Annotated in this window: 153 protein-coding genes; 87 read left to right on the top strand and 66 right to left on the bottom strand. The window is 56.2% G+C overall.

Going from position 1 to position 199133, the window contains the following annotated elements:
* On the bottom strand, window positions 1–330 hold a 330-nt coding region (locus HY962_04805), incomplete at its 3' end, for a hypothetical protein (GenBank protein ID MBI5646232.1).
* 582 nt (window positions 331–912) lie between these two features.
* On the opposite strand from HY962_04805, the gene HY962_04800 reads away from it, so the two are divergent.
* The 11 genes from HY962_04800 to hypE all read left to right on the top strand — a co-directional run bounded on the left by HY962_04800 (window position 913) and on the right by hypE (window position 13295).
* A complete protein-coding gene (locus tag HY962_04800) occupies window positions 913–2343 on the top strand; it encodes a M20/M25/M40 family metallo-hydrolase (protein ID MBI5646231.1) in 1431 nt (476 codons plus the stop codon).
* A gap of 151 nt (window positions 2344–2494) precedes the next feature.
* Complete coding sequence (locus HY962_04795; GenBank protein MBI5646230.1) at window positions 2495–3316, top strand: ABC transporter permease; 822 nt, start codon at window positions 2495–2497, stop codon at window positions 3314–3316.
* Window positions 3313–4566 (top strand): ABC transporter ATP-binding protein, encoded by a 1254-nt coding sequence (locus HY962_04790; GenBank protein MBI5646229.1) that lies wholly within the window; start codon window positions 3313–3315, stop codon window positions 4564–4566. Before HY962_04795 ends, HY962_04790 begins: the two co-directional genes overlap by 4 nt.
* The gene (locus HY962_04785; GenBank protein MBI5646228.1) at window positions 4563–5303 is read left to right on the top strand and encodes a hypothetical protein; all 741 of its coding nucleotides are present in this window, start codon (window positions 4563–4565) and stop codon (window positions 5301–5303) included. Before HY962_04790 ends, HY962_04785 begins: the two co-directional genes overlap by 4 nt.
* Window positions 5303–6016: an FkbM family methyltransferase gene (locus HY962_04780; GenBank protein MBI5646227.1), complete on the top strand. Its 714-nt coding sequence runs from the start codon at window positions 5303–5305 to the stop codon at window positions 6014–6016. The genes HY962_04785 and HY962_04780 overlap by 1 nt, the downstream gene beginning before the upstream one ends.
* Window positions 6017–6020: 4 nt before the next feature.
* On the top strand, window positions 6021–7889 hold the full coding sequence (locus HY962_04775; GenBank protein ID MBI5646226.1) for a glycosyltransferase: 1869 nt from the start codon (window positions 6021–6023) through the stop codon (window positions 7887–7889).
* Window positions 7886–8944 carry a glycosyltransferase family 2 protein gene (locus HY962_04770; GenBank protein ID MBI5646225.1) on the top strand — a complete coding sequence of 353 codons (1059 nt, stop codon included), beginning with the start codon at window positions 7886–7888 and terminating at the stop codon, window positions 8942–8944. Before HY962_04775 ends, HY962_04770 begins: the two co-directional genes overlap by 4 nt.
* Window positions 8941–9960 carry a glycosyltransferase family 2 protein gene (locus tag HY962_04765; protein ID MBI5646224.1) on the top strand — a complete coding sequence of 340 codons (1020 nt, stop codon included), beginning with the start codon at window positions 8941–8943 and terminating at the stop codon, window positions 9958–9960. Before HY962_04770 ends, HY962_04765 begins: the two co-directional genes overlap by 4 nt.
* On the top strand, window positions 9957–11072 hold the full coding sequence (locus HY962_04760; protein MBI5646223.1) for a glycosyltransferase family 4 protein: 1116 nt from the start codon (window positions 9957–9959) through the stop codon (window positions 11070–11072). Before HY962_04765 ends, HY962_04760 begins: the two co-directional genes overlap by 4 nt.
* Entirely contained in the window at window positions 11069–12208 is a 1140-nt protein-coding gene (locus tag HY962_04755; GenBank protein ID MBI5646222.1) for a glycosyltransferase family 4 protein, read from the top strand. The genes HY962_04760 and HY962_04755 overlap by 4 nt, the downstream gene beginning before the upstream one ends.
* Before the next feature lie 31 nt (window positions 12209–12239).
* Complete coding sequence (gene hypE / locus HY962_04750; GenBank protein MBI5646221.1) at window positions 12240–13295, top strand: hydrogenase expression/formation protein HypE; 1056 nt, start codon at window positions 12240–12242, stop codon at window positions 13293–13295.
* On the opposite strand, the gene HY962_04745 is transcribed toward hypE, so the two are convergent.
* A complete protein-coding gene (locus HY962_04745; protein MBI5646220.1) occupies window positions 13292–14038 on the bottom strand; it encodes a hypothetical protein in 747 nt (248 codons plus the stop codon). The genes hypE and HY962_04745 overlap by 4 nt on opposite strands.
* Before the next feature lie 104 nt (window positions 14039–14142).
* On the opposite strand from HY962_04745, the gene HY962_04740 reads away from it, so the two are divergent.
* From HY962_04740 to HY962_04700, 9 genes are all read left to right on the top strand, one after another.
* Window positions 14143–14907 carry an alpha/beta fold hydrolase gene (locus HY962_04740; protein MBI5646219.1) on the top strand — a complete coding sequence of 255 codons (765 nt, stop codon included), beginning with the start codon at window positions 14143–14145 and terminating at the stop codon, window positions 14905–14907.
* Between the two features lie 154 nt (window positions 14908–15061).
* Window positions 15062–16354, top strand: a complete 1293-nt coding sequence (locus HY962_04735) for an MgtC/SapB family protein (protein ID MBI5646218.1) — start codon at window positions 15062–15064, stop codon at window positions 16352–16354.
* Between the two features lie 116 nt (window positions 16355–16470).
* Window positions 16471–16812, top strand: coding sequence for a YbaB/EbfC family nucleoid-associated protein (locus tag HY962_04730; protein MBI5646217.1), 342 nt, complete (start codon window positions 16471–16473; stop codon window positions 16810–16812).
* Between the two features lie 10 nt (window positions 16813–16822).
* Entirely contained in the window at window positions 16823–17422 is a 600-nt protein-coding gene (recR, locus tag HY962_04725) for a recombination protein RecR (protein ID MBI5646216.1), read from the top strand.
* A gap of 22 nt (window positions 17423–17444) precedes the next feature.
* Window positions 17445–18179 (top strand): methyltransferase domain-containing protein, encoded by a 735-nt coding sequence (locus HY962_04720; GenBank protein MBI5646215.1) that lies wholly within the window; start codon window positions 17445–17447, stop codon window positions 18177–18179.
* Window positions 18176–18796 carry a hypothetical protein gene (locus tag HY962_04715; GenBank protein MBI5646214.1) on the top strand — a complete coding sequence of 207 codons (621 nt, stop codon included), beginning with the start codon at window positions 18176–18178 and terminating at the stop codon, window positions 18794–18796. The genes HY962_04720 and HY962_04715 overlap by 4 nt, the downstream gene beginning before the upstream one ends.
* A gap of 107 nt (window positions 18797–18903) precedes the next feature.
* Window positions 18904–19404 carry a hypothetical protein gene (locus tag HY962_04710; protein MBI5646213.1) on the top strand — a complete coding sequence of 167 codons (501 nt, stop codon included), beginning with the start codon at window positions 18904–18906 and terminating at the stop codon, window positions 19402–19404.
* A 292-nt stretch (window positions 19405–19696) separates the two neighbouring features.
* Window positions 19697–19927 carry a 4Fe-4S binding protein gene (locus HY962_04705; protein ID MBI5646212.1) on the top strand — a complete coding sequence of 77 codons (231 nt, stop codon included), beginning with the start codon at window positions 19697–19699 and terminating at the stop codon, window positions 19925–19927.
* An 84-nt stretch (window positions 19928–20011) separates the two neighbouring features.
* The gene (locus HY962_04700) at window positions 20012–20644 is read left to right on the top strand and encodes a cation transporter (protein ID MBI5646211.1); all 633 of its coding nucleotides are present in this window, start codon (window positions 20012–20014) and stop codon (window positions 20642–20644) included.
* 195 nt (window positions 20645–20839) lie between these two features.
* Here HY962_04700 and HY962_04695 read toward each other — a convergent pair whose 3' ends face one another.
* Window positions 20840–21979 (bottom strand): PDZ domain-containing protein, encoded by a 1140-nt coding sequence (locus HY962_04695; GenBank protein MBI5646210.1) that lies wholly within the window; start codon window positions 21977–21979, stop codon window positions 20840–20842.
* 258 nt (window positions 21980–22237) lie between these two features.
* Here HY962_04695 and HY962_04690 point away from each other — a divergent pair, with 258 nt between their 5' ends.
* The 3 genes from HY962_04690 to HY962_04680 are packed head-to-tail and all read left to right on the top strand — an operon-like array spanning window position 22238 to window position 24399.
* Window positions 22238–22834: an RNA polymerase sigma factor gene (locus HY962_04690; GenBank protein MBI5646209.1), complete on the top strand. Its 597-nt coding sequence runs from the start codon at window positions 22238–22240 to the stop codon at window positions 22832–22834.
* Entirely contained in the window at window positions 22831–23436 is a 606-nt protein-coding gene (locus HY962_04685) for an anti-sigma factor (protein ID MBI5646208.1), read from the top strand. Before HY962_04690 ends, HY962_04685 begins: the two co-directional genes overlap by 4 nt.
* 18 nt (window positions 23437–23454) lie before the next feature.
* Window positions 23455–24399, top strand: coding sequence for a DUF4097 family beta strand repeat protein (locus HY962_04680; GenBank protein MBI5646207.1), 945 nt, complete (start codon window positions 23455–23457; stop codon window positions 24397–24399).
* A 25-nt stretch (window positions 24400–24424) separates the two neighbouring features.
* On the opposite strand, the gene HY962_04675 is transcribed toward HY962_04680, so the two are convergent.
* From HY962_04675 to HY962_04665, 3 genes are read right to left on the bottom strand one after another with little or no spacing between them, the layout of a single operon-like run.
* A complete protein-coding gene (locus HY962_04675) occupies window positions 24425–24943 on the bottom strand; it encodes a TlpA family protein disulfide reductase (GenBank protein ID MBI5646206.1) in 519 nt (172 codons plus the stop codon).
* A gap of 36 nt (window positions 24944–24979) precedes the next feature.
* Entirely contained in the window at window positions 24980–25441 is a 462-nt protein-coding gene (locus HY962_04670) for a hypothetical protein (GenBank protein ID MBI5646205.1), read from the bottom strand.
* 30 nt (window positions 25442–25471) lie between these two features.
* A complete protein-coding gene (locus HY962_04665; protein ID MBI5646204.1) occupies window positions 25472–25909 on the bottom strand; it encodes a CBS domain-containing protein in 438 nt (145 codons plus the stop codon).
* A gap of 249 nt (window positions 25910–26158) precedes the next feature.
* On the opposite strand from HY962_04665, the gene HY962_04660 reads away from it, so the two are divergent.
* Together HY962_04660 and HY962_04655 are read left to right on the top strand one after the other, a co-directional pair.
* Window positions 26159–26791, top strand: coding sequence for a hypothetical protein (locus HY962_04660; protein ID MBI5646203.1), 633 nt, complete (start codon window positions 26159–26161; stop codon window positions 26789–26791).
* 123 nt (window positions 26792–26914) lie between these two features.
* Window positions 26915–29041 (top strand): hypothetical protein, encoded by a 2127-nt coding sequence (locus tag HY962_04655; GenBank protein MBI5646202.1) that lies wholly within the window; start codon window positions 26915–26917, stop codon window positions 29039–29041.
* A gap of 30 nt (window positions 29042–29071) precedes the next feature.
* On the opposite strand, the gene HY962_04650 is transcribed toward HY962_04655, so the two are convergent.
* Together HY962_04650 and HY962_04645 are read right to left on the bottom strand one after the other, a co-directional pair.
* Entirely contained in the window at window positions 29072–30127 is a 1056-nt protein-coding gene (locus HY962_04650) for a glycosyltransferase family 4 protein (protein MBI5646201.1), read from the bottom strand.
* Between the two features lie 89 nt (window positions 30128–30216).
* On the bottom strand, window positions 30217–30834 hold the full coding sequence (locus tag HY962_04645; protein MBI5646200.1) for a PAS domain-containing protein: 618 nt from the start codon (window positions 30832–30834) through the stop codon (window positions 30217–30219).
* Between the two features lie 1765 nt (window positions 30835–32599).
* Here HY962_04645 and HY962_04640 point away from each other — a divergent pair.
* From HY962_04640 to HY962_04575, 14 genes are all read left to right on the top strand, one after another.
* Window positions 32600–33172 (top strand): peptidylprolyl isomerase, encoded by a 573-nt coding sequence (locus HY962_04640; protein ID MBI5646199.1) that lies wholly within the window; start codon window positions 32600–32602, stop codon window positions 33170–33172.
* A 104-nt stretch (window positions 33173–33276) separates the two neighbouring features.
* Complete coding sequence (locus tag HY962_04635; protein ID MBI5646198.1) at window positions 33277–34644, top strand: insulinase family protein; 1368 nt, start codon at window positions 33277–33279, stop codon at window positions 34642–34644.
* Between the two features lie 130 nt (window positions 34645–34774).
* A complete protein-coding gene (locus HY962_04630) occupies window positions 34775–36100 on the top strand; it encodes an insulinase family protein (GenBank protein MBI5646197.1) in 1326 nt (441 codons plus the stop codon).
* Between the two features lie 110 nt (window positions 36101–36210).
* The gene (locus tag HY962_04625; GenBank protein ID MBI5646196.1) at window positions 36211–38175 is read left to right on the top strand and encodes an O-antigen ligase family protein; all 1965 of its coding nucleotides are present in this window, start codon (window positions 36211–36213) and stop codon (window positions 38173–38175) included.
* A gap of 176 nt (window positions 38176–38351) precedes the next feature.
* Window positions 38352–39419: a magnesium/cobalt transporter CorA gene (corA, locus tag HY962_04620; protein MBI5646195.1), complete on the top strand. Its 1068-nt coding sequence runs from the start codon at window positions 38352–38354 to the stop codon at window positions 39417–39419.
* Window positions 39416–40843 (top strand): UDP-N-acetylmuramate:L-alanyl-gamma-D-glutamyl-meso-diaminopimelate ligase, encoded by a 1428-nt coding sequence (gene mpl / locus HY962_04615; GenBank protein MBI5646194.1) that lies wholly within the window; start codon window positions 39416–39418, stop codon window positions 40841–40843. The genes corA and mpl overlap by 4 nt, the downstream gene beginning before the upstream one ends.
* A 99-nt stretch (window positions 40844–40942) precedes the next feature.
* Window positions 40943–41866 (top strand): hypothetical protein, encoded by a 924-nt coding sequence (locus HY962_04610; protein ID MBI5646193.1) that lies wholly within the window; start codon window positions 40943–40945, stop codon window positions 41864–41866.
* A 6-nt stretch (window positions 41867–41872) separates the two neighbouring features.
* On the top strand, window positions 41873–42646 hold the full coding sequence (locus tag HY962_04605) for an ABC transporter ATP-binding protein (protein MBI5646192.1): 774 nt from the start codon (window positions 41873–41875) through the stop codon (window positions 42644–42646).
* Window positions 42646–44532 carry a hypothetical protein gene (locus HY962_04600; GenBank protein MBI5646191.1) on the top strand — a complete coding sequence of 629 codons (1887 nt, stop codon included), beginning with the start codon at window positions 42646–42648 and terminating at the stop codon, window positions 44530–44532. Before HY962_04605 ends, HY962_04600 begins: the two co-directional genes overlap by 1 nt.
* 61 nt (window positions 44533–44593) lie before the next feature.
* Window positions 44594–45010 carry an ATP-binding protein gene (locus HY962_04595; protein ID MBI5646190.1) on the top strand — a complete coding sequence of 139 codons (417 nt, stop codon included), beginning with the start codon at window positions 44594–44596 and terminating at the stop codon, window positions 45008–45010.
* Between the two features lie 7 nt (window positions 45011–45017).
* Window positions 45018–45800: a hypothetical protein gene (locus tag HY962_04590; GenBank protein MBI5646189.1), complete on the top strand. Its 783-nt coding sequence runs from the start codon at window positions 45018–45020 to the stop codon at window positions 45798–45800.
* 1341 nt (window positions 45801–47141) lie between these two features.
* Window positions 47142–48509, top strand: coding sequence for an outer membrane protein transport protein (locus tag HY962_04585; protein ID MBI5646188.1), 1368 nt, complete (start codon window positions 47142–47144; stop codon window positions 48507–48509).
* Between the two features lie 138 nt (window positions 48510–48647).
* The gene (locus HY962_04580; GenBank protein ID MBI5646187.1) at window positions 48648–50753 is read left to right on the top strand and encodes a peptidylprolyl isomerase; all 2106 of its coding nucleotides are present in this window, start codon (window positions 48648–48650) and stop codon (window positions 50751–50753) included.
* 37 nt (window positions 50754–50790) lie between these two features.
* Window positions 50791–51519 carry an outer membrane beta-barrel protein gene (locus HY962_04575; protein MBI5646186.1) on the top strand — a complete coding sequence of 243 codons (729 nt, stop codon included), beginning with the start codon at window positions 50791–50793 and terminating at the stop codon, window positions 51517–51519.
* Between the two features lie 4 nt (window positions 51520–51523).
* Here HY962_04575 and HY962_04570 read toward each other — a convergent pair whose 3' ends face one another.
* The 4 genes from HY962_04570 to HY962_04555 are packed head-to-tail and all read right to left on the bottom strand — an operon-like array spanning window position 51524 to window position 54595.
* Window positions 51524–53155, bottom strand: a complete 1632-nt coding sequence (locus tag HY962_04570; protein ID MBI5646185.1) for an arginine--tRNA ligase — start codon at window positions 53153–53155, stop codon at window positions 51524–51526.
* Window positions 53152–53535 carry a ribosome silencing factor gene (gene rsfS / locus HY962_04565; GenBank protein ID MBI5646184.1) on the bottom strand — a complete coding sequence of 128 codons (384 nt, stop codon included), beginning with the start codon at window positions 53533–53535 and terminating at the stop codon, window positions 53152–53154. Before rsfS ends, HY962_04570 begins: the two co-directional genes overlap by 4 nt.
* Window positions 53536–53548: 13 nt before the next feature.
* Complete coding sequence (locus tag HY962_04560; GenBank protein ID MBI5646183.1) at window positions 53549–54067, bottom strand: LytR C-terminal domain-containing protein; 519 nt, start codon at window positions 54065–54067, stop codon at window positions 53549–53551.
* A gap of 24 nt (window positions 54068–54091) precedes the next feature.
* Window positions 54092–54595: a hypothetical protein gene (locus tag HY962_04555; GenBank protein ID MBI5646182.1), complete on the bottom strand. Its 504-nt coding sequence runs from the start codon at window positions 54593–54595 to the stop codon at window positions 54092–54094.
* Window positions 54596–55108: 513 nt separating this feature from the next.
* On the opposite strand from HY962_04555, the gene dnaA reads away from it, so the two are divergent.
* From dnaA to galT, 6 genes are all read left to right on the top strand, one after another.
* Window positions 55109–56500: a chromosomal replication initiator protein DnaA gene (gene dnaA / locus HY962_04550; GenBank protein ID MBI5646181.1), complete on the top strand. Its 1392-nt coding sequence runs from the start codon at window positions 55109–55111 to the stop codon at window positions 56498–56500.
* Between the two features lie 286 nt (window positions 56501–56786).
* A complete protein-coding gene (locus HY962_04545; GenBank protein ID MBI5646180.1) occupies window positions 56787–59240 on the top strand; it encodes an HD domain-containing protein in 2454 nt (817 codons plus the stop codon).
* Complete coding sequence (locus HY962_04540; GenBank protein MBI5646179.1) at window positions 59237–60046, top strand: glutamate racemase; 810 nt, start codon at window positions 59237–59239, stop codon at window positions 60044–60046. The genes HY962_04545 and HY962_04540 overlap by 4 nt, the downstream gene beginning before the upstream one ends.
* Window positions 60047–60093: 47 nt before the next feature.
* Window positions 60094–62166: a hypothetical protein gene (locus HY962_04535; GenBank protein ID MBI5646178.1), complete on the top strand. Its 2073-nt coding sequence runs from the start codon at window positions 60094–60096 to the stop codon at window positions 62164–62166.
* Entirely contained in the window at window positions 62156–64336 is a 2181-nt protein-coding gene (scpA, locus tag HY962_04530) for a methylmalonyl-CoA mutase (protein MBI5646177.1), read from the top strand. Before HY962_04535 ends, scpA begins: the two co-directional genes overlap by 11 nt.
* Before the next feature lie 82 nt (window positions 64337–64418).
* Window positions 64419–65417 (top strand): galactose-1-phosphate uridylyltransferase, encoded by a 999-nt coding sequence (gene galT / locus HY962_04525; protein MBI5646176.1) that lies wholly within the window; start codon window positions 64419–64421, stop codon window positions 65415–65417.
* Here galT and surE read toward each other — a convergent pair.
* A complete protein-coding gene (surE, locus tag HY962_04520; GenBank protein ID MBI5646175.1) occupies window positions 65359–66201 on the bottom strand; it encodes a 5'/3'-nucleotidase SurE in 843 nt (280 codons plus the stop codon). The genes galT and surE overlap by 59 nt on opposite strands.
* 110 nt (window positions 66202–66311) lie before the next feature.
* On the opposite strand from surE, the gene HY962_04515 reads away from it, so the two are divergent.
* The gene (locus tag HY962_04515) at window positions 66312–67262 is read left to right on the top strand and encodes a radical SAM protein (GenBank protein ID MBI5646174.1); all 951 of its coding nucleotides are present in this window, start codon (window positions 66312–66314) and stop codon (window positions 67260–67262) included.
* 69 nt (window positions 67263–67331) lie between these two features.
* On the opposite strand, the gene HY962_04510 is transcribed toward HY962_04515, so the two are convergent.
* From HY962_04510 to hypB, 3 genes are all read right to left on the bottom strand, one after another.
* Window positions 67332–68024 carry an FKBP-type peptidyl-prolyl cis-trans isomerase gene (locus tag HY962_04510; protein ID MBI5646173.1) on the bottom strand — a complete coding sequence of 231 codons (693 nt, stop codon included), beginning with the start codon at window positions 68022–68024 and terminating at the stop codon, window positions 67332–67334.
* 157 nt (window positions 68025–68181) lie between these two features.
* Entirely contained in the window at window positions 68182–69357 is a 1176-nt protein-coding gene (locus tag HY962_04505) for an aminopeptidase P family protein (protein MBI5646172.1), read from the bottom strand.
* 93 nt (window positions 69358–69450) lie between these two features.
* Complete coding sequence (hypB, locus tag HY962_04500; GenBank protein ID MBI5646171.1) at window positions 69451–70107, bottom strand: hydrogenase nickel incorporation protein HypB; 657 nt, start codon at window positions 70105–70107, stop codon at window positions 69451–69453.
* Between the two features lie 142 nt (window positions 70108–70249).
* Here hypB and HY962_04495 point away from each other — a divergent pair, with 142 nt between their 5' ends.
* Both HY962_04495 and HY962_04490 read left to right on the top strand, forming a co-directional pair.
* Window positions 70250–71044, top strand: a complete 795-nt coding sequence (locus tag HY962_04495; protein ID MBI5646170.1) for a 3'-5' exonuclease — start codon at window positions 70250–70252, stop codon at window positions 71042–71044.
* A 52-nt stretch (window positions 71045–71096) separates the two neighbouring features.
* Complete coding sequence (locus HY962_04490) at window positions 71097–71459, top strand: Spx/MgsR family RNA polymerase-binding regulatory protein (GenBank protein ID MBI5646169.1); 363 nt, start codon at window positions 71097–71099, stop codon at window positions 71457–71459.
* 32 nt (window positions 71460–71491) lie between these two features.
* Here HY962_04490 and HY962_04485 read toward each other — a convergent pair whose 3' ends face one another.
* From HY962_04485 to HY962_04425, 13 genes are all read right to left on the bottom strand, one after another.
* Window positions 71492–72331 carry a hypothetical protein gene (locus tag HY962_04485; protein ID MBI5646168.1) on the bottom strand — a complete coding sequence of 280 codons (840 nt, stop codon included), beginning with the start codon at window positions 72329–72331 and terminating at the stop codon, window positions 71492–71494.
* A 222-nt stretch (window positions 72332–72553) separates the two neighbouring features.
* Window positions 72554–74071: an OmpA family protein gene (locus HY962_04480; protein MBI5646167.1), complete on the bottom strand. Its 1518-nt coding sequence runs from the start codon at window positions 74069–74071 to the stop codon at window positions 72554–72556.
* A gap of 67 nt (window positions 74072–74138) precedes the next feature.
* On the bottom strand, window positions 74139–74777 hold the full coding sequence (locus HY962_04475) for a NusG domain II-containing protein (GenBank protein MBI5646166.1): 639 nt from the start codon (window positions 74775–74777) through the stop codon (window positions 74139–74141).
* 88 nt (window positions 74778–74865) lie between these two features.
* Complete coding sequence (locus HY962_04470) at window positions 74866–75657, bottom strand: M23 family metallopeptidase (protein MBI5646165.1); 792 nt, start codon at window positions 75655–75657, stop codon at window positions 74866–74868.
* Between the two features lie 44 nt (window positions 75658–75701).
* Window positions 75702–79262: a chromosome segregation protein SMC gene (gene smc, locus HY962_04465; GenBank protein MBI5646164.1), complete on the bottom strand. Its 3561-nt coding sequence runs from the start codon at window positions 79260–79262 to the stop codon at window positions 75702–75704.
* A gap of 109 nt (window positions 79263–79371) precedes the next feature.
* Window positions 79372–82083, bottom strand: coding sequence for a hypothetical protein (locus HY962_04460; GenBank protein MBI5646163.1), 2712 nt, complete (start codon window positions 82081–82083; stop codon window positions 79372–79374).
* Between the two features lie 22 nt (window positions 82084–82105).
* The gene (locus HY962_04455; GenBank protein ID MBI5646162.1) at window positions 82106–83278 is read right to left on the bottom strand and encodes a class I SAM-dependent rRNA methyltransferase; all 1173 of its coding nucleotides are present in this window, start codon (window positions 83276–83278) and stop codon (window positions 82106–82108) included.
* 88 nt (window positions 83279–83366) lie between these two features.
* Window positions 83367–85277, bottom strand: coding sequence for a membrane protein insertase YidC (gene yidC, locus HY962_04450; GenBank protein MBI5646161.1), 1911 nt, complete (start codon window positions 85275–85277; stop codon window positions 83367–83369).
* Entirely contained in the window at window positions 85261–85482 is a 222-nt protein-coding gene (gene yidD / locus HY962_04445) for a membrane protein insertion efficiency factor YidD (GenBank protein MBI5646160.1), read from the bottom strand. The genes yidC and yidD overlap by 17 nt, the downstream gene beginning before the upstream one ends.
* Window positions 85470–85868, bottom strand: coding sequence for a ribonuclease P protein component (locus HY962_04440; GenBank protein MBI5646159.1), 399 nt, complete (start codon window positions 85866–85868; stop codon window positions 85470–85472). The genes yidD and HY962_04440 overlap by 13 nt, the downstream gene beginning before the upstream one ends.
* A gap of 1 nt (window position 85869) precedes the next feature.
* The gene (rpmH, locus tag HY962_04435; protein ID MBI5646158.1) at window positions 85870–86025 is read right to left on the bottom strand and encodes a 50S ribosomal protein L34; all 156 of its coding nucleotides are present in this window, start codon (window positions 86023–86025) and stop codon (window positions 85870–85872) included.
* 187 nt (window positions 86026–86212) lie between these two features.
* The gene (locus tag HY962_04430; protein ID MBI5646157.1) at window positions 86213–89650 is read right to left on the bottom strand and encodes a vitamin B12-dependent ribonucleotide reductase; all 3438 of its coding nucleotides are present in this window, start codon (window positions 89648–89650) and stop codon (window positions 86213–86215) included.
* Window positions 89651–90045: 395 nt separating this feature from the next.
* On the bottom strand, window positions 90046–91242 hold the full coding sequence (locus HY962_04425) for an anhydro-N-acetylmuramic acid kinase (GenBank protein MBI5646156.1): 1197 nt from the start codon (window positions 91240–91242) through the stop codon (window positions 90046–90048).
* Window positions 91243–91486: 244 nt separating this feature from the next.
* On the opposite strand from HY962_04425, the gene HY962_04420 reads away from it, so the two are divergent.
* Entirely contained in the window at window positions 91487–94927 is a 3441-nt protein-coding gene (locus tag HY962_04420) for a choice-of-anchor D domain-containing protein (protein ID MBI5646155.1), read from the top strand.
* A 46-nt stretch (window positions 94928–94973) separates the two neighbouring features.
* Here HY962_04420 and HY962_04415 read toward each other — a convergent pair whose 3' ends face one another.
* Window positions 94974–95432: a DUF3788 family protein gene (locus tag HY962_04415; protein ID MBI5646154.1), complete on the bottom strand. Its 459-nt coding sequence runs from the start codon at window positions 95430–95432 to the stop codon at window positions 94974–94976.
* Window positions 95433–95504: 72 nt separating this feature from the next.
* Window positions 95505–96395 (bottom strand): phosphoribosylaminoimidazolesuccinocarboxamide synthase, encoded by an 891-nt coding sequence (locus HY962_04410; GenBank protein MBI5646153.1) that lies wholly within the window; start codon window positions 96393–96395, stop codon window positions 95505–95507.
* A gap of 92 nt (window positions 96396–96487) precedes the next feature.
* On the opposite strand from HY962_04410, the gene HY962_04405 reads away from it, so the two are divergent.
* A complete protein-coding gene (locus HY962_04405; GenBank protein MBI5646152.1) occupies window positions 96488–97519 on the top strand; it encodes a diacylglycerol kinase family lipid kinase in 1032 nt (343 codons plus the stop codon).
* A 104-nt stretch (window positions 97520–97623) separates the two neighbouring features.
* Here HY962_04405 and HY962_04400 read toward each other — a convergent pair whose 3' ends face one another.
* The 5 genes from HY962_04400 to HY962_04380 all read right to left on the bottom strand — a co-directional run bounded on the left by HY962_04400 (window position 97624) and on the right by HY962_04380 (window position 110344).
* Window positions 97624–99072 carry a PQQ-dependent sugar dehydrogenase gene (locus HY962_04400; protein MBI5646151.1) on the bottom strand — a complete coding sequence of 483 codons (1449 nt, stop codon included), beginning with the start codon at window positions 99070–99072 and terminating at the stop codon, window positions 97624–97626.
* A 177-nt stretch (window positions 99073–99249) separates the two neighbouring features.
* Entirely contained in the window at window positions 99250–101151 is a 1902-nt protein-coding gene (locus HY962_04395; protein ID MBI5646150.1) for a PD40 domain-containing protein, read from the bottom strand.
* A 7-nt stretch (window positions 101152–101158) separates the two neighbouring features.
* Window positions 101159–103102, bottom strand: coding sequence for a hypothetical protein (locus tag HY962_04390; protein MBI5646149.1), 1944 nt, complete (start codon window positions 103100–103102; stop codon window positions 101159–101161).
* A gap of 12 nt (window positions 103103–103114) precedes the next feature.
* A complete protein-coding gene (locus tag HY962_04385; GenBank protein ID MBI5646148.1) occupies window positions 103115–103939 on the bottom strand; it encodes a hypothetical protein in 825 nt (274 codons plus the stop codon).
* Between the two features lie 402 nt (window positions 103940–104341).
* Window positions 104342–110344: a T9SS type A sorting domain-containing protein gene (locus HY962_04380; protein ID MBI5646147.1), complete on the bottom strand. Its 6003-nt coding sequence runs from the start codon at window positions 110342–110344 to the stop codon at window positions 104342–104344.
* A gap of 302 nt (window positions 110345–110646) precedes the next feature.
* Between HY962_04380 and HY962_04375 the strand changes: the two genes are divergently transcribed.
* Window positions 110647–111600: a PD40 domain-containing protein gene (locus HY962_04375; GenBank protein MBI5646146.1), complete on the top strand. Its 954-nt coding sequence runs from the start codon at window positions 110647–110649 to the stop codon at window positions 111598–111600.
* A gap of 171 nt (window positions 111601–111771) precedes the next feature.
* Here HY962_04375 and HY962_04370 read toward each other — a convergent pair whose 3' ends face one another.
* Window positions 111772–112545, bottom strand: a complete 774-nt coding sequence (locus tag HY962_04370) for a hypothetical protein (GenBank protein MBI5646145.1) — start codon at window positions 112543–112545, stop codon at window positions 111772–111774.
* A gap of 456 nt (window positions 112546–113001) precedes the next feature.
* Here HY962_04370 and HY962_04365 point away from each other — a divergent pair, with 456 nt between their 5' ends.
* Window positions 113002–113217, top strand: coding sequence for a hypothetical protein (locus tag HY962_04365; GenBank protein MBI5646144.1), 216 nt, complete (start codon window positions 113002–113004; stop codon window positions 113215–113217).
* A gap of 344 nt (window positions 113218–113561) precedes the next feature.
* On the opposite strand, the gene HY962_04360 is transcribed toward HY962_04365, so the two are convergent.
* The 3 genes from HY962_04360 to HY962_04350 form a co-directional block, all read right to left on the bottom strand.
* The gene (locus HY962_04360) at window positions 113562–114701 is read right to left on the bottom strand and encodes a T9SS type A sorting domain-containing protein (protein ID MBI5646143.1); all 1140 of its coding nucleotides are present in this window, start codon (window positions 114699–114701) and stop codon (window positions 113562–113564) included.
* A 24-nt stretch (window positions 114702–114725) separates the two neighbouring features.
* Window positions 114726–115616: a hypothetical protein gene (locus HY962_04355; protein ID MBI5646142.1), complete on the bottom strand. Its 891-nt coding sequence runs from the start codon at window positions 115614–115616 to the stop codon at window positions 114726–114728.
* A 522-nt stretch (window positions 115617–116138) separates the two neighbouring features.
* Window positions 116139–116429, bottom strand: a complete 291-nt coding sequence (locus HY962_04350; protein ID MBI5646141.1) for a hypothetical protein — start codon at window positions 116427–116429, stop codon at window positions 116139–116141.
* Window positions 116430–116684: 255 nt separating this feature from the next.
* On the opposite strand from HY962_04350, the gene HY962_04345 reads away from it, so the two are divergent.
* The 5 genes from HY962_04345 (at window position 116685) to HY962_04325 (ending at window position 125220) form a co-directional block, all read left to right on the top strand.
* Window positions 116685–117674, top strand: a complete 990-nt coding sequence (locus tag HY962_04345) for a hypothetical protein (protein MBI5646140.1) — start codon at window positions 116685–116687, stop codon at window positions 117672–117674.
* Window positions 117675–117733: 59 nt separating this feature from the next.
* On the top strand, window positions 117734–118591 hold the full coding sequence (locus HY962_04340) for a hypothetical protein (GenBank protein MBI5646139.1): 858 nt from the start codon (window positions 117734–117736) through the stop codon (window positions 118589–118591).
* Between the two features lie 6 nt (window positions 118592–118597).
* Window positions 118598–120928 carry a hypothetical protein gene (locus HY962_04335; protein MBI5646138.1) on the top strand — a complete coding sequence of 777 codons (2331 nt, stop codon included), beginning with the start codon at window positions 118598–118600 and terminating at the stop codon, window positions 120926–120928.
* 46 nt (window positions 120929–120974) lie between these two features.
* The gene (locus tag HY962_04330; protein MBI5646137.1) at window positions 120975–123347 is read left to right on the top strand and encodes a hypothetical protein; all 2373 of its coding nucleotides are present in this window, start codon (window positions 120975–120977) and stop codon (window positions 123345–123347) included.
* A 97-nt stretch (window positions 123348–123444) separates the two neighbouring features.
* A complete protein-coding gene (locus HY962_04325; protein ID MBI5646136.1) occupies window positions 123445–125220 on the top strand; it encodes a T9SS type A sorting domain-containing protein in 1776 nt (591 codons plus the stop codon).
* A gap of 145 nt (window positions 125221–125365) precedes the next feature.
* On the opposite strand, the gene HY962_04320 is transcribed toward HY962_04325, so the two are convergent.
* From HY962_04320 to HY962_04290, 7 genes are all read right to left on the bottom strand, one after another.
* Window positions 125366–127243: a carboxypeptidase regulatory-like domain-containing protein gene (locus tag HY962_04320; protein MBI5646135.1), complete on the bottom strand. Its 1878-nt coding sequence runs from the start codon at window positions 127241–127243 to the stop codon at window positions 125366–125368.
* A gap of 81 nt (window positions 127244–127324) precedes the next feature.
* Window positions 127325–127960 carry a hypothetical protein gene (locus HY962_04315; protein ID MBI5646134.1) on the bottom strand — a complete coding sequence of 212 codons (636 nt, stop codon included), beginning with the start codon at window positions 127958–127960 and terminating at the stop codon, window positions 127325–127327.
* Window positions 127938–129407 (bottom strand): hypothetical protein, encoded by a 1470-nt coding sequence (locus HY962_04310; protein ID MBI5646133.1) that lies wholly within the window; start codon window positions 129405–129407, stop codon window positions 127938–127940. Before HY962_04310 ends, HY962_04315 begins: the two co-directional genes overlap by 23 nt.
* 24 nt (window positions 129408–129431) lie before the next feature.
* Window positions 129432–130034, bottom strand: coding sequence for an RNA polymerase sigma factor (locus HY962_04305; protein MBI5646132.1), 603 nt, complete (start codon window positions 130032–130034; stop codon window positions 129432–129434).
* Between the two features lie 206 nt (window positions 130035–130240).
* Window positions 130241–130615: a carboxymuconolactone decarboxylase family protein gene (locus tag HY962_04300; protein ID MBI5646131.1), complete on the bottom strand. Its 375-nt coding sequence runs from the start codon at window positions 130613–130615 to the stop codon at window positions 130241–130243.
* Between the two features lie 107 nt (window positions 130616–130722).
* Window positions 130723–131976, bottom strand: coding sequence for a peptidase T (gene pepT, locus HY962_04295; GenBank protein ID MBI5646130.1), 1254 nt, complete (start codon window positions 131974–131976; stop codon window positions 130723–130725).
* A 154-nt stretch (window positions 131977–132130) separates the two neighbouring features.
* Window positions 132131–133366, bottom strand: coding sequence for an ABC transporter permease (locus tag HY962_04290; protein ID MBI5646129.1), 1236 nt, complete (start codon window positions 133364–133366; stop codon window positions 132131–132133).
* Between the two features lie 111 nt (window positions 133367–133477).
* On the opposite strand from HY962_04290, the gene HY962_04285 reads away from it, so the two are divergent.
* From HY962_04285 to HY962_04275, 3 genes are all read left to right on the top strand, one after another.
* Window positions 133478–133807, top strand: a complete 330-nt coding sequence (locus tag HY962_04285; GenBank protein MBI5646128.1) for a hypothetical protein — start codon at window positions 133478–133480, stop codon at window positions 133805–133807.
* Between the two features lie 194 nt (window positions 133808–134001).
* Window positions 134002–136407, top strand: a complete 2406-nt coding sequence (locus tag HY962_04280; GenBank protein ID MBI5646127.1) for a TonB-dependent receptor — start codon at window positions 134002–134004, stop codon at window positions 136405–136407.
* A gap of 53 nt (window positions 136408–136460) precedes the next feature.
* Window positions 136461–137045 carry a hypothetical protein gene (locus HY962_04275; GenBank protein ID MBI5646126.1) on the top strand — a complete coding sequence of 195 codons (585 nt, stop codon included), beginning with the start codon at window positions 136461–136463 and terminating at the stop codon, window positions 137043–137045.
* 147 nt (window positions 137046–137192) lie between these two features.
* Here HY962_04275 and HY962_04270 read toward each other — a convergent pair whose 3' ends face one another.
* From HY962_04270 to HY962_04255, 4 genes are all read right to left on the bottom strand, one after another.
* Complete coding sequence (locus tag HY962_04270; GenBank protein ID MBI5646125.1) at window positions 137193–138857, bottom strand: VWA domain-containing protein; 1665 nt, start codon at window positions 138855–138857, stop codon at window positions 137193–137195.
* A gap of 176 nt (window positions 138858–139033) precedes the next feature.
* Window positions 139034–139225: a 2-hydroxymuconate tautomerase family protein gene (locus HY962_04265; protein MBI5646124.1), complete on the bottom strand. Its 192-nt coding sequence runs from the start codon at window positions 139223–139225 to the stop codon at window positions 139034–139036.
* Window positions 139226–139408: 183 nt separating this feature from the next.
* Entirely contained in the window at window positions 139409–140188 is a 780-nt protein-coding gene (gene fetB / locus HY962_04260) for an iron export ABC transporter permease subunit FetB (GenBank protein MBI5646123.1), read from the bottom strand.
* The gene (locus HY962_04255) at window positions 140185–140841 is read right to left on the bottom strand and encodes an ATP-binding cassette domain-containing protein (GenBank protein MBI5646122.1); all 657 of its coding nucleotides are present in this window, start codon (window positions 140839–140841) and stop codon (window positions 140185–140187) included. The genes fetB and HY962_04255 overlap by 4 nt, the downstream gene beginning before the upstream one ends.
* Window positions 140842–140953: 112 nt before the next feature.
* Here HY962_04255 and HY962_04250 point away from each other — a divergent pair, with 112 nt between their 5' ends.
* The 5 genes from HY962_04250 to HY962_04230 all read left to right on the top strand — a co-directional run bounded on the left by HY962_04250 (window position 140954) and on the right by HY962_04230 (window position 150252).
* Window positions 140954–142837: a 5'-nucleotidase C-terminal domain-containing protein gene (locus tag HY962_04250; protein MBI5646121.1), complete on the top strand. Its 1884-nt coding sequence runs from the start codon at window positions 140954–140956 to the stop codon at window positions 142835–142837.
* 173 nt (window positions 142838–143010) lie between these two features.
* Complete coding sequence (locus tag HY962_04245; GenBank protein ID MBI5646120.1) at window positions 143011–143343, top strand: hypothetical protein; 333 nt, start codon at window positions 143011–143013, stop codon at window positions 143341–143343.
* 90 nt (window positions 143344–143433) lie between these two features.
* Window positions 143434–145815 (top strand): T9SS type A sorting domain-containing protein, encoded by a 2382-nt coding sequence (locus HY962_04240; GenBank protein ID MBI5646119.1) that lies wholly within the window; start codon window positions 143434–143436, stop codon window positions 145813–145815.
* Between the two features lie 715 nt (window positions 145816–146530).
* On the top strand, window positions 146531–147682 hold the full coding sequence (locus HY962_04235) for a T9SS type A sorting domain-containing protein (protein ID MBI5646118.1): 1152 nt from the start codon (window positions 146531–146533) through the stop codon (window positions 147680–147682).
* Window positions 147683–148008: 326 nt separating this feature from the next.
* A complete protein-coding gene (locus HY962_04230; protein MBI5646117.1) occupies window positions 148009–150252 on the top strand; it encodes a hypothetical protein in 2244 nt (747 codons plus the stop codon).
* Window positions 150253–150410: 158 nt separating this feature from the next.
* On the opposite strand, the gene HY962_04225 is transcribed toward HY962_04230, so the two are convergent.
* On the bottom strand, window positions 150411–150857 hold the full coding sequence (locus HY962_04225) for an SRPBCC family protein (protein ID MBI5646116.1): 447 nt from the start codon (window positions 150855–150857) through the stop codon (window positions 150411–150413).
* Between the two features lie 124 nt (window positions 150858–150981).
* On the opposite strand from HY962_04225, the gene HY962_04220 reads away from it, so the two are divergent.
* Both HY962_04220 and HY962_04215 read left to right on the top strand, forming a co-directional pair.
* Window positions 150982–152388: a T9SS type A sorting domain-containing protein gene (locus tag HY962_04220; protein MBI5646115.1), complete on the top strand. Its 1407-nt coding sequence runs from the start codon at window positions 150982–150984 to the stop codon at window positions 152386–152388.
* A 119-nt stretch (window positions 152389–152507) separates the two neighbouring features.
* Window positions 152508–154340 (top strand): T9SS type A sorting domain-containing protein, encoded by a 1833-nt coding sequence (locus HY962_04215; GenBank protein MBI5646114.1) that lies wholly within the window; start codon window positions 152508–152510, stop codon window positions 154338–154340.
* A gap of 46 nt (window positions 154341–154386) precedes the next feature.
* Here HY962_04215 and HY962_04210 read toward each other — a convergent pair whose 3' ends face one another.
* The gene (locus tag HY962_04210) at window positions 154387–155292 is read right to left on the bottom strand and encodes a hypothetical protein (GenBank protein MBI5646113.1); all 906 of its coding nucleotides are present in this window, start codon (window positions 155290–155292) and stop codon (window positions 154387–154389) included.
* Window positions 155293–155349: 57 nt separating this feature from the next.
* Window positions 155350–156510: a T9SS type A sorting domain-containing protein gene (locus HY962_04205; GenBank protein MBI5646112.1), complete on the bottom strand. Its 1161-nt coding sequence runs from the start codon at window positions 156508–156510 to the stop codon at window positions 155350–155352.
* Between the two features lie 246 nt (window positions 156511–156756).
* Between HY962_04205 and HY962_04200 the strand changes: the two genes are divergently transcribed.
* The 3 genes from HY962_04200 (at window position 156757) to HY962_04190 (ending at window position 160644) form a co-directional block, all read left to right on the top strand.
* A complete protein-coding gene (locus tag HY962_04200) occupies window positions 156757–158037 on the top strand; it encodes a beta-galactosidase (GenBank protein MBI5646111.1) in 1281 nt (426 codons plus the stop codon).
* A 172-nt stretch (window positions 158038–158209) separates the two neighbouring features.
* Entirely contained in the window at window positions 158210–159562 is a 1353-nt protein-coding gene (locus tag HY962_04195) for a serine hydrolase (GenBank protein MBI5646110.1), read from the top strand.
* The gene (locus HY962_04190; GenBank protein ID MBI5646109.1) at window positions 159457–160644 is read left to right on the top strand and encodes a DNA adenine methylase; all 1188 of its coding nucleotides are present in this window, start codon (window positions 159457–159459) and stop codon (window positions 160642–160644) included. Before HY962_04195 ends, HY962_04190 begins: the two co-directional genes overlap by 106 nt.
* 43 nt (window positions 160645–160687) lie before the next feature.
* On the opposite strand, the gene HY962_04185 is transcribed toward HY962_04190, so the two are convergent.
* The 5 genes from HY962_04185 to lepA all read right to left on the bottom strand — a co-directional run bounded on the left by HY962_04185 (window position 160688) and on the right by lepA (window position 166981).
* Window positions 160688–161665 (bottom strand): magnesium transporter, encoded by a 978-nt coding sequence (locus HY962_04185; protein ID MBI5646108.1) that lies wholly within the window; start codon window positions 161663–161665, stop codon window positions 160688–160690.
* Window positions 161666–161806: 141 nt separating this feature from the next.
* Window positions 161807–162997 (bottom strand): radical SAM family heme chaperone HemW, encoded by a 1191-nt coding sequence (hemW, locus tag HY962_04180; protein MBI5646107.1) that lies wholly within the window; start codon window positions 162995–162997, stop codon window positions 161807–161809.
* A 3-nt stretch (window positions 162998–163000) separates the two neighbouring features.
* Window positions 163001–163924, bottom strand: a complete 924-nt coding sequence (gene lepB, locus HY962_04175; GenBank protein ID MBI5646106.1) for a signal peptidase I — start codon at window positions 163922–163924, stop codon at window positions 163001–163003.
* A 251-nt stretch (window positions 163925–164175) separates the two neighbouring features.
* The gene (gene lepB / locus HY962_04170) at window positions 164176–165114 is read right to left on the bottom strand and encodes a signal peptidase I (GenBank protein ID MBI5646105.1); all 939 of its coding nucleotides are present in this window, start codon (window positions 165112–165114) and stop codon (window positions 164176–164178) included.
* Between the two features lie 67 nt (window positions 165115–165181).
* The gene (gene lepA / locus HY962_04165) at window positions 165182–166981 is read right to left on the bottom strand and encodes an elongation factor 4 (protein MBI5646104.1); all 1800 of its coding nucleotides are present in this window, start codon (window positions 166979–166981) and stop codon (window positions 165182–165184) included.
* A 139-nt stretch (window positions 166982–167120) separates the two neighbouring features.
* Between lepA and HY962_04160 the strand changes: the two genes are divergently transcribed.
* From HY962_04160 to gltS, 7 genes are all read left to right on the top strand, one after another.
* Window positions 167121–169445, top strand: a complete 2325-nt coding sequence (locus tag HY962_04160; protein MBI5646103.1) for a T9SS type A sorting domain-containing protein — start codon at window positions 167121–167123, stop codon at window positions 169443–169445.
* 255 nt (window positions 169446–169700) lie between these two features.
* Entirely contained in the window at window positions 169701–173903 is a 4203-nt protein-coding gene (locus tag HY962_04155; protein ID MBI5646102.1) for a VWA domain-containing protein, read from the top strand.
* Between the two features lie 68 nt (window positions 173904–173971).
* Window positions 173972–176536: a hypothetical protein gene (locus tag HY962_04150; protein MBI5646101.1), complete on the top strand. Its 2565-nt coding sequence runs from the start codon at window positions 173972–173974 to the stop codon at window positions 176534–176536.
* A 136-nt stretch (window positions 176537–176672) separates the two neighbouring features.
* Window positions 176673–177848 (top strand): methylmalonyl Co-A mutase-associated GTPase MeaB, encoded by a 1176-nt coding sequence (meaB, locus tag HY962_04145; GenBank protein MBI5646100.1) that lies wholly within the window; start codon window positions 176673–176675, stop codon window positions 177846–177848.
* A gap of 170 nt (window positions 177849–178018) precedes the next feature.
* Window positions 178019–178675 carry a hypothetical protein gene (locus HY962_04140; protein MBI5646099.1) on the top strand — a complete coding sequence of 219 codons (657 nt, stop codon included), beginning with the start codon at window positions 178019–178021 and terminating at the stop codon, window positions 178673–178675.
* Between the two features lie 136 nt (window positions 178676–178811).
* Window positions 178812–180200, top strand: a complete 1389-nt coding sequence (gene radA, locus HY962_04135) for a DNA repair protein RadA (GenBank protein MBI5646098.1) — start codon at window positions 178812–178814, stop codon at window positions 180198–180200.
* A gap of 15 nt (window positions 180201–180215) precedes the next feature.
* On the top strand, window positions 180216–181445 hold the full coding sequence (gene gltS / locus HY962_04130) for a sodium/glutamate symporter (GenBank protein ID MBI5646097.1): 1230 nt from the start codon (window positions 180216–180218) through the stop codon (window positions 181443–181445).
* Window positions 181446–181466: 21 nt separating this feature from the next.
* On the opposite strand, the gene HY962_04125 is transcribed toward gltS, so the two are convergent.
* Genes HY962_04125 through HY962_04110 form a run of 4 tightly spaced genes read right to left on the bottom strand, consistent with a single transcriptional unit; the run spans window position 181467 to window position 186113 of the window.
* Window positions 181467–182516, bottom strand: coding sequence for an iron ABC transporter permease (locus HY962_04125; protein MBI5646096.1), 1050 nt, complete (start codon window positions 182514–182516; stop codon window positions 181467–181469).
* Complete coding sequence (obgE, locus tag HY962_04120) at window positions 182513–183526, bottom strand: GTPase ObgE (protein ID MBI5646095.1); 1014 nt, start codon at window positions 183524–183526, stop codon at window positions 182513–182515. The genes HY962_04125 and obgE overlap by 4 nt, the downstream gene beginning before the upstream one ends.
* A gap of 6 nt (window positions 183527–183532) precedes the next feature.
* Window positions 183533–185353 (bottom strand): hypothetical protein, encoded by a 1821-nt coding sequence (locus HY962_04115; GenBank protein ID MBI5646094.1) that lies wholly within the window; start codon window positions 185351–185353, stop codon window positions 183533–183535.
* Window positions 185337–186113, bottom strand: coding sequence for an NAD+ synthase (locus HY962_04110; protein ID MBI5646093.1), 777 nt, complete (start codon window positions 186111–186113; stop codon window positions 185337–185339). The genes HY962_04115 and HY962_04110 overlap by 17 nt, the downstream gene beginning before the upstream one ends.
* Before the next feature lie 260 nt (window positions 186114–186373).
* Between HY962_04110 and HY962_04105 the strand changes: the two genes are divergently transcribed.
* From HY962_04105 to HY962_04095, 3 genes are all read left to right on the top strand, one after another.
* Complete coding sequence (locus HY962_04105; protein ID MBI5646092.1) at window positions 186374–187255, top strand: hypothetical protein; 882 nt, start codon at window positions 186374–186376, stop codon at window positions 187253–187255.
* 119 nt (window positions 187256–187374) lie between these two features.
* Complete coding sequence (locus HY962_04100) at window positions 187375–189078, top strand: putative Ig domain-containing protein (GenBank protein ID MBI5646091.1); 1704 nt, start codon at window positions 187375–187377, stop codon at window positions 189076–189078.
* Window positions 189075–189698, top strand: coding sequence for a carbonic anhydrase (locus tag HY962_04095; protein MBI5646090.1), 624 nt, complete (start codon window positions 189075–189077; stop codon window positions 189696–189698). The genes HY962_04100 and HY962_04095 overlap by 4 nt, the downstream gene beginning before the upstream one ends.
* An 87-nt stretch (window positions 189699–189785) precedes the next feature.
* On the opposite strand, the gene msrB is transcribed toward HY962_04095, so the two are convergent.
* The gene (gene msrB / locus HY962_04090) at window positions 189786–190184 is read right to left on the bottom strand and encodes a peptide-methionine (R)-S-oxide reductase MsrB (protein MBI5646089.1); all 399 of its coding nucleotides are present in this window, start codon (window positions 190182–190184) and stop codon (window positions 189786–189788) included.
* A 301-nt stretch (window positions 190185–190485) separates the two neighbouring features.
* On the opposite strand from msrB, the gene sthA reads away from it, so the two are divergent.
* Window positions 190486–191883 (top strand): Si-specific NAD(P)(+) transhydrogenase, encoded by a 1398-nt coding sequence (gene sthA, locus HY962_04085; GenBank protein ID MBI5646088.1) that lies wholly within the window; start codon window positions 190486–190488, stop codon window positions 191881–191883.
* A 111-nt stretch (window positions 191884–191994) separates the two neighbouring features.
* A complete protein-coding gene (locus HY962_04080; protein MBI5646087.1) occupies window positions 191995–193479 on the top strand; it encodes a glycine--tRNA ligase in 1485 nt (494 codons plus the stop codon).
* A gap of 67 nt (window positions 193480–193546) precedes the next feature.
* Here HY962_04080 and HY962_04075 read toward each other — a convergent pair whose 3' ends face one another.
* Entirely contained in the window at window positions 193547–194611 is a 1065-nt protein-coding gene (locus tag HY962_04075) for a peptidoglycan DD-metalloendopeptidase family protein (GenBank protein MBI5646086.1), read from the bottom strand.
* Window positions 194612–194615: 4 nt separating this feature from the next.
* Between HY962_04075 and HY962_04070 the strand changes: the two genes are divergently transcribed.
* The gene (locus tag HY962_04070; GenBank protein MBI5646085.1) at window positions 194616–194957 is read left to right on the top strand and encodes a hypothetical protein; all 342 of its coding nucleotides are present in this window, start codon (window positions 194616–194618) and stop codon (window positions 194955–194957) included.
* A gap of 300 nt (window positions 194958–195257) precedes the next feature.
* Here HY962_04070 and HY962_04065 read toward each other — a convergent pair whose 3' ends face one another.
* Entirely contained in the window at window positions 195258–196109 is an 852-nt protein-coding gene (locus HY962_04065; protein ID MBI5646084.1) for a DUF4292 domain-containing protein, read from the bottom strand.
* A 100-nt stretch (window positions 196110–196209) separates the two neighbouring features.
* Here HY962_04065 and HY962_04060 point away from each other — a divergent pair, with 100 nt between their 5' ends.
* The 4 genes from HY962_04060 (at window position 196210) to HY962_04045 (ending at window position 198921) form a co-directional block, all read left to right on the top strand.
* Window positions 196210–197157: a cation transporter gene (locus HY962_04060; GenBank protein ID MBI5646083.1), complete on the top strand. Its 948-nt coding sequence runs from the start codon at window positions 196210–196212 to the stop codon at window positions 197155–197157.
* A 142-nt stretch (window positions 197158–197299) separates the two neighbouring features.
* The gene (gene rplU, locus HY962_04055; GenBank protein MBI5646082.1) at window positions 197300–197611 is read left to right on the top strand and encodes a 50S ribosomal protein L21; all 312 of its coding nucleotides are present in this window, start codon (window positions 197300–197302) and stop codon (window positions 197609–197611) included.
* 18 nt (window positions 197612–197629) lie between these two features.
* The gene (rpmA, locus tag HY962_04050) at window positions 197630–197887 is read left to right on the top strand and encodes a 50S ribosomal protein L27 (GenBank protein ID MBI5646081.1); all 258 of its coding nucleotides are present in this window, start codon (window positions 197630–197632) and stop codon (window positions 197885–197887) included.
* 167 nt (window positions 197888–198054) lie between these two features.
* Window positions 198055–198921 (top strand): hypothetical protein, encoded by an 867-nt coding sequence (locus HY962_04045; protein MBI5646080.1) that lies wholly within the window; start codon window positions 198055–198057, stop codon window positions 198919–198921.
* The last annotated feature ends 212 nt before the right edge of the window (window positions 198922–199133 follow it).

Below are 199133 nucleotides of genomic sequence, written 5' to 3'. Positions count from 1 at the left end.
GTCGTTGCCGTCGCTGCCGACGCCCACCAGCACCAGCACCGGGCGGCCGTCGTTTTCCTGCGCGTAGTAATACCGCACACCCACAACGCCGTCCTGATCCATCAACTGCTGCAGCGCTGCCTGGCCGAAGAATCCGCCCTTAATGGCGTTCTTGCCCGCGCGCTCGCGGAAGTTGCGTGTCAGTGCCGCTGCGTCATGCAGGGTGATGTCGTGATCCTCGTTGCCCGTGAACATCTGGCGGCGGCGCTCGCGAATCTCGGGCTTGGCCGGCGCGACGGGGATGTCAACGTACGACTCGAGGGTCTGCGGGTTCGTGATGATCGTTTCCATAAAAGCTCCTTTGATGAAATGATGAGTTGGGTGTTGAGAAATGAATCGTGATTGAATCTGATATTGGACGTTCGTATGCCATGCCTCAGGCGAGGAGAGAAACACCACACAACAATCGAATGGTGTCGCGCGCAGCATGTGCGCTTACGACGGACCAGGGAGTGTTCATGGCGTCCTCCGCGTGAGGAGTGGGCGACTCTCAACTGTTTCCGAACCCCGGTGCCGGTGATGATACCACCGCGCACCCTCATGGAGGGCGGCCGGGGAAACGGCGGCTAGAGCAGGAATAACGGGTCTTTTTGTCTTAAATTAATGCACGACAAAGCACCTGTGTACTCCAACGCCACAGTCATCGAGTCAAGAAGTATGTTGTGAAAGATGGTGTCGAGCTTCGAGCTCCGCGTGACGGAGGGGCACCTCGAAACTGATAAAAAAACTTATGGAGCATCGAACTCAAAGACAAGATATATTTATCTTTCCAAGAGATTTTTTCGTGATGATTCGCCGGCCAAAGAGTGGCCGTGAGACAGCAACCCCACGGTAATAAATAAAGATGGTATGGTAGTAATGCAAAATAACTGCATGACAACGGTAGATTCACCTAATAAAATATCGTGTGTTTCCAGAATCACTTTCAAAACGTCGTTGTTTGTTGTTGCAATATTTGCACTGCTTACGTCCGGCCGCGCCATCGCACAGGGCGGTCATGCAACGAATTCGGGACCATCCCACGAAAAGCTCCGGGAGGCCGTCTTGCGCATCATAGATCGTGCGGAACACGACTCGACGGGGTATCGGCGGCTCGAGTACCTCTGCGACACATTCGGACCGCGTCTGAGCGGCAGCGGGAATCTGGTCGATGCCATCGAGTGGACACGCAAGGAAATGCAGCGTGACAAATTTCCGCGTGTGTTCACGGAGGAGGTTATGGTGCCGCATTGGGTCCGCGGAGTGGAGCGGGCCGACCTGGTGTTCCCACGCACCGCCGCCCTGACCATGCTCGGACTCGGCGGAAGCGTAGCGACACCTGAGGCGGGAATCGAAGCCGAGATCTTGGCGGTCTCGTCCTTTCAGGAACTCACGCGTCGCTCCGCGGAAGCGCTGGGTAAAATTGTTCTGTTCGACGTCCCGTACACGAACTATGGCGAAACCGTGCAGTATCGTTCGCGCGGAGCCATCGACGCCGCTCGGGCCGGCGCAGTCGCCTCGCTCATACGTTCCGTCACACCTGTGTCGCTCCTCACGCCGCACACGGGCGCTATGCACTATGCGGACAGCGTCCCGAAAATTCCCCACGCGGCTGTAGCTCCAGAGGATGCGATGATGCTTCATCGGATGGTTGATCGCGGGCAGAAGCCCAGGGTGCGTCTGATAATGGGCGCACAAACCCTCCCCGACACCATTTCGCATAATGTCATCGCAGAAATTCCTGGGACGGAATTTCCCGATGAGATCGTCGTCTTCGGCGGACACTTTGATTCGTGGGACGCCGGTCATGGCGCGCACGATGATGCCGCGGGCTGCATCGCCGCCTGGGAGGCGCTGCGCATCCTTCAGCAACTCGAGCTCAAACCGAAGCGGACGCTCCGGCTAGTGTTCTGGACAAACGAAGAAAATGGTGTGCGGGGTGGGCGCGCGTATGCCGAACGCCATGCAAACGAGAGGCATGTCTTTGCACTCGAAGCCGATGCCGGCATTTTTTCACCACGCGGATTCGGATTCACCGGCACGGATTCGGCAATCACAATTCTACGTAAACTTGCACCCCTGCTTGCACCACTTGGCGCAGATACAATCACGCAAGGAGGAGGAGGCGTCGATATCAGCTTTCTTACGCGAAGCGGGGTACCCAGTGCCGGACTCTCCGTCGACGGGAGCAAGTATTTCTGGTACCATCACTCAACCGCCGACACTGTCGATAAAGTCGATCCAAAGGATTTCTGGCGATGCTCGGCCGCGATCGCCGCGTTAGTGTACGCCGTAGCGGAACTCCCTCGGCCGCTGCCGCGATGAACCGATTTACCCGTACTGTTTCCTTCGACGCGCTCGTGTGCTACGTTGTGTCTATTCGTGCATCCCTTTTGAACAAGGAACCGTCTCAGGTGGCCCGCGCGTGCATTCATCCATGTGTTGCCGGCCAGGATCCGCCGCACCGAAGCTGAACATGAAACCGACACGAGAACTCGGCCCGGAATCCGAGCCCTTCCTTCGTATGTGGCACGATGTGTGGATGCATCGCGAGCTGGTCTTTTTCCTGGCCTGGCGTGATGTGAAGGTGCGGTACAAACAGACGGTGTTCGGCGTGCTGTGGGCCGTCCTCCGGCCGGCAATCTCGGCCGCTGTTTTCACTTTTGTTTTCGGGAACATGGCAAAGCTGCCCTCGGGTTCAACACCCTACCTGCTTGTGGCGATGGCGGGAGTTCTCGGATGGAGTCTGATGTCCGATGGTATTTCGGGCGCGAGCCAAAGCATGATCTCCAACACGAGTCTCGTCACCAAGGTCTACTTCCCGCGCATCATCCTGCCGCTCGCGGCACTGTGCAGAGGTTTGGTTGATTGGTTGTTCGCCGCCGGACTCTATCTCGGAATCTCACTCTGGGCGGGACATCCTCCCGGGACCGATGTTATTCTGCTGCCCCTCGCCATGATCTACGCTCTCGCCGTCGCGTTCGGAATTTCATTGTGGTTCAGCGCGGCCGGTGTGCGATATCGCGATGTGGCGCACGCGCTGCCCTTCGCCCTGCAGGTCCTGTTCTGGATCTCTCCAATCGGCTATTCTTCGGCGCATATTCCTGACGCGGTTGCGCCATGGTACTGGTGCAATCCTATCGTCGGTGTCATGGAACTCTTCCGTCTGGCGCTGCTCGGAGACGCGCATATTCCGGGGCGCCTGCTTGCCATATCCGTCACGTCTGGACTTTGTATCCTCGCAGGCGGTATGTGGTTCTTCCGGCGTATGGAGGCGGCTTTCGCCGACGTGATATGAGCAACATCGTCATTCATACGGAAGGCCTCGGCAAACAATACGTCCTTGGGCAGACGGTCGGTCGTTTTGCATCGGAAACCCTGCGCGAATCGATCGCGCGCGGATGGCCCTTCCGACGTGCGCCACGCGACCGGATCTGGGCGCTTCACGATGTGGATCTTGACGTTTCCGAAGGGGAAATCGTCGGACTGATAGGCAGGAATGGTGCGGGCAAAAGCACGCTCCTTCGTATCCTCTCGCGTATAACAAAACCGACGGCGGGCCGTGTGCGCATCAGCGGTTCGGTGGCCTCATTGCTGGAAGTCGGAACCGGATTTCATCCCGAACTCACGGGCCGCGAAAACATCTTCCTCAACGGCGCGGTGCTGGGGATGAAGCGCGCGGACATCACGCGGCGCTTCGATGAAATCATCGCCTTCGCCGAGGTCGAACGATTTATCGACACTCCGGTGAAACGCTTTTCCAGCGGCATGTACCTGCGGCTTGCCTTCTCGGTCGCGGCGCATCTCGAGGCGGATATTTTGCTGGTCGATGAAGTACTCGCCGTGGGCGATGCGGCGTTCCAACAGAAATGTCTCGGGAAAATGAGCGACGTCGTGCACTCAGGACGCACCATCCTTTTTGTGAGCCATAACCTCTCGGCGATCTCCGCGCTCTGTCCAGGCTCAATGTGGATCGACGGGGGCGGCGTCCGCCATGCGGGACCCACTGTTGATGTCATCCGCGAATACGTTGCCAGTGTCGCTTCGGGCGATACGCGCGTCGAAATCCGCGAAGACATGCACGAGGCCGGATATGCGGGTGCTTCCAACATCCGTCTGCACGCTGTGGAATTACGTAATCCCTTTGGCGACGCGCTGTCGGTTCGGTGGCGCGAACCGGTGGAAATCGACTGCGTCATCGAGGCGAAACGCGATCTCTCGCATGTTGTCTTCGGACTTCAGGTCGACGCGGAATCCGGCGCCGCGGTGTTCGGCGCGCATCATACCGACAACGAGGCGCCGCCGCTGACGCTCACGGCCGGACTGCACCGGCTTCGCATCAGTATTCAAAATCCGCTGCAAGCGGGTCGCTACCGGATCTCGCTGGGCGCACACAATGCTGTCACACGTGATATTCTCTTCCAGGTGCAGCGCGCCGTGGCCTTCGATGTGCTCGACATTCCGTACACCTCTGCACGTTATCTCGGAAAATACCGCTGCCTCGTCAATGGCGAGGCCGAATGGGATATCCTTCCGGAACTCCGATGAGCATGCGCGATACCTTGATCATCCGTGTGGAACATGGAGGATTGGGCGACCATCTCTTCCACAGCCACCTTCCTCGTATCGCACATCAGTGCTGCGGTGTCTCGCGCGTGCTGGTTTCCAATGCCTCGGAGTACCGCGACCCTGCGTACAGACGGCTTGTGTGGGAGTTGAACCCCTTCGTCGATGGTTTTACCGACGACTTCCCCGACATGCCGGACCTCGGAGAGCCGCCTGAAGGTATGAACCTGCTCGACCACATCATGCACGCACACGGAATGGACGACGGCAAGCTTTTGCACGAGCCGGAGGTGTACTATTCACCCCGTACACGGGATGAATGGGCGGGGCGCGCACTGTTTGATCCGCACTTTGTCTCCTTCGTCGGCGACATCTCCCCGAGGCGCCTTCGCTCGTTTTTGCGTGTACATCCGCCCGATCTTATCAGCGTCTTCCCCGGGCCGTCGGTCGCATGTGAAGGAGTTGAGGCGGCAAGGATCGCTCCCCGCGATGTGTTCGAGTATTGTGATCTCATCGCCTCCGTCTCCGCCATGTATTGTCTTGCCTCCGGCGGCGCGACACTCGCCGCCGCATTGGGTGTTCGCGCGACGGTGCTGTATGGGAGGGGACAGAAGAGCATCTTCCACCACTCCTCGCTGCACACATATGTCGATCTCGGTCCCACGGCCGTGCAACGCACTGTCCGACTCGCGCGGCGTGTCATCAGGGGAAGACCGTGATGGACGCGCAGTATGCGAGAGAGATCGTCCGCGCCGGCACCGCGATGCGGCGATGGATCGAGCCCGCGACGGTGTCCATCGCCGTCGATTTGGGCAGCAGGGATGGCTGCGCGGCACTTGCGCTCGCGCGACTGTTTCCGAACGCACGTGTATTTGCGTTCGAGTGTAATCCCGCCGCCATTCCGATCTGTCGCGCTGCTGTCGAAGGCAATGAACGCGTCTCCCTGGTCGAATGCGCGGTGTCCGACCGGGATGGCGACGTGGACTTCTACGCGATCGATCCCGTCGCAACGCGTACTCCCCATGCCGACGGCAATATCGGTGCCTCCAGTCTTTTTCTCGCGAATCCGGAGTATCCGAACGAGCGGTATGTGCAGCGTCGCATAACAGTCCCGGCAGTGACCCTGCGATCCTGGGCGGCCCGCGAAAACCTGTCCCGTGTCGATGTACTGTGGATGGATCTTCAAGGTGCGGAACTTCTCGCGCTTCATGGATTGGGAGACATGCTCGCATCGGTGTCGGTGATTTACACCGAAGTCGCGCATCGTGCGATGTACATTGGTCAGCCGCTGTTCCCGGAACTCGACGCATTCCTCGACCGGAACGGATTCGTTCGGCGCGAGTCGTTGTACGCGGATGAATGGCTCGGTATGGAACTCTACGTCCGTGCCTCCCTCCGAGAACGTCCGTGGTGGAAACGATGGAGGGACTGAGCTGATGACGGGCCCGAATCCATTGCGCGTCCTGGTATTCAGCAGGAATCGCGCCATGCAGCTCGATGCGGCCCTGCGATCTTTCTGGGCATACGCTGGAGACGTGGACGCAATGCTCTCTGTCAACGCACTCTGGAAGGCCGATCCGGGCCTCCATGCGGAGACCTACCACATTCTCACGCGGGCTGCTGAGCATACACGCATCCATTTCTTGGAGGAAAATACCTTTCGCGATCAGGTGCTCTCGTTTCTTGACGCGGACGGCTTCGTCCTGTGTATGGTTGATGATGCACTCTGGCTTCGGCCCGTACCGCTGCGCGGGGCGATGGACGCCCTCTCGCGAAATGAAAAGGTGATAGGTGTCTCTTTTCGTGTCGGCCGTAATACGGGCTATTCGTACGCGGAACGCTCGCAGCAACGTATCCCCTCCTTTCGTCATATCGGCAGCGGCCTGTACGTCTACGAATGGAAAAACGAGGAACACGACTTCGGGTATCCGCTCGAGGTGTCAGGATCGATGTACAGAAGCCGCGACCTGCACGATGTTCTCGCTGCTTCGGAATTCACGAATCCGAATGTCCTCGAGGGGCGGCTTGCGGAAGCGGCCGGCATGATGTCGTCACGGCGGCCGCTGCTGATGTGTCTCGAGACTTCCGCAACGGTGTCCCTGCCCCTGAATCGCGTTCAGAGGACGACGGCGAATCGCAGCGGAGATAAAGCGGGATATGATGCAGCGGCGCTCGCGCGGCTCTATAGGGATGGGGTGCGCATCAACATCGAGGCATACAGAGGATTCGTGCCGAATGCCTGCCATCAGGAACTGCCTCTGCGCTTTGTACCATCGGACGCGTCCGTTTCAGCCCCGGTCCCGCGTGTGTCGGTTGTCATGCCTGCGCGGAATGCGGCACCATACATCGCCGCCGCCGCCGATTCCATCTTCGCCCAGACGATGAGCGACTTCGAATTCCTCGTTGTTGAAGATGCCTCAACCGACGGTACGGGCGCCGTGCTTGACGCGATCAACGACCCGCGCCTCCGCCTGCTGCGCAACAGCACACGCCTCGGACAGGCGGCATCATTTATGCGCGGAGTGGCCGAAGCGTCCGGCACGTATATCGCGCGCATGGATGCCGACGACCTTGCGCATCCCTTGCGCCTCGAGAAACAATGCGCGTTTCTTGACGCACACCCCGATGTCGGCATTCTCGGTGCCGCGGTGCGCACCTTCGGGGATGCGTGGAACGGCGATGTGCGCTACCCGGAACAGCACGCCGATATCGCCGCGGGACTCCTCTTCCGGCCGCAGTTCGCAAATCCTGTCGTGATGTTGCGCACCTCAGTGCTCCGCTCGCACGGCGCCTTCGATTCTGCCTTCGACCTTGCGGAGGATTATGAATTCTGGCTGCGTTGCCTTCCGTTCGTTCAGTTTGCAAATCTGCCGGAGGTCCTTCTCCGCTACCGTTCGCACCCGGGGCAGGTCGGCCGCATGTTCTCGGAGGAACAGGCCGAGGTGACGCGCACCGCGCAGAACCGTGTACTTCAGCGGCTCGGAATCGATGCGACGAGGGAGGAACTTCTGCTTCACCACGCACTGGGCGCATACCTCTGGCGGTCCGATCCTGCATGGCTTGCCGCGGTCGAATCCTGGCTGCGCCGTCTCCGATCAGCGAATGATAGCTCGATGTGTTTTGATTTTCGCGCGCTCGACGCGGTGCTCGGACGCCTGTGGTTCGATGTGTGCAGGCGTGCGACGGAAGCCGGACTTGCCGCCCGCCGCATCTGGCACGCATCTCCGCTTGCCGCATTGTACCGGCCCGCCCGTCTCGATCGTGCACAATTCCTTGTTGATGCCCTCCGGAGGAAACGCAGATGAGCGCACCTCTCGTCAGCGTCCTCATCCCGCTGCACAATGCGGCGCCGTTTGTATGTGAGGCCATCTCGAGCGTTGCCGTCGCGCACCGGGCGTTTGCTCTCGAAATTCTGGTCTTCGACGATGCCTCAACGGATGACGGCGCGGATCGCGTCCGTGCACTGAATCTGCCGTACCTCCGTCTCCTCTCCTCTCCTGTGCATCAGGGGATAGTACGCGGACTCAACACGTTGCTCGGAGAGGCGCGCGGGAAATACATCGCGCGGATGGATGCCGATGATGTGGCGGATCCCCGCCGCATCGTGATCCAATCTGCGTACCTCGATGCGCATCGGGATATCGACATGTGCGGCACCTGGATGCGCAGCTTCGGCACCCCGTTCCCGGTGACATGGTCCTATCCGGAATTGCACGAGGATATTCGCGCCGAACTGTTGTTTAATCCTGCGCTCATCCACGGCACGGCCATGTTCCGCCGAGACCTGATGGAACGCTGCGACATGCGTTTCAGCGAGGATTATCCGCATGCCGAAGACTATGAGTGGATCGTGCGTCTCTCACGACACGCGCGGCTGGCGAACGTACAGCGGTCGCTGTACAACTATCGCGTCCATCCCGGTCAGACTGCGTCACGGAAGCGAGCGGAGCAACGCGCGACAACACGACGTATACAAGCGCAGCTCCTGTCGGAATTAGGTCTGCATCTCTCGGATCAATCGCAGCTCACGCACGAACAACTCGCGTACTGGCGTATACCCCGCCGGCTCGATGCGCTCGACGCGCTGCACGACTGGCTGCATGGCCTTGAGCAAGCAAATGCGCGATCCGGAGTGTACGATCCCCGCGCCCTGCGGAATATGTGCGCGCGCCGTTTTTTCCATGTGTGTGATTATTTCGCGCACGCCGGATTTGTAGCAGCCAGGCGCTTCCGATCGTTCGAACTGTACCGCGCGGCGCACGCCGGTCCTCTGCCGCGCGCGATGCAGTCGCTGCGCTGCCTCCTCCGGCGTGATGTGCCCGGTCGCGTTGACGTACCGGTGACGGAGGATCTCGTATGAACTCCTCTCCGCGTCTCAGTGTGGTCATGCCCGCATACAACGCTGGCTCGTTTATCCTGACCGCCGTTCGAAGCATTCTTGCACAAAGTCTGGGAGATCTTGAACTCCTGATCCTCGACGACGGTTCGGACGACGGGACGGAACGGATCGTTGCGGGAATACCGGATCAACGCATCCGATATCATCGCCATGAGGCGCATCGAGGCCTCGCCGCGATCAGAAACGAGGGGATGAGCATTGCGCGCGGTTCGTACATCGCCATGATGGACGCCGATGACATCTCTCATCCGCATCGTCTCGAAATGCAGGCGGCTCTGCTCGACGCTCATCCCGGCACAGGGGCCTGCGGCGTGTGGCTGCGCACCATCGACGGGCGTCGGCACACATTCCGCTACGCCGCCCATCACGACGACATTCGATGCGAAATGCTCTTCGATTCGCATATGCCCCACGGCGCCTCCATGCTGCGGGCGGATGTGGCGCGCGCGCACGCGCCGCTTTACAGCGACGTGTTCCGTTCCGCTGAGGATTACGACATGTGGACGCGTCTCGCCCCGCACACGCGCTTCGAAATCCTGCCCCGCGTCCTCTATGAATATCGGCAGCACGAAGGACAGACCTCCGCCCGACTTGCCGACAGCACTGCGCAGGCCACCCGCTCGATCCACTCGCGCCTCCTTGCCGGACTTGGCATCGAGTACGACGACGCGGATCTGGATGTACACGGTTCTATCGCGCAATGGCGTCCGCCTGACGGCGATGATGCACCTGCGCGCATTCATGCGTGGATGGTCCGTCTTCTCGAGGCCAATGCGGTACGGCACACGTACGATCAAACAGCGCTGAAGCGCTGCCTGACTCGCAGATTCTTCCGTCTCGTTCCGCGATATCCTTCCCTCACGCCCGAAATGCTCGGTGCGGCCCGACAGATGCCACTGTACCGGGAGGCCGATATCAGTTCTTCAGAGCGGATTCGATCCATGATCGGCCGGGCTCTGCGCAGGAGTCCGCAATGAGAATCGCATTTGTCGGCCGCTACCGCGAAGGTGACATCCTCTCCGGACCAGAAAAGGTCGCCCGCCGCATCTTCCAACAATTCCAACTTCGCCCCGAAGTCCACGCCGCGTTCTTCACCTATTTCTTCGACGGAAAAACGGCCTCTGCAGCGCGGAAAATCGTGGGCAGAACAACGCATCAGGACGACGCAGTGTGTACGCTTGGACTTGCGCGTTTCGCCTCGGCGCTGTCGGCCTTTCAACCCGATGTCCTGCTCGTTGCGACGTTTGAACGCTTTGTGATTTTTCCGGTGCTGTGGGCTCGTCTGCGGGGTATCCCGGTGCTGTATATCGTCCACGGTGTTGTCCGCCGGGAAAACGCCCTCTGGAGAGTGAATGCCCCGTGGTCGATGCGGGTGAAAGACGCGCTTGCGGAGAAATTCGTGTTCGCCTTGGCATCACAGTGTGTATGTGTATCTCCGCATATTCGCGGTCTTGCGGGACGGGAGTACGGCATCGATATGAACGCGCCCGTAATCCCGAATGGTGTAGACGCGGTGTTTTTCGACACACAAAACTTCGAGACGTCTCGCAGCAACAGTGGTGCGGTATTGAGAATCGCCTTCGCGGGGGATGTATCGCGTGTCGAAAAGGGCTGGAAGTTTTTCCGCGACGCGTTGGAGATGATGCGGAATCCGGCTGAAGTATCACTACTCGGGCCGTCGCCCCGGGAAACGGATCGGCCTCCGGTACCCGTGACTGTCTCTGATCCACTGCCGTCCGCAGCGCTCGCACGCTGGCTCACGGCACACGATTGTTTTGTGTGCGCAAGCAGCTTCGAAAGTTTTTCCATCGCCACGGCCGAGGCGATGGCCGCCGGTCTCCCTGTCATTGTGACGGAGGAATCGGGGATTTCGTCCATGATCAACGACCGCGGGAATGGCATCCTGGTCCGGTACGGTGACGTTCAGGGGCTTGCCGCTGCACTCGACACACTGGCTGCGGATCCCGGCGCGCGCGAGGCCCTGGGCCGCGCGGCGAGAATGACCGTGTCTCACCTCGCGTGGTCGGATATCGCCGATAGGTACCTGGAAGAATGTGCCGCTCTGATGCATCGGGGACAACGCGCATGAGAGTGCTTCATCTTGTCGATCGATGCGATCTGGCCGATGGGGCGGCAAAACACGTGCTGCTGCTCGCGCGAGAACAGAGGAGACGAGGTGATGTGGTTCTTGTCGCGACATCGGGTGGTGACGCGTTCCCAGTGTTCGAATCCTCGGGTGTGCCGTATCAGGTGATCGCGGACACCGCTCACACCAACCGCTCCATGGCTGGGTTTCTGCGGGGGGTGCGCGCGCTGCGAGCGCTTGTCGCGGAATGGAAGCCTGATATCGTACATACGCATCATTTTTACTCGGGCAATCAGATGTGGTTCGCATCACCCCGCGTGCGCGGCCGCCTTGTGCAGACGATTCACGCCGTGATCCCGCCCGCGGGACTGCTCCCGCACTGCCCCGGACGCCGCATCATCGCCGTGAGCGAGGCCGTCCGGCAGGGCTTGATCAGGCGCGATCCCGGGCTTGCGACACGTGTTACCGTCGTGCGGAATGGATCGGAGTTTGTCGGTGATGATGCACCGATGCGCGCGAGCGTGGAATATCGGACTATTGTATCCGAAAAGCGGAACCGGTTCGTGCTTGCGTTGCTTGGCAGATTGACGGAAGTAAAAGGGACACGTGTGCTCGCCGCGGCGTTGGATCTCCTCGCGCGACGGCATCCCGACGCGGGTCCGCGGGCCGATGGAAGTCGTCGCGGCATCTCTCTTCTTTGTGCCGGAACCGGATCCGACCAAAACCTGCTTCGAGACGCATGCCTGCGGTGCGGCGTGCCCGCGGTGTTTCTTCCGCCTCAACCGAATGTGCTGCCTCTCCTCGAAGCGGCTGATGTGCTCCTCCTGCCTTCTCTTCGCATGGAGGGACTGCCCATGCTTCTCGTCGAAGCCGGACTCGCGGGCACGCCCGTTATCGCCTCATGCACCGACGGCATCCCTGAACTCGTCGTCCACGAGGAACACGGGCTGCTTGTGGAACCGGGCAACGCTCCTGCCCTCGCCGACGCTATTGGGAGAATACTCGCCGACAACGCTCTGCGCGAACGACTGTCGCAGGCCCTGCGGCAGCGTGTGTATGATTCGTTTTCTGTGACCGGCATGGTTGATGGCGTGCTCCGCATTTATGAGCAGCTCGCTCCATCCACCGGCGCGCGCTAGTTTCCATTTTCATTCCCGACATCGCCTCCGTATGAACGCTCCCATCTTCGACAGTCAGGCCTGCCCCATTCCCCTCTCCGACTATCCTCGCGTCTTACTCGCGCATGGGGGAGGCGGACGGCTCTCGCGCCAGCTCATCGAGCGCCTCTTTGTTTCGGTCTTTGCGAGTCCGCTTGCGGATCGTGGACATGACGGCGCCGTCCTCGATTCGGAGTTTTCACGCTGGGCCATATCCACCGACACGTTTGTTGTGCAGCCGCTGTTTTTTCCTGGTGGAGATATTGGCGCGCTTGCCGTCAACGGTACGGTGAATGATGTGAGCATGTGCGGCGCGGCACCACGGTACCTTTCCACAGCATTCGTTATTGAAGAGGGTTTCCCGATGGAAAGCCTGTGGCGGGTGGCGCTCTCGATGAAACGCGCGGCGGATAATGCGGGGGTCTTTATCGTCACGGGCGACACGAAAGTGGTGGAGCGGGGAAAGGGCGACGGACTGTTTATCAACACGACGGGCATCGGCGTCGTACGGCCTGGTGTTGCCATTTCGCCGCGCCGCGCTGTGCCGGGTGATGTCATCGTGCTGAGCGGGATGATCGCCGAACACGGCATTGCCGTGATGTCCGTGCGTGAGGGCCTCTCGTTCGCATCGGTCATTGAAAGCGATACGCGCCCTCTGAATGCGCTGGTGGCGGGGATGCTCGACATCTGCCCCGACATACACGTCCTTCGCGATCCCACACGCGGTGGCGTGTCGAGCGCGCTCAATGAAATCGCCACCGACGCGAATGTCGGTATTCAGATCGACGAGGCGTTGATACCGATTCGCGAGGATGTACGCGGTGCGTGTGAAATTCTCGGACTCGATCCTCTGTATGTGGCGAACGAAGGAGTACTCCTCGCGATACTGCCGGAGCACGATGCGCAGCGCGTACTCGACGACATGCGTTCAAGGAAAGAAGCGCGGGCGGCGCGGATTATCGGGCGTGTGGTGGAACAACACCCCGGGACCGTCGTGATGCGGACGGCCGTCGGGGGGAACCGAGTCGTGGATATGTTGTCGGGCGAACAGCTCCCGCGGATCTGCTAAGGAAAACGACGGAGCACCGGTTCACCCACGTTCAGGTTCTCTCGAAGCCATCGTACAAATCCGTCGAGTGTAAACCAACCGACGCGCCCGTGTTCTGCGTCCGCCCTTTCGATATGGAACTCCTGCGCGGGCATGAAACCGAAGCCGATCAGATAGTACCTCTCGCCTTTCGCTGAAACACAGGCATCGAGAATCATCGACACGTGTCCGATGCCGCCACGCTCATTCTGCACGATCATATCGCCGGGGGCGGCGTTGTCGTCGTCCACCGCACTGCACCCTTTCTTGAGCGAATGGGAATTCGATCCGTTGAACGCGCGGCGCAGGAAGGCTTGGTACGACAGCCCGGAGGTGCGGAACCGCGTTTTTTTTCCGCTGTATTCGAAGAGGTATAAGGCGTCGAGCATGTTTGCGGTCTTATGATATTCGGCCCAGAAGCGCATGCAAAAATCCGCGCATTGTTCCAGATCGCGTCTGAACAACAAGGGCATGTCCACGACCGCAAGAACCGAGTAGATGCCGTTCCGTATGGTCGATCCATCAAAGCCGCGGATCTGTGTGTCACGTTTGAGCGGGAGCGCGCGAAGCCATGCACCGAACGAGGGCGCCTGTACGGCTGCCCGCGAGCAGCCGCTCGGAACGGCTATTTCACCCACCGTGCGCGGGTGATCCTGCGCACGTGCCGAGGCGAAGAGGATGATCGCGATGGAAAGTCCAACAAGGGGACGGACGGCTTTCGACATGGTATCTTGATCTTCTTGACGATGCGGCGTAACATAACACCGCACAGTATCCCGCAACAGTCGATTCCGCGCGCAGTATCACCTTTTCTTGAGATTGTATCCTCATGCCCATACTTCAAACTCTCGACGGATCGCTCACCTACGACACCTCCGGCAATCGAACCGATCCGGCGGTCCTGCTGCTCCACGGCATCCTCGGCACCTATCAATCCGAGCTCGCGCCTCTTGCCGAGCGCCTTGCGCACACGCATTACGTGGTGGGTATCGATTTTCGGATGCACGGCCGGTCGATCGCGCCGCCCGACGCTTTTTCCGTGCAGGGATTGTGTGACGATGTCCGCGCCGTTCTTCACGCCGAGGGTATCACGCAGGCGCATGTCGTCGGTTATAGTCTCGGCGGATATGTCGCGCTGCAACTTGAACGCACGGTGCCCGGAAACATCCTCTCAATCTACATGCACGGGACGAAGTTCTACTGGACCGATGCGGCCATCAATGCTTTCACCCATGCGCTCGATCCCGAGGTCATCCGCGCCAAACAACCACGCTGGGCCGACCGGCTCGAGTCGCTGCACGCGTCTCAGGGTACGGGTCATTGGCAGGACCTGTGCCGGGCGGCCTCGTCCATGATTCTTGGACTCGCCGGACACTTTCCAGAAGACGCCCTTGCATCCGTCACCGTCCCCGTATGTGTCAGTATCGGTGATCGTGATGAACTTGTACCTCTCGACGAGGCGGTTGCGCTGTTCCGCGCTCTTCCGGCGGGATCGTTGGCGGTGCTGCCTGCAACCCGTCATCCCCTCCCTTCGGCGGATGCCGACCTTCTGGCCCATCACGTGCGCAAGCATATGCTGCGCGCCGCCGTGTGACACAGCCCGCGAATCATTCGCGGAAGCGTGTGGGGTGACGCGCCACAGCCCTGTTGCATAGTCCCGCTTTTCGGTATACTTGCGCGAATGTTGCGCCAGGGCTCTCCCGCCCGTCACTCCCCTCTCCTTTCTCTGGGTGTTTGGCATGTTCCTCATGGATTCGATTTCGCAGATCGTGTCACAACCGGACTTTTCGGATGTGACTGTCCTTTTTCAAAAGGCCGGCATCAGCCTCCTGGTCGGAGCACTGGTCGGCATCGAGCGCGAGCGTTCCCTCGAAGAGCGTCACAAACTCTTTGCCGGCATTCGCACCTACCCGCTCATCGGACTCGCCGGCTTCCTTTCCGCTCTCATCGGGCACATCGTTTCACACTGGGTGCTCGTAGCTCTGGCCTCGGCGTTTTTTGGGCTTGTAATCGTGTCGTACGTCTTCGAGGCGCGAGATGGATTCTACGGCGCGACAAGCGAAGTATCCGCCGTCATCATTTTTCTGCTTGGTGCGCTGATCTACTGGGAGATGTATGCAATCTCCATCGCGGCGGGAGTGATTGTGGCCCTCTTCCTCTCGCTGAAATCACCACTCGAGGCGTTTATCAAACGCGTCAGCGAAGAAGATCTCTACGCTACGCTCAAGTTCGCCATCATCACCGCGATCATTCTCCCGGTGTTGCCGAACCAGACCTTCGGCCCCCTCGACGTACTCAATCCGCGGCACATCTGGTACATGGTGGTACTCATCGCAGGCATCAGTTTTTTCGGCTACATCCTCGTCAAGGTTTTTGGCTCCCGCAAGGGTATCGCACTGACGGGATTGCTCGGCGGACTCGTCTCGAGCACGGCGGTCACTCTCTCTTTTTCGCAGAAGAGCAAGGTTGCTCCCGAACTGGGAAAGACGTTTGCCTCTGCCATTGTTCTTGCGTGCACCATCATGTATCCGCGCATACTGATCATGATCGCCGTGACGAATCAGAAGCTCTTCCAATTCATCTGGCCCTTCGTCGCCATTCTAACCCTGGTCGGGATTGCATCGAGCGTACTGCTTCTGTTCGGCGTCCGAAAACACACCTACGACGATGTAAAGCTTGCGAATCCCTTTGAATTATTCTCGGCGATAAAATTCGGTCTGATTTTCGCGGCCATCCTGTTCGTTTCGAAAGCGGCGCAGATCTATCTCGGTGACAATGGCGTTCTACTTGCGGCGGGGCTTGCCGGCACCACCGATGTTGATGCGATCACCCTGTCCATGGCGAATCTGTCCAAAGCCGGCAGCGTCACCGATTCGGTTGCTGCAATTGCGATCATCCTCGCAATTACCGTGAATACCATTGTGAAGGCGGGTATCGCTATGTCCCTTGGCGCCGTGACGCTTCGTCGATATACACTTCCCGGCTTCGGGGCGGTATTGCTTACGGGACTCGGACTGGTTCTCTACCTGTTCCTCGGCTGAATCTTTCGGAACCGCACGCGGAGCTGGGGTGAAGTGATCGCGGAGCTATAACCTCTCGGCCTATTCCCGTACATTGTGCGGTATAGCCACGTTTGTTTCCGTATGAAGGTAACACTATGAACTTGAATATCCCCGAAATGCTCGCGAAGGTGAAGGAGATGCAGGAGCGCATGGGCGAGGCGCACGAGCGACTCCGCGCCATGGAGGTCACTGCCGAAGTGGGCGGCGGAATGGTGAAGGTGCGTGCGAATGGAAAACAGGAGCTGCTCTCTATCTCGATAGAACCGGGGGTGGTCAATCCTAACGAGATAGCCATGCTTGAGGATCTTGTCCTTGCCGCGGTCAACCGCGCCCTGGAACAATCGCGCGAACTCGCGGCGCGCGAACTCGGCAGCGCGACAAACTCGATGCTCCCATCCATTCCGGGCCTTGATCTAGGATCCCTCGGCCTCCGTTGAGTCTTTCCTCATGTTATCCACATCACCGTCTCTCGACAATCTGATCGCGCAATTCTCACGTCTGCCGGGCATCGGCCGCAAGACGGCGCAAAGACTGGCGCTGCACATTCTCAAGATCTCGCGCGAGGAAGCCGAACAGATGGCGCGCGCGCTTCTTGACGTGAAGGAAAATGTCCGCACCTGCTCGGTGTGCTGCAATATCACGGAAACCGATCCTTGTGCCATCTGCACAAGCGGGCGTCGGGATCCTGCTCTGATATGTGTCGTGGAGGAATCGACCGATGTGTTCGCCATCGAACGGACCAATGATTTTCGGGGTCTCTACCATGTGCTCGGAGGCCGGCTTTCTCCACTCGACGGCATCGGCCCCGACGACCTCCATATACACGAACTGCTCGGACGGGCGAGGGCGGGTGTCACCGAAATCATCCTCGCAATGAATCCGAACGTCGAGGGCGAGGCCACAACGCTCTACCTTTCCCGCCTCCTCACTCCGCTGGATGTGCGTGTCACGCGCATCGCCCGCGGTCTTCCCATCGGCACCGACCTCGAGTATGCGGACAACGCCACTATCAGCCGCGCGCTGGAAGGCCGCATCGCCGTTGGTTGAACACGGGTCGATTGCACCTCCCATGGCGTGGTACAAGAACTGGTTCGCTGATGCCTTGTATCTGGAAGTCTACAGCCATCGCGACGCCGATGAAGCACGGCAGGCCGTTGAACTGTTCACAACGGCGACAGGACTGCTCCCGCCCTCGCGTCTGCTCGATCTTGCCTGCGGCACTGGCCGCCACGCGTTTGAATTTGCACGCAGGGGTTATGAGGTAGTCGCAGCCGACCTGTCACAAACCCTCCTCGCTGTCGCGCATCGGAAAACAAGGCGTTATGGATCACAACTCCATCTTGTGCGAACCGACATGCGGCACGTCCCTTTCAGCCAGTGCTTTGACGGTGTCGCACAACTCTTCACGGCGTTCGGCTACTTCATCGAAGACGACGAAAACGCGGCCGTATTCCTGGAAGTGGCCGCCTGCCTGCGTCCCGATGGTTGGTACATGCTCGATTATCTGAATCCTGCCTATGTGCGATCATCGCTGCAGCCGGAAAGTGCGCGCTCGATCCCTGGGGGTATCGTACGCGAACACCGTGCGATCAGAGACGGACGCATCGAAAAAGACATCCGCATCGAACGCGAAAACGACCGGCGCCTCTACCATGAATCCGTGCGCTTGTTCGAAAGATCGGAACTCGAATCGATGCTCGCGCGCGCGGGGCTCCGCACGCTGCACGCATTTGGCGACTACCAGGGAAATCCGTTTACCCGTGTGTCCCCGCGATGTATTTTACTTGCCCGGATGGACCCATGACCAATCGCGCACTCAGATCCGTCACTCGCCGGCAATACACATGCATCGCCTCGGGTGTTTTCATTGCGGCCATGTTGGCCGGCTGTGGTCTCTTCGACACACGCGATCCCGAGCTGCCGAACACGGGCAGTGCCACCTTCACTCCGCCGACGTCGCCGGACATCGTCATCGAGAACCTGCGCAACGCGATCGCGGAACGAAACGAATCCAACTATATCCGGTGTATGCCCGACACGCTCAGCACGGGCCGTTCGTTTTCCTTCCTTCCGACCGCATCTGCCGCTGCACGGTATGCATCAGTGTTCACCGACTGGTCGCTCGCGTCCGAGAAATCGTATTTCGCGGCACTCGCCGCTCTCACACCCTCGAGCGCAGTGTCTTCACTCGCTCTGAACGGCCGGTTTACCCTCCTCGCCTCCGATTCGGCCGTCTATCAGGGCGATTACACACTCGTCTTTCCCCATGGGATCGGTGGAACGGCAGAGACCGTGCAGGGCAACCTCCAGTTCGTCTTGGCGCCGGACCGCACGTCCATCTGGAGCATTGTCCGATGGATGGATTCACCGGTGGGGAATCTCCCTTCCTGGAGTGAACTCAAGGGGCGTTTCGCGAATTGACAGACAGCGCTTCCAATATCACGCAGGCCGGCTTGCTGCTCCGTCGTCCATCGACGAAGGACGAAACGCGCGTGAACACGTTCTCTCGGCACACATCCATTTTCCGTATGCCTTTTGTCGTTTGTTTCAGTTTCTCGCTCTTGTTGCTGGGCTGTAATCCCTTTGCACCGGAGATTGATACCGGATCCGAAACGGGCGAACAACTGATATCCGACCAGATGACGGTGGATGGCGTCTTTCAGAATTTCCGCTACGCATACACATTCAAGGACACGACGATCTACGGCGGATTGCTCGCGCAGGAGTTTATCTTCAGCTACCGCGACTACGATAAACTTGTCGACCTCAGTTGGGGGCGCGACGAGGATATGCGGATTACCTCCCGCCTCTTCGAGAATGCACAAAACCTCAACCTCGTCTGGAACAATATCGTTGGCTTCTCCGGCGACTCTCTGCGCGCCAATGTGTCACGCACATTCAACCTCACCGTCACGTTCAATCCAAGCGACATCGTCCGCGTTGATGGCCGGGTGAGTCTCGACCTGCGCCGTTCATCGACTCTGCAACCATGGAAAATGACCCTCTGGAAGGACGAATCGAATTTTTAACGGAGGATTAACCCGCGGAAACGAAAAAAATTCCGACTCGATGCGCAGAAAAGAATTGAAGCGATGGAATGATTCATCCTCATGTATTTTCTTGGATCGAGTTTTTCCATTACAGAAGTGAAGAATATTCCTGGTCCCGCCGCAGTTATTTCGAGATATCTGTATTCGGAGTAATCAGACATTCCCGACATCAGATGATCCAATTATTGCGCGGTATAATTCCGACCGGTACTTTTGCACCAGCATTACTGTAGAACCTCCACGAAGCACCCACAAATATCAGGTACCTTTCATGCTGACAATCACTGAAGACTGCATCAACTGCAACGCGTGCATCGACGAATGTCCGAACAACGCGATTTACGCGGCGGGCGAATCCTACACGATCGACGGCCAGACTCATCCTCCCCTGTCCGATGAATACACGTTCATCGTGAACGAACTATGCAAGATGTGCGAAGGCTACAGCGAGACGCCGTCGTGTCAAACGGCCTGCCCGTCTGACGCAGTCATTCTGAACTGACTTTTACCCCGTCCTCTGTCCATCGCGGACGGAGGGCCCCCCCGACGCCGGTGCGTTCCCCGCGCACCGGCGTATATTTTTTCCATGAATGCACATCCGATGAACGACCACCAGCGCGGACTCTCCCTCTCATATTTCACCGCGGGGTATAATCTCGCCGAGGCGGCCGCTTCCGTCGGATTCGGCGCGGCGGCGGCAAGCATCGCCCTCATCGGATTCGGCATCGACAGTGTGGTCGAAACACTTTCTGCAGGCATCCTCATCTGGCGCCTTCGCGGACACGCGTCACTGACGCCGGAGCAGGCAGAGAGGAGGGAGAAGCTGGCGGTTCGATTCGTTGGACTTTCCTTCCTTCTCCTTGGCGCGTGGGTAGCGTATGAGTCCGTTGAAAAACTTCTTGTAAACGAAGCGCCTGCCACTTCTCTGCCCGGCATCGTCATCGCAGCTCTCTCGCTGATTGTCATGCCCGTCCTTGCAAAGAAGAAACGCGAGGTAGGAAAGAGAATTGGGAGCCGCGCCCTGCTCGCGGATGCCAAGGAAACGCTTGCATGCGCGTGGCTCTCGCTCGCTCTGTTGATCGGCCTCGGAGCCCATTCGCTTTTCGGATTCTGGCAGGCCGATCCACTTGCCGCTTTGGTTATTACCGTGTTCCTGTTCCGCGAGGGTTGGGAAAATGTGCGCGGTGAGGAGTGTGACGACGGATGTGACGCCCACTAAGGCGTGCCCTCCTCGCGATGTCCCCCGACCGAATCGTGCGGCGCGTTCCTTCTGAGGTAATCCCTCCGCCGCATTGTGCTCAACCGCACAGCAAGTTCTACTCGGAAAATGAAAACCCCCTCGTCATGAGGGGGTTTCGTGTATCTGCTGCTGCTGCCGGACCTTTTTCAGAGCGGCCTCCACTGCGGGACTCTGTTAAATATCTTTGCCGTCCTTTTTTTCCGTACGGATGATAATCCGTTTTTCACCACCGCCTTCGCCGGACTTGGGTGTGACAGTGACGCGTTTGCGCACCACACCGGGGCCGTCACTCTCTTCCTCCACACGCACGTCCAAATCCTTGAGCGACTCCTGCAGTTCCTTCAGATCGGCGCCTTCACCTATTCTCTGAATATCGATGTTCACATCCGGTATCGAAATGTCAAATGCCTCGTCATCATCACCCTCGCCGTTCCATTGCATGATCCCGCTTCCTGGCGAATGGAAAAAGAACATGTTATCCTTTTCTTCCTCGCCAGCCGCTTCGAGATTCAGCGTCAATTTTTCGCCCTTGCGAATTACCTCGCAGGGGATGCTTTCACCCTTGTCAAAGGCGCCGAAAACACTGCGGAAATCTCCGGCATCTTCGATGGTCTTTTTTCCTGCGCGCAGCACAACGTCGCCAGCTTTGAAGCCGGCCTTCTCCGCGGCGCTCTCTTTCTTCACTTCCGTGACTAGCACACCCTTGCCATCCGTTGTACCGAAATATGCGCCGAGTTGTTCGTTTAACTCGAGCAGTTTCATCCCGTACACGCCTGAAGACGCGGAGCTGCGGAAGTGCATCGCGCGCGGAGGCATGGGAGGCGTTGGGGCACCCGGCGGGAGCGTGATGCTGTATCGGCGCGATTTCTCGCGATACGCGTCCGCGAGTGCAAAGGCGTCCTTTTTCTGCTCGGTAAGTGTCGCACTCAGGGTTTTTTTCTCATCATCCCGGAAAACGACCACATTCACTTTTTTCCCGACTCCGGCATCCTTCACCGCCTTTTGCAGATCCTCGGCATCGGAAATTTTTTTTCCGTCGAATTCAATAACAACGTCGCCTTCCTGAAAGCCCGCCTCTGCCGCGGGACTATCATCGATAACGTCATCGATGTAGGCTCCGGTCGACGTTTTCAAATCTTCCTCACCCTTCAGTTCCTTTGTCACGCTTTTTAACGCGACTCCGAGCCATGCACCTTTTGCTGCGGAAATCGTTTCGATTTTTTTCTTTTCCTTCTTCACTTGTGCCGATGCCGTCTGTACCCCCGATCCTGCCAGGCACAGCGATATGGCCGCGAGAAACAGAATTGTTTTCATTGTAGTGTCTCCTCTTGCTACGGTTCGATGAAGGTCAATACGCCTATCCTGAAGCATCATTAGACGTTGCATGGCGGCATTTGTTCCCGCATCCATCCTGAGCACGGTCCGCCGGGCCGTCGCCGGGTGCACTGAACGACCGTCACGCAGCGCTCTACAGCGGGAATGCGTGATTTCGTCCTGGGAAGCTACATTGCGATTCACCGATCTCTTGTGCAACCGTTCTGACATCTATCACGTCTAATCCCCTGTATGACGATGACTGCCACTGTCACTGAGACAGGGAAACGATCCCTGCCGAACATGCCCGGCGATGTGCTCGACCGTTGCCGGCAGGGCGATATCGCCGCCTTCGAACAAGTGTACCAACTCTTTAAACGTCCCATGTACTCGCTCGCATACAATTTCCATGGCAACCGATTCGACGCGGAGGACTCCGTCCAGGACGCCTTCATTGCCATGTATCGCGGAATTCACAGCTTCAAGGGCGATTCCGCATTCGGGACCTGGCTCTATCGTATACTCCTGAATGCCTGCATCAACCGCAAGCGCCGCGAGCGGCACTTCGAGGAACACGCGGATTATGCCTCTGAACACATGCACCCCTCCGATCCGGACCGCCCTGATGTCGACGTCATTCTCCGCGACACCTTGCAGCGTGAAATTGCTACGCTTCCGGCCTTGCAACGAGCGGTGTTCCTGCTGTTTGCAACCGAAGGATTCACACACCCCGAGATTGCCGACACGCTGAAGATCCCTGTCGGTACATCGAAGTCGCATTATCATCGGGCGAAGGAAGAGTTAAAGAAAAGATTGTCGAGGTTGGGCATCAAACAGCGGGAGATGCACGGATGAAAGACGATTGGAACAGAAGCGATCTCGATCGAGTAATCGATGACGCAGCCGCGAAGTTGCCGCGCGTGGATCCGCCCGAACACTTGTGGAAACGGATCGAAACGGATCTGCGCGAAGTGCAGAGGCAGGATGGCACCGAGTCCTCGCACACCCCGCGCTGGCTTGGGCTGCGCTTGTTGTTTGCGTCCCGACCCCGGATCGCTCTGGCCGGGTACGCGGTGATTCTTCTGCTTGGTCTCACTGCGGCGGTGTATCTCCTCACATCCCGCCTCGATGTCGCGGAACAGGACATCGCCGCTCCGCTCGAATCGAATCAGTTGATGGAAGAGGCACGCGACGACATCGACCAGGCCATGTTTTTTTATGAACGTGCGATAGAAAAACTCACGGTGCTCGCTGAGCGTAACGAGAAAAACCTCGATCCGGAATATGTCGCGGTGCAGAAGGAAAAAATCGCGTCGCTGCACACCGCGATCACCGAGTGTAAATCTGCATTGGGACAGAACCGCTACCACCCCGATGTGCAGCAGTATCTGCTCACCGCCTATATCGACCTGCAGAACACATTGCAGGAAATGGCCTCGAAGAATCAATCACTGTAGCCGTATAGAGGCGCCATTATGAACACGACATTGATGTTCCGCATCTTTCCACTGCTTTGCCTCATCACCCTGATCTTTTCTCCCTTCGCGTCTGCGCAGAAATTTGAGCGCAAAGTCGAAAAACATTTCGAGGTGCAGGCGAATCCGACTGTGCGCGTCGAAAGCAAGTTCGGCCCCGTTACAATCAAGGGTACTGAGTCGTCGATTGTGGACGTAAAAGTGCATATCACGGTCGAGGATGACGACTATGAAAATGCAAAAGAACGTGCCGAAGACGTCGACGTTGTGATCGACGGATCCCGCAATGAGGTTCGCGTTGAAGTGGATTGGGACGGCTCCCGTTCAAACAGCGGGAAGCAGTCCATGAATGCGAGTATCGTTGTCTCCGTTCCCAAAAGGTCCGTTCTCGATATCGCAAATAAATTCGGCAGCATCACCGTCGCGGATGTTGAAGGTTCGGTGTCGGTGCAGGCGCAATTTGGCTCGATAGAGATAACACGGTGCGCCAATGTGGAGGCGAAGAATTCTTTCGGAAACACCACGCTGGGTTCCATCAAAGGCGCATTCAAGGTCGAAAGCAAAAACGGAAAGGTCCGCGCCTACGATGTTCCTGGCGGAGAAATCTCGAATGCGTTCGGAGCGATAGAAGTATCGGATGCGAGCGGCCCGGTGTCGCTCCTGGGTCGCATGGGCAGCATCACGGCGAAGAATATTCCGGGTGGACGCATACAGAATTCATACGGCAGCACTGCCGTGTCCCTCGTGCGTGATTTCACGGGTGTCATCGAGGCGAAAACGCGTTTTGGGGATGTGGAGAGTGATTATCCGCTCCAGCCCCGCAACAATAATCGGGAAACGCGATATGGACCAACTCCGGAAGATCTCATAGGCCGTGTAGGCAACGGATCGGGGAAGCTGTCCGTGTTGAACGAGTTCGGTGATATTACGATCCGTAAACGCTGAACTCTCTCAGCACCGAGATTTCTTCTCACTTGACCGTGATGAGCCGTTCCAAGGTCGGCTCCAGTCGTGACCCCCGCAGTTCATCGTCTTCGGCTATGATGCGCCCTTCGGGATCAAGAAGTATCTGCCGGGGAATGTTCTGGACACCGAAGACCTCCGACACATAGTCGCCAAAACCGCGTTCCACCATCGCATGCAGCCAGGGCATCGGGTGATGTTTGGCTCGGAAGCGCCGCACGTGCTGGGCGGTCTTGTCAAAGGACAGACTGACGATTTCGAAGTTGTGCCGTTTGAATTTGTCGTACGCACGAGCCAGCTCAGGGATCTCCTCCACGCAGGGCGGGCACCACGTGGCCCAGAAATCCAGCAGAACTGTCTTTCCCCGCAGCGATTCTTTCGAAATGAGCTGCGTGCTATCATCCAGCGACACCAGCGCGAAGTGGGGAGCGGCAGTCTGCGCATCAGCAGGTGATGCCCAATTGGCTGCGATCATCAGGATGATGAATCCCACCCGGTTCGAAAAATAAAGTCGTGAACGCTCCATCGCGAGATTAGATGCCTGGACCAGCCGAATACGCGCTTACTCGATCGCGATCCCAAGATCGTTCGACATGCGCGACAAGCTGGGCTTCAGCGTGATGAACACGGCAATGAGCAACACGGCGATGCCGAGAAACAGCGGCGATGCCGTGATGGTATATCCGGCGAGTGCGATAAGAGTGGGTGCCTCGTACACCGCGTATCTGATGATGTTTAATGTCATATACGCGCGGAGCCGCATCCCTATGTCTTCCTGTTGCCGGATCCGTTCCACGCGCGCAGAAAATAAAACGCTTGTACTGGCAATCGCTCCGAGAGCAACAGTGGCCACGACCACGAGCAGAGTTGTCCGAATCCCAAGCGACACGTCGACACTCCCCGAGGGAATGATGAAATACACGACGGCGCCGAATATGATCTGACCCGTCAGCAGGGCAAAATACACGAGAGAAAGTTGTCGCGCGGCGAGCTGTGGATCGGAGGGGAGCATTGTGTGTGCCATGAGTCGATAGAGGGACGGGTGAGGATGCCGCTACAAGGCGCGATTTCCGGTAATATAATCCCGTAAGTAATGAATCGTAACTGCGCCTTCCTGTAATTGCGATTTCACAAGGTCTCCGATCGAGATCATCCCTGCGATGAGTTCTCCGTCAAGCACGGGCAGATGTCTGATATGGGCCTCTGTAAGGACGGCCATTGAGTGTTCGACCTCGTCATCCGATCGGCCGACAATCAATTCCCGCGTCATTATTTCGGACACAAGGGTCGTATTCACGAGACAGGCATCCCGACGGCACAATCGGAGTACGTCTCGTTCGGTGATGATGCCGACCGGGCTAAGGTTCTCGACGACCAGGAGGGCGCCGATATTATGCTCGACAAGAAGCTCCACGGCTTCTTTGACCGTCTTGTCTGGCGCAACGGAGTGAACGTGTGACCCTTTGGCGCGCAGTATGTTGTGCAGATGCATGACGTGGCTCCTTTCTCGAGGGCGATTGCGGGATGCCGCGCGCTCTGGAACCGGCGCGGTGATGGCGTAAGGTACGGGGCTGAAATCGTCTTACATGGAATGTACAATCTCCCGACTCCAGAGCGCAAGGAAATTCATGGATGATTCTGTTTCGAGTGTGGAAAAGAGTACCTACGGTGAAACAGTCCGCCTTCGTCAGCGTAAGCGGGGCATGATTCATCCACGCACGATCACAACCGCTGTTGCACAATGAAACGACTTGTCCCTTTTCTCGCACTCATGATCCTCGCAGTACCAGCGTTTGCACAGCAGGAAACCTTGTTCGGCGGAGAATTCAGCTCCGGTGGATTCGGCGGCCCTGTCGTAAAGTTTACACCCATCCGTGGAGAGCTCGGCATACTCGTCGGTGGATATGGAGGGTGGCTCATCAATCACCAGTTCATGATCGGTGGTGGAGGATATGGACTCGTGAATAATGTCCGCGCAAGCACCGAGGCGGAAGCTCTGTACGCACGGCCAAACCGACCTCTGTATGTCGAATTCGGATATGGCGGACTCATGCTCGAGTATATCGTTGAACCGTCCAAACTCGTGCACTTCAATGTCCAATGCCTTATCGGAGCGGGCGGCGTCCGCTACCGCGAAGACTGGTACGACGATTTGTTTGATGACAATCCGGACTATTTCCACTCCCGCACGCATGACGCAGTGTTTGTTGCGGAACCAGCGGTGAATGTAGAGGTGAATATGACGACCTGGATGCGCGTCTCGGCTGGTGCGAGCTACCGCTATGTAAATGGTGTTGGAGAATTGGGTGGACTTTCGAACAAGGACTTGAGTAATTTTTCTGGATCGTTGGCGTTGAAATTCGGTCTCTTCTAAACTGTCCGTTTCGCAGTTATGGATTGCAGGGTCGCCCGCGGGTGACCCTGTTTTATTTCTAGTACCTCTTCGCCCACCTTTGAGAGTCCCGAAGCGTCTCTGCCATTTTTCGCCCAAACTGCAATGATCCATCGAACTACTGCGATTTTCTGGCTGCTACTCACACTGTCGGCTGCGGCCCAATGGTATCCGTTCCAACGATACGGGCTCGAACTCGGCCTGAGCGACTCGTCGGTCCTTGCACTTGCACAGGATTCACGCGGTTTTGTCTGGATCGGTACTTCGGGCGGAGGACTACTCCGCTACGATGGGATGGATATTGTTCCGTTCTCGAACCGCCGCACGGCCATTCCACGGACGATCACAGCCGCCTGTACTGCCGGGTCGGAGTTGTATATCGGAACCGACAGCGGCATGAAGGTTCTTCGCCTTCGAGCCGATGCGAAGGATTCTCTTGATGCCCGGGCAACGGCCAAGGCTTCTGTCATTCGGGGACGAATCCATGCTCTTCAAAAAACTCCCGATGGACGGATCCACGTGCGCGCAGAGTCTGGGATGTGGTACATCGATATCAGGAACGGGGTTGTCGTTCGATCGAGAGACTCGCTTGTTTTCACAGTACGCAGGCCTGCCGCAACTTTTACAGGAACGTCGCGAGCCGTTGCACGTGACGGAAGCGGCCGGTTCTGGTATGCGACTGATCGAGGGCTGTTGTGCGAGGACGCAGCACAATCAATGCTCTATGATCCCATGAATGGACTCGACATGACGGACCTGTATTGCGTGCTTGCCGACCGTGAAGGAAGCATATGGTGTGGTGGTGCCGGCGGTTTACGCCGCATATCTCCGGGAAGGACGCAGGTGTTTGCACCGGGCGCCGGTTTGCCGCTCGAGACAGGCACAGTGCTGCGTTCAGCATTCGGACCGGATGGTAGTGTGTGGTTCTGCACCAGCTCGGGCCTGTGGCGATGGAAGGCGGGACGTATTTCTCTCTTCGCTTCTACCGATAGAATCCCCGGCGGAGTTCAACACGTGATCCCGCGCGGGCCCGACCAATTGCTCTTCGGGTCGTGGATGGGCCTTACGCTTATGGATCAGCAACGCTCCTCCACACTGTCACGAGCACAAGGCCTTCCATCAGATACGATCACCGCGCTTCTCGAATCGTCGCGCGGCGGATTCTGGATTGGGACCCCGGAGGGTCTCGTGCGATGGAAAAGTGACACGATGCGGATGCTCACCATTCGCGATGGCCTTCCTTCGAACTTTGTGTCGCATATCGCGGAAGACGCCAGCGGTGATGTGTGGGTTGCAACCCCGAATGGCGCCTGCCTCATTTCACGTGCGGCCAATGAAGAAGTGATCCACTTGAAACAGTTTTCTGGGATAGACATTGTATCCGTGTTTGTGGATCGTCAGAACAATGCCTGGTTCGGAACATCGAACGACGGAGTCTATTCCCTGCGCGTTGACGGTATCCTGCATCTTACCCACCGCGATGGACTTGCCGCCGATCACGTCACCAGCATCACGCAGGACCGGCATGGTACCCTGTACCTCGGCACACCGCGCGGAATATCGGCCCTCCCGGAAGCCAACGTGGAGAGGTATATGCAGACCGACTCATCTCTCTCATGGCATCAACAATCCGTTGTCACAATGCTGCCTTTCCTCAGAATGACAGGCATGTTTCCAGTCGGTACTGCGCAGGACCTCCCGGCGCCCGCCATCATGCGCAACGGCATGTATGGCGCACCCTCAGGACAACTGTTCATCACGACGGCAGACGGGGTTGCTGTATTGTCGCCGCGGGCTCCTGGAAAGCGCGATTCCACTGTCCCGCGTATCATCTTGCATGAAGTACGCATTGGAGATCGAGAGGCGAAACAGACAGGCACACTCGTCCTGGAGCCCGATGAGGAGGTCGTTCGTGTGCATGTTCTGCTTCCTACATACCGAAATCCCGGTCAACGGCGTTTTATCTACAGACTCGAAGGCTTCGAATATGTCTGGCATGAATCGAGCGACGGCCGCATCGTTATATCTGGACTATCCCCGGGGTCCTACCAGTTGGTAATCCGGGCAGGCATTGGTGAGGGCGTGTGGACAGAAGACCTAATCCTTGACATCGAGATGCGGTCCACGCTGTCCGACACCATTCTCTTCAAAGCGCTGGCCCTGTTGCTGGCCGCTGCGCTTGGGTATGCCGCGCGTTCGTCGTTTGTGGCACTGCGCCAACGTCCCCACTGATCGTGGTTGGTCAGTGCTGACGATGGGCGGCTACGTTGTTAGCTGATTGTAGAGTTCCTGATAACGGGCACTCATGCGCGCCGCACTGTATTCTCCGACCACTCGATCACGTGCGGCAATTCTAATCTGTTCGGAATCACCGGTCATGGCGGCGTGTATTGCCGCTGCACAGGAATCAATGTCGGATGTTCGAAACAGACGGGCGGCAGTCGATGATCCGGCGGCCTCGCGATGCGGACCAATATCGGAGAGGACGACGGGGAGGCCGCATGCAAAGGCCTCCAAAACCGCCATGGGCAGTCCTTCGGCAAGGGATGCCGAAATGTATGCGTCGGACGCACGCAGCCATTCACGCACATCCTCTCTGAATCCAGGCATTCGAATTGCGGCATTCCTCGCCCTGCTCTCACACTCCCCTCGCAGCGGACCGTCGCCCAGCACGACGAGGTATGTGTCGGGTTCATGAAGGCGAAGAAACGCCTCGATGATTGTGAGCGGATCTTTGCGCGTGATGAGCGGCGCAGCGGTCACATACACGAACGCCTCGGCCGGCAAGCCGAGGGATGTGCGGAGGGCAGCACGCTCTGATTTCGAGGCGGGAGTGAACTCGTCCGTATTGATGCCGTTTTGAATCACGCGGACGTTCAGCCCGTGTTCAGCGGCGATTGTGCGGCCGATCGATTCTGACACCGCAACAGGTGCGGCGATTCGACGGAATGCCCGTACATGAGCGCGGGCCATCAGACCACCCTGAAACGCTCCATACATCCGGGGGTAATCTTCAGAGGGAATGTTGTGTATGGTGCAGCAATGAGCCGCTCCGGTGTCGAAACGCGTCAGTGCGATGTCCGCGCGAAATCCGTGTGAATGCACAATGTGCGGATCCAACGATCGAATCGCGTTCGCGAGGGCGGTGCCGCCTGTGAAGAACCAGGCAGCTCGCGACTGGGACAGGCACGCAACCGGAATGCCGCGGCCTTCGAACCAGCCCCTCATGCTCCGTGGGGGTTCATCCGAGAGAGTCAGAATTGTCGGAGAGTACGTTCCGAGATCGAGATGTGCCGTCAGTTGCGAGAGCATCTGCACGGGCCCGCTTCGCTCAAGCGTGGATAGAACGTATAGAATTCGCCGCGGTGATTTCATTCGGTTTGAGAAGTTCCGGGATTGATGCGATTTCAGTCCTGCGTACGTTCATCAAGCCGCCAACGGCTGTTCCTCGCATCGGGCACCCTGCTCGTAATATCGAAGATGGCTCCATCCAGCCAAAGAAATTCTCCTCCCGCATCGAAGACCCCCCGTCCTTTTTCATACACCCAGCGTATTGACCCGTCGCGGTGTTTGATCCTGTATTCGATGGTGTACGCACGTTGTTCCCGCAGACCCGCCTGCACGGCATCGACCACAAGAATGATGTCGTCATGGTGAATGATGCTGGAAAATGTTCTGACGGCGTTCTCGATAAAGTCCGACGCGGGGTATCCGCTCAGTTCCTCGATTTGATCGCTCATAAACAGCATCGTCCATGCCGCATCGTTGGCGCAGCGGTATACGACTCCGGGTATGTTGCTTATCAATGTGCGATAACGCTCCTCATTCGCCTTGCATGCGTTTTGCATCACGATCTGTTCGGCTACGCGTGCCTCGAGTGTGCGCCGTGTCACCTCAAGATTGTGCTCCGCTTCCTCGAGAAGGCGCTGCAGTTTCTGATTCGCGTCGGTCAGCGCGAGAATCCTTTTGCGCAAGACCTCGGGTGCATCCTCATCGGACCGCGCGTTGTGGCTGGGCTCGCTCATTATTTCCCTTTTCGGCAGCTTTGTTTGTCGAAATTCGGGTCCTTCCCGCATTTTCAGAAAATACACACGAAGTGCCGACACAGTCAATGTCCGAGTACACGCATCAGGCGTGCTTCCTCTTCTCCCCCCATGTATATTCCCTGCATCTCTCGCGCAACTCTCCCGGCACCGCTCCGTACTGCTCCCTTTCATCCAAAACACAATGGTTTCATCGTTCAGAGTGCTGATTGTATCTCGAGAACTGACATGCATTCGTCTCGGCACGTTGCTTTGTCTGGTCCTCCTGTCCACCACGCGCCTCGAGGCCCAGCGTCCGCTGGCCATTCGAGATCCCAGGGTGCGGGATGTTCTCGAGGCCGCCGACGCGCGGGATGTGTTTCGTGTGCTCTCATTCATCGGGAAAGGTGACGCAGCCGAAGAGCGTGCAATACTTGCTCTCGGAAGTGTTCAGGCGGATACTGCGCTCACAGCGGTGATCGCAATGCTGGATGCCGGGAAGCCGAACATCCGCCGCGCGGCGGCGTTTGCCGCGGGGCAAATCCTGCGGATGAAGCCCGGCTCGCCCTATGAACGAGCCGTGTTCGCGCATCTCCGCAATGAAAAGGATCCAAATGTTCTGGATGCACTATGGGACGCGTTTGGTAATTGTGCGACGGCTTCGATGCTCGACAGTATCACACTGGTGCCGGTTGCGGACCTGCGTGCGCGCTGCGCACGTGCCCGTTGTATTGCACGCTTTGCAATTCGTGGTGTCAGATCCCGCGGTGGAACCGATCTGCTGGCGTCAGATCTTCGACAGTCTCGGCCTGACCAAGCGGCGGAAGAATTACGCAGCACGGCCATGTTCGCTTTCATGCGTATCGCCGACAGCGCGCTCCTTGTGCCGCAAACCGACCTCATACGCGACGGACTCGCCTCATCAAACGCGGATGAAAGGATGTACGCGGTGATTGCCGCAGGCCGCACACGAGCAACATCGCTCAACGATTCTGTGATCGCGCGTGTCACGGATCCCGATTGGCGCGTACGTGTGAACACTGCACGCGGTCTCGCTCTGATGGCTGCGGTGCCGGAGCATCGAAAAGCCGACACGCGTGCGCTGATGGTATTGCTGCGTGATCATCATACGCAGGTTGTGAAGGCGGCCATGCAGGCGATCACGAGTCTTCCCTCGACGGACCAGCGTGTCGTGCTCGCGGTGAAGAAGCTCATGGATACTAGCGCTTCGGCGGACGTTCGCGACGAGGCGTGCCGTACGCTGGCAAGTATCACTCCCGAATTTTCAATCGAGCTGCTGATCGGAATCTCGCGTACACCGCGTTTCACTGCAGCCGTTTTGCAGTCCGCAGGTATCGCGGTCTCGAAGGGTGCCCGCAATTACTCCCCCCTCCTCAATTGGTTGCATGAAAGCCTTTCTTCCACCGACGCGTTGCGTGCATCGGCGGCAGTCGGTGCGTGGTCGGCATGCTGGCGTATTCACAGGTCATCCTCTCCTGCATTACGCGACAGTCTCGACGAGATGTTCGAACACGGCCTTCTCGATGCGCTTGAGTTCCACGGCTCTGGTGCGAAGAATTCTGGGGCAGTGCAATCGATCGTGGAAACGCTCTGTGATTCCCTCTGTGCTTCGCCCTCGTACGCCAAGCCGGTGATGCGTGCGCTCAAGAGATTTTCATCTCGTGACGATGTCGAAACCGTAACTGTTCTGGTGGATGCTTTCGGGAAACTGGCGGATTCGACACTGGCACTCACACTCGAGCCTTGGATGCGTGACGAGAATTTGGCTGTGCGTGCTGCAGTGCAGAAAGTGTTCCGCCAACATGGGATACGTTTCCCTGCATCGGCGCAGGCAACCCGAAGCTCACAGCCGCCACGCGGAGGGTGGAAACGGCTCGTGGATTTTGCAGAATCACGAGTACGCATTCGCACCACTCGGGGCGACATTCGCGCGGTCCTCTATCCAGACGATGCGCCCTATACTGTCGCGGCATTCCTTGATCTCGTGCGCGCGGGATTCTACAACGGCCTGACATTCCACCGTGTGGTGCCCAACTTCGTCGTCCAAGGAGGTGATCCACGCGGCGATGGTACGGGCGGCCCCCCATTCACTCTGCGATCGGAATGGAGTCCGCGCTCATTCAGCCGCGGCATACTGGGTATAGCATCCTCCGGGAAAGACACCGAAGGATCACAATTTTTTATCATGCACTCTGCCGCGCCGCATCTCGATGGAAGGTATACGGTATTCGGGCAGGTTGTTGAAGGCATGAACGTTGCGGATCTGCTCGAAGTGGGGGACCGCATTCTGTCCGTTACCATCGAAAGCGCCTCCAGATGACGGACATCTCACGATAAAATACGCTTCTTGAATACTGCGGACGAGTCGTTTCTTTTCCGGACCTCACCGCATCGGCACCCATCTTCCTAAAAAAGGAGTATCCCATGAGGCATCGACTGCTTCTGTTCTTCCTGCTCGCCGGCGCGGTCGCACACGCCCAGGATTTGCGGATCGCGGTTCCGTACCAGCGATTTGTTCTGCCGAACGGACTCAATGTGATCCTGCATGAAGATCATAGTCTGCCCGTCGTCACAGTCAATCTGCACTTCAACGTTGGATCCGGCAACGAGAAACCCGGACGCACAGGTTTTGCCCATTTGTTTGAACATCTCATGTTCGAGGGTTCAAAGAATGTGCCTGAAGGAAAATTCGATGAGTGGCTTGAAGCCGTGGGCGGCGACAATAACGGCTCCACCAATCCGGATCGGACGAATTATTGGGAAAACGTACCGAGTAATGCGCTCGAGCTGCCTCTCTTCCTCGATTCCGATCGAATGGGTTTCCTTGTTGACGCGATGACGAAAGAAAAAGTGGACGGCCAGCGGGACGTGGTAAAAAACGAACGCCGGCAATCTTACGAGAACGCGCCGTATGGTATGGCTTCCCTTGCACTCGCCGAAAATCTGTATCCTGCAAAACATCCGTACTCTTGGCCGACAATCGGTTCAATGGCCGACCTTTCTGCGGCATCGTTTGAAGATGTCGTGGAATTTTTCCGCCTGTATTATGCTCCCAATAACGCCTCGCTCTCCATTGCCGGCGATATCACGTTACGCGATACGCGAGTGCTTGTCGAAAAATGGTTCGGAGGAATTCCGAAGGGCCGACCCGTCCCTCCCATCGATGCCCCGCCGGCGGTCCTGACTGAAGAGAAGAGAGTCGTTCTCGAGGACAAGGTGTCGCTCCCGCGGCTGTACATCGCCTGGCTTACACCCGCAGTCTTTTCACCCGGTGATGCGGAGATGGATCTCCTCAGCAACATCCTCGCGGGTGGAAAAAACGCTCGTCTGTACAAAAAACTCGTGTACGACCTCCAAGTCGCGCAAGATGTCTCCGCTACGCAGGGTTCAGCGTCCCTAGGATCCGATTTCACGATTACAGTGACCGCGCGTGAAGGGCATACCCTCTCCGAGATCGAGTCGCTCCTGCAGGAGGAACTGGAAAAGCTGAAACAGGAACCCCCAACACAACGTGAATTGCAGCGCGCAATCAACCAATACGAGGTGTCCTTCCTTTCCCGCCTCGAGAGAATCGGCGGTTTCGGCGGAAAGGCGGACCTTCTCAACCACTACTACTGGCGCACCGGGAATCCGGACTATTTCCACGAGGATCTTGCACGCTATAAGGCCATTGGCGTGGAGGATCTGAGTGCCGCCGCCAGAACATGGTTGCGTGACGATGCACGTGTTGTGCTGAGTATTGTCCCGAAGGGAAAAACAGAGCTTGCCGCAATAAAGCAGGGAGGGAAATAACATGTACACACGAAGGTTGAACCATTCTGTTATTCCTCTAGCATTCGTTCTTGTGATTTGGGCTGCGCTCCCCGTCGCCGCTCAAGTGGCAGACCGCGGGGCACCTCCAAAAATCGGAGCGGTCCGTCCTTTGAATCTCCCCGCGCTCCAGTCGCTCACCCTCGGAAACGGGATCCCCGTCTCGGTGATGGAGAGACACAGTGCACCGCTTGTAGAGCTCCATCTCATGTATCGTTGCGGAACGGCAGACGATCCGGACTCGAAGCCGGGTCTGGCTTCATTGACAGCGGCAATGATGATGGAGGGCGCTGGAGCACGCTCCGCACTCGATCTCGCCGATGCGATTGACTTTCTCGGCGCGCGCATCTCGGTCGATGCGTCGCACCACACTACGACGGTTTCGCTCTTTACGCCCGTGAGCCGTCTTGATGACGCCCTTGCCCTCCTCGCGGATATTGCCCTGCGCCCCACGTTTCCTTCTGCGGAGCTCGAACGTATGCGGGCTGAACGGCTCACTGCAATGAAGCAGTGGAAGGACCAGCCGCGGACCATCGCATCGGTGTATTGCAACAGACGTGTGTATGGTGATGCTCATCCATACGGACGGCCTGGGATCGGAAATCCGAAGTCTCTGGCGGCCATGCGTGTGGAGGACATTCGCGCTTTCCATGCACAATACATCAACACGGCGAATCTGAATATTATCGTCGCTGGAGACGTCGCCTCATCGGCTCTGCTCTCCCGCCTTGAAACGTATTTCGGAAAGCTTTCCAAAGGGCCGGGGTCGACGCCTGCGTTGCCTACTGTTCAGCAAGTGAAGCAGCGACGCATTGTAATTGTCGATAAACCTGGTGCTGCCCAATCCGAAATCCGCATCGTGCGCGTCGGTCCGGTTCGCGCTACGCCGGACTATTATGCACTGATGGTGATGAATACCCTTCTCGGTGGATCGTTCAGCTCGCGTTTGAACCAGAACCTTCGCGAGAAAAACGGATACACGTACGGTGCCCGATCTTCATTTGCGTTTCGGAAGGGACCGGGTCCGTTTATTGCAGGTGCCGGAGTCCAGACTGCTGTCACCGATAAGGCGCTCGCAGAGTTCATGAATGAACTCCGTGCCATTCGAGAACCGGCATCGGAAGAGGAAATTCTCCGCGCCAAAAACTATGTTGCATATGGCTATCCTCAGAATTTTGAAACAGTAGGTGGGATCGCGGGCGAGGTGGAGGAATTGGTGGAGCACGGTCTTCCGTCCAACTATTTCTCGACTTTTGTCCCCTCCATCCTGGCTGTTACTGCCGACGATGTGAGGCGTGTCGCGGCTCAGTACGTCGACCCGGACGCAATAGAAATCATCATCGTGGGTGACCGCAAGGAAATCGAATATGGAGTGCGAGCTCTGAAACTGGGCGATGTCAAGGTTATCAGTGTCGAGGATGCTCTCGGATACGAGTGACCCACCCAGTCCATAAATGTGCGGGACTGAAAGGAAGAACAGGAAGCGCCGCTCGTAAAGCGGCGCTTTTCTTTTGCGAAGTATGTAGATTCGAGCGAATCACATTGTTCATGGTATCATCCATCGTTTCCGTATTTCGTCCCCCGTTCGAACGGATCACCCTTCTCCTGGCGGCCGTCTGCCTTCTGATGCCGGGAAGCGGGGGAGTATTCCTCGTCATTTCGGCTGCGGGATTGTTGATCTATTACATTGCCCGTCACAGACGACGTGGCGTTGCGACGACCGGTGGTCCGGTGAACCCTCCGTTGGTGCTGTATTCCTGCGTCCTGCTTCCCCTCGGATGCGTGACGTCGCCCCTCGAGGTTGAGACTGTGTGCCGAAGTGCGCTTGTGCAGTGGTGCTGCATCGCGGTGTTCTGCGTTCTTGCGGAACCTCCCGCTGCCCATTCCCGCATCGATCGCAATACGACACGTACAGCGATGATTGCTGCGTCAGGCCTCGCCGGGGTGTGCGGAATATTCGGCGTCCTGATGATGAAACAGGCGGTGAAATTTTCATTCCTTGCGCCCGTTCTCGCACAGCTCCAGAGCGCCGGCGCTGCGTCCGACGGATTTTCCCCCGGCCATGTCGCACTCGTCACCGCGGTCGGTGTGCCGATGGCAACACTCGGGGCACTCGACATGTGGCGAACAGGCGCGTGGCGACAACCTGTTGTAGGTGCAGGCCTCATGAGCCTCCCTTTTATCCTTGTAAGCGTGACCCTGATAACGCAATCACGAAGCGCTCTCATCGCAACAGCGGTCGGATTGTCTGTTGCATTATGGCTCGGGGGTAGGGAGGGTAGAATCGTCCTGGGAGGCCTGATCCTCACGTGTATGGGCTTGGTGTTTGCCGTCGGCCCCGATTCCACTTTGGATGCTTTTATTTTCGCGGGGAAATCAACCGGATTTTCCGCCGAAACAGTATTTACATCCCGAACGGAGTTGTGGACTCGTGCCCTGTTTGCGATTCGGGATTTTCCGCTCACAGGGCTGGGGCCTGATTCGTTCGCCGCCGTAATTCGGCTCTACCCACTCAGCAGTGGCGTCGCTCTGGTGACGGCGCACGCGCACAACCAGGTGCTTCAACTCATCACCGAAATCGGAGTCTTGGCTCCCTTTTTGATGGGCTGGATCGCAATTGCGGTACTCCGTCCACTGTCCCGGTCGCGGACCGGTCCATCCGTCGATTTTCTCAGAGCGGGCATTCTCGGATCCTGTGTTGCCTTCGTTGCGGTCTCTGCAACGGAGGCGATCCCGGCTGGATCCTGGATGCAACTGGTGCCGTGGGTAACTCTCGGTTTAGCCGCGAGACACGGCGCAACGCATCTCGAAAGTACGAACGTGACAAAACGACGGCATCATCGTGTACTTGTAATGGTCGTTGTATCGCTGCTACTCGCGGACGTTATCCTTCCCCGCTATTCTCCCCTGGCCGGCATCTTCAGGGCAAACCTCCACGCGCTGCGTTATGCTCGGGCCGTCCTCTCGGGCACTCCGCCTCCACTTTTCGAAGGACCCGCGACAGGCGAATGGCTCCGCGGTCTTGCCTACCACCATCTGAAGGATCCCCTCAGGCGCGACTCTTCCTGGCATAATGTGCTTGCTACGGATTCGAGATATATTCTGCTCGTTCGTCAGGCAGCTCCTGAGAACCGAGGGCTATCGGACTGGGCTCTTCAGACGCATCCCGCGTCTGCCCGGGCCTGCTTCTGGGCGGCGGCCTTGCGTGCACGCGAAGACACGGCAGCCGCCATTAGGCTGTATAGACGCGGTCTCGCCGTGGATGCAAACGCGGCGCTCGAATGGCGGGCGCTCGGTGACCTGCTCAAGGACCACGATCCCCGTGCCGCAATCTGGGCCTATTTGGAATCGTGTCGGCGCGGAGACCCCGGTGCAAACGGGTGCCTGCTTGCGGGAATAACAGCCGAGAAACTCGGTGAATACCGCGACGCGGTGCGCTACTACCGTATGTCGCGCTGGCGCGGCGCTCATACACTCGCCGATTCGCTCGAACGGCGCATGGCCCAGCGTTGAACGTTCCCCGGTCACGGAGTTGACGATTATCTCAGGCCGGGTTCTGGTGCTTGCGACCCCGTTGCACGGTGAGACGCCGTCCGGATGTACGTTCCGGGGCTTCAGGCCAAATTTGAATACGTTCGGCCTCTTCCTAGTTTCCCACTTCACATCCGCTCAGGACCTCGCAGATTTCCATGGCACGACGCATTAAAAAACAATCCTCGAAGGCGGGACTCGCGCCCGGCACTCTTGTCTACGTCGGCGATCCGCGCGCGACCACAAGTACCGCGGAACGTATCACCTACGATCCAGACCGTTATGAGAGCCGTCGGCTTACCATCGCGGAATGTGGACTGCGTGGCGCCACGGACGGGAAAATCGAATGGACGAATGTCGAGGGTATTCACGAGGTGTCCCTGCTCGAACGACTCGGTCAGACGTACGGTCTTCATTTGCTGACAATGGAAGACATCGTCAATTCAGACCAACGACTCAAAATTGAGGACTACACGAGCTACCTTTTTCTCGTTGTGAAAATGCTCCGCATTGATCCGCGAAGCATGGAGATTCTTCCTGAGCAAGTCAGCATCGTCCTTGGTCGCGACTATGTGCTTTCCTTCCAAGAGGGTGCAGCCGGGGATGTTTTTGACACCGTGCGCGAACGATTGAAGAATCCGCAGTCCAAAGTGCGGGCCAATGGAGCAGATCATCTCTGCTACGCCCTTCTCGACGCCGTGGTGGACAACTACTACATCATTCTCGAAACGGTCGGCGAACGAATTGAGGAACTCGATGAGGAGCTGCTCGCTGTTCCCACGCCTGGCACTCTCAGCGCAATACACAAACTCAAGCGCGAGTTGATTTATCTCCGCAAGTCGGTTTGGCCGATGCGAGAGGTTCTTGCGATTCTTCAGCGGGGCGATTCACCACTCGTCTCTCAGGGAACCCAACTGTACCTTCGCGACGTGTATGATCACACCGTTCAGGTGATCGACACGCTCGAGACGTACCGCGACATGTTGTCAGCAATGACCGAAATCTACATGTCGTCGATGAGCAATCGTCTGAACGAAATCATGAAGGTTCTCACCATCATCACAACCGTGTTTATTCCCTTGTCGTTTATTGCGGGTGTGTACGGGATGAATTTCACGCATATGCCGGAAATCCAATGGCCGTGGGGGTATGCGTTTGCGTGGTCGCTGATGCTTGCTGTCGCTGCCGGGATGCTCGTGTACTTCAGAAGGAAGAAGTGGTTGTGAGATACTACCATTTTCTGGGAATCGCCGGCACGGCGATGGCGTCCGTTGCAGCGGCACTCGCGGCTCGCGGCGAGTCGGTCGGCGGATCGGACGCAGCCGTGTACCCTCCAATGAACGAGTTCCTTTCGGAGCGGGGGATAGAATACAGGGACGGGTATGCCGCGGGCAACATCGACGATGCGATACAGCGGGCGAAGGAGCTACATGCGGACCCTCTCTTTGTGATTGGGAACGCAATAAGCCGAGGGAATCCCGAAGTAGAGAACATTCTTAACAACAAGCTCGCATACACCTCTCTTGCGGCGCTTGTCGGAGCCGAGCTTATTCACGGCCGCACCTCTCTCGTCGTTTCCGGAACCCACGGAAAAACGACCACCGCGTCCCTCGCTGCCTGGGTGTTGGAGACCGACGGGCACAGTCCGGGATTTCTTATCGGCGGCATCACGAATAATTTCGGAGAGGGATGCCGCTGTGCCGCCACGGATGGAGTTTTTGTGAGCGAAGGCGATGAATACGATACGGCGTTTTTCGACAAGCGATCCAAGTTCGTTCACTACCGCCCCGACCTGTTGATCGTCAACAATATCGAGTTTGATCACGCGGACATTTTTTCCTCCATCGACGATGTTGTCCGCTCTTTCCGGCAGGTTGTCACCCTCGTACCCTCAAACGGGCTGATTCTATTCAACGGTGACGACGAGAGGTGCCATGCGCTTGCTTCAACATCTCATACACCGGTCGAATTTTTCGGCATCGGTGAGCAGAACGATTGGCGGGCCGTCGATGTCGCTCACGATGGTGATGGTATGCGCTTCGTCGCACTGCACCGCACGGTCTCGCAACTCTCGTCACAGGAGTTTCGAATTCCACTCTCGGGAGCATTTAATGTGCGCAATGCGCTTGGGGTGGTCGCTGCCGCACGTCGTCTCGGCGTGTCGATGCACGAAATTCAGCACGCGTTCGAAACGTTCCGCGGGGTGCGCCGACGCATGGAGATTGTGGCGGAACAGAACGGCATAATCGTCATCGATGATTTCGCCCACCATCCTACGGCGGTGCGTGAAACACTCACCGCGCTCAGAGCCCGCTACGCTGAACGACGACTTTGGGCGCTGTTTGAACCGCGATCCAACACGACGACGAGGAATATATTCCAGCAGGAGCTGGCCGAGGCGTTTGATGCCGCGGATGAAGTGGTCATCGGCAGCGTGAACAGGCCCGAGAGATATTCACCCGCTGAAATTCTGGATGTGCAGCGACTCCTCGCGGATATCCGAAAACGTGGTCCACGCGCGCGCGCGGTCGCGGATGCCGAAGAAATGGTCGCACTCGCGCGCACAGAAACACGCCCGGGTGATGTTGTCGTGTTCCTCAGCAATGGATCACTTGGAGCTGCGGCAAGAAAAGTGCTGTCGAATCCGTAGATTCTTGCTATGAGTCATATTCGGATCGGCCGATGGATTTCCGTATTGGACGGGAACGCACAGATCGCGGTACTTGCTGCGATTGTTGCAGTCCTCCTTATGTCCTGTCAACGCGACGAACTTCTTCCCGACATGCCCGATTCTGTCCCGCCGCTTCCGCCCGCAGGGGTGCTGGTCGAAAGTGCGCATGACGGGTACAGCTTCATCGGCTGGCTTCGAAACACCGAGCACGACTTGGAAAAGTACATCGTGTATCGCGCAGTGTCGGTGACGGGACCGTTCTCCATCACCGACACGTCGCTGCGCAACTTCTGGATCGATGCATCCTGCGCATACGATACCACATACTTCTACTACGTGTGCGCTGTCGACAGAAGTGGTAACCGAAGCGATCCGTCCGACACCGTCTCAGCGCTCTCGCGTAATATCAACGATCCTGAGCCTGCCGCATACCTTCACGCGAATGGTGAAAACAATGGCGCCTCGCGCCGGATCAGACTCGTCTGGCCGCTCCCTCGCGATTTCGATGTCACTTTGTATCGGATCTATCGGGCAGAGAACTCTGTCCCCATCCCGGACGCGGCCTTTCTCCGCGACAGCGTTGAAGGAACTATGTACGAGGATACCGCTGTCGCGGTCGGTATCACATACTACTATCGACTCGTGACTGTGGACAAGGGTGGGCGGACGAGCATCCCGTCCGAATATGCCTCCGACCTTGTCACTGCACAGCCGCCGCTTCTTGCACCCGCCGATCGCGCGATACTCGATGCGTATCCTGTTTTCGAATGGCGCGCGGTGGCAGGTGCGGCTGAATATGAGATACGCGTGTCCGAATCTCCCGCCGCCGCTCCCGTGTGGACCACACGCGTGCGGTATACGGGCGCCGACACGCTCAGGATTGTCTATGACGGACCCTCCTTGTATCAGGCGCGTGCGTACCATTGGACGGTCGCAACCGCCACATCTATTGGGGGCACGGTGAACGCCGTCTCTTCCCCGCGTATTTTTCAACTCTTCTGATCGTGTATGATAACGATTCATTCGCTGGGCAAATCGTACGGGGACAAACGCGCTCTCAACGGAATCAGCTTTGAGATCCGCAAAGGGGAGATTTGTGGTTATATCGGCCCGAATGGAGCAGGAAAAAGCACGACGGTGAAAATTTTAACCGGTATTCTGAAGCCGGACTCCGGCTCCGCGACGGTTGGGTCCATCGATGTGGTCAAGGATCCGGATGCGGTGAAACCGCTGCTCGGCTATGTTCCTGAAACGGGCTCCGTGTTCGAATCGCTCACTCCCTCGGAGTATCTGCTGTTCGCCGGTCGAATGCACGGGATGTCTGACGGGCTCATACGCAAGCGCAGCGCTCTTCTTCTCGAGTACTTTGGCCTGCGTGATGCTTCCGCGTCAATCATGACCACCTTTTCGAAAGGCATGCGCCAGAAGGTGATTATCGCCACAGCACTCCTGCATAATCCCCCGGTGTATTTTTTTGATGAACCGCTCGATGGACTTGATGCACATTCAACGGTTCTTTTCAAGGAGTTGATCCACCACCTCGCGCGGCGCGGAGGGACTATCCTGTATTGCTCCCACCTCCTCGATATCGTTGAACGTGTCTGCCATCGTATCATTATCCTCAAGAATGGCACCATCGTCGCCCAAGGAAACATTGAGCAACTGCGCGAGCTGACACAGCAGGATACACTGGAAGAGGCCTTCGGAATCCTGACTGAATCCGAGGAGGTTGAGGAAAAGACGGTTCGACTTCTCGACAATCTCGCAGCCGCGGGAGGGTGATGCGCCGCGGCTCGGTGCATACTGTGTGCGCCGTCCTGTACGCCTCCGCGTGCATCTTCGGTCACAGAGCGGCGGCGCAAAATACAGCGGTGGATTCTCTGCCACAGCAGCGGTTTGTGCGACTGGGTTTTGAACGTATCGTGAACACTTTTTCGTGGGATGGGTCCGCACGGTACGAGTTTGGCGGACCGTCGTGGCGAAGCAGTATCGCGGACCGATCACAGCGCACGCTGCAGAGATCCGATCGTGATCATGTCAAAGACGAACACTCTTTCCGCCTCGACGTCTCAGTCGATGCGATGAGAGGCATCGAATCGTTCGGCCGTTTTTCATCATACCTGTTTACCGACAATCGCTCCCCCGGTCTGAACGATTTGTCGAATTACAAGGCACAAGGAGGACTTTCCTGGAAGCCGTTTTCAGAATTGACTGTCGCGCCCTTTATAGGATACGGCTTCGAAAACCAGCAAGGCGTCCTCGATCAGGGTCCGTCCTGGGGGGGCAGCGTACTCGTTCGTGGTCTGCGATTCGGAGACAGTTTTGCGTCGGGCGAGGTCTACGCCTCTGGAGAAGACTTCTCGCCTCGCACCCAACAGGAATATCGCCTTTCGGGAGACCTGTCATCTGTCTTTGCGGAATCAGCCCGCAACACGGGAAACATTGGAGTTCGTCGCACGCACCGCGATTTCTATCTTCCGCTCTCCGATTCAATTTCTGTGCATCCGATGGAAAGCCGGACAGAGTTTTCGATTTTTCTCAACGACCGACTCGAATACGCCATCTCACGCGGTATCATGCTGGCGGCGGCCGTGGATGCTTCTCAGCGCAGCATTGGGAAAAGGCAGGCGGGGACAGTGCAATCAACAGCTCCAGGATTTAACACCGACATTGAAGAGTTCCGACTCAACGGCTCCGCAGCATTGCGCCTTCGGTTCGACGGAACGTCGGCTGATATGCGGCTTGATGTAAACGAACGGAACGAATACCACTCTCTTGAACGACCATCCGAAATCAGCGATATCACATATGCCCGACAGGTCCGGCTCGAAGAGCAAAAGAACAACACGATCTCGCAAACACAGATCGCTGCCTCCATCTCTCAGCGACTTGGCATAAACGATACGCTCTCCCTGGCAGCATCTGCAGTGAAACTCGTGTACAACACTCCGAGTCTCTCGAACCACGACGATCGCGACGAGCTGTTTCTGCTCGCTGCCGGCCGATGGTCTCACCGGTTTTCTCCTTGGCTCCTTGCCTCTCTCGGAATCGATGCCCAGTTACGCCATACGGTTTTTGTATCAGGTGAGCGAAGTGCGAACAACACATGGAATCGGGTGCTGCGACTCTCGCCCGAGGTGGAGTATCGTATTGGTTCACATTTCGTGAGCCGCAATCGCGGAGAGGTTACTGCCAACTACACCATCTATGACTTCGAGTCGCTCATTCCGTCACTTCGTAGTTTTTCTTTGCGGCAGGTTTCTTTCTCCGACTCCAGCTCGCTCAGGTTAGGCATCACCAGCGCGTTGAGTTTTGAATTGTTCGCTCGGTCGTACGAACAGGGGGAATTTCGATGGGCGGCTTTCACGGTGCGACCGCTTGTCCGCGTCGATGAGTACGCATGCGTGCTCGCGCTTGTGCACGATACCGAATCGGGCGTCGTCAGTGCCGGGTTCAGGGTGTTCCGACAAATCCGGTATCGCTATCGTGGTCTCGAACTCGGGGAGGAGGCACGTTTGATTCACTATGGCCCATTGTTCCGCGCGATGATTCAACTCACAAATCGGACGAGCATTCATGCGGACGGGTGGTATCAGGTTATGTCGGCGCTCGGAACCGCCGCCAAGGCCACGCCAAACCTTTCCATGCGTCTGGTGTGGAATCTGTAGCCGGGATTTTCTAACTTGATGGTGAAACCACTGTTCATCCATGCCCCAGAATCGGAACCGTGTGCCACTGACGAAATCAATCAGGATATCCAGCATCCGGAGCAACATCCGGCTCATCGAAGATTTTCTCCTTCAGATACACGAAGAAGTGCGTTTCGAGTCATCGATCCTTGATCGTATCATGATCTCTGTTACAGAGGCCGTAAACAACGGGATCATACACGGAAACAAGGCGGATCCCGCCAAGTACGTTGATCTGAGCTGTAACTGTTTCGATGACCACGTAGAGTTTATCGTGCGCGACGAAGGACCGGGTTTCGCACCGGAAGATATTCCAGACCCGCGTGCGGAACAGAACCTCCTGAAGGAAGGTGGGCGTGGCATCCTCATCATTGAAGCGATGATGGACAAAGTGGAATACCGGCGTAACGATGCCGGCATGGCCCTTGTGTTGAGTGTGAATCTTCAGGCCCAGTAAGTAACCCGTGCCACGGCGTCTAATTGTTCAACTGTGCGCCGCGCTGTTACTCCTGTGTGCGGTTGTGCCGGATGAAACCCATGCCCAGCGAGCTGCCGGCGAAACCGCCGACATCGATCCGCTGTTCCTCATCGACGGATCCATGGCGGGCATACTCCCAACGACTTCCGGGTCCATCGAAGGGAATCTCTACCCGAACGGAGGTCTTTTGGCGAGTTTTGTGTACGGACTGAGGAAAAACCTCAACGTAGGAATCTCCTTCGGCGGTACAAACGTCATTGGATCCGGCTCCATCAAGTGGAACTCTCTTCCGGGAATCATGCTCCGGTACCGTGTCTTTGAGGAGAATGACATCTATCCTGCCATCGTCGCAGGTTTCGACACGCAGGGACGTGACGGCTACATTAAAACCGAGAAACAGTATTCCATCAAGAGCCCGGGATTATTTGTTTGCGCAAGTAAAAATTACTCATTCATGGGCTCGGTCAGTTTTCACGGCGGTTTGAATTACACACTCGAACGAGCCGACAAGGATTACAGCCCCAACCTCTATGTGGGTGCTGAAAAAACGATCGGACCCATTGTGTCGGTGCTCGGCGAATACAACTTTTGTTTCGACAACGATAAGGATGCGAAGGGATTTTGGAATGGAAACCTGAATCTGGGAATCAGGATTGCAACAAAGATCGGATTTAACATCGACCTTGTTGTCAAAAACCTTCTTGAAACCAACGTGTATTACCCTTCGTCGATACGGGAACTGAAGATACAGTACGTCCGGTACATATGACAGTGTGTGGAATTGTGGAAGCACTGTCTACTCGTTTGGTCGGTGCCTTCCTCGACCGTGGGTTACGATTCCGCATCTGGGGTCAATTTCGGACTTCTTCGGTTGCTGACAGATCGGTATGATTTTTGGACGATGAATTGAGAGTACAACTTGCAGAGGTATGTCATGAAACGGCGAATCTTACTTGTAGCGACCTTCCTTGGCCTTGTGGTCGTCTCATTCGGTGTGACCGGTTGTTACACGCAGCTTGTGGTCCGTGACGATGATCGTGGCGATTATCGCCGGGTCGAGTACCCCGATTACGCCGAAACGGAGACCGATTCCGATGGCACGGTGATTAACAACTACTACTACGGCCACCCTCGGTCAAGCACGTACTTCAACTACTACTACCCGACTCGGTGGAGCTACATGTGGTCGTTCTACTATGATCCGTGGTGCGATTGGTACTCACCGTGGGGCACGTACTGGGATCCGTGGTACTCCCCGTACTATGGCGGCCTGTACGGTTATCCGATGTACTACTCGGGCTATTACTATGGTCCGCACCACTGGTACTCGAATAGGCCGTATGTCGTGTACAATGACGGGCGCCCAAGAACTTTCGGTAACACGCGCAGTTTTGATTCGCGTGTTCGGAGCTATGGGACTACCAGGGGATTTTCCGGCTCAGGCGAATCTGGAGCAGTACGCAGCGCCACACGAAGCCGCAGCTCGGATGCCTATGATCGAATTTCGACGCGCACACGCGACAGATCCACAATGAATCCGACAGGTCCGAATAGCAGTTCACGCGACCGCTCCACGTATTCCATCCCATCGGATTCGCGGTCGAGGGACCGCTCCGTTTCGCCACCTCCATCTGATGGTCGTTCCCGTGATCGTTCGACCTCAACGTCACCCACAGAGGGGCGCTCAAGAGACAGGTCGACCTATTCACCACCATCCGACACCCGCTCGAGGGAGAGGGAATCGTACTCACCACCTCCCAGCTCATCACCTCGAGGCGACTCGGGTGGCAGCAGGTCGTCAGGCGGATCGTCATCGGGTGGGTCTTCATCAGGCGGTTCATCTTCAGGTGGCTCCTCCGGTAGAAGCAGAACGCGGTAATTCTCTGGAATCCTGCCGAACTCACGCCCGTACCAGACCACCAACCAACTATACTCATTACGAAGGTAGCGACACTCTCCGCTAACAGGTGTAGAAATGAAATCGATGTTCAGAGTACTCCAGATTGCCTTCTTGGGTTTATTATTGACAGGCACCGTTAAAGCACAATTCCTTGAAGACGCACTTCGTATTGCCCGCCCAACTGAAGCAGCCGGTGCACGGTCTGCTGCCATGGGTAATGCCTTTATAGGTGTTGCTGACGATTTTTCGGCGATCCACTGGAATCCTGCCGGGCTCGGGCTTATCCGGGAATCGGAATTCGCCATCGGTCTCACAAATCTCAGCGTCGACAACGATGCAACGTATCTCGGAATAACCACCCCGTACGAGAACAGTACAACACATCTCAGCTCGATCGGAATGGTTCTACCCTTCCCGGTACAGCGCGGCAGCTTTGTTCTGGCGGCTGGATACAACCGGCTTGCTAATTATGCCGGCGCCCTCCGCACGGACGGTTTTAATCCCTACAGTTCCATCCAGCGCTCGCTGTATGATGACACCGACAGCGACTACGACCTGGCGTGGAATCTCGGACTTGAGGACACCATCCTGTTCACATACCAGGACCAAGGTATTCCCGGGTGGAACGCAATTACGATCAACAAAAACGTGTACCAGGTACAGGATGTGCTCGAAAGCGGAAACCTCGGCCAGTGGTCGTTCGGCGGCAGCATGGAGGTTGCGCGCGACATGTTTGTGGGCGTGACACTCAACGTCCTTTCCGGGACATACCGGTACGACCGGACGTTTCTCGAAACGGATCCGGGAAATCTCCACAGCGGGACAATCGTTGGCTATGGAAATCGCGCCCGTACCGATTTCCAATCCCTCGAAATCAACCAGCTCGTGAACCAGGACATTGGTGGATGGAATGCAAAATTTGGCTTCTTGTACAAAGTGCAGGATATCGCTCGTGTTGGTGTGACCGTCCAAAGTCCGTATTCCGTCACGGTAACGGAATCGTACGATGTGACCGGGCTCGCCCGCTTCGGTACGGGGTTGGAAGAATTCGGTCTGCCCACCAGCAACAGTGAGTATGATATTTCTACCGGCTGGGTATTCGGACTCGGAGCGTCCGTGACACCCGTATCTTTTGTACGGATCAGCGCCGATGTGGAATTTCCCGATTATTCGCTCATCGAATTTGGTGATGGATCAGACGCATCCTTCAACAGGTTGAATAAAGATCTAAAGCGTGAACTCCGGGCAACTACAAATTACCGGATCGGTGCGGAGGTCACGGTTCCCGGCACAAGTCTCCAGGTACGCGGAGGGTATTCAAATGCGGTCTCCCCGTACTCGGAAGATGCAAAAGCGTCGAATGCGACCGACTTCGACACAAAAACCTTCGCGGCAGGTCTCGGATATACCCTACCAAACAATTTTCAGATCAATGCCACACTACAGAGTTCTTCATTCAGCGCCTACCGCATGAACTACCCGGATCCCGACACGAATAATGTCCCCGACTCGGCGCTGCGGATCGATGAGGCCACAACCCGTATGTCGCTCATTTTTTCCATCGCGTATCGATTCTAAATCCCGAAACAGTCTAATACTGGAACGGCGGCCCGTATTTCGGGTCGCCGTTTTTCGTTTCCCTTGGATTATCCCGCTTGTCCAACTATATTTAGCGGCTACTTTGTACCTCTTTGGATTATACGGAGAAACTCGAGTATGGGCATGATGACAAGAATGCGTGACAATGCGCACGTGTTCATCATTGCATTCGCGGTTGTATTTATCGCGTTCTGGGTGGTGAGTGATATCGATATCCGCTCGGTATTTCAGAGCTCTGCATCTGAAATTGGAAACATCGATGGTCAGGCCATTACGTATCAGGAGTTCCAGCAGGTTGTTGACCGTCTCGCTGAACAGCAGAAGCAGCAGAATGAAGGCAAGGAGCTGGACGAAAACGCGATGTTGTCGATTCGCGAACAGGTATGGAACGATTTTGTCACGCAGGCCGTGCTGAAACGCGCTGCGGACCAGTTCGGTCTCTCCGTCAGCGACAAGGAGGTGGTTGACTGGGTGACCGGAGAGGCGCCTCCGGAAATGTTGGCGCGGTATTTTCGCGATTCAACAGGCCGTTTCAATCGCGAACAATATGAACTCTTTCTGCGAAATCCCGGAGCGGAAAATCTCCCGGTTCTTGCGGAAATAGAAAAACAGCTCAAGGACGATCTGCTTCGCCAGAAGCTTACTGCCGTTCTTACATCGGCTGTATTCATGACGGATCAGGATCTTCGCTCGAAGTTCGTGGACCAAAACACACAGCTCGCGGCGAATTTTGTGCTCTTCGATCCCCGCGTGTTTGCACAGAAGGATACATCCGCTCCGACTGAGGATGAGTATAAATCCTTCTATGAAAAACACAAGAAACAGTTCAAAACGAAGGAGATGAGACAACTCAAATATGTCCTCTTCTCCGAAGTTCCGTCGGCCGACGACTCCGCTGCCATCCGCAGTGAGCTGCAGGCACTGATCGAAGAAGCAAACAAGGGGAAGGATTTCCTCGAGCTTGTAAAAAAGAATTCCGAACAGCAGTATCAGGACCAGTTTGTCACCCGTCAGATGATAGATCCACGGATCGTTGACGACCTCTTCGGCAAAGCGGTCGGTTCCATAGTGGGGCCGCTACCGAACGAGACGGGATTCTCGGTATTCCGCGTCATGGATCAGCGTGAAGGAACAGAAGCCCTTACGAGTGCATCGCACATTCTGTTTCGAACCGATGGCGGACAGAATGACGCGGATCAGAAGGCCAAAGCCGACAAGGCGTTGGCAGAGGCTCGCGGTGGTGCGAACTTTGCGGCATTGGCCGGTCGACTGTCTGAAGAACCGGGCGCCGCAGAACGCGGGGGATCTCTCGGTTGGTTCGGAAAAGGCCGAATGGTGAAAGAGTTCGAGGATGCGTGTCTGAAAGCAAAGGTCGGCGAAATCGTCGGCCCCGTGAAAACCTCCTACGGATATCACGTCATCAAGGTCACAGGGCGCTCTTCCCAGGAAATCAAGTACGCGGAAATTCGACTCTCAGTCAAACCGAGTTCACGCACCGCAAATACTGTTCGGGAAAATGCTGAGTCCTTTAAGTACTTCGCCGAGAATGAAAGCAACTTCGAGCAGGAAGCGCAAAAGCAGAAGCTCCAGGTTCTCGAGACGCCGGAGTTTGCCCAGCAGAGTGGCTCATCATACATCCCGAACATCGGTGTAAATCCTTCGCTGATGAAGTTTGCATTCGAAAATTCTGTCGGGACGATGAGTGACGTGCACCGTGCAACAAACGGCTATGTTGTTGCCATGGTCTCCGCCACGCGTCCAGAGGGATATCGTCCTCTCGACGACGTCAAAGAACAGATCAAAGCTCAGGTCGTGTACGATCGCCAGATGCGCAAAACATTGGAAATTGCACGCTCTAAGGCGGCCCCGGGAAAATCGCTGCAGGACATAGCCGCATCGACTCCTGGTCTTACAGTCCAGTTTAGTGAAACGTTTACACCGGCAGCCGGCCCCCAGACCGTCGGCCGTGACGAGGCTTTTATTGGAACAGTCATGCGTCTGAAGCCGGGCGAGCGTTCTCAGCCCTTCCGTGGTATGCGCGGCGTCTACGTTCTTCAGGTCGTCAACAAGGCCCCGTTCGATGAGACCGCCTTCAAAGTTAAGAAGGATCAGATACGCCAGGAGAACGCGCAGCAGCTCTCGAACGAATTCATCCAGACGTGGTTGGATGAAATGAGGGAGACAGTCAGCATCACGGATAACCGCGACAAGTTCTTCCGTTGATGTCGGACTGACCCGCCGCGCTCAGGCGCATGCGTCGATGCGACGTTCTACTCCATATCGCACCCCCCGCAGGAGAGGCTTCTCGGCCCTCCTCCGGGGGGTACCTCTTTTATTCCTGTCTCTTGCAGCAACGCATGGGCAGGATCGCCCCCAATCTATTTGTGCTTTTGTGAATGGGGTCGCGAGCGCACGTCTGTACACCTCCCCGTTTTCCAACGATGAGATCGAACGCAACAGCGCGATTGATTTCGGCTTCGTCTTCAGTGGCAGGCTGGCCTATTCGTACCAATTGTCCCGCTCAACCCGAATCCAATTGAGCGCGGAGTATCTGGAAACACAAACAGCGACCCGGGACTACAATGCCACTACTTTCACCGATGGCTTCAACATGTACGCCATCGAGGGTGCGGTGCTTTTTATCCTACCGTTTACCGGCGAGCGGTTTCAAATTTTTCTTGGAGGAGGAGGGGGACTGTATCTGGGTTCACGCAGATACGAGGTCGCCGGAATCGCATCAGCGGCAACTCGCTCCGTACCGGCGTTCAACATTCTCACCGTTTTTGGAATGGAGTACTTTGTGTTTCCGTCACTCTCGATCCAGATGGAATTCCGTTTCAGAGATCCTCTGATAACACCCTCGAACGTCTTCGAGCAGCCGTCTGTTCTATCAAACGGTGTGCACTACCCGCTCGACCAACGGCCATTCCGTTCTCGCGTGAACGTCAACGGGAATGTCTACAGCGCCGGCGTGTCATTCCACTTCTGATACTCTACATCCGCTCGGGAGCGCTGATGCCGAGTATGACGAAGCCGTTCGCGAGCACCTGTTTTGTTGCGCGGCAGAGGGCGAGTCGCGCCGCGGTGAGCGCTTCGTCTTCGGTCACAACCCTGCACTCGTGATAGAAGCGGTGAAACTCACCGGCGACACTGTGCAGGTACGTGCAGATGTGCTGCGTCTCGTATGTTGAAGCGGATAGGGTGATTATTTCCGGAAGACCCGACAACGCCTTTATCAGCGTTAATTCAGCGGGATGTCTCAATCGTGAGAGATCGGGAATTGCTGTCAGATCGCGACCTTCTGATTCCGCGAAGCGGAGGATGCTTGCGATACGCGCATGTGCGTACTGCAGGTAATACACGGGATTATTCTCGCTCTGCTCTCGAGCCAATTGAACATCGAATTCCAGGTGCGCGTTTGCGCCGCGCATCACAAAGAAGTACCTGACGGCATCCGCGCCGACGTCGCGAATAAGATCATCGAGATAGTACACGTTCCCCGAGCGCTTGCTCATCTTGACGGCTTCACCTTCGTTCACAAAGCTCACCATCTGGTGGATAATAACATCCACATGATTCACAGGTAATCCCAGCGATTCGACGCCTGCAAGAACATCTGGAATTGTTGCGATGTGATCCGCGCCAAAGATATCGATAACCTTGTCGTATCCACGCGATATTTTGTCCCGGTGATACGCGATATCAGGGAGACGATACGTGGGCTCGCCCGTGCTTTTTACGACAACCCGGTCTTTGTCCGCGCCGAATTTTGTGGTTCGCAACCACAGCGCTCCCTCATGATCGTATACCAGGTCGCGCGCGCGCAGTTCGTCGATCACCTCTTGAATTTTCCCGTCTCGGTAAAGTGAGTCCTCGTTGAAGAAGACGTCGTGGTGAACGTTCAACGCGGAGAGCGTGCGCTTGATATGTGTGAAACACCACTCCTCACCGGCTTTACGGAAATACTCGATCGGCGCATCCTTTTTTCCGTCACCGTGCTCCTCATACACAAGTTCCGCGATACCCGCGATGTATTCGCCCGCATACTGAATTTCATCCGCCGCGACATCCTCTCCGCATTTCTCCAGATATCTCGCGCGGACGGAGCGGCCCAGATTGTTCATCTGGTTGCCTGCGTTGTTGAAGTAGTATTCGCGGGTCACATCCCAGCCGGCATGCTCGAGAATAGAACAAAGGGTGGCGCCGAGGCAAACCTGTCGCCCGTGCCCGGCATGAAGCGGTCCGGTAGGATTCGCGCTGACCCACTCGACGTTTGCCTTCTTCCCGCTGTGCATGGAAGTTCTTCCGAACAGCGGTCCTCTCTCGAGTATGTTCGCGAGTTGATCGTCGAGGTAGTATTCCGAAAATCTAAAATTGATGAAGCCCGGTCCGGCAATTTCCACACTGCTGATCCGCCGTTCATCGAGTACGAGAGCGTCAACAAGGTGCGCTGCCAGCTCTCGTGGGTTCTTCTTGGCCACTTTTGCGAGAAGCATGGCGAGGTTGCTCGCAAGATCGCCGTGCCCCGCCTGTTTGGGGCGCTCAAACTGAACATCGACATCCCCGATGTCGTATCCCGCCGAGCGAGCGGCGTCACGAAGCCGTGCTTCGAGATACTCTTTCATCGTTCCTGCTCCACGGTGACAACCGTGCCGTCCGGTGCGTCAGTGATCTTTTCAATTGGCGCGTCTCCCCATAAGCGCTCTATGTCGTAGTATTCGCGGACACGCGGCTGGAATACATGCACGACAACATCCACGCAGTCGAGTAGCACCCACTGGAGTGTCTGCAGGCCCTCGCGTCGCCACACCGGACTCCCGGCTATTCGCAGTTGATCGTCAACGTGGTCTGCAATCGCTTTCACATGCGTGTCGGTGTCACCCGTACAGACGACAAAGTAGTCCGTTACATCCGAAAGTGAGCCCAGTTCAAGGATGGCGACATCGTGCGCCTTTTTTTCGAGCGCAAATGCGGCGGCGGCACGGGCGGTTTCGTGTGAAGTCAAAGCGAGTCCTGTATTATTTGTACGGTTTCAATTCCTGATAATCCCTGCCGATGACGACAGAAACATGCAGATAGTAATCGGGGTTTATCTGTGTCACGACGTTTTTGACGTCGATCCCCAGAGCGTGAGCAACCTTGCTCGCGGTAGCCCTGTTCCCAACCCGATCGATGACCAGCGATTCCACGACATCAAACGATGTGTAGTTTGACGATTGGACGACATCGAATTTCCGTTTGCGCAGAAAATCAGTGAAGTCCTGCGCCACTCCCTGCACGCCGCAGCCGTTCAACACATCCAACTGAATCACCTCTCCCGATGTCGTCATCCCCCTCGAATCGGCCTGATTGTCGACGGGGGTATTCACCATTGTTGTGTTGACGAAGGAGTAGAGGAGAAAAACAACAATCGCTGCCAGGAGAACGATCGCGAAATTCAGCAGCATGTTTCCCGGATTAAGACGTCTCTCTCTGTTATTGTTCCTAGTCATCACTGCAAAATACAAAAAACCGGACACAATGTGCCCGGTCAGCATGGCTTCTAACTTTGGCTTGAGGCGTCAGCGGCTCTCGTCCCACGGATCTGATATGGCGCGGCGGTATCCCAGGCCGTCATACCCGAATGCGTTGTTCCACGGGGAGGAGTATGCCGGCATCTGTTGAAACTGCAGGGACACGCCGAACTCTTTTGACGGTCTATAATCGATGCGTGCACGTTCAAGGAAAATGCCGCTGAAGGTGTTGTTCAGCTTCGCTGAGAGAGAGCCGACCGGCGAATACATCATCGTGATATCAGCACGGACGGAGAGCGGATCCGAAATCTGATACTTCATGCTGTTCGTATATGCGGAGTAACCCAACCCCTCCCGGCCCATGCTCAGATATCCCATCGACACACTGTGCGACATCGAGAAACGGGACGGATCAAAAAACCCAAACACGGAAGAAGAGGATCTCTGTATCTGATGTTCCTCAACAGAGGGCGTGCGGGGCTCCTGGCCGCGGAATTGCGCGTGCGCCGATACAGAGAGGAGGATAAAAAGGAGCGAAATATGCTTTTTCATTTTCGAGTTTCTGGTAGAGTACCGTTCGCAACATTGTAAACGGTGGAAGGATCAAAATCAAGTCGAACGCCCGTCCGGTTCGCCGAAACACTCCGTTTTGACAAGAAAAAAATATTTCGTCCCACGGATGTTTGTAAATCGTTTATCGAGTATGACTTCGTAAAAATCAAGTCGCGCACCCCACGCCTACGGGGTTGAAAATCCGCCCGTGGGCGTCTATAATGCTCAAGCACACCGCAGCCATTTCGCCTGTGGATAACGTGTGGACAACGCCCCGGTCACAAACGCACCCACCCGACGCAGTCTCCGATTTGCCGGGAGAACCTCGGAGGATGTTTTTGGCAGCAAACAGTCAAGTCTATTAAAAACAGCCGTGTTTTGCGCATCTCGATATAACTCTCGGTTATTTTTTTTGACTTACCGAGCGCGGCTGGATCCTGGTGCAATACAATTCTCGCCTATTTCTGCATCTTTCCAATTGTGAACAACCCGCGGACCCAGCACGTGAATACAATGGAATCATACACGACAACAAGCCCGGAGTTTGTGTGGCGTCAGTGCCTGCATGAAATACGCGGTAAAGTGAAACCGTTGTCCTACAAGACCTGGTTCGAACCGCTTATCCCCACTTCGCTGGAGGAGGGGATGCTCACCCTCGAGGTTCCGAGCACCTACTTCTACGAATGGCTTGAGGAGCACTATTTTGATTTGCTCCAAGACACCATTCGCTCTATCGTCGGCGCCGATGCGCGGCTTCAGTACGCCGTTAAAGTCCCTACGGCAGACGCCGTCCCGCTTCTTTCATCCGATGCGCAAGGTGCAGGACAAGACCAACCGCTGCGCAGCGAATCGCCCGATCCAAGGGATGTTTTTCAAAACAACCTCAATCCCAAGTTCACCTTCGAGAACTTCATCCGCGGGGATGGCAATCAGTTCGCTCGCGCTGCGGCACTGAATGTCGCAAAAAATCCCGGCGAAACGGCGTTTAACCCACTCGTATTATATGGGGGTGTGGGGCTTGGCAAAACGCACCTTATACAGGCGGTGGGAAACGCAATCGTAAGCGCAAATGTAGGAAAAAAGGTGTGCTATGTCTCGAGTGAGAAATTTACGATCGATTTTGTAGAGTCCATCGAAAAGAACAAATCGATCGAGTTCTCAAGCTTCTACCGAAGCATGGATGTACTCATCGTCGACGACATTCAGTTTTTCTCGGGCAAGGAAAGAACCCAGGATACATTCTTCCATACTTTTAACACCCTTCACCAACTGAAGAAGCAAATAATACTCTCGTCGGACCGGCCTCCGAAGGATCTTGTCGGTCTAGACGAAAGACTCATCTCGCGCTTCCAGTGCGGTCTCACTGTCGACATTCAGCCTCCGGACCTGGAAACACGTATAGCCATCCTGAGAAAGAAGGCCGAGGACGACCATATCGAACTCCCACAGGATGTGGTCGAGTTTGTCGCCTCGAATGTGAAATCGAATATCCGGGAACTTGAGGGGTGTTATATCGGACTCATCGCTCGCCATACTCTCGAACAGCGACCGATTGATCTGACCCTCGCGGAACAGGTCTTGAAAAACGTCATTTCAGCAGAGAAAAAAGATCTGGCTGTTGAGCAAATTCAAAAAATAGTTGCCGACCACTTTAAGGTCACCGAGAACTCGCTGCGGGCAAAAACGAGGAAGCAGGAAATTGTACTCCCTCGGCAGGTGGCAATGTATCTTTCAAAGACGTACACCCGGGCATCGTTGAAAACTATCGGACTCCATTTTGGTGGTCGGGATCACACAACGATCATTCATGCCTGCCGGTCCATAGAATCGTTGCTTCAGGAAGACGAGAATCTTCGCAGCCACGTAGACAACCTCAAAAAACAGATATCCTACATTTCGGGATGATGTTCGTTGTAATGTGGATAACTCCGTGTACACCGTGTACAAAAAGGCGCGCTTCTGAGTCGCGCCTTCTTTCTTTTTGTACGTGGACGTACGGCCTGAGTAAAAATCGTACTTATCCACAATACCGCAATCTTCTGTACACATCAAGCGTAACTTTAAGCGAACAATCCCGAGTTCCTTGAATTTTTTCGAGTTTTCATGGTTACGGTGGTGTTATCCACATATCCACATTTTCAATAACAATAGGTGTATTTTTAACAGTAAAAACTTGTAGCACTCATTACTTATGCTCGCGACCTGGACAACACTAACGCCCGACACCGATAAGAAGGTGATAGCCGCCATATCCCGGTTTCCGGAATCACATAGGATGGGATTTCTGGCGCTTGGGAGTTATGGCCGTTCTGAGATGGTAACTTACTCTGATGTGGACATCCTTATCCTCAGATCTGACGGGTTTGTCGTGCCGGATGAAGTAGTGCGCTCCGTTGTTCAACTTTTACAGGACAGTATCCCGAGAATGAGCGTGGTTGCACGGAGTCCTTCGGATTGTCTGATGATGCTGGACAAAGATATTCGATCCTGGTTGACGCTCTTGGAGGCGCGGTTTCTTGGAGGAGACAAGCGAGTTTTCGTGGAATTAAAAGAAGGGCTGTTCTGTCAGGTTAGATCGCTCGGCGTGGACAAAATTTTGCGTTCAGCCGGGAATTATTTTTCTGGAAGAAGAGAAATACACGGGGATTCGAGCAAACTTCTTGAACCTAACGTCAAAAACAGTGCGGGATCTCTGCGCGATATCCATGCATTGTATTACGCAGCCATTCTGAGGGGATGGCAGAAAGAAGGATATCCCGCGGAATTACGTCCAAATTTTCCCGAAAGTGTTTTCAACCTGCCCCTGACAGAGGAACAACGCGAGGCAGTAATACAGGCCTGGATGTTTTTTCAAAACACGCGCGACGCAATGCATGTGGCAGTTGGACACCTTCACGACACGCTTGAGTACGATCTTCAGCGGCACGTTGCGGAAAAATTGGGTTATGGGTCGAAGACCGAAAAGGTATCCGTTGAGCGATATATGACGGAATACTACAGGCAATCAAAAGCCGTGATCGGTATCTACGATCGTGTCTATTCCTCGTATTCGGATGACATTCCATCGGAAAAAGTATCCGAGAAGCTTCTTCGGAAGAATGTTATGGAATTTTTTCTTGAGTGCGCAACAAATAACCGACTCCCCAGCATCAAGGAGCGTGATATTCTCACTGCCGAAGCGTCTGCTTCGGGTCTGTTTTTCAACTCCGAAGACGACCAGGCGTTTGACACACTGCTCAGACAGAAGTCCACCGTCGGTAAGATGCTGCGGATTATGAACGATTATGGGATACTGGGGTCTTATATTCCCGAATTTGGACTGCTTGCACAATTTTTCCAGCACAACATCTATCATTTCTACACCGCTGACGAGCACACACTTATTGCTCTTGAAAAATGCGAAAGATTGGTGGATAGGCCCGGATTTCTTGGATCACTCTTTCGCTCTTTTCCAGATCCCTCCGTCCTGTACTATTCCATACTCTTCCACGATATCGCCAAACCGGTGGATCTCGCCACCCATGAAATTACCGGGGCTGAAACAGCCCGGAAGGTGCTCCAAAAAATTGGTCGTGACGATATTGCGGAGGATGTGGCCTTTGCCGTTCGGTATCATCTGCTTATGGAACAGACTGCCTTCAGGCGGAACTATCATGACAAGGCTACACTGCTCCCGTTTGCACGGACAGTCGGTTCCATCCGACGCTTGAATATTCTGTACCTGCTCACCTATGCAGACCTTTCCGCGTTAAATCCGAATGTATGGACCGATTGGAAAAACGAGGTTCTGCAAGAGCTGTACAGCAAAACGGAAGAGTGTATTCTGCTCGGCCTGGACGAGTCGGAACGCCTGTTGCAGGAAAAGATTGACTCGCGCGTGGGGTCCGCCCTGTCTTCAGGTTCCGTGTTTGGAGAGGAGTGGACATACGATATAGACGGTTCGCGTGAGAATCAGCCGGATGTACAAGCTGCAATAGATCAGGTATATCACGGGTCGGCTGGCGTGGTTGTATTCAGGGAACAATCCTCCTATTCAGAGGCGGTTTTTGTTTGCCAGGATGCTCCGTATCTGCTCTCCAGAATCGCCGCCGTACTTCTTGCAGCGGATGCATCCGTGATAGATGCGAGAATACGGACACGACCAGACGGAACGGTTGTGGATGTCTTTAAAGTTGTTGATCTCATTCATCACGGCCCCTTGCGTTCCGAGCAGCGGGCGGTGATTGAAGAACAAACCGCACGTGTCTTAACCCTGCGTGCCAACACCGAAGAACTCTTCAGGCAGCATCGTAGTAAATGGAAAAGGATACTCAGGAAGTCAACGATTACCACCGCCCATACCGCGGTAACCTATCATCAGCATGTAACGGACACCGGAACAGCGCAAACGATAGTAGACGTCTTCGCTCCCGACACACTCGGTCTCTTATACCGTCTCACTCAGACCATTTCCTCCTTTCGGCTTAACATCCACCACGCAAAGATTGCAACACGGGTTGATGGAGTCGTGGATTCATTTTACGTTGCAGATGTCGACGGCATGCCCATCGACGACGCACCCCGCCAGCAGGAGCTTCGAGCGGCACTGCTCGAACAGATTCGCCTGCTGACAATGCCGGAGTCTGGTCCGGTCACCCGCGTATGACACCTCGAGATCAAAGAAGTATAGGCGTATTCGACTCCGGTATTGGAGGCCTGACTGTGGTTCGGGCGCTTATGAAGCGTTTGCCGCATGAGAGCATCACCTATTTTGGTGATACAGCCAGGGTCCCGTATGGAAACAAATCCGCCGAAGTTGTTCGGCAGTACGCGTTAGAAGACGCACATTTTCTGCTGAGTCACAACGTCAAAGTAATTGTTGTTGCCTGCAATACTGCATCCGCCGTTGCACTTGATGTGCTCCGTGACCGGCTCGAAATACCGGTCATCGGCATGATAGAACCCGGAGCAGTGGCTGCAATTGTGTCCAGTAAGCACGGCCGCATAGGAGTGATTGGCACACTGGCGACTGTGGCAAGTGAATCGTATCCTAAGGCAATCCGCTCCAGGGCACATAATGCACACGTCGTGTCGCGGGCGTGTCCTCTCTTTGTGCCGCTCGCGGAGGAGGGGTGGAGTGAGCACAGGATATCCGCAATGGTTGCCGAGGAATACCTAGCGCCCCTGCGCCGTGAAGGCATCGACACTCTTATTCTTGGCTGCACGCACTATCCCATTCTACGTGGCGTCATTGCCGCAGCCGCGGGAACCGGTGTCAGGCTTGTTGACTCGGGCGAGGCTGCTGCCGAGGAAGTAGCCCGTGTTCTCGAATCATCGGAACTTCTAAACCCGTCCACCGCACTACCGAACTACAGCTTTTATGTCTCGGATGTTCCCCAGAGGTTCAAAGAGCTCGGGGAGATTTTTCTCGGTACCGCGCACATGCGCGTTACAAAAGTCCATATCCCGTAACAGCACATACTCGTGCTGTTTCATACACGCACCTAAAAAACACAAAAATGCAGAAGCACAAACCCGAAGAAGAAGTTCCCCTCTTCGATGAGTTCGAGCACGTCACGTCCGACCAGTGGCGCACACTCGTTGAAGCCGAACTCGATGGAGCAGATTTCGAAAAGAAGCTCGTGTCCAAAACAGCGGACGGGAGAACCGTTCCCCCGCTTTCAATAGCGGACGATCTGAGCACCATAAGCCATCTCGATACGATTCCAGGAGAAGCTCCGTATTTACGTGGTACAAGCCGCTACGGGCAGGCTGTTGGCGGTTGGGCGGTTCGCTCCTCTCTGACGACTGGCGACGAAGTGACGGCTGCTTGCAGCGCTCTGGAGCAGGACGATCTGCATCCGGCGGAGTATGAATTTCTGTTTAGTGAACAAAACCACCCGGGCACACCCGCCGAGTTGGCTGAAATTCTGGATCCATTTGTTTCTTCCGGCGCCGGGATCGTGTTGGACGCAGGTATCATGACGCCTGTATTTGGTGCGCTGGCCTTCGAAGCGCTTCATCAGCGAGGACTCGACGCCTCGCGTTTTTCAGGCGTTTTGAAGCTCGACCCGTGCTCGTCGCTGTTGTCGGAAAAAACGCGGAGGATCAGTATCGAGAGAAGTTTCGATGCACTTGCGAGCACCGTTGTCGGGATGAACGACGCGTTGCCTGGATTTCGTTCGTTCGTCGTTTCTGGCTCGATATATCACAACGCAGGTGCGGGACCGGTACTGGAGATTGCCGCCACTCTGGGCGGTGCGCTGCAGTGTTTACGCGAGTGCGAGGCACGCGGAGTGGATCCACAACTCGTTGCACAGTCGGTTCAATTCTCCTTCCCCGTGGGGAGCATGTTACTGGAAGAGGTTGCAAAGCTGCGCGCCGTTCGCATGCTGTGGGCGAAGATTGTAAAACACACAGTCGGACAAATCCACAACGCGTTTGCAATGAACCTGCACGTGGAGTCGTCGAGCCGAGAAATGACGATGTATGACCGCCATGTGAATATTCTTCGAGCGACGCTTGCAGCGATGGCTGGTGCCATCGCCGGCGCAAACTCCATCTCGGTGAGACCCTTTGACGAAGTCATTGGAGAACGGACCGGCCTCGCTCGGAGAATTGCGCGCAATACCAACCTGCTACTCATGCACGAATCACACCTTCACGGCGTTGTAGATCCGGCGGGTGGGTCGTACTCCATTGAAAAGAGAACGGAAGAGTTGGCTAGAGCGGCATGGCTTGAGTTTCAGCAACTCGAAGCGGATGGTGGATGGCTGAGTGTCGTTCGCAGCGGAGCGCTGCAGCGTAGGATTGTATTGGCTCACGCAACAAGTGTCGCCGCGGTCGCATCACGCCGAACCGTGCTCGTCGGAACGAATCAGTACCCGAATCTTGGCGAAACATGTGTTCCTCCTCAACAACCACAATCCGAGAAACGCCCACACTCCGAACCCCTCCCGTCGGAGATATCATCTGCTCTGCGGACCAGCGCTAAGAAAGCGGGAAGATCGTTTATTCGCGACGTGGCCGCAGTGTTCAACACGGGAGCTACGGCTTTGCAGGTTGTTCACTGCATGTATCCAGAGGAAGCATCCTCGCCAATAGAGGTTCACCTCCGACACGAGAGGATTGCGAAGGATATAGAGGATATTCGCCTGCGTGTTGAGAGCGCGGGACGAAAACCTCGAGTGTATCTTCTGTTGTACGGGCCGCCAGTCTGGCGCAGTGCACGAGCCACCTTTAGCGCTGGTTTCCTCGGCGTTGCAGGATTCCAGATTACCGAGGGGCCGGGCTGTGATTCTGTGGAAGAGGCCCTCGAGAACGCGATGCCGCTGAATGCGGATATCGTTGTTGCGTGCAGTGAGGATGCCGCGTACTCCCAAACGGTGCCAACGATTATTGACACGGTGCGTCGTACAGGTGTATCACCCGTCTTTCTCGTTGCAGGTAATCCCAAAGCCGATGTGGAAAAACTTGAACAAGCCGGGGTGAATGGATTTATTCATGTGCGCGCGGATCTCTTGCACGAATTGAACGCGCTTCTTTCAGCGCTAGATATCACCGATCGCGACGGGGGTTCCAATGAAAACTGACTTCACCACCATCCCTTACGGATTCGACGAGTTTCTCGGCGAGCCGCCAAACAGTGCGTCTGAATCTTCGCGCGATCGATCAGAGGCGATGGAATTCGGACAAGATCATCCTGAAGAGTTGATTTGGAGAACACCCGAGCAGATACCAGTCCGACCACTTTTCACAAAAGCCGATATCAGGGGTTTTGATCATCTCGACTTTCTCTCTGGTATTCCTCCGTTCCTGCGGGGGCCGTACTCGACGATGTATGTTGTGCGTCCGTGGACGGTCCGCCAGTACGCCGGATTTTCAACCGCCGAGGAATCAAACGCGTTCTACCGCAGAAATCTCGCAGCAGGTCAGAAGGGTCTTTCGATAGCATTCGATCTTGCAACACATCGTGGGTATGATTCCGATAATCCGCGCGTTCTTGGCGATGTAGGGAAGGCGGGTGTTGCGATCGATTCCATCCTCGATATGCGGATCCTCTTCGACAGGATCCCTCTCGATCGTATGTCCGTCTCGATGACCATGAACGGCGCCGTGCTTCCCATCATGGCCCTCTACATAGTGGCTGCTGAGGAGCAGGGCGTCCAGATGGAGAAATTGAGCGGTACGATCCAGAACGATATCCTGAAGGAATTCATGGTGCGAAACACCTACATCTATCCTCCAGGACCGTCGATGCGCATTGTGTCGGACGTGATCGCCTTCACTGCCAAACGCATGCCGAAATTCAACTCCATCTCTATCTCGGGTTACCATATGCAGGAAGCCGGTGCCACGGCTGATATCGAGATGGCATACACACTCGCTGATGGACTCGAGTACATTCGGGCCGGCCTGAACGCCGGCCTGAGTATCGATCAGTTCGCACCGCGACTGTCGTTCTTCTGGGGTGTTGGGATGAACTTCTTCATGGAGATCGCCAAGATGCGTGCCGCACGAATGCTGTGGGCGAAACTCGTGAAACAATTCGAGCCGAAGAATCCAAAATCGATGTCGCTTCGGACGCACAGCCAGACTTCGGGCTGGAGTCTTACCGAACAAGACCCGTTCAACAACGTCGTGCGCACCTGCGTTGAAGCGCTTGCAGCCGCCTTTGGCGGAACGCAGTCCCTGCACACAAACGCACTTGATGAGGCCATCGCTCTCCCAACGGATTTCTCCGCCCGCATCGCACGAAACACGCAGTTGTTCCTGCAGGACGAAACGGGCATCTGCAGGGAAGTCGATCCCTGGGGTGGATCCTATTATGTCGAATACCTGACAGGGAAACTCGCGCGGCGCGGGTGGGAGTTGATTCGGGAGGTGGAGGATCTTGGAGGAATGACGCGTGCCATTGAATCAGGGCTTCCCAAAATGCGAATAGAAGAAGCCGCGGCACGCAAGCAGGCGCGCATCGATGCGGGCAAGGACATCATTGTCGGTGTAAACGCATACCAACTGCAGCAGGAAGAATCCATCCCAATTCTTGAAGTGGATAATTCAGCGGTGCGTGACGCGCAAATCGCCCGACTCGCAGAATTACGGTCGCATCGAAACAACGATGAGGTGCGACACGCGCTGGATGCTCTTGCGCACGCGGCTTCCGGGGACGGAAACCTGCTCGAGGCGTGTGTGGTCGCAGGGCGTGCACGTGCAACGCTTGGTGAAATGTCCGACGCAATGGAGTCGGTGTTTGGGCGTCATAAGGCGGAGATCCGCTCGATTTCCGGCGTCTATTCAAGCGAGGCAGGTACAGATGCCGATTTTATAGCTGCACGAACGCTTGCGGACGAGTTTGCCACCGCCGAAGGACGACGTCCCAGGATTATGATCGCAAAGCTCGGGCAGGATGGACACGATCGCGGCGCGAAGGTTATTTCAACGGCCTTCGCCGATTTGGGCTTCGATGTCGATATCGGTCCCTTATTCCAAACACCCGCGGAGGCCGCGCAACAGGCTGCGGAAAATGACGTGCACGTTGTGGGTGTGTCGAGTCTCGCTGCGGGACATAAAACACTCGTCCCCGCGCTGATCTCGGAACTCAAGACACTTGGGCGAGAAGATATTCTGGTTGTTGTCGGCGGTGTTATTCCCGCACCCGATTATTCCTTCCTGTACGACGCCGGCGCTGCTGCGATTTTTGGTCCGGGCACTGTGATCGCCCGCGCTGCGAGAAAGATTCTGGAAGTCCTCATGCGATGACGAGGGTCGTACCCGCGGGACCCGGGTGGTCCGGGCATCCCGCGGGTACGAGAACCAGCCAAGACATCGAAGGAGGGTTCCCATGCCCGAATTCCGACAGAACTTCGTCACAAAAGAATGGGTGATCATTGCGCCGGAGCGTGCAAAACGCCCGTCCGATTATCGGACACAAAAATCCGATATTCCCGCAAGAAGCACCTACGATCCAACCTGCCCTTTTTGTCCGGGGAATGAAACTGAAACTGGCGCGGAAATGCTTCGCTATGGTACGGAGAACGCCTGGTCGCTGAGGGTGATCAGGAACAAGTACTCAGCGCTCGATCCTGGAAGCGCGGTACTCCGACACCAGGCGGGTTTATTTTTGACGGCAGGTAATCATGGGGTCGCCGAGGTTGTCATCGAATCACCCCTGCACAATCTCTCGTTTTCCTCCCTTCCACCCGAAGGGGTCGTCGACGTGCTTCGATCCTACCGCGAGCGGTCGCAAGACATCGGATCGATGCCCGATATTTCCATGGTGATTGTTTTCAGGAATCACGGACCCGGAGCCGGCACATCTCTCTCGCATCCGCATTCTCAGATTATCGCCTCACCCATCATCCCACCACACCTGCGTGATCCGATTCATCTCGCGGCACTGCATCTCGACTCGTTCGGATCATGCGTCTATTGTGATATGCTTGCCGAGGAGCTTCGTCAGGAGTATCGAATTATAGAAGAAAACGATCACTTTGTATCATACTGTCCCTTTGCCTCGCGTTCACCGTACGAGGTGCGCATTCTTCCGAAGCGACACGCAGCAAGCTTCACGTTGATCACCGATACGGAAATAGCTTCGCTTGCAGAGATACTACAGCATGCGACCGCCCGGATTCGAGACCTGCTGGCGGATCCTAGTTACAATTTCGTGATTCGATCCTCACCAATCAGTGACGAGGACGTTCGGTATCTGCATTGGTACCTTGTCCTTATTCCAAAGATCACCACGCCCGCGGGTTTTGAAATAGGAAGCGGTATTTACATCAACCCTTCTTCCCCCGAAGTGTGCGCGCGACACCTTCGCGGTGAGGCCGTTTCGTGAATTTCCATTCCTGTAATTCGCGTAAAAGGGTTTCGTCGGTGAGACTGTAGTGAAGCGGTGTAACCGATACAAAACCGTTTCGTAGGGCGACATCGTCTGCATCGGAATCCGAATCCCACACATAACTCCCGAACAGCCAGTAATATGTGCGCCCGTTCGGATCTGACCGGGACTCAAAGCCATCGTCCCACCACGAGCGCCCTTGACGTGTGACCTTGATACCGCGAATTTCGTTTGCGGGAATGTTGGGTACGTTCACATTCAGAAGTGTGCCTCGCGGTAATCCATTTTTGAGCACCGTTGAAGCGATAACACGTGCATGCCTCGAGGCTCCACGTAAATCGGCATCGAGTGCGTGCGTCGCCAGGGAAAAGGCAATCGAAGGGATTCCAAGAATTGCTCCCTCGGTTGCGGCCGACACGGTTCCGGAATAAATGATATTGATCGAAGTGTTCATCCCGTGGTTGATACCCGAAACAACAAGGTCGGGCAGCCGCGGCAGGAGTGTTGTCGCGCCAAGTTTGACGCTGTCGGCGGGAGTTCCTTCAACCGCCCATCCGCGGAAATACATCCCCCTTCGTATCTCCCTCGCACGCAGTGGCATTTGCATGGTGATTGCATGTCCCACAGCGCTTTGTTGTGTGGCTGGGGCTGCTACTACAACATCTCCGAGTGGACGCATCGCCATGACAAGTGCATAAATTCCCGGCGAGTCGTATCCGTCGTCGTTTGATACGAGAATGATTGGCCGTTCGTGCGGTAGTTTTTTCTGGGTGGGTCTCATAACACGAATCTACACCCTTGGTGTGTGTGGAAAAACCCCGGGCTATTTCGTGACAAAGCCCGCGGAATACGATTTTCGCATTCCAAGCCGTTGATGTACTTTTCCATGCCATGTATCGATATCTCTTTGGTCCAGTACCCAGCAGACGCCTGGGTGTTTCACTCGGCGTCGATCTTACACCCGATAAAAGCTGCTCTTTTAATTGCGTCTATTGTGAGTGCGGAAAAACGGGTGCTCTGACTGCGGCCCGTCGGGAGTATACGCCCACTGCGGAAGTGATTTCGGAGCTGCGAGCATTTCTTTTGAAGGCACCACGCCTGGATTCCATCACCTTTTCCGGATCCGGTGAACCGACTCTCCATACGGGACTCGGTACGGTGGTTTCTTTTCTGAAGGAAGAATTTCCCGCGTACCGTGTTACTGTTATTACGAACAGCAGCCTGCTGCATCTCCGCGAAGTGCGCGACGCACTTCTGCAGGCCGATCTCGTGATTCCCTCTCTCGATGCTGTCTCCGAAACGGTTTTCAGACATGTGAACAGACCCGTTCCCGGAATGACATCGACCGCGCTCATTGACGGGCTTCGGGTTTTTTGTGATTCGTTCCCGGGGAAAATTTGGTTGGAGATTTTTCTTGTCCCGGGACTCAACGATACAACGCACGAGATTGAACTGTTCCGCGCACTGCTTCAAACGCTCCGATATGAGCGCGTGCAGTTGAACACCCTGGATCGACCGGGAGCAGTTTCATGGATAGCGCCTGTGGGTACGCGTCGGCTTGAAGAGATTGCGAGATCACTCGGGGAACGAGTGGAAATTGTGGCATCGCGTCGACCCGGCGCCTCGATGTCGGAGCATGACTCGGAGGTACGGAATCTAGTGCTGTCGACCCTGCAAGTGCGCCCTTGCACAATTTCTGAGCTCACGGATGTCACTGGATATTCAGCGGACGACCTGCTGCCTCTCTTGCACGCGCTCATAGCGGACGACCTTCTCGAAACCCGGGATGAGTCCAGCGGTCTGGTGTATCACGGACGAATCGGACGGCACACGTTCAGATAATACCCGTTCTGTGAGGTAAATAAAAAGGCCGGGTGCGTGCCCGGCCTTATAGCCACTCTGTGACTCGGATTATTTCTCAATTCCGAGTAGCTCGATGTCGAAGACCAGGGCCGCGTTTGGTCCGATGGTCTGCCCTGCTCCGCGCTCACCATATGCAAGCTCGGACGGGATGAAGAGCTGCCACTTGGAGCCAACGGTCATCATCTGCAGCGCTTCGGTCCATCCCTTGATCACGCCTGTGACCGGGAAAACGGCGGGTTCGCCTCTTTTATAGGAACTGTCGAATTCGGTTCCGTCGATGAGTTTTCCACTGTAATGCGTCTTTACCTTGTCGCTCGCTGTGGGCTTGGGACCCGTGCCTTCCACGAGGACCTTGTACTGAAGGCCGCTTTCGGTGGTTTTCACTCCGTCTTTCTTCTTGTTTTCAGCCAGGAACGAATCACCCTCAGCTTTGTTTTTCGCTCCGGATATTTTTCGTTCTGCTTCCTGTTTCGCCATCATTTCCTGCTGGTACGACATGACGCACTGGCCCGCCTGATCTTCGGTCATTGCCGTCTGTCCGCCTTTGATCACAGCTTCCATCGCGGCTGAGAGTATGGTCAGATCTACGTCGATCGACTGCAGCTTGAAGTTCTGTCCGATATTCATTCCGATGGCGTAGCTCACGCTGTCGCGGCGGGTTTTTAATTCGACGGGTTTCTGGGCGAGCACTTCAGGCACGGCTAAGGCCGCTGCCAGAAGAAGGAAAAGAGCGATACGCATACAATCCTCGTTGTTGTTCAAGTGTTGATGAAACGCGCGTTCGATGATTCTCTCAGCCCGCAGCGTCTCGGAACCGTGCGTCAGCACGATACGCAAGCAACAAAGATACGGCACGCGTGGTTCACGAAAAAGATCCGCAAGTACAACCCTTCAGCGATCAGACAACCCAAAGAGCAGTCTGCGGCTTGGAGAGAAACACTGTTGCGGTACTGGTGACCCACACTATTTCTTCCACGGTGGCAACACCATATCCTTCTATCGGCAAACGCGGCTCGATGGTGAACACCTGCCCCTCTTCGATACGTCCGAACGGCAGTTTGCCGTAGCGTTCCCAACGAGGCAGGAGCCCAACACCACCATCATGCGCTGCGCGACCCACCTGATGTCCCAGCGCGTGTGGATATTCCGGGTATCCGTTCTTCACTATGAATGACCTCGCCACATCATCCACCTTCCATGAAACGACTCCGGGTGCAAGGTACTCGGCCGCGTGTCGAATGGAATCACGTATGACGGCGAAGCCGCGCAGCACCTCCTTTGGCGGTTGCTTCTCCCCTTTTTTTCTAATGTACCACGTACGCTGAAGATCGGAACAGTAACCGTTCACCTTGATACCGAAATCGATGTTCAGAACGTGCCCGCCTTCGATCTTTCGAGCAGTCGGCCCAAAGTGTGCTCCTGCGTGTTCCGGACCGGTGAATACAGCCGGGCAGTGATCGGCCCCCCATGCCAGGTCTACACCCAACGCCTTGACCTGCTTCAGAATGAACTGCGCCACATCCTGTTCGGTTTTCCCGATGCGAAGAAATCCGGTAACCTTGTTGTAGATGTCGAGTGTAAGTGAGATCGCTTTCTTGATGTTCGCGATCTCCGCCGGAGCTTTTCTTCCGCGCAGGGCCGATACAATTTCTTGCGCCGAGACGATCCGCTCCGAGTATTTGGTCCCTTCCAGATGTTTCATGAGCTGTAAGTACATGCCGTGTGTCAAACCGTCGGCGACAACAGAATCCATCGAGAAATTGACTGCGATTTTTTTTGGCTTGAGAAAATCAAGGACACGAAGAAGCTGCGGACCTATGCCCTGCACGTACGGGATTACTTCCTGAAACAGACCTTTGTCCTTAATCGCTTCAACATCCAGACTGCCGGCGATACAAATTGTTTCGCCCTTGCGGGTAATGATCCATGCCGTCTGCCATGTTGCATGCTGCCCAATCACGATATCGATCATGGGATCGGGCATCGTGGCGCTTTCGCGCACGAAGGTGAGCCACGCATCAATTTTTTTCTCTTTGAGAATCTCAACCGCCTGAGCGAGTTTTTCTTTGATCATGTCCACGGGTTTTCCTCCAGATATTCTGACACAGTTTCTAAGTAGGATTTATCCAATCCGTGTATAACGAAGTTTGACGACACTCATCGTGGTTTACACTCTGCGGTTTTGTGCCGCCTCGAGCAACCAGACGCACCAATCATCGATACCTTCACCTGTCGTACACGACGTACGGAAAATTGTGAGTGCCGGATTTATGCTGTGCGCATAAGCGATACACGCGTCTGTATCGAAGCGCACATACGGGAGGAGGTCCATTTTATTTACGATGAGCACATCGGAGCGCCGGAACATGGCCGGATATTTTAATGGCTTGTCGTCGCCCTCCGTAGTACTCAAGACCGTTACCTTGACGTCCTCACCCAGATCATAGCTGGCTGGACAGACGAGGTTTCCAACGTTCTCGATGATACAGAGCTCTAGTTTTTCCGGTAAGCTGTGCAACGCGTTCTGGACAAGATTTGCCTCCAGGTGGCACAAACCATTTGTGATAATTTGCGCTACGGGCACATCGTGCGCTGCAATTCGCCGTGCGTCGTTGTCCGTTTGGACATCTCCCTCGATTATCGCGAGACGTAATCGACTCTTTAAAACGTCTATGCTGCGTTCAAGAATACTCGTTTTTCCAGAGCCCGCACCGCTAAGCAGGTTGACGACAAACGTCCCATTCCCGCGGAAGTACGCGCGGTTTTCCGCGGCGATCTCGTCGTTTTTCTTAAGGACCGCGCGCTCGACGGTGATAATGGACATTGCTTGCGCCTCATGTTGTGCGGAACTAAGATAGTCCCTCGGCGAGTAATACGGAATCCGCATCCCGGCACGTTACCACGCTAATGACGCCTTTTTCCATCCGCATTCTATTCCGTACCTTTTAGATTCAAATCACCACCGTATGACACACACGCACACTCTCGCGCTCTCGCGGCCGCTGGCTTTCTTTGATCTGGAAACAACGGGTACGTCCGTGATGAACGATCGTATTGTTGAGATCGCCATCATAAAGCTACTCCCCGGTGGAAAAGCGAAATCGTTTCTCTCTCGTGTCAACCCCGAGATCCCCATACCGGCCTCTTCAACAGCGGTCCACGGAATATCGGACGAGGATGTCGTTTTTGAGCCCACATTCCGCGCACTTGCTCCGACTATCCGAGATTTTCTTCGCGGCTGCGATTTTTCCGGATACAATGTCCGCCGATTCGACCTTCCGCTGCTTGCGCAGGAATTTGAGCGGGTCGGGATTTCCTTCGACACGGAATCGGTACATGTAGTGGACGTTCAGACGATTTTTCATACACGCGAACCGAGAGATCTCACCGCAGCGTACCGCTACTATTGCGGGAAACAGCATGACGGCGCGCATGGCGCTCTGGCCGACGTTCAGGCCACCATCGAGGTGTTTGAATCCCAGTTGCGACGATACGACGATCTACCTACGACCATCCCGGAACTTGAAGCCGAAGTACATCCTAAGGACCCATCGTGGATTGACTCGGATGGGAAAATAGTCTGGGATGGTGATCGTGCCGTACTCACCTTTGGTAAGTATCGAGGGAGTGAACTGCGTGACATCCTTCACAAGGATCCGCGTTACCTCGAGTGGGTGATTAAGGAAAATTTCCCAGATTCTCTGAAAAGGGTTCTACGCGAAGCTCTGGCCGGACGACTCCCCGCTAAAAAAGCACACTGAGTCGGAAGTATCACCCGCTGAAGTACAACCCGCGAAACAAGAGGAAGCAGTCATGGCGAAAAAAAACTCTGTAGAGATTTGGGGCATTCCCACCTGCGGCACTGTGAAAAAAACGATTGCTTGGATGATCGAGCACGGCGTGGAATTCGAATTCAGGAATCTGCGCGAAACTCCTCCGTCACAGAGTCTTCTGCAAAGCGCCCTCGCATCCGTCTCTCACCCAAAAAAAATGTTGAACACTTCAGGCGCATCGTATCGCGATGGCGGATGGAGCGCGAAAGCCGCCTCACTTTCAGGACCGCAGATAATAGAAGCGCTCCTGGCAGATCCTATGCTCATAAAACGACCGATCGTGCGATCGTCAAAACTTGTGACCGTTGGTTTTCAAGAGGACGAGTGGGCCGCATTGCTCTGATGAATTCTCGCTTGGCTCATGTGATGCACCGGTCATTTTCCGCTGTCTCGACCATCCTCGTCGGACTCCGGATCGGCATCTTCCTTTCCACCCTCTCCATCCGCCACGGTCGAATTGCCATCAATCTCACTTGGTGGGTCAGACATATCGAGCACAATGGAGTTGGGTGCCGGACTTAAATGCACGGCGATTCCCACAGAGATTGTTTGAAAGTTATCGTTCATCCAATCCAGACCGTTTGAAATAATGCCATCCATCCGGTCCGTTAGGGTGATCGATCGTTCCAGGGAGACAGAGAGATCGGCTGCATCACTTACAGCGATATGGATGCCGCATCTGATTGGGAACCAGATTCCAACACCCATCTCCGATCCGCTGACCATGCGTGAAGCAAGTATGGATGGATCGATATCGACTATCTTCAAATCGTAGGGAACCAGCCCTGCTCCAAGCGAGATAAACGGACGTATACTTCTATGAAGTAACAACTCTCCTGTCACCGACGCGCTTAGAGGAAATGCGAAAGTTCTGAACTCATACAGAGAGTGTTCTCCGTGCAGGAATCGATACCCCGCCGAGAGTTCAAGATCACTCACGAGGTATTGGGATTCGACACCGAAAGCTATAAGCGCCTTTCGATACCACGCATCGAACGCACCGTGAAACGGCGTTGAAGAGCCCTGAAATTCGGTCACATTTTTTACATCGCCCACAAAACGCACTGTTCCTATTCGAAGTCCGTAATATTCCCCGGCAAACGGTAACCCCTCGAAGGGCGTTGTTCTTTTTTCAACAATATTCTGGGAATACCCGCTGGTAAGAAGGAAACCATAAAAAATTACGGCGATAACAAGTACCGACACGGTGCGCATTGATGACTCCTCCGGTTTTTCAGGAAATATACGGCAGAGGTACGTCGTCAATGCAAAAAACGTACCTCATCCATTATACGCACCGAAGTTCTAAGTTGTTCCCATGTTACAATTACAAACCGACTCGCACGCCAATGCCATTATTGCAAGACGGATCTCCGTTTGCGCAAAAACAGCAAGGATTTCGATTCATTCCCGAGGGTTTGGACTCGGACCTTGCGTTTAGTCGTCGAAGCGGGTAATCCGAAATTCGATCCGGCGGTTTCGCTGACGTCCCTCAACGGTAGAATTCGGCGCCACGGGTTGAGAGGGGCCAAATCCTTGAGTTTCTATCCTACGTTCATCAACCCCCCGAGAGACGATGTACGCTTTGACTGATTCGGCCCGTTGAGCGGAAAGGAGAATGTTCTTTTCGAAATCTCCCGTTGAGTCTGTATGGCCCCGAATTTCGATATTGACCTTCGGATTATCCAACAGATTCTTGGCTACTTTATCCAGTGTTGGGAGTGATTCCTTGAGTAGGACGGCTTTCCCGCTTTCAAACTCCACATTCTCGAGGATCATGATATCACCGAGTCGTTGGAAGAGAAGCTCGCCACGCTCGACCTCGTCTGGGCATCCATCGGCATCTTTGTAGCCGTTGACGGTTTCTGGCTGGTCGGGGCAGTCGTCCGTACCGTCAGATATTCCGTCCCCATCGCTGTCACGAGCGAGCGGCTGAAGTTTCAACATTATTTCGCGGCCATCGGGCACCCCGTCACCATCCGTATCAGCCAACAAAGGCCGCGTTTTGTGCGTTACGATTTCTTCGCCATCCCGCAACCCGTCTCCGTCACTATCCGCATTATAGGGATCGGTCTTGTATTCCGTGATTTCCTCCAGGTCTCGGAGCCCGTCGGAATCGCTATCACGCGCCGGATCGACGGCGACCACTACCGGCTGAGTATAGATGTTGTCGCCATATGGGTCGGTGTTATTTGAGCTCAGGAAATACCACGCCACGCCGACGGAGAAAAAATCGAAATTGTCGTTCATCCAATCCAGACTGCTGCTCGCAATACCGTCGAGACGATCCGTCAGGGTGACCGATCGTTCAATTGTTCCAAGCACGTCAATTCTCGGTGAAATCGTGTATCGAAGACCGATCCGCAGTGGTACCCAGAATGCCACACCCGAGCTTGTCCCGGTGGCATCCTTCGCCCTCTCCCCAGTAAGGATGTTTCTAACCTCCTTCATGCGGTACGGCAATGCACCGATGCCAACGGATACAAACGGCCGGAGTGCTGCCATGGAGTAAAACTCGATGGTTGCAGATCCGCTGACCGGATACACATCGGTGCGAAACTCGTAGGTCCGGTGCGACGCACCCAACGCGCGGAATCCAGCGGCCGCTTCGAGGCCGATCCGCATGGCGTTTGTTCCCTGGACGGCTTGCCACAACCGGTAATGGAGCAATACATCGGCACCGAGGTGGAAAGGAGTGCTTGTTCCTTCGAAGTCAGACCTGTCTTTGACATCACCGATAAAACGCACAGCACCGAAGCGAAGACCAAGCCCGATTCTACCGGGTGATGCATAGACCGAATCCTCAGGATGGTCGGCATCATACTGCGCGAACGTACACTGCGTCGCACAGAAAAAGAGAATTGCGAGAGGAAGCGGCCTTCTCAGCATGGGGGTATTTCGCGGGACGTTGAACAAGTGTGATGAAACACTCCAACCCGGCAGTGCGGTCCGCACGATGCCATCGTGACTCTCCAAGAAACTGCGCAAGATACACAGGATTAAAAAAAGATGTCAGGATCAATTATCCCAAATGTGCACCAACAATTGCGGTTATTGCATTCGGTACGCACGTGATCCGTTGTCCCGGGGTGATTATCGGGGGATGTGCTATACAGGTTTTATGTCTGCACTGTGCATCGGAGATCCGAAAGGAGCCCGCATGCACTGTCAACCGCAGCGTACCGCATTCGCCCTCGATATCGAAGTTCCCGTTTTCCGATAGTGGGAGTGCAAGCAACATCTCCTCTCTGCGGAACACCTCGACACTTCTACTCATCGGAGGCATGATATTCGTAAAACGGATCAAGGTAGGATTGTTTTGCATCGCGGGAAGACCAAGCTCCCTTTCCAGAAGCCCGAGTGCGCCATGAAAGAGGGAGACGCCATCGTAGTGCGATCGGAGAATGTTCCGTTCATGAAGCAACACGCCACCGGGGTAGACTCCAGATAACACGCTTTGTTTGAGACGAATCATCCGCTCACCAAAATGTTCTCGGAGTAATTCGCCGGCGACCGTCTCCGCAACTTCGGGTTTATCTGTGAGGATAGTCACGTCAAATGGCAAAACGCCCAGTGCGGGCCGCACTATTTCCGGAGCGGATTTCTTGACCGATTCTTTGAGTCCGGACAACCCGAATCGGAAAAACTGTCGCCGGTTCATGCTGAGTTCTCTGTGTGTGTTGAGCGTGTCTGCAGTAGTCTGTCGGTCGGTGTTGTCGGACAGTGCGAGTAGGCCGCGTTGTGGCGAATCAACGTGCGAGCATCGCCTTTTTGAGATCGGCGAAAATATCCTCTGGTCGTGGGTGACCGTTGTTCATCGCAAGAAACATCAAATGCAGATGTGTCGGAGATCTGTGCGGAAAAGCATTTTTTCCAGTTCGTCCAACAGTACCGAGCAGATCACCCGGTCCAACGAATTGCCCAATCACACAGGAAACTTCTCGTAGATGCGCGTAGTACATCAGGCCGTCGGAGCCAGGATCGTACACCCACACATACTTGCCTCCACGAATGGATTGGCGGCGTTTCGAATCCATACTGTCCGGTGTCCATTCACGATTGATACATACAACCACGCCACTAGTTATCGATAAGACTTCAACCGGCTGCTTTGTGCGGTCATCCTTGTCATCGTAATCGCGGTCGCGAATAAACACGTCGTGTGCCGGGTGTCCGCCGTGCGAATTGCCGTCAAAGAAATCGTATGACGCTGCTGCGCGATACCCTTCTCCGTTCTTTCCTCCTATAGCAGCAGGTCCATAGCCACGTAAGGGAAAAACCCACGACGAACGAGGCGCGGCGGTCGAGGTCATCGCCACAGCATGCCTTTTAAGGAATGCGGCGACTGCCTTCATCCGTGCGGCTGCATCTTTCCGGGAGGCCCGCAACTCGTAAATATCGCGGAACACTCGATCGATATCAGCGATCGACTCGGGGGTTTGAGCGGATACCGTCGCAGTAGTAAAACCTATCAGAACCGCGGCAAAGAGAATGCCGCGATGTCGTTGAAGTGGAGGACCGTTTCGCGGGAGGGGTATCATTCGCTGATATCATTCTGATTCCGAAGCATCGAGCGGGCTCCGGATCAATTATTCATGAAACGAGTCATCGAGTCCTTCGCAAAATCGACTGCGACGATTTTGGAGACTCCTTCTTCCTCCATTGTTACGCCATAAAGCGTATCGGCCGCAGCCATGGTGCGCTTATTGTGCGTGACAACAATGAATTGCGTGTTCGCGGAGAACTTCCGAAGGATGCGGATGAAACGATCGATGTTTGCATCGTCGAGCGGAGCGTCGACTTCGTCGAGAATACAAAACGGACTCGGTTTGACGAGATAAATACCAAAAAGCAACGCGATGGCCGTGAGCGTTTTCTCGCCGCCGGACAGCATGTCTATCGAATGCGGGCGCTTGCCGCGGGGCTTGGCGATGATATCGATGCGTGCTTCGAGTGGGTCGTCTCCTTCGCCGAGAATCAGATCAGCTTCGTCGCCCTCGTCAAACAGCGACTTGAAAATGGTGATGAAGTTCTTTCTGATTTCTTCGAACGTGCTGGCAAACTTGTCCTGCGCTGTCTGGTTGATTTCCTTGATTGTGTCGATGAGTGTCTGCCGCGACTGGACCAAGTCTTCCCGCTGTGTTGTGAGAAGGTCGAAACGCTCCTTCTCCCGCGTCCACTCCTCGTATGCCAGAGGATTAACGAGACCGAGTGCCTTCACCTTCATGCGCAGGTCGTTGATTTCCTCTCGAGCTTGAGCAAGATCAAAAACGTCTTCCTCGGTGTATGCCTGACGCTGGAGCGTGAGTTCGTATTCTTCACGCGCGCGTTGCTCAAGAGTCTCTATTCTGTGACGAATCTCGCTGATACGTAATTCGGTTTCATGGACCACCGTGACGGACTGCGTATGTTTATGCCGTTCGTCCGTGAGCAGCCGCTCTATGTTTTCAGCGGTGTTACGTTTGTTCACGAGCTCCGATTCGATGACGCGGGCCATTTCTTCGGCCCGCTGCCGTTCTGCTCCGTACTGCTCTATGTTCCGTTCGAGTTGAGCGCGTTCCTCAACAAGACCCTCCGTGGCGCTGCGCGCGTGCTCAATTTCGCGATCGGTTGCAGCAAGCGATTCGAGTGTTTCGGTCAAGGTCCGGGCAAGCCGTTCTTGTTCGCTGTGAAGGTTTTGAATCTCTCCGATTTTTTGCACGCGTGCCAGGTTGCGGGCATTGAGTGATTCCGCACTTCGGGCGTACTCCTGTTCAAGCTCGGCGAGCGCCAGAGACTCGGCTTCGAGTGCACGTTCAATATCGGATAGCTGTGTCCGTAATTCTTCGATGCGCGGAAGAAGGCCTGCCCGCTCTTCCTCAGCCTGTTCGCGTTCCGCGGCAAGGGCTGTGCGTTCGTCCCCGCTTTTCTGAATTTGACGCTCGTACTTCTCGGCCTCGAACACCATTTGCGCAACCCGCCGCTCGTGCGCCGACAAATCCTGCTGCCGCTGCTTCATATGGTCGGCATAGAGACGGAGATCGATATCACTGTACTCCCCGTTGCGTTCTTCGTGGAGTCGCTGGTTTTCGGCGAGACGCTGTTTCAACTGCTCAACTTCCCTTGTTAATCGGGCAATCTGGTCTTTTTTCCCGATCAGTCCGCCTTCTTCCTGTCCATGGCTTCCGCCGCGGACAATGCCGTTGCTGTCAAACACGTCTCCGTCGATTGTCACGCAGCGGAGTTGCGGATACTCACGTATGCATCGATGGGCAACTTCCGCATCGCGGACCAGAAGACAGTTCCGGAGTAAGAATTGGAAAAGGTCGTCGTGCTCAGGCCTGTGCGAGACCAGTTCCGCAGCCCAGCCCACCACTCCGTCGCCGGCAATGGGGAAGGGCACCGCCTTCGTTTTCGGCATCCGCGAGAGACAGGCGAACGTCGCCTTACCCTTGCGGTGATGTTTCAGATTATGAAGGCCGCTGATTGCTTCCGTGAAATCATTGACGAGAACATAATGCGCAGCATCACCCAGAGCCGCCTCGACGGCTACCCGGAGGTCATCTCGGGTGTTTACTGCATCGGCGATGGTGCCGTAGGTGGTGGCGGACCAGTCCCTGTTACGTAAGAGATGCTGCACGCTTTCGGAGTAGCCCTCAAGCCTGTCGACCAATCCGCTGAGAAAATCGATCTTGGTCATCTTTTCGCCGATCACACTCTGCAGTTCGAATCCCTGATTCTGCAACACGTCAATCTCACCGCGAATGGTTTGGCGGCGCTCTTCCATCAAATGGAATTCCCGCTCTGCCGCGATCGCGGCTTCGAGAATCTGGCTCTGTTTTACGTCTTCGTGTGTGAGCTGTTCACGCAGTTCCGCCAGCGCTTTGCGAGCCTGCTCATCCTCAAGGGAGAGTTTATGAACATTCTTGTCGATCGACTCGATGCGTCCTCCGTGTCGATCATACTCGGCGGTGGTGCGCGATAGCTCCTGCATCGTGCTCATTTGTGCGGCGCGCCGACTGTCCATTTCGAGCTTTTTCGCAGAGACGATTTCCTCCCGCTGCACATGAGCGGTTCGTTGCTCTTCGTAGTCCTGCTCCAAAACACCCAGCTCGGTCTGTGCAGTGCCCAGTCGTTCGGCTGCCGCATTTCGTGCAGCTTCGGATTCGTGCTGGCGCGCGGTATACGTTTCTCCCGCGGCTGTGAGTCGTTCGATGCTCGAGAGCAGCGCCTTCTCTCTCTCGATATTCACGGCAAGGGCCTGCTCATACTCGCCGATACGCGCAATGTATCCGCCCAGTTCATGACGAGCCTGTTCGAGTCGTTCTTCGATTTCGCGCTCACCCGCGCGGTGTTCATGCAGAAGGACCTCCTCACGTTCGACTTCGACTTCGCTCGCATCCCGCTCGACTACCGCCGTACGCAGACGTTCCTCAAGTGGTTCGAGACGAAGAAGCAGGCTCGTATAATCCCGCTGCAGTACATCGATCTCAAGCACCCGGAGCCGGTCGATATACTGATTGTACCGCTCTGCCTTTTTTGCCTGTCGATTCAAGGAGTTCACGGCCTTTGAGACTTCGGCGATGATGTCATCGACACGAAGCAAATCCGCCTCCACTTCATCAAGACGACGGAGGGCCTCCTTGCGACGGCTTTTGTACTTTGTCACACCCGCAGCTTCTTCGAAGAGACGGCGTCGTTCTTCCATCTTATCGCTGAGAATGGTCTCTACCATTTTCAGCTCAATGACGGAATACGCGTTGGATCCCATCCCCGTATCCATGAATAGAGAAACGATGTCCTTCAGTCGGCACACGGTGCGATTGAGCATGTAGTCGCTTTCGCCGGAACGAAAGACCCTGCGCGTGATCGTCACCTCGTTGTACTCGACGGGCAGGATACCCTTGTTGTTTTGAATGGTCAGGGATACTTCGGCGACTCCAATGGGTTTCCGGGACTTACTCCCGTTGAAAATGACATCCTCCATCTTGTCGCTACGAAGCGTCGAGTAGCGTTGCTCTCCCAGGGCCCAGCGAAGCGCGTCAACAATGTTTGTTTTTCCGCAACCGTTCGGCCCCACGATGGCAGTGACACCATCGTTCAGGGCGATATTGGTTTTATTGGCGAACGATTTGAAACCGAGTATTTCGAGTTTGCTCAGATACATGGGGTCGGGATCTTACGCGCGGTGGCAGCGGTTGCCGTCACAGCGCCCGCGCGTTGTTGTTGAATGAAAAGTCCTCACACCGTTACTACGGTAGCTCCCTCGGAGTGGCCTATGATGCGGGAATTCCTTGCATGTACCACCAGGCATGTGCGAGGTAGCGCAGATACGCGAGTGTTTCAAACTCGGCGTTCAGTGACAGAATCCAGAACACCACTGCCGCTATCGCCACTGCATAACCCCCGAGGTAAAAGATGCCGGGTCGCACATCCAGAACAATTGCTGTTCCTTTAAGAAGACGAGAGAAAATCCACACGTGAAAAACGATGTTCGCTGCGAGCGCAAGAAATTCGAGCACGGGCGATTCCATCAAGCGGTAAAGAATCAGACCCAACGGTGCGAGCATTATGATTGGGAGCACGGACCACATCGAGACGCTGTATGAATCAAACAGTGTGATCGTACGCTTCATAAAAAACGCAGCGACGCGGAGAAGCACCGCGTAGACGAGAAGGAGCAGAAACAAAATTACGCCAGTCACAAGCAGATTTGAGAGCGGATTCCATGCCGCGTAATTCAACCACTGTTTAAGCCAGATTGATCTCACGACCTGATGAATCAAGGCATCTGCAAAAATATTCGTGCGCCAGAAGTACATGAGATTTGCGCACAGAAGGGCGGAACCGAAGGAGCCTATGAGCCCGACAACGGAGGTTTGGAAAATTGAGAGCATGCGCTGGTCGCGCACATCGCTGAAAAAATTGAATGGCCGCATGAATGCACGAACCACATTTTCGCGGAATCGTCGAAACACATTGTACACGATGGCGAAAATGAGGATGAGCAGAATGCCAACCACAACAAAAGATGCAGGATGCTCCGGTGTGTAGTTGCCCACCATCAGTACCGGTGGCTTCTCGTTGTTGAAGCGCGCTTTCAGTACTTCGTAGGCCAGCCGTTTCTGTCGATATGCATCAAGGATTCCTGCGGTTCCCATAAATTGCTGGACTCTGTCGACCGACATGACGGGATGCCGCAGTTGCCAGTCGGCGAAACTGTGCACGAACAATCCGGCAAGCTTTCTGTTCATTGTTTCAGCAAAGATCTCGAGGTAGTATTGGGCTTGGGCATCTATCGATCTGGGATCGCTGTACCCGTTATAGTTGCCCACTTCCACCGGATAGGAGAGACTCGACAGCAACAGAAGCCCGCTTTCGGTTACACGCTGAAGGTCATTCAGGACCTCGCGCGTCTTTTCAACCGGAGCTGGTAGGAGGTCGTATGATGCGAAGGACAGTCCATCGGGAAGTGCGGTGAGTGGCGGACGAATAAACGACATGTACGTTAGCTGCCCGTTTGTTCCGCGCAGTGATTGCAGCAGGGCTGCTCCATACGGCGCAAATCCGGGGTGCGCGCCATCGATGCCCTGAGCGAGTCCGTATGCCACAATACAGGGGTGGGCGGCGTCCCGGATAATTATTTCCCGAAGCATATTTCGGGCACTAGCTTGGAATGCGCGACGTTCGAGAATCGATGACGGAACGCCGTACACAGGAAGGTCCTGAAACACGAGCAGCCCGTACTTGTCACACAAGGACAGAAAGAACGGATGTACGGTACCCGATAATATGCGCACAGCATTGACACCGAGATTTTTCATGATCAACACGTCGCGCTCGATATCGTCCATGGTGAGCGAACGACCACGAAGGGGTGAACTCTCGAGATATGAAACACCCTTCAGAAGAACAGGGGCGCCGTTCAACAAGAACCTTGAGCCATCGGTTTGGAAATGACGGAGCCCGACATGTGTGTACGATTCATCGACAAGTTCGCTGCCGCGGTATGTTCGCTGAACAAGAGTATACACCGAGGGAGTTTCGGGAGACCACAGTCTCGCGGCAGGAATGGAAAGGGATGTTGTAACGGGAACGAGGCGATCCTGTTCAATGTCTATCCGCTTCGCTTCACTCCGGTAGACGAGTGATCCGCTCTGTGCGTCGATGACTTCTACAACGTGTTCTACAGTTGATTTCCCGTAGCCGGAAGATTCGTTAGAATCAGCGCGGTGCAGGGGAAGGGGGCCGGAATTCAGGAGTGCTTTATACGTGATTGAAGCCGCCTTGCCTTCGCCTGAAATCGAGGTTTGAATTTCCGTTTCCTGAACCCAGACGGCTCCATTCCCAACGAGTGCGATATCCTGAAGAATGCCGCCATAATGAAATCGATTCCACAGTTGTTCACGCAGAGGCAGGGTTTCCTGCGCATTCAGCGAAGGTGATATGGAGATGACAATGCTGTTGCGGCCCGGTTTGATGATCCCAGGTCCTATTTTGAAACTGAAGGTTGTTTCACCCGCATGTTTGCCAATAAACTTGTCGTTAATTCTGATTTCGCAGTAATACGAAATACTCAAAGCCACAAGCTGGAAAACCGCCTTGCGCGCGAGTGCCGCCGAAACATCGAAATCACGTCGAAACGTCAGTGGAACGATCTCAGTGCATGAAGAAGGGACCCGTACAGATCTCCATGTACCGTCGTCGTCGGTCTTATATTGCCATGTGCCATTCAGATCGACAATGGCCCGGGTTGGGGAAGCCGCGAGGAGTCCGGTTGAAGATTCAGTCGAGAGGGGTCGGCCTGATTCTAAAAATGCGACCTGAGCTGTCGCAGTGTATGCGAGCGCGAAAAAGAGAGTCGCAAAAACAGAGGCACGCATGCTTTGCAGGGGCTGAATGTAAGGGTGGTGGGCTGCCGTCGGGAGGAATCCATGGACGGATTTTAACCAAACACCCAAGCTAATACAGACGCGCAGAAGTTCCAACCTGCTGGGCCGGTGGTGTGGTTTAGAGCGAATGAACTGTTGTGGCTACAAACGTGAGGTACTGCGTCTCCGGCATTGATGCGAGCACCGGATGGTCGAGAGCGGCACCTCTCACAGCAAAAATTCGGAGATATTTATTTTGGTTTCGAGCGGATCGTTTCAACATATCGAGAAAAACATCTTCCGTGACATGCTGAGAACAAGAGCAGGTGACCAATGTTCCGCCTTCGGGTAACAGCCACATTGCTCGTTCGTTCAGCTTTTGATAGCCCTTCAAGCCTGAAGCAAGACGATTTTTACTCCGAACAAAGGCCGGCGGATCCAGGATAATCATATCGTAATTATCCTTTAATGACGCGTTAAGCGATTCAAAAACATCAGCCACATGGAAAGCTACGCCCGCAATGCCGTTGCGGCCTGCATTGGCCTCCGCCCTTTTCACGGCGTCTGAAGAGATGTCGAGACCAACGACCGAGATAGCCCCACCTCGAGTAGCATGGAGGGCAAATCCCCCATCATTGCAGAAACAGTCAAGTACGCGTTTACCTCGAGAAATCGTCTCAACAAGAAGGCGATTTTCACGCTGATCGAGGAAGAATCCGGTTTTCTGTGCAGCTAAAACATTGATAATATACGACATACCGTTAATGTTAACGGTTGTTGCACCATCGGTTCCGAGAAGAAAGCCGGTTTGAACTTGAAGTCCTTCGTAGGAGCGCCACTGCGAATCGCTTTTCTCGAAAACGCTCTTTGGTGAAAATGTATCCTGAAGCCACTCCACTGCGATCGGAACAATGCGGTCTGCACCTGCCGAGAAGGATTCCAATACAAAGACATCATTGTACCTATCAATCACCAGGCCCGGAAGAAAATCGGATTCTCCAAAAACAAGTCGATACGAGTTTTCATAGGAAACGGCGGCTCGAAAATCATCAGCTCTCCTCATTCTCCCTCTCACAAGTTCTCGGAAACTATCGAATGGTTTCCTGGAGATCATTCGTATGGCAATTAGTGAATTTCCGTTCCAGAAACCGATCCCTAGCAGGCGACCCGAATGATCAATGACTTCAACAAAATCACCGTTGATGGGGGTGCCCTCGATACGCTCCAACTCGTTTGAAAATATCCAGAGATGACCGCTGCGTATCCGGCGGTCTTCCTTTTTTCGAAGAATCGCTTTTGCTTGAGTTTCCATGCCTATAAGGTACAGCTTCTTCTGATAAAGAAGAAGCCGGATGTTCCACGTGGAACATCCGGCTTCTCGGGAGGGTGCAATCTGCGGATTATTTCTTCATTTTCTTTTGCTGCTTTGCTTTGTCTTCAAGAGAGTTCATGGCGCGCTCCATCCATCCCTGACGTTTTTTCTGTGCCACCTTTTTAAGTTCGAACTCGCCCGTTTTTCTGGTGGAGTGCCACTGCTGGAGTATGGATAACAGGTTGAACGTGAAGTAGTAGAGGTTCAAGCCCGAGGGAAAGGCGTTGAACATCACAAAGAACATAATTGGCATCATCCACACCATGGCCGCCTGTCTTGGATCCTTCACGGTCTGTTTTTGCTGGATGAACATTGTTACAGACATCAGAAGCGCGAGTACGCTGACAAAGTCTGTTCCAAGGAGCGGGATTTTGAAGGGAAGATGGAACAGGATATCGGGTGCAGAAAGGTCGGTGATCCAGAGAACAAACGGTTCATGCCGTAGATCAATGGTGGAGCGGAATATGGTGAATAGAGCGAATAGTATAGGCATTTGAAGAAGCATGGGAAGGCAGCCGCCCGCAGGATTCACTCCATAGTCGCGATAGAGCTTCATGGTCTCTGAGCTCAGACGCTGCTGATCATCCTTGTACTTCTCTCGTAGATCGTTGATCATCGGCTGCAATGCCTGCATCTTCTTCATCGAATCGGTGCTGCTCTTTGTGAGCGGGTACAGAAGCAGCTTGATGATCAAGGTAAAGAGGAGAATGACAATGCCGTAGTTTGGGATAAACGTATGCAGGAAGGAAAAAAGCGGAATGACGAGGTATTCAGAGAAGGGACGGACGATGAAAGCCCAGCCGAGGCTGATAGTCTGCTCGAGTCCGGGGTGCTGATCCTTTAGAAGATCGTAGTCCATTGGTCCGAGGTAGAGAGAAAAGGCGCTCCTTTCATTCTCTGTTTCACGAAAACGCACCTTCATACTTGCCTGGTACAGTTCGCGGGCGCCTTCGAAAGGCAGCGGAATGTGTTCTCCCTTGATATATGCGCCGTTGCCCGTAAAATCGTTCCTGCAGATCAGAGCCGTAATAAAGTACTTGTTGTGGGCAGATACCCAGTGAGTTTTTCCGTTCGTTGTCAGATCCTTCACATCCCCCATTGACGATACATCAAGAGACTGGCGTTCGTCTTCGATGAATGCACTCGCCTCGGCAAACGTGGCTTCGTCGACGGTATTAAGCTCTGTGAGTGCGGGAGAGTTGATGGTTACCTGGTACTCATTGTTCGCGATGACGCCTGATAGGCCTTTTGTTTCGATATCTATGTCGATAGCAAACTGACCGCCTTTGATGGTAAACGTCTTCACGATACTGCCGCCATTGGCGCTGGGGAGGATTGCGGAAAACGAGAAGCGAGACGAATCTTCAACAGTGACAAGTTTTCTGTTCGCCAGTTCGGGAATCTGGAAATACAGATCTTCCGTCTTTATCTCTTTACCTTCGCGCGTAATAAAAAACAGATTGAGATCGGAAGGAATCGACCAATCGATAAGTTGTAACGGTTCATTGTTCCACGTGGAAAAATTCTTCAGGGTCCATCGCTTGATGCCTCCACCCCGAGTAGAAAAGACCGCGGTGTATTTGCTCGTTTCAATGGTCAGTCGATTATCCTCGCCGCGGGCCGATCCGGCGAAAAACTGTCCGAAGCGGAGACGAGCTGCGTCAAACCGAGCGCTGTCGGGTTCGGTAGAAGCCGGGATCGCGCCCGGGGCTGCCGATTCCTGGGTTTTTACTTTTGATTCGGTCGACGGATTCTGGGGCCTGTTTGAAGCGACCACAGTGGTGTCGGTTGCAGTGGATGCCTCCGACGGTGGAGGCGTCTGCATGCTGGTATAGATCATCCAGCCCACGAAGAGCAGTGCGATGAGAACAAAACCGATGGTGGCTTGCCGGTCCATTGCTTTAATCTTGTTATTATTGGACTTATGGTACGGGATCATATCCGCTGCCACCCCAGGGGTTGCATCGGAGAATACGCTTCAGCGCGAGGTAAAGGCCTTTGAGCGGGCCATGCTTCTCGATGGATTCAATCGCATAACTGCTGCAAGTAGGATAATACCGACAGCTTGGCGGAAAGAGTGGTGACAGGAGGACTTGGTATCCGCGAACAAAAAAGATCAACAGTAGCTGAATTAGCCGTCGCATCGTTCTGTTATCCTTTGGCGGACTTCCTGTAGGATGTCAATCATATTCATTGTTGCTCGCGCAAAGGAAAGAGGTTCGGCTCCCGGTATGTACAAAAAAACACAACGAAATCCGATATTATAGTGCGTGCATGTATCCACAAGGCTTTGTCTGTTCAAGCGCCATGTTTCTCGAAGCAGTCGCTTCGCCGTATTTCGGCGTACTGAATCGGATGCTCTCTTGACAGCAAATCCCACCGTGCACACACAGGGTGGGATTTGAGAGCTGAGGGTGTAATAACAGCGCAACTCCGCTGTTTGCACCAAAGCGTGTTGGGCAATGATGTCGGAGAATGCGCGTCGTCCGCGAAGTATTTCCGATTTGGGCAACCGGAACGCGCGCGTCACATCAACGGTAGCGTGGCTCGTCGCTGACTGTCAGTTTCCACCGGCCTTTTGCGCGGCGGCGGGCAAGGACCTTGCGACCGTTTTTTGATGCCATACGGGCGCGGAATCCGTGTGTGTTTCGTCTCTTGCGTACGCTGGGCTGGAATGTCCGTTTCATGAATATTGCTGTCGTGAGTGATTCGAAAAGAAAACAGATAAAAACTTACGGAAGAAAAGTGATACGACGCAAGTCCGCAGTACGCCATAAAAGAAGAACGGCGAAGGTGCCTGCTTCGCCGTTCCGGGGTGTTGAGGTGGGATTGTTGTAAGGAAAGATCAGCTCATACGCATGGATACTCTCGTGTTCAGGAACAGCCGCTCGTTGTTCCGCAGTCTTCACACACCGTGCAAGTACCGTTGCGCTTCACCCGCGAAGAGCCGCAGCTTGTGCACATTTCGCCAGTGTACCCTTGTGCACGTGCAATCAGTACCGCGTTTGAATCCTTATTGACGCTGATGCGGGCGGTTTCAACGGCAGGGAGTTCTTCACGCCGGAGAAGCGTCGGTGGAGTGCCGGAGGTGGCAAAAGGTTTGTCTACCGGCTCGTCGACAGATTTAACATGGACAAAATCCGTGCGGCCAAGATACTCGTACCCGAGGACGCGGAACACGTAATCCAGAATTGATGTCGCGTTTCGAATTGCCTCGTGTCCGATAACAACGCCGGCGGGCTCAAAACGTGTGAAGGTAAACGAATCAACAAGCTCCTCGAGCGGCATGCCGTACTGCAGCGATTTTGATGCAAGAACAGCGAAGCAGTTCAACAGGCCTTTGAACGATGCACCTTCCTTGTACATGTCGATGAAGATTTCGCCGAGAGCACCGTCCTCGTACTCGCCGGTACGGAGAAACACCTTGTGTCCTCCGACCACCGCTTCGCGTACGAAGCCATGCCTCTTTGCCGGGAGCTTCCTGCGCTGCGCGCGGAAGATGGATTTCTCCACCAGTTCCTGGACTTCTTTCGGGCCGATGGATTCATTGAAGTCGCTCTCGTCGCCGATCTCCGCGAGTGCTTCCGCGTCGGGATCGCTGACTGTATTCAACGGTTGGGAGAGTTTTGAACCATCGCGATACAAGGCATTTGCCTTCAGCATCAGCTTCCACGACAGTGTGTATGCGCGCTTCACATCTTCAATCGTGGCATCCGAAGGCATGTTGATGGTCTTCGAAATGGCACCCGAAATGAAGGGCTGCACAGCGGCCATCATACGGATATGACCTTCAAAGGAAATAAAACGCTTGCCGCGGCGGCCGCACTTGTTTGCCGTGTCGAACACGGGAAGATCACTGGCGCGCAAGTTCGGCGCGCCTTCGATCATCATTGTACCGCAGACGTATTCGTTTGCGCGCTCGATCTCATCCGTTGAGAAGCCGATAGCTCGGAGCATGTCAAAGGAAGGATCGTTGAGTTGATCGGCCGTCAGGCCCAGCGAATAGCAAGCATCCTCTCCGAGGATCCATCGATTAAAGGCGAACTTCAGATCGAAGACGGAATCGAGATGCGACTCGATTTTTTCGACCATGTCGTTTGTGAAGCCCTTCGCCAGCAACGATTCGCGATTGATGTCGGGGCAGCCGGCCAGCGTGCCGTGGCCCTTGACATACTTCTCGATTTCCTCGATCTGTTTCTGTGTGTAGCCGAGGTACTCGAGTGCCTTCGGGACGGATTGGTTGACGATCTTGAAGTACCCGCCGCCCGCGAGCTTCTTGAATTTGACGATAGCAAAATCGGGCTCGACACCCGTGGTGTCACAATCCATTACCAAGCCGATGGTCCCGGTCGGGGCAAGGACACTGACCTGTGCATTTCGATACCCGTGCACTTCGCCCAGCTCCAACGCGCGATCCCAGCTTTCACGCGCGGCGCGAAGAAGCGACTCGGGGCAAAGATTTGCATCGATGCCCACGGGGAGCATGGTCAGTCCCTCGTATTGCGCGGGCGGCACGTTGTACGATGCGCGGCGATGATTGCGAATCACACGCAGCATATGCTCGCGGTTCGCCTGGTAGCGAGCGAAGGGTCCAACCGTAGAGGCGATCTCCGCGGAGCTGGCATACGCCTCTCCGGTCATAAGGGCGGTGATTCCGCCTGCAATCGCGCGGCCCTTTTCACTATCGTAGGGGACACCTGCGATCATGAGCACCGTTCCCAAGTTCGCGTAACCCAGTCCGAGCGTGCGGAAGTTGTAGCTTCCGAGAGCGATGGAGTGGCTTGGGAACTGTGCCATGAGAACGGAGATTTCGAGTGTCAGAGTCCAGATCCTGACCGCATGCCTAAAGGCCTCAACGTCGAATTCGTGATTCTTCTCGTTCCAGAAATACTTCAAATTGATCGAAGCGAGATTGCATGCCGTATCGTCCAGAAACATGTATTCGGAGCACGGATTGCTCGCATTGATTCGACCGTCTTCAGGGCATGTATGCCATTCGTTGATAGTCGTATCATACTGAAGACCAGGGTCTGCGGAGCTCCACGCGGCGTACGAAATGCGGTCCCACAAATCACGTGCATTCACTGTTCGATGGGGAGCTCCGTCGGTGCGGCGGATCAGATTCCAAGTGCTGCCCTTCTCCACGGCGTGGAGGAAGTCGTTCGTGACGCGCACGGTATTGTTCGAATTCTGTCCGCTAACGGTGACGTAGGCGTCCGATTCATAATGCGTGTCGAATTCACGGATATCAAACTCCGATACTCCCTGTTCCACGAGTTGCAGCGCGCGGTAGAGATAATTCTCGTGTACCTTCGCCGCCTTTGCCTTCCGAACAGCACGGCCCAGAGCGAGGTTGGATCGTACGTCCGTCGACTTCCCTTCGATCGCGGCTTGCATTATCGCGTCGAGGTGCATTTTGTTGATACGGCTTCCGGTAACAAGTGCCGCGACCTTCTGTTCTTCGATGACCTTCCAGTCCACAAAATCTTCGATATCCGGATGGTCGACATTGATGATGACCATCTTCGCGGCGCGGCGGGTTGTTCCGCCGGATTTGATTGCCCCGGCGGCGCGATCGTTGATCTTGAGGAAAGACATCAGTCCCGAGGATTTTCCTCCTCCCGAGAGGCGCTCATCCTTTCCACGAAGATTGCTGAAGTTTGTTCCAGTCCCAGAGCCGTATTTAAAAATGCGTGCTTCTCGTGTCACGAGGTCGAAGATGCCGCCTTCATTGACGAGGTCGTCGTTGACAGATTGAATAAAACACGCATGCGGCTGAGGCCGTGTATAGGCATCGTCCGAAAGCGTGATTTCGCCTGTGCTAGGATCCGCGTAATAATGGCCCTGTGCCTGGCCCTTGATGCCATACGCATAACTCAGGCCCGTGTTGAACCACTGCGGCGAATTCGGTGCCGCCATCTGTTGCAACAGGGTGAAGGCCATCTCGTCGTAATAATTCGCAGCATCCTCATCCGCGTCGAAGTAGCCGTACTGCTTGCCCCAATCCATCCAGCAGCCGACCATACGGTGCACCACCTGCTTGATGCTCGTTTCTCCTCCCATTCGCGGCGTGCCGTCGGGATGAAGTGCGATCGTGCCGTCCTCGTTATACTGAGGCACCCCAGCCTTACGGAAATATTTCTGCGCCAATATGTCCGTTGCCATCTGGGACCAATGCGAAGGCACCTCGATATTGTGCAGCTCAAACACCACACTGCCATCGGGATTCCGCATGACCGAAGAGCGACGGGTGTACGAGAAACAGTCGTACGCGCTCTGGCCCGGTTTTGTGAATCGGCGCTGAATCTTCATATCTATGACCTTCGATTTTCCCTCCGGTGGAATAGCGCGTATCCATCCACGGCATCCCGAGGGAGGCATTCACTGGCAAAATTGTAAGGGGAGCAGGTGTTGTCGTCCGGGGGATACGCCGCCCTCCCTGTGCCTTCTCACGCAGGGAAACGTGCAGCTTGCTCTATGGGTGCGTATCGGGGTGGCGGGGACATCAACCGCAAAGAAATATACGTACGACCCCGTGCTTTGTCAAGAAAAATCCGCAGACGTTTTTACTGCGATACTTGAAGCGACGCCCGTAACTCGCTGTTATACAACGCGATGCGCGGCGTTTAAATCTCGCGTTTTACTTGAAGTATGGAGATTTTTCAGTGACCTAAAAGGAACGCGGAAAACAGGGCTTTTTTCGAGGGTTACACGGAAAAAGAACCAAGAATGGCGCGCCTCGATGCACCGGTAACTTTCGGGAGATTCGCACAATTTCCGTGCAACCATTCATTGGCGAGCACTGCAAAAGACACCGCCTCCTTCGCATCGGCGGGTACGCCGAGTGCGGTTGCGTCGAAGAGCTCCGCGTTCGAAAGCCCATGGCGCAGGCCTGCGAGAAAGAAGTTGTTCTTTACTCCACCGCCGCTGATATAGACGCTGCATGCAGCGCTCCGTGCGACGAGAGGGGCGAGTTCGCGAATGATAGAACGGACCGTACACTCCGATGCAGTTGCGACGAGATCGGTGGGGCTGTTGATCTCGAGATCGCGCGCAATCTGCAGCAGCGTCTCGACATAATATCGTCCAAAGGCCTCACGCCCGGTAGATTTCGGAGCAGGTTCTCTGAAAAAGGAATGGCTCATCATCCACGAAAGCAGGTCGGCATTCACACGGCCCGAGGCCGCGACTTCACCGCTCTCATCGAACTCGCGTCCAAAAAATTGGCGCATCAGTGCATCAACAACCATGTTGCCTGGCCCAAGATCCCATGCAACCACTTCGGCTTCAGTGCAGGCAGCGGGGAGCCAGGTCATGTTTGCTATGCCGCCGATATTCAGAAGGATCCGGTCTTCTTCATCGGAACGAAAGAGGAGATAATCGACATACGGAACTAACGGTGCGCCCTGTCCACCCAGCGCCATATCGGCGACACGAAAATCGGAAACAACAGGCACGCCAGTCAGGGCCGCAAGAACGGCGCCACTTCCCGCCTGGAAAGAAGATCGTACCGCGTATTGACCCGTCAGAACCGGCTCCGGCACATGATGAAGCGTCTGTCCGTGCATTCCGATGAGATCCACTTCGCGAATCGCGAAACCCGCTTCCGTGCACGTCTGGCGCACGGCATCGGCGTAGACATGGGCGAGCAGCGCGTCGAGTACGCAGATGTCGAAGACGTTGCTCGTGCTCGCTTCCATACAATCGAAAATGCGCTGCTGTATCTCCTCCGCGTAGAGCGTTTCGGAGTAATGCACTAAATCCACCGAGGTCGCCGGACCGCTGCCCGTTACGCGCACCAGTCCGACATCAACAGCATCGACAGAAGTGCCGGACATGATCCCGCAGATCAGGCGCGTCGGGCTGTGGACAAGCGACGAAAGAACCTCTATGGGAGAACGCATGAATGGCGGCAAATCGGTGAAGTCGATAATAGGATCAAATCCCTAGCAAATAGGGGAAAAGGAATGTGAGAATCAACGATTGGAAAGATTTTTCTTGAAGCACAGGCGCAAATAGACGAAGTTTCGCGTGACAACCTCCACATCGTGTTCGCGTGTATTATCGACGGGCTTTCCCCCGTCATATTCCCACGATGCGCCCGCACTGCGGCGTATTCCGTGAGGCCTCTCATTCCGGAGGTGTACAATGAATCATGCAACACAGTCAACCCGGCGGTTCAAATGGGCCGCACTCATCGCGATCATCATACTCGGATTTTCGAGATCCTCACTGTCATACGCGACCATCTTCCCCGTAAGCAACACGGGTGACGCAGGCATCGGCACACTTCGCTGGGCACTGCAGCAAGCGAACGCTCCGTTTTCGGGACCTGATACAATTCTGTTCACGCTTCCCGGCAGCGGTCCTTTCGTGATTCTGCCTCTGTCGCAGCTTCCGCCCCTGGTGGATCCGGCGGGTGTGTACATCGACGGATATTCACAGCCGGGCAGCAGTCCCGGCGCAAATCCGCCATCAACAAGTGTCATTCTGATCGTGATCGACGGGGCTCTGGCCGGCGCAGCGCACGGTTTCGTGATCACGTGCAGCAACAACACGATTCGCGGCATGAACATCCGAAATTTTCAACAGGATGGGATCCGGATCGAGGCCACAACTGCCGGGACATTCAACAACGTGATCTTCGGTAACTTCGTCGGTACAACACATACGGGAGTGGCGGCTATGCCCAACGGGCTCAACATGCTGCGGCCGTGGGCGGGAGTTGACATTCTCGCGGATCCGATGAAGCTCGGCACGGCCACGAACAATATCGTGCGCCGCAATCTGATTTCCGGAAACTTCGCGCAAGGAGTGAGCATCTCGAGTTGTCCACCCGCCGATGTTTCCTTCAATCATGTCGACAGTAACCGGATCGGCACCGATGTCTCGGGGATGCTCGCTCTGGGGAACCGTCACGACGGTGTGTACATCGGTGAAGCCGCGCACGACAACTTCATACGGCATAATGTCATCTCCGCCAATGATACCGACGGTGTGAGTATCGTCGGGTACGTGGATGCGCATGTGCAGTGGTACACACACTCGAACCATGTCATCGGAAATCTGATCGGACTCGCCGCGGATGGAAACACACCGCTGCCGAACGGGCGTCATGGCGTCTGCATAGGAATGTATGGCAGCATTTGGCTGCTTGGCTTTGCGCCGTCGAACGATGTGTCGATCAATCACATCGCATACAACGGCGGCAACGGCGTGGTGGTATGGGAGCATCCTCTCAACCAAAACAATGCAGATAAGAACCGTATCTCATCCAACAGCATGTACGCCAACAGGCGCCAAGGCATCGATCTGGACAATAACGGAATCTCGATCAACGATCCGGGAGACCTCGATGCAGGCGCCAATCAAACGCTGAACATGCCCGTGATCACGAACGCCACCTCTTCAGGGGGTGCGTACATGGTTCGCGGGAACATCACCATCGATACGAATCCAGCGCAGGCAGTGGTCGAAGTGTTCATCGCGTCCTGGCTTCCGCCTGGCACGGCGCAGGGGCGCATCTTGCTCGGCATCACAACGCCGGATGCGGCCGGTAATTGGTCGCTCACTGGAGCGGGCACACTAACTGCAACCGACACTGTGGTGGCAACGGTGATCGATGTGCAGAACAACACGTCAGAATTCTCGGCACCCTTTCCGGTGAATGGGCCCGTGATTAGTGGGCCGTCTCTCGTGTCATTCGGCACCGTCATCGTCGGCCGCAGCACAACACGCAGTGCGATAGTGCGGAACACGGGTGCATCCACACTGGTACTGAGCAGCATCACCTGTGCTCCACCGGATTTCAGCATACTGTCCGGGCCCATTCCCATTACCATCCCCGCGGCCGACTCGGCGACATTGCTCCTTCGGTACGGTCCCAGCTCGGCGGGAGTGTCAGCCGGGATCTGTACAATTACCAGCAACGCAGCGAATGCGCCCGTTCTTGGCATTCCGTTGAGCGGCATAGGCGTGGACTCGGCTGCGGAGTTCACGATGTCGGGTGCAGCATCGGGTCTCGATTTCGGACTCGTCGCCGTGGGCGACTCGGGATCGCGCTTCGCAGTGTTTTCAAACACAGGCAATGCCGCACTCACAGTATCCATACTTCAACTGCTCGGTACTGATTCGCTGCAATATTCCGTCTCTTCCGCGATTCCTATCCGCGTGCAGGCCGGCGCCGTCGATTCGGTGCGTGTACGATTCAGGCCCGCATCGACAGGAATAAAGCAGGCGGTGCTTGCACTGGGAAGCAACGATCCGAATCTCCCATTGGCGCGTGTACCATTGCGCGGCACAGGCACTGCGCAGCAGCCCGCACTATCGGTGCAGCCGTCGGCGCTGTCGTTCGACACAGTGATTGTCGGATCGCAGCGAGAACGGAGCGCCGTCGTAACAAATACTGGAACGGCAACCCTCTCGATCACGTCGCAACAATTGATCGGCGCGGACACCGCCGAATTCACAATCACACGTTTCTGCGCTGCTGCGCTCGCGCCCGGAGGAACAGATACAGTGCGTGTGCGATTCGCGCCAGGCAGCACGGGTGTAAAAAACGCCGCGCTACGATTCACGAGCAATGATCCCGTTACTCCTTCGACGGATCTCGCCCTGCGGGGTGTCGGTGTGGCGCCGCAGACGGCGCGTATCAGCGTGACACCCAGCTCTCTCGTCTTTGGACGTGTTATACCCGCGGGGAGTGCGATCAGAAGCGTGCGTGTGGAAAATACCGGGGGAGCCGCGCTCACCATCAACACGCAGCTCATCGGCGGTCAAGACTCGGCAGTGTTCACCATCGTACACCCGGCACAAACGCCGCTCGGTCCAGGAGGCATCGACTCGATTCGTGTGTTGTACGCACCGCTTGCCCTCGGTGTTCATGCCGCACGGATCGACATCGCGAGCAGCGATCCACAGACGCCCGGCATCGCCGTACCGCTGTCGGGGATCTGTGCGCACAGCGACGGTGCCGCCCTTCAACTCAGCCGCAACTCCATACCTTTCGGTACCGTGCCGATGTTCACATCGCGCGAAGAGACGCTGAGAGTGACAAGCATCGGGGCCGCATCGCTGATCCTGCAGCAGCAACTTCTGCATGGACCGGAGGCGGGGTCGTTCAGCATCATACGCGCCGCGGCAACTCCACTCGCGACGGGAGCATCATCGGACGTGTACATCCGATTATCTCCCATCACACCCGGATCCAAGAGCGCGTTCTTCCGCATCATCTCCAACGATGCCGTGGCGCCTCTCCTCGATGTGCCGCTTTCGGGCAGTACAGTCGGCGTGTCGGCGACGGGTATCGCGCCAACGACGCCATCGCTGCAGGCATATCCGCAGCCCGTGGTACACGCGACACGTTTCCTGTTGCGCGGATACACTGTTGGTGAGCGGGTGCACGCGTACATCCACGATCTGCTCGGGCGCACTGTGCGCGTCCTTGCGCTGTCTCGGATAAACGAGGATACACACGCAACGGAATGGGACGTCCTCGACGCGGCCGGCAGACGCGTTGCGGCCGGCACCTACTGTTGTATCGTGCGGGACAACAGCACGGTGACGCGCGTGCTTGTGCTCGTCCGATAGCACGAACCGGCACACACGCGACGTGCCGTATTGAAGACGGGCAGGATTAGCGCCTGCCCGTCTTCGTATACAGATCCATCAGCTTGAGCTGCAGAAGCGCGAGCAGGGAGTCGGTGTCGCTCCGTTTTTTAATGCGGAAGGTGACCCACTTGACCTTTGGCGACAACGTGAAATACTTGAACTGTTCGCGAAACTCCTCGGTCAATTCCCGGATGCGGACAAACTCGTCCTCACGCACCGCGGGAATGGAGACGGCGGCAGTGAAGAATCCTTTCGAGAAATGCAGGACACACACAACACGCGTGCGGTACGAGACCCGGTATCCCCATCCTTTGCCATTCTCGTACCAATGCATCGCCCATTGCACCCGCGGCTCGAGCAGGTCGAGTTTCTCCTCGAAGTGCTTCAACTCGATCGCCGGGAGCACGCCGAGAGCGGCGTCGATCTGCGGCCGCGAAGGGCTGTGCTTGAAATCGGTGAAGGCGAATTCGGGCGTATCGGACATGCGGGGAAGGAGTGAACCGGTGAACGGGAAACGGGAAACAGGAGATCTTCGTAATGAGTGGTGTGGCTACGATTATGCAGACAGCGTGCTTCCGGTGATAAGCGTGTAACTCTCGAGATATTTTTCGGTGGTGCGTGCGATGACATCGGCAGGAAGCACGGGCGCGGGCGGCTGTTTGTTCCAGCCGATGGATTCGAGGTAGTCGCGGATGTACTGCTTGTCGAAGCTCGGCTGAGGACGGCCCGGCTCCCACTCGTTCATCGGCCAGAACCGGGACGAATCGGGCGTGAGCACTTCATCGATGACGATGATGTCGTCGCCGTCGTAACCGAATTCGAATTTTGTGTCGGCAATGATGATACCGCGTTCACGCGCATAATCACGCGCATGTGAGTACAGCGCGATACTCAGATCGGCGACTTTCCGCGCGGCGTCGGCGCCGATGAGATCGGCGGCCTGTTCCACCGTGATGTTTTCATCGTGACCCACTTCGGCCTTTGTCGACGGAGTGAACAGAGGTTCGGGCAGCATGGACCCATCGGAAAGGCCGTCGGGAAGAGGAATGCCGCACACCGATTTTGTCTTGTTGTATTCCTTCAGGCCCGAGCCGGTCAAATACCCACGCACTACACACTCGATCGGCAGCGGGCGCGTTTTCTTCACGAGCATGCTGCGGCCGCGGAGTTGATCCGCGTACGGCGCACATTCCGCGGGGTATTCGGATACATCCATCGAAATGCAGTGATTGCGCACGATGTGGCCGTTGCGCTCGAACCAGAAACGCGACATGGCCGTCAACACGGCACCCTTCATGGGGATCGGATCAGGCAGCACAACATCGAAAGCCGATAAACGATCGGTGGCGACAATCAGCAGGGCATCTTCAAAATCGTAGACATCGCGTACTTTGCCGCGCCGAAACAGTTTCAGATCCGGGAAATGGGTTGTTGATATGGCGTTCATGGGCTCCTCTCAAGCTCGGTTCTTGACAAAGGTACGATTTTCGGGTGAAAAGCCGTAGGACCGCAGTTCACGGCGACACATCGATCCGGGGGATGGACCGCGGGCGAAAGGAAGCTGTGAATGGAGTCTGGATTCTGTATGCCGAATTCTTCATCTTGACGACCGGATACATCATCAACCTCCTTCACGCATTTCCCCACGCCGATAGCTCCGTGCCGCCAATCACACTGATTGTGAATCCCCACTCCGCCAAGGGCAGAACGGCGCGAGTCGCTGATTCTGTTGTACGACACTGCACGGAGATGGGTCTCGACGTGACGCGGATCGACACTGCCGGCATCGGTCACGCAATCGACATCGCGCGTGAACTGAACGGCACCGAATCGGTGATCGCGGGACTCGGCGGAGACGGGACGATACACGAAATCGTAAACGGCACATACGGCGGGCGTGCAACACTGGCTCTTATTCCGTCGGGAACAGGCAACGATTTTGCCCGCATGATCGGGGTGAAAAATCCGCGACACGGCGTCGAGGCCCTGGCAGCAGGAATAGAAAGCACGATCGACCTCGCGCGGGCACACATACAGACCGCTCGAGGCACCGAGGAGCAGCGGCTGTTTGTCAATGCACTCGGGATCGGATTCGACGCGGCCGTCGGGTACAGGGCTTCACGCATGAAATTCGGCAGCGGTATACTTCCCTACTTGCTCGGGGTGTTTGCGACGTTGCGCACATTCACCCCTGCAAACGCCCGCGTTTTGATCGGCGACTATCTTATCGAAAGCACACTCCTGTTGGCCTGCATCGGCAACGGCCGGACTAGCGGCGGCGGCTTCCGTCTCACGCCTCATGCCTTGGTTGACGACGGAATGCTCGACCTCTGCCTTGTCCGCGGTACACCTGTTCGCCGCATCCTCCAGGTACTTCCCAGCGCGTTGACGGGCCACCATCTTTCAGCGCCGGAAGTGCGCTATGAGCGTGTGCGCAACGTTGAGGTGATGCTCGATCGCCCCGTGCCCGTTCATCTCGACGGGGAACTCGTCGCGGAAGATGCCGTACGCGTGTCGGTGCAGGTTCTGCCTGCCGCCGCACAGTTCATCATAGGCAACGGGGAGCGCTAAGGCAACAGAGCGGATGATGCGGCGGACGCACGCGTGGACTCACGCGGAGTCGGTCGGCAGCAGGCGCCCGATGCTCGAGCAGGGACGCGCCGGGTGTGACACGATCAGCGCAGGAGGAGCAGGGGCTGGGCCAGGCGCTGTTCGCCTCGTTCGAGTGTTGAGAAATAGGTGCCAGGTCGGAGTCCGGCTGCCGGAAGCACAAATCGATGTTGACCGGACACAAGGCGGCCCTCGAAAACGCGGACCACTTCACGACCGAGCGCATCGGCAATAAATAATCGGACGTCGGAGTCTTTTTCCAGACGCAACGTCTGATACAGGACGGAGGCCGCGGACGCTGGCTGCGGCGCCGGTGCTTCGAGAGTGATCCTGTCGGAAGACGCTTCGCGCGGAGACACGGATGTGGGTCCGGAGGTGAAGCGATAGATTTTTCCGTCGAAGGCGCAGAAATACAGCTCGTTGTTGCGATCCACACCGAAGGTGGAAATATTTTTTCCGGTGTTGAGCAGCTCCGTATTTGTGACCGCACTGCCGGGCGTGTAGGAGAGCGTCCAGATACGGCCCGTCCCGAAATCGGCATAGATGTACTTGCCCACAAGCGACGGGACACCTGTGCCGCGGTACACGTGGCCTCCGGTAACGGAGACGCCGAGCGTGCGGCCATAGCTGACGACGGGCAGAGTCAATCCGGTCGTATCACATCCGGAAGCCGGCTGGTAACAGACGGAACCCTCCATGATGTTCCATCCATAATTTTTTCCCTTCTCGATGATATCGATCTCCTCGAACTTACCCTGCCCCACATCGCCCGTCCACATGCGGCCCGTTTCGGGATCGAAGCTGAAGCGCCAGGGATTGCGCATGCCCCAGGCATAGATCTCCTCGCGGTAGCCCTCTGTATTGCCGACGAAGGGATTGTCGGCGGGGATGCCGTAGACAAGACCCGGCGACTGCGAATTCACATCGATGCGGAGAAATTTTCCGAGCAGCGTCTTGCGGTTCTGGCCGTTGCCCTGAGGGTCGCCGCCGGATCCGCCGTCACCCGTGGCGATATAGAGGTAGCCGTCCGGACCGAAGGCAAGCGCACCGCCGTTGTGATTGCTGTACGGCTGCGGGAACATGAGCACGAGCGATTCACTGCTGGAATCAGCGCGATTCGGATCCGCGGCCGACACTTTGAAGCGTGAAATCATAGTGCGGCGGGGCGGATTGGCCGTGTAGTTCACGTAGAAGAATCCGTTCTGTTCGAAGTTCGGATGGAAGGCGAGTCCGAGCAGACCCTCCTCATTCCCGCTGTCGTTGACGCGGCCGCGGATATCGAGGAACACATTCGCGGACGGCGCCGAAGAGGAAGGATCGAAGACGCGGATGATGCCCTGCTGTTCGACAACAAACAGGCGGGAGGTGCCATCGCCTGCGTGCTGCAGATCGACGGGGCGGTCGAACGACAGCGTCGGGAAGGCGGGTTCATAGCCCACTTGCGCCCGGGTGGCGCAGGAGGCGAGAAGGAGCAGGAGGACAGCGGATAATGGAACACGTATATGTGAGCGCATGAGAGCCTCGGGGGATGGGAGGGAGAATCTATCGCATTAAACACTGGGAGCTGAAAAATGATTCACCTTCGTACGCCGATCCGAGCAGGTCGCGACAGTTTGCGCCATCACCAAAACGGAAACGGGCGGCTGCGAAGGCAACCGCCCGTTCATGCACGCAATTACACTCTCGCTACACTACTTCCCCTCGTGAAGGGTGACTCGCACGAGGAATTTGCGCTTGTACGGATCGTCGAGCGGTCCACCCTGCGTCCCATCCTTCCCGAAGCCGATGTACTCGCCGTGTGCGCGGAGCTGCACGCGGTTCTGCTTGCGCAGATCGGTGTATCGAGACGATCGGCTCATCATATCGCGGTCGATCATCATCATGGAGTAATACCCGCGGAGGTTTGCGAGTTTCTTGTTTCCGTCTTGCTGCTGCATGACGGTTCCGGGTTCAATTGTCATTTCCGCGGTGCGGGCAGTAGCCTCATCTTCATAGAGTCCCCAAGCCAGCCCGCGTGGATCGACATATCCGTATACGTGCAGCACGAGTGTGTCATTGTTGGCGTAACACGTGTCCAGCATGGGAAGAAGCATGCTCTCGATATCACCGTATAGCTTCTCGAACCACTGTTCGACGACAACGGCCGACTGACGGTAATTGAAACTGTCGGGTTCGATGTAGTTGGCATTTCGCAAGCGGCCCTTGGGCCACTCACTCAACATGCGATCGAGATTCGTCGTTGTGTTCGGATACCAGTAGCCGGTGACGAAAAACGGGATCGAATCGTTCTTCGGTTCGAAAACGGGGAGCGGTTGACGGACGAGAGTGATTGTTCCCCGAAGCATGTCCTCGGTGCCGGTCGGTACCGGGACTTTGAGATGCAGGTCATTGCCGGTGGTAAAACAGTTCATGCTCTCGCTCGAGACGGTTACCGCCGTTTTCGGCCGGAGGCAGCTCGATGCTGTGTACACACCCCTCGCATCGGTGCTTCCGACATCGAGCACACGCCCGGTCGCATCGTCCTTCACCGTCATGCGGATGTTCGATCCCGGTGCGACGATGGTGTCGCCCTTCTTCCCGATGGACACGAGTCGCACCGCGCCCTCGAAGCGTACGCAGGTGGGCCTGTCGGCGGACCAGATGTCGTACCCTCCCAATCCGCCTTCGCGATCACTCGCGAACAACATCTCCGTACGGTCGGGCGAGAGCACCGCAAAACAATCGTTAGCGGCGGTGTTGATTGGCTCCTTGAAGAAAGAGGGCTCGGACCAGATGTTGTCGGAGAGGAGCCGCGTCGTCGCGATGTCGAAGGACCCGCGTCGCGCGGTGGCGAAGTACAACGTGCCGTCGCTGTCGAACCAGGGCGAGATCTCCGCGCTGCTCGAATTGACCGGCGCGGGAAGCGGCTGCGGATCGGACCAGGCGCCCTCGCCTGATTTTATCGCGTAGTACAAATGTGGCGTGCGGCGTCCCGTATCGCTGACACTGGGGTCGCGCGAGACGCGGTCGGACGCAAATACCAGCATCATTCCATCCGGCGACAACGCCGGCTGTGCGTCCCACCAAGATGAATTGATCCCGTCGACAGGCGTAGCACCTGACGGACCGTGCAGCCAGATATCCGCGCCGCCGCGGCCTCCGGCAGCGTACGTTGTGCTGAAATACGTGACCGTGCCATCGTCGAACATGGCGGTACCCGTGTTGACCACACTAAATGCGCCTTCCTGCAGAGGCGAGAGTGGGGTCCAACGTTCCGTGCGATGCAGACCGAGCCCCGTGTTCTCGCCGGTTCCAGCGGCTGTCCGTTCGGTCACAAGCAGTTTTTCGCCGTAGAGGAATTCCGGGCTGAACTTCCGATCGGCGGCAGCGAGCCGCCTGTTCGAAGTGACAATGGCGTGTTTTCCATCACGCGACACCCAGGGGGCGAAATCGTCTTCTTCGGAGTTGAGTACGCGGCAGTTGGTCACCGCGGTGAAGGATGGATTGTCGGCCGCGGGTCTTGGCGGCACCACGGTTTCTTCGGTCGACGCGCATGATACGAGGAGCAGACACAGCGCCGAAGCCGTCACGAAGGGGAGAAGATGTGTTTTCATGTCGGCCTCACTCGTTGATCATGGGATAGAGTACGTCGATGCAGATCTTCCGCTTTCCATCGCCGTCCTCGCTGATCTCGCGAACGCGGATGCACGCGTACGTGACGACTCCGCCGCGCTCGACGCGGATGGAGTACACGGATCGGAGAACAAACGTCGTGTTCACGGGAGTGAGAGTGAATCCGGTCTCGTCTGTGATGGATAGATACTGCGCACGCGTCCATCCGTTTCGCGCCTTCGACATGTCGTCGAAGTTGAACTGCGCCTCCGTCACTCCGGATTTGATCGGCTTCCATCCGCTTTTCACATGAACGCCGGCCTGGCCGAGCGCCACCATAACCGAATCCACCACGATGTCGGAGAGCTGTGTGTTCGGGAAGCCGGGATCGTAACGATCCTCACCCTTGCCCTCGACCGGAGTGAAGTTGTAGCCGTACATACCGTTCTGATTCCACTGGTACACACAGCGCGAGAAGAGGATGGGAATCGTGTCGACACGCACGGTCACATTCACACGGCTGATGCCGTTGCACGAGTTGACGAGGAATTCGGCGTTGTGGTCGATTCTCGCCGGTTGGCCGTGCCCGTTCGGCCACACGACCTCGTCGCGCGCATCGAATCGGATGGAGAAACAGCGCACGCTGCCCGGGGTGATGTCAAGTGCGCCACCCGCCACGGAAAATCCCGGCGGGGGATTGTCGAATGCGCCCGTCACGCGCAGCGTACCGCATTTCCCGGTATTGCGCAGACAGATTTCTCCAATGCTGCCCTCATAGGCGCGCGCCCGCTCGAGACCAAGGCGGTGTGTGTACCGTCCGCTCGCAGGGAAGAGACTGTCGCCCGGCTCCACCTGGCAGATCGGTCCGCACCCCTCGCCCGTCAAAATGATCCGCGTGAGACACGTCTTGTTTTCCTCCTGGTAGGTATGCCGGATGATAATCGTGTCGCGGTACACGCGCTGTTCCTTCGGCATGAATTCCACGCTGAGGAACTGCCGCTCCTGCGGACGGATCTCGGGGATGAGCGTGGAGCGCAGGGCGAACACAACTGTGTTCGACGGTCCCTTTTCCAAAACATCCCTGCGCGTGATCTGGCAGGTGTTCACAGCAAGAGCCACTTGCTGCACTTTGGTCTGTTTTTCTGGTGCCACCTGCACGAGGCCGAAATTGAGTATCGTGGTATCCTTCGGGCAGTCGCACTTGTTGCAGTTGTCGCCGATGAGATCCACGCGCACATTGAGGGTGATGTCGGCGTTGTTGGGGCCAGTCGCATGGAATATCGTGGTCTGCGTGAACGACCCACTGTCTCCCGGTGTGCCAATTGCGCGAACGCTGAACGAGCCGCGTGGCGGCAGGAGGAAGGGATTGTCGGTCACCTCCCTGCCATCCTTGTCGAGCACGATCATCCGCACGCCAGGGATGGGCGTTGCGGTCGTATACGAGATCGACAGCGCCTCGACACAGCTCGATCGGAAGAGCATGGACGACGAATCCGAGAAGGTGGCGCCGCTGCGGTTTGGTGAACAGGCCTTGAGCGAGAGAAGCTGGTTGAATATTCCCGTACACGGAAGATCCTGCGACACAAAGGGGATGACAAGCACAGTGTCGCGGCAGAGCAGGTTGGCCGATACGCGGATTTTTCCCGTGTTCTCGTCGCCCACAACAAAGAGCATGTTGGCGCCTGTCGTGGGGATGGTGTGGCGGAACAGGACGCGTCCGCTCTGATCGGTGACGGCGCGGTCGAGGAGAGCCCCGGGTATTTCACCGCGTGTTCCGTCGTACATCTCCACTGGGACCAGCGCGAGCGGCTCGGTGCGGTCGTTCTGCACTTGCACTGTGACGGCGCGCTGTTCCGCGGGGGGCGTTTCGGTAGGTGATTGACACGAGACAAAGAATAATGCTGCGAAGAGCAATGCCGCGAGAGGCGTCAGGGGATGGATGATTCGTTGCATTCCGTCATCTCCTCAGAAAGTGACGCCCAGGCGCACAAGCAGCCCGTGGCTTTCGTTGTGATACACCGACACCCGTTGATCGGGCGCGTTGGAACAGTCGCAGGGCACCTCGGTCGGGAGCTGCATGTAGCGGTAGCCGACGTCGGCCGAAATATCGAGCCACGACGCAACGGCCCAGTCCACGCCGATTCCCAGCCCCGCGAGTTTGGGTGCGGGGTGGAAGAGTGTGTTCAGGGCGAGCATCTCGCCCGACTGGTCGTCGAACACCGTGCCTGCCTGCACATAGAGGAAAGGCGAGAAACAGTCCAAGCTAAGCTGGTAGCGGCCGTGGAGGAAGAGCGGAAAACGGTTGATGTCGCGGGCGCGGAACCATCCGCCACCTATGCCGACACCCCAGCGCCCGAAGCGCAGGCCAAAGACGGCCTCGGGTCCGAACGTCGTCGGTTCGAGACCGATGATATTCCGCGAGGTATCCTCGCCGGTGAGGAGCATCCATCCGCGCAGTTCGACGAAGTACCACTGCCGCTCGCGCTGGCGGTCGTCGCAGGGGTACACCGCCCGCACGGGCTGGTACAGCGGCGGGAGGAAGGTGCGCGCGTGTGATTCGATGACGAGGATGTCGGCCGGCAGGCGGCGTATCAGCTCGCCATCGCGTGTCTTGATGAAGTAGCGCTCGTATTGGCCTTCGACACGTTCGTATCCGACTTCTGTGTTCTTGATAACGCCACCGTCCTTCAGCCGCACGACCTTGTCGTAGAAAGCGAGCGAATCGGGGCACGACGTACACGGCTGAGCGGCGGTGGGCAGGGCCAGCAGCAGATTCAAAAAAACGACCATGCCCCAGCACCACAGGGCGGTGCATAGGCGTACAGAGGGAGGATGGAAAGTATCCATGTGAATCCCTGAATGAGTGGAGGGAGAGGGGGGGACGGGAGTGATGTGTGAGAACTGCAGATCGCTGTGAAAAGGATCCCGAAGTCCTACATAGATACCTGCAATTGCGGCGAAGTGCTGAAATACGGACGGAGGGAAACCGCGAGGCCAGTGAAATTTCGCCCAAAGAGGACATGCCGTTCAGACGTCCGGTGTGTATGGAATGGAACCGGCACAACATCGCGTTATTTCATGCGAGGTTGTGCCGGTGCATTGTGCGAAGAGGTGAATGAAACGGTTCGGGAGTCAGCGATCGCCCATCCTGCGTTACCGATGAAGGGTCAGGCTGGAATCACAGCCATGTGATTACTGCAGAATCGACATCAGGCGCGTGGAGGTCCGGCCATCGGATTCGAGGCGGATAACGTAGTTCCCTGCAGGCAGCGATCCCCTGTGGAAGAAGACAGCATGAGAGCCCGGAGAGGATTCACCATCGAAGAGAGTCGCCACGTTACGACCGAGCAGATCGTACACGAAGATGCTGACCATGTGTGCCGATGCGGTGCGGTATACGACCGTTGTGCTGCTCGAGAAAGGATTCGGGTGGTTTTGTTCAAGAAAAACCGTGTTTGCCTGAGCGACATCCCTGTCCACCGAGGTTGTTGAATCCCGTCCCGTATGAAAGAACGAAGTAGCCGTTGTTGAGTCGGCTCCATCCGACGCAGTCACCGACCAGGTGTATCTGTTTTGCTCCTGGAACACGTCGGTGACTGTCACAGATGGCAGCAACACAACCGTGTCACGCAGCATCACCGACAAAGGATCACGCAGGAGGAAACGGTATCGCACCGGGTCTTTGTCAGGATCTGTAGACGGCTGCCAGGAAAAGACAATGCTGATGGGCGTCTGCTTCGGTTGTACTGTGTCCTTTTCCACCGGAGCGATGAGCGAGAATGAACTCGGCGCGCGGTTGACATTCAGAACCGTGATGGAAAGAGTCGCAGTGTCTTCCGCAGCACCGTCGGAAGCGATGATGCGGATTCCGGTATAGGGGCCCGCCTGCTCGTACGAAGGGGTCCATTCGAAAGTCGAAGTGGCTGCGTCGTACGTTGCACCTGAGGGGATGGTGGGCGCGCGGTACGTGAGGGCGGCGCCTTCCGGATCATGTGCGCGGACCGCGAGCGAGAGATGCTGCATCTCGCTAATGGTGGTGTCACTCGATGCGACTGCAAAGACGGGACGCTGATTGACATCGGTAACCGTCAGCATGAAGGATGCGGAATCGGCATCGACACCGTCCGTAACCACAATGCTAATGTTCGGGTATACGCCTGCCTGTGAGACGGTCGGAGTCCAGCGGAGCGTCCACTCGTTATACCCGGTGGAATCGATCCGCGCGCCGGGAGGGAGACGATGTCCGCTCATCGAAAGCGCGTCGCCGTCGCGATCCTCCGCAATCACCACCTCGGCGTAGGGCTGCAACTCCTGCAGCGTGCGACTGCGAGGAGAAGCCAGCAGCGACGGACGGTGATTGCCCGTGCGTATTAAACCACTCTCCGCCGCCGCCCCATTGGACAGGGCCGAGACATTTCCAGACTCGTCCGTGGTCTTCATCGCGAAGTGGTAGGTGACCCCTGGCTGAGGCATGGTGAAGGTGAGCTGCTCCACTGTTCCTGCTGCAGCCGGACGTGTGTATACCGGAAGCGGAATCGCGCTCGCCCATGTATCTTCGTCGATCGGTTCCGTCGCATACCGGACCTCATAGATATATGCGGTGCCCGACAAGTCGTCATCACCCGGTGCGGTAAAGCTGTACCGTACGCCTCCTGGTATCGAGTCCGTCGCAGCGGTCGCATCGTCCACTGCAGCGGGAGGTGTGGCGTCGCTTGAAAAGCCGGGTGCGAAGACGCAGAAGATACCTGTCCGGTCCGACGTTGCGGTTATCTGTTGCCCTCCGGGGTACATGTAGGAATCTGCAAGCCGCACCCAACTTCCCGACGTGGAATCGTAGCGATGGATGGCGAGGGTGGTCATGTCGATGCCTAGGAGAGTGCGCCTGATCGGGAGAACGATCCGGCAAGAGAAGGATAGAATCGCATCTTTCTCAAGCCGGAATGCTGTTGGATAGGAGAGCTGTATCAGAGAATCATTCACTTCAGCTAAAGTAAATTGATCATACTGAAGCACATATTGATTCGATATTATGTCGCGCACGATGTATTGTGTGCCGTGTTCTCCGTCCGGCGCGATCGTATATGTTACAGACGGTGACATAGTTGGGAGAAAACCGATGGTGTAATGAACGTGAGTTGTATCTGTCCCACCATCAATCGACGAAATGCATGACATGCTACCTTGACCATAGAGAGTATACTCAGATATGGGTATTGCAAACAACATAGAAACATGACTTATTTCATTTTTGATAGATGCATTGCATGTTACTCCAGATCCCTCGAGATACGCCGAGACAATCGTTCTGTTCGCTGACGAATTTTCATTATGAAAAGTCAGCATGATCGTGTCGTTCATGCGGTGGATACCTGCATCGAGGACTAATCCACTGTTCGAGAATGGCTTAGATAACGATTTATTACGGAATTCGGTGGGACTATTGTTTCGTCGGACGAGATTTTGGGAGATTTCGTCAGGAGAAAAAGGTGAACGTCCTTCATACTTGAATACGATAGTATGATTGTGTGCTGGACCTACTCGGTGGATGGTGGCTCTACCAGGTGCATATGGTGGTGTTGTTAAGGGATTGACCGGAACGCTGAATTTCAACCATGGAGCTGTGGAGTTTCCTGGAACTTGTGCTAGTAAACGAGAAAGGAGAGCAGATAGTGTTCCCCAGCAGGGTTGCTTGTACCTATGCCACTGGCTCGTATAGCAAGCGTTATTGATTGTCGACATATCCGGGTAATGACTTTTATTAGAGAGATATCTTTTGCCGTAGTGTTCCATCGCACCGAGTTCGGGATATATGTTTGATGGGCATTGATGGATGATTTTTTGGATGCTATTTAAGATATTATCGTATTCATCATCAAGCTCAAGAGCGTAATGACAGATTTCATGCGCTACAGCAGAACCGTACATCACTGAATTCCAACTGCTAGCACTGCTTACGTTACTCGAGGGAAGGTCAGGAATTTCTTCACTAATCCATATCTGGCCGTCGGAGAGCCCAGATAGACCGAACAGTGGTTTACTCTGATATGCACCGCCCAAATCTCCTTGCACCCTCCATCCGGTCGGAAGTTTCCCGGTCTCAAATAAATATATATCACATTTTTGCGCGTTACCGTTTGTTCGAGGTGGATCCTGTTTGTCGAAGACGAAAACGCTGTCGATTTGTATTTGGCCATCTGAGAGCTCGAACAATTGTTTTGATACCTCGTTGAATGAAGAATTAAGTCGAGGCAGATAGCTACCCATAACGGTTGAGAGATCACGCTGAACGAAAACACAAAGATTATATCGAATAATGGGCTGTGCAAGTGATAAGGTAATTAAACCACCATCTATCGCGGCTGTGAACGGTTTTCTTGCGTACTCAAAGCTACCATTGGGCATACTGACTAGTATTCTTGAATCCGCGTAAATGCTATACAAGTTTCGTGCTGACGAGGGATTTCTCCACCCTGGCTTTGAGAACACAATCTTCTCCGCCTCGAATTCAGCATTGTCGGGAATTCCCCGAAAGAGAATCTTGCCATTTGGATCAGATGTTCCCGTGCGAATGAGCTTCCCGGCATCGGGACCATTTTTTGATCCATAGACTCGGACTGTTGCACCCGGAATAGTTTGAGAGGAATTACCCATCTTAACTTCAACATCCACGTCGTATGTGTATTTGTAGGTTGACAAGATTTTTTCCAAGGGCTTTGACCAGTGCAGATCGTTACCGAATGATAACCTGAAGTAGTACCAACGGTCTTTGGTAATTGTCTGATCCTGAAAAATTGTACTCAATGATGTGTTTGCTATTCCCTTGTAAATTTCGATCCACTTTGTGACAGCATTGTTATAATATTCGACTTTAACGCTGCAGATTCCCGTAGGTGGTACTGGCCACGACACTATCACCTCATCGGGCTTCGTGTAATCCCACGAAAGTTGGAAATCCTTCGGCTGCGGCGGTACAGGCAGATGGTCATGTGTCAGCACGGGCGCGGAGGAACGCAGCGTGCCGCGAAGCGCGAAGATTCTGTAATCATGTTTTCCTGCAGGTATTGCCTGCACCGAGCGCATCGTTTCTCCGGGGCCGATCGCTGTCACCAGCGGTCGCCAGTTTTTCCCATTCTCGCCGATCTCGATAAGGAAGCCGGTAATCGCTTGCGGCGCCGAGTGCGACCAGGTAAACAGTACTGACCCCGTCCCTTTGCATTCGTCTTCGATTCCCACCCACTTCGGTGCGATGATGCGAGGTTTCAAATCGACGAACTGTGTTTGCACAAGCGCGCTTCCGAACATGTAGACAGGCAGATGCGTGTCGAAACCGCTTTTCTCCACACGGATGGCGTAGTTCTCCGCCGCCATGATCACACGTGGAGGTGTCGGGAGTGTGATGGAACCATCGGGTCCGGTTGTACCCGTTTCGAGGGGCGTCTGTTTCACTGCGTACTGGGCGTCGAGGAGGTACACAGTAGCACCTTCGATAGGATTTTTTGTCACCGAGTCGCGCACCTTAAACGTCATGGAACCGGCGACCTGCTTGAGTGTTGTCACGGTTCTGATATTCGAGTACGCGGAGAATGTCGTTCCCTTTGTCGCGCGCACCTGATACTGATAGATCGTTGTGGCCTGCAGGCCGGTGTTGTCGAGATGCTCCGAGCTGTTTGCAGGGAGCGTGGCGATCTTCTGCCAATTGCCACCCACGAGGCGGCGCTCCACCTCGTAATTGTCCTCGGCAGTTGCGTTGTCCGACCAGCGGAGGAAGACTTCTGCATGACTGCGTGCAGTTGCTTCTAGGAGGTTCGGTGCAGCCATGGGATTTGTTGTGCCGCTTCCTTCGTTGCTCAGGGCCTGGATTTCCGCTGTGGATAGGGCGCGATTGTAGATCCGGATGTCGTCCAGTTTCGCTCCAAAGTTTGCGCTATTAATAAATTGACCGAAGCGCAGGTTGGCACCGGCAAGTGTGTTAACAGGAACGTCTCCCCACATGCTGCCTTCATTCGTCAATAGCGTCCCATCCCTATATACCTTCACATCGCGTGTTCTGGGTTGTGCCATTGCAGGAACGACCACACAGTAGTGATGCCAACCCGACCCTATGTCATCCACAAGATATTGCACTCCACCATGCCGTAGATCAATACCTACCCCTATTTGTGTTGCATTCGCACGAATGACAGAGATGAGAAATGTACACCCTGGTACACTGGGATGACTTGCACCGGCACCATATGACATTGTTTGGCTTGCTGTCGTATTGTCTGAAGTCTGCCAGAAGGAGAACGACCGTTCAGCACTTCCTAGAATACAAGGATACTGTGTATCGATAGTTTGAGCTGCTCCGCTATTGAATTCATAGGCCTTACCGGTTCTTCCTAGCCGGTCATTTGTTAGTATTGCACCGTTGACTGTCCCATGCCATCCATTGCCACTCTCATCCGCAGCGTTCCCGTTGAAGGGGTACCATGCCACCAAACCTCCTGTCGGAACGGTTGAAGCCGTTTCATTGGCTAACGCCAGAATCTCTGATTGTATCAGGGAACGACTGTACAGACGTACATCATCAATTTTACCGTTGAAATAGCTGCTTGCTGCAGAGGTCTCATACCCAATTCTAAAGGGTTGAGACCCGACGTTGACATAGGAAATGCCGCTTGGAGATGCAGCAACCTGAGATCCATCTACGTAGACATAGACGCCAGAAGCATTTGCTTTACCGAGGAGATGATACCACCTTCCAGTCACAAAAGGATACACAGCTTTCGCTTCTGTTGCCGCATCCCAATCAACATTAAATATCACTCGGTTTGCCGCGTCTTTGCCTATGTAATAAGAAACAGCAGATTTGCCGCCCGTTCCCCATTTCCCCGCAACGAATTGATTTCCGCTGACATTTTCGAAAAACACCCACGCTGAAACGGTGATCTCATTCGTGAATTGCGAATTTATGTTTGTCATCAATCCGCATTCAATATAATTCGATGTCCCGTTGAATAGATATGCTTTGTTCGGATTACCGAACCGATCCGTGGATGGAGTTGCTCCATGAATCGTGCCATGGTTTCCATATCCGCTTTCATCGGCTGCGTTTCCATTAAACGGGTAATACGCGACGAGCCCGTTCGTCGGTATCTGAGCGAGACTCGTTGCCGAAACCATGAGGAAGATAAGAACAAAACGAGGTGTACACATGTCATCTCCCGAGTTCAGGATGTGGATGATCAGTGACTAATCGATGCGGGGGTGGACTCAAAGAGGGTCTTTTCGATGGTCACACGAAAGGGCTGTCTTGAACCTATAGGAGCAAACCATGACGGGTGCAGAAAAAAATCACTGTGTGCTCTCCCGCATGGCACCATTCGAAAAACAGCGTACTCGCGTCTCCTGGAAACGGCTCGTTGAGATACCATAGCAGCAGATTCTGCACCCGTGCACGTTTGTTGGTACAGTTTCCAGTACTTGAACGCAATGACCAACAATGAAGGAGCACCGCGATGAAAGCCTCGTTCGCGCACATCTTCGAAAGTTTCTGCCTGATTGGGATACTTGTTCTCGTCGGGGGGTGTAGCAAGGACGACGATCCGGTGAAACCGGGTACTTCAACGCAGAAGCTCGTGTACGTCTCGGACGAAGACGGCAATTTCGAAATCTACATCGCGAACACTGACGGAAGTGGAAAGACACGACTGACAAACAACTCGGCGGAAGATTACTGTCCACGCATCAACGCCTCGAAATCGCGCATCGCCTTTGTTTCGAAACGGAGCGATTCGTACGAAGTGTACACCATGGGCATGGACGGGAAGAATGTTACCCAGGTGACCACCGGTGGGACGCTCGGAGGTCAATACGGGACCAGCGGCGGTGTCGCTGATTGGATGCCTGATGGGCGAATTTTATTTACACGCTCCGACAAGCTCATGCGCTGCAACTCCGACGGATCACAGGAAAGTGTGCTCTATACAGCGCCACAGGGGCGAAACCTGAGCGGCGTCCGTTGCTCTCCCAATGGTGACCGGATCGCTGTTTTCACACAGGGCCCGTGGGCGTACGACTCGGAACTTTATGTTCTCAATGCCGATGGCAGTTCACCCACTCTGATCGTGAACGACGAACCCGGAGCCATGCATCTAGGTGCTTTCCTGCCTGACGGCAGCAGGATCGCGTACATGTACGATGTTTCCGGTCACGAAGAAACGAGCGGACGTCAGCTCGACACGCATATCTTCACGATTACACTTGATGGAAATGGGAAAACCGATCTCTCGGCAGGAAAGGCCCAAGGAAGTCTCGACTATGCGCCGGCTTATACCCAGGACTTGAAAAAAATTGTATTCATGAACATGTCGTCAGTACCAGGGAGCACTCCTGCGCTGTGGGAAATGAATCCCGACGGTTCAGGGCGGAAACTTCTTGTCCCAAAGGGCAGTGATCCAAACATCCGCTGATGACTTCCCGGAAAAATCACAGCGGAGCCCCGTCGGGCTCCGCTGTGCTGTTCCACTCTCTCCCCATCTCCCTACAACGTTCTCCCTATCTCCCTGTCCCCATCTCCCTATGATGCTGCGTCTCCGGCGGTTTCCCCTGGCCGCGCGGCGGTGATTCGTCGATCCGAGATTTTACACGGTTGCGGGTGTACCCACTGCCGATGTGATGGCAGGCGGTTGGACGTTTGTTGGTGTAGTGACGGATGCCGAGACGCCCGGTGCAGCCGTGGCTTCAGGGAGTCCGTTGCCGTTGCGAGTTTTGGACATTACCGCGCGGGCGATTCGAGCGGCGTGGTAACTGTCGTAGAAGACCGGATCGTCATCGCGGAACAGTTCGACGAGAGAATCGAGATCCTCGGCGAGTGTCTCCTCCGCATCGCGGAACAACTCGCTGAGATCCGACCGCGTCACTGTGCGGTGTTTGACACTGGCCTCGCGGGTGTTGAGCGCCGACGAGAACGCGGAGATTGCCTCACGCACGGCGGCCAGCAATTCCGGCGTCCCGCCGAAGCGGTCGATGCCAGGAATCGAGGATGCGTGATCTGTAATGATGCCCGCGACACGGAGCAACTCGCTGTCACGCAGGTGTCGGAGTTCCGATTCCGACAGCGCGGTGGCGGCGCGCACTTCATGGTTTCCCGTGGTCCGCGCACAGGCGTAGGCCGCTGCTTTGATGCGCAACAGCAGCGCAATCAGATTTTGTTCGGCGTCGTGTTTCCTGTCGGTTTTTCCAAGCGTCGCTGTTGCGTGTGTCACCGCTGCATCCTCGATGGCGGCGATGCGCGCATCGAAGTTGCGGATGATCTCGGCAAAGGCGGGCACTGTGGCGGTGGTCGCCTGGTTCTCGGCAAGGAAGTTCTGCACTGCCTTGTACATGTTCAGCCGGTTTTGTTCGCGTTCTTTCATTGTGGTAATCCTTCTGGAGAAAAGTGGGAGATACTGTATGTCCATCCACGGCCGTGGGAATGGTCTCACCGAAGGAATCGCGCCCTTTCTCACTGTCATTCAGGCGCGATTTCCCTTTATATGCGCCGAACTCGAATAATGTTCCCGGATTTTTGAAATTATTTTCAGTTTTTTTCTGTGAGTACCGGGACGTGGAGACACCCCGCGCTGTTTTTGCAAAAACATTGCGAAAAACGGCGCAATAACAGCAAAATCACCGTAGATATGTTGAAATAGCCGACAGCGTTTTTTGCATTTCGACAGTCCTCCATGTCGTTATTTGTCCCTCCCCTGCAATTCGTCCGATGCCGCGAGCGTTCCAGTCGGTTCCCGTGACGATTCAATCAGTTCCGGAGTCATTTCACCGCGTTCCGGAGGCATTTCATCGAGTGCCGCGGACGTTTCAGCGCGTTCCGCATGCTTTTCGATTCGTTCCAGAGGCATTTCATCCTGTGCCGCGGGCGTTTCAGCGCGTTCCGCATGCATTTCGATTCGTTCCGGAGGCATTTCATCATGTACCGCCGGCGTTTCAGCGCTTTCCGCGGGCATTTCGAGTCGTTCCAGTGGCATTTCATCCCCATCCACCGATATTTCACCGCCCTATGCAGCCAGTTCCATCTGTTCCGCAGGTGATTCACTCCTTACAGAGGACATCTCCTCAGTTGCCGGGGGCGTGTGAATTTGTGCCGGCGGCATGGCGCTCCGCTGCGGGGATAATCACTCCATGTCCTTGAACTCGGCCCCGTGGGAACGGCTCAACACCTGGCAATCGCTCCTCACCGCGCGTTCGTCAAACCTCCGTTTCCTCCGTTCCTCCTGTACAAACCGGCCCCGCGTGCCGCTGGAGGATTTCTTCGGTCGCAGCCATACAACGAAGGAGGCCGCACGTATGCGGCCTCTCGGTCAAGTACAAGGAGTGTCCCGAGGCGCGGTCGTCATTCGTCCCCCGCGGCCCCCTTCGGTAGGAAATCAGTGTGTCATCGTGTGATGACCATGGTCTTCGACAAGACACCCGCAGGTGTGGCTAACCTGTACGTATACACGCCGGGTGGGAGTGCGGATCCATCGAAGGTCACGGCATGGTGGCCGGGAGAGCGCTGCTCATTGGCAAGAAGTCGGGTTATCTCGCGGCCGAGTGCATCGTGTACGGTAAGCGTCACACGGTCCGATGCATCGAGCAGGAAGGGAAGCGTTGTTGTGTATGGAAAGGGATTCGGATGGTTCTGTGCGAGGGCGAGTGCAAATGCAGGTTCAGGCGTATTCGATTGGAGAATTGTGAGGCACCTTTCCTCCGAAGGCTCCGAGGTCATCACAGTTGTAATACCGACCGAACGAACGCGCCAGCAGTAATTTTCTCCCAACAGTAATCCTATGCTATCGGTGTAGTTGGTATTATTGACAGATACTCGGGCAACCTCTGTCCAGCTATCTGTAGATCGGCGCCGTTCTATTGCAAACCCAAGTGAACCACTTGTAGTGCATTCCCAATCCAGGTGTGCAGACGGAATATTTGAAGATGTTTTCGTGACATTGAGATTGTACGGTTTGGCGAGTCGAAGATGCTCCCGGCGAACAGCGAACTGTTTCCATTCTCCCCATACTTCATCCTTACCTTGCAAACGGACCATGAGCGTGTCACCGTCTTGTAGGCTGTCTACCGGAAGTCGTACACGAAGCTGTTCGACGACCTGATCAAAAGCACCGTCAGACGGTACAACCAGTTTTTTCAGTGGATATCCCAAGCCTGGTCGGAAGATGCGGATCTCAGCATTCATGACTGCAGCAGTGCCAATATACGAGCCACCATGATACTTAGTAGAAGGCAACTTGATCCCCACCGGTAAACTCCACATTCCTCTAACGGGATTGCCGTTGACGTCGATGAAGCCGGAACTCTTGACTCTTACGTACACTAGGTCTTTGGAGCTAATTAATGGAATTCCGCTGTTTTGCCAGTCGATCTGTGCTGTCGCGTCACCGCTTTGAATCCTGAGATGCATGCCCAGTCCCTCGCCGGGATCGCGGCCGATAAAATACTCTGCAGAGTCTATGGTTTGTTTTTGAGCATGCGCTATAGTTAACGCGATGCATGTCAGAAGGAGAGGTGTTAGTCTCATGTTAGCCGTCCTATTTTCGCGTTTTTAATATCCGACCCGACCGGACATTTCGAATTGAATCGTGCCATCAGTATTGAGTTTGATGGAACCTGGAAGATCTACGTAGGGAAGGAGCGGTGCGTCTAGGCCACCATAATATCCCATATCGCACAAGGATCCATCCCAATCGACAAGCCCTCCCGGCCCCTTCCCGTACAATTTTGCATTCCCAGGCCTAAGACTTCCATCAGAGGAGAACAAGGGATCGCTGTTCTCATTGTTGTCATAATAATAGGAATAGCTCCACCCGGAGTATTCTTTTTCAACTGTATTTCCGTAATTACAAGAATACTGAAAATGAATTGGACCGCCGGCATATTCCTGCTTCCATCCACAATAGTTCTTGTAAGAAATGCATCCGAGAATGAAACATTCTGGACTACTGTGTTTTTGGAGAAATCCCGCACCGCCGTTCATCAAGCTGATTGTGAAATATGCCTTGGCAACACCCTCAAAGACGACCCCGGAAATTGCACAGTTCATTACCACCGAGTTAGTCAGAATACCACCCATCATATGTACTCCGCTTCCAGCAGTATTTGATATCTTTACCCACATCAGTTTTCCGGTTTTCATCGTTACGGTATATTCTTCATCGCTCGTAATCGTAGTATTCTGAAAGCCGCCACCTTGCACAATTACATTTTTATCTATTGTGATTGATTCAGAATATATGCCCGGCAGGATCCTCACTGTATCAATCGGGACGGATGGTGGCTGCGTGTCGTTAGATGCAGATATGGCATCATGAATCGTGTGGTATTTAGGGAACCCATCAGGTGCAGTACCACCTTTACCATCGACCCATCGAATGCGAGCGTGTGCGGCTATGGTAGAAAGGGCTAGAATGAGGATAGTGAAATGAAATTTTCGCATGTTGAGATTCCATTGAATGTGGTTATTTACGTGGATGATTGATTGAACGAGCGCGATACGGTTAACGCGTCCTACGTGACCATTTCTGGATTGAGTTGTTCGCGTGACATGGCTCCGTGTCATGTGATCCTTGGCGTTGATGACGAGTATTGTCGTACTTGCATTCAATATTTACATACAGATCATTTTAGGGCAAGTGAGTCAGGTAACACGAATAGGTGTGACAAAGTTGTCGTCCTCAATCTTTTGGATATGGTAGGTGCAAGGACATCTTCCTGCAGAGATTTTCCTGTGTTCGGTGAAAATATTTGTTGATACCTCCGAAATGCCGATTAAAAAAAACATTATGACTCCTACGAGTTTCCTGTGGGATTGCAAAGATCTCCACCCGTTGGGGATCGCGTGTTTCACTACGATTAAATCACGGAATGCAATCGATTCCGCTCTCGCTAGGTTTCACCACACGATTCTCGGCCTGATTCCACATTCGAGGAAAGCCGATATAAGAGTGGATATCCCCCTTCACCGCCTCAACAACGCCTCAACATCGTAGGCCGCGGCGACGTAGGCGTTGCGGAAGTTGTTGCGATTGGTCGAGTCTGCAAGGAAGACGGTACTGCTTTTCCGGACGCGGTACTCGCCGGCAGGCAGTCGGTGTGTGCCGCTGATGATGGCGGTGCGGAGAGAGTCGCGTGAGGTAGTGAGCGCAAGCTCGCAGTACTGAAGACCGTCTTCGCTGCCGATCTCGATGTGGTTATCCACAAACATGATCTCGAGGATTTCCTCGAGTATTCCGTGCAGGAACGATTCCATGAATTTGCGATGGTGAGTGTGTCGGAAACCGCGTCGGAAGCCGGTCAGGCAGACTCCGCCGCATGCGATATGTGCGCAAGCGCACGATATCTCTTTCCCTACCATACCTTCATGCGGTGACCCCTGCAGAAAATCCACCGACCGGAGGGCGTCGCTGCGGCGGACCTCACATCCCACTTGCGCCTCTCCGCGTCGTCGCGTACTATTACGTCGATTGACATCGACAACGGGACACCTTCACCGTCCGAGCCGCCCGTGGACATTAAGGAACTCATCGTCCTACTGCTGACCGACCGCGCACGAGACCGCGACATCGCGCGGCTTGCGCATACGTGTCACGCGCTTGCGAAGTCGCTCATCACCTCGTTCCACACGCGGCACCTGCGGCACTTTTCGCTCGCGGAGTATTCGACGGAGAGTTTCGCGTGGCGCTGTATCACTGACCTCTTTCTTCCGCGCGACGGGGAAAGCTGTTACGAGCTGCGGACCTTTCTGCGCCAGCGCTTCGCCGATCCGTCGTTATGTACCGCGGAAGAAGCGGCTATTGCGCTGCGCATGGTGGTGAGTAAAAAAGTGTCACAAACAATTCCCGAAATCTACGGCGAGCTGGATCCGGACTTCCGGCGCCTGCTGCGCAACATCCTGCGGCATGTGAAAGGATCAGGCGGCTATACACTTGTGCACAGTGTACACGGGCTGCTTGTGTTACGCGTCAACGCACACATTCCGCTCCGTGAAAGGGCGGAGATGCCCGGTGACGAACTTCTGCGGCTGCTTGCGGAAAGAGGACGTGCGGGTGACGCCGCGTCACATCTGGTGGACGCGGTGTTCGATATTTTTTCGGCGCAGACGGAATACCGGCGTCTGTATCCGCTGCTGGGGCTTGCCGCGCTACTGCGCGATTTCCACGCTCTGCACAAACCCGCTGTCGAGCAGGTGAACGATCCGACCACCGTGTCAATGGAGCGTGAAGGGGTGCAGCGCCGCGTGGATCGCGCGGTGGAACATGTGGGCGAAATACTCCTGCGCTACACACAACGCGGCAGTGTGCCGCGCGAGCGGGCGGGGGCGCTGCGCCTGATGATGCGCCGCGTGTTCGAGGACATGGCCGACGGCGAATGCAGAGCCTTGTACGATTACTACCATGCCGCATTCGGCACGGATTCCTACATCGAATACCGCGACCTCTGGCGGTCGAAGGTGGAATATCTCTTCCGTGTGGGCAGGGATCACCTTCTCCCGTGACATTTTGAAAAGTTTTTCGGCAACGGGCTCGACATGACGGTACAAAGAAACAGACAGCCATGACACATACACATTCACAACCCTCCGAACATCCTCCCGAACGCGAGATCGAGCGTTTTGTGCTGGGTATCTCCGACTCGGAACAGTCCGGTCTCGTACGCGCGCATCTTGCGGAGTGCTCGTTCTGTGCCGAGACGGCCGACGTATTTCGCGCCGCTCACGCGGCGCTGAGCGAGACACTCGCGCAGGAACCGCCGGCAGCAGTATTCGCAGAACTGGAGGCCATCGGGGCCATTACGCCGCAGTCGCATGCCACCACGTTAGAAATGCTGCCGGTGCAGCGCAGGCGTACAATACACGGCGCTCCACCGCCCACCATCGCCCTCGCCGCGCAGGATGTGGATCGGAAGCCGCGCTTTGTCGCCATTCAAACACTTGCCACCGGCGACGAATCGACGTTGCTCCGCATCATGGCCGACAATGTCGAACACGGGACCATTCTTCAGATCGTCTCCGATTACGAGGTCTACATGTCGGATGTCGTGCTGGAATTCAGCGGTGGCCGCGGGATGTATATCACCGACGCGACGGGCGAGGTACGGCTGCCCCACTCGTCCGCATCGACGTTGACCGGTGGTGTTGCACGGCTGCACGCGCAGCGGGCACGTGGGCGCATGGAGGCGGGCGAGTTGACCGGTATCCTGTCGCTCGACGACGGAAGCACGCTCGAAACAAGCGCGGGTGAAGCGGCGGGCACACTACGCATACGGCACCGCGGCGCGGACGCGGCCGTGGACGATCACGCCCTGTTGGTGGAAACTCCCGACGGCGGCAGGCATCTGGTACCATTCACCCAAGGTGAGGCGATGTTGCCCGCGGCGACACTCACGAAGGGAGGTCACCTGACGGTGTACTGACGACACATGCCACTCACAACCGCGGAACTGCATCACGAGCAGCAGCACATCAGGGAGCAGTTGCTGTACCTGCAGCACAGCCCGCGCAATCGCGCGCTGATTCTGCACGACTGGATCGATCGTATTCTCGCACCCGCGCACGGCGCGCGGGCGCGGAGCTTCATCCTCGAGGCCACCGCACAACTGTTTGAAGTGATCCCGGCACTGACCGCCATTGGCTGTCCGCCGTCGTTTCCAGCACAGTTGCATGACACCGTGCGGCGCGCCGTATCCGCAGTGCCGGACGCCTTCGACGCGGCCGATGTATCACGCGCGGACGCACGTCTGGTGTATCTGCAGAGAAGCGTCCTTGCCTGGCTGGGCGAGGTGGAGAGTGGTAACGCCGTAGATGCCGTCACTGGACGTGAGGGAGGCACCGAACGTGAACGGCTCGAGGAATACATCACACGGCTTGAGGCACAGACTGACACACGCGCCGAGGAGTATCGCAGGATCGCGGACGAATGGGACGCCCAGGTACAAGCGGCCGCCGATACCGTGTTCATTCCCCTCCTGGAACACGATCTCACGGAAGGAGAGATACGCGACTTCCACCCCTTCGGCGCGATAGGGCAGTTGCATGTGCGCATGCGTCGGGCGACAGGCGGCGAGGAACAAGATGTGCTGCGTTTCGCGGACGCGCAGCAGGCGACACCGGAGACGTTCGACGAAGTAACAGCGGCACTCGCGGCCATGCGTGCGACACTGGCGCAATTCGAACGGCATACGGATGGCGGGCGACTGATCGTCGACATTGCGAGTTCGAACGGCGACCTGCGTCTCGTCGGTCGTTCCGTCGGGCTTGGCGCCGCCGCGGGAATGCTCGCCGCATGGAGCGAGGAGATTCACCGCCGCAATCACGTGCAGTTGCGCGCGGGGGTGCTTTTCACAGGCCGTATCACACGCGACGGAAACACGATCGCACTCGACGAGGAACACATCGCGCGCAAGGCGGAGCTGCTGCACTACTCTCCGTATCAGGCCCTTGTGCTGCCCAAGGCGAACGAGGCAATTGCGCAGGCGCGCCTCGACACATTGCAGACGCTGCACCCGCAGCGGCACGCGCGCCTGTATCCCGCGCGGGAACTCGCCGATGTGTACAACAGCCGGGCCGTGATCGACATCCGGACGCGGAGTGTTGCGGAACGCGCGGGTCGCGCCGCACGAAGACACGCCACCGTCCTCGCGATCGTATCCACCATGCTGCTGCTCTGCACCGTTGCAGCGTGGTACATCTTCAATGTGGACCTCGATACGAATCCATACAGGACAACCCTGATGGAAAACGAGTTTGTCGTCTGGAATAAAAACGGGAAAGAACTCTGGCGCGCACCGGCGGGGTATCCCACGAAAGTGTCCCGCAGGGGACTGACGGAGGAAACCATCGTGCATAGCGTCGACACGATGTATGCACGGTGCGTGGATCTCGATGATGATGGAAGAAACGAGGTTCTGACCAGTACATACGGGCTTCAGCGCGGTCGTTCGGAATGGCTGACGTGTTACAATAGCGACGGCACGGTGCGGTGGAAACGCGATCTCTTTTTCGGAGTGCGCACCAAGGAAGGTGATTACCGCGAAGATCCGGTAACGATAACACACCTATGGGATGGGATGCTGAAATCCACCGGACAGAAGAGTGTTCTCGTGAACGTGGGAAAAAACTACTATCCTCATGCGCTGACGCTTATGGACACCGCGTTGAATGTGCAGGGCAGGTATATCCATATCGGAGCGATACGAAATTACATCGTGCTCCCTCCGCGTCGCGGCAGGAGCGGAAAAATCGTGCTTGCAGGTCAGCACAACGGCTTCGAGGGCGCAATCGTTGCCGTGCTCGATCCCGATAGTATCAACGGTACCTGCCCACAAACGCTCTCACACGACCTCATCTGGCCGGTATTACGGCGGAACCGGGAGGATGCGTATCTCCTGCTACCACAAACCACACTCGCGCGGGTTGTAGGGGATGGGCGGATTCCCTACGCTATTGTTGCAAACAGAACCGACAGCACCATCACGATAAAACTGTTCAGTGTGATGATACCCGACGATGCACCGTCGTACGCGGGAGAATGGGCCTGGATCGATTTTGATCTCGACTGGTCGTTACGACCAATGAAAGTGAGGACGTCGTCGCAATACGACAACCGCAGAGGCTTCATCATCGAGCGAAAACCTTGGCCTCGAGGGGATGAGAAAGAGGAGTTCCTGCGCGGGATCCGCTATTGGACGGGACAGTCGTTTGTCGACTACAACACGTGGCGGAAGTTGAAGCCGGGATACAGGATTCAATGAGAGAACAGCCGCAGAGAGATGGCCGGTATAAGATGTATCAAGGACAGTGGCACGACGTGAAATGCTGAGCACTGCGGAATTGCACCACACACAGGAGTTGGTGCACGAATCGTTGTACTACCTGCATCACAGTCCGCGCAATCAGGCACGGGTTTTACATGAATGGCTCGAGACACTCCGTGTACAATCGGATCCCGGGAAGGCGCGGAGTTTCCTCGTGGAAGCGTACGCACAATTCGTTTCGGTGATTCCGAAATTGAGCGCTCTCGGCTGTGCGCCAGAATATTACGCGCTGCTTCGCGCGGACCTTGCCTGGCTGCAATCAGTCGCCGACTCGGGACTCACGAGCAGCGACATACAGAAACTCGATACACACCTTCTCGGGCAAATCCGACGGCTCGAGAGTTGGCTGGGCAAACCCGGCGCACCTGACGGCGGGTGGGACAACGCGCCGGCAGGTGCGGGCGCGCGTGAGATCCTCGACGCGTATCTCGAACATCTTGACGGCAGTGCTCCCGGACTCGTCGACGTGTACCGCGGCATTGCCGCGGAGTGGGACGCGGTGCTGCTGCGGCCGCCGGGAGTCGTCTCTATCCCCGTTCTGGAAAACGACACAACACACGGCGCACTGCGCGGCTTTGTTCCATACGGTTCGTGTGCGCAATTACATATGCGTGTGTTTCGACACGAAGGCAGCAGCGACGACGATGGCGTAAGTCACAGCGGCGATTCACCACTGCCCGCCGATGTGAACATCGAGCTGCACGAAGCGCTGCACGCTATACGTAGCGGCGCCGCGTGGCTGCAGCACGGGTCGCAGGCACAGGAACGCCTCACGCTCGACGTGTCCTTCTCCGAAAATAACATGGCGATCGAAGGGCGTTCGCTCGGCCTGGGAGCGGCCGTGTGCGGACTGGCGGAGTGGAGCCGCACGCGGGACAATGCCGAATACTTCACCGTTCCCGCGGGCACAGTGTTTACAGGACGCATAACAGGCGACGGAACCGTACTGCCGCTCGAGGTAACTCATTGCGTGTTGAAGGCCGAGTCGCTGTGGTACTCGCCGTTCAGTGTCCTGGCGCTGCCGCGAGAGAACGAAGCCGCCGTCCAGCAGCGGCTCGACACACTTCGCGCAGCACATCCGCGGCGGTCGTTTGAAGTGGTGCCTGTGCGTTCGCTTCGCGACGTGTTCAACAACCGTGTCACCATTCACACACGCCGCCGCCCGATGCGCGAGCGTGTCCGGTTGACGCTTCGGCGGAATATGCGCAACATCGCGATTGTGTCGAGTCTGTTGACAATATCGCTGCTGAGCACCTGGTTGATGTTCATCGCGGATTTCGACACGAATCCTTCCACCTATGTTACACGCGATAATCAGATAGTGGTGATGAATGCACGCGGGAAGGAACTGTGGTCGGTGCCGCACGGTCCGGATGAGGAGCCGATACACGAGTTCGACATACAACAAAACGGGCGCACGTGGTCGTCGGCAGCCATCGTCGATTTGAATGGGGACGGAAGGAACGAGGTGGTTTTTGGGCATCCCAGGCCCAAGGATGGATTTTCGGACTACATCTATTGTTACAACCCCGAGAAAGAGGAGCAGTGGCGCGCGTATCTGGGCTTCCCGCTCGAAACACTCGAGGGGAACTACTTGACGTGTTCGCGCTTTCGACTCAACGCGCTACAAGTTCTCGAACGTGATGCAGTTCATCCGCCGCGCATTGTTGTGGCGGCAACAAACGATGCCTACAGTTGCACCGTGTCGGTTGTTGATACCGGCGGCAATTTCCTCGGGCGATATCTGCACATCGGCAATCTCAAGGCGTTGCGCACAGCGCGTGTCGGCCAGGACCGCCGCCTGAAAATTCTTGCGGCCGGCACTTTGAACGGGTACATGCAGCCGGTTCTGGTAGTGTTGGATCCGGACCACGTATACGGTGTATCGCCTCAGAGCCCGTTACACACACTTCTGCAACCTGTGCTTCCTCCCGCGCCGGAGATGTATTACATCCTGTTTCCCATTCCCGACATCATTGCCCGGTACGGACAAGAATCGTATCAAGGCGCTGAAATAATGGCTGCGAACGACTCGATCGTAACCGTCAACTGCCTGCATGGAATCGTGCGCGACGATGTAACAGGCAAGAGATTTGAACACATTTCCCTGCACTATTCGTTTGATCCACGCACAATGCGCTGTCTCTCGGCCAAGACAACTTCTACATTTGAAGATGCCTATGACTGGTTCGTGTCGAAGCAGCGTATCCCCCCTGTTCCGCGCGTGGAATATGCCCGGCGGCTTGTACCCCTGGTCAGGTACTGGAACGGAACATCGTTTGCCACGAATCCGACGATGAACCGCCGCTACATGCAGCGAGTGGATTCGATCGCGGCGCAGAAAACGCCGCGGTGATCCGGCGGACGATCTGTACACCCACACACAAAATTTTGTTATCAGGTGCATTTCGTATTCTCTTCCCGTAGTTTTCGTTCGACAGAGGAGATGCACCATGAAACGATATCTGGTATTGGGTCCAGTGATCTGTTGTATCAGCGTCATCGCCGCCGCACAGTCCCATACATGGCCGCCCAGTAATCCGGGACCCGCGCCGATCATGCGGACGCTGCGGCTGCCCGGCGGGAAGGTGCTGCCCTCGTCGCTGCGCTGGAATCTCGTCTGGGCCGATCAAATCGTGCCGCAATGGGTGACACCCGCGCAGGTGGGTTTTGCGGCGAGGAACTACATCGGCACACAAAAGATATTCCGCGATCAGCTCGCGGAGTTCGAAGCCGTGAATTCGAATTTTATGGCGGTGTCGTATCACTTGGCGGCCGGACTCAATCCCGCGCACAACAGCGACTGTCCGGATCCCAAGGACAATTCCGGCAGCGACTTCATCGGTGTCGTCACACCCAAGCGTTATGTGTCCGAATACACCGAGTATTTCCGGCCCTGGCTTGTGGACCGCGGCATTGCCGAGAACAGTCCCTCCTTCGAGGCGATGTTCCAGCACTACGACGAGGTGCTGCCCGCGAAACGTGTGTGGCATCGCGATCCGTACTGGCTGATGAACATGGACGATGCGCATTGGCGGGCGTACCTGAGCGCGGTGTCGTTGGAGTGGATGTCGGGCAACGGCAATCAGGGCATGTTCTTCGATGTGGCTGTCGAGACCAACGCCTCGTTGTTCAACCCGAACGTCTGGAATCCGCAGCCGGGGAACTTCGACTGGTGGATGGCGCCGCACAAACCGTACGGATACGCGGGGACGATGGACTCGCGCACAAAATTCTCGCAGTACATGAACAACACGTACCGGAGCTATTTCCAGCATGTGTACCGCGCGTTTCATGCGGCGGACACGGCTTTCCTTGTTCTGCCGAACACGGATCAGATGATCACCACGGTGTATGATCCCGTGTGGCTCGATGGTGACGCGCAGGGCGAGACAGTGGACGGTGTCATGGTGGAGAGTTTCGGACAGGCCACAATCGGCGACATGTATCTGACTCTGGAACGTATCGTGCGGCATGTGACGGGCCGCGGGAAAATTCTTCTCGCTCAGGCGTATCCTGCGCAGCCCGAGGAGGCGGCCCGGCTCATCGGCATGTTCATGCTTGTTAAAAACGAAAACAGCTACGTGAATTTTCTCGGCAATCAGGGTGTCGAATGGTATGCGGCATACGAGATCGATCTCGGGGAACAGAGTCCCTGCCCCGCGACGCTCGATCCACTTCGCGAACAGGGCACCGGAGCAAACTCGCTGTGGCGCCGCCTCTATTCGCGGGGCATGGTGCTCTGTAACACTGCGGACACTGAAGCCGGCTACCTCCTCGCGGGCTCGTCGTGGAGCATCGTCCGGCCCGTCGGTGGCGGCGATGTTCGCGCGGACGGCTCCCTTCCGTCATATTCCGTCGAGTACACACCCGCGGGTCACAGCGTGACAGTTCCCTCGTGTGATTGTGTCATTCTTCGCGATACCAGCAGCACGGGCATCGCCGGCACCGCGCGTCCCGATGATGCCGTATTGCGTGCCTTCCCGCAGCCGGCGCATGGCAGCGTCAGGATAGAACTCGGGACGGGCGAGACGTCTCCGCACGCAGTGCGTCTCGTCGACATTCTCGGCAGATCGATCCCGATCCGCTGGTCCGCATCTGCCGGAGAAATCGACATCCGATGGACGGGGATCGAGGCGGGAGTGTATGTGGTGTTACTCGAGAGTGGTGGCGGGATGAGGAGTGTGAGGGTTGTTGTTGGGCGGTGGAAAGTAGAAGGTGGAAAGTAGAAGGTAGAAAGGGGAAGGGGGAAGGGGGAAGAGAGAAGAGAGAAGAGAGAAGAGGGAAGGGGTGGGATTGGGACGGCGATAAAAAAGTGAACGCAGAACACGGCAACGTGTTCTGCGTTCTGGTTACGGTGTTCTTCGTGTGAGGTCAGCGCGTGACGCGGAAGCGCAGGGCCTGCGTGTTGTTGTCGAAGGCGGCGATGTAGGTGCCGGGTGAGAGGGAGCCGAGCGGCACGGTGAGATGCGTTGCTCCCGCTGTGAGAGTATGCGTCGAGAGGCGCGCGCCGAGCAGCGAGTAGATCGTGATGTTGCGGTTGATCTGCGCCGGCGCCGAGACCGACAGCACGAGACGATCGGTCGCGGGATTCGGATAGACGGTGAACGTGAGATCGGTCGCAACGGGCCGGTCGACCGAGGTCGGTGACGACGGTGTTACTTCGACCGAGCGTTCGACGGGACCAGAGCCCGCGCTGATCTGGAAGGTATTGCTCTGCGACACGTATCCCGGAGCGTGGAAGAACAGCGTGACAGTACCGGTGGGCGCTTCGTTCATCTCGTACAATCCGTTGGCATCCGACACCGCATAATCACTGACACGGCCCGAGGCATCGTAGAGAATCGCGGTGGCTTCGGGCAGCGGCGTGCCGCCGAGTGCAAAGCCGCCGATCTTCGCGCGGATGGTGCCACGAACAATCTTGCCGCCGGTGAGGCCCCAGCGTTTCTGCAGCGAGATGACGATGCCGCTGATGGTGCTCGCCGAATCGACGCTGATGCGTGTGGCCTGCGTCCAATCGGGAACCGCGACATCCTGCGCCTTGTAGTAGCCCGGCACATGTTCGCGTGTGTACGGCATCGCGTAGATCACATACTCGCCGGGCTTCAGGTTGAGGAATTCAAAATTACCGATGCTCGATCCGGTGCTGTCGGTGATGAAGCCGCCCGCTTTGACGAGTATCGGCGACTGGGCCACTGTTTCGATCCGATACAGTTTGAGCATCGCGATGAGCGGCGCTGAAGCGCTGTCGACCACGGAACCGCTGATGCTGCCGTTATACGTCCTTGTTGTGGGAAGCAGGAAATCGATGCCGCTGCGATCCACGGTCAACGTGATCAACGTGGCAAGGTTCGGGTCGGGTGTATTGTCATAGTAGCGCGACTCATGCCCGCCTGCAAGATCCACGGCCTGCAGCAGATAGGTTTCGTTCTCGGGAAGCACGAGCGTGTACGTGCCGTTGGCGTCGATGCGCGCGGTGTACGACTGCCGCGTGTTCGTGTTCATCGCAATCACCTTTGCGGTGGCGATGGGCTGATTCGTACCTGCGGTGACCACGGTTCCGGTGATGGTTTTGGTTGCGGTTGTCTGGGACGCGACGATCATGTTCACCGATGTGGAATCGTTGCAGCGCACGGTGACGGCAGTAGCCGATGCCTCATCTGCAGCATCCAGATACCATTCCGTGGTGAAGCCGGCGCCGTAGGCCTTGACGATGTACATGCCGCTGTCGGATACCGCCACGGCGAAAGAACCGTTTTTCAACTGTCCGCTGAAGGTGAGCGCGGGCGGGAGATCGATCCGTTTCACGTACACCGTGCCGTACATCGGCGTGTTGTTCTGATCGAACACCGTGCCGGTGATGATGGCACATTTGCCGGGATTCGACACGCTGTCCTGCCCCACCATGACGTACCACGACTGCTGCGCTGTGATGGTGGGATTCGATTGCAGATACGCAGCAATCTTGAATGTGACCTTACCGTTTGCCGCGGGTGTCCAGCGAACTTCGCCGGTCAACGAATCGAGCGTCGCGCCCGATGGAAGGAGAATGGACCTGTAGAGAACAACGTCTGATGGAGGTCCTTCGGCATTGGCATCATACACGTATTCAATACCGATCTGTGCCGTTGATGGGGGAGTCGATGTAAAACGCACGCCACCGCGCTGCGCTTCGTTGAGAGTGTGGGCACTGCCGCAAGCGACAACGATCGCCAGCAGAAGTGCTCCGGTCCAGAGTCGAAACATGGTCATGGTGTGTTCTCCGGTGCTGTGTATGAACGGGAAATCTTGGTGATGGAAACGGGTCTTGGTTCTTGTACGATCAACGTGATATTACCAGGTGAAACGGAGCGTGGCCTGGAAATAGGTGCGTGTTCCCTGCATGAATGTCGCGGTGAGCACACCGGTGACGATACGTTCCGGTCCACTCCTTCGAAGCACGAGATTGGTGACGCCGATATTCGGGCTACTCGTCACAATACGTTCGGTCGGTGTGACGGAAAGTGAGTCCTTGCCTTTGGCAAACTGAAACGAGGCGCCGCTGCCTGATGCCGGATCGGTTGTGAGATCGCGTGTGGTGTTGTCGATGGCGAGCGAATCGACCACCGTCACCGCGTACAAAGCTTTTACAGGATAGTAGGGTGGCGCAAGATGGGCTGTGACGTGGAATCGAAGAAGGGTGCGGCCGCCGCTCGTATCAACATCGGCACGCACCGTATCGAGGACGGGCTCCCAGGTCATTTGATTCTCGGTGGCGCTGAAATCAACATCGGTGGTGATCCATTTCGGCTTCGTGTCGACGGGATTCGTTGTATCGCCGAGTACCGTGCGCCGGCGGGGAGTATCGGGTTCGAGAGGTGACACGCAGGACATGACCACGCCGAGAGCGCAGAGTCCGAGCAGCAACACACCGACTCGTTGCGCGGCGGCCCGCCGCGGAGCAGCGTCAGAACGCAACGAGCAGGCCATACGTCACACCGATTTTTCTTGTGGTGAACCAGCGGTCCTGAAACGGATATGCGACGAGCAATCCTTCGATTCCTAGTTCAAGGGAGAGCGGCGGGATGACCGCATATTGCAGCCCCACGGCCAAACGCAGTTGCGGCCAATACTCGCGCGTGATTCCCGCATGTGTGGCGATGCTGCCTGAAACCCCCGCCTCGGAGCGTGCCCAGAGCGGACGGTACCGGTAGGCGACACCGATCCACGGCGTCAGAAGATTCTGCTGATATCGAACAGTGCGTCCGTTCTCTGTGCCCTCGTATTCCTGCGGGTACGCCTCCTGTCCGCCTTCGAGGCCCAAGGCGTGTTCACTCCCGAGGTTGTACATCAACGACGCAGCCATGTTGTTCACAAACGGGGAGGAACGAGGGCCGATGTCGGTCGAGGGGGAGGGAGAAAGGCCGTAGCCGCGAAGCCGCAGAAGGAGGCGGTGCGTGGCGAGTCCGCTGCGCAGAGGATACGATGCACGGAGGTCGCGAATAAAGTCGGTCCCGCGGCCCTGAATCACGGGCGAGGTGCCGATCGGTACGAGCGATTGATGCGCGGGAATGTCCTGCGCAGTCAGGGCTGGTGTCGTCGACGCGGATGCCGGAAGGGTTTCCTCCATCTTCGCCTGTGCTGCCGCGGCTTTGTCGGGTGGAACAAGAGGCGCTGCATTGTCGTGCGTTCCGAGCGCGCCGCTGCCCGAATCGCCGCCGGTGCCGGACCGCGTCGCGGCGTGTGTGACGGATGTGGAATGTATGCCTGTACCCACAGCACCGCTTGTTTCCTGTGCGCGTGCGTCGCGAACGGTCGCGGACGTGTTGTCGGATGCTTGCGATTTTTCGCGCGGAGCGGGTGCCGATGCGGGCGCCGTATGTTGTGCGGAGAATGTGCGTGTATCGGCGGACTGCACACGTCCTGCGGATTCCGCTGGTGCTCTTTCCGCGAGTGAACCTTCGTGATCCATGCGTGTAGAAGCAGGAGCCGGTGCAGCAGGTACCGTACGTGCGGGAGCGGGGACTGCGGGAACCGTGTGCGTTGAGACGGAAGGGGCTGCCGGATTCGAGGAATTGGACGAGGAGAAGAAATACAGAAAAACGCCGCCGGAAAGCAGAAGCACGAGGCCGATAGCGGGGAGAAGTCCCATGCGGCCAAGTATCGGATTCTTGTGTCCCTTTTTTGTGGTGACCGTGGCGGCAGTATCGATGCCGAGGCGCGCGAAGAGCGCGGCGCCGAGATCGGCGGGCGGAGTCATGGCGGACGAGTACGCGCGTGTTGCGCTGCGGATCGCCTGCGCGCCGCGGAGAGTATCGCGCAGCGCCGCATCCGCCGCGAGCTGCTCGTAGAGCTGCGACTCGCGCGCGGCGTCGAGTTCGCCGTCGAGGGCGGCGTCCACGAGCCGTTGATATTGGTCAAAATCCTGATGTTCCATGACGATGCCTCGCGCTCGGGGGCTTTATGGTTGCGTCAATTCGACGACATACGGGTGGAGAATTTCGCGCAGTTTCTTTCGCGCCCGCGACACGCGGATACGCGCAGACAGCGCCGTACAGGAGAGAATGCCGCCGATGTCGTCGTAGGACAAATCCTCGTACTCCCGCAAGAAAAACGCCTCGCGTTGCTCGGCGGGCAGCAAGGCCATGGCGGTATTGACGAGTTCGAGCAGTTCCCGGTTCTCGAAAGGCCGGTCGTGAACCGTCAGTTGCAGATCCTCGATGGAAATGCTGGGTTTGGTGTCGCGCTTGGCGTTCAGGCAGAGGTTGCGCGCGGTAATCAGCAGATATGCGGGCACGTTGCGCACATGCGTCTTCTGTTGTCCACGCTCGAAAAAACGTGCAAAGGTGTCCTGAAACACATCCTCGGCGCGTACCGCATCCCCGAACACACAGCGGCAATACGCCCAGACGCGCGCCGAATGCCGGGCGTACAATTCGGCGAAGGCACGGTCGGCTTCACTTTTTTCGGCCGACAGACGTCCGAACAGCTCCTCGTCGCCCATACGGCGGCAATCCGGAATCGGATCGGCGGCGGCGGGTATTTTCTTCGAAGGAGTTTTCATGGCATGTGCGGCGCGGACCACAGGATCCGCCACCATCAATGACACCGCGCGGAGGTATTTGTTTCTCTGCTATTTGCGTGATTCCCGTACAAAAAAAAACCGCTCCTGGGGAAGGAGCGGTTGCCAAGCGTTTGTTCCGATCCCGGTAGGGAGGGCCGAGATCGGGGCTAGTGGCACGGGCTAAATTACACGATTCTCCGTAAAAGTCAAGTCGATTTTGAGGGCTTTTCTGTCTCCGGTTCCGCTTCGAGCTGCTCGAGCATCTCGAAGGCGTACCGCAGATGCGGGATCACGATCGAACCACCGATGACGAGTGAAATATTCATCGCCTCCATGATTTCCTGCCGCGAGGCACCTTCCGTCACACAGCGGTCGAGGTGATAGAAGATGCAGTCGTTGCAGCGCAGCACCATCGAACCGACAAGCCCCATCAACTCCTTCATTTTCACGGGGAGCGCCCCTTCGCGGTACGCGGCCGTGTCGAGCGCAAAGAAGCGGTTGAATTCCTTCATGCCTTCTCCGAGAATCTTTTCGTTCATCTCGGTGCGGTAGAGGCGGGTATGGGAGATGGAATGGGGCATGTCGTGAATGGGGTACGGGGTACGGGGAACGGGGAACGGGGAGAGAGAAATGGGAAACTGGGAACGAATCGATGTTACATCTCTTTTCCCCCTTCCCCCTTTTTACCTTAGGCCTTTTCCGCCCAGACGAGGGCGATGTTGATGATGGTAAGCACGGCCTTGTGCATGTCCTGCACGCTGATCCACTCGCGTTTGCTGTGGAAGCTGTGTTCACCGGCAAAGATATTCGGACAGGGAAGTCCCATATACGAAAGCCGCGCGCCGTCGGTGCCGCCGCGGATGCTGCCGAAATGCGGCGTGATGTTAACACGCTCCATGGCGATACGCGCATTTTCGAGGACGGTCGGGTGTTCGTCGAGCACAAACCGCATATTCCGGTACGATTCGTCGACCTTGAATTCGACCGACGATTTCGGGTGACGGGCGCACACTTCCTCGGCGAGCGTGCGGAGCATCGCTTCCTGTTCACGAAGTTCGGCCGTTTCAAAGGAGCGGAGAAGGAACTTGATGCTCGTCTCCTCGATGCCGCCGTTGAGCACGTACGGATGCACGTATCCTTCCTTGTCGGCGGTTGTTTCGGGTGAGAGGCGGCCCTTGGGCAGTGCATCGATGAATTCGGCCGCGAGCTTGATGCTGTTCACCATCTTGCCCTTGGCGAATCCGGGATGGATGTTCACACCTTTGAATATCACGGTCATGCTGTCGGCGCAGAACGTTTCGTTCTCGATGGAGCCGAGCTGTTCGCCGTCGATCGTGTACGCGTAGGCCGCGCCGAAGCGCGCCACGTCGAAGTACTTCGTGCCCTGCCCCACTTCTTCGTCGGGGGTGATGCAGATGCGTATGGTACCGTGTTCGATTTCGGGATGTGTGATGAAGTAGTGCGCCGCGTCGAAAATTTCGGCGATGCCCGACTTGTTGTCGGCGCCGAGCAGCGTCGTTCCGTCGGCGGTGATGATGGTTTCGCCCTTCTTGTGCGCGAGTTCGGGATTGTCCTCCACCGTGATCACAATGGAAGGATCCGCGGGAAGCACGATGTCGTTGCCGTCGTAATTCTCGTGCAGCACGGGCTTCACGTTTTCGCCGCTCACCTCGGGCGACGTGTCCATGTGCGCGATAAATCCGATGATCGGGATGTCGGGCTTGTCGGTGGTTGCGGGAATGGTGGCCATCACGTAGCCGTGCTCGTCCATGTCCGCATCTTCGAGCCCCATCTCGCGCAGTTCCTTCACAAGTTCTTCGCCAAGAATGAGCTGCTTCAACGTACTGGGAAACGTTTCTGACGTTTCAGACGACTGCGTATCGTATTTCACGTATTTCAGAAAGCGATCAACACAGGTGAAGGTTAAGTCGGTGGGTATCATGCTGGGTCTGAGCCTGTTGTGGGTTGGATGCGTGGGGTCGGGGGAAAGTGGAAAGTGGAAAGTAGAAGGTGGAAAGTAGAAAGTAGAAAGCAGAAGGTGACGTGAGACGGATTGCGTGCGTGAATGCTGCTGTATTCCGTGTTCTGCGTTCTATCTATTCGTAGCGCAGTGCTTCGATAGGATCGAGGTTCGCGGCCTTCCAGGCGGGATACACGCCAAAAATAACACCAATGAGTGTCGTGACGAAGAGGCCGAGCAGGGCCCACCCGATCGGAAGGACCGGAGGGATTTCCAGCAGAAAGGCAACCAGATTCCCACCGCCCAGACCGACGATGATGCCGATAAAGCCGCCGAGCTGGCAAATCACGATCGCCTCGATGAGGAACTGCCGCAGAATGCTGTTGCGTGTCGCACCGACGGCTTTTCGCACGCCGATTTCCCGCGTGCGCTCGGTGACGGAAACGAGCATGATATTCATGATGCCGATACCCGCGGCGAGCAGGGCAATGGCCGACACCGCGCCTGAACCGATGCGAATCTGCAGCGTCATGTTGTTCACCTCCGAGATGAGCGTCTCGTTGGACACAATCTCGAAATCATTCTCATCGCCGGCAGGCACTTTCCGGATAGCGCGGAGCAGGCCGATAACCTCGTCGGTCATCGCGTCGTAGGTGTCGGGACTGGCGGCTTTGGCCTGTATGCCCACCCATCGGGTTTTCCCGAAATGATCCAGGAAGGTGGTCAGCGGCACAGCCGCAAAATTGTCCATCTGACTGCCGAAGAGGCCGCCTTTCGATTCGGTCACACCAACAACCATAAAACTGATGTTGTCGACACGCACCGTTTTCCCGAGCGGATCTTCGCGGGGGAAGAGGCGCTCGGTGATTTTCGGGCCGAGTACAATAACGTTCTTTCCGTACTGCAGTTCCTGTTCGGTGAACATGCGCCCGTCGGCGATGACACGATTCTCCGTGTAAATAATCTCGGGCGTGGTGCCGTCGAGACCGATGTTCGGCTCGGTTTTGCGGTTCTTATATGTTATCTGCACCGGCCAGTAGGACGATTGGACGCACACGTGTTCGGCGAGGCGCGACGCGTCGCGTATGTACATGCCCTGTTCCACCGTGATGTCCTTGCGGTTCCGGTATTTCATACGTGTTTCGGGACCATGCTGCATCGCGGGATATTTCTGCACATTCAATGTATTCGAGCCGAGAATGTCGAAGCTCGACACAATCGTATCCTGCAGGACGCTGATCGCGGTCATCACCCCGATGAAGGAAAACACGCCGATGACAACACCGAGCAGGGTCAGGAATGCGCGGAGTTTGTTGGCCTTCAGCGCGGCGAGCGCGAGACCGACAGTTTCACGGAAGTCGATCGTCTTCATGTGTTCTGTCCAAAATCGGGGGATGAAACAGTGGAGAAAATTCCGGGGAAAAATCCCGCATGCAACTTTTCTTGCAAGATACTGTGTTTTATACTGTGAGTTACATCCACCGTGAAATTGCACCAACACCATAACGCCCTGTCCACGCTGCTGCTCGTCACTCAGCTTCTGCTGGTTGTAGTGACGATTCCGCATTTCCATCTGGCTGCGTTGCACAGGACGGAATACCGCGCTCTTCCCTCTTCGGGACAGGAGGCGGCGCATGCGTCGTCGGTGTGTTCGGTCTGTGTTCTGCGCAGTGATGCTCAGGCCGACGGGATAGAGTCCGCGCACACGTGCCGGATGTTTGTCTCCGTGGGCAGCAGCAGCACACCCGTGCGGGACCGGATACTGCACGCGGATGCCCACTCGATTTTCCTCCGCGGCCCCCCCTCGGCATAAGCGGATGGAGGCAGGGACGCCTCCCGTGTGTGCCGCTCGAGAATACGGAAGACGCCACTCGACGCTCTTCCGCATGTGATCGTGTGACTCGGAGTTTTTCCTCCGCTGATTACGTATCCGCACGACCGCTCAAGAAGCGATGTAGCCGGATCCCGGACGTGCCGGGTGTATTCCTACATTACCGCCGAGGAAGTATGAAAAATGTATTCGTGTCGCTCGCGATGATCCTGCTGCTGTGCACAGCAGGAGCCGCCTATCCGCGCCGGAATCAGTCACGGCCGGCAGGTGCATCACGCATTGTGCTTTCGGGGACGGTAATAGACAGCAGCACGGGCGAACCGCTTGTCGGCGCCTCCATTTTTCTGAAGGAGCGCGGTACAGGACAATTCTCGCGCGTTGACGGCGGGTTCGCCTTCGACGATGTTCCCCCAGGCAGATACACACTACAGGTTCGCTACATCGGCTATTTGGAAAAAACCCAGGTTGTATTCGTACGTGAAAGCATGCGACTGACGCTCGCACTCGCGCCAGCCCCCGTGCTGTTGGCCGAAGTGGATGTGACTGCAAGCATATCACGTTTCCGCGAATCCTCCGGCACCCAGGCACGTGAGATCATGACTCCTGCTGAGCTGGACCGCCACAGGGGACAGACACTCGGCGAAACACTCGAGGACATCCCCGGCGTCACCGTTCTTCAAACCGGACCGTCGATTTCAAAACCGGTGATCCGCGGTTTGCACAGTCAGCGGATCAAAATCGTCAACGACGGCATTGCCCAGGAGGGTCAACAGTGGGGCGGTGAACATGCGCCGGAAATCGATCCCTTTGATGCAGACCGCATCGAAGTCGTGAAAGGAGCGGCAGGGGTTGAATACGGGGCCGGTGCCATCGGCGGCGTTGTGCGTCTCGATCCGCGCCCATTCCCAAACGCCGACGGTATCGGTGGAAAACTGGCCCTGAATGCATTTTCGAATAATATGCAGGGTGCGGTGTCCCTCATGGTGGAAGGCCGCCATGAGGCCGTACCCGGACTCGCATGGCGCGCACAGGGCGGAGCACGCAAGGCCGGGTCGGCACACGCGCCCGGGTATGTGATCGGCAACTCCGGCTTCGAAGAAAGCACGGCATCCGGCGCCGTGCGCTATGACCGGGGTCCGCTCGGATTCGAGGCAGCGTACCGCCTCTTTGAAACGACACTCGGGATCTATCGCGGCTCACACATCGGAAACTACGATGATCTGCTCCGCGCAATCACCGCGGGTCATCCATTGACGGACTACAACTTCACCTACGATATCGCCGCACCAAAACAACATATCCGGCACGATGTTGCATCACTCACAGGATCGTATCATAAGAGCGGATTCGGGGTGATCGACTTTCAGGCGGGATTTCAAACAAATCACCGGCAGGAATTCGATGTGCATCGTCGCTGGTTCGATACAAGCGCCGCCGATCCACGTCCGGCCTTCGATCTGACTCTCGAGACGCAGACGGTGGACCTGCGCTTTCGTCGCGAACCCGGCAGCATTTTTTCGGGATCGATGGGAATCAACGGGCTGCGGCAGACAAACATCGGCAACAGTCTTTCCTTCCTCATCCCGAATTTCAGGAGTTACGGTGCAGGCGTTCATGTTCTGGAAAGTGCAACCGTCGATGATTGGTTTTTCGAGGCAGGTGCCAGGGTTGATTATCTCACGACACAGGTTTTCGCCTACGCTCCGAAAAACGTGCCCGACACCACACACAAATACGCCGGCTATTCCGCGGCTCTCGGGGCGCGGTGGGCCTTCGCCCCGGATTGGTCGATTGCGGTAAATGCGGCTGCTGCGTGGCGTCCGCCCAGCGTGAATGAGCTGTACAGCAATGGCGTCCATCATGGCACCGCGCAGTTCGAGATAGGTGACGGGCGACTCGCGGGAGAGCGGAGCACCTCTATCGATTTCACATTGCGTCATGGCGGTGAGAGCACAATGTTCGAGCTGAATGCGAGCCAGTCTCTCTTCGCCGATTTTATTTCGCTGGTCCACGAAGCCGAACCCACGCTCACACTGCGCGGCCTCTTCCCCACCTTCCGATACATGCAGTACAACCGGATATTCCTCCAGGCGGTGGACGCGTCCCTGGAACAGCGCGTGGCGGAATACTATCGAATCGGATTGAGCGTCTCGCACATTTATGCGGCAGTGCTACCCGGATCCGCGCCACTGCATCAGATGCCAGCCCCACGTGCACGCCTGACGAATCACTTTCACTTGCCCGCGCTTGGACCGTTGCACGAACCATATCTCGAAGCCACGGTGCTTGCCGTCGCACGACAATACCGCGCTGCCGACCAGTTGCTGCTCGCTTCACCGGGCCAAACACCGCTGGTTCTCACACCACCCCCGGGGTATGTGATCGTGGAACTCGGCGCAGGTGCGGACGTGGAATTCGCGGGCACACGGCTCAGCGCAAGCCTGCACGTCCGCAATCTCTTCAACACTCCGTATCGCGACTATCTCAGCCGCTTCCGGTATTACGTCGACGAACCGGGCAGGGATATCGTGCTGCGTCTCCAGATTCCCTTCGGCCTCAGTGCCGGCGAGACCGGGGAATAATCGCCGCCGCACCATTTGTATTTCGCATCCATCAAAAATTCACGGAAGATATCATGTACACTTCTCACATACGCAACCTGACTATCGCGGCCCTTGCGCTCGCTTCTCTCGTCTTCGCTTCATGCAGCGACGATCCGACGGCACCTCCTGTCGACAACGAACATGCGCCTCCCACAACGATCACGGTCGAACTTGTTGCGCTCGACGCAGCGGGGAATCCCACGACTCAAAAAACAACGGCAACCGTGCGTGATACCACGGTTGTGAAAGGGAAAGCACGCGTGGAAGGGCTGCTACAACTCGACGCCGGTGTACAATACCGCGGCAGCATCACCCTGTATGATGAATCAAAATCGCTGGCCGAAAATGTGACCAGCGAGATCGTGCAAGAAAAGGACGGACACATCTTTTTATTTGCACCGGGAGGCGGCCTCGACGCGTCTCGGATTCTGATATCAGACAAGGACAAGGACTCGAAGGGGTTCGATGTCGGCCTCACGTTCCTCCTGCAAACAACGGCCGGGCCATCCGCAACGGGTATCATCAACGTGCAGCTCCGACATTACGACAGCGGCAATAAGAACGACACGGTGTACGATACCGATATCAACAGCAACATCCCGGTGCAGATCCGTTAACCGGACGGTCTCTCCAACGGAAGTAGACGAGCACACCATTCGGCGGAGGCTGGGTATTCCCGCCCTCATCGGAAGCAGAACAATTATAGGAACGGCCGTCCCGTGTGTGCGGGACGGCCGTTTCGTATAACGGAACTCTGAATTGTATCAGCGGATGACGAGCACCTGATGCTGTTCGCGTTTGTCGCCGATGATCAATTCGATCGCGTATCGTCCGGAAGGCAGCGACGCGGCGTCCCATGTGAACGTGTGGTCGCCCGTGGAGAGCAGACCATGATGCAACGTCGCGACAATGTTGCCGAGCGGATCGAGGACACGCAGCGAGACATCTGCTCCCGCAGCAGCGGTTTCCGGTATGTACACGGGGACGAAGCCGGTGGTCTCGAGCGGATTCGGGTAGCTCTTCCCGAGCAAACGATCGGGATTGCGGACTAGGAGTTTTTCACAATCGCCCTCAATCGCGAACGATGCATCCTCGGTGATTGATTGGAGTGCACAGAGACGCTTGAACGACATCGTGTTCCAACGCAGGCGAGAGAGGATGGAAGATTGTGTCGATGGAACGCGGAACACCAGTGCGAACAGCTCCGAGGTCCGGACCGTGGGACCCTGGGGCGCATCCGCCGAAAATGCGAGGACGCCGTTTGCAGCGGTGGCGCGCACGGGGATCCCTTGGAGAGCATAATTCTCCGTCAATACACTATCGAATTGCAAAACATCCGCCGGATACGAAAAGGAACCCGCGATCGAAAGCACTTCGTTCGACGACACACTATCGGTGGTAATAATAGGAACGACCAACGAGCCGTTCGAGTTGGCGACCATTGTGTTTGAGAACGAGAAGCGCACCTGCGGTACACGATAGGGTGCGGTGTAGGCCGTGTCGGCAAGCGCCTGCTCGCCGTTGTAATGTCCTGTGACACGCACAGCGCGGCGGGTACCGTCGGGACAGACGTTGGTACTTCGATAGGTGAGCACACATCCGTCCACAAGTTCCGACGAAATTTCCTGATACACATTCGCCAGATCCGCGCCCGTGCTCGAGAGGAAGAATTTTCCGCCGGTGCGGGTGGCGAGTTCACCGAGCAAATCCTGGCTCACTTCTTCGCCAAGACCAACCGTGTACACAGGGATGCCGAGACCCGCCGCTTTGTTTGCGACAACAGTCATGGTCGTGTTCCGGCTCGCATTGTCCTCACCGTCGGTAAGAAGGATGATGGCGCGTTTCCCGCTCAAATTCCGAAGGCGATTGATGGCCGTGTCAACGCCAAGCCAGATGGCTGTGGATTTATCGAGTTTAATGCCTTCGAGTTTGTCGTGGAGGAGTTTCTTATCGTTTGTCAGTCCTTGTTCCGTTCTGACGATGCCACAAAAGGAAACGAGAGCACACTGGTCGATGGAGAGGAGCTGATCGATGAAAATATGAAGCGCGCTTTTTGCTCCGTTCCACCGGCCGCTGTCTGGATCCACGACGTCCGTATTCGGGTAGAAGGCCATCGACAAACTTCTATCGAGAACCAGGGCGACGGAAAAGGGCTGCAGGGAGCAGACGATGCTGGCGTTCTGCGGGATGTCGTTTTCAGTGACATCGACACGGGTGAATGCAGTATCGCGTATAGCGCGCGTGCCGTTAAAGAGCTTCACACGCATCGTGATATCAGGATAGGCGGTGGTATCGAGCTCATAGAGTGAGAGGGAGAGCCCCACGCCATCCTTCGACGCACGCCAATAATCTCCTCGTGACTGTGCGCTGAGACCGTGTCCGAACATCAGAAGCAGTGCAAGGGTAAACAGCATTTTCGCCGATCTCATCGTCGCTCCAATCTCAAATCCGAAAAGCGCGGACCGCATGTCCGCCGGGTTCTTCAACATCATGTGCGGGGTATTCGTTCTGTAATTTCAATGAAATAGCGGGGGAAATCAAGCCCCCGCCGGAGAATGACAACACGTTGCCCCGGAATGTTGCGCCCTATCCGATGAGAACGGGGTTACCGGCCCAGCTCTTCCGCCGATTTTCCACCTATTCCGTATTGGTCTTTGGGCATTTCGCTGATGATAACACGCACCTGTTCGGGGTCGGCATTCAGCGTCTTCACCACTGCGTCGGTCAAATTTCTGATCAATGCCGTCTTTAATTCCTTCGGTCGACCTTCGAGGATGTGAGCAATGATGATGGGCATAATCGGTACTCCGTTCACGTTATGATGACCAACATACGGAAAACGCATTCGAAGCGGGAAGCCGCGAGTGGCACATCCTGTGATGATCTTATTGCTGTCGGGCCGGTCTCCGGAATACGAACCGTCTGACCACATGGCATCGGGAATGGGCGAAACAGATTCCTGCTCCAGATCGGGAAAAGGTCAGCGCAGTTTCAACCGTCCATCACGCTCGAAGCAACGTCCGCGCAATAACCATAAGGAAAGCACGCTGCCAATCGCCGTGGAACCGACAAGCATCAGCATCACGACGATCTGGTACTCGACGGCAACAAGCGGATCGGAGCCCGCAAGAAGTTGTCCGGTCATCATCCCCGGGATCCACACAATTCCAACACCCATCATCGAGGTGATGCTTGGAATCATGCCTGAACGGACGGCGCCACGAAAAATGTCGGCCGAGGCCTGGGACGCATCGGCCCCGAGACACAAGAGAAGCTCCACTTCGGCGCGGCGTCGCCGCAGATCCGTCAACAGCCGCTCCGTGGCGACAGCGATGGCAGAAACCGAATTGCCGATCACCATGCCACCGATGGGGATGAAATACATCGGATCGTACCACGGCTTCGCCTGCACAACCACACCTACCACGACCGCCGAAACAGTCATATAGCTCAACAGCATCGAGAGGAAGGTCGGCCAGAACAAGCGTAATTGTTTTTCCTTCACGCGTCCTTTCACAACCTGCGCCGCAAACAGAATCATGACTGTGAACACGCCCAGAACAAGATACCAATCACGCAGAGCGAACACGGTGCGGAGCACAAAAGCCATGAGGTAGAGTTGCGCGACGGTGCGCACAGTACCAATAAGAAGATCCTTCCCGAGGCCGAGGTGCAAGGCCGTGGACGCGGCTCCCGCAAGAAGGACAAAAATCAGAGTGACGGAGAGTCCCAGCGGTGTTATATCGAGCGGACCGGTCATGTGGACCCCTCGCGGATCATGCCCTTTTCCATGTGTGCCCAGCGGGCATGTGCGGGTGCCCCGGCAAAGGGGGCATGGGTCACGAGAAGCACGGCGAGTTGCTGCGAGCCATGAACCTCCACGATTTCATCGAGGATGATGGACGCCGATTCAGCATCAAGCGCCGCGGTAGGTTCGTCGAGCAGAAGGTAGTCCGGTCGCATGAGCAGGAGGCGCAGCAGGGCGAGGCGTTGTTGCTGGCCGACGGACAGATCGCGCGCGGGCTTGTCGAGCGGCACATCACCGAGCCGCGCGCGGCCGAGCATGCCGCGCAACACCACATCCGATTCCTCGGTGTCGCCCGGCGGAGCATAACGTCGCGACAGCAGCATCGTTTCACGCACGTTTCCTTCGAGCATGACAGGGACCTGCTGCAGATACGCGATACGCCTGCGTAATTGCGTCGCGGGATACTCATCGAACAGCACGCCGTCGAGCGTCAGCGATCCGGAAGAGGGTGCTTCGAGGCGGCAGAGAAGGCGCAGCAGAGTCGATTTTCCACAGCCCGACTCTCCGCGCAGCACCACAAAATCGCCTCGGGCGAGGTCCAACGACACACCCTGCAATACCGGTGTACCGGGATAGTCGAACGTGAGCTTGCGCGCGGAGAGCATGATGCAATATCGCACGCATTTGACAAAAGTGTGACAAGCGGCGTGCTGCCGCTTCGCAGATTGCGGCCGTTCAAATTCACCCATCCCACCCGCAATCATATCGGAGGACATCATGACACGAACGGACCGTTTTCTCGCAACACTCGCCCTGCTGTTCACGCTTGCAGCAGCGACGATGGCGCAGACGACCATCACCATTCTTCATCTCAACGACACCCATTCGAATCTGGCCCCGGGAGGTCCGCGCACAACATCGCTGGAAGGTACCCTCGGTGGTATCGCACGTGCGGCGACACTCATCGGTTCTGTAAAACAGAGCGAGGACTATGTGTTAACGCTCCACGCGGGCGATTCCTTCATCGGCGACATGACCTTCAACACGACGTACGGCGCTGGTGAACTTGCATTGCTGAAGGCAATCGGCGTTGATGCCATGACACTCGGTAATCACGAATGTGATCTGGGACCGACGACCTTGCTGGGCGTGCTTCCCGTGGCCTTCCAGAACGGCGGCTTTCCTCTTTTGAGTGCAAATCTTGTGCTGCCCGATCCGAGCGTGCAGCCGCTTGCCGGCTATGTGTTCCCCTCGATGACCCGCGTATTCGGGACCGTTAAAGTGGGCGTGTTCGGACTGACAACCCCGGCCACAAACATCCTTTCAAATCCGTCGCCCGCGGTGATTTCACCGGATGTGCTGGGGATTGCGCAGAATACTGCCGCAGCGCTCAAAGCGGACGGCTGTGATATGGTAATTCTTCTCTCGCATCTCGGACTCGACGCCGACCGCCAACTCGCCTATGCCGTTCCTGCTCTCGATGCAGTACTTGGAGGCCACAGCCACACGCCTACCAGCGCTCCTGACATTATTACCGACGCCCTCGGTTCTGCGACACCCGTTGTTCAGTCGGGTGCCTTTTACGAGTCGATAGGCCGTCTTGAATTTACCGTTACTTCCGCCGGCGCAACATTGACCGATTACCGGCTTGTACCCATCACCACCGCGATTCCCGAAGCACCCGCCGTCAAGGCCGCCGTTGCCGGACTGATCAACGGCGTTGAGCAGATCTACGGGCCGGTGTTTACACAGCAGATCGCAACCGCATCGAACACCATCGACGAAGTCGCCTATCCCGCGAGCCGTCCCGGTGCACACGATACTCCGGCTGGAAATCTCATCACGGACGCATTCCGCCAGAGCATGAACACCGACATCGCGATTTGCGCGGGTGGATCGATCGCGCAGCCCTTGCAGAAAGGGCCGATCGTTGCCGCCGACGTGTTCCGCATGGTCGGGTACGGATTCAACACCGACAACGGTCTAGGGTACCGCATGGCGACGTTCAAGATGAGCGGTGCCGCACTGATGGCGGGTCTCGAATTCGGCGTATCGCAGGCCGAACTCGATGATGAGTACCTCATCCAGGTTTCGGGAATGAAGTACTGGTTCGATCTTGGCAAGCCGGCCATGAGCCGCATAACACGCGTGCGTATCGGGAACCGTGATCTTGAGCCCGACCGCATGTACACGGTGGCGGCGAGCGAATTTGTTCCGATGTTCCTGACAGCACTTGGCATACCGTTCAGCGACGTGCAGATCGTCAACAACCTGACGGAATTCCAGGTGGTTGCTGCATACATCAGCCGGATGGGCGTTGTAACTCCGGGCGGCGGCGGCCGCGTGATTCGTGCAACACACGCCAAGGCGCCCGCCGGAAATATCACTGCAGCGCCGGCGTCTCTCAGCATTCAGCAGAACACACCGAATCCCTTCCCGTCGCAGACAGTGATTTCGTTTGCACTCGAGACAGCAGCCGAGGCGACGCTGCGCGTGTATGACGCAGCGGGTCGTGAAGTGGCACTCGTCGCGAATGGATTTTTCGAAGCTGGACAGCATCAGTGCACATTCTCCGCCAACGGTCTGCCTTCAGGCGTGTACACGGCCGTGCTCAGCGCAGAGGGACGGACCTCGAGTCGCCGCATGGTGCTCGCGCGGTAATCCGCGCGACACATTTCCACACACCTGTTTCAGTGACACCCGACAGCCGGCTCCCCGCTCTCCAAGAGAGGACGGGGAGCCGGCATGATCGCAGGCCGCATTAACGTCAATTCGAAGTTTCGGGCGTCTTCGTTATTATGCATACGACCTTTTGACACAGTGTGCAGCCACCCATGACCCGCGTCGCAAAACTTCTGATTCTTGTAGCCGGACTGGCATCCATGGTGCTCTTCGGATATTCCGTACTCAAACCGCGCAGCACGTACAGGCCCGACGTCGTGCAAACCTGGAATTCGCCGGACGAAGAACTGGAATATTACCTGAAAGAGAAAGCGGATTATCGCAGGCAATTCGCACGCATCCTCGCAGAGAAACGCATCACGCGTGCCGAACTCATCGCGGCGGATAATCCCGAGTTAGCGAACAAGGCCGCTGCGGTTGTCGATTCGCTGCGCGCGCGTCTCGCGCGTACAGCCCCTGCAGTGTCCGCGGACAGCGCGAGGTAACAGCGACACGGCTGATTGACATTCTCAAGGGTGGCATGTAGGTTTCGCGGTGTAACCACTCGTATTCGCACCTGCTCACCGGGGGGCATCATGCCGCAGCATCATGTATCCGCTGCACGTCGTTTTTCGACGGCACGTTTCTATTGCCTTGTCTTTCTTTTTGTCGGAACAATTCCGGCGGCGTACACGCAGACAACATTGTTGGTGGATTTCGGCGCAAGCGCACCATCGAACACATTCGGTCTTGCAGGATGGAACACCGTTCTCACAAGCGGTAACCTCACGTACACTGCCGCCGGTCCTGGCGGCGTTGTCGTCGCAACGGATGTTGATGAACTGACGGACAGCCGCGGCGTGCGCGGATCTGCACGTACATTCTCCCGGGGTGAACGCGTGGTCGTGACGTGGTTCAACAATTCGGATGAGGACATCATATTCACGGCACGTATAAGCTTCACTGATTCCGATGTGCCGGAGGGCGGGACCTCGACGGGTTCGTGGTTCACGATGCGGCAATACGACGACTATCGGAACACGTACACACGGGTCGCTCCACGTTCGTCATGCCGGACTGCGTTTAATATCGAGACAGCAGGAGTACACAAAACGGACGGCGCCGCGTCACTGGTAAACATCAACCTCGCAATCGAATGGGGCGACAACTCACGAAAGCCCGCGCTCGTGTGTGACAAGATCGAACTCATGAATGATGCGGACACACAGGCGCCATCGATGCCGACCGGACTGCAGGGATCGGCACTCAATTCGAGCACCGTTGTACTTCGATGGAACGCGTCAAATGACAACACCGGGACGGTCGGATATCTCATACGATTGAATGGCGAGATCGAGCGGTACAGTTCCACCACGAACGACACCATCCATCATCTCAGCCCGTCGACCCGGTATACCTGCACGGTTGCCGCGCTCGACCACACCGGCAATGAAAGTGCACAGAGCACAGCCACTGACGTGACAACATCGGCGTTCCCGTCTTCTCGTCCCGACTTGCTGCAACCCAATGCGTTTACATATCTCGGCGCCATCCGTTTGCCTGACCCGGTCAATTACGGGGGCGAGGCCGTGGCGTACAATCCCGACGGTGATGGCGGACAAACAGGCGCGGGTTCAGGAGACGGCTTTCCCGGCTCGCTGTTCACGGTAAACAACAGTGGACCCGACGACGGGTTTGTGGGAGAAATAGGACTTCCGGCTCCGAAAATTGCCGCTACCGTGGACGCATTGAACGAGGCAACACTGCTGCAGGATTTTGTGAACATCAGGCCGCCGAGTGTCATCGCCTGGCCTTTTGTTGATGTGTGGAATGTGGGACTTGCGTGGCTGCCCTCAGCCGGAGGCGGGGCACTCTACAGCGCCTGGAGTTATTATTACCAGGTGACTGCCGAAAAGACGGCGTCCATCTCTGTTACGCGCGCCACACCGCTCGCTGGTGCTGCCCGCCATGGCGCCTGGTACGTCAACACGTCGACGACACCACTCGACGCCGCGTTGAATGATTATTTGTTTGCGCTCCCCGAGAATTGGGCAAATGCACATACCGGCGGCAGACGCCTTGTGACCGGAAGAAACCGGGAGGGGGGGCTGAGTGGACTTGGTCCCACACTCCATGCCTTCCGTGCACCGGATCCGGCATCGCCGCCCGCGCCGAATGCGGAACTGTCGGCCGTTGCTCTCGTGCAGTACGGACCAGTTGAGCAGAGCGCTCCGCATTTTTATCCGAACTCCTTTGCGAATTACCATCATGCCGACTGGTTCCGCGGCGCTGCCTGGGTTGCGGCAGGGAGCCGCAGCGCAGTAGTGTTATTCGGCAACAAGGGCAGAGGGGACAACTGGTACGGATACACCGGTGAGAGTATGCATCACGACTGGGTAACAGCCGACCTACCTTATCCTGCGTTTGCGGATACGGATCCAGACGGCAAGGGGTGGCGCGGACACAGCCGCATCCCCATGCTCGTCTTCTACGATCCAACAGATCTTGCCCGTGTTGCCGCTGGCGTTATGCAGCCGCATGTACCACAGCCGTATGCCGCCTTGCGTCCGCCTGCGAGCATATTTCCCCGACGTTTCTCCGTGCTTCGTGATGCCGCCTACGACATTACAAACCGATTGTTCTATGCGGTGGAGATGGCACCGGAGCTGGACGGACGCGTCCTTCTGCATGTATGGCGTGTTGAAGGAGGGCCCGTCTCCACAGAAACTGTCGAGACCACCACGCAGCCAGATCTGGACATCTATCCTCAGCCTGCGACAACACAACTGCATTTCACTGTGCGTGCGCCCGCAGCGATACTATCCTCACAACTTGTTGACGCCTTGGGCCGTGTTGTGCAGTATGCCGCCACATCGAATGGCGTTGTAAATACCAACGGTGTTCCTGCGGGGGTGTACCATCTGGTGGTCGAAACACGCGCGGGGTATCTGACCAAACCCGTGCTGATTGTCCGGTAACATACACGCAGCAGCCGGAGTACATCTCTGTTCAACGCGTGCTGCATTCGGGCGGAAGGCCCATTGCAACGTCAGCACTGCTCAAGGCGGATAACATCTCCGCTCTGAGCGGGCATCACTGTCACTCGCGCGTAGCGCCGAGAGGTTAAACGCCGTGCAGGCCCATCTGTCATACGCACGAAGCTGCACCCATCCGCGCAGACATGCCTTTCTCCATTACATGTGATACACACATAGACCTGCAACAGCATCACATCGTCCTGATCGACCGGAATCAGCCATCCAATCTCAGCAAATGAAGTTTCTCAGAATGTGTCCGACCTCGATGTATTTCGATAAACACTCAACACAACGGCCCGCGGCGGAGCGACGCGGCTTTCGGCTTCGTCGTGTGATGGTGCTTGCCCTTTTCCTGTGCGGGTTCGGCACTGCAACGTGCGTTGGACAAACCGCTGGAACGCGCCGCGTCACAGTCGAAAACGGGTACGGGGGTGGTGTCTATCGTGCAGGCGACTCAGTACACGTCTTTGCCCGCTCGTATCCGGCGGATTCCGTTTTTCAGCGATGGGACGTCGCCGCTGCTGGCGTACGATTCGCCGATTCCCTCGAATGGCATACAACCTTTATCATGCCCGATGCAGATGTGGCAGTACACGCGGTATTCGTCGATGCGGCTGCACTCAAACTCAGCTACGAGAAAATCCGCGGACGCGACGTGTTGAAGGAGGTCTGGTACACCGTCCCTCCTCAGGCACGGGGAATCATTATCGCCTGCCACGGGACTAACGGCTCGGGCCGGGCCTGGTTCACAGCAGAGGAAGCAGTTCAGTTCACGCGTGACGCCAATGCGGCCGGCTTCGCCATGCTTGCGATCGACGCGGAAGAAGTGACCATCGGCGACCAAAACGGAGACGGTAAAAGACGCTGGGTCAATCGGGTTGCACAGGACAATGTCGACGTTTCCAACATCCGTATCGTTCTCGATAGTTTGACTGCGAGGGGTGTTTTGCCGCAATCCGCACCACTCTTTGTCGTAGGAATGAGTGCTGGAGGAAGTTTTGCACCAACCCTGGGTATGCAGATTGGGGCAAAAGCCACGGCCACCTACTGTGCGGAAGCTCTGCGGGGGATTGTAGCCGTTACCACGATACCGCATATCTGGAATAATGCCCGTTGGGACGACAATGAAGAAACCGACAATAGCATCGCGGAAGAGAATTACCGCACATTGCTCTCCCGGCATGTACCCACGGAGTTCACGTATCACGACAGATCTCCAGTCTTCCCTGAACGATTTCTGCGTATCGCGGGAATCACACCCGCGATGGCGACGGCCCTGCATACCGATCTTTTAAACAACGGCCAGCTCGACTCTTCCCTTTTTCTGCGAATGACGGTGTCGGATACACTGCAGGAGAGGATACAAAGAGAACCCCGGTCATATCCCGCAATCGCCGCCTTCACGCAGTCTCAGTTGGCAGATGTGCTGGATCAAATTCGGTCCGCTCTCGCAAATCATCAGTTTTTCAGCGACAGGAATAGAGCGACGCTCCGTTTTTTTGAAAGGTTTATCACAACAACGCATGTCGCACCGTTTGCGCCCTCCCGCGGCTTCGATCTGAATTATTATCCCAGTCCTGCCCGTTCGGAAGTCACCATTTCATACGTTCTACCGGCACCGATGCCCGTGCGGTTGAGCATTATCGACGCAGTCGGGCGAGAATTGTGTATCACGGACAACGGCGAGCAGATGCCGGGTAGGCATTCTGTGAAGTGGTATTCCGGGTCCATGAGTGCGGGCATCTATTTTGTTCGTATCGTGAGTGGTTCGTCTGAGGAATCCATACCAATGCTCGTCGTGGATTGATTATCTATACGTGTTGCATGGTTTTTATCCACTCTCAGGCAGAAAACCGCACGCTCAAGAATGATATCACGCGATCGAGGCGTTCCGCTTGAAAAGGACACTTGTTCGCATGGAGGTGTTGGGAGCACGTCCAATTCACATGCATGAGTGATTCCCGCTGATTTCCGCAGTTTTTCCGTGAAGGCCCGGAACATAAGTACTGAATGGGGTGTTTAGGATATGTCACTCCAATAATCTGCTCATTTGGCGATTTTGGCTCACATTCTCCTTCGCGCCTGCGTTGAAGGCGTCTTCAGCTCACGCTATACCTATCTCTGGAAATCACCATGTATTCCCCTCTCCATATCGCCCGCGCTCTTTCGACGATATGCCTTTTTGTGTTCTTCTTTGGTTCACTATCACAGGCCCAGCAGTATACGATCACACGCAACGGCGGACAGATGGTCTGCACCGACGCAGTCGGCAGCTCAGGCGTATTACATATCAGACAAAGCGGTGCCAATATCTGTTTTGCTGCAGGCGGCGGCACGTTTTCATTCAACGGCAGCACAACACGCGCCCTCCCCGCAGAACTGCCGTTAAAGGGAGTCACATCGATCGTGATCAACGCGGGTGACGGTGACGATGTCGTCAACATCGGAACGTTCACCACGGCACTTCCGTCGCTTTTGATCAACGGCGGCAGGGGCGATGACGGTGTTCATTTCACCGGTGATATCGTTTTTGCCCGCGACGCCTCGTTAAACGTCGACATGCAGGACGATGATGCAGCCCCCGGACTGGATCATGTGGAATTTCTGGCAGGAGCTTCGGTGCGCCTGTCGGGATCTGGTACCGCAACTATCAAGGTGAGCCGCCATGTGCAGATGCTGGAGAACAGTGCGATTGTTACGGAAAACGGGCACTTGACGGTTGAGGCCAATCAGCAGCCTCTGCCGAGCAGCGGGAACTTCCGCGGCATCACACTCGCAAACAGCGTTCTCGCCTGTAACGGCGAGGGAAACCTGCGTGTCAAGGGAACAGGCGGGAATCTCCTTGCGGATAATTACGGCGTTCACATGATGGGCAAAGCGCGTATAACGGGTGGAAGTGTCGGCACCACACTCGTGCAGGGAGTCGGTGGATCTGCTCCGGGGAATTTCAATTACGGCGTGTGGATGATCTCCGGCGGAGTCATCACGTCCATCGGCAGCAATGTGCACATGACCGGTCAGGGTGGTGGTCTAAGCGCCTCCTCGGGCAACACAGGAGTGATGCTCGGGAACGGCAGCGTGGTGAGCGCAGGAAGTGACGGCACTGTCTATATTACCGGCATGGGAGGACATTCATCTGGTGGAGGCAACAAGGGTGTGAATGTCGCCGGACTCGCACAAATCACTTCCTCAGGCGGCAGCGTGAACGTGACCGGACTCGGCGGCGGTAGCGGAGACGCCGCGGACAACATCGGTTTGGCTGTCCTCAATGGAGGAAAAATCACAGCACAGGGGCACGGTGCAATAACGCTTCGGGGCATAGGCGGACGGAGTGGCGGCAACGACAATGTGGGCGTGATGTGCAAGGGGACAAACTCACTCGTGGCATCGACACGAGGCGATGTGAGCATCACCGGCGAAGGAGGCGGACTCGGTCCTTCTCAGAACAACCACGGAATATGGCTGCACGACGATATGCACGTCTTTGCCCGCGGGACTGGCTCACTGTCGGCGAACGGCAGCGGTGGTGGATCGGCAGACCTATTGTCCTCCGCCAACATCGGTGTGAAGATTTCACAAGGCAGCGAGTTTCGCAGCGAAGGGACCGGAACGGTCTCTGTGCTAGGAAGAGGTGGACTGTCCGTCGGTGACGAGAACATGGGGGTGCTGCTTACAGATGTCAATTCTACTATCACGTCAGCAGGCGGTCAGGTACGCGTAGTGGGACAAGGCGGCGGGAGCGCCGCGTCGTCAGGCAATATTGGGGTCGCCGTGCGCAACCGCGGTGTTCTCAGCGCGGGACGCACCGGCGCAGTAGCAGTGCAGGGCACGGGCGGTGCAACAAACGGGCATGGCAATGTCGGCGTACACGTTTCCGGTGCACAGAGCCGAATCACATCGGAGGGAGGAAGCGTGCGCGTGACCGGTCTGGCCGATGGCAGAGCACAGTCCGCACACAATGCTGGAGTGCTGATTGATCTCGCCGGTCAGATCACTGCCGGCGGCATCGGCGCCCTTCATGTTTCAGGTACAGGTGCACTCACGTACGGCAACAATAATCCGGGTGTGTTCCTGACAGGTGCGGGATCTTCCATATTCTCGGCCGGAGGTGATGTCACAGTTCGTGGTGAAGGCGGCGGCAGGGGCGCATCTCACGGTAATCACGGCGTTATGCTGCTTGACGGTGGTAACATCAGCGCGAGTAGCGAAGGCGCTGTGACTGTCTCCGGCCAGCCGGGATCATCCCAGGATGGTGACGTGTGGGGCATCTTTGTCCTGCGCCCGGAATCCTCCATCACTACTTCCGGCGGACCCGTTCGGATTAACGGCACTATGGGCAGCATCGGCGTAAGCGCTTCGAACAACAAACGTCCCTGAAACAGCGGACGGTGTATTCGGCCGCATCACAGTAATGGATGCCGGAGCGACGACGTGACACAATGTGAATGAATGAATGCGCGACAGGACCCGTGTTCTGCGCGCATCCGTAATTCAATCGGCGTCGTTACAACGCAAGACATACGTGTATGTTCGCATCAGCCCGGTATTTCGGGCTCTACCAGCAACGCGAGCTGTGCGAGCGATTCCTGCCACCCGAGATAACACATCTCGAGCGGAATTGCATCGGGAATCCCTTCCTGCACAATACGCAGCTCCGTTCCGCATGACACCTGTTTCAAAGATACTGTGGTCTGCATCAATCCGGGCAGGTTCGGGTCTTCAAAGCTATCCGTGTAGCGGATGCGTTCAGAAGGGACAAGTTCCACATATTCCCCTCCGAATGAATGGCTCTGATTCGTCGAGAAATTTGTAAACGACATTCTGTACGTGCCACCAACACGCACATCCATGCTGTGGACTGTACACGTGAAGCCATACGGCGGAAGCCATTTCGCTTGTGCGGCCGGATCGAGGAATGCGCGGTAAACCCGTTCGGGCTGCGCGCGAAGAACGCGGTGAAGTTCTACTATACCGGTGGACATGATCTATCAACCTTTCTTTGTGTGTGACGGAGTATACGAAGATATTCACGCATAGTGTAGTACGATACGTGTCGCTTTCCCGGATTCATCTTTCGCAGCAGACAGGTCACACAGAGAAGCGCCCATGCACACACACACGCGTTTGTTTTGCCGCATTGTTCCCGCCATCCTCCTCCTGACGAGTGTGCTCGTTTCTCAAGAGACACACGTGTGGCGGAGTTCGAATGCGGTGTCCGCTTCCAGGCCGTATGGAATCTACGTCATTGGCCAGGCGAGCGCGTCCGGCATCCGCTCCCATCCCTATGTGGACGGCTTTGTGATGCGTGTCGATTGGAGCGTGATCGAGCCGCAGCGAGACATGTACGATTTCAGCTCCATCGATGCCGTTGTACGGCGCCTCGACACATTGGGGCAGGAGCTGACACTCGACGTATTTCGTATGAAGACACCATCCTACATTATGCAGATGCCCGGGGTCCAATCCCATATCCTTCGACTCAACCGGGATTCGTTTTACACGGCCGTGCCGTGGGATGCCATCGCACTCGAACGTTTCGAATCACTGCACGCCGCCCTCGGCGCACACCGTGTGTGGAGTATACGCGACAATGCATCTCTGCCGCTGCGGGATCACCCTGTTCTCGCGCAGATCGATGCCACGCCGATAGGGACCAACGGCATACGGGATCTGAACCATTCTCTGACCTCGCATCCGACGTATTCACGAACTGTGTTTGTGGACGCAATCGTGCGCACTGCTGAAATCGTCCGGACACATTTTCCGCGCACATTCTGTTTTGTGGCGCTCTTCGGCATGCAGGACGATATCACAACACCGCGTCTTTCGGACGCAGTGCGAGACGCACTGCTCCAGCGCGTCAACACGTCGTCCGGGTATCCGATGCTGGGATTCTTCCAGGAAAATCTCGCCTGCAGCGGGCCGCCCGCGAACAACAGCAATCCTCTCTATGCCGTCCGCGATTCCACGTTCACGATGTATCAGATGCTGCAGAGCTGGCGTGTCCCCTTTCTCGACTCCACAAAGACGGATGTGTGCAAGACCGATTCCTCCGGACCCGACATCGCAATGCTCAAGGCGATGGCTGTGACCAACGGGATGTACTTCGAACTGTACGTCAGCGATCTCGACTTCCCCGGCTATGCTGCCATGTTCCAACGCATGCACGATTCACTGGCACGGCTCAATGAAATACCGACGGCGATCGACCGCGTATCGGAAACGAATATGCACCGTCATTTTCAACTGCGCGAGATATATCCCCATCCGTTCTCCGCCGTAACCACGATCCGCTATTACATCGACGCCGATGTGCCCGGCAACGACGGACCGGCAGGGATCCACATCTTCGATCTCTTCGGACGGCGGGTGGCGGGACTGCCTATCAGCGAAACTACACCGGGCCTGCACGAATTGCATTTCAACGGTTCGGTATTGCCGTGTGGTATGTATGTTCTGCGCATGCATACGGGAGCATACACGGAGAGCAGAAAGATCACCATCGAGCGATAGTGTCAGGAGCCATGCCCCGAGTGCGAGGACCCGCGAAGGAAGGATCGCTGATCCGCGCCGAGCAGTTGAAACACGGATGATCCATCTCTACATTACCGGTACACACACGCGAGCGAATAATGCAACGATACACGGCTACACTATTGGGGCTGCTTGTTCTTCTGTCGATGTCTGCCGCCGGACAATCCTTGTTCCGACTCGGAGTGAATCTCGACGGTGCGGGGGCCTTTGTCAACATCGTCAATCACACGAATCGGTACAGCAATGCCGCAGGTTACGACAGTCTGGGCTGGCCGACGAGCGACTTCGATCTTGTGTTGATGGACGGCCGGCCCGTACCAGAATGGACAGGTGTCGTCGACGATCCCGAACAATACCGCATCGATTACAGCGGCCGTTACGCCTGCGGTTTTACCGGGCAGGCAACAGTGCGCGCATCGGGCACAAGCGTGACAGTCGAGAATCTCTCATACGACGCCGTTCGCAACAGTACCACCTTCGACCTGATAGTTGGGGGATATCCCGGCGCGAATCACGGTCTCGTATTTCTGAATTTCCAGAATACACGCCGCAGCGCATCGTCGTCAACAAACAGTGGCATTACCGAATTACGCGTGCATCGGCCCGGCTATCCGCTTCAATCTTCCAAGGTGTTCACCGATGAGTACATCGCGCTCTGCCGCTCGGCCGACTTTGCATGTTATCGTTTCTACAACGTACAGAACATCTGGGACGGCGAACCGTCGTATCCCGCGCGCACCAGATGGGAGCAAAGGAAGACGCCACGCGACGCCGCGCAAACAAGCATGGCAAACAGCAGCGGCAAGCGCGACGGATGGTGCTGGGAATACATCGTTGCGCTCTCGAATATGCTGAAGAAGGATGTGTGGCTCAATGTGCACCAATCTTGCGATTCGGCATACGTGGTGGCACTTGCCGGATTTCTGAAACAGGAGCTGGATCCGGCCATCAACATCTACATCGAGAACAGCAATGAGGTTTGGAGCCCGACGCAGGCCACGCACGGTCCGTGGAACCAGGCCGACGCGCAGGCGCGAGGCATCAGTTTCGATCAGAATTATGCGCGACGCACTGTGGAACTGTCGCGGTGGTTCGCCGCGGTGTTCGGTGAAGCGGCCATCAACGGACGGATTCGTGTGATCCTCGCCGGGCAACACGCATATCCGGGTCGCAGCGACAACCATCTGGCCTACATCAATTCAACCTTTGGTCCGCCAAAGCGGTACATCTACGCCACAAGCAGCGCCTTGTATTTCGGCTCAACAAACGCCTCGAGCACCGACACGGCAGCCATCAACGCCGGCATGCTCGCCGATATCAACGCGCAGATTACGAATCCACAAACGGCCACATACCGGCCGAATCATATCAGCAAAGCGCGGCAATGGGATTTACCCGGCGGCTGCACATCGTATGAGGGCGGACCGCACCTGCCCGCCGGTGGAGGTACGGCAAATCTTGCTTCGCAGATCCTTTCACACCGCACGTTGTTCATGGCATCGGTGTTGGAGCGGAATTATCTCGAGGGCTGGAAAGATATAGGGGGCGGACTCGCTATGTACTTTACTCTTGTCTCCGGGTACAATCGGTACGGCTGCTGGGGCATCACCGATGATCCCGCAAAACCGGACAGAAATTTTAAGCTGCAGGCGGTGCGGTCTATCATTCGGAAAAGTGATCCATCAACCGGCATGGACGTGGTTGTGACAATACCAGCGCGTCCGCAGATGACGGTGACGCCTCACCCGTTTGAGTCCGTCCTTCGATTTTCCGCGGACACGCGCGGTCGTATCCGTATCACGGATATGTTAGGCCGTGAGATGTGGCAGGGCGAAGTGCTCGGAGGCGTCAGCATCAACACGCATGCATGGCCTTCCGGCATATATCTTCTGCATGGCGAAGCCACCGCTACGTGTATTGTGAAACAATAGCAGAACGCATCCACGTTCAGATGCGGGGTAACGTGCCCGCCGTATCTCAGCGTACGATGGATATCAGCCGAGTCCGTGAGGTTCTTCCCGATCGGAGAAGCATTGGATAGAGTCCGCTCGGCAGCCCGTCAACCGTCCATTGCACACGATGTGTTCCCGCAGTCAGTTCTCCAGAAACGAGCGTACGCACACGGAGGCCCGCGAGGTCGTACAGCTCAAGCGTTACAGCTCCGTTATCCTCATTGAAGAATTCAACATGTGCATCCGTGTGAACGGGGGTTGGATACGTGTGTGTGAAGCGGATGCCGTCACTGTGGGTAGCAGCGGCATGGTCCGCCGACGTTGTGATGATGGTGCCGGTCAGGCGGAAGGCGGCATCCCAACCGGAGTTCGGAACCCAGTCGTTCCATGAATCGAGGTCCGCGTCACTTTGCCCGTCTTTCAGCATGACGGTCCCGCCGGGGTACGGATCTGTTGCCGCCGCACTGTAGGACGAGTACAAGGAATTTGAATCGAATCCACCTACAACGTAGGCGGTGAAGAACAGCTTGATGCCCGATGTGACAGTCAAGCCCAGGCCCTCCCAGGTGATCCACCCGCTCGTGAAAGAGGCCGGTACAAAAACATCCGACGTCTTCAGAACTACACCGGCACGATTCCGCACATGCAGACGCAGTGTGACGTCGTGACCGGAGCCGGAGGAATTCTGTGCAAAATCAAAGGGGGAGGAAAAGTGAAAGGAGAAACTGCGCACCGTCATCGCGGTGTCCATAAGCACAAGCTGTCCGACACCGACAGTGCGGCGACTGTTCGGGCGGTTGTCACCGCCGAACCATCCACTCGCATCCATAGATTCCTGCGCGATGATGTGGGTCTGGGCCGATGCGCCGGGAGAGAGTCCCATCAAGAGAATTGGAGTCAGCACTCCAATTATCAGGAGTTTCGATTTCATAGATCCACTTTCACTTCTGTGCATGAAAAAATTTTGACCCTCGCCGAATACGGAGGATTACTTGACCGAGATTGTGCGCGCGGTGCGCGTCGTGCCTGTGATGAATTCAGCCGAGTATATTCCGCCGGGGAGGCGCGGAAGCCGTATGGATGCATTGTTTTCGACCGTGCTTCTGAGAACTTCCTGTCCGAGCAGATTGCGCAGTACGAGTGTTGCACTGCCTGCTCCCGAAATATGCAGGACGTCGTGCACGGGGTTGGGGTACAGCATCACCGAACCCGGTTGAGAGGGCGTCTCACGAGTGCCTGTGGGCGAGGAGTATTGTGAAAAGAAGTCCCAGAAAATGTCTGCAGCGACAAACTGGATATTGTTTCCGTTCGGATACACATGGAACATGTTGTTCACGAGGGTGAAACGAAATTCCGTACTGGGCTCGCTGGAGGCGGGCGTGGAGTATCGATAGGTGATAGTTCGACCGGCCTCGGTTCTGGTGTACGTGTCGGCCAGGTTGAACGTCCCGATATAACGATGTATCGGCCGCGAGAAGTAGAAAAAGGTTGTGTCGTTAAAGGGAAATTCCGTGAGACCCAGTCCTTCGAACGCCTTCAACCATTTATCGTCGAGAGTACCGATCACCGTCCACACGGGGATATTGCGTTTCGGTTTTGCGGAGTCTCCCGCGCTCAAGATCGAGCCGCATCCCGCGACAGCGGCAAAAACATCACTCATCTCCACGGCAAGTTTGCTCGCGAAACCCATGCCGTTCGAGAATCCGCTGGCATACATGCGCCTTCTGTCGATGTTGAACCGGCTCATGATGGAATCGAGCATCGTGCGTACGAAGTGGATGTCGCTTTTCATGTATTGGCCCGGACAGGAGATTTCCTCCGCCTCGCCGTTATGCCATTTGGTAGTGGTGCGCTGCTGTCCGTCCTCTATCACACAGTATCTCAAGGCCGTGGGAAAGACGGTTATGAACTTCTGTGCTTCGCCCTTCTCCTTCCACTGGCTGTCCTGATAAAAAATTTCGCCGTTCTGACTCGTCCCATGAAACATAAACACAAGCGGGTATCCCCCGGCCGGAGCGGGACCAGTCGGAACCGAAACGATGAATTCGCGCATGACACTATCGACTTCGACGCGTGCATCGATACGCGTCTGGCCATTGGTCACCGATAGGACAGTGATGAGGGCACAAAGGAGGAAACAATAGCGCATAATGGTGGCTCCGTATGAGAACAACGGTTGACCGCACAGGAATACACCGATCATGAAGAATGATCTCGGTCCCGCCGGAAGAAAACACTGTAAGGAGGTGCTGATGCGTCAATAATATAAAAGGATACCTTTTAGCGCAAATGACGATTCGACCCTTGACATACTGCCGATTAAGCTCGACATTTTCCCCTTTCCCCTTTCCCCTTTCCCCTTTCCCCTTTCCCCTTTCCCCTTTCCTCAGTCCGAATGCGTATCTCGTCTTTTGTCATACTCCTGTTTGTTGCCGCGCAGCTTTCGGCTCAATCTCTTTGGCCGCGTGGGCTGTACTGCAGCGCCGGGCCGACAACGGCACTCGGAAATTCCGTGACGCCGCAGGTGGCCGCAAAGCCATACGTATCGGGCTTCCTCGTGCGTATCTCTTGGGCGGATCTTGAACCGCGGGACGACCACTTCTCCTGGGCACGGCTCGATTCGCAGTTCAGTCGTGCGCGTGCATATGGGAACAAAAAAATCGCACTCGGCATTGTCAACGGTCCTGGCGCACCTTCATGGCTATATAGTCTTGGCGCGCAGAGATTCCCGTATATGTTCCGTGGCGTGCCTGATACGATGCCTGTCCCATGGGATGAAATCTATCTCAGCGAATGGGAGGAGGTGATCGCCGCCGCGGGGGCGAGGTATGGCGACGAATCCTCCCTTGCGCTTGTACACATCACAAACGCAACTGCGAATGGTTTCGAGATGCAACTCCCGTTTTCCTCTGTCGATCGGACAAACTGGCAGGCGGTGCTGTATTCTGACGCGCGGCTTGTAGAGTCCTGGCGACGGAGCATCGGAGCTTTTGGACGCGCATTTCTACACACGCCGCTCGATCTCGATGTGCATCCGGTGCTTTCGAGTGATTCCGTTGCCGCTGCTGTGGTCCATGAGGGGTATGCGCAGCTTGACCAGAGATTCGGCGTATTCGCCGCATGGTGGTCACAAAAAAACACGCTGGTGTACCCCGGGCAATATCAACTTCTGCAAGACGCCGCCGCGCGAAGTTTTGCGACAGTACAAATTGTTGCCAGCGGTGTACGTGATTCTGCCGCCATCGGTGCGGGCGGACTGCAGGAGGCATTGCGCAGCGCTATCGCGGACAGCATCCACTACTGGGAAGTTTGGGATGTGGATATTACCAGCGGCGTATTCGACACATTCTTCTCGTCAATAACGCATGATGGTAACACCTCAGTCATGTCTCCGCCGAGAACTATCCCGTCCGGCCTGCGCATCCTGGGGAACCATCCGAATCCGTTTACAGAACAGACCACGGTGCAGTTTTCTCTCGAATCGCCCGCAGTAGTGAAAGTGACGCTGGAAGATGTCCTCGGGCGAGAGTATGCGATGAACTCCGGCGGCGAGTTTCAACGCGGAACGCACCAAGTACGGATCACTGCCGAGAGAGCGTGGGCTCCGGGAATATACGTTGTGCGGTTTCATACAGCCCACGGCCTGATCCGCTTCCCGGTGTGTGTCGCACGGTAGATTGTATTCACGCATATGGATTGCCCTGATCGGAATCCATGGAGAAGGAACAATCCGTATATTTTCGCAGAAGGTGAGTACATCATCCATGGCGTCTGAAGACACACATGCCATACCGACTCGAAGCCCGGCCGAGCATGTTCACTGCATCAATCATAAAAGTCCCGACACAATGAAGCATCGAGGCGGTGCCCTCTCACGCGTCCTCCTGTTGATGCCGGCGATATGTGTTGTTCTTGTTGGCGTGATCACCGCGGATCTGCGCGCGCAGAGCGGCGATGCTTTTCTGGCGCAACGCCTTCAGGCCGTGCTCGACAGCGTGCGTGCAGCGCAGGGGATTCACGGAATAAGTGCGAGTGTTCTCATGAACGGGCGTGCAATGTGGCAGGGATGCAGCGGGGAGTCGCATGACGGACGCGCCATCACTTCGGACATGCAATTCGGCATTGGGAGCAACAGCAAACTGTTCACCGCTGCTGTTGTGCTGAAGCTGCAGGAACGAGGACTGCTCGATGTGGATGATTCTCTCCATACATGGTTGCCTCGGTATAGGAACATCGATACCACCATCACGCTTCGTCAACTGCTGAATCACACAAGCGGCCTCGCCGATGTTAACAACGTGCCCGGGTATCCCGATACCATTCTCGCGAATCCAGATCGCGTGTTTACGCGGGAAGAGGTTCTGCGATGGGTTGGTCCCCCGCATTTTGCGGCCGGCACTTCGTGGGAATACTCAAATACGAACTATATCCTCGCAGGGATGATAGCAGAGAAGGTTGCGGGACGTCCTTTTCATACACTGCTCCATGAGTACATCCTCTCGCCGCTTTCGCTCGACAGCACTTTTTTTCCTGTGGACGACACTGTTGCGGGTACCATCGCCCGGCCGTGGACGAACGGGACGGATATCTCGTCCACTCCCCGCAATTCGCTGCTCAGCGCCGCGTGGTGTGCCGGAGCGATGTATTCAAATTCCAGTGAAATGGCGCAGTGGTATCAGGCGTTGTTCCTGGGGGGCGCACTCACCGATGCATCTCTTCGAGAGATGACCACGTTTGTGGGCTCCGGTCGATACGGTTTTGGTATCGCGGAGAAACAGTTGGGGCAACGCACCATCTTCGCACATGGGGGAAGCATCCGTGGCTACACATCGCAGATGTTTTATGATACAACACTGCGTGCCGTCATTTGTGTGCTCACGAACGATCTGCCCGCCGCAGCTCCGCTGGTAGCGCAGCAGCTTCTCGCCGCGCTGATCCGCGGTACCGCCACCGGCATGTGCGTTCCTGCTTCCTCGGATCCAACACTGGGATTGTATCCAAATCCAGCTCGCGGCCTTGTCCACATGCACCGTGGAAGTGAGACGTTTAGACGCGCCGTGCTTATCGATGCAGCAGGCAGAATACAATACCATGAATGCGCGGATGGAATTATCGACCTATCGGCTGTGAGACCCGGATTTTATCTGCTGAGAGCTATCGGGGCACACGGTACCTATACCGCGCGCGTGATAGTCAGGTGAGCAGTATTTCCACTGAAGGCGTAAAATATGCCGGATCAAAACGGCTGCTGATCCCCCATATCCTCGCACTTGCCGGCAAAACAGGAGCGCGATCTGTACTCGATGGATTTTCGGGATCGACACGTGTCGCGCAGGCATTTGCAAAAACCGGCTACCGCGTTGAAGCCAACGATATTGCCGAATGGTCGAGAATATTCGGGACATGTTATCTGCTCAACAAACGAGAGCCGGGCGCATACACGGAGCTGCTCGCTCACCTTAATGCCATTCCGCCGGAGGACGGGTGGTTCACAGAACACTATGGTGGTGACCCCGAGAATGAGGATGCAGAGAAAAAGAAACCCTGGCAGAAAAAAAACACACGCCGTCTCGACGGCATCCGAAACGAAATAGAACGATTACAACTGGACTATGTGGAGAAAGCAGTCGCGCTGACAAGCCTCATGCTTGCACTCGATAGAGTGGACAACACGCTCGGACATTTTGTATCGTACCTCAGGGAATGGTCTCCTCGATCGTACGGAGACCTCGTCCTCCATGAACCCGCCATTTTCACGCAGAGGGAGGAGCATCGGGTTCATCAGTGCGACATTTTCGAAGTGGCTCCCAGGTCCGAAGTGGACATCGCGTATTACGATCCGCCGTATGGCTCGAACAACGAGAAAATGCCGCCGTCGCGTGTGCGATACGCGGCGTATTATCATCTCTGGACCACGGTGTGCCTCCACGACAAACCGCCCTTGTTCGGTGCGGCGGCTCGTCGTGGCGATACGCGCGACACAGGATCATCGTCCGTATTTGAGAGCTTCCGTCGTGATGAAGCGGGCCGGTATTCCGCGGTCGAAGCCATCGGTCGTGTGTTACAAACCACGCGGGCGCCCTGGGTGCTTCTGTCGTACAGCTCGGGCGGACGCGCTTCAGCAGAAGAGCTGTTCGAACTTATCTCACATGCGGGCACGCTGCATGAAGTCCGCCGTATTGAACATCATCGGCATGTTATGTCAGCCATGACGTGGACCGGTGACTGGGCACGCGGCTTGTCGCAGCCACACACGGAGTATCTCTTTCTTCTCAAACGATGAGACCCATCCCTTCGATCGTCGAAGCTGTCGTGGACGCACCATCCTACAAAATCATCGAGGCGACTGCAAAATAGGCAACGATGGTGCAGACGTCGGCGAGGGCAAGTGTCAGTGGACCGGCTGCAATTTTGGGATCGAGGCGCATGGCGTGCAGCACCGTGGGTATGGTGAGACCGAAGAAGCATGCCGCAGTCAACGCAATCAGCACGCTCGAACCGATACCTGCTGCAGCGGGAATATCCCCGCGCCATACAAGGACGATACCTCCAACTGTCACACCACACACGAGTCCCAGAATCAATGCGGTTCCCAGCTCACGCCTGAGCGCGCGCATATACCAGCGTATCGACGGTTTCACAGACCGCAACGCCTGAATCGTGACGGTCATGGATTGTATGCTGACACTCTCTCCGAGTCCGAGTACCAAGGTCATAAAAAACGCCAGCACCAAACTCTGCGCGAGTGTGGCTTCGAATGCGCCAACCAACACTGCACAGATAGTGCCGCTTGCAATTGTGGCGAGCAGCCAGGGAAAGCGAAAACGGAATCCGCGCAGGACGGACGCATCACGTACTTGTGAGACATTGAATCCGATGGTTTCAAAGATGGCGTCCATTTGTTCGCGTTCCGCCAGGTCGAACGCTTCCTCGCTGAGCAGGCCCACATCAACAACTCCCACGATGCGGTTGTGATCATCCACCACGGGCAACGCGAGGAATTTATTCATGACGAAGGCCTCACATGCATCCAACACCGTTGCGTGCGCGGGCAAGGTGATCACACGCGGGATCATAACGTCCGACACCCGTTGATCGAGCGCCGCGGTCAGTAGCCGGCGCGTCGGGAGCACGCCCCTGAGAATGCCATCCACGTCCAGCACGTAGAAGTAGATGATCTTCTCACCGATGCCATGCTCGCGTACTTCATCGAGCGCCTGGCGAATGGTCAGGTCCGAACGGAGGGTGGCTGCGTCTGTGCGCGCCACATCGAGGATGGATTGATGGAGATCGGCGGCGTTCATCGTGTTTGCAGATTATATGATCGGGCGAGGCGTCCGCATTTGGAATTGCGCCTCGAGAAAGGGAATCATTGGAAGATAACACCACCCAGATTCTATCGAGATCCCGGGTGATTGAACGCCGATGCTTTATTCCTGACCGCCTTATCCGACGGATGCGGATATTTCGTCACAAACGAGAAATCCCTTGCGCGTGAGAGAGATCCGTCCATCAATGATTTGCAGCAGGCCTTCATCAAGCAGACGCTGTGCCGCCGGAGAATTGTCGGCAAGAAAATCGCAACCGAAACGCATGTGAAATTCAGCCAGGTCGATGCCCTCACTGCGCAGACGCAAGTACACATATTCGCTGCGCAGGATCGACGCATCGAGATGCTCTCCGCCCGCGACCGGCAGTGTCCCGCGCCGCAGTGCTTCACTCCAGGCCGCGAGGCTCCGCGCATTCCATTCCCTGCGATCCCGCAATGCACCGTGGGCTGAAGGCCCGAATCCATAATATTGATCATGACGCCAGTAGGCGAGATTGTGCAGGCACTCATACCCCGGCAAGGCGTAATTCGACACCTCGTAGTGTCTGAAGCCCCAAGCCCCGAGCGTGTCCATCGTTATCTCGAAGAGCATCGCATCACTCTCTTCGCCCGCGACCTGTACTTCGCCGCGATCAACCATTCCTGCCAACGGCGTTCCCCTTTCAACGGTCAGCGAATAACACGACAGGTGTGTGGTGCCGAGCGCGCGAGCACGCTCGAGGTTGTACATCCACCGTTCGGGCGTTTGGCCGGGCAGAGAAAACATGAGATCGAGGTTCACGTTCTCGAAGCCCGCCGCATGCGCCAGCGCAATACCATCCTCCGCCTCGCGCGCCGTATGGATGCGGCTCAGAAAACGAAGATCATCATCATGGAAAGATTGCACCCCGAAGCTGAGCCGGTTGACGCCGAGCGCGCGATACCCCGCGAGCTTGTCGTTCGCCACAGTACCGGGATTACATTCAACCGTGATTTCGGCATCGTGCGTCACGGGAAAGTGACTTCGGAGTGCCGCGAGTATGGATCCGAGTTGCTGCGGCGATAACAGCGAGGGTGTGCCACCCCCGAAAAAAATCGATGTGCAGTGAGAGGCCGAGAGTGTATCCTGCCTTGCGGCCCCAATGTGTGCCGCGGCGTCGCCCGTTGCACCCGGATGCTGTTGCCTCTCCCATGCCGCGCGCAATTCGATTTCGCGGACGAGGAGTGCGACGAAGTCGTCGTATCGTGTTTCCGTTTCTATCGAATAGAAATCACAATAGACGCACTTCTTTTCACAGAAGGGCACATGGACATATAACGCAGGCATCGGCTACAGGACGCCGGAAAAAATGCGGCTCCAGCGCACGGATCCGAGCAGGTCGAAAGGCTGCGAGAGCGGAATGGTCGAGTCCCAGGACCAATAGATAAACATCGCCTTGCCGATGATGTTCTTACGCGGCACATATCCCCACGAGCGGCTGTCCTCGCTGTTGTCGCGATTGTCGCCCAGCACCGCGAAATAATCGTTTTCGACACGGTAAAGCGCGCTGTTGCTTCCATCGATTTCAATGCGCCCGTCGGTGGTGAAGCGGATCGAGTGTCCTTCGCGCTCGATGAACAGTCTCCACTGATCCACATTCGCAAGGGTGAGCTCGATGCGCATACCCTTGTATGGGACTACGACCGGACCCCACCAATCCCTGTTATACGGGAGGCCACGAGGAAAAATACCTTCCTCGGTTTCACCCTTCTTCAGAGCGTATCCAGCGAAGAGGGCCGTTGCGGGCGGCTGCTGCACGATGCCGTTTACATACACCCGTTTCCCCGCGATCTCAAGGGTGTCTCCGGGCACAGCGACACATCGCTTCACATAATGCACCGCATTGGGCTGGTCTACCGCTGCCGCGCCGCCTGTGTATTCAAAAACGATGACGTCGCCGCGGGCCGGCTCGGTGTAACCCGGCAGCAGTGTCGTATGCGGGAGGCGGATGCTGGTGAGGGGCACGGTGCGGGGCGAATTCAAACCGTACGCGAATTTGTTGACAAAGAGATAGTCACCTACGAGCAGCGTGCCCTCCATCGACGGTGTCGGGATACCGAAGGCCTCGACAAAAAACACTTTGATGAGCAGCGCGCAGAAGAATGCATACATGAGTATGCGCAAGTATTCTTTTGTCCGACTACGCCGTGGCGGAGTTTCCTCGTCATGCTCGACGGTTTTTGGATCCGCTTCGGGCGCGTCCGCAGCCGTCATGGGTGGTGGAGCCACTCGTTCCGGTTGATCTGACAGGACCGGCGTGGATGTAGAAGCTGGCACGGCGGGGGACTCTGCACCCGCAGGGCTGTCCTTCGCCGGCATCTCGAAACCGTCGTCAATATGGTCGTTTACGTCGCTCACGGCAGGGGTGTATCATACAGCGGAAGAGGAATACAACGCAAACACGGGTCAATACAAAAGGGCCGGTTTCCGGCCCTTTTGTTGCATGCGGTCTGACGATTCACATGTCATCCGATAATTTTTCCAATACGCCCGAAGCGGATCGATCCGAGTTTCTTGAAGAGATTGAAGAGCGGGATATCCGGCGACCATGACATGTACACGATCATTGGTGTTCCGATCACGTGTTCCTTCGGGATGAATCCCCAGAATCGGCTGTCGAGGGAATCATCACGATTGTCTCCCATGCCGAAGACGTAGTCCCTTTCGACAGTGTAGGATGTTGCCGGTTTCCCGTCGATGGTGATCATACCACCGGACACGCTGACTTCGTGTCCCTCACGGCGGATGAAGGTATTCCACTCGCCGATATTTTCGGGTGTGAGCTGAATCACATCACCCTCGCCCGGCACGACGATGGGACCGTAATTGTCACGGTTCCACGGTTTTCCGACCGGGAAAATATCGCCGTCCACAAACTCTTTCGGAAGAACCCCCTGCGTGTAGTGTACACCGATCGGATTGTCGAACGGTTTCCCGTTGATGAGGAGGCGCTTGTCGACCACCTGTATGGTGTCGTGCGACACCGCGACACAGCGCTTCAGGTAATACTGGAATTCCCTCGCCTTTGCATCATCACGATAGCCGGGAAAGATGAAGACGATGACATCGCCGCGCTCGGGGTCGCGAAATCCCGGTACACGGAACCAGGGAATTTCCACTTCCTTGCCGGCCAACAAACCGAGCAGGGGCACGGCCTGCGGCGAGGATCCGCCATAGAGGAATTTGTTGACGAACAGAAGTTCGCCTGCCATGACCGTGTTTTCCATCGATCCCGTCGGAACCTGGAACGACTGCACCACGAAACTATTCAGCACAATGACAGCCGCGAGGGCCACAAAGATGCTTTTAAAAAACTCCCACACGCGCTTTCCGAGCGGCAGAGGAGGCGCGGCCGGTTTTTTGTCCTTCGACGGTGCGGCCTTCGAATCCTTGAGTTTCAGCATGGGCTGCCTGTTGTTGAGAACGAGATAATTGGACGGATGGAGGCGCGTCTTGTTCCCTGGGGGCGGATTATTGCTCCATCGACAAGACCGCGAGGAAGGCCTCCTGCGGAATTTCGACGCTGCCGACCTGTTTCATGCGCCGCTTCCCTTCCTTCTGCTTTTCGAGCAGCTTGCGTTTGCGGGTGATGTCGCCGCCGTAACATTTGGCTGTCACATTCTTGCGCATCGGTTTGACCACATCGCGCGCGATCACCTTGTTGCCTATCGCCGCCTGAATCACAACCTCGAACATCTGGCGCGGGATCAGCTCCTTGAGCTTCGAGCAGTAGCGGCGTCCCCAATCGTAGGATTTTGTCCTGTGTACAATGCTCGAGAGAGCATCGACCGGCTCGCCGTTCAGAAGGATGTCGAGCTTCACCAGATCCGATTCGCGGTACTCCTTGAACTCGTAGTCGAGAGAGGCATATCCGCGCGACACGGATTTCAGTTTGTCGTAGAAATCGAAAATGATTTCGGAGAGGGGCAGCTCGTAATGCACATCGGCGCGGGTGGGATCGATGTACGTCGTGTTGAGATACACGCCGCGCCTGTCCATGCACAGCTTCATGATGTTGCCGAGGTACTCGGTGGGTGTGATGATCTGCGCGGTGATAAACGGTTCCTCGACATGATCGATCTTGCCGCCGTCCGGCAGGAGCGTCGGATTGTCGATGACAACACGTTCGAGTGTGCTGGCAAGCACCACGATGTACTCGACGTTGGGAACCGTGTTGATGATCGTCTGGTTGAACTCGCGCTCCAGCCGCTCCTGCACAATCTCCATGTGCAGCAAACCGAGAAAACCGCAGCGGAAGCCGAAACCCAACGCGGCGCTCGTCTCGGGCTCATACATGATGGATGAATCGTTGAGCCGCAGTTTGGCCAGCGCGTCGCGCAGCTCCTCGTACTCTTCGCTCACCGTCGGATAGATTCCGCTGAAAACCATCGGCTTCACTTCCTTGTAGCCGGGCAGCGGTTCAAGGGCCGGTTTTTTTGCGTGAGTGATCGTGTCGCCCACATTCGTGTCCGCAACGTCCTTCACCCCTGCGATGAGGTATCCCACGTCTCCGGCTGAGAGCGAGCCGGTACGTTTTTTCTTCATCAGAAGGACGCCCACTTCCTCGGCCTCGAATTCCTTGCCGTTATACATGAATCGGATGCGGTCGCCTTCGCGGATCGTGCCCTGCACTACACGCATGTACACAATGGCACCACGGTAGGGATCGAAGACTGAGTCGAAAATCAGCGCCTGCAGCGGCGCTTCGGCATCACCTTTCGGCGGCGGCACGCGGTCTACGACGGCACTGAGGATCTCTTCGATACCAATACCCGATTTGGCACTGGCGGGAATGATGTCGTCCTTCGAGCAGCCGATCAAATCCACGATACCCTGGCTGACGGTGTCGACCATGGCGCTCGCGAGATCCACCTTGTTTACGACAGGGATGATCTCGAGTCCGGCCTCGATGGCAAGGTACAGGTTGCTGATTGTCTGCGCTTCAACGCCCTGTGTTGCGTCGACGACGAGGATGGCACCCTCGCATGCGTTCAGAGAACGGGAAACTTCGTAGGCGAAATCCACATGCCCCGGTGTGTCGATGAGGTTCAGCGTGTACTCATTCCCGTCGGTGTGCATGTATTTCATCTGGATCGCATGCAGCTTGATGGTGATGCCGCGCTCCTGCTCGAGATCCATGTCGTCGAGTACCTGATTGACAACAAGATCGCGTTTTGTGATCGTGCCCGTTGCCTCGAGCAGGCGGTCCGCTAAAGTGGACTTGCCGTGATCAATATGGGCTATGATGCAGAAGTTGCGGACGTATTGCATGCGGGGGTAGCGCTTCTCCGGAATTAAGACAGTAAATATACCGAGAAACGGGGAGTGGTCCAATGCAGGTGTGCTTCTCCTGCCCGGGGGTGTCACTCTTCCCCTTGATCGGTTCCTCGCCGGTGTTCATGTTGCGCGGATGAAACTAGGAGGTCCACCACTACGGCAGCTTGCCCTGCGCGCGGCGATTCTCGCGTGTGCCTGCCTCTGGGGCTTTTCAAGCGAAGCGCCGGGGCAGAATCTTCGTCCGCGAATATTCAACCTGACCGAACGTCTGCTCGCCGGCGCGCCAAACATACTCGCCCCGACCTCGATGGTGTTGGATACACGGCGCGGTTTGGTGTATGCCTCGGCGAGGGGATACAATCCCATCGCCACGTTTGAAATATATGGAGGCAGACGGCGGTTTCTGACACTCGCCGCACCCGATTCGCTGCGGGGAACCCTTCGGCTCCTGCATGTGAATCCACGATCCGGAGCGCTGTTAGCGGTGGCACAACCAATAGCCGACAGGCCAGAGCGCATGTACGTGATACATCCGCAGGATCCGCAAGCACGTTTCCAGGTGCGTTTTGATGCGGGTGCTGGTGCGTTCATGGCCGTGGCAACCGATCCGGATGTCGACCGGCTTTTTGTATCGATGGGACGCCGGCATATCCTTGTTCTGGATGGGAGTTCATTACTTCCGGTCGACTCGATTGACGCGGGTTTCGAAACGGCCGGCATCGCGGTGGACAGCGTGCACCAACGCCTGTATATCGCGCAACGCGCGCCGGTCGACCGTGTCACGCGAATGCTGGTCGTCTCGACGGTGACGCTGGAACGTGTGAGGGACACCGAATACGAGACGGAGGATGTTTTCGACCGGGTCGTCGTGGATCCGGGCACACAACGCTCCGCGCTGTATGGCGGAGGCCGCATGCGGTTTATGGATGCCTTCGGCCGTCCGGCCGGCGAGGTGCGTATCTCGGGCGACATCGGCGATGCGGTCGCTGTCCCGCAATTCAACAGCTTCTGGTTCTTCCGCATCGCGGCGGTGGACGAGCAGGGGCTTCATGGCCGTTTCGGAAAAGTGTACCGATGGAATTTCGTTCTAAACTCGCTTGATTCCGTGGTGCTCGGACTCGATGCGCAGCGCCTCGTCTATTATCCCGCAACGCGGGAAATCGCGGTGCTGAATCCGGGATCCTCGACCATAGATGTGCTCTATGCGGGCGATCTTTCGCTGCGCAGAACATTGTCCATGGGTCACAGTCTCGAAGATGTTCTGCTTTCGGGCGACGGCCGTACTCTGTACGTGGCAAATGCTCTCGGGTCGGGATACACCGTGACGTTATTCGAGACTCGTTCCGACGCGGTGAACGTGATGCGTGCCGGACCGTGGCCTGTTCGTCTGATCCGTGACCCAGCGACGCACGAGGTCATCCTGCTGAATCATTTCCAGAACACGCTGCGTTTTGTCGATTCCACGCTGTTTATCGCCGCGGACACGCTTCTGTTATCAAACGTATTCGAGAACCGCACCAACGCACTCCCGTCGTTGGCGATAAATCCCAACGGTTTTGCCTTGCTCACGCTGCCTGAACAGGCGAGCATGGTGCTCGTTCAAACAGCGGCACGCCGCGTTCTGCGGACCGAACGAATCTCATGGTACAGATTCACTGGCGAAGACGGAGCCGGAGCACTTCAAGCCGCATTCACTTCTGATGGCCTGCGATTCGGTGTGCTGGCGTTGCGGAGCCGGACGCTCGGCATGTATCGGACCGACCGAAGCGGAGTACAGCGCAGCATGGATCTTACCGGTTTCGACTGGTCGAGGATAGCGCCATTTGCGCATGAGTGTCTTAGAACGGGACGAAACGCGAATGAACTCGTTGTAGGCCCATACGTGATCAATATTGATTCAGGCACCATCGATTCACTTCGTGTGGATGGCCCAATTCTCCAGCTTGGATGCGACGAATTCAGTTGGGCGGTTCAATACGGTGAGCAGTCGATGGAATTGCTTCGAAGTGATACACAGGCCGGGGATCCGTTATTTCGCGACGCCATTCGATTCCATCTCGACGAAGCTGCGACGCATCCTGATGTTGTCCGTCTCGACGTGTACAGACGGGCTCTCATTCTTGGGTACGAGCAGGATGCGCGTGTGCTGGTCTATGATCTGCCCCGGACTACACGTGTGACGGCACCTCCGCAGGAAAATGTAATGACAGTTGAACTGTATCCGAATCCCGTGCGGCGAAGCGATGAGGTCGTGCTCCATCTCAACCTCCAGGGTGTACCGAACGTGAATGACGCCCGTGTTTCCATCCATGACATGCTCGGGCGGTGTGTCGCGACCGGAACGCTTCACGGAACCGCCGTCGAGATGGATTTGCCCGGCGTCAAACCCGGCATTTATACGTTGGTGATACGCACCGGTCTCGTGCAATTCTCGCATCGATTGGTCGTTTCCCCCTAGCATGTGAAATTCGGTGTTGGTAACCTGCGTGTGATAGCGTCCAATTGTGCGGCATCCGTACAAGCTCCCACGTATGTTTTCATCCTCCGTTCGACCGGCCGGCAAGGCCGTACGAAGACAGTATTGCACAGGAGTTTTTCAGACTGCACGCCCATATGTGAGTTCGGTGGAATTGAGTTTCGGATGGATGTTTCAAATCGTACATTCCGCGATTCGATACACTCGAGTCATCTCTTTCAGTAGCAGGAATTCTGAATGGCGATTCGGTACAAGTTTTTCGTGGTACTGACATTCCTTCTCCCGCTCGCGGGGGCTGCACAGCCGACGCTGAATTTCAAGCGTGTGGAGGTGCGCTATCCCGAGATCACGCTGGCGTTCAAGGTGACCTGCGCCGGGGCCTTCAAGCGCGACATGCAATCGCAGCACTTCGAAGTGCGTGAGAACGGCATCCTGGTCAAGGATGCTCGTCTGTTGTGTCCGCCTGACGACTCCTGCTGCGTATCGACCACGATGGTGCTCGACAGGACAGGCAGTATGCTCGACCGTCCCGTCCCGAAACTCGCACGACTGAAAACGGCGGCCAAGACGTTTGTCGATTTGATGCAGACACCGTGTGACGAGGCGTCGCTCGTTTCGTTCAACACCGAAGTGACCGTGGATGTACCCATGACCACGGATAAATGGTCGCTGAAAAACGCGATCGACGGATTTGCCGCCTCCGGGTCCACGGCGCTCTGGGATGCAGCGTATGAAGGTATCACACAACTTGCATCCTCCGCGAGGAACCGTTGCCGGGCGGTTGTGCTGTTTACGGACGGAGGAGAGAACAGCAGCAAAAGGCACACCTTCTCCGATGTTATCACTCATGCACTGACCGAACATGTCCGGGTCTTTACAATCGGGTACGGAATCATTCAGGGATCTGGTGCTGAAACGTCTCTGCAGCAGCTTGCGGAGAACACGGGCGGCGATTACTACTACTCGCCTGTCGACGGAGATTTAAACGCCATATTCCGTTCGATCAGAACACAGATCACGGAGTCTTACAGAGAGTGTGTTCTCTCCTACGAATCCACGTGTCCCGATGGAATGATGCGAACCGTGGAGCTGACGCTGAAAAACTACTGCGGCGGCACAGTCACGCAAACGCGCACCTATCAGGCGCCTCTCGACCGTTCGAAATTTTCGAACATTCAGGTGCACCTCGGTCGGGCCAGTGTGATGGGCACCCGTGAAGTCGAGATTCCATTGATACTCGATACTCCCGTCGAGGGCGTTTTTAGTGCATGTGATTTCACGATTCAATACAATCGTTCGATCGCAAACCTTGTGGGTGTCTCCACTGTCGGGACCCTGTTGGATGGAGTACCCACATCCATTGCAGACGTCGGATCGGGACATACCATCTATCTACGTGAGAAGAAACTGATTTCCGGCACAGGTCCTTTGCTGTTCCTGCGTTTTCGTGCGGGGGATGTCGCGTATCTCGGCGACACGTACGTCCATATCAGCAATTGGAACATGTATGCCTACTGTCTGATACCGCGCACAAGCGACGGATTGTTGACCGTGACACCGCGTGAGCCGCTCTTGGCCTGCTCGGTGGATATTCCGGAGCGGATTGTCTGGGACGACGACCGCAAGGAGTATGTGCCGAATCCCGTCACCGCAACTGTGCGCGTTGCCAACAGCGGCACGCGCGAAGCCCGCAACGTAAAGGCGCGGATTTCCATTTCTTCCACAAAGGCGCAACTGTCCTCGCCGACAGTGCCGATTCAATCCGTTCAAACAGGCATCGTCAACGCTGGCGCGGAAGGTGCCGCGAGTTGGGATCTTCGTGTCGAGAAGCTAGAAAAGGAGGACTCGATTCGATTGTGCTTCACGGTGACCTCCGACAATCACGAGCAAATCGAATGCTGCCGGACCCTGTACGTCAATCCGGCGCAGGCCTCCTCGATCACCTGTGCTCTGAATGCCCCCGATACCATCTATTTCCGCGAGCAGTTTTACGAGCCCGAGGAATTCGATGTGACTCTCACGGCGACAAACAGCGGAACGGGTCAAACAAAGCAGGTTGTGGGACAGTTGTTGCAGGACACACGTTTTACGATACAGTCCGATGCCCGCCTCGTGATGGCGGACGTACTGCCGCCTCTGCAGCAGGCCTCGGGTACATATCGTGTACGGATGCATCCGCGGGACACCGATGGATACGACACGCTCCGCGCGCATGTGCAGGGGAATGACACCGATCCGGTTTGGTGCGAGAAACCCGTGTGGGTGCAGCGTCTGCGCTGGCCCGTTTTCACACTCGGTTGCACAACGCCGGACAATGAACTCGAATTCTCCGAACTCGCGGGTGATTACACTCCGAATCCCTTTCCAGTAACCACGACTGCAGTGAATGTTGGAGAGACCTTCGCGGAGGAATGTCAGATCCTCTTTGTCGGTCCGCCGCGTTTCACGCCGGTGGGAACCAATCTTCGACCTGCAGGGACGATGAAGGTTGGCGACCGGCGCATCGAACAATGGATGATCCGCGCGCTTCCACGCGCCGTCGCCGGTTGGGACACTCTTGTCTTCCAGGTTCTTGGCAAAGGTGGACTCGGCCGGAAGATCGCGCTCGCCGAATGCCGGCTTCCAATCTATGTTCCCGAGATGCGCGCACCCTCGTACGGGCTGCACTGTGATGCGCCTGATTCGCTCCGTTACGAAAGCAACACCTACACCCCGGATCCGTTCCTCTTCACGATGCGCATTACGAATAGGGGCACCGCGTCGGGCCGCGGGCTTCGTATCACACCAGAGCTTCCGGGTTCCGTGCAGCTCGCCTCCGGTGAAACTGCGGATCGGTTCATCGTGGAACTGCGACCGAATGAAAGTGTCGATCTCTCGTGGCGTATCACGCCACTTCGACGAAACGACGACACACATGCGCGCATTTGTGCACGGATTCTCGACGATGCGGGCATAAGCGGAGACTGCTGCAGCGAGGTGTTTATTCCACGCGTCGCCCCCCCGCGCCTGTCCGCAACTTGCGTGACAGTCGACACCGTGTTCATCGACGAAACCACGGGTGAGTACGCGGGAAATCCCTTCCTTTTCGTTCTCACCGTCAGGAACAGCGGCACCGGACTTGCCGAGAACGTGCGCGCCACACTCGCAGCACTCGCGCCGTCGATGTCTGTGGAAGGCGAAGCCGAGATATACCTCGGCGACATCGCCGCCGGCTCGCAGGCGCGGGCCGAATGGTTTGTCCGTGCCTTGCGACGTGTGACACCGGGTGAGATACCGCTGCGCGCATCCGTTTCAGCCGCCAATCATGTTCCTCTCGCGTGCGAACGGACGGTTTTTGTTCCGCTCACGAAATCCCCGGTGCTGGCCGTCGATTGTGCCTCCGAGCCGGAGGATTCGCTGCTGTTTAATTGGAATATCGGAGATTACGATCCGAATTTCTTTTCCGTCTCCGCGCGTGTGACAAACACTGGTGACATACGTGCGAACAATGTTGTTGTGGCGATCATTGTGCCCCCGGGCACGATGCTTGCGGCGGGAGAAACATCCCAGAAGGCAGCCGCGCCATCACTTCTCGAACCGGGACAAAGCGGTCTTGCGCGATGGGTACTCCAGCCGGTCAGGCAGAATGCGGATGCAACTCGCAGTTTCCACTTCCTGGCCCGGGCTTCCAACGCGAGCGACGCCTCCTGTTCCGATACGATGTTTGTTCAGGGTGCTCCGCGCCGTCTCGCCATACTCATGCCGCGCGATCAAGTGCTGCGATATGGCGAGAAGCGGCAGATCCCTGTGTACGTCGATCGCACAGTGGGCATTGGCCTTTCGTCGTACAGCTTCGAGCTTGTGTATGATCCCGCCGTGCTGTCGATCCTGCAAATCACAAGTATTGGTACACTCACCGGGCGCGGATGGGTTGGCCCGGTCATGTACAAGGTTTCAGACAATCGCGTGCGGATATCAGATTACTCCACGACCATGGCTCTGCATGCGGAAGCTGGGCTCCTTTTAACGCTTCAGGTTGAGGGCGCGTATCGTGGCATTGGCGGCCCGGGCGGCTTCGCTCAATCCATGCTGCATGTGGATACTGCCACGCTCGGCATGAATTCCGGCGAGATAGAAGCATCCGCCACAGACGGGAGCGTCATTGTGACCGACGACTGTCTCGAACCGCTCAAGGCCTCGGACGGGTTCACGCTTGAACAGAATGCGCCGAATCCGTTCACACATATGACCACGATCTCGTACAGTCTCGCGCGTGGAATGGACGTGCGTCTTGCGGTCTACGATCGCTTGGGCCGCGAACTCGCAGTGCTCGCACAAGGCCCGTCCTCCGCCGGGACACACACCGTCCAATACGATGCCGCCGGTCTCGAACCGGGCCTGTACCTCTGCCGCATGGAGACGGCGAACCGCATCGAGATCAGAAAAATGATACGGCGATGAGCCGTAGGTCCAGGCCCACGCCTTCTTCCCGCGGACGTGCTCGTGGGAAGAACACGCGCGCAGCCCGGGTGTGTCTGTTTTTCCTGTTCTATGCGGCCGGATTCCATCAATTGATCTCTCAGCCCGTCTGTGGCGTGACGGGTCCCGATTCCGTGTTTTTTGACAAGGTCCGCTACAACGCGTACGTGCCTCCGGATTTCGAGATCGAGGTTGTTGTTCACAATCCAGCCGGTACACGCATTGATTCGCTCGTTGCCTTTCCTCGATCGAATCCCCGTTTCACGGTCATCTCACCACCGGTGCTCCTTCTCGCGGACTCGTTACTTCCCGGCGATTCTGCACGCGCGCGATTTCATCTCATCGTGCAACCGCGTGCCGTAAGTGGCGAAGACACGGTTATCATGAGCCTCTCCGGTAAATCCGGAATGCGGGGCGAATGTCTCCTCGTGATATGGGTCGAGAAGGAATACAAGCCGGAGAACGTGCTGCTCTGCCCGTCCGACACCGCGTTGCGAATCTCCTTTGTCGATACGCTCAACACGTATGTACCGGCCCCGCTTGTTGTTCCTCTCCGCATCGAAAACCGAGGTGATGCCCCATCAAAAGACACTCGCTTGCTGTATGTCGCGACGCCGGGCCTTGCGCCCGCCGACGGACAGGACGCGATCGTCGACATTGGTACACTGCAGCCCGGAGCTGTAGCGGACCGAATCTTCCGTCTCCGTATCGTACCAAGAACCAGTGATACGACCGTGGGGCTTCGTTTCAAGGTACAGGGGTATGGTGGTCTTGGCGATCGCATCATCGATACAATATGCGAGACGCCGGTCACCATCCCCGCTTTACGCGACGCGGCGTTTGAGTTGCATTGCGATTCCTCGCCACACATCGTTTTCGACCGTGGCGTTTACACGCCGAATCCGTTCGAATGGGCGGTGACAGTGCACAACAGCGGCGACGGCTTTGCGAAGGATGTACGAGCAGCGATCACCCTGCCTTCGAACTACCGCCTCGACTCTCTCGAGCAAAACGAACACACGCTTGGCAATATGCCCGCCGGAAGCATACGGCAGACCACCTGGCGGATACGCGCCCTGCCGGTGACACGTCCCGACACGGGTGTCCTGTGCACCACGGTCTACGACGTCTTTGCGCACAATGCCCAATGCTGCGACACGATAACTTTGCCGCCTGTGCGCAGCTCCGACATGCGCGCGTCATGCCTGCTGCTGCCTGATACCATCGGGATCGATGCATCCACAGGCATATATCAACCGTCGCAAACCGAGGTGCGTCTGCAAATTTCGAATCCGGGAACGGAGGCCGTTGATTCCGTTTGGGCCGAGATCGTCATCGCCGATCCCGACATCGACATCCGCGGCGGCGCACCCGTGCGTCGTCTCGTGGCGGTACGCTTGCTGCCGAATGGTTTTGCGGAAGTATCGTGGATGCTTGCCCCGCGCGCCGTGCCGCAGGATCGGCGGAGCACGATTCTCTTCCGCGTTTCAGGGGTGGAAATTCCGGAACGAATAACCTCGTGTCAACTGCGCATCGCGGCGTCGTTGCTTCCCGCGTTAGTCTGTTCCATGTCGAGCACCCCTGCCGACACCTTGCATTACAACATCGGCACACTGCAGTACGATTCACTCACGCTCAGTGCAGTCGTGCGCAATACAGGATCAATTGCCGCGCGCGGCGTCCGCGTTTCATTGCTCCTGCCTTCGGGCATGGGACTCGCCGCGGGTGATTCCGCCGTGCGGTCGCTTGGAGATGTTTTGGAAACCGGCGGTGAAAGGACGCTGCACTGGCGTCTCGATCCCGCTGTCCGGCGAGATGGCCGGCTCGACACGATTCGTGTCGAATTCCATGTAGGTGCGGTATCCACGTTGTGTGAGGACTGGATATTTATTGTCGGAATTCCACCCGTCACCGTGCTCAGCATTCCGTCCAATAATCTCGCGCAGTACAATCGCGAACTCCGGATTCCGATCGAGATCGACAACGCCGACGGAAAGCAGATTCAGCATATCGACTGTGCCGTGCGGTATAATCCGGCATACCTTGAATTGCTCGACATCGAGAGAACGGGCGATATGCTGGAGAACTGGACCTTTTTCTCTGATTCCAGGCCGGGCCGCATCGATATCTCGGCTCGCAGTGATACGAGCGTGCTCGCGGGCGAGGGGATCCTGATGCATGCGCGCTTCCGCGTCGTGTTCGGAGCGCTCGACGACGCGCTGCGTGCGGTTGTGACACCACTCTCGTTTGATACAGTCACCAGCGCCGTGAACCGCGGCGGAGTGATCGTGCGGTATTTCGACGGAGCGGCCGTGCTGAGCGGTGATTGTCTTCCGCCTTTGAATGCAAGCGACCGGTATGTACTGCTCAATGCCTCGCCGAATCCGACATCCGGTGCGCTCAGCGTGCATGCGGACCTGCGGGAACAGGCGCATCTGCGTCTTGTTGTTGTCGATGCGCTTGGCCGCGAAGTTTATCGGGTCGCCGATGCGATTTTTCATGCAGGCACGCACAGGTTCACCGTACCTGCAGGCCTCCTCCGTGCGGGACGCTACTACATCCTCGCAACGGCTGCGGGACGGACCACCACCTCGGCTGTGACGCTAATACGCTGAACGGAACGTCCGGTTATTGAAAAGTGTAGAGAATGCGCACTTCCGCGTGATGCTGTGAGCTGGATCTCGTTTTGTTCTCCTGTTTCTCTTCGTACGTGCCATTGATTTCCAGCATTCCTTTTTCCAGATTGACGGAATGAAGAAACGTCACTCATCGGAAGCAGACGAGCATCAGGAAGCGCACACCGGCGCTGAATTCGCGGGTGATGCGGCGAAGCACTCACCTGGTGGGACCTTGTCCGTTTCAACCGGATCCACTACGCCTGGAAACCTTGCTCCGGCATATGCGGAAGGCGCGGGGCGTGCGCGCTCACGGGCGCTCGCGGTGGATGAGTACGCCGAAGGTATACTTCGTGGCGACCGCATCGTTCTCGCGCGGGCAATCACACTTATCGAAAGCCGGAAACCCGATGACAACCGGCTCGCTCGCGCTCTGCTCGGCGCCGTTCTCCCCCATTCAGGTCGCGCTGCGCGTGTCGGAATAACGGGCGTCCCAGGCGTCGGGAAAAGTACTTTCATCGAAGCACTGGGATGTATGCTGACGGAAGCAGGGCAGCGTGTTGCCGTGCTGGCGGTCGATCCAAGCAGCCGCATATCCAAGGGCAGTATCATGGGCGACAAGACGAGGATGGAGCGTCTTGCCTCCGATCCCCGCGCATTTATTCGACCGTCACCATCCGCAGGATCTCTCGGAGGAGTTGCGCGCAAAACTCGCGAAGCCATGCTGCTGTGTGAAGCCGCGGGCTTCGATGTTGTGATCGTCGAGACTGTGGGTGTCGGTCAATCCGAAACGGTCGTTCATTCGATGGTTGATTTTTTTCTCCTCCTCATGCTGGCCGGTGCGGGTGATCAGTTGCAGGGGATCAAACGCGGTATCATGGAGATGGCGGATGCACTCGTCATCCATAAAGCCGACGGCGACAACCGGGTTGCCGCCGATCGAGCGCGCGGTGAATACGAACAGGCCATGCATTTCCTGCGCAGTGTTTCGCCGGACTGGTTCCCACCCGTCCTGACCTGTTCTTCGGTCACGCTCGAAGGCATCGCGGACGTGTGGAAGACCATCACGCAGCACCGTGCTCTTATGACACAGAACGGTTACCTCCGTGCGCGACGTGCCGAGCAGGACCGTTCGTGGATGCACGATACCATCCGTGAAGCCCTACAGGACTCGTTCGAAACACATGCAGGCGTTGCGGCGCTTCTCCCGATGCTGGAAAGACAGGTGGAGGAAGGATCCCTTCCCGCTGTCACTGCGGCACAGCAGCTTCTCGATGTGTTTGCAGGTCGGGAAGATGGTACAGTGCCATAACGACACGCGCTGCAACGGATGTTTTGCAGAATATCCGGACAAGGCAAGACGGCAGGACGTGACAGGATTGGTCCACCTCCGAAATCCAAGTGGAGAGCAGTGAACAACCGGATTGAGCCGCAACGTATGACCTCATATCGATCATTCGACACAGAGAAGGAAAACATTTCATGAATACGCAGAGTTTGAAACAGCACACGTTTCACATCTCCAAACATTGGTCGGCATTATTCGCACTGACCCTCGGCATTCTGCTCCTCGCCTGCAGTGCTCCGAAAGAGGAAGTCAAACCAGTTGTGGTCGACGTGAAACCCGAGCCGCTCACACCGCCTCCTGCGAATCGCGTGTTCCAATTCGAGGACAGATACTTCGTGCGTGGCGCCTCGATTGATCTCGAAACAAACATCGACGATCCGCTGCAGGCGATCCGTGTCATCCAACTCAAGGCCGGTTCGAATGAAGTGATCGTGATTTCGAATTTCGAGAAGGCCGAGGCGGGACGCACGCAGGCCTCCGAGACGTGGTTCGGTGTGGAGATGCCCGTGCTTGCGCCCGGCCGCTATCCACTCTCCAGCGCGAAAAATATTCGGTTTTATCGTTTTCTGCTTGGAGATAAACCCGAACGTCTCGACGGCGCGTCCTACGATGGTTTCATCAATATCGAGGAGATCAAGGACGGCTTCATCATCGGCTCACTCAATGCAACTGTCACCGGTATCAGCAAATCTTTCGAGAAACCGTCTCAACCTTTTACGCTTGTATATTCAGGATCATTCCGCATCAAGGACGTGCCCCTCGAGGCAACCGTCATGAAGACGCGGAAATGAGGCATCGGCGCCGCCGAGCGGACGTGTTGCGTGCCGGGGCGTCCTTACCCGTCATCGTGTGTTTCCAAAACAAGCCGCATCTCGTCGCTCTCACCAGATGATGCTCTGATGCGTCAGATCCTCTCGAGACTACGACATTCATTCACCAGGGACCCTTGAATCCGTGAAAACAAAAACACGCTTCGTCTGTCAAACTTGCGGGGCCAGCTCCGGGAAATGGGCCGGCCGCTGTGATTCGTGCGGGACGTGGAATTCCCTCGTCGAAGAAATGGTTGTTCCTGAACCTCGGGGGAAGGGCGCGCGCGGCGGTTCATCCACATCGATGCCGACACCGGTTACGGGTATCGATGCGGCGCGGGATGCGCGGCTGCTGACGGGATTGCCGGAAGTGGACCGCGTCCTAGGCGGAGGCATAGTACCCGGATCCGTCATTCTGCTCGGCGGCGATCCCGGCATCGGGAAGTCGACGCTTATGATGCAAATCTGCGCCCTCCTCGCAGGCAGAGCGGAGAAGACAGTCCTGTATGTCAGCGGAGAGGAATCGCTGCGGCAGATAAAATTGCGAGCCGAACGGTTGCAGGCAATGTCGGACCGCTTCCTTGTCTTGTCGGAAACGAATGTTGATGCCGTGCTCGATGCGATCGACCGCACGGATCCGGCGCTCGTTATAGTCGATTCCATACAGACGATGTACAGGCCCGAACTCGAGAGTGCGCCCGGGAGTATCGCACAGGTGCGTGAATGTGCGGCGCTATTGCAACGCCGCGCCAAAGAAGCCCATGTGCCGGTGATGTTGATCGGGCATGTGACAAAGGACGGAGCCATCGCGGGACCGCGCGTCCTCGAACACATGGTGGATGCCGTCCTGCAGTTCGAAGGTGATCACCATCATGCGTACCGGATCGTGCGCGGTGTGAAAAATCGCTTCGGCTCGACGAATGAAATAGGCATTTTCGAAATGCGTGAAACAGGACTCCGCGAAGTCGCGAATCCGAGCGAGGTGTTTCTGTCAGAGCGGTCGCGGGGCAATTCGGGATCCTGTGTCTGTCCGGTTCTCGAAGGTACCCGTGCCTTGTTGGTGGAAGTGCAGGCGCTCGTCTCGCCCAGCAATTTCGGGATGCCGCAACGCACCGTCTCGGGAATTGATGGCAAACGCCTTTCGCTTCTTCTCGCGGTACTTGAAAAACGATTCGGTTTGCGCACCGGACAGTTCGACGTCTTTGCCAACATTGCAGGCGGAGTCAAGATCGACGAACCTGCAATCGACCTGGCTGTGGCGGCTGCCATTGTGTCCAGCGCGCGCGATACTGCCATCGATCACGCAACCGCTATTATTGGCGAGATAGGACTCGGTGGAGAAATACGGTCGGTGAGTCATCTCGACAAACGTGTATCGGAAGCGGACAAACTCGGGTTCGAAACCATCGTGATTCCGAAAGGTAATCTCAAGGATCGGAGAAAAGGTGGTATCGCGGTGAGAGAAGTGGAATCGCTTGCCGAAGCGATGCGCGTCCTCGTCGGCTGAATCCCTGGCGCCTGCATGCTCACTCTCGGCATCATCCATACTCTGGCGCTTGCAGCGCTGGCTATCTTCCTCGGGCACGGCGTCCGACGGTTGCTGCCCGTATTGGCGCGGCTCAACGTCCCCGCACCGGTGATTGGAGGCATCATCGTATCCCTCGTTGTACTTGCCGCGAGGGAGTGGTGGTCGATCACAGTGTCTTTCGATACTGCACTGCAGGCGCCGCTGATGATTGCATTCTTCACAAGCATCGGCTTTGCCGCGAGTGGCGCGTTGCTCAAAAGCGGCGGTCGCCTCGTACTCGTATTTTTCGGACTTAGCGCAGCGTTTGCCGTGATTCAGAACCTCGCGGGAATCCTGGTGGCTCTGCCGTTCGGCCTCCATCCCCTGTTCGGTGTCCTTGCAGGTTCGGTGACTCTCACAGGCGGACCCGCGACCGGCCTCGCGTTCGCCCCGGTCTTTGAACAGGCCGGAGTGCAAAACGCTGCAGTGCTGGCCGTGGCGACAGCCATGGCGGGCATCGTCAGTGGCGGCCTCGTGGGAGGTCCACTTGCAACGGCGCTCATCAGACGTCGGAAACTTCGGGCACCCTACGCTCAACCTATCAAGGGCGAGACACCCGTGGGGACACACCTCGTGGAAGAACGGATTGCGGAGCCACCGCTGCACGCGCCTCCAGGTGAGGATCGTGAATCCTATCTGCTCTTGAAAAACATCACCGTCATACTTGCCGCCATGTGGATCGGCTCGATCCTGAGCGACACAATCGCAGCGTGGGCGCTGACGCTCCCCGCATACATCGGCGCGATGCTCGCTGCGGCCCTTCTGCGAAACATCGACGATGGCACGCGGCTGATCGGAATTTCTCAGCGAAGTGTCGACGATATCGGAAGTGTCGCCTTGTCACTTTTTATCGCAATGGCGTTGATCACACTCGATCTGCGCGCTCTGGCAGGACTCGCGCTTCCACTCCTCGCCATTCTTGTTCTGCAGATTGTGCTTGTCGCACTGTACTGTCAGCTTGTCTTTAGATGGATGGGACGCGATTACGACGCGGCAGTCATGTGCGGCGGTTTCTGCGGATTCATGCTTGGCACAACGGCAAATGCCATGGCGAATATGGAGACGCTTATCGAGTCCTACGGACCGGCCCCTCGCGCCTATCTCATTGTACCGATGGTCGGGGCGTTCTTCATCGATTTTGCTAACGCGCTCATCATCACCGCGTTCCTGAATATTCTCCGGTAAGCTGTGTCGGCGATAGCCGATTTAATCGAGTTTCGCCGATCCCAACCCGTCTCCCTTCCATAGCATCCAGATGAATACCGGTGCACCGAGTGCAGCCGTGACGGCTCCAACGGGCAATTCTACCGGTGAGAGAACGCTACGCGCCACGATGTCGGAGATTATGAGGAACGCCGCGCCGAAAAAAAACGCGCCGGGAAGTAATACGCGGTGATCCGGTCCGGCGGTTCTCCGCAGCAGATGCGGAATGATCAATCCCACGAATCCGATCGATCCGGAGAAGCTCACCACAGAGGCGGTGAGCATCGATGCAGCCAGGTACAACAGCAGTGATACTCGACGCGCATCGAGCCCAAGATGCGAGGCCTGTTCGTCTCCGAGAGCAAGAACATTCAGTGTGTGTGATTTCACGAACAGGATGCCGCAGACAAGCAGAACGACCGGGGCGACGATGGAAATTGTTGCCGGTGTTGCATGGCCGAGATACCCCAGCAGCCAGAACAGAGCGTTTCGTACCGGATCGCCGACAGTGCTGACCAGTGCCAGGATGATTGCGCTCAGGAACGCGCCCACCATGACACCCACCAGCAGCAAGGTGTTGGAATCGTTCTGCGCGCGTGCACGAGCGAGAATGTGAACTACACCGACAACAAGCGAGGCACCAAGGAATGCGCTCAGTGGTATTGCGCCCCAGAACAGCGCCGCAATGCCCGTGCTCATTGCAATGAGCGCTCCGACTGCGGCTCCGCTCGAAACGCCGAGGATATACGGTTCAGCGAGTACGTTTCGTAGCAGCACCTGAAATACAGCCCCGGCCACGGAGAGTGCACCGCCCGCGAGAGCCGCGAGCACGGTTCGTGGTAATCGAACAAGAAGGACGATGTCCCGTGCCATCGCCGACATGTCCTTTTCCATAAGTCCCGTCCAACTTAGGAGAGCTCGAAGAACGTCCGGAAGCGGAAGAGAGACTGGACCGCTCATCAGCGAGATACAGGCCGCCCCGAGTGTGAGGATTGCGCCTGCAATCGAGATCAGAAGGGCACGGCGCGCGGGATGAGGCCGTGCGGATGTCACGATTGCGCCGACGGGAGAGGCGCGCGATGTTTCTCCACGAGCGTCCACATTGCATCAAGGAGCCGGGTCATTCCTGCACCACTAACAGACGAGAAACGCAACACGGGGCTCCCCAGAGTGCGCTCGAATGCGGTTATACGCTCCTCTGTCTCTTCATCCGCCGCGTCAGTTTTCGAGATAGCGACGAGCGCGGGCTTCTGCGCGAGTTCGGCGCTGTACTGCGCGAGTTCGTTGCGAAGAATCGTGAATGTCTCCCGGTAGTCTTCAGTAGGACTTTCAATCATGATGAGCAGAACCGAAGTCCGTTCAACATGTCGGAGAAATTGCGTGCCGAGTCCCTTCCCTAGGTGCGCACCCTCGATGAGTCCGGGAATGTCGGCGACGGTAAAACTCTCGTATTCGCGGTAGCGGACAATGCCTAGATTTGGTTCGAGGGTTGTGAATGGATAGTCCGCGATTTTTGGACGTGCTGCGGTGATCACCGAAATCAGCGTCGACTTTCCCGCGTTTGGAAGTCCCACTAATCCGACATCCGCTATCAGCTTCAACTCGAGAATGAGTTCTCGTTCCTCGCCTGCGAGGCCGGGCTCCGCGAACCGCGGCGTCTGTTGTGTCGGGGTCGCAAACACGGCGTTGCCCCGGCCGCCTTTGCCACCCAGCGCGGCACGGACTTCCTGGCCGTCCTCAACCAGATCAGCGACCATCTCGCCGGTGGCGGCATCGCGAATGACAGTGCCACAGGGTACGCGCACTATCTCGTCGCGGCCCCACTTTCCATCCTTGCGTGAGGTGCTGCCCGCTGCTCCGCTCTCGGCCTTGTACGTGTGTTTGTAGCGGAGATCGAGCAGTGTGTGCAATTGGACGTCGGCGCGGATGATGACGTCTCCGCCCTTCCCGCCGTTGCCGCCATCCGGACCGCCTTTCGGCACATATTTCTCTCGACGGAAACTGACACAACCCGCCCCGCCTGCGCCGGAGTGTATCTGAATGGCGACCTGATCAACAAACACGCGTGACTACTTCTTTTTTTGGTATCTGCGATAGACGTCATCGGTGAAAGTCACCGCAACGCGTGAATACATGTCGATGTTGAACTTCAGGAACACTTCGTCGATATATTCCGAGGCTTCGCGCCAGGTTGCTCGGCCGTTCAAGGCGTCAATGGCACTTTCGTAGGCCTTGTCGTCACGATTGAAAAGCTTGCGGATGTACTGCTTCTTGTTGTTCGCGTCGATAAGTGTGCGCAAATCACCGAGAGTTGCAATGATGTCCTGCGGAGATGCCTTCGGCTCAGCCGCCGACTCCGTCGGAGCGAACGGCTCGTCTGCAACAACCGTAGCACCCGGTGGCAAAATTGCCCCATCGTGAGTCTGGACTGTATCCACGATCTGCGTTTCCGCAGGCATATGTACGACGGGCATGTGGACCGGTTCCATTGCGGACAGATCAATGTCGGGAATGGCGATTTCGGCCGCAGCGGGCGAGGGGGTTTTAAAATCGTCGTCGGTGAGATCAAGCTGTTTCAGAAAATCGTCATCATCGAGCGACGGTTCCTGGGACGGAAGCCCGGCGAGTGTTTTGTTGAGGTCCGCTGAAATCTCGATGGACGGTTTTGTCTGCTCCTGCTCGATGAATATGTTTTCCGGCAGATTGAATTCGTCCGTTGTTGGCTTTTCCACCGCTGGTGTTTCGTCCTCGAACAGGGAAAAATCCGGGGTTTCTTGCTCGCCGGATATCGCCTCTGTTTCAGATGGCATCTCGAAGTTCGGGACGAGGTCCGGTACAGCTTCTTCCATATATGCATCGAGGGATGTCTCGGGCAACTCGCCGATCGGGATTACAACGTTCTGCCCGGACAATTCCGCATCAATGTCTTCGATGTCGCCGATGTCGCCCGGTTCAACCATGGGGCGCCCAAGATGTCGCGTAACGATTTCACTTATTTCAACTCCGGCGGTGTAGTCGGTTTCTCCGACAAGCATGATCAGATCATGCATTGACATTGTGGGTGAGTGCTCTTTTTCTGATTCGAGACGATTTGCCACCGACGTGATGTTCTTATCGTCATAGAAAATGGACAGTGCCTCGATGGGGACGCGCGAATATTCCGGATCGTCGCCAGGATTAAAGACGTTAAAAATTGGCTGAGAAAGACGGGCGAGTTTGTTGCTGTCGAGATTCCGTACCACTTCGCCGTCGATCAACGTCAGGAATTCTTCAAACCTGTCCTTGGCCAGTGTGTCGAGCTGTTTGGTGCGAGTATAATCCTGCATCACCGCAGCGTAGTATTCGTAGTCGGTGAAGTGCCGCATCTTTTCGAGCACGACATGGGTCGGAATAACCGGTGCGTCCGCAAAGATGTACTTGACAAGCGTCCATTGCGGGCGGCAGACGTAGTTGAACAACAGCTTCACTGTCGCGTCGAGTGTTGTAGAAAATTCCTCGCGTGTAAAGCGCGTGTGTTCCATCGCGACGGAGGCGATGGTGTCGAAGTATTTCCGGACCTGCTCGTCGGAGTAATCGAAATGTGCGGAATCCAGCAGCCGCTTCATCTCTTCGTCGCGCCAGCGCTCGGCCTCGCTCGTAAACACTCGTTTGACGGATGCCGGGACGGGCGACGCCAGAATGGTCTTGAGAAGTACGACGTCGTTATCGCCTATGGTTTGCCTGGTGAGCTGGGCAAGCGCGTCTTCGATCTGGCGTTCAAACATGGCGGAAGTCCGGCGGTGGTGGTGTGCAGGGTCGGTGTGGCAAAAGTAGCAAAAAAAGCGGGGCCGACGAAACCCCGCTTTGCAAATTTGAATGTAATCGTCTGTTCGGTCACTGTATTGACGCAATGCGAGGAGGCAACCGTTTGAACATGTTTTTCTCGATCCGCGTGGCTACTGTGTCGATGAGTGAAGCTTCAAATCCTCGAGTGAGTAACTCATCGCGAGACAGGCCCGCATCGGTCATCCAGTACAAGAGCTCGTCCACTTCGCGGTAGGTAAATCCAAGCTCGCCTTCATCGGTTTGACCGGACCACAAATCGGCGCTCGGCGCCTTCGACACTATTACCTCCGGCACACCGACGGCCTCTGCCAACAGCCACACCTGTGTTTTATACAGATTGCCAAGTGGGTTTACAGCACAGGCGGCATCACCGTGCTGTGTACTGTATCCCAGCAGTACCTCGGTTTTATTGCCAGTACCGACAACGAGTCCTGATTCACGCGCTGATCGGTCATAGAGGTGAATCATACGCAAGCGGGCCATGATATTGCCTCGTCTCACACGGCTCATGTCGGGATCTGTTTCAATCACTGCATCAGCCGCGTGAGTGATATCGATCAACTCCCCGTGTCCGCCCAGAATGGAGAGCACAAGCTGCGCATGGTCAATACTTTCCTTGCTGCTTGTCTTGTACGGCATCATGAGAAAGCGGACGTTTTCCACCCCGAGCGCCTCGACCGCGAGGAAGCCGACAAGCGCGGAATCGACACCTCCGGACAATCCAACAATCGCAGTCTGTAATCCTGCATTGCGGATCTCGGTTCGAAGAAACGAAGTAAGACGGTTTCTGACCGCCGGGATATCGAGAGATAGCTGAGGAAGCATGGGGATCATCGTCTGGTGTGTGGAAAAAGATAGAGACACTGACCGTGAAAAGAAAGGCGTGCTGCTCCAAAATCTCCTAAAAATGCTACAATTTCCAACCAATGGAGACGGGTTATATGGTGTTTTGCCACGATATTGCATTCTGTAGCCAGTCCCTTGACCGCTGCAAGCGAGGAGTGTCTCCGCCGGTATGTGGCGTCTTCGCAACAAAGAAGCCCGTCCCTCGTAAGGATACTGTTGAACAATGCGGTGGAGAAACCATGAAATCGCACATACTCGCTCTAGGACTCTTGCTCGCTGTTGGAATAGGACTGAATTCCACCTCGGCTCAGGAAAAACTCATTCGCCAGGCATCGCTGACAGGCGAAACAGCCATGATTGTGCGAATCGAAGGCGGTATGGGTACGTTGCACGTTCGGCGCGGGGTGTCGAACACCGCGTTCTCACTTGTGCAGCTTTCAGGTGAGTCAGACGATGCCCGGCCAATGGTGAGGTACAATGTCAAGGACGACAAGGGCATTTTGACTGTGGAATTAAATGTCAATGAGAATGAAGACGGCGACGGTTTGGCAGAACTGCTTCATCTTTTCAAGGGGAAGCACGGGGGAGCCTGGCGCCTTGAACTCACGGACCGGATTCCTATTGACTTTCGAATGGAATTTGGCGCAGGGGAGGCAGCGTTAGATTTGACCGGGCTTGTCTTGGCCGGTCTCCGGCTCGAGACAGGTGCAAGCAGTCTTCGCATTCGCAGTGCTGAGCCCAATGCCGCCAGAATCGGGACCGTCTCCATCACCGCGGGTCTGGGATCAATCGAATCGGAATCGCTCGGAAATCTGAATTTTGACAGAATGCGCTTCGAGGGCGGGCTAGGATCGTACGAACTCGATCTCTCTGGCGCTTTGCGCGATGGGGCGCAAATCCGTGCCGAAGTGGGGCTCGGATCGCTCGACATCCTGGTTCCAGCACAGGTTGGAATAATGGCGTTCTGTGAAGACAATTTTCTCAGTTCTTCCGATTTGCATCGCTTCGTGCGTCTCGAGGACGATGTGTACGCGTCGCCCAATTACAAACGCTCATCGAGAAAAGTAAAAATGAACCTCGAGTCGGGCTTGGGATCCGTGTCGGTGCGCGTGAAAAAGTAAGAGACGTGTGGAACGCATGACGTACAACGGCCGGGCATCCCCCGGCCGTTCTGTTTCACCGCAATACGGGATTTTTGTAGTATGAAGACTTCCGATTCCTTCATCAACGAACACTTCGTATGAAACCGACCCACCTCGCCGTGCTGATTCTGTGCCTGATCCCAGTTGTGCTGCGCGCACAGCTTCTTCAACCGATTACTGCACAGGACGCGCTTGCACAAGTCACCGCTCGAGCACAGATGGACCTCGGTCAGAACACTGTTCCGACCAACGTAATATTTCTGGGGCTGCAGTATCAGAATGTCGTTTTAACTCTTGACGCGCAAACAGGCAAGGCGACCGGTTGGTTGTACAGATTCTACGCGCCATCGCTCGATTCGGTTCAGTACTATGTTGCGGTCAAAGTCCCCGTTGCGGGCATAGTCGTCGCTTCAGTCCCTCTCGATACGATAACGCAGGGACTGCCGTTTAATGTGGGCAATGCAATGTTGATCGATCCGTGGGTGGATTCGCCCGCCGCCCTCGCGGCTTCTATGAGTGGCGGAGCCGCGGCTTTTTACCAGACACACGGCGATGCCCGTGTCGCCCTGGCCGTACTGGTGAATAATCCGGTGCAGAATCCCATACTTCCAGCAGGCGAATACTGGATGATCACTCACATCGCAACGGGTGATACGATGACGTGCCTCATCACCGCGGAAAGCGGTGATCCCCTGCGCTGTTCATCGACGAAGGCTCCAAAAATCACGAGTCTGCCGAAGACCGTCGCGCGTGTTGGAGAGCTGTATTCGTACGACGTCGACGCACGCGGCGAACCCGCGCCCACATACAGCCTGTCTGCCAAACCCGCGGCGATGGTGATCGACAGTGTGTCCGGAATTGTATCCTGGACTCCAACGGCCCAGCAAGTCGGCGTGGCGAGTGTCAACATCAAGGCGCAGAACACAAACGGCTCAGATGTGCAGTCGTTCCAGATCGTGGTGGAGGAATCCGCGCGCCCGCCGAAAATCACGTCACAACCGCCCGCCGAAGTACTCGCAGGTGATGTCTACCAATATCAGCTCACTGCTTCAGGTTCACCCCGTCCCGTGTTCCTCCTCGGCGCAGGGCCCGCAGGGATGATCATCGATCAGGGCAGAGGAATTGTGAATTGGTCGCCCACACGCGCGCAGGCGGGTCAGCATCAGGTCGCGATCGTGGCTCGCAACACCGCCGGTCTCGACACGCAGCGGTACACGCTCACAGTCGTTGCGGAACCGCGACTTCCAGCATTACAGAATCAACGGATCAAAGCAGGACAAGTCCTTTCACTCACAGCAGCGGCCGAGGGATACCCAGCACCGCAGTATACGCTCCTCATGTTCCCAGCAGGAATGACTATCGACAACAACAGCGGGGCGTTGACGTGGACTCCGACGCTGCAGCAACTCGGATCACACAATGTCATCGTTGAAGCCCGGAATCGCATTGGTGCTCACCCGCAGGGATTCACCGTGCAGGTCGACGATCCCACCGCTCTGCTACCGATTCCAGATGCAGCAGATTTGTGCATCGAATCTATTTCCCCGCAGCCGGTGCGAATCATGCAGCCGGTCCTGATGGTGCTGCGCAGCGGACACGAAGGCCGTATGCGGCTCGATATCACCGATGCACTCGGACGCATTGTGTGGTCATCGTCGGTGTATGTCGGGATGGATGCACCGGTACGCCTGCAGTGGGACCTTCGGGATATGCAGGGGAAAGCGGTTCCAGCCGGAGTGTACTTCGCTCGCGCATCCATGCACGGAATGTTTGTCCAGCAGTCACTGCGGGTTCTGCGATGATTCCAGCGGCTGAAGCCCTCGTGCGCCTACGGGCCGGCAATGAACGATTCGCCCGCGATGCACGGAATCCGGAGCCCCTTCTGGGTCACTCCCACCGCGAAGAACTTCTTGGCGGTCAGTCGCCGTTCGCAATCGTTCTTGGCTGTTCAGATTCCAGAGTGCCCGCGGAGCTTGTGTTTGACCAAGGGATCGGCGCGCTGTTTGTCATCCGCGTCGCGGGCAATATCGTCGCTCCATCCCTCGTCGGCAGCGTGGAATTTGCTGTATCGCAATTCAACACGCGCCTTGTCGTTGTGCTCGGTCACACACGATGTGGCGCCATTCAAGCCACGCTCAATGAGTTGGAACGCGGCGGTGCGAGCCCTTCGAGGAACATCTATTCCATCGTCAATCGTATCAGGCCTTCCATTGAGCCACTCATCGAGGCGTCGACACGGCCAGACCATGAGACACTGATGCATCTGGCGGTGCGCGCAAACGTTCGTGCTTCCGTCAACCACCTCAGGCACGGGTCCGAACTTTTGGAGCAGTCCATCCTGCAGGACGGACTCCGCGTTATTGGTGCGGAGTATTCTCTCGAGACCGGTGTTGTCGACTTTTTCGACGTGGACGATCTTTAGGCCTGCCATTCTCTTCAGGTATCATCCGCTACATGGTTGCCGGATGTTGGGCTGATAAAATTCGTGCCTTGCGGCAGGAATTCCGCCTTATTTCTTCGGTGTAAAATCCAGCGAGACCGAGTTGATGCAGTACCGCAGGCCGGTTGGTTTCGGGCCATCGTCGAATACGTGGCCGAGATGTGCGCCACACTTACTGCAGAGTACTTCGGTGCGGTCCATGCCGAGCGTCCTGTCGACATCGGTTTCGACAACTTTTTCATCGGCGGGAGCCCAAAAACTCGGCCAGCCGCTCCCTGAATCATACTTTGTGTCTGAAGTGAACAGCGCCTGTCCGCAGGCGGCGCAGACGTATACACCGGGGTCCTTGGTCTTGTAATACTTGCCTGTGAAGGCCATCTCTGTTCCCTTTTCACGCATCACCCGATACTGTTCCGGAGTGAGGCAGGTCTGCCATTCGGCTTGCGACTTCTCGATCTTGTTCTCCATCTTCTTCCTCGCTTTCTTCAGTGAATCTGCGGCTGCGATTCCAGGATTGGTGTCATGCCCTGCCGATCCGACCGCCTCCGCGTCTCTGCATCCGGCTGCTGCGAGCAGCAGCACAAGTGTAATATACCGCATGATGTACTCGTCCTTTGTGTTGTTGCATTCATCGCTTCAACACGCAGGCCATCCGCTTGGTTCACACGCGGCTGGTCAGAAACGACGGACCATCGTTGCACCCTTTCTCAGGATGCGGATCGGCAGCGTGACTCGTTGCCCCGTCACCTTCCCCACCGTATTTTAGGACATGGAACAACACCAATACGATGTAATCGTTGTAGGCAGCGGACCCGGAGGAGAGGGCGCCGCGATCAATGTCGCCAAGGCGGGAAAATCGGTCGCAGTCATTGAGCGCTACGTGAAGGTCGGCGGTGGATGCACCCATTGGGGAACGATTCCCAGCAAGAAACTCATCCACGTCACGCAGCAATATGCTGCTCTGAAAAAAAACGCGCTTTTCGGCAAAATGGCGCAGACGTACCGGATCACGTATCGCGAATTGATGGCCTCGGTTCAGGATGCCGTCGAAACGCAGGTTCAGGAGAGACAGGGTTTCTACGACCGAAATAATGTGGATGTCGTCGAAGGACTCGCCCGCTTCCACGATCCTCATACGCTCATTGTACTCGATGTGGAAGGTGTCGAACGGCTGTACAGCGCGTCACACTTTGTCCTCGCGCCCGGATCGCATCCGTACCATCCGGCCGACATTAATTTTTCACACCCGCGTGTTGTGGACAGTGATACGGTGCTGATGCTCGGTGACACACCGTCAACGATTTCGATCTACGGTGCAGGAGTCATAGGATGCGAGTACGCTTCCGCGTTCCGTGGTCTGGGCGTCAAAGTGAATCTTATCAACACCCGCGCACGCCTGCTCGAATTTCTCGACGATGAAGTGACGGACGCACTGAGTTATCACCTTCGGGATCAGGGTGTCCTGATTCGTCATAACGAGGAATACGCGGCCGTCGAACCGCTTGATGACGGTGTGATTCTACATTTGAAAACCGGCAAGAAAATCAAGACCGATGTGCTGCTTTGGGCAAACGGCCGCTCGGGTAATTCGGCGGAGCTTGGTCTCGAGGCGATTGGAATTACGCCCGACCACCGCGGCAACATTCCGGTGAACGAACACTATCAAACAAAGCTGCCCCACATCTATGCCGTCGGGGATATCGTCGGATTTCCAAATCTCGCGAGCGCCGCGTACGATCAGGGCCGTTTCGCTGGAACGCACATTGTGCAAGGGTGCGGTGACGAGCGCCTCGTCCATGATGTGCCGACAGGGATCTACACGACTCCGGAGATAAGCACGATCGGCCGCACGGAACGCGAGCTCACCGCAGCAAAGATTCCGTACGAGGTGGGCCACGCCTTTTTCAGGAATCTGGCGCGCGCCCAGATAACGGACCGCAAGGTTGGCATGCTGAAAATATTGTTCCACCGCGAAACGCTTGAAATACTCGGCATCCATTGTTTCGGCTACCAGGCGGCGGAAATCCTGCACATCGGTCAGGCCATCATGTCGCAAAAGGGCGAAGCGAATTCGCTTCGGTATTTTGTTAATACGACGTTCAACTATCCCACCATGGCCGAAGCATACCGTGTTGCCGCGTTAAACGGACTCAATCGAATTTTTTAAAATCGGGCGGACTCCACACCTTCCACCCCCTCACTATACCGTGGTGTCGGCGGAACACACGCCCGCCCGGCCGCGACAATTCACCTTGTATCACACAACAACCGCACCCTTATGGCAGCGCCATCCACGCTCGAAAAAATAGTCTCTCTCGCCAAACGGCGGGGATTTGTCTTCCAGTCATCCGAGATCTACGGAGGCCTGAACGGGTGTTGGGATTACGGCCCTCTCGGCGTTGAGCTTCTGCGCAACGTGAAGGAGGCGTGGTGGAAGGCGATGACGTTCCGCGACGATGTAGAGGGGCTCGACGCGTCGATTCTTATGCATCCGCGCGTGTGGGAGGCCTCGGGACATGTCGAGAATTTTACAGATCCGATGGTCGACTGCCGCGAATGCAAGAGTCGTTACCGCCTCGATGTGCTCTATGAGTCGTACAATGAAAAACGCCGGAAGAAAATCGCGGAGGCATACGCTGAATATCTCGGTGCCGAACAAACCCGGAAGGATGCCTTCCTCGCATTGAGCCGTGACGAGCAGCTTGTGGTAGCCGGAGACGCGCTTATCGATGACGCCGCAGTCTTCGACACGCTGAATACAAAGGAACTCCTGGCGTGCCCGAATTGCGGACGTGCGGGGACCTTTACTATTCCGCGAAAATTCAATCTGATGTTCAAGACGTTTGTCGGACCGGTCGAAGATTCCAGCGCAGTGGTATACCTGCGTCCAGAGACGGCACAGGGCATTTTTGTGAACTTCCTGAATGTCGCACAGTCGATGCGCCAGAAGGTGCCCTTCGGCATAGCGCAGATCGGGAAGGCCTTCCGCAACGAGATCAACACCAAAAACTTCCTGTTCCGTACGCGCGAGTTCGAGCAGATGGAGATGCAGTTTTTTGTTGTTCCCGGCACGGATATGGAATGGTACGAACGCTGGCGCGAACAGCGCATGCAGTGGTTTGTTGATCTGGGTATGGAACGCGGTAAACTTCGCTTTCATCCGCATGCGCCTGAAAAACTTGCGCACTATGCCCGCGCTGCCGTCGACATCGAATTCGAATTTCCTTTCGGGTGGGGCGAGATCGAAGGCATACATAACCGCACGGACTTCGACTTGACACGCCACGCGGAGTATTCGGGTAAGAGTCTCGAGTTTTTTAATGAAGACACCAAGGAGAAGTACGTTCCATTCGTGATCGAAACTTCCGCCGGTGCGAGCCGATCGGTTATGGCCTTCTTGACGGCTGCCTACGAAGAAGAACAGCTCGAGAAAGAAACCCGCACGGTGCTGCGCTTCCACCCGAAACTTGCCCCGTACAAGGCGGCGGTTCTCCCGCTCGTCAACCGCGATGGCATGGATGAGCTTGGACTCCGGCTCTATCGCGAATTGCAGAAGGAATACAAGGTGTTCTACGACGACAGCGGTTCAGTCGGCCGGCGTTATCGCAGGCAGGACGAAATCGGCACGCCGTATGGCATTACTGTCGATTCGCAAACACTCGAGGATCAGACGGTCACTGTGCGCGATCGTGATTCCATGCAACAGGAACGCATTGCCATGAGCGCCTGTGGAGAGTATCTCCGTGTAAAGCTCAACGTGTAACACGCGCGTCCGCGCGTGTGTATTCGTGTGTGCGCCGGCTGATTGTGTGGCGCATCACCACACCACGTTACCTGCCGGCGAGCCAGCCGAGTGGATTCTGTTTTGACTTCTGCCGCCAGATCTCGAAATGGATCTGTGGTCCGTTTGTTCCTTCACCGCAGGATGCGATCGTCTGTCCGGCCTTGACGCGCTGTCCCTCACGTACACCGATGGAGGCGAGATGTGCGTAGACCGTAAAGAACCCGTCGTCGTGATTCACAATCACAAGGTTGCCGTATCCGGCGATAAAGTACACCATTGAAACCGTGCCGTCGGCTACTACGCGTACTGGAGATCCCGCAACACCTGCGATATCGATGCCGTTGCTTATCGTCACTGTGCCGTGTTTGGGATTGACCTGTTCCCCGAATCCTCCAATAACACGGCCTTGTGCGAGCGGCCAGGGGAGGCGTCCTCGCAATCGTCCAAATGCGGTTTCAGACAATGCCTTGCTGGGCAGTGAGACGATGCGATCACTCGACGAGTTGGTCGAGGATCTGCCGCCACGCGAAGAACGGGCCGATTCCGATTTGCGCGCCGCCGCGAGCCGCTTGGCCTGTTCGCGTTCGATCAAATCCGCGATAAGTCGCTCGAGTTTTGCGGCTGCCGCCTGCTTGCGTTTAAGTTCCGTCGCGTACGCGGCCTTGTCCTCGCGCACCTTCTCGAGAAGAGATTTGTGTTCGACAACTTTGCGCTGCAGAATCTGCTCCTGCTGCGCCTTTTCTGAGACGCGTTTTTTCTGCTCGAGGACTTTCTCCTCGAGGAGCAATTTCTGTGCGGTGATCGCCTCCTGCCTCTCGCGGATCTCCGAGGCCACACGCCGTTGCCGTGTGGAGAATGCCCGAAGATATCTGGAACGGATCAGCATTTGATTCAGCGACGTTGAACTCAGCAGCAGTTCAGTATCGTGCATCTGGCCGCGTTTGTAGGCATTGACTATCGAGCGTGCGTAGGATGATTTAACCCCTCTCAGTCGCTGCGTTTCGATCGCCAGAGTGCTCGCGGCAGAGTGGATCTCCTGCTGATTCTCTCCTATCTCGTTGTGCAGATGTGATACTACCTGGCGAATGAGCGACGTTTGTCTGTCGAACATCTCGATGCGCTCGACTGTGCCGCGCTCGGTCCGTCGGCTCTCCGCCAAACGATCTTCGTATTCGCGGATCTCTTTGCGAATTCGTTCGAGTTCACCTTGCTGCAGACGAATCGCCCTTGTCTGGGGAACCGTGCCAGCGGCCTGCTCTCTTGATGTTCTGCTTCCCTGTTTTCCGGACTTCGGCGAAGTGGATGCGTTTCTGTTCTTTCCTGTGTTCCGTCGTGCATCATTACGCTGGACTTTTGAAGAGCTGCGCGCGTTCTTCGAAGAAGAAGATGCACCCTGCCGCGAGGGCTTCGACACGTTGCTCTTGTCTTTTTTCTTCGCGCCCGGCTTCGCGCTTTGATTCTTCTTACCAACGCTGGACTTCTTTGTGGAGGATCCCTTTGAAGATTTTCCGTCGCCGCCACGCATGGACGATGTCGGCGCCTTTTTTCTTTCCGCCGTACTATCCTGATGCGGAAGACACAGAAGCACCGACAGCACCAGGGAGATAATAACTTTTGCTGTGCGACGAGACATGAGCGTCCGTACTATTCATGAGATAATACGGAATAAATCCGACGAAGGAAAGTAAAATCAATCGCTTGCGGCGATTGATTTGTGCGGATTCGCAGGTGTGCGCGCCGAGGTCCTTTCAGGACAACTAAAAGTTGATTTTGTTGGCGGATTTCGGGTATCGAAAACTAAAATCGACCGGCATGTCGTTTAACACGAGCCGTTCAAATGAGATTGTCAGATTTTCAGATTTCGGAGGACGGGCAATCACTATCTGAGTCGGCAGTGATATGTCGCTTCGTCTCCGGAAATCCCGGAACGTCACCTTTTCCAGAAGTGCTCCATCGGGGCCCAGTATGCGTCTTTCAGTCACGGCGGCGTTTTCGAGGTCGACTACGTACTCGATGGTTTCACGTTCACCCGCTTGTACGAGGATGTATGCACCTGCTTCTCGCCTCCCGGTGAGAGATCCCGATGACGGGATGGATGCTGCGCCGGCTACAGCAGAAGCGACATCCTGAAAATCGACTTCGATGCGGAGGACTGCCTTTAAGTTACGCGAACTGGTGCGTCCGGTAAGAATCGTGTTTTCGAGGCCGTTGTATATCTGGAACGCCTGGTTGGTCACCAGACCTTTTGCGACGCCGATCCCGAAAGGTCCGGTGATATCGATGTACATCGAGTCGGGGCGTGAGATGCGCACCTGAATATTGCCGCTGTTCGATATCTCCGGCGTCTCAATGCTGACGGTTCCGTAGCCCTGAACGGTCCGGATCGCGGCACTGCGTACGTTGACCGCGGCTACAACAGTTGCTGGATCGAGAGGTCCTTCTTCAGGAAGCCCCTTTGTGCTGGAACATGATGAGAGAAGCAGACACGCACAACACAATGCGCAAAGCGTGGTGATGATCGGGAGGGTGGTACTCTTCATGGCGCGACGAATATAGGCCCCAGGCAGTGGCTGAACAAGGGGGAAACAGGGTGGTTGCTCGACAGTCACAATCGTATACGAAGAGGAATGCGGATTTCCGCAGTGTGATGTATCTTCCGGTGCAATGATTCACCGACATACCGGTCATAGTCATCACGTGCATACCCACATGCACGACGCGGATCCGCCTGGCAGCCGTGAGGTCCACGGACATTCGCATGCGCACACATTACCCCGCATCTCGAGGCGTGACGAGAAACGGCGGCTTGGATGGGCGATCGTTTTTACATCGGCGATACTCTTTGTCGAGTTTGTTGGCGGGTTGTTGTCCGGGAGCCTCGCGCTCATTTCGGATGCGGGGCATATGCTGGTAGACTCTCTATCGCTGGTGATGAGTTATATCGCATTGAACTTGGCCACGCGTCCGGTGAGAGGTCGCTTCACGTACGGCCTGCGACGCGTCGAGATCCTTGCGGCGCTGGTGAACGGTGTCACTCTGCTCCTGGTGTGCGCTTTTATTGGGTATGAGGCGGTGCAGCGGCTCATGCACCCTGCCGCGGTTGATGCTCCGATGATGCTCGGTATCGCCCTGGTGGGAATCACCGCAAATATCGCCTCGGCGTTGCTCCTCAAACACGCACACACGCTGAACGCGCGCAGCGCCTTTCTCCATGTGCTCGGCGATCTCTTTTCAAGCGCCGGGATCGTTGTAGGGGGAGTGGTAATGCTGCTGTGGGATGTGCCGTGGCTGGATCCTGCGCTGTCGCTCGCGATTGCGGTTGTGGTCGTCGTAAGTGCTTACCGCCTCACACGCGAGGCCGTTGCGATACTTCTCGAAGCTGCTCCCGACGGAGTCGATATCACACGGATTCACGATGCGATCCTCGATCTTCCGTACGTAACCGGTGTGCACGATTTCCATGTATGGACTATCACATCCGATCTGCATGCCGTGAGCTGCCACATCGTTCTTCACCCGGATAACACGTCCGCGCATGATCACGTGCTCGCGGAAATTTCGCAGCTTCTGCGTGAGCAGTATCACATAGAACACACAACTCTCCAGCTCGAGTCACGTGCGTATAACGACGGTGAAACGGCCTGCCTCTCCTGCTGATTTCTTGGAACGGAACACTTTTTTCGTCCGAAATCCCAACAAAACCACAGTATTTGAGGATGCGGGTTGACTTTTATTGCCAAAAACCCTAAGTTCCCTATTCTTGAAAGGTGCATCACTACGAATGACCGGAAAAAAGACAATGTATGCAGTCGTAGCAATCGGCGGACAGCAGTTTAAAGTGACGGAGGCGCAAACCCTCTACGTCCCTCTGATCGACACAGAGGTCGGCTCCACCGTCGAATTCTCCCAGGTTCTGATGTTCTCCGATGATACAAACGTGAAAATCGGAACACCAGTCGTGAATGGTCTTACAGTCACGGCGAAAGTGCTCGCGCACATCAAGGACGACAAAGTCCTGGTGTTCAAGAAAAAGCGCCGCAAAGGGTATCAGAAGATGAATGGCCACCGCCAGCGTCTGACCCAGATTTCCATCGAGAGTATCAAGAATTAAGCGGGACGGAGAACAGTCATGGCACATAAAAAAGGTCTCGGTAGCTCCCGCAACGGGCGCGACAGCAATCCGCAGTATCTCGGCGTGAAGGCCTTCGGCGGCGAAATCGTCACCGCAGGATCCATCATCGTGCGCCAGCGTGGCACAAAATTTCATCCGGGTCTCAACGTGGGCAAGGGCAGTGACGATACGCTCTTTGCGTTGATTGAGGGACGTGTGGAATTCCAGCGCATGGGCCGCGATAAAAAACGCGTCAATATCGCACCGGTCGAATAATTTCGACCAGGTCTCAGGTCGTAAAACGGGATGTCGTCTTGACATCCCGTTTTCTTATATTGGTATTCCAACATCGGACACATTGCCGCGCAAAAGCCGACTGGCCGCGCACATATACCATCGACTATTCCTCGCATCACTCACTTCGATCAGGAGACCGATCGCGCATGAAAAAGCTCGGATCAACCTTCGCCGCTCTGCTATCCGCGGTGTTGCTCTTCGTCTGGCTGCCGGGTTGCAGCGACGACGACAACGGCACGAACAACAACAACAACAATACCGGCTCAACCAAGATCTACATGGAGTTGAAAGCCGCCTCGCAGTACAAGTACAACCGGACCGAACTCGACTCGGCCAACAACCCGATAACCAGCACGAAGCACGACTACTGGATCGATGTCAAGGGCAACGGCAATCTGCTCCTCGGTGCGTACAAGGATTGGTTCTACCGCATCGGCACCGACAAGGCGACGAACGAGAAAGACACCTTGTTCATTCGCACAAACACCGGATCATCCGGCGGCAATTCCTTCACAAAGGAAGTTCAGGTCTACGGTTTTCTGAGCGAAGCTCTGCAGGCATTTGTCGATCTCTTTGCCGCGCAGTTTCCGATTCAACCGCCTACAGTTCCTGGACCCAAATGGGATCCTATCGCAAAATTCATGGATGACCAAGGCGCCATTCTCCCGATCGGTACCGAGTGGTACATCAGCAACGTGAATGGTGAAGCCCTGAACTTCAACCTGTCGGGTGTGCCTGTGACGGTCAACGTGATCATCAAGGGCAAATTTGAAGCCAAGGATGAAGTTATCATGGTCGGTACCAAATCGGTGAAGACATGGAAAACAACGGTCACCATCACTGCCACGCTGCCGTTCGGCTCACCTGTCGTTCTGAAGATCGGCATGTGGTTCTCCGACGATCCCGATGCGCAGGTGAAAGTCCGCCAGGAAAGCGCAGTGATCACCATACCCTTCATGGGCACTTTGCCAATCCCCGGTGATCTCCAGGAGATGTACTCCTACTTCGAATAATATCGGACAGAATACTCCGTAAAAGCCCCGCTCAGCGGGGCTTTTTTTTTACCCCTCCAAGACACGAGGCCTACACCGTTTCACGCCTTCACGCCTTTACGCCTTCACGCCTTTACGCCTTCACGCCTTTACGCCTTCACGCCTTTACGCCTTCACGCCTTTACGCCTTCACGCCTTTACGCCTTCACGCCTTTACGCCTTCACGCCTTTAC

This window comes from Ignavibacteriota bacterium (genome assembly GCA_016218045.1).
Lineage (GTDB): Bacteria > Bacteroidota > Ignavibacteria > SZUA-365 > SZUA-365 > JACRFB01.
The sequence above is the reverse complement of the archived record's forward strand: the minus strand, read 5'-3'. Positions and strand labels throughout refer to the sequence as shown.

Coding starts and splice junctions, on each gene's coding strand:
- HY962_04800 (MBI5646231.1), top strand. CDS start 913: ATGACAACGGTAGATTCACCTAATAAAATATCGTGTGTTTCCAGAATC.
- HY962_04795 (MBI5646230.1), top strand. CDS start 2,495: ATGAAACCGACACGAGAACTCGGCCCGGAATCCGAGCCCTTCCTTCGT.
- HY962_04790 (MBI5646229.1), top strand. CDS start 3,313: ATGAGCAACATCGTCATTCATACGGAAGGCCTCGGCAAACAATACGTC.
- HY962_04785 (MBI5646228.1), top strand. CDS start 4,563: ATGAGCATGCGCGATACCTTGATCATCCGTGTGGAACATGGAGGATTG.
- HY962_04780 (MBI5646227.1), top strand. CDS start 5,303: ATGGACGCGCAGTATGCGAGAGAGATCGTCCGCGCCGGCACCGCGATG.
- HY962_04775 (MBI5646226.1), top strand. CDS start 6,021: ATGACGGGCCCGAATCCATTGCGCGTCCTGGTATTCAGCAGGAATCGC.
- HY962_04770 (MBI5646225.1), top strand. CDS start 7,886: ATGAGCGCACCTCTCGTCAGCGTCCTCATCCCGCTGCACAATGCGGCG.
- HY962_04765 (MBI5646224.1), top strand. CDS start 8,941: ATGAACTCCTCTCCGCGTCTCAGTGTGGTCATGCCCGCATACAACGCT.
- HY962_04760 (MBI5646223.1), top strand. CDS start 9,957: ATGAGAATCGCATTTGTCGGCCGCTACCGCGAAGGTGACATCCTCTCC.
- HY962_04755 (MBI5646222.1), top strand. CDS start 11,069: ATGAGAGTGCTTCATCTTGTCGATCGATGCGATCTGGCCGATGGGGCG.
- hypE (MBI5646221.1), top strand. CDS start 12,240: ATGAACGCTCCCATCTTCGACAGTCAGGCCTGCCCCATTCCCCTCTCC.
- HY962_04745 (MBI5646220.1), bottom strand. CDS start 14,038: ATGTCGAAAGCCGTCCGTCCCCTTGTTGGACTTTCCATCGCGATCATC.
- HY962_04740 (MBI5646219.1), top strand. CDS start 14,143: ATGCCCATACTTCAAACTCTCGACGGATCGCTCACCTACGACACCTCC.
- HY962_04735 (MBI5646218.1), top strand. CDS start 15,062: ATGGATTCGATTTCGCAGATCGTGTCACAACCGGACTTTTCGGATGTG.
- HY962_04730 (MBI5646217.1), top strand. CDS start 16,471: ATGAACTTGAATATCCCCGAAATGCTCGCGAAGGTGAAGGAGATGCAG.
- recR (MBI5646216.1), top strand. CDS start 16,823: ATGTTATCCACATCACCGTCTCTCGACAATCTGATCGCGCAATTCTCA.
- HY962_04720 (MBI5646215.1), top strand. CDS start 17,445: ATGGCGTGGTACAAGAACTGGTTCGCTGATGCCTTGTATCTGGAAGTC.
- HY962_04715 (MBI5646214.1), top strand. CDS start 18,176: ATGACCAATCGCGCACTCAGATCCGTCACTCGCCGGCAATACACATGC.
- HY962_04710 (MBI5646213.1), top strand. CDS start 18,904: ATGCCTTTTGTCGTTTGTTTCAGTTTCTCGCTCTTGTTGCTGGGCTGT.
- HY962_04705 (MBI5646212.1), top strand. CDS start 19,697: ATGCTGACAATCACTGAAGACTGCATCAACTGCAACGCGTGCATCGAC.
- HY962_04700 (MBI5646211.1), top strand. CDS start 20,012: ATGAATGCACATCCGATGAACGACCACCAGCGCGGACTCTCCCTCTCA.
- HY962_04695 (MBI5646210.1), bottom strand. CDS start 21,979: ATGAAAACAATTCTGTTTCTCGCGGCCATATCGCTGTGCCTGGCAGGA.
- HY962_04690 (MBI5646209.1), top strand. CDS start 22,238: ATGACTGCCACTGTCACTGAGACAGGGAAACGATCCCTGCCGAACATG.
- HY962_04685 (MBI5646208.1), top strand. CDS start 22,831: ATGAAAGACGATTGGAACAGAAGCGATCTCGATCGAGTAATCGATGAC.
- HY962_04680 (MBI5646207.1), top strand. CDS start 23,455: ATGAACACGACATTGATGTTCCGCATCTTTCCACTGCTTTGCCTCATC.
- HY962_04675 (MBI5646206.1), bottom strand. CDS start 24,943: ATGGAGCGTTCACGACTTTATTTTTCGAACCGGGTGGGATTCATCATC.
- HY962_04670 (MBI5646205.1), bottom strand. CDS start 25,441: ATGGCACACACAATGCTCCCCTCCGATCCACAGCTCGCCGCGCGACAA.
- HY962_04665 (MBI5646204.1), bottom strand. CDS start 25,909: ATGCATCTGCACAACATACTGCGCGCCAAAGGGTCACACGTTCACTCC.
- HY962_04660 (MBI5646203.1), top strand. CDS start 26,159: ATGAAACGACTTGTCCCTTTTCTCGCACTCATGATCCTCGCAGTACCA.
- HY962_04655 (MBI5646202.1), top strand. CDS start 26,915: ATGATCCATCGAACTACTGCGATTTTCTGGCTGCTACTCACACTGTCG.
- HY962_04645 (MBI5646200.1), bottom strand. CDS start 30,834: ATGAGCGAGCCCAGCCACAACGCGCGGTCCGATGAGGATGCACCCGAG.
- HY962_04640 (MBI5646199.1), top strand. CDS start 32,600: ATGCGTGACGAGAATTTGGCTGTGCGTGCTGCAGTGCAGAAAGTGTTC.
- HY962_04635 (MBI5646198.1), top strand. CDS start 33,277: ATGAGGCATCGACTGCTTCTGTTCTTCCTGCTCGCCGGCGCGGTCGCA.
- HY962_04625 (MBI5646196.1), top strand. CDS start 36,211: ATGGTATCATCCATCGTTTCCGTATTTCGTCCCCCGTTCGAACGGATC.
- corA (MBI5646195.1), top strand. CDS start 38,352: ATGGCACGACGCATTAAAAAACAATCCTCGAAGGCGGGACTCGCGCCC.
- HY962_04610 (MBI5646193.1), top strand. CDS start 40,943: ATGTCCTGTCAACGCGACGAACTTCTTCCCGACATGCCCGATTCTGTC.
- HY962_04605 (MBI5646192.1), top strand. CDS start 41,873: ATGATAACGATTCATTCGCTGGGCAAATCGTACGGGGACAAACGCGCT.
- HY962_04600 (MBI5646191.1), top strand. CDS start 42,646: ATGCGCCGCGGCTCGGTGCATACTGTGTGCGCCGTCCTGTACGCCTCC.
- HY962_04585 (MBI5646188.1), top strand. CDS start 47,142: ATGGGTAATGCCTTTATAGGTGTTGCTGACGATTTTTCGGCGATCCAC.
- HY962_04580 (MBI5646187.1), top strand. CDS start 48,648: ATGGGCATGATGACAAGAATGCGTGACAATGCGCACGTGTTCATCATT.
- HY962_04575 (MBI5646186.1), top strand. CDS start 50,791: ATGCGACGTTCTACTCCATATCGCACCCCCCGCAGGAGAGGCTTCTCG.
- HY962_04570 (MBI5646185.1), bottom strand. CDS start 53,155: ATGAAAGAGTATCTCGAAGCACGGCTTCGTGACGCCGCTCGCTCGGCG.
- HY962_04560 (MBI5646183.1), bottom strand. CDS start 54,067: ATGCTGACCGGGCACATTGTGTCCGGTTTTTTGTATTTTGCAGTGATG.
- HY962_04555 (MBI5646182.1), bottom strand. CDS start 54,595: ATGAAAAAGCATATTTCGCTCCTTTTTATCCTCCTCTCTGTATCGGCG.
- dnaA (MBI5646181.1), top strand. CDS start 55,109: ATGGAATCATACACGACAACAAGCCCGGAGTTTGTGTGGCGTCAGTGC.
- HY962_04545 (MBI5646180.1), top strand. CDS start 56,787: ATGCTCGCGACCTGGACAACACTAACGCCCGACACCGATAAGAAGGTG.
- HY962_04540 (MBI5646179.1), top strand. CDS start 59,237: ATGACACCTCGAGATCAAAGAAGTATAGGCGTATTCGACTCCGGTATT.
- HY962_04535 (MBI5646178.1), top strand. CDS start 60,094: ATGCAGAAGCACAAACCCGAAGAAGAAGTTCCCCTCTTCGATGAGTTC.
- scpA (MBI5646177.1), top strand. CDS start 62,156: ATGAAAACTGACTTCACCACCATCCCTTACGGATTCGACGAGTTTCTC.
- galT (MBI5646176.1), top strand. CDS start 64,419: ATGCCCGAATTCCGACAGAACTTCGTCACAAAAGAATGGGTGATCATT.
- surE (MBI5646175.1), bottom strand. CDS start 66,201: ATGAGACCCACCCAGAAAAAACTACCGCACGAACGGCCAATCATTCTC.
- HY962_04515 (MBI5646174.1), top strand. CDS start 66,312: ATGTATCGATATCTCTTTGGTCCAGTACCCAGCAGACGCCTGGGTGTT.
- HY962_04510 (MBI5646173.1), bottom strand. CDS start 68,024: ATGCGTATCGCTCTTTTCCTTCTTCTGGCAGCGGCCTTAGCCGTGCCT.
- HY962_04505 (MBI5646172.1), bottom strand. CDS start 69,357: ATGATCAAAGAAAAACTCGCTCAGGCGGTTGAGATTCTCAAAGAGAAA.
- hypB (MBI5646171.1), bottom strand. CDS start 70,107: ATGTCCATTATCACCGTCGAGCGCGCGGTCCTTAAGAAAAACGACGAG.
- HY962_04495 (MBI5646170.1), top strand. CDS start 70,250: ATGACACACACGCACACTCTCGCGCTCTCGCGGCCGCTGGCTTTCTTT.
- HY962_04490 (MBI5646169.1), top strand. CDS start 71,097: ATGGCGAAAAAAAACTCTGTAGAGATTTGGGGCATTCCCACCTGCGGC.
- HY962_04485 (MBI5646168.1), bottom strand. CDS start 72,331: ATGCGCACCGTGTCGGTACTTGTTATCGCCGTAATTTTTTATGGTTTC.
- HY962_04475 (MBI5646166.1), bottom strand. CDS start 74,777: ATGAACCGGCGACAGTTTTTCCGATTCGGGTTGTCCGGACTCAAAGAA.
- HY962_04470 (MBI5646165.1), bottom strand. CDS start 75,657: ATGATACCCCTCCCGCGAAACGGTCCTCCACTTCAACGACATCGCGGC.
- smc (MBI5646164.1), bottom strand. CDS start 79,262: ATGTATCTGAGCAAACTCGAAATACTCGGTTTCAAATCGTTCGCCAAT.
- HY962_04455 (MBI5646162.1), bottom strand. CDS start 83,278: ATGGAAACTCAAGCAAAAGCGATTCTTCGAAAAAAGGAAGACCGCCGG.
- yidC (MBI5646161.1), bottom strand. CDS start 85,277: ATGATCCCGTACCATAAGTCCAATAATAACAAGATTAAAGCAATGGAC.
- yidD (MBI5646160.1), bottom strand. CDS start 85,482: ATGCGACGGCTAATTCAGCTACTGTTGATCTTTTTTGTTCGCGGATAC.
- rpmH (MBI5646158.1), bottom strand. CDS start 86,025: ATGAAACGGACATTCCAGCCCAGCGTACGCAAGAGACGAAACACACAC.
- HY962_04430 (MBI5646157.1), bottom strand. CDS start 89,650: ATGAAGATTCAGCGCCGATTCACAAAACCGGGCCAGAGCGCGTACGAC.
- HY962_04425 (MBI5646156.1), bottom strand. CDS start 91,242: ATGCGTTCTCCCATAGAGGTTCTTTCGTCGCTTGTCCACAGCCCGACG.
- HY962_04420 (MBI5646155.1), top strand. CDS start 91,487: ATGAATCATGCAACACAGTCAACCCGGCGGTTCAAATGGGCCGCACTC.
- HY962_04415 (MBI5646154.1), bottom strand. CDS start 95,432: ATGTCCGATACGCCCGAATTCGCCTTCACCGATTTCAAGCACAGCCCT.
- HY962_04410 (MBI5646153.1), bottom strand. CDS start 96,395: ATGAACGCCATATCAACAACCCATTTCCCGGATCTGAAACTGTTTCGG.
- HY962_04405 (MBI5646152.1), top strand. CDS start 96,488: ATGGACCGCGGGCGAAAGGAAGCTGTGAATGGAGTCTGGATTCTGTAT.
- HY962_04400 (MBI5646151.1), bottom strand. CDS start 99,072: ATGCGCTCACATATACGTGTTCCATTATCCGCTGTCCTCCTGCTCCTT.
- HY962_04395 (MBI5646150.1), bottom strand. CDS start 101,151: ATGAAAACACATCTTCTCCCCTTCGTGACGGCTTCGGCGCTGTGTCTG.
- HY962_04390 (MBI5646149.1), bottom strand. CDS start 103,102: ATGCAACGAATCATCCATCCCCTGACGCCTCTCGCGGCATTGCTCTTC.
- HY962_04385 (MBI5646148.1), bottom strand. CDS start 103,939: ATGGTCGTTTTTTTGAATCTGCTGCTGGCCCTGCCCACCGCCGCTCAG.
- HY962_04380 (MBI5646147.1), bottom strand. CDS start 110,344: ATGTGTACACCTCGTTTTGTTCTTATCTTCCTCATGGTTTCGGCAACG.
- HY962_04375 (MBI5646146.1), top strand. CDS start 110,647: ATGAAAGCCTCGTTCGCGCACATCTTCGAAAGTTTCTGCCTGATTGGG.
- HY962_04370 (MBI5646145.1), bottom strand. CDS start 112,545: ATGAAAGAACGCGAACAAAACCGGCTGAACATGTACAAGGCAGTGCAG.
- HY962_04365 (MBI5646144.1), top strand. CDS start 113,002: ATGCTTTTCGATTCGTTCCAGAGGCATTTCATCCTGTGCCGCGGGCGT.
- HY962_04360 (MBI5646143.1), bottom strand. CDS start 114,701: ATGAGACTAACACCTCTCCTTCTGACATGCATCGCGTTAACTATAGCG.
- HY962_04355 (MBI5646142.1), bottom strand. CDS start 115,616: ATGCGAAAATTTCATTTCACTATCCTCATTCTAGCCCTTTCTACCATA.
- HY962_04350 (MBI5646141.1), bottom strand. CDS start 116,429: ATGGAATCGTTCCTGCACGGAATACTCGAGGAAATCCTCGAGATCATG.
- HY962_04340 (MBI5646139.1), top strand. CDS start 117,734: ATGACACATACACATTCACAACCCTCCGAACATCCTCCCGAACGCGAG.
- HY962_04335 (MBI5646138.1), top strand. CDS start 118,598: ATGCCACTCACAACCGCGGAACTGCATCACGAGCAGCAGCACATCAGG.
- HY962_04325 (MBI5646136.1), top strand. CDS start 123,445: ATGAAACGATATCTGGTATTGGGTCCAGTGATCTGTTGTATCAGCGTC.
- HY962_04320 (MBI5646135.1), bottom strand. CDS start 127,243: ATGACCATGTTTCGACTCTGGACCGGAGCACTTCTGCTGGCGATCGTT.
- HY962_04315 (MBI5646134.1), bottom strand. CDS start 127,960: ATGGCCTGCTCGTTGCGTTCTGACGCTGCTCCGCGGCGGGCCGCCGCG.
- HY962_04310 (MBI5646133.1), bottom strand. CDS start 129,407: ATGGAACATCAGGATTTTGACCAATATCAACGGCTCGTGGACGCCGCC.
- HY962_04305 (MBI5646132.1), bottom strand. CDS start 130,034: ATGAAAACTCCTTCGAAGAAAATACCCGCCGCCGCCGATCCGATTCCG.
- HY962_04300 (MBI5646131.1), bottom strand. CDS start 130,615: ATGCCCCATTCCATCTCCCATACCCGCCTCTACCGCACCGAGATGAAC.
- pepT (MBI5646130.1), bottom strand. CDS start 131,976: ATGATACCCACCGACTTAACCTTCACCTGTGTTGATCGCTTTCTGAAA.
- HY962_04290 (MBI5646129.1), bottom strand. CDS start 133,366: ATGAAGACGATCGACTTCCGTGAAACTGTCGGTCTCGCGCTCGCCGCG.
- HY962_04280 (MBI5646127.1), top strand. CDS start 134,002: ATGAAAAATGTATTCGTGTCGCTCGCGATGATCCTGCTGCTGTGCACA.
- HY962_04275 (MBI5646126.1), top strand. CDS start 136,461: ATGTACACTTCTCACATACGCAACCTGACTATCGCGGCCCTTGCGCTC.
- HY962_04270 (MBI5646125.1), bottom strand. CDS start 138,857: ATGAGATCGGCGAAAATGCTGTTTACCCTTGCACTGCTTCTGATGTTC.
- HY962_04265 (MBI5646124.1), bottom strand. CDS start 139,225: ATGCCCATCATCATTGCTCACATCCTCGAAGGTCGACCGAAGGAATTA.
- fetB (MBI5646123.1), bottom strand. CDS start 140,188: ATGACCGGTCCGCTCGATATAACACCGCTGGGACTCTCCGTCACTCTG.
- HY962_04255 (MBI5646122.1), bottom strand. CDS start 140,841: ATGCTCTCCGCGCGCAAGCTCACGTTCGACTATCCCGGTACACCGGTA.
- HY962_04250 (MBI5646121.1), top strand. CDS start 140,954: ATGACACGAACGGACCGTTTTCTCGCAACACTCGCCCTGCTGTTCACG.
- HY962_04245 (MBI5646120.1), top strand. CDS start 143,011: ATGACCCGCGTCGCAAAACTTCTGATTCTTGTAGCCGGACTGGCATCC.
- HY962_04240 (MBI5646119.1), top strand. CDS start 143,434: ATGCCGCAGCATCATGTATCCGCTGCACGTCGTTTTTCGACGGCACGT.
- HY962_04230 (MBI5646117.1), top strand. CDS start 148,009: ATGTATTCCCCTCTCCATATCGCCCGCGCTCTTTCGACGATATGCCTT.
- HY962_04225 (MBI5646116.1), bottom strand. CDS start 150,857: ATGTCCACCGGTATAGTAGAACTTCACCGCGTTCTTCGCGCGCAGCCC.
- HY962_04220 (MBI5646115.1), top strand. CDS start 150,982: ATGCACACACACACGCGTTTGTTTTGCCGCATTGTTCCCGCCATCCTC.
- HY962_04215 (MBI5646114.1), top strand. CDS start 152,508: ATGCAACGATACACGGCTACACTATTGGGGCTGCTTGTTCTTCTGTCG.
- HY962_04210 (MBI5646113.1), bottom strand. CDS start 155,292: ATGAAATCGAAACTCCTGATAATTGGAGTGCTGACTCCAATTCTCTTG.
- HY962_04205 (MBI5646112.1), bottom strand. CDS start 156,510: ATGCGCTATTGTTTCCTCCTTTGTGCCCTCATCACTGTCCTATCGGTG.
- HY962_04200 (MBI5646111.1), top strand. CDS start 156,757: ATGCGTATCTCGTCTTTTGTCATACTCCTGTTTGTTGCCGCGCAGCTT.
- HY962_04195 (MBI5646110.1), top strand. CDS start 158,210: ATGAAGCATCGAGGCGGTGCCCTCTCACGCGTCCTCCTGTTGATGCCG.
- HY962_04190 (MBI5646109.1), top strand. CDS start 159,457: ATGCGCGGATGGAATTATCGACCTATCGGCTGTGAGACCCGGATTTTA.
- HY962_04185 (MBI5646108.1), bottom strand. CDS start 161,665: ATGAACGCCGCCGATCTCCATCAATCCATCCTCGATGTGGCGCGCACA.
- hemW (MBI5646107.1), bottom strand. CDS start 162,997: ATGCCTGCGTTATATGTCCATGTGCCCTTCTGTGAAAAGAAGTGCGTC.
- lepB (MBI5646106.1), bottom strand. CDS start 163,924: ATGACGGCTGCGGACGCGCCCGAAGCGGATCCAAAAACCGTCGAGCAT.
- lepB (MBI5646105.1), bottom strand. CDS start 165,114: ATGCTGAAACTCAAGGATTCGAAGGCCGCACCGTCGAAGGACAAAAAA.
- lepA (MBI5646104.1), bottom strand. CDS start 166,981: ATGCAATACGTCCGCAACTTCTGCATCATAGCCCATATTGATCACGGC.
- HY962_04160 (MBI5646103.1), top strand. CDS start 167,121: ATGAAACTAGGAGGTCCACCACTACGGCAGCTTGCCCTGCGCGCGGCG.
- HY962_04155 (MBI5646102.1), top strand. CDS start 169,701: ATGGCGATTCGGTACAAGTTTTTCGTGGTACTGACATTCCTTCTCCCG.
- meaB (MBI5646100.1), top strand. CDS start 176,673: ATGAAGAAACGTCACTCATCGGAAGCAGACGAGCATCAGGAAGCGCAC.
- HY962_04140 (MBI5646099.1), top strand. CDS start 178,019: ATGAATACGCAGAGTTTGAAACAGCACACGTTTCACATCTCCAAACAT.
- gltS (MBI5646097.1), top strand. CDS start 180,216: ATGCTCACTCTCGGCATCATCCATACTCTGGCGCTTGCAGCGCTGGCT.
- HY962_04110 (MBI5646093.1), bottom strand. CDS start 186,113: ATGCTTCCTCAGCTATCTCTCGATATCCCGGCGGTCAGAAACCGTCTT.
- HY962_04105 (MBI5646092.1), top strand. CDS start 186,374: ATGAAATCGCACATACTCGCTCTAGGACTCTTGCTCGCTGTTGGAATA.
- HY962_04100 (MBI5646091.1), top strand. CDS start 187,375: ATGAAACCGACCCACCTCGCCGTGCTGATTCTGTGCCTGATCCCAGTT.
- HY962_04095 (MBI5646090.1), top strand. CDS start 189,075: ATGATTCCAGCGGCTGAAGCCCTCGTGCGCCTACGGGCCGGCAATGAA.
- msrB (MBI5646089.1), bottom strand. CDS start 190,184: ATGGAGAACAAGATCGAGAAGTCGCAAGCCGAATGGCAGACCTGCCTC.
- sthA (MBI5646088.1), top strand. CDS start 190,486: ATGGAACAACACCAATACGATGTAATCGTTGTAGGCAGCGGACCCGGA.
- HY962_04080 (MBI5646087.1), top strand. CDS start 191,995: ATGGCAGCGCCATCCACGCTCGAAAAAATAGTCTCTCTCGCCAAACGG.
- HY962_04075 (MBI5646086.1), bottom strand. CDS start 194,611: ATGTTCGACAGACAAACGTCGCTCATTCGCCAGGTAGTATCACATCTG.
- HY962_04070 (MBI5646085.1), top strand. CDS start 194,616: ATGCGCTCGACTGTGCCGCGCTCGGTCCGTCGGCTCTCCGCCAAACGA.
- HY962_04060 (MBI5646083.1), top strand. CDS start 196,210: ATGCACGACGCGGATCCGCCTGGCAGCCGTGAGGTCCACGGACATTCG.
- rplU (MBI5646082.1), top strand. CDS start 197,300: ATGTATGCAGTCGTAGCAATCGGCGGACAGCAGTTTAAAGTGACGGAG.
- rpmA (MBI5646081.1), top strand. CDS start 197,630: ATGGCACATAAAAAAGGTCTCGGTAGCTCCCGCAACGGGCGCGACAGC.
- HY962_04045 (MBI5646080.1), top strand. CDS start 198,055: ATGAAAAAGCTCGGATCAACCTTCGCCGCTCTGCTATCCGCGGTGTTG.